Origin of the sequence: Pseudotabrizicola sp. L79 (assembly GCF_036553525.1) — a bacterium.
Classification (GTDB): domain Bacteria; phylum Pseudomonadota; class Alphaproteobacteria; order Rhodobacterales; family Rhodobacteraceae; genus Pseudotabrizicola.
The window spans coordinates 504,923-708,423 of the sequence record NZ_JAZHDA010000046.1; the positions used below are offsets into that span (position 1 = coordinate 504,923).

Here is a 203,501-nt window from a genome sequence, read left to right on the forward strand (position 1 = left end):
GCGGACTGTCGAGAAACTGACGGCTGTCGATTTGTCGCCGGTCTCTGAGGTGTTGCTGGATGAGGCCAGCATCACGCGGTTTCGCCAAAGCTATCGCATCGAATTTGGCGCGGGTGGGTCGGATGATCCGCTGTATGAGGCGGTAAGTGCCGGGCGCAAACATCAGGGGATGGAGCATTGGCTGGGCTTTTTCCATGATCGGCTGGAGACGTTGTTTGACTATCTGCCGACCGCGGCCGTCATGCTGGATGATCAGGTCACGCCGTCGCGCCTGAGCCGGTGGGAGGGGATCGAGGACGGCTATGACGCCCGGCGCGAGGCGATGCTGGCCAAGGGGCGGATGGATACGGTCTATAAACCGGCCGAGCCGCATCTTTTGTATCTGGACGATGCCGCATGGGAACGGGCGGTGGCCGGGCACCGGGTTATCCAGCTCTCGCCCAATCCGCAAAGCCCCGGCCCCGGCGTGCTGGATGCGGGCGGGCGGATGGGACGCAACTTCGCGCCCGAGCGTCAGGTGGAAAACGTCAATCTTTTCGCGGCCTTGTCAGATCATCTTAAGGTTCAGCTCAAGGAACGGCAGGTGGTGATTGCCAGCTGGTCTGAAGGCGCGCGCGAGCGTCTTAAGGGGTTGCTTGAAGATCAGGGTGTAAGTGGCTGTACAGAGGTTAAAGATTTTCGCGACGTGCCAGAGGGAAAGGGTGGTTTGTTCCTGATCATCTGGGCGTTGGACACGGGCTTTGTGGCGCCCGGCCTGTGTGTGATTTCCGAACAGGATGTTTTGGGCGACCGCTTGGTGGGCAAGCCCCGGCGCAAGCGCAAGGCCGAGAACTTCCTGAAAGAGGTTGATACGCTGACACCGGGCGATCTGGTGGTGCATGTCGAACATGGGGTGGGCCGCTATCTGGGGCTGGAGACGATCACCGCCCTTGGGGCGCCGCATGCCTGTGTGGCGCTGGAATATGCCGAGAACGCCAAGCTGTATCTGCCGGTTGAAAATATCGAACTGCTGTCGCGCTATGGCCATGAAGAGGGGTTGCTTGACCGTTTGGGCGGTGGCGCCTGGCAGGCCAAGAAGGCCAAGCTGAAAGAACGGATCAAGGAGATCGCGGATCGGCTGATGCGCATCGCGGCCGAACGCGCCTTGCGCCACGCGCCAATCCTTGAGGCCCCCCATTCGATCTGGGAGGCCTTTGCCGCCCGGTTCCCCTATCAGGAAACCGATGACCAGTTGGCGGCGATTGCCGATGTGGTGGCCGATCTGGAAAAGGGCAGCCCGATGGACCGGCTGGTCGTCGGCGATGTCGGCTTTGGCAAGACCGAAGTGGCGATGCGCGCGGCCTTTGTGGCGGCGCTGTCGGGGATGCAGGTGGCGGTGATCTGCCCGACGACGCTGCTGGCGCGCCAGCACTACCGCAGCTTTGCCGAACGCTTCCGGGGCTTTCCCATCACGGTGCGGCAGTTGTCGCGCTTTGTGTCTGCCAAAGAGGCGAATGACACTCGTGAGCGGATGGCGCAGGGCAAGGTGGATATCGTCGTCGGCACCCATGCGTTGCTGGCCAAGGGCGTCAAGTTCAAGTCTCTGGGTCTGATGATCATCGACGAAGAACAGCATTTCGGCGTGGCGCATAAAGAGCGGCTGAAGGAAATGCGGTCAGAGATCCATGTGCTGACGCTGACCGCGACGCCGATTCCGCGCACGCTGCAACTGTCGCTGACAGGGGTGCGCGATCTGTCGATCATTGCGACACCTCCGGTCGATCGACTGGCGATCCGCACCTATATTTCGGAATTCGATACGGTCACCATCCGCGAGGCGCTGCTGCGCGAGCGGTTCCGGGGCGGGCAGTCGTTTTATGTGGTGCCGCGCATTTCCGACCTGCCCGAGATTGAAGACTTTCTGCGCAGCAATGTGCCCGAAGTCAGTTATGTCATCGCCCATGGGCAGTTGGCGGCGGGTGATCTGGATGACCGGATGAACCAGTTTTACGATGGCAAATATGATGTGCTGCTGGCCACGACCATCGTGGAAAGCGGCCTTGATATTCCTACCGCCAATACGATGATCATCCACCGCGCCGATATGTTCGGCCTCAGCCAGCTTTACCAGATCAGGGGCCGGGTGGGGCGATCCAAGACCCGCGCCTATTGCTATCTGACCACCAAGCCGCGCATGGCCCTGACACCGCAGGCGCAAAAGCGGTTGAAGCTGTTGGGCAGCCTTGACAGCCTTGGCGCGGGCTTCAACCTGGCCAGCCACGATCTTGATCTGCGCGGTGCGGGCAATCTGCTGGGTGAAGAACAGTCGGGCCATATCCGCGAAGTGGGGTATGAGCTGTATCAGCAGATGCTGGAAGAAACGATTTCCAAGATCAAATCGGGTGAAATCGGCGGTCTGGCCGCGATTGATGACCAGTGGTCGCCGCAGTTGAACCTTGGCCTGCCGGTGATGATTCCCGAAGATTATGTGGTGGATCTGGATGTGCGCCTTGGCCTGTATCGCCGCCTGTCGGGGCTGCAAACCAAGGTCGAGCTGGAAGGCTTTGCCGCCGAGTTGATCGACCGCTTTGGACCACTGCCCAAAGAGGTGAACACGCTGATGCTGATTGTGCGGATCAAGGCCATGGCCAAGCGTGCGGGCATCAGCCGGATTGATGCCGGGCCCAAGGGCGCGACCATTCAGTTTCACAACGATAAATTCGCCAACCCCGCAGGGTTGGTCGAATTCATCAGCGCCCAAGGGGCGGCGGCAAAGGTTCAGGGCAACAAGATTGTCATTGCGCTTGATCTGAAATCCGATGCCGACCGCATCAGGGGCGCCTTTGCGATTGCCCGTGATCTGGCCGAAAAGGTGGTCAGGCCAAAGGCGGGGGCCGCTTAGACGGCCCCTGTATATTCGCCGCGCGCAGGATAGTTCTTGTCGATGGCGAAATCGACTGCGGCCAGCAATTCGTTGAAATGCGGGCGGACAAAGGGCATCGTCTGGATGCTTTGATAATACAGCGTCTGGTCAGGGTTCACCAGGAACAGGCCGGGTTCCGAAAACAGCGCCGGTTCTTCGATCCCGATCGAGGTTTTGCCGCGTGAGGTCGAGATGAACAGACCCCAGTCGCGCGCCACCGACAACGGCAGATCATAGGCAAAGCGCAGCGCCGACGCGTTGATCTTTTCGGCCATGTCTTTGGTGCGCTCTGCGCCGTCGGATGAGATTGCAAGGGTCGAGATGCCACGGCTGGCGAATTCGGGCGTCAGACGCTCCAGCTCTTTCAGGTAATTGGCGCAGATCGGGCAATGCAGGCCGCGATAAAAGCACAGGACGGTGCCACGCTCGGTGCCCTCGGTTGACAGGTTGAACGTGCCGCCGCCCAACAGGGGCAACGCAAGATCGGGGGTTTTCTGACGGGGAAACGGCATGGAAGTCCTTTTGGTTTTGCTTGTCACTTTGGCCAATATATGAAACGATCTGGGGTAATTGATCCTGATAACCCGTCCAAAGGTCCAAAATGCCCCTTGATCGCCTTGCTGCCTTGTTGCCCGGAATGATGGTTGAAGCTGCGGGGCGCAGTGTGGACAGGGCCAATCTGCATGTGGCACGGGTGCCGTCTGGCGGGTTTTATGTTGGCCCCTATTTGCGCGGCCAGTCGGTGTTTGCGGCCCGGCTGTCCTGGGGGCCGGCCAGTGGGCGGCTGTGGAACGGCATGGCAGGCATGGCGGTGGCCGAAGGGCATCCGCTATATCCGGTGATCGCGCTGTCCGTGGCCGAGGCCGAGGCGCCGCGCTGTGGGGCCGATCATCTGTTGAAAGGCTATGTGCAGACCTTTGTCGTTCATCTGCTGCGTCAGGCCATCGAGGATGGGGCAGTCAGTGCCGGGGTTCTGGCCGGCCTTGCCGACCACAGGCTGGCGCGCGTTCTGGTGGCCTTGCACGAACAGCCCGCGCATGCGTGGAAGGTCGAGGCGATGGCTGAGCTTGCCGGCATGTCACGTTCGGCCTTTATGGCGCGCTTTGCCGAGGTGTTGGGCGAGGCCCCGGCCAGCTATCTGCGCCGTTATCGGCTGGAACGCGCCCGTGCCGAATTGGAAGACGGCGGCCGGGTGGGCGTTGTTGCGCGGCGCTATGGCTATGCCTCGCCCGATGCCTTTACTCGGGCGATGAAGGCGATGGACCAAGCCGCCGCATGATCACATAGCCAAAGCCCGAAAACAGCGTGACCGCCGCCATCAGGGGCAGGGGCGTGCCGTCAAACATCAGCCCCACCGGCACCGCCAGCAGCACCGAAGCGACCGTGGCCACCGACCCGATGACCGAGGCCGCCATGCCCGCGATATGGCCCACCGGTTCCAGCGCCAGGGCGTTCAGATTGCCCAGCGTCATCCCGGCCATGAAGAACACCCCCACGGTCCACAGGAAATAGGCCGGAAAGACCAGACCGCTGGGCAACGCATGCATCCCGTGGACAAAGGTGGATATTCCAGACAGGCCGATCTGGGTTGCAAAGGTGATCACCACCAGTTTGCGCATGCCAAGCCGCCCCACAAGGCGCGCATTGATAAAGCTGGCCGAACCCGCCAGCACGGCAATGGCCGCGAAATAGAGCGGGAACTGATCGCCCCGGCCAAAGGTGATGTCAAAGATGCCTTGGGTCGAAGACAGGGTGGCAAAGAGGCAGGCAAAGGCCATGGTCTGCGCCGCGATCGACAGCAGGATGACGCGGTGGCTTAGCACCTCTCGCAGAGCCAGCCACAGGCCGCGGGCGGCAAAGGGGCGACGGGTTCCGGCGGGCAGGGTTTCGGGCTGGCGGGCCAGCATCCAGACGATGCTGACGGCCGAGAAGACCAGAAAGGCCAGGAAGATGGCGCGCCAGCCAAAGCCTGCGATGATGACCTGGCCAAGGGCCGGGGCAATCGCGGGCACAAGGGTAAAGATCATCATGGCAAAGCTGACGATCCGGGCCATGTCGCGGCCCTTGTAAAGATCGCGCACAAGCGCCAGAGACACGACCCGCGGCCCCGCGGCCCCGATGCCCTGCACCACACGGGCCAGCAGCACGGTTTCCAGCGTCGGCGCAGCCCAGGCGGCCAGCGCCGCAAGGCAGTAAAGTGCAGCCCCGGCCACAATGACGTTGCGGCGGCCAAAGCTGTCGGACATCGGGCCTGCGACAAACGTGCCCAGCCCCATGCCCATGACAAAGCTGGTCAGGATCAGTTGCGCCTGATTGGGCGCATCGGGCGATAATTCTGCGGCGATGCGGGGCAGGGCGGGCAGCATGGCATCAATGGAAAAGGCGATCGTGGCAAAAAGCATCGCGATCAGGGCGATGAATTCCGTCTGGCCCAGTGGTTTTGTCGGCGACATGAAGGATCCTTTTTGATCACCTTGGCGGACATTTTGGCTGATGAAACGGCCCGCGACGTGCTGCGATACGGATTGACACGAGAGGGTTTCGGGTGCAAGCCGTAATTGTTTAGTAAAGGAGTCGGAAATGAAAGCCCTGTCTATCACCCTTGCGCTGGTTCTGGCCGCGGGTTCGGCCTTTGCCTCGGGCCCCGGAGAGGCACATATCGGCGGCGAAGGGGTCAGCTATCTGGCGGGCGGCGCGATGACCTATTCGGTTTTTGAACAGGCCGTGCCCCATGTCGATATTGCCAATTGCCCTGCCGAGTTTGACCCCGAGACGGTGTTCTGCCGCATGACCCTGGTCAATGACGGTGCCCATGTCTTTGTCTTTGGCCTTGACGGCGACCAGACCTTGTTGGCGGTCAAATCCTATGGGCTGGAAGATGGGTTCCTGCCGTTCTGAGTGGCGTCGAGTTCGGCAATCACCTGCGCCCAGACCTGTGGCGGCTGTGCGCCCGAAACGGCGTATTCATTGCCGATGATGAAACAGGGCACGCCCGAAACCCCGCGTTCGCGGGCATGGGCATCGCGGGCGCGGATGTCGGCGGCATCGGCGTCACTGGCCAGCAGGCGTTCGGTCATGGCCCGGTCCATGCCACAGGCCTCGGCGATTTCTGCCAAGGTGGTGGCATCGCCAATATCGCGGCCTTCGCGCCAATAGGCGCGGAACAGCGCCGATACGATGGCGGTCTGCCGCCCCTCTAGCCCCGCCCAATGGATCAGGCGATGCGCGTCAAGGGTGTTGGGGGTGCGCGCAATGCTGGCAAAGTCGATGCCAAGGCCGACATCGGCGGCGGCACGCTCGATCTGGCTGTAAACCTTTATGGCCGCCTCTTTGCCACCGAATTTCTGTTCAAGATACTGACGGCGATCCATCCCGCCCGCGGGCATGCCGGGATTCAGCTGAAACGGATGCCATTCGATTTCAAACGGGTGGTTCGGGTGCTGTTCCAATGCGCGGTCAAGATGGGTTTTGCCGATATAGCACCACGGGCAAATCGGGTCGGAAAGGATATCAAGTTTGATCATGGCTGTTCGCTTTCTAGACCCTGCTGACGCAGGGCGCGGCGGTTCAGTTTGGCATTGGCCCCGCGCGGCAGGGCATCAAGGCGGCGAAAGGCGCGCGGCTGTTTATAGCGCGCCAGATGGGCGGCGGCATGGCGGGCCAAGGCCGACTGATCGAGCGGGCCGGGGGCGACGTAAAAACAGGCGATGACGGTGACGCCGGGCTTGACCTCGACTTCGGCCACGGCCACTTCGGTCAGGCCGGGGAACAGCATCATCGCGGCCTCGACCTCGGCCGGCGAGACGCGATAGCCACCGGCATTCATCTGATCATCGCCCCGCCCCAGATAGGTCACGGCGCCATCTTCGGCGATTGTCACTGTGTCGCCGGTCAGAAACCAGTCTTCTGCCAGCCGGGCTGCGGTGGCCTGGGGGGCATCAAGATAGTGCAGCATCAGGCCCGGATCATGGCGATCAACGGCCAGTTGGCCGGGGGTGCCACGCGGCACCGGGGCAAGGGTTTCATCCAGGGCAGCAATGCGACGACCGGGTTGGGCATAGCCGGTGCTGCCTTCGGGTGCAGGATGGCCGGGGGCCGCAGAGATAAAGGTCGAGATTTCGGACATGCCCAAAGCCTCGCAGATCGGGGTGCCTGTTGCCTGCTGCCACGCCTGCCTTGTGTCAGAGGCCAGTTTTTCGCCCGCAGACAGGCCGTGGCGCAGCCGGGGCAAAGCGGGCAGGGGCGCCCGCAGCATCTGGCGATATACGCCGGGGGCGGCGGCAAAGATGGTGACGTCAAAGCGCTTGAGCAGCAGCCCCAACTGATCGGCGCCCACGCCGGGCGCCGGGATCAGGGCGGTCGCCCCCACCGTCCATGGGTCCATCAGGCCAGTGCCAAGGGTATAGGTCCAGTTGAAGGCGCCGGCATGCATCAAGCGGTCGGTGTCGGTCAGGCCCTCCCAGCCGTGATGCATCATCTGCCGCGCCAGAATGGCCCGATGGGCATGCACCACGGCCATCGGTGTGCCCGATGTGCCCGAAGTGAAAATGATATAGCCGGGCCGGTCTGGATCGCCCATGTGAAACGGGGCTGGGGGCAGCGTCTCCATCCGGCGGATGTCGGCCTCGTGCAGCACGGGGGCGGGGTGATCGGGCAGTGCCACACCTTGGGCCCCCACGATCAACGCAGGGGCAACGCGTGCCGCCATCGGCGTGATCTCGGCCGTGGTCAGCTGCGATGAGGTGGCCACAGGCACCATCCCCGCCGCAAGGGCACCCAGAAACAGGATCGGAAATTCGACCTGATTTCCCAGCCGCATCAGAATGCGATCGCCGGGGCGCAGACCCTGGGCCAAAAGGCCGGTGGCACAGCCCTGCACAGCGGCCAGAAGGCGCGCGTAACTCCATCTTTCGGCGCCGGTGGGGCGCAGGATCTGCAGCGCCATCTTGTCAGGGTGGCGGGCTGCCGATGCCGCAAGAACATGCGCTGCCATGTTGAATGGTGCGGGCACAAGTGGGGCGGGGCGATTGTCGATGATCGAAAGCATGGGATGGGGATAGGACGATGCCCTTGACGTTGCAAGCCTGCACCGCTTTCGATAGATCACCAAAGCATGAGCACGAACGACCCCAAATCCCTGATCCGCATTGCGCGCGAAACCGGCGAGACGGCGCAGGCCGAACCGGTCAATCTGGCCGAGCGGGTGCGCGCCTTGCGCAAAGAGCGCGGCTGGACGCTGGAACAGGCGGCGCAGCAGGCGGGGCTGGCACGCTCGACCCTGTCAAAGATCGAGAACGGGCAGATGAGCCCAACCTATGAGGCGCTGAAAAAGCTGGCCGAGGGGTTGGCGATCACGGTGCCGCAGTTGTTTACCCCGCCCAGCAAGGCGCAGGTGTCGGGCCGGATGGCGGTGACCAAAGGGGGCGAAGGCCAAAGCCACGCGACCGTCACCTATGAGCATGAGTTGCTGGCCGGGTTGCTGACCAAAAAGAAGATGCTGCCCTATCGGGCCCGCATCCGCGCCCGTGCGTTTGAAGAATTCGACGGCTGGGTGCGCCACGATGGCGAGGAATTTCTGTTCGTGCTGACCGGCGTGATCCGGCTGTATACCGAGTTTTACGAACCGATTGATCTGCGCCGGGGCGACAGCGCCTATTATGATGCCAGCATGGGCCATAATGTCGTCAGCCTGTCGGATGAGGATGCGACCATTCTTTGGGTCACCTCACTGGGCTAGGCGGCGGCTGCGCGATCAGATGGAAAAGGCCGCCCAAAAAGGCGGCCTTTCGTCTTGCGCCATGGCTGCGCGCGGGTTCAGTTGAACCAGCCCGAAACGCGATTGGCCCCGCCCGAGATATCCCGGCCAATTCCATCGACTGTCGCGCAGCCTGCCAGCAAAGTCGCCGTGGCCACCATCGTGGCCAAGATCAAATGTCGCATGTGTTTTGCCTGTTCCTTACTGCTCATACCACCAGGTTTCAGGCTGGAAGCCCAGCCAGTCACCATAGAGGGGAAGACGCTCGGGGTATTTCAGTTCCCGGCGATGCGCCAACCGTGAGACGTCAGAATACCACATTGGCACGACATATCTACCCGCTGTCAGCACCCGATCAAGCGCCTGTGTTGCGGCGACAAACCCGGCCTGATCGGGGGCGTTCAGCATGGCGTTGATCATCGCCTCGGCCGCAACAGAGTTCATGCCCATCCAGTTGCGCGAGCCCGGTTCCGTCACCCCGGCAGTGCCCCAATAGAGCATCTGTTCATTGCCGGGCGAAAGCGACAGGGACCGGATGTAATGCGTCATGTCAAAGGCATAGGTGTTGGTGCGTTCTTTGTATTGGGCGTCATCCACCGTTTGCACACGGGCGGTGATGCCAAGGCGTTTCAGCCCTTCGACATAGATATCGGCCGCCCCGATCATGTCACTGCTGCCGTTGACCAGCAGGATCTCGAATTCAAACGGCACACCATCGGCGTTCTTCAAAAGCCCGTCCTGCACGGTCCAACCGGCCTCTTCCAGCAAGGCATTGGCCGCGCGCATGGTGCGGCGATTAGAGGTGCCGCCATCACCTGCGGGCACGGCATAGCCTTCGATGGTTCCGGGCGGCAGATCGGCACGAAAGGGGTCCAGCAGGGCCAGAACCGCCCCTTCGGCCGGGGTGCCGGGGGTATAGCCCAAGGGCGAATTGCCGAAATATGACGCAATGCGTTTGGCGGCGCTGCCATTCAGCGTCTGGTTCACCAGATCGAAGTCAAAGGCCATGATCAGCGCCTCGCGCACGCGCCAATCCTGAAAAAGCGGCTTGCGGGTGTTCATCACAAAGCCTTCGATCCCCGACGGGCGTTGGTGCGGGATTTCCGATTTCACCACATCCCCCGAGGTGACATCGGGCCAATCATAGACGCTGGCCCATTTCGCAGGGTTGGTTTCGCGCCAGGTTGAAATCAGCCCGCCCTTGAATGCCTCAAACGCCACGCTGGCATCACCGAAAAAGTCATAGCGCACTTCATCGAAGTTATGCTGCCCCCGGTTGAAGGGCAGGTCGGCCCCCCACCAATCGGGGTTGCGGACATAGGTGATATAGCGGCCGGGTTCGAACGCGCCGACGACATAGGGGCCTGATCCGATCGGCGCCACCAGCGACGACTCGTCAAAGGCTTTGCCCTGCCATTGCGCCTTTTGCAAAATGGGGCGCAGGCCAAGGATCAGCGGCAATTCGCGGTCTTCGGTGTTGAAGCTGAACCTTACGCTGCGGGGCCCGGTCTGTTCGACCTTGCCGATCTTGGCCCAAGCCCCGTGATAGCGCGGGTTGCCAAGGGTGCCCAGGGTTTCAAACGACCAGATCACATCCTCGACCGTGACGGGGCTGCCGTCCGAGAATCGGGCCCCTTCACGAAGGGTAAATTCTGCGTAGGTCCGAGCCTCATCCGTGGTGATCGATTCGGCCAAAAGGCCGTAAAGCGTAAAGGGTTCGTCGTAATTTCGGCCCATCAGGGTTTCGACGGTCAGCGCCGCAAGCCCGGCGGGGGCGCGCCCCTTGAGGATGAAGGGATTGAGGGAATCAAAGCCGCCGGATTCGCCGAAAATGATCTTGCCTCCCTTGGGGGCATCCGGGTTCACCTGCGGCAAAGACACAAAATCATGGGTCAGGGCCGGGGCGCCATACATAGCTATGCCATGCTGCGGTGTGGCGGGCGACTCAGCCAGTGCCAGGGTCGCAGTGATCGTCAAACAGGCAGCGACCCCAAGGCCCGCGACATTTTGGAAAAAGTGACGGCTCATTCTGGCAACAATCCTTCGCAGCCTTTGTCTATTGGTGCCCAGACTACGGGGGGTTTTGTGCCTTTTCAAACTTTTAACTTGGCCGCCGCGTGTTGCGGGGGTATAAGGGACTCACTGCTCGATAGGTTTCTTGCCTGTATGAAACCTGCCTCAATAACTTAACGCCGGCTTCGTGCCGGCGTTTTTTTTGGCAGATCGCGGCCCCACCATCCCCCCTGTCAGCCCCAGTCATAATCGAATTTGCCTGTGGAATTTGGCTGTGCAGCATGCAAACCTTGATGCAATTGCAGCATAGGGGGGCAAAATGCCGCTAAAGGGAAAACGCGCCGTCATCACCGGGTCAAACAGTGGAATCGGTCTGGGTGTCGCGCGGGAATTGGCGCGCGCCGGTGCCGATATTGTGTTGAACAGCTTTACCGACCGGGCCGAAGATCACGCCCTTGCCGCCGATCTGGCGAAGGAATTCGGGGTTTCGGCACGCTATATCCGGGCCGACATGTCGAACGGTGGCGAATGTCGGGCGCTGGTCGAACAGGCGGGGGGCTGCGATATTCTGGTCAATAACGCGGGTATCCAGCATGTGGCCGGGATCGAGGAGTTCCCAGTCGAGAAATGGGATGCGATTGTGGCCATCAACCTGTCCTCGGCCTTTCACACCACAGCCGCCGCCCTGCCGGGAATGAAGGCCAAGGGCTGGGGCCGGATCGTGAATGTGGCCTCGGCCCATGGGCTGACCGCGTCGCCGTTCAAATCGGCCTATGTGGCGGCCAAGCATGGGGTGGTGGGCCTGACCAAGGTGACGGCACTGGAAGTGGCGGGGCAGGGGATCACCGCCAATGCCATCTGCCCCGGCTATGTGCTGACCCCGCTGGTCGAGGCGCAGATCCCCGATCAGATGAAAAAGCACAACATGGATCGCGAGACCGTGATCAAGAATGTGATGCTGGAACGCCAGCCCAGCCGACAGTTTGCCACGGTTGAACAGATCGGGGGCACGGCGGTTTATCTGTGTTCAGATGCCGCGGCACAGGTGACGGGCACCACGATTTCGGTCGATGGGGGCTGGACGGCGCTGTAAGGCCGGGCCATCACGCATGGCACAGGCGATGCGGTCAGAGAGAGCGGCATGAGCGACATTTTGTGTATTGGTTCCGTCCTTTGGGACATCATCGGTCGTTCTGCCGCGTCGATGCGGGTGGGGTCGGATGTGCCGGGGCGGATCACGCGTTTGCCGGGCGGGGTGGCGATGAATATCGCCATGACGCTGGCGCGGTTCGGACTGTGTCCGGCCTTGCTGACCGCCATAGGCCGCGACGCCGAGGGCGATGAACTGATTGCCGCCTGCGAACGGATGGGCATGGATTGCGCCCATGTTTATCGCAGCGATGATCTGCCAACGGACCGTTACATGGCGGTCGAGGGGGCCAATGGGCTGATTGCCGCGGTAGCCGATGCCCATTCGCTGGAGCAAGCGGGCGACAAGATCCTGCGCCCCCTGATGGATGGCCGATTGGGGCAGGCTGCGGCCCCCTATGCCGGGCTGATCGCCCTGGATGGCAATCTGACCGAGGCATTGTTGGCCGAAATTGCCACTTCTGCCCTGTTTGTCGCTGCAGATTTGCGGGTGGCACCGGCCAGCCCGGGCAAGGCCGAACGCCTGATCCCGTTGCTGGCGCATCCGACGGCCACACTTTATGTCAACCTGGAGGAGGCGGGGCTGATCGCCAAGACGGCCGCCCGCACCGCCCCCGAGGCAGCCGAGGCCCTGCTGGCACGGGGGGCCGCGCGGGTGCTGGTCACCGATGGCGGGCAGATGGCTGCCGAAGGCCGGCGTGGCCAAGGGGTGATCACCGGCAGCCCGCCCCCTGTGCTGGTCACGCGCGTGACCGGGGCCGGGGATACCTTTATGGCGGCCCATATCGTGGCCGAGCGTCGGGGGGCGGCGCGCGACGAAGCCCTTGCAACCGCGCTGCGGGCCGCCGCAGATTATGTTTCAGGCGAGGTCGGATCATGACACTACCACTGACGTTTTCACCCGAAGTTGCCAAGGCCCGTGCCGAGGGCGCGGCCATTGTGGCGCTGGAATCGACCATCATCACCCATGGCATGCCCTGGCCCCAGAATGTGGAAACCGCCCGCCGGGTCGAAGCCGAGGTGCGCAAGGCAGGTGCCGTGCCGGCCACCATTGCCATCATGGGGGGGCAGATTCACATCGGGCTGACCGATGCAGAATTGGATGCCCTGGGGCAGGCGCGTGATGTGGCCAAACTGTCGCGCGCCGATCTGGCCGCCTGTCTGGCACAGGGGGCGACGGGGGCCACCACAGTGGCCGCCACGATGATCTGCGCGCATCTTGCCGGCATCTCGGTCTTTGCCACGGGCGGGATCGGGGGGGTTCATCGGGGGGCCGAAAGCAGCTTTGACATCTCGGCCGATCTGCTGGAACTGGCGCAGACACCGGTGACAGTGGTGGCGGCGGGGGCCAAGGCCATTCTTGATCTGCCAAAAACGCTTGAGGTGCTGGAGACCCATGGGGTGCCGGTCATCGCCTTTGGGCAAGATGCCTTTCCCGCCTTTTGGTCGCGCGACTCGGGCTTGCCTTCGCCCTTGCGCATGGACAGCGCCCCCATGATTGCCGCGGCGCATCGTTTGCGGGTTCAGCTTGGCTTGCCGGGGGGGCAGTTGGTGGCAAACCCGATCCCGCCCGAGGCAGAAATCCCGCGCGAGGTGATCACGCCCGTGATCGAAACCGCCCTGGCCGAGGCCAAGGGTGTCAGCGCCAAGGCCGTCACGCCATTTCTGTTGCAGCGCATCTATGAGCTGACCGAAGGGCGTTCGCTGGAGGCCAATATCGCGCTGGTGCTGAACAACGCGCGTCTGGCGGCCGCGATTGCACGGGCGATGGCATAACGCAACTGCCCTGCCGTCGGGCAGGGCGGGGATATTTGCGAAAGAAATTTGCCGCAAGCGACCGAAAACCATAAGCGCACTGCGCAAACCGTTGCTCTGCCATTGTAGAACCAGGGAACCGCCCATAAGTTGCCGCTGACAGGGAGCCGCAATGTCTGAAAACCAACCTCATCGTCGTCGGGGCCTTTTGGCGGGCCTGCGCGCCTCGTTTCTGACGGGGCTGGTCGTGGTTTTGCCCATCGGGCTGACCATCTATCTGATCTGGACGGTGGTGGGCTGGATCGACGGCTGGATCTTGCCGCTGATCCCCGGCCCGTGGAAGCCTGATGTCTTGGTGCGTGAATGGTTCGGCCCCGAGGCGACGATTCCCGTGCGTGGCGTGGGGGTGGTGGTCTTTTTGGTCTTTACCGTGGCCATCGGCTGGATCGCCAAGGGGCTGCTGGGGCGATCACTTTTGCATTGGGCCGAACGCGTGGTGGACCGGATGCCGGTGGTGCGGTCGATCTATGCCGGGATCAAACAGATTGCCGAAACGGTCTTTGCCCAGACCGAGACGAATTTCGAACGCGCCTGTCTGGTGGAATACCCAAAGGAAAACATCTGGGCCATCGGCTTTGTCTCTACCCGCGCCAAGGGTGAATTGCAGGCCAAATTGAACACCCATGGCTATATGGATGTGATCTCGATCTTTTTGCCCACAACGCCCAACCCGACCTCGGGCTTTTTGCTGTATGTGGCCGAAAAAGACGTGATCTATCTGGATATGAAGATCGAGGATGCCGCCAAGCTGATCATTTCGGCGGGCTTGGTATATCCGAACGGCAAGGATCAGGCGGGTGTTAAGGTGCAAAATCCGCCTGCCAAGGTTGGCAAGGGCTGAAAGGCCCCGGTTTTTCTGCTGTCCTGACCTGCCAGCCCTTGCCATGGCTGCGCACACATTATAAGGACGCGGCACTTCACAGGCAAAGCTTGGGCCCGTCGGGGAGAAATCCCGAATGGTCCGCCGGTTGGGGGGAAACCCTCGCATGGCTTTGCTGAGGCGCAAACCGGAAAGGAAATGGACATGGCGCTCCCCGAGTTTTCCATGCGTCAGCTGCTTGAAGCTGGCGTTCACTACGGCCACCAGACTCAGCGCTGGAACCCGAAGATGGGTGAATACATCTACGGCGACCGTAACGGCATTCACATTCTCGACCTGACTCAGACTGTTCCGATGCTGGATCAGGCCCTGAAGGTCGTGCGCGACACCGTCGCCAAAAACGGCCGCATCCTGTTCGTCGGCACCAAGCGTCAGGCCCAAAAGCCGATCGCCGAAGCCGCTGAAAAATGCGCGCAGTTCTACATGAACCACCGCTGGCTGGGTGGCACGCTGACCAACTGGAAAACCGTTTCCCAGTCGATCCAGCGTCTCAAGCAGATTGACGAGATCATGGCGGCAGGCGGCGAAGGCCTGACCAAGAAAGAGCGTCTGAACATGGAACGCGACCAGGCAAAGCTGCAAGCTTCGCTGGGCGGTATCCGTGAAATGGGCGGCACCCCGGATCTGATCTTCATCATCGATGTTGGCAAGGAAGATCTGGCCATCCTCGAAGCCAAGAAGCTGGGCATCCCGGTTGTGGCCGTGGTTGACACCAACTGCTCGCCCAAGGGCGTGGATTATGTGATCCCCGGCAATGACGACGCAGCCCGCGCGATTGCGCTGTATTGCGATCTGGTGGCCCGTGCGGCGCTGGATGGCATGTCGGCCCAGATGGGTGCGGCTGGCGTTGATCTGGGTGCGCTGGAAGCAGCCCCCGTGGAAGAAGCCGTCGCCGAAGCCTGATCAGGCCGGGCGGACTGTCTTCTGTCTGTTACGCGGCGGGGGTAATGCCCCGCCGATCCATTCGAAATTCAGGAGTCTGCTATGACAATCACCGCTGCAATGGTGAAGGAACTGCGCGAAGCGACTGGCGCAGGCATGATGGATGTGAAAAAGGCCCTGACCGAGGCCGCTGGCGACATGGAAGCCGCCGTTGACTGGCTGCGCACCAAGGGTCTGGCCAAGGCCGCCAAAAAGGCTGACCGCGTTGCTGCCGAAGGTCTGGTTGGCGTGGCTGTGACCGATGGCAAGGGCGTTGCGATCGAGATCAACTCGGAAACCGACTTTGTGGCCAAGAACGCCGATTTTCAGGCATTGGTGCGCGATGTCGCCAATATCGCCCTGACCACCGGCGACTCGGTCGAAGTGGTGAAAGCCGCGCATTTGAACGGCAAGACCGTTGAAGAAGTGATCAACGAGGCGATTGCGCGCATCGGCGAGAACATGAACCTGCGTCGCATGCATGTGCTGGAAGGCGAAACGGTTGTTTCCTACGTTCACAATGCTGCCGCTGATGGCATGGGCAAGATCGGTGTGCTGGTGGCCCTGAACGGCCCGGCCGACAAGGCCAAAGAGATCGGCAAGCAATTTGCGATGCATATTGCTGCGACCTCGCCCCTGTCGCTGTCGGAAGCCACGATGGACCCGGTTCTGGTTGAGCGTGAGCTGACCGTGCAGACCGCAAAGGCACTGGAAGAAAACGCAACTTCGGCCAAGCCGAAGCCCGAGCAGGTTATTCACAACAACATCATCCCGGGCCGCATGAAGAAATTCCTGGCGGAAAACACCCTGATGGGCCAGGCCTTCGTGATCAACCCCGACCTGACGGTCGAGCAGGCTGCAAAAGAAGCCGGCGTTGAGATCACCGGTTTTGCCCGTGTGGCCGTTGGCGAAGGCATCGAGAAGAAGTCGGAAGACTTTGCCGCAGAAGTTGCCAAGGCCCTGCAAGGCTAAGATCTTGGGGAAATCCCATGGAAAGGGGCGGTCGCAAGACCGCCCTTTTTCATTGCCCGCGGTGCAGGCAAGTGTGGCCAGGCGTTTCAAGACGAAAAAGCGGCCCACCCAAAAGGGTGGACCGCCCCTGCGCCGGGCCTATGGGGATGAGGACAGGGCGCAAACGATGTTCTGCCAGTCACGCCGAAATAAGCGCGACTGCCAGAGTTTACAGGGCAAAAGGGGAAATTTCGCCCCGGCAGACACGCAGTTGGCATGTGCATGAAAATACATCACACACCACCCGCTGTTCCAAAGCCCTAAGGCCACCACGATTGGAACATGACCAAGATGCAATTTTGACTGACGCTAGGTAAGTCAGGATTTCCCTACCAGATTACAGTCACTTAAGGCTTGCCCCGGCACCGTTATGATGTGCAGGCCGCTGAAAGATAATGTTCAGCAAAGACGCCTTTGCAACCGCCTGAGTCGTCGTCTCAACGCAAAGCGCCTCTCGGGCAAGGCGCAGGTGTTTTTCGACCATCGCGGGCGAAACCTGCATCAGCATGGCAACATCCTGCGTGGTCTTGCCGTCTGCCACCCATTCCAAAGCCTGCCTCTGCCGCTCGGTCAGGCTGCGCTTAGCAGCCGGTTGCGGCAGCAGGATCAGTTTCAGGTGCATCATATGGGCGACGGCAAGAATTTCGTCGCGTCGCGCCTCCCATATGGCCTCTACCTGCGCATGGGACATACCGGGATTGGCCAACAGCCCCAAAGCACCTTTGGACCGCGTTGTGGTTTCCGGAAAGCTGACCGAGATCCCCGCGGTCACGCCCATGGCTGCATTCTGTTCGACGGCTTGCTTTTCCTCGGGCGTCAGCTTGCCCGATTCATAGGCCTCTTTCACCCAGGCCCATGTGCAGGCACCAGAATTGGCGACGGCCCATCGATAGACGGGAGTCTTGGCGTAAAGACCGTTATGAAAGTAGCGCCGAGCATATTCAGCATCCGCAGTGGTCAGAAAGATGGCATCATCCGGGTCACCAACACTGCGGTCATGCAAGAAACGAGTGAACCCGTAATTCATCCGTTCAAAGCCAAGGGGGCGAAAAAACTGCCCCGCAAGGTTCCAGACTTCATCCACAGAGGTGCCTTCGGCAATGTGTGTCAGAAGCGGCAGAACGGCCGTCATGTCCATCCCCAGAGTGTCTAAAAGCTGATGATCTCTATCCCCTAAACCAAACTGTAAACCCATCTGACCATCCGGTCAAAGGTTGATCCACCTATGTGACTTTGGCGGTGTTTATCCGGGGCAGGGTGCGTGTCTGGCGCGTCAGATCAGGGGCAAGCGCCTGCATCGCGTCATATTGCGTCAAATGCACAAAGCCCGTCAGATCGTCAAGAAAATGGGTCTTTTGCAGCCTGTCCATGACCGGGCCTTTCACCTCGGCCAGATGCAGGCGCACGCCAGCGTCCTTAAGCCGGGCGTTGATTGCCTCAAGGCTTTCGATGGCGGAACTGTCAACATCATTGACGGCCACGCAATTCAGCACCACCGCCTTGATCTGCCGATTGTCGGCCACATGCGCCATGACCGTATCTTCCAACCAACGCGCATTCGGGAAATACAGCGCCTCATCCACCCGGATCGACAAAACTTCGGGCACCGTCACCACATTATGGCGCAGGGTATTGCGGAAATGTTCGGTTCCGGGCACTTGGCCGATCACCGCGACATGCGGGCGCGAGGTGCGCCACAGATGCAGCAAAATCGACAGACCAACACCGGACGCAATCCCCTGTTCCACCCCAACGCCCAGCGTAATCAGAATGGTCACCAGCATGGCGGCCGCATCGGCGCTATTGACCGCAAAGGTGCGCTTGATCGCGGGCAGATCAACCAACCCCAGCACCGCAACAATGATTGTGGCGGCCAGCGTGGCCTTGGGCAGATGATACAGCAGCGGCGTCAGGAACAAGGTGGCAAGGGCCATGCCGATGGCGGTAAAGGCCCCGGCCGCCGGGGTTTCGGCACCTGCATCGAAATTCACCACAGATCGGGCAAAGCCCCCCGTAACCGGAAAGCCGCCCGACAGGCCCGCGCCAAGGTTTGACATGCCCAAGGCGACCAGTTCCTGATCGGGGTCGATGCGTTGCCGCCGCTTGGCCGCAAGGGTTTGGGCAACCGAAACGGTTTCAACATAGCCCACCAGCGAGATCAGCGCCGCAGGCAGCAAGATCGCGGCCCAAAGGTCAGGGTCCAGCGGGGGCAGGGCGGGTGTGGGCAGGCCCGAGGGCACGTCACCCACCAGACTGACGCCGCGATCGCCCAGACCAAAGGCCCATGCCGCCAGCGTTGTCAGGGCCACAGCCGCCACCGGGGCCGCGCGCACCAGCACCGACGTTAATCCGGGCGAAACACGGTATTTCGCAAGCGTGCCTTTCAGGCGACTGCGCGACCACCACAGGAACGCCACGGCAAAGCCCCCGATGAGTGCTGTGAAGATGTTGATATCTTGCAGGTTTTGGGCAAGCCCCAGCAGCACTTCGGGCAAGGTATGGCCTTCCACCTTGATCCCCAGCAGGCTGGGCACCTGGCTGGTGGCAATCAGAATGCCCGAGGCACTGATAAAGCCCGAAATCACCGGGTGGCTCAGGAAATTGGCAATAAACCCCAGCCGCAGCAGACCCATCGCCAGCAGCATCAGGCCCGAAGCCACAGCCATGGCAATCGCGGCCCCCAGATATTCTGGCGTTCCACCTGCGGCAATCTTGCCGACCGCCGCCGCCGTCATCAAGCTGACCACAGCCACAGGCCCCACGGCCAGCGTGCGTGACGTGCCGAACACCGCATAAAGAACCAGTGGCGCGATCGAGGCATAAAGCCCCACTTCGGCCGGAAGGCCAGCCAGCAGCGCATAGGCCAGTGACTGCGGGATCAGCATGATCGTCACGATGACCGCCGCCACAAGATCATTGGTCAGGACTGTGCGGTTATAGGCCGGCAGCCAGTCAAGAATGGGGAAAAACCGTTTCATTGCGCGCTCCGTTATGGGGGCGGCATAGCCGAGCGCAGAATGTATTGCAAGTTATGAATATGTGAGCAACCCTTTGGGGCAGGGCGCAGATCAGCCCATGGCCGCCGTGGCCGCAGCCCGGATTGCAGCGATGTTGCGGCCATAAACCTGCGGTGTGTCGACCGATCCACCCGAAAACACGGCCGACCCCGCCACCAGCACATCCGCGCCCGCCGCAGCCACCAGTGGTGCGGTTTCGGTCGTCACACCGCCGTCGATTTCGATGTGGATCGGGCGGTCACCGATCATGGCACGCAGCGCTTTCACTTTCTCGACCTGGCTGTGAATGAACTTCTGCCCGCCAAAGCCGGGGTTGACCGTCATCACACAGATCAGATCGACCATATCCAGAAGATAGGGCAGCTGGTCCAATCCGGTGCCCGGGTTCAGCGCCAGACCGGCCTTGGCACCCGCGGCGCGAATGGCCTGCAAGGTGCGGTGAATATGCGGTCCCGATTCCAGATGCGCCGTAATCACATCCGCGCCAGCCTTGGCATAAGCCTCGATATAGGCATCAACCGGCGAGATCATCAGATGCACATCCATGACACCTTTGATGTGCTTGCGGATCGCTGCACAGGTGGCGGGCCCAAAGGTCAGGTTCGGCACGAAATGCCCATCCATCACATCGACATGCACCCAATCGGCACCTTGCGCCTCTATGGCGCGGCATTCAGCGCCAAAGTTTGCGAAATCGGCGGAAAGGATGGACGGGGCAATCTTGATTGTGCGATCAAACATGGGGGCCTCATACGGTTTTGCGCTGCATACAAGGCTTGGGGCCTGCGGTCCAGCCTGTGCAATATTTTACATAATATGGATTATAGGATTTACGGACATTGTGAATAAGACCCACACCCTGTTGGGCACGGAAGCGTAATTCTTGAATGGGAAGCTGGCGCACCCAGCACGATTCGAACGTGCGACCTTTGCCTTCGGAGGGCAACGCTCTATCCAGCTGAGCTATGGGTGCGTTGGCCCTGCTATAGCGACAAGGCGCAGACACTGCAACATCGGTTTTAAGCGAAAAGCTCGTGACACAGCTCAAGCGCCGAAATCAGCGCATCCACCTCGGCCTCGGTGTTATACATGGCAAAGGATGCGCGGCACGTCGCGCCAACCCCCATGTGATCCATCAACGGCATGGCGCAATGCGTTCCGGCGCGCACCGCGATGCCGCGTTTGTCCAGCACGGTCGAGATGTCATGGGCATGGGCCGCGCCTTGCAGCGTAAAGCTGAAGATCGCCCCCTTGGTTTCCGAATTCCCTTGCACATTCAACCAGTTCAGCCCCGCCAGTCGGCTGCGGGCATAATCGCGTAGCTGCTGCTCATGCGCAGCGATCCTGTCCATCCCCAGCCCCATCAGATAGTCCAGCGCCACGCCCATGCCGATCTGCTGCACGATGCCCGGTGTGCCCGCCTCAAATTTCATCGGGGCGTCATTATAGCTGACGGTATCACGCGTCACTTCGCGGATCATGTCGCCCCCGCCCAGGAAGGGCTGCATTTCGGCCATCCTCTCAGGCCGAATGAAGATCGCCCCAGAACCGCTTGGTCCGTATAGCTTATGTCCGGTAATGGCAAAGAAGTCGCAGCCTATGGCCTGCACATCAATCGGCATGTGAACCGCCGATTGCGACCCATCCACCAAGACAGGAACACCCTTTTCCCGTGCCGCTTTGCAGATGCTGGCCACATCCACCACCGTGCCCAGAACATTCGACATCTGGGTGATGGCCACCAGCTTGGTCTTTGGGCCGATGGCTGCAATCACCTCGGCCGGGTCAAGATCGCCATTGGCATCACAGTTCACCCATTTCAGCACCACGCCCTGACGTTCGCGCAGAAAATGCCACGGCACGATATTGGCGTGATGCTCCATCACACTTAGCACAATTTCGTCACCTGCCTGCAACCGTGGCGCGGCCCAGGCATAGGACACCAGATTGATGCCTTCTGTCGTGCCCGAGGTGAACACAATGTCATCTTCACTGGGCGCATTCAAAAAGCGCGCAACGATGCCGCGAACGGCCTCATACTTGTCGGTGGCAAGGTTCGAAAGATAGTGCAAGCCCCGGTGAACATTGGCATATTCCAGTGAATAGGCCTGCGTGATGGCATCGATCACCACCTGCGGCTTTTGCGCCGAGGCACCGTTATCCAGATAGACCAGCGGCTTGCCGTTCACCTGCCGGGACAAGATCGGAAAATCGGCGCGCACACGGTTGACATCAAACATGGTCAAACTCCTGCCCCGACAAAGGGCAACATGAGGAAAGCCAGCAGAAACACGACCGCCACCATGGTGGCGATCACCCCGAAAAAGACCCGCAGCGCCGAACCAAAGCCGTGAAGTTCGGCCCCGAAGTGGCTGATCAGCCAGAAATAAAGCGCAACAGACGCAAGTCCAATGATTGATGCCAAAGGCGGCACCAGAACAATGGCCACCAATTGCAACAGCTGCGGCAAGATCAGGATCAGCTGCAAGACCACGATCAGGATCAAGCTGTCGGCAAAGCTGCCCTGCCCACCCCGCCAACGCCCCACGGCGAACAGCAACACAGCCGCGGCCAGGTTGAACACCAGATCCAGCAAAACCGTGGTAAACGGCGTAATGCCTGGAAAGGCAGCGTCACCAGCGGCATCTGCGGGAAACAAGCCCAGATACAGATGCACCGTGATGGCCGAAACGATGGCCGCCAGCACCAGACCCATCCAACGCACGGGCATGGGCAGATCAGCGGCAATCACCTTGCGGGCCGCCTGACGCGGTTCTTGCACGCAAAAGCGGGCAAATTCCAGGCCAGCGGAAAAGGAAAAGGTCACTTCAGTGCTCCGTTTCATACAGCATCGACAGCCACAGGTAAAAGAAGGCAACCCCCACCAGCAGCGTTGTCGCACCATAGGCTGCGCCCTGCCCGATCATGCCCGCGACCAGACCTTGCAACAACATCAGCGGGCTGACAGTTGCCAAGGCCCAGAACAGGGAAATCCGCGCCGAATACCAACTGCCCTGCCCGCCCATCAACCGCGCCGTCAGGCGGCTGACGGCGGCCAGGATATACCAGAACGGCAGTGTTGCCAGCACCGCAAAGGCGCGGGCCAGAATCCGTGGGGCTGCCGAAGGCTCGCCCGCCAGAAACGCCTCGCGTGACGCTTGCGGCCATTGCCCCACAAAGGCAACCACCAAGAACACCATCAGCAAGGTAAAGGCGAAAGGCTCTGACACCCCGCGGGCCAGATGCCTGCGCACCGAAGCCCGCGGATTGCGCCAACTGGCGACGATATCGGTGGTCACCGCCATGTGCTGATCCTAGTGCTCATGCCGGTGCAGCCAGCCTTCCAGCCGCGAACGGATGTCTTCGGCGATGTCTTCATCCTCGACCTCTGCAATCGCCTCGGCCAAAAAGGCCAGAACCAGCAGCGACGTGGCCACAGGCTTGGGCACGCCCCGCGATTGCAGATAGAACAGCGCCGTTTCGTCAATCGCGCCCGAGGTGGAGCCGTGGCTGCATTTCACATCATCGGCATAGATCTCAAGCTCGGGCTTGGCCAGAAACTGACTGTCATCATCCAGCAGCAGTGATTGGCTGATCTGATAGCCATCGGTCTTTTGCGCCTTTTGACGAACCAGAATCTTGCCCTGAAACACCCCGATCGCGCCGTTTTTCAGCACTTTCTTGAACACCTGGCGGCTTTCGCAGCGTTCTGCCGCATGGGTCACGAACACCGTATCGTCATGCAGAAAATCGCCATCGCCAACCGCGGCACCCGCCAGATGGGCCACACCATCGGCACCGACCAGTTCGACAAAAGCCTCGTTCCGGGTCAGGCGGCCATTTGCGGTCAGGGTAAAGGATTTGAACAAGGCCCCTGCCCCGATGCACGCAAAGATATGCGTATGCGCGCGGCGTTCGTGATCGCGCCCTTGGGCACGAATGTGGTGGAACCGCGCATCCTTGGCGACCTCAACCTCCATCACCTTGGTAAAGCGCGCCGCCGCCGGGCCGTCTTCCAGCACGGTCAATTCGGCGCCTTCCTCCAGCTTGAGGCAATGGTGCAGAATGGCGTCCGACTGCTCGTCCTTGTGCTGATAGATCAGCGACACCGGCTTTGCGGCCTTGCCCGTCACCCGGATCAGAACCCCATCGGTGGCAAAGGCCGTGTTCAGCGCCGCCATCGGGCGGGCCACCGGCTCTTGTCCGCGGGTCTCAAGCACACCGTAAATATCGCGCGCCCAGTGCAGATCGGTGCCAGCCAGATCGGCCAGACGCACGATCTCGACCCCCGCCATCTCTGGCGGATCAGATTGCGTGGCATCAAACACGCCGTCCACAAAGACCAGTTTCAGCCGGTCAATGCTGTCAAACAGCGGGGCTTCGTCTTTGGCGTCAAACAGCGCAGCCTTCGGCGCCACCGGGGCCGTCAATGCCGACGGGTCGGTATAGCGCCAGTATTCATCCCGCTTGACCGGGGCACCCATGGCCGTCAGCCGCGCCAAGGCGTCTGTCCTTGCCTTGCCCAGCCAGCCGGACGCATCGAACGAAAGCCCCGCGATCCGCGCCGCCAGCAGGTCAGATTTCGCTTGCGGCAAGGCCATCACTGCACCTCCGCCAGAATATCGGCATAGCCGTTCTGTTCCACTTCCAACGCCAGTTCCGGCCCGCCCGTCTTGATGATCCGGCCCGCCGCCATGATATGCACCACATCAGGTTTGATGTGATCCAGCAGGCGCTGATAATGGGTGATCACCAGAAACGACCGGCCCGCATCGCGCAGTGCGTTCACGCCTTCTGACACCAGTTTCATTGCATCGACGTCAAGGCCCGAGTCGGTTTCATCAAGGATGCACATCTTGGGTTCCAGCATCGCCATCTGAAGAATCTCGTTGCGCTTCTTCTCCCCGCCCGAGAACCCGACATTGACCGGGCGCTTCAGCATATCGGCGTCAATCTTCAGCGATTTGGCCTTGGCCCGAACCACTTTCAGAAAATCACCCGCCGACAGTTCTTCTTCGCCACGCGACTTGCGCTGCGCATTCACCGCAGTGCGCAGGAACGTCATGTTGCCGACACCCGGAATTTCCACCGGGTATTGAAACGCCAGAAACAGGCCTGCAGCCGCGCGTTCTTCGGGTTCCATCTCCAGCAGTTCTTCGCCTTCCAGCGCCGCTGACCCATCGGTCACCTCATAGCCATCGCGGCCCGCCAGAACATAGGACAAAGTCGATTTGCCTGACCCGTTCGGCCCCATGATCGCATGCACTTCGCCCGCCTTGATCGACAGATCGACACCGCGCAGGATGACCTTGTCCTCTTCCTCAAGTTTGACGTGAAGGTTCTTGATCTCAAGCATATTTCTCTCCTGCATCAACGGGCCGTCAGGCCCGGGCGTGATAGTTTGCCGGCAACAGCCGGATGTATTCATCCAAGATGGCCTCGTCGATTGCCCCGCGCTCGACCAAATGGTCAAGGCAACGCAACACAAGGTCAAGCGAGTCAAAGACCATATCCGCAAGCAGTGCCAGACAGGTCCATTGTGGAACGCTGATCAGATCGGGCCGAGCGATATCCCGTATATAGATCGCATCGGCATCAACCATCTGATTGCGCATCATTGCCGGACGCAATTGGCCCATGCGGCTGGAACTGAGCCGCACCACCGCCCCCGGTAAGATCTTATGCAGCATAAAGCCCCTGCTGCGCAGATGCAGGTCAACATCGCCCATCATCGGCTCATCCGCGTAAAGCCGGAAGAACCGCAGTTCCGGCATGACCGCGACAGCATCAGACAAGGTATTGCTTCCACCAGACAGTATATCCAGTTCCGAGCCTTGTGCGTCGATCTTCACCATATCAGGCTTTGGCAGGTCTGACAGAGCGTCCAAGGCAGATGTGGTCAGCGGAATCTCGGCCACCACTTCGGTCGCGGGCGCCCAATGACCCAAGGCTGCTATCTGGCCCGGATCTGGCTTGAACAGAGAGGCAAAACTGCCATTCGCTGTCAGATAGAACGTCGCCTTGCCTCCTGCCGCCACCGCTTTAGGATGGTAGATCTCATTCCTCCGGGCGCCAGATTGCAGCTTTGCATAGGCATCGGCCCCTGGCTCAAAGCCGTGGATTTCGGCAAGATCGGCGTCGCGCAGCGCGGCATAGGGGGGCACATTCGCAGGGTTTGCCCCAACATCCAGAATACGCAATTTACGCCCCAGCGGCAGGCTTTCGCCTAAGAACCGGCTATGTGCGGGCAGCCTTTTCAGGGCTTGGTCAACAGACATCGCCCCCCCTATACGCAGGTGAGGCCGATTGTGATGCATGATTTACATCAAAGACAGGCTCATGCCGCGAATGACAACCGAAAAAGGTTCTGTGCTGGACAATACGGCCCCCGTCCAGATCGGTGAGAACAGGGTGTCGAACACATGGGGTGCCGCGTGAACCAGATTGTGCAGGCCCACGGTGCCCATCAACACGCCCGAAGCGTGTAAGCCGATCAGCCCCTCGCGGTTTGAATACAGGCGTTTGCCCAGCCAGATGGCCAGACACAGGGCCAGAATGCCGATCAGCCCCTGATCGTTCATCGGATCGCCCGGCAAAGGTGTATCCAGCCCCAGCCAATAGCGCATCATGACAACCGCCACCACCGACAGCACACCCAAGGTCACGGCCCATACCCGGCCCAGACCAAAGCCAAGGTTTTCCAGCAGATTGGCCTGCTTGGGCGCCTTGCGCCGCGGCGCGATCACATAGCTTTCGTCCATACCCACGAACAACGTGTTTCGGGTGCTGCCGATTCCCGCCTCGATGCGCGCCAAACGGTCGCGAAACTCGTTGGTTTGTATGGTCATATGCGCCTCCGGTGCCGTCAGACAGGTCCGACGCACAGGCTGCCGTGCAACCATGGCAAGAATAAGAAGGCGCGATGTCGATTTTCAGCATGGCGGCCCCTATTGCGGTTTCAAGAACCAGCCGATCACCCAATCCAGCCGTTCGGCCGGCACCGGGGTCGGGGCAATCAGGAATTCAGCCATTCGCCCATGCAGGCGCAACGGGCGAAACATCTGTTCAATCTGATGATAAGCCGGGCGATCTGCGTAATCATCCACCAGCACCGTCACCGGGCGGGTGATGCGAAACGCCGTGGCCAGCAAACAGGCTGGGCGAAAGCGGCCATCCACCAGAACCACATCGGGATGCTCAAAATCATCGCGATCCCAGACCGACAGCGCATAGCCCGGAAAGTTCCGAAAGGCCTTGGCCCCGGTCGGGGCACCCCATTTTCCGGTGGGGCCAATCTGGCCATGGTGTAACAGAACCCTGCCCTTGGGCGGATGTGCCGCAAACCACTGACGCATGCCATCAAGCCAGGACGCATCGCTTTCGACGGAAAATACCGTTTTGCCAAGGTCAGCCGCCACCACGGTTGACCCGCCCGACCCATATTCCAGGATCACCGAAGCCGCACCATAGGCACCGGCCAAGGCCGCCGCCTCGGCTTCGGGCATGGTCAGAACGGGGCGGGCACTGTCAGCCAAGGCGCACCGCCGTGCCACTGGCAGAAACCATCAGCATCTGGCCAATCACTTCGTAATCCAGATCAACGCCCACAACGGCATTGGCCCCCAAAGCGCGGGCTTTGTCCTGCATTTCGGTCAGGGCAGTTCCACGCGCATCGGCCAGCTTGGCCTCATAGGCGCCCGAGCGGCCGCCGATGATATCGGTGACGCTGGCAAACAGGTCGCGCACGATATTCGCGCCCATGATCGCCTCGCCCGCCACGATGCCTTTGTATTCGGCAATCTGATAGCCTTCGACACTTGGGGTCGTGGTCACGATCATGATTTGCCTCCACGCTCTTTGACCAGTTTGACAGTGCCCAGCACCGCAAACATCAGCAGGCCAAACATCACCATCGGGGTAAGGATCGCCTCACGCGGCCAGCCGAACACCCAGGTCATGCCAAGGCCCCAAAGGACCATTGCCACCAAAGTCTGCAAGGCCACGCCGCGCCAAGTCACCCCACGCTTCCTTCCAGCGAAATCGCCACAAGGCTTTGTGCCTCCATCGCGAATTCCATCGGCAGGGCTTGCAGCACCTCTTTGCAGAACCCGTTGACCACCAGGGCCACGGCCTCTTCTTCATCCATCCCGCGGCTGCGGCAATAGAACAACTGGTCGTCATCCACCTTGCTGGTCGTCGCCTCGTGCTCGACCCGGCTGCTGTTGTTCTTGACCTCGATGTAAGGCACCGTGTGCGCCCCGCATTTGTCGCCGATCAGCAGGCTGTCACATTGGGTATAGTTGCGGCTGTCCACCGCCTTTGGGTGCATCGACACAAGGCCACGATAAGTATTCTGTGCGCGGCCCGCCGAAATGCCCTTGGACACGATGCGCGATTTGGTGCGCTTGCCCAGATGGATCATCTTGGTGCCGGTATCGGCCTGCTGGGCATTGTTGGCAATGGCGATCGAATAGAACTCGCCCTGGCTGTCATCCCCGCGCAAGATGCATGACGGGTATTTCCAGGTGATGGCCGATCCGGTTTCCACCTGCGTCCACATCACCTTTGACCGGTCGCCCCGACAATCGGCGCGCTTGGTCACAAAGTTATAGATGCCCCCCTTGCCGTTTTCATCGCCCGGATACCAGTTCTGCACAGTCGAGTATTTGACCTCGGCATCTTCCAGCAGCACGAGTTCCACTACGGCGGCATGCAATTGATGGGTGTCGCGCTTGGGTGCGGTGCAGCCTTCCAGATAGCTGACATAGGATTTCTTGTCGGCAATGATCAGCGTGCGCTCAAATTGCCCGGTGTTTTCGGCGTTGATGCGGAAATAGGTGCTCAACTCCATCGGGCAGCGCACGCCTTCGGGGATGTAGACGAACGAGCCGTCCGAAAAAACGGCTGAATTCAGCGTGGCGAAATAGTTGTCCGATTGCGGCACAACACTGCCAAGGTATTTCTTGACCAGGTCAGGATGCTCTTTGATCGCCTCGCTGATCGAGCAGAAGATCACCCCCGCCTTGCGCAATTCTTCCTTGAATGTCGTGCCCACCGAAACCGAGTCGAACACGGCATCGACCGCCACCTTGCGCTCGCCCTCGGGGCTTTCCACCCCGGCCAGCAGCATCTGTTCTTTCAGCGGAATACCCAGCTTGGCATAAGTGGCCAACAGCTTGGGGTCCACCTCATCCAGCGACTTGGGCTTTTCGGCCATGCTTTTGGGTTTGGCGTAATAATACTGATCCTGATAGTCGATCTTGGGATAGCTCAGCATCGCCCAATCAGGCTCTTCCATCTTCAGCCAACGCTGATAGGCCGCCAGCCGCCACTCCAGCATCCAGTCCGGCTCGCCGTTCTTTTCGCTGATCAGGCGAACGATGTCTTCGGACAGGCCCTTGGGGGCATAGTCCATCTCGATATCGGTTTCCCAGCCGTATTTGTACTTGCCGGCCATCGCCTGAACGGTTTCGATCGTTTCCCGATCAACGCCTTCACGAACTTCGGTTTCAAGTACAGCCATCGGCTTCATCCTTATCGATCAAGGGCTTGCGCCCGTTGTTTCATGCAGCGCGCGACCGCGCCTTGGCATAGGCTGCGCACCAGATATCGGCAAACCTGCCCACATCGTCGCGCGTGACGCCGGGGCCGATCGAGATACGGATGGCTTGTGCCGCCGCAGCCTCGTCAAAGCCCATGGCCGTCAGAACCTTGCTGGCCCGAACCTTGCCGCTGGAACAGGCCGAGCCTGCCGAAACAGCATAGCCCGCCAGATCCATCGCCATCACCTGCGTCTCACCTTTCCAGCCGGGGGCGATGACACAGACAGTGTTCGGAAGCCGCTTGGCCCCTTTCCCGACTGAAATAGTATTGTTTGCGGCAGACGACAATGCTGAATCTAGAATATTTCTAATCTCAGCCACCTCATCCCAGACACCATTGGCCAGATCACGGGCCGCAGCCTCGGCCGCGGCGGCAAATCCGGCCATGCCGATCAGATTTTCCGTGCCCGCACGGCGCCCCATTTCCTGCCCGCCGCCGCGTAATTGGGGCGTCACATCCAGCCCACGCCGCAGCACCAGCGCACCAATGCCCTTGGGCCCGCCCAGTTTATGCGCACTGACAAGGCCCATGTCACAGCCCAGCCAGTTAAAGGCAAACGGCACCTTGCCAAAAGCCTGGGTCAGATCGCTGACCGCCACACCCGCAGGCAGATCTTGCAGCACCCCGGTTTCTGAATTGGCCAGTTGCACCACAGCGCGAGCCGGATCGGGCACAGCCACCGCACCTTGGGCCGTCACCGCAAGCGTCGGCGCACACCAGGCCGCCACGGCCTCATGCTCAACCGCGGCACAAGCCAGCCCCCGGCCCGCCAAGGCCAGGGCCGCCGCCTCGGTCGCGCCGCTGGTAAAGACGATATCGGCGCCGTCGGCCCCCAAGGCCTCGGCAATCTTGGCGCGGCTTTTCTCCATCAGCGCCTTGGCGGCCCGCCCCTCGGCATGAACCGAGGACGGGTTGCCCACCACATCCATCGCCGCCACCATCGCCGCCCGCGCCTCGGGGCGCAGGGGCGTGGTGGCGTTCCAATCCAGATACAGCCTTGGCCTCATTCCTCATCCACCACGCGAAACAGCGCCGGAACGGCCGGGCAAGGCTGCATCTCGTTATTCACCACATCCGACAACCGGGTCTGGTGCAAGAACACATAGACATGCGCCGACAGGCCCTGCCACAGCCGGTTGGTCAGGCTTTGCGCCCGGCTGCCCGAGACAGCGCCCGACGCCCCTGCCCCGGTATGCATCGCATCCACCGTCTCCTCGACGGCCTGCATCACCTCGGTGATCCGAATGTCCGACGGGCTGCGCGCCAACTTATAGCCGCCCCCGGGGCCGCGCACGGCATCCACCAACCCGGCCCTGCGCAGCTTGACAAAAAGCTGCTCAAGGTAAGGCAGCGAGATATCCTGCCGTTTCGAGATTTCGGCCAGCGACACCAGATCGTCGCCTTTCGCCATGGCCAGATCGGTCAGTGCCACCATGGCATAACGGCCTTTGGTCGAGAGTTTCATCAGCAAACCCCGGATTTGGCCCCAGTTGGGCCGCAAAGTGATTGACGGCAGGCCAAGGGGCCATTACCTGAAACCGACCCCGTGGGTGGCACAGCCGCCCCATGGAACGCTACTAGTTATGCCGGGCGACAGCGTCAAGAAATCGCTCGCAGAAAGCACAGGCAGGATACATATGCCCGAAGTCATCTTCGCTGGCCCCGAGGGCCGCCTTGAAGGCCGTTACCACCCGCAAAAGGAAAAGGACGCGCCGATTGCCATCGTGCTGCATCCGCATCCAGCCTATGGCGGCACCATGAACAACAAGGTGGTGTATAACCTGCACTACGCGTTTTACAATCTGGGCTTTACCGTGCTGCGGTTCAATTTCCGCGGTGTGGGGCGCAGCCAGGGCGAATATGATCAGGGCATTGGCGAATTGTCGGATGCGGCCAGCGCGCTGGATTACCTGCAATCAATGAACCAGAATGCCAAGCATTGCTGGGTTGCCGGCTTCAGCTTTGGCGCCTGGATCGGGATGCAGCTTTTGATGCGCCGGCCTGAAATCACCGGCTTCATCTCGGTCGCGCCGCCGGCCAATCTGTATGACTTCTCGTTTCTGGCGCCCTGCCCGTCTTCGGGCCTGATCATCAACGGCACGGCCGACAAGGTGGCCCCGCCCAAAGATACCAAATCGTTGGTCGGCAAGTTGCATGAACAAAAGGGCATCACCATCACCCATACCGAAATTGAGGGGGCCGACCACTTCTTCAAGGACGAAGAGGCACATATGAAACCGATGATCGACACGGTTTCCGATTATGTCCGCCGCCGTCTGGGCGAAGTGAGCCGCTAAATGGCCGACTTCATTCAAGACCTTGCCGATGGTCTTGCCCGCGATGTGCTGGAAGGGTCAAAGGAACTGGAGGATCTGTTCTTTTACGAACAGGTGTCCAAGGTGATCGGGGCCTCGTCCCCCACCTTGCAAGAGGCGTTCATGACCTCGATCCGGATCCGCCTTGCCGAAAAGCGCGGGCGCGAATTCCTGAACAAGGCGTTGCAGGCCAAGCGGGATGGGGCAAAGCTGCCCGAACCCCCGCGAGAGGCTGAAAAGGGCGGGCATTGACCGCCCGTCTTGATCAGCAATTCGCCTTTCTGAACACGGCCGACCGGCTGAAACAGGTTGATCGTGCCAATGTTCTGATGAACAACACCCGGCCCGAAAACAGTGCCGAACATTCGTGGCATCTGGCGCTTTGGGCCTTGGTGATGCCCCTGCCGCAGGGTGTTGACCGCGACCGCGTGATTGCCATGCTGCTGGTGCATGATCTGGTCGAGATTGACACCGGCGATCATCCCATTGATCTGCCCCATGATCTTGATGCCCTGCACCGGGACGAGGCGCGCGCCGCCAAGCGCCTGTTTGGCTTGCTGCCCGGCGATCTGGCCGCGCCCCTTTTGGCGCTGTGGCAAGAGTTTGAGGCCAACCAGACCCCCGATGCGCAGGCCGCCAAGCGGTTGGATTACAGCCAGCCGATGTTTCAGGTGCTGCATGGCCAACCACCGCGCCCTGATCATCTGGATGTGGTGCGGATGAACCTGACCAAAGGCCGCGCCGCCCCCCTGGCCCAAGACTGGCCTGCCATTCACGCCCGCGCCACCGCCCTGGCGGCAGGCAAGCCCGCGCCAGATGCCCCTGATCTGGCCGCACGTCTGGCCTTTCTGGCCGAGGCCGATCGGCTGAAATCGGTTCTTCGCGCCACCACGCTGGTTGATGGGTCGCGCTGCGAAAACTCGGGCGAGCATTCGTGGCATCTGGCCGTTTATGCCCTTGTGCTGGCCGATCAGGCGGATAAGGCCGTCAATATCCAGCGCGTTATCCGAATGCTGCTGATCCATGATCTGGTTGAAATCGATGTGGGCGATGTGCCGATTCATTCGGCCAATGGCGCGGCCCATGCCAGTGCCGACACCCAAGCCGCCGAAGCCGCGGCCGCCGACCGTATCTTTGGACTGCTGCCCGCCGACACCGGCCCCGCCCTGCGCGCCCTTTGGGCCGAGTTTGAGGCCAGTGAAACCCCAGACGCCATCTTTGCCAAATCGCTGGATCGGGTTCAGCCCGTGATGGCCAATCTGATGTCGGGGGGTGGCACATGGATCACCTATGCCGTCACCTATGATCAGTTGCAAAGCCGGGTTGGGCAAAAAGTGGCCCGGGGCGCACCCGGCCTTTGGCTGTGGGTGCAGGCACAGCTGCGCCCGTTCTTTGCCGTCTCTGCCTAAAAGCGCATCACGGCCCACGGACAAGATCAATTTTCAGTATACAATCGCATACCGTTCTGGCGCAGCGGCCTCTTTTACGCTATAGCGGGCGCAGAGATTCCACCGTGAAAGGGTGAACCATGACGAAGATCAAGGTCGCAAATCCCATCGTCGAGATGGACGGCGACGAGATGACCCGCATCATCTGGGACTTCATCAAGAAAAAGCTGATCCTGCCCTATCTGGATGTTGACCTGCTGTATTACGATCTGGGCATCGAAGAGCGCGATCGCACCGATGACCAGATCACCATTGATGCCGCCAACAAGACCAAAGAGGTCGGTGTGGCCGTCAAATGCGCCACCATCACCCCAGATGAGGCGCGGGTCGAGGAATTCGGCCTGAAGCAGATGTGGCGCAGCCCCAATGGCACGATCCGCAACATCCTTGGTGGCGTGATCTTCCGCGAACCGATCATCTGCAAGAACGTGCCCCGCCTTGTGCCGGGCTGGACGAAACCCATCGTCGTCGGCCGCCACGCCTTTGGCGACCAGTATCGCGCCACGGATTTCCGCTTTCCGGGCAAGGGCAAGCTGACGATGAAATTCGTGGGCGAAGATGGCACAGTGATCGAGCGTGAGGTTTTTGACGCCCCTGCCGCCGGGGTGGCGATGGGGATGTATAACCTTGATCAATCGATCCTCGATTTCGCCCGCTCGTCGCTGAACTATGGCCTTCTCAAGGGCTATCCGGTGTATCTTTCGACCAAGAACACGATCCTCAAGGCCTATGATGGCCGCTTTAAGGATCTGTTCCAGCAGGTCTATGAGCAAGAGTTCGAAGAGGCCTACAAAAAGGCGGGCATCTGGTATGAACACCGGCTGATCGATGACATGGTTGCCAGTGCGCTGAAATGGTCAGGCGGATACATCTGGGCCTGCAAGAACTATGATGGCGATGTGCAGTCAGACACCGTGGCTCAGGGCTTTGGCAGCCTTGGCCTGATGACCAGCATCCTAATGACGCCCGATGGCAAGGTTGTCGAGGCCGAGGCCGCCCACGGCACCGTCACGCGCCATTATCGCCAGCACCAGCAGGGCCAGCAAACCTCGACCAATTCCATCGCGTCGATCTTTGCCTGGACCGGCGGGTTAAAGCACCGCGCCACGCTGGATGACAACGCGGCCCTGATGACCTTTGCCACCACTTTGGAAAAGGTCTGCGTGCAAACTGTGGAAGACGGCTGGATGACCAAGGATCTGGCCCTGCTGGTGGGCCCCGATCAGAAATGGCTGACCACGATGGGCTATCTGGAAAAGGTCGATGAGTATCTGAACAAGGCCTTGAAAGGCTGACATGACAAAGGGCCGCGTCCATCACGCGGCCCTTTTCTTTGGGATCGGGGTGGCAGCTTATTTGCGGGCCGTAAACACCTGATCATTCGGGCCGATCTGCACGGCGCTGTAGCCAAAGCCTTCAAGGAATTTGACGATCTCGCCAGAGACCGGATCGCGCGGCATCATTTCAAGCCACAAGGCCGGCTTTTTGGCTTTGAGGATCTTCTTTGCACCTTGCAAGACATCCAACTGCATGCCGTCGGCATCAATCTTGATAAAGCCCAAGGACTTCATCTCGTCACCATCCATCAGATCATCCAGCGCCACCATCGGAACCGCCCCATCTTTGGCCGGTGTATAGGCCGTGCTGCCAAGATTGCGCGGGTTAAAGCGGGCCACATCGCCCCGGCCCGATTTCGCACCCACGAGGCAGTTATAGGCCAAGGCATCGGTCAGCCCGTTCAGTTCCAGGTTCCGGCACAGGGTGGCATAGACATTGGCCTGGGGTTCAAAGGCCAGCAGTTGCTTGGCCCCCAACACCTTGCCAAAGAAAACCGAATGATTGCCGATATTCGCGCCGATGTCGCAGACAGTGGTGGTGGCATCAATCAGCTTCATTCCCTGAATCGTGGCCAGCAGCCGCCCTTCATAGAACGAACGCGTTTTCAGGATCATGCGCTGCACATAATCATCCTGAGCATTGGGCAGCGACAGGCTGATTTCCTGATTTCCGCCATGGGCAAAGCGCAGGACATGGCCCGCATCCAACAGGCCAATGCGTTGCAGCATCAACTGCTCTTCCATCAGCTTCAGCATCAGGTCCAGCTTTCCCGACAGTTCGGTCATATCCGCCGACGGAGCGTCAAACGGAAGGTTCTCGATCACTTCAAGGGGCTTTTTCGCTTGCATGGGTTGCCTCGTCTGTTCTGCGATGATCGCTTGTATTGTTGGAAATATCGGGCCAATCGGGCGAGATTAAGACAAAATCAAGGATAGACAGGTCAGCAAATCTGCCCTAAATCGCCTGCATGACCCTACCCGCCCGCCATACAAAACTGGAAGATCTGCAAGGCCTTGGCCTTGGAGTGTTTCTGTGCGCCTTTGCCCTGCAATTTCTGACCTATGCAGGGCTGATCACGGGCCAGACCGCAGGCATTGCGGTGATCTTGTCCTATATCACGGGTTGGTCATTCGGGGCCGTGTTCTTTGTGATCAACATCCCCTTCTATGCCCTTGCCTGGCTGCGGCTTGGGCCACAATTCACTGTGAAATCGCTGATCTCGGTCACGGCGCTGTCGGTGATCACCGAAGTTCTGCCGCAAGGCTTTGCCATTGCGCATCTGGAAACACCGCTGGCGGCTGTAATCTTTGGCTGCCTGACGGGGGTGGGCCTTTTGGTCATGTTCCGCCACAACGGCTCGCTTGGGGGGCTGGGTGTGGTGGCGTTGTTGATGCAAGACAAGCTGGGCCTGCGCGCGGGCTATGTGCAACTGGCGGCAGATGCGGTCATCTTTTCGGTGGCGCTGATGCTGTTTGATTGGCCGATTGTGCTGTGGTCTTTGCTGGGGGCGGTGATCGTGAACCTGATCATTGCCATCAACCACCGCCGTGATCGTTATATCGCGACGTGACGACTGGCCAAACCGGCGCAAACAGGCTATGGGCGGCCCAACATCATATTTCCTTACGAAAGTGACCTCCGATGGAGCTTCGCAACATCGCCATTATCGCGCACGTCGACCATGGCAAAACCACGCTCGTTGACGAGCTTTTGAAACAATCGGGCGCCTTCCGCGAAGGTCAGGCCGTCAGCGAACGGGCGATGGACAGCAATGACATCGAGCGTGAGCGTGGCATCACCATTCTGGCCAAATGTACCAGCGTCGAGCATGCGGGCACCCGGATCAACATCGTGGACACCCCCGGCCACGCCGATTTTGGCGGCGAGGTCGAGCGGATCCTGAGCATGGTTGACGGCGTCTGCCTGCTGGTCGATGCCGCCGAAGGCCCGATGCCGCAGACCAAGTTCGTGCTGGCCAAGGCGCTTGCCCTGGGGCTGAATCCGATTGTGGTTCTGAACAAGGTGGACAAGCCGGATGCCGAGCCTGATCGCGCCCTGAATGAGGTGTTCGACCTGTTCTCGAACCTCGGCGCCAATGACGATCAGCTTGATTTCCCTTATGTTTATGCCTCGGGCCGCTCTGGCTGGGCAGACAATGAACTGGATGGGCCGCGCAAGGATTTGTCGGCGCTGTTTGATCTGATCGTCAATCATGTGCCTGCGCCCAAACAGATTGCACGCACCGCCGAGCCGTTCCAGATGCTGGCGACCACCCTGTCGGCCGATCCGTTCATCGGCCGCATCCTGACGGGCCGAGTCGAGGCGGGCACGCTGAAAGTGGGTGCGCAACTCAAGGCCATGACCCGCACGGGCGAGCGGATCGAACAGTTCCGTGTGACGAAGATTCTGGCCTTCCGCGGTCTGTCGCAACAGCCCATCGACGAAGCACAGGCTGGTGACATCGTGACCATCGCCGGCATGACCAAAGCCACCGTGGCTGACACGTTGTGTGATCCGTCGATCGACACCCCGATCCCGTCGCAACCCATTGATCCGCCAACCATTACCGTCACCTTTGGCATCAACGACAGCCCGCTGGCGGGCCGCGATGGCAGCAAGGTGCAAAGCCGTGTGATCCGTGACCGGCTGATGAAAGAGGCCGAAGTGAACGTCGCGATCAAGATCGCCGACACCCCCGGTGGAGAGGCGTTCGAGGTTTCGGGCCGGGGCGAATTGCAGATGGGCGTGTTGATTGAAAACATGCGCCGCGAAGGCTTTGAGCTGTCGATCAGCCGCCCCCGCGTCATCATGCGCGAAGAGAACGGCGAGCGGTTGGAGCCGGTGGAAGAAGTCGTCATCGATGTGGACGACGAATATACCGGCGCCGTGATCGACAAGCTGACCGGCGAGCGCAAGGGTGATCTGGTCGAGATGAAGCCCGCGGGCGTCGGCAAGACCCGGATCATCGCCCATGTGCCATCGCGCGGCTTGATCGGCTATCACGGCCAGTTCCTGACCGACACCCGCGGCACCGGCGTGCTGAACCGCCTGTTCCACGGCTGGACCCCGCATAAGGGCAGCATTCAGGGCCGCCGCCAAGGTGTTCTGATCTCTATGGAAAATGGCGTTTCGGTGGCCTATGCGCTGTGGAACCTGGAAGACCGGGGCCGCATGTTCATCGGCCCGCAGGAAAACGTCTATGAGGGCATGATCATCGGCGAACACAGCCGTGACAATGACCTTGAGGTGAACCCGCTGAAGGGCAAGAAGCTGACCAACGTGCGCGCCAGCGGCACCGACGAAGCCGTGCGTCTGACGCCGCATATCAAGCTGAGCCTTGAGGAAGCGATTGCCTATATTGATGATGATGAACTGGTCGAAGTGACGCCCAAGATCATCCGTCTGCGCAAGCGGCACCTTGACCCGCATGAGCGCAAGCGTCAGTCGCGCAAGGACTGATCCTGGCCCCGCCAAAGAAAACGCCCCCGGAAAACCGGGGGCGTTTTTTGTTTTGGCCCAAGGCGCGAAGCCTGTGGTTTTGCCGTGGTGTTTGCGTGTCACGGCTGTGCCACATCCGTGGTCACAGCCGTGGTCACAGCCTTAGTCAGACCCGTGGGCAATCGCCCCCGGCTTGACCAGCTTTTTCTGGATCGCCCAGACGATCACCGCCGTGCCCAGACCGATGGCATCGGTCAGATAGCCCGAGTCGATCATCGAGATGGCGGCCATCACCAGCACGCCGCGCAGCACCAGATTCAGCCGGCCGAAGAACCAGCCCTGCACCGCCGACGACAGCAGGAACACCCCAAGCAGCGCGCCGACGACCACATGGATGATGTCCAGCGTTTCGCCCTGCATCAGCAACTCGGGCGACGAGAAGAACATGAAGGGCACCACAAAGGCGGCAAGGCCCATCTTGAATGACTCGACCGAAGTTTTCATCGGGTCAGACTGCGCAATGGCCGCCCCCGCATAGGCGGCAAGCGCCACGGGCGGGGTGATGGCCGACATGACGGCAAAGTAGAAGATGAAGAAATGCGCCGTCAGCGTGTCGATGCCCATGCTGATCAGGCCCGGTGCGATCACCGAAGCGGCCACCGCATAGGCCGCCGTGGTGGGCATGCCCATGCCCAGAACGATGGACACGACCATGGCAAAGAACAAGGCGATGATCTGGTTGTTTTCGGCCAGCCCCAACAGCAAGGACGAAAACCGCGTGCCAAGGCCGGTCAGCGCGATCACCCCCACGATGATGCCCGCAGCGGCACAGACCGCCACCAGTTGCAGCGTCATCTTGGTTGAGATTTCCAGTGCGAACAGGATCTCCTTGACGCCCATCTTGAAGGGCGTGAGCCAGGACACCACCGCCGCCGCCCCCATGGCAAGGGTGCCTGCGCGGATCACCGAATAGCCCATAAACAGCGCGCCGATCAGAATGAAGATCGGGATGAACAAAAAGGCCTGCCGCGCCAGCTTGGCGAATTTGGGCAGCTCTTCACGGGGGATGCCCTTCATGTTGTATTTCTGCGCGGCCAGATCGACGTTGAAATAGACGCTGACGAAATACAGCAGCGCCGGGATGATGGCGGCGATCACGATGTCGGAATAAGCGATGCCGGTGATTTCCGACATGATGAAGGCCCCTGCCCCCATGATCGGCGGCAGGATCTGCCCCCCCGAACTGGCCGCAGCCTCGACCGCGGCGGCGGTTTGCGGCTTGTAGCCCACACGCTTCATCAGCGGGATGGTCAGCGAACCGGTGGCCACGACATTGCCCGCGCTGGTGCCGTTGATCATGCCCATCAGGCCGGATCCGAACACCGCCACCTTGGCCGGCCCCCCGCGACGATCACCCGCAGCGGCAAAGGCGAAGTTGACGAAATATTCCCCCACGCGGCTGGCCTGAAGAAAGGCGGCAAAGGCCACGAACAGGATGATATAGGTCGATGAAATCGCCGTGGTGGGGCCAAGGATGCCTTGGTCGGTGAAGATATAGGTGAAAAAGCGCGTGGTCGAATAGCCCTTGTGATAGAGGATGCCGGGCAACCAAGGGCCGACAAAGCTGTAAAGCACAAAGATGCCCGCGATGATGACAAGGGCAAGCCCCGCCATGCGGCGCGTCAGTTCCAGGATCAGCACGACGCCGACAAGGGCCGCCCACATGTCGGCCTCTTTCGCGAGGGCGGTGCCAGCCCGCAGGCGCAGGAACGGCGCGTGGTAGATGATATACAGCGTGGCCGCGATGGCCGCCATGGCAAGGGCCACATCGGCCAGATCAATACGGGCGCGGCGCGGTTCGGGCAGGAACCAGCCCACCAGCACCACCCATGCCGTGCCAATGGCCAGCGGCAGGCCGAATGTCCAGCGATAGGCCGTGGCAGAGGCCGCCTGATCAACCCCCATATCCGAGATGTAGAACATCAGCACCTGCGCAAGCGCCAAGGTGATCAGCGCCATGCCCGGCGCCAGGATCAGCAGGCGGTTCGTCCGGGCCGGGCCTTCGGTTTCTTCAAACATCAGCGACGAGAACAGCAGAAAGCCGATCACCAGACCACCGCCGACATGGATCAGCCGGTAGGTCCAGGTTTCCAGCGGGTAAAGGTTCATCACCCCGATATGAAAGGCGGTATAGATCACGCACAGCGCAGCAAGGATCAGCCCGGTGGTGCCGATCGGTTTGCGCTGGTTGGCGGAAAAAATCTCATTATCGACGCCGGCCGCGATATCGGGCTGCGGCGCGTCTTGGGTCTGCGCGGTCATGGGCTGTCCCCCCCGGAAAGCGATTGCAATTTTTTTGCAAAAAGGGCGCCCCGGTGATCAGGGCGCCCAAGAAACGGCGGTGCCGCCGATTACTTCAGGTTGTCGGGCACGGTGATGCCCTTTTCCTCAAGGTATTTGACGGTGCCGGGATGGAACGGCATGAAGGTGTTCTTGTCCCAGTTTTCCAGCAGGGTTTCGGCGGCGGCGGCGTGGATCTGCACCATGCGCTCGGGGTTATCCAGCGCCAGCTTGGTGATTTCATAGGCCAGGCTTTCGGGCATGTCCTTGTGCGCCACGGCAAAGTTCCACAGGGCAACCGTGGGCTGGTCATAGTCATGGCCCGCATAGGTGCCTGCGCCGATGGTCAGCGGGGCCATGGCCGGGAAGGCCTCGAGCACTTTGGCCTGCTCTTCGGGGGTGAAGCCGAACATCACCACGTCTTGCTGGGCGGCCAGTTCGGCAAAGGCCGAGATCGGCACGCCCGCGGCAAAGGCGAAGGCGTCGATCAGGCCATCGGTCAACTGACCTGCGGCATCGGCGGCACCGGCGTTCGAGACATTCGCCTCGACCCCCAGAGCGGCCATGAACTGCGGCCAGTAGGTGCCGGGCGTGCCGCCTGCGGGGCCGACAGACACGCGCTTGCCTGCCAGATCAGACACGCTGGTGATGCCGCTGGATTTCAGCGCGATCACCTGAAACGGGGTCTGATACATCGGGAACAGGGCGCGGATGTCCTTGTGCTCCAGCCCCGGGGCCAGTTCGGATTTGCCGTTCCAGGCATCAAAGGCCGGGCCCATGGTGACAAGGCCCATCAGGTGATCGCCGGTCTGCACCAGTGTCACGTTCTGGACCGGGCCGCCGGTCACTTCGCCGGTGGCGTTCAGGCCAAGGGCTTCGGAGATATAGCCGGCAAAGCCGTTGCCATAGACAAAATAGGTGCCGCCCTGCGAGGCGGTGCCGATGGTCATTTCCTGCGGCCAACCCGTCTTGTCCTGTGCGACAGCAGCGGTTGCCATGACGCCTGCCACAACGGCGGCGGTAAAGGTTTTGATGAACATGTGTCCTCCCGGTTATGCGTGACTCGGGGGCGCCTCCCGCCCCCGCGCTGGGGTTTAGAGACAGGCTTGGGGGCGATTGCTCAATCACTTCGGCGACCGTTAGCGCAACCAAATGCAGCGCAATGGGGGGGGATGGGTGGATTTGGTAACATCGGCCCGCAAAGCATGGGGGGAAATGTTCCCTAATCCCCCTCTGGCTCGGCCCCGGCGCCGAACTGGGTCTTGTCCAAACCGTGCTTTTGCATCTTTTCCCACAGCGTCTTGCGCGACAGGCCCAAGGATTCGTAAACCGGTTTCAGGTTGCCGCGATGCGCGGCCAGGGCGGCCTCGATCTCGCGCCGCTCAAAATCGGCCATACGTTCGGCCAGACGGCTGGGCGGATCATCCGGCGTTAGCGCCTCGCCCAGACCAAGGGCATAGCGGTCGGCGGCATTGCGCAATTCGCGCACATTGCCGGGCCAGTCGCGGCTGGCCAGCCCGGCCACGGTGGCGGGCGAGATTTCGGGCGGATCGGTGCGGTGGCGGCTGGCGGCCTCGGCCAGCAGGCGCAGGAACAACAGCGCAATATCTTCGCGCCGGGCCGACAGCGGGGGCACCTGAAGGGTGACGACATTCAGCCGATACAGCAGATCGGCCCGGAACCGGCCTGCCTCGACCTCGGCTTCCAGCGGGACGCGGGCGGTGGCCATGAAGCGCACATCCAGCGCCACGGATTCATTCGAACCCAATCGGGTGACGGTGCGATCTTCGATCACGCGCACCAGTTTTCCTTGCAGATCCAGCGGCATAGAGGCGATGTCATCCAGCAGGACAGTGCCGCCGCGGGCATGTTCAAACTTGCCAAACCGCGCCCGCAAGGCACCGGGAAAGGCCCCGGCCTCATGCCCGAAAAGCTCGGATTCGATCAGCGCGGCGGGAATGGCGGCGCAATCGATGGTGACAAAAGGTTTGCGCGCCCGGCCCGACAGATCGTGCAGCGCGCGGGCCACCACCTCTTTGCCCGCGCCGGTTTCGCCCACGATCAACACATCGGCTTCGGATGGGCCAATGGTGCGGATGCGGCGGCGCAGGTCGATCATCGCGTTTGACCGGCCGATCAGACGTTGTTCCAGATCATCCGATTGCCCGGCCGCAGCCTTGAGCACCCGGTTTTCCAGGACCAGCCGCCGATAATCGGCCGCGCGCGCGACGATTTCGGCCAATTGCCCGGCGGCAAAGGGCTTTTCAACGAAATCATAGGCGCCCTCGCGCATCGCGCGCACCGCCAGTTGCACATCGCCATGCCCGGTGATCAGGATCACGGGAATGTCGCGGTCAATGTCATGGATGCGGTTCATCAGGGTCAGGCCATCCATGCCCGGCATGCGGATATCGGTCAGCACCACGCCGGGAAAGCCGAACGACACCAGATCCATCACCCGTTCGGCGGCCGGAAAATCCTGCACGGGCCAACCGGCCAGATCAAGCGCCTGCGCCGTCGAGGCCCGCAGATCAGGTTCATCATCAACCAGCAAGATACGCATGGGTGTCATTCGGCGGCCTGTCTTGTGTCAGTGGGGGCGGCAGAGAGGCGGATGGTGAACACCGCCCCGCCCAAAGGGGCGTTAGATACTGAAAGATCGCCCCCGAAGTCTTTGATGATATTGTAGGAAATCGAAAGGCCAAGGCCCAGCCCCTTGCCCACGCCCTTGGTCGAAAAGAACGGATCGAAGATGCGATCCACCAGCCCGTCGGGCACGCCGGGGCCGCTGTCGGTGATCTGGATGACCGGACGGTTGCCTTGGGTCTGGGCGGCCAGCGTGATCTGGCGGCGGGTCTGGCCTTCGACGGCATCGGCGGCATTGGTCAGGATATTGACCAACACCTGTTGCAACCGCACCGGCCCTGCGACGGCCAAGGGCAGATCGGGGTCAAGGTCGATGGTCAGCGTGGCCCCGGCGGCATTCAGCCGCAAAGAGGCGATTTCGACCGCGGCCTCTATCACCTCGGGCAGCGACACGGCCGAGAGTTTCTGGCCAGGCTTGCGGGCAAAGCTGCGCAGGTGGCGGCTGATGCTGGTCATGCGGTCGATCAGCGACAGGATGCGATCAAGGTTCTGACGCGCCTCGGGCCAGCGTCCCCTGTCCATCAACACCGTGGCATTGTCGGCATAGGTGCGGGCGGCGGCAAGGGGTTGGTTGAATTCATGGCTGAGCGCCGCCGACATCTGCCCAAGGGCGGCCAGTTTGCCCGCCTGCACCAGATCGGCCTGCGCCTGCCGCAGTTCTTCGGTGCGCTCGGCCACGCGGCGTTCCAGATCGGCGCGGGCCTGCGCTTGCAGGATCAGGCGTTCGGCCAGCCGTTGCCGGTGCTGGGCCAAAAGCAGCCCGATCAGCGCCAGAACGCCCACGGCCAGCACGGCGCTGATCGCGGCGGTCGCGGCCTCGCGCCGGGCGGGGGCGGTGTCGATCAGCACATGCACCTGCCAACTGGCCGATAGCATCGGCAGATCGCGTTGCAGATAGCTGCGGGTCTGTCCGTCCTCGGCGATGGTCAGCAGGTGGTGGCCGTCGGTCATCACGTCCTGGCGGATGTTCAACAGCCCGACCGTGGCCCCGGCATAGCGGCGGGTGGCGGCAATGCGGGCGCGCGCGCCATCGTTCAGCGGGCGCAGCGCCGAAAACAGCCAATCGCTGCGGCTGGAGAGGAACACAACGCCGTCCGGATCGGTGACCAGAACCGCATAATCCCCGCCGCGCCAGGTTTCTTCGATGGCATCAAGGTCGATCTTGAAGACCAGCACCCCGGCGATGTCATCCCCCAGCCGCACCGGCGCGCCAAAGTAATAGCCACGTTTGCGGCTGGTGGTGCCAAGGGCATAAAACCGCCCCGTGCCGCCCCGCATGGCATCGTAAAAATAAGGGCGAAAGGCGAAATTGCCGCCAACGAAAGAGGTTTCGCTGGCATGGTTCGATGCGGCAAGCGTGACGCCGGTGCGGCCCATCAGATAGATGTCAGAGGCGTCGAGTTGCTGTTGCAGGCGTTCAAGATAGGCATTGGCATCCTGCACCAGCCCCGGATCAGCGGGGTTGGCCGCCAGTCGCTGCACCACGGGCTGTTCGGCGACAAGGGCGGGCAGACGCTCAAACCGCTCCAGCTGGCCCGACAGGGTAGAGGCGGCCAGTTGCAGCACGTTGTCGCCCCGGCGGGCGGTGTCATCCATCGTCTGCGCAAGGCTGCGTTGAAAGCTGACCCAGCCCGCCAGCACAGACAGCAGCGCGGCGCAGGCCGCAGCCGCCCAAAGCCCATAGCGGGCCTGTCTGGGTCGCGCTGGTTCGGGGTGCATCCGGGTCTCCTCTCCCGTGGCAAGAGTAGCCTTGGGAGGGGGGCGCGGCAAGGTCAGGCGGCTGCGGCAAGGCGGCAGGGGTGGAAATCGCGGCGCAGAACGCCCTCGGGCCCAAAGCTGCAAAAGCTGTAGGGCGGAACCTCGATCCAACCGCCCTCGCCGCTTTCCAGCGGTTCCGACACCACAGCCCAGCCGTTGCGGGTGTCAGACCAGCGGTAAAACAGCGTTGGGGCCGCATCATCGGTGGCATAGCGCATGGCGTAAAGGCGCTGGCCATCAGACAAGGCGGCGGTCAGGCGCAGATGCGGGGCGGCCCCCTTGGCGCGGGCCAGGCCGATCATGCGGGCGGCGGCGCGTTCAAAGGCGGGCAGCGGATCATCCTCCAGCCCCTCGGCCACGGCGATCAGAAACAGGGCCTCGCTGTCGGTGGCGCCTTTGCGGTGCGGGTAAAGGTGATCGGGGATCATCATGTCGGCGGCGCGGCGAAAGGCATCATAGCCCCCGATCTGGCCGTTGTGCATGAACGACCACTTGCCCCAGGTAAAGGGGTGGCAGTTGTTGCGGCTGGTGGCGGTGCCGGTGCTGGCGCGCACATGGGCCAGAAACAACGGCGATTTCACCTGCGCGGTCAGGCTGCGCAGATTGGGGTCAGACCAGGCGGGCATCACATCGCGGTAAAGCCCCGGTTCTGCCCGGTCGCCATACCAAGCCACCCCAAAGCCATCAGCATTGATGGCGGTGTGGCATTTGGTGGCGCAATGGGATTGGTGGATCAGCGAATGGCCAGGCCGGCTGATGATGTCTTCCAGAAAGATAGCCTCGCCCCAATAGGCGGCCCAACGGCACATGGCCTTGCCTCATGCTTGACAGAAACTCTGATGGTTTCCCGTGACAGATTTGTATCAAAAAGGGAAAGGCTTGTCAGCGAAGATCGGCGGAAATTCGCGTTTCCGCCGATCTTAACGGCATTATTCGATCTCTTCGACCACAACCAGATCACGAATGCTGGCGCCTTTGGCATGGGCCAGCGCGGCCTGATAGGCCGGGCTGTTGTAGCAAGCCACCGCCGCCTCGACCGAAGGAAAGCGCGCAACGACATTGCGGGCGCGGTCATTGCCTTCCAGCTGCACATAGCGGCCGCCACGGGCCAGAAACACACCGCCATGGTCGGCAATCGCCGGACCTGCGGCCTTGGCATAGGCGCCGTAGGCTTCGGCATCGGTGACGGTGACATGGGCGATCCAAAGAGCGGTCGGCATGGGTTATCCTTTCAGAACAGCGGTTGCAGCGGCAATGGCCGCCTCGGCCCCGGCGATATCGGCGCCCCCGGCCTGGGCCATGTCAGGACGGCCCCCGCCCCCCTTGCCCCCCAAAGCCTCGGCCGCGGCCTTGACAAGGGTCACCGCAGACAGGCGGCTGGTCAGATCGGCGGTGACCCCGGCGGCAACCGCCGGTTTCGCGCCCGTATCGGCGATCAGCAGCACAGCCCCCGAGCCGATGCGGCCCTTCATCTCGTCGATCAGGGCGGGCAGATCCTTGCCCGACACGCCTTGCAGCACCTGGGCGATGAATTTCACACCGTTGATTTCGGTGATCTCGGGGCCACCGCTGCTGCCCCCCATCGCCAGTTCGCGGCGCAGTTGCGCCACTTCGTTGGCCAGCGCCTTGCGATCATCGGCCAACGCCTTGACGCGGTCCAGCACATCGGCGGGGTGGGTTTTCAGCAAGTTTGCCACGTCGGTCAGACGCGCCTCTTGCTGGCGCAGATGGTCAAGCGCGGCCTGCCCGGTCAGACCTTCGATCCGGCGCACACCGGCTGACGATGCAGAATCGCCCAGCAGGACGAAAGCGCCGATGTCACCGGTGCGCGCGACATGGGTGCCGCCGCACAGCTCCAGGCTATAGGTGCGGCCATCGCTGCCCTTGCCCGAGCCATCCAGCCAGCCCATCGACACCACGCGCACTTCATCGCCATATTTTTCACCAAACAGCGCCTGGGCACCAAGGGCGCGGGCATCATCTGGCGTCATGATCCGGGTTTCCACCGGGGCGTTCTGACGGATGAAGGCATTGACCTCGCCCTCGACCGTGGCCAGTTCGCTGGCCGACAGACCGGCATTGTGGCTGAAGTCAAAGCGCAGACGATCATCGGCATTGAGCGAGCCCTTTTGTGCGACATGGTCGCCAAGGGCGCGGCGCAGGGCTTCGTGCAGCAGGTGGGTGGCCGAGTGATTGGCGCGAATGGCGCGGCGGCGGCTGTGCGTCACCTCCAGCTTGGCGGGCTGGCCCTTGGTCAGGCTGCCCTCGATCACGCGGGCAGAGTGAATGAACACGCCTGCCGCCTTTTTGGTATCGGTCACTTGTGCCAGACCGGTTTCGGTGCGGATCAGGCCGGTATCGCCGATCTGGCCACCGGATTCGGCGTAGAACGGCGTCTGGTTGACGACCAGCGCCAGTTCGGTGCCGGTGTCGGCACGATCAACCCCTGCCCCATCCTTGACCAGGGCCAGCAACACGCCTTCGGCGGTTTCAGTATCATAGCCCAGAAACTCGGTCGGCCCCTTGGCTTCGGCGATTTCAAACCAGATCTTGGCATCCTTGGCCTCGCCCGTCCCGGTCCAGGCGGCGCGGGCCTTGGCGCGTTGCTCGGCCATTGCGGCCTCAAACCCCGCCACATCGACGCCCCGGCCCTTTTCGCGCAAGGCATCCTGCGTCAGATCAAGCGGGAAACCATAGGTGTCATATAGCTTGAATGCTGCATCGCCGGGCAGATTGCTGCCATCGGGGATGCGGTTCAATTCGTCGTCCAAGAGCTTCAGGCCGCGATCAAGCGTCTGGCGGAACTTGGTTTCCTCCAGCTTCAGCGTTTCCTCGATCAGCGATTGGGCGCGTTGCAATTCCGGGTAAGCCGCCCCCATCTGGCGCACCAGGGCGGGCACCAGTTTGAACATCACCGGGTCTTGCGCGCCCAGCATATGGGCGTGGCGCATCGCGCGGCGCATGATGCGGCGCAGCACATAGCCGCGCCCTTCGTTCGAGGGCATGACGCCATCGGCAATCAGAAAGCTGGTCGAGCGCAGGTGGTCGGCGATCACGCGGTGATGCACCTTGCCCGGGCCATCGGGATCATTGCTGGTGGCATGGGCGCTGGCCTCGATCAGGCTGCGCATCAGGTCGGTGTCGTAATTGTCATGCTTGCCTTGCAACAGCGCACCGATCCGCTCCAGCCCCATGCCGGTGTCGATCGACTGCATGTCCAGCGGGCGCATCGTGCCATCTTCGAACTGCTCGTTCTGCATGAACACGTTGTTCCAGATCTCGATGAAGCGGTCGCCATCTTCATCGGCGCTGCCCGGGGGGCCGCCCCAGATGTGATCGCCGTGATCATAGAAAATCTCGGTGCAGGGGCCGCAGGGGCCGGTGGGGCCCATGCGCCAGAAATTGTCATCTGAAGCGATGCGGATGATCCGGCTGTCGGGCAGACCGGCCACTTTTTTCCAGATGCCCGCGGCCTCATCATCGGTGTGATAGACGGTGACCAGCAGCCGATCCTTGTTCAGACCGAAGTCCTTGGTCAGCAATTCCCAGGCAAAGGCGATGGCCTGATCCTTGAAATAGTCGCCAAAGCTGAAATTGCCCAGCATTTCAAAGAACGTGTGATGGCGTGCGGTATAGCCCACGTTATCCAGATCGTTATGCTTGCCGCCCGCGCGCACGCATTTCTGCGCCGTGGTGGCGCGGGTGTAATCGCGCGTTTCCACCCCGGTGAACAGGTTCTTGAACTGCACCATGCCCGAGTTGGCAAACATCAGCGTCGGGTCATTGCGCGGCACCAGCGGCGAGCTTTCGACAACGCGGTGGCCGTTGCGGGAAAAGAAATCAAGATAGGTCGAGCGGATATCGTTCAGCGACGCCATGTTTTGCGGGCCCTTTGTCTGGTTCATCTGGCCAATTCGGACCCCGATGTAGCCTTGCCGGGGCGACCTGTCCACAGGCCAATGGCCATGGCTGTGAAAAGGGGCCGCGGATCGCCCCGCAGCCCCCCGTTGATCTGGACCGGACAGGCAGGTCAGCCGTCCATCACATCATCGCTGGTGTCGGATTCGGACATGTGGAAATCAAGGCCGTTGGCGGCGCGGATCTTGTCCTCGATCTCCATCGCGGTAGAGGGATTTTGTTTCAGGAAAGTCTTGGCGTTCTCGCGGCCCTGGCCGATACGCTCATCCCCATAGGAATACCAACTGCCCGACTTTTCCACGACCCCGGCCTTGACGCCGATATCGATCAATTCGCCAGTCTTCGAGATGCCTTCGCCATACATGATGTCGAATTCCACCTGTTTGAACGGCGGGGCCACCTTGTTCTTGACGACCTTGACGCGGGTCGAGTTGCCAACGACCTCGTCCTTGTCCTTGATCGACCCGATGCGGCGGATATCCAGACGGACAGAGGCATAGAATTTCAGCGCATTGCCGCCGGTGGTGGTTTCGGGGCTGCCGAACATCACGCCGATCTTCATGCGGATCTGGTTGATGAAGATCACCATGCAGTTGCTGCGGCCGATGCTGGCGGTCAGTTTCCGCAAGGCCTGGCTCATCAGACGGGCCTGGCTGCCCATCTGCATATCGCCCATGTCGCCTTCCAGTTCGGATTTCGGGGTCAGCGCCGCCACCGAGTCGACCACGATCAGGCTGACCGCGCCGCTGCGCACCAGCGTATCGACGATTTCCAGCGCCTGCTCTCCGGTATCGGGCTGGCTGATCAACAGCTCATCCAGATTGACGCCCAGTTTCTTGGCATATTGCGGATCCAGCGCGTGTTCGGCATCGACAAAGGCGCAAACGCCGCCTTTTTTCTGTTCTTCGGCCACCACATGCAGCGTCAGCGTCGTTTTGCCGCTGCTTTCGGGGCCATAGATTTCAACGATCCGGCCCTTGGGCAGACCACCGATCCCCAAGGCGATGTCAAGGCCCAAAGAACCGGTTGACGTGGCCTCTATGTCCATGGCCGGGCTGTCTGCCCCCAGCCGCATGATAGAGCCCTTGCCGAACTGACGTTCGATCTGCGCCAATGCGCTTTCCAGCGCCTTCTGCTTGTCCATTTCGCGCTTCCCGTTCAAATCGAGGAGGTTCGCCACCGCCATGTCCGTCTCCTTATTTCATAGCCGCCGCGGGGCAGCAATCAGTTGTGACCGGGTTTCAGAAACCAGCTTATCCGCCTGTGTTCCCGAAGTGTTCTTATCGGTATCGGGGTAAAACAAGAACATTTCAATAGAAATCTTCCAGAAACAGCTTTTTCACGGCTTGGTTAAAAGATAGTTTACAGCCAAAGGCGACAGCGCCCGGCAAACGGGTGCAGGCTTGGGGGAAAAGCAGAGATGTTGGTATTTTGGGAGCAGCGGTTGGCCGTTCTGGCCACGCCGAAAACCGGATCAACCGCTATTGAGACCGCTCTCGAATCGCTGGCCGCGGTGGCGATGCAGCGCCCTCCGGCCCTGAAGCATACCAATGTGGCGCGGTATCACCGTTTTATCGGCCCTTACCTTGAGGCTACGGCCGGCGCCCCGTTCACGGTTGTTGCCCTGATGCGCGAGCCGCGTGACTGGCTGGGCAGCTGGTATCGCTATCGCCAGCGTGAGGATATTCCCGATCAGGCGAAAAGCACGGCCGGTCTGGATTTCGACCAGTTCGTGACCGCGTGGTGCCAATCGCCGCGCCCGGCCTTTGCCGATGTCGGATCACAGGCCCGGTTTCTGGCCCCATCGCCCGACCGCAAGGCGGACCGCATCTTTCGCTATGAAAACATCGAAACCTTTGTGGCCTTTCTGGAAGACCGGCTAGATTTTCAGGTGCATCTGCCCCGGCTGAACGTCTCGCCCGCCGCCCCGATGGAGCTTTCGCCCGCCACCGAAGCGCGGCTGAAGACCGTGGCCGCCGAGGATTTCGCCCTGTATGACAGCCTTGCATAGCGGGGTGCGGGCTTTTTAGGCCCCCGTCAACCAGGGCCCCGTCAACCAGCCCCCGTCAACTGGCTTTGCACTGTGGCTGCCAGTTCATTGAGGGAAAAGGGTTTGGGCAGGAAGACCGAATTTGGCATCCGGGCCTGTTCTTCCGACAGGCAATCTTCGGCATAGCCCGACATGAACACCACTTTCGCATCGGGCCGTTTCTTCAACGCCTCTTTCACCCAGCTTGGCCCATCCAGCCCCGGCATGACCACATCGGTGACGAAAATATCCACCTCCAGCGCCGGGTCTTCCAGTGTGACCAAGGCCTCTTCGGCGTCTTTCGCCTCAAGCACCGTATAGCCGCGCAGGCGCAGGGCGCGGCTGGCAAAGGCGCGCACCGGGGCTTCATCCTCAACCAGCAGCACCACACCCTCGCCGGGGCGCAACACCACATTGCGGCCAGAGGTCTTTGGTTTGACGGCTTCGGTTTCCGGGAAATCGTGAATGGGGAAATACAGATGAAACACAGACCCGACATCGGGGGTCGAATCCACAAAGACAAAGCCGCCTGATTGTTTGACGATTCCGTAAACGGTTGAAAGGCCAAGGCCCGTGCCCTCTCCGGGGCGTTTGGTTGTGAAAAACGGCTCAAAAATCTTGTCGATCTGATCGGGCGGGATGCCCTTGCCGGTATCACTGACCCGGATCAGCGCATAGCGCCCCGGCGGCACAACGGCCCGGTCGCGGCGCAGCTCTTGCCCCAAGGTCAGGGCCTCGGTCTCGACACGGATTCTGCCGCCCGCGGCCATGGCGTCACGGGCATTGACGACAAGGTTCAGGATGACCTGTTCCAATTGCCGCTTATCTGCCCGGATCGCCCCCAGATCCGGCGCATGGATCAACTGCAATTCAACCTTTTCCCCCACCAGACGGTTCAACAGATGGGCCAGATCGGACAAGACGGCCTGAAGGTCAATTCTCTCCGGCTTTAGCGTTTGCTTGCGCGAAAAGGCCAGCAATTGGCTGACAAGCGCCGCCGCGCGGTTGGAGTTCTGCTGGATCTGGACCAGATCGGCATAATTCTTGTCGTCCATGGTGTGGCGCATCAGCAGCAGATCGCAATGGCCGGAAATCGCTGTCAGCAGGTTGTTGAAATCATGCGCGATGCCCGCAGCCAACTGGCCAATGGCCTGCATTTTCTGGCTTTGGGCAAATTGCAACTCCATCCGCTTGAGGTCACTGGCATCTTGCAGAACCGCCAGAACACTGGGGTGGCCCTGATCGACCACGCGGCGCAGAGTGACCTGATGAAAGCTGTCAGAGGGGCCAGAGCGCGGGTGCAGCACCTCGGCCCCGGCCTTGACGCGTTCCGCCACGATATCCGACAGCCAATCCTGCACCGGGCGGCCCAGGCCTTCGTAAAGATCATGAAAGGCATGGGCATCGCCCTGATCAATGCCCAGCAAAACCCGAGCCGCGCGATTGGCGGCGATCAGGGCGCCGTCAGGGTGCAGGCGCAGCAATGCCACGGGCACCAGTTCAAAATCCTCTTGCAACTGGCTGGCCTCAACCATCTCGGACGAGGGGAGCAAAAAGATTTCCCGCCGCTCGCCGATGCCCTGCACTTCGGCGAACAGGGCCTTGATCGGGCCAAGCGCGCTGGGAACCTCAACCACCTCGCCGATATGGGGGTTGGGGGTCAGGAAGACCTGTTCCAGACGCTTGGGGCGACCGCCCAACAGCCGCCGCAACGCCTCGTTGCAAAAGAGGATGACGCCCGCCTTGTTGGTCACCAGCATCGGCAGGCTGATGCCATCGGCCCCGCGTGCGGCGGTGCCCCGTTCGACGAATTCTTCCAGCCGCCATAAAAACCGGCCCGGTTCGGGGCAGGTGACGGACAGGCGCGAATGGCCCGCGCGGGTGACCACATCTTCGCGCGCGGCACCCGACTGCCCGGCCCGGCTTTGCAACCGGAACAGCACCGAGGCAGGGCTGGCGAAATGATCGTTCAATGCGCTGACAAGCGTATCCCCCCCCGCGGCAAACCGCGTCTGCGCTGCGGGGTTGCGATAGAGTATTTCACCGCGCCCATCCGTGGTAAAGCAAGGGGCCGGATCAGGATCAAGAAGCTGGTGCAGCATGGCCCGCTGCTGCGCTGCGGCCCGGCTGCCGGCGTTGGAAAAGAACCGCAACAGGGCGACCATCGCCAACAGGGTCAGGCCGATCACCAAGGCCGTCAGAGACATCCGCCGATCTGGGGCAACCAGGGAAAGCGCCAAGGCCACGCAGCCCGAGGCCACCAGAAACCAGCTTTGCCGGGCAAGCCCCTGCGCGCCTGCCCTGATCTGGCTGAAATCCACCGCTGCCTTGGGCACTGTGCCACCCTTCTTGTTATCACCTGAGGAAACAAGACCCCAAAACAGATTAAGAGCGGCTTAACGCCTATACATCTATAGGTTGTTATTAATGAACATCAGTATCGCGTCAAGTGAGCAATGAAAAAGCCGTCCCCCCCCTCGAGCGGGGTAAACTGCCGCTGTTCCAACAGCTTCCAGCCGGGACTGCGCTGCAAAAACTGGTCAATTTGCGCAAAGTTTTCGTCGCGCAAGACCGAGCAAGTGGCATAGGCCAGACTGCCCCCTGGGCCAACAAGGCCGGCGATTCCGTCCAATATCTGCGCCTGTGTCTGCACCAGCGCGGCAAGGGTTTCTGGGGTCAGCGCCCATTTGCCCTGCGGATCGCGCCGCCAACTGCCCGAGCCCGAGCAAGGCACATCGGCCAGCACCAGATCATAGGGCGCGTGCGCCTGTGGCGTGTCGGTCAGGGTCACCTTGACCCCAGCCCTGCGCGCGCGATCAGGCACATCCTTCATGCGGCGAAAGGCGGCGTCATGGGCATAAAGGTTCAGCTTGGCCAGCCCGGCCATGGCCAGCGTCTTGCCGCCACCGCCTGCGCAATAATCCAGCACCTTTTGACCATCGCGCAGGGGCAGCATCTGCACCACAGCCTGCGAGGCGGCATCCTGCAATTCGACAAGCCCTGTCTGATAGGCCTGCGACGTCTGAATCCGCCGCTGGCCCCCGGTCACCTCTAGCGCGGTGCGGGCAAGGGGATGGGGCACGGCGGTGATCTGATCCTGGGCAAGGGCTGCGATGGCCGCCTGGCATGTCGTGCGCGCTAGATTGGCCCGCAAAAACACGGGCGCGCGGTGCCGCAAGGCCTGGGCCACGGCGGGCGCGTCATCGCCCAGGGCCTTGGCGAACAGGGGCAGCAACCAGTCGGGCAGATCGGCGGCCTCGGCCTCGGTTGGGGGGCGGCCGGTATCGGCATCGGTCAGGCGCGGCGGCGCATGGCCTTCGCCCGTGAACAAGGTCGCCGGGTCAAGCCCTTGGGCGCGCAGGCCCCCCAGGATCAGGCCCCGGCCCGTTTCGGCCCCACCAAGGGCGGCAAAGCTGCGCCGACAGCGCAAGGCATCATAAACCAGATCGCGCACCGCCGCCCGGTCGCCCGAGCCGGCATAGCGATTGGCCCGGCCCCAGTTGGTCAGGGTCTGCTCGACCGGTGCCCCCGACAGGATCGGGTCAAGCACAGTGATGGCGGCGGCAAGGCGGGCAGCGGGCGTCATGGCCTGCTGCGCCGCAGGGATGGCAGATCAGCCAACACGATAATTCGGGCTTTCGCGGGTGATCTGAACGTCATGGACATGGCTTTCCTTCAGCCCGGCCCCGGTGATGCGGACAAAGGCGCAGTTCTTGCGCATCTCGGCCACGGTGCGGTTGCCGGTATAGCCCATGGCCGCGCGCAGGCCGCCCACCATCTGGTGGATCACCGCATTGGCCGACCCCTTGTAGGGCACCTGCCCCTCGATGCCTTCGGGCACCAGCTTGTCACTGGCGGCATCTTTCTGAAAGTAACGGTCGGCCGACCCGCGCGCCATGGCCCCCAGGCTGCCCATGCCGCGATAGGCCTTGAAGCTGCGGCCGTTCCACAAGATCACCTCGCCGGGCGATTCATCAGTGCCGGCAATGGCGCTGCCAACCATGGCGCAAGAGGCCCCGGCAGCAATCGCCTTGGCGAAATCGCCCGAATATTTGATGCCCCCATCGGCGATCACCGGAATATCGCCCGCAGCCCCCGCCGCATCCATGATGGCCGTCAACTGCGGCACACCCACACCGGCCACGATCCGCGTGGTGCAGATCGAGCCCGGCCCGATGCCCACCTTGACCGCATCGGCCCCGGCCCCGATCAGGGCGCGCGTCGCCTCGGCGGTGGCCACATTGCCCGCCACCACCTGCACGGTGTTCGACAGCTTTTTGATCCGTTCGACGGCGATGGCCACGCCTTCGGAATGGCCATGGGCGGTGTCGATCACCACCATATCGACCCCGGCCTCGATCAGCGCCTGACTGCGTTCAAAGCCCGCATCACCAACGGTGCTGGCCGCAGCCACCCGCAAACGGCCCAAATCATCCTTGCAGGCCTGTGGGTTCAGCACGGCCTTTTCCGTGTCTTTCAGCGTCAGCAGGCCGGTCAGCACCCCGGCCCCATCCGTGACCAGCAGCTTTTCGATGCGGCGCGCCTTCATCAGGCTGATCGCCTGCTCACGGTCTACCGGTTCGCGCAGGATCGCCAGATTGTCGGCACTCATCATCACGCTGACGGGGGTGCGGTCGTCGCTGGCAAAGCGCATGTCGCGGTTGGTCACGATGCCCACCACGCGGTTGGCCGTATCGACCACCGGGAAACCGGTGATGTTATAGCGCTCCATCAGTTCCTTGGCATCGGCCAAGGTCTGGTCGGGGCGCAGGGTGATGGGGGAATAGACCACACCCGATTCAAACCGCTTGACCCGACGCACTTCGCGCGCCTGTTCTTCGGTGTTCAGATTGCGGTGGATCACCCCGATCCCGCCCGCCTGCGCCATGGCAATGGCCATCCGCGCCTCGGTGACGGTATCCATCGCACTTGACAGCAGCGGGATGTTCATGCGGATGGATTTGGTGACAAAGGTCGATGTGTCGGCATCTGACGGCAACACGCTGGATGCGGCCGGAACCAGAAGAACATCATCAAATGTGAGCGCCTCGCGAATCTCCATGGGAGCCTCCTAAGGAGTGATCGTTTGGCGGTTCCCTGTTTCACGGCACATCGGGGGATGCAAGCACAAATGCCAGCCTTGGGGCTTGCATGGGGCCGCTTGGCATGCATCTTGTGGCAGATTGGCAAAGGCGGGGCTGTGATGCGGGTTGCGATTGTCGAAAACACCGGTATCACCCACCACGGACAGGTGGGCGTCGCCCTGCATGAGGCCGGGGCGCGGATCGAGCTGTTCAAGCCCTGGCGCGACCAGACCCTTCCCAAGCCCGAGGAATGTGACGCGCTTGTGGTGTTCGGGGGCGAACAATCGGCCCGCGATGACCACACCCATCCCTATTTGCCCGCGCTGGCGGCCCTGATGCGGCAGATGGCCGAACAAGATCGGGCCGTGCTGGGCATCTGCCTTGGCAGCCAGCTTTTGGCGCGGGGATGCGGCGCGGAAAACCGATTGGGGCAGGCGACGGAATTTGGCTGGTGCCGGGTGGGGCTGACGCCGTTGGGGGCCGCCGATCCGGTGCTGGCCCCCCTGCCCGCAGAGTTCCCCATCTTTCAATGGCATTCCGACACCTTTTCCCTGCCCCCCGGCGCGCAGCATCTGGCACAGTCCGACAGGGCCGCGCATCAGGCCTTTCGCATCGGTCGCGCGGGCTATGGGATGCAGTTTCACTTTGAGGCAAGCCGGGCGGTTGTGGCGGATTGGAGTCGGGAATTCCCCGAGATCATCCAGAACCTTGATCCAGACTGGGCCGAACAGCACCCGCATCACGCCCAAACCAAAGGCCTGGCGGCGGATCAGCACGGGCTGGCCATTGCGCGCGCCTGGGTGTCGCTGATCTAGGCGCAGCAGGGGGGCGGGGCTCAAAATTCTTTGAAGAATTTTACCCGTTTCCTCCGAACGAACCGGCGCGTTTACAGATCGCGGTAGCGCTTTTCTTGCCGCGCGGTCCACAGAACGGTGACGGTCCAGCCCTCGTCGCTTTGGCGTTCCTCGGTCACCACCCCCTGACCATGCAGCCAGGCATGCCGCTTGCCCTCGGCAAAGGGCAGATGCAGGGTGCGTTCGGTCTTTTCCTCGTCAAAGGCGCCGGACACCCGATCCAGCAAAGCCTCCAGCCCCTCGCCCGTCAGGGCCGACACCGTCAGCACATCGGCGCGCTTGTCGGCATGGGCCATCAGCGCCTCGCGGGCCGACCCTTCGACCAGATCAAGCTTGTTCCAGACCTCCAGCATCGGGGTGGCCTTGTTCACCCCCAGAGAGGCCAGAATATCGGCCACATCGGCCGCCTGTTCGGCGCTTTCAGGATGGGCAATGTCACGCACATGCAAGATCAGATCCGCCGACAGCACTTCCTCTAGCGTGGCGCGGAATGCGGCAACCAGTTGGGTCGGCAGATCAGAGATGAACCCCACCGTATCGGACAAGATCACCTTGCGCCCCGAGGGCAGCACCACGCCGCGCATCGTTGGGTCCAGCGTGGCAAACAGCATGTCCTTGGCCAGCACATCGGCCCCGGTCATCCGGTTGAACAGCGTGGATTTGCCTGCGTTGGTATAGCCGACCAAGGCAACAATCGGGAACGGCACCTTTTTGCGGGCGGCGCGGTGCAATTCGCGGGTCTTGACCACCTTGGCCAGTTGCCGTTTCAGCCGCAGCACCTGATCGTCGATGGCGCGGCGGTCCGCCTCGATCTGCGTCTCGCCGGGGCCACCGACAAAGCCAAAGCCACCGCGCTGCCGTTCAAGGTGCGTCCAGGCCCGCACAAGGCGGGTGCGCTGATAGGACAGCGCGGCCATTTCCACCTGCAACACGCCTTCGCGGGTGCGGGCGCGATCCGAGAAAATCTCAAGGATCAGGCCGGTGCGATCCAAAAGCTTGACGCCCCATTCCTTTTCCAGATTCCGTTGCTGCACGGGGGACACCGGGCCATCGACCAGCACAAGGCCAATGTCCAGCGCCTTGAAGCGGGCCTTCAACTCATCAACCTTGCCCGAGCCAAACAGCATTCCGGGGTGCAGGCGCGGCAGGCGCACCACTTCGGCCCCCACCACCTGCATGGCAGGCAGGGCGGCTGCCAGACTGACGGCTTCGGCCAGACCATGTTCGGGAAGGCGGCGCCCCTGTTGCGATTTCACATCAGGGTGCAAGACAAAGGCGCGCATCGCGGCACCTTCGCTTTCATAGGCGGCGATCCCTGCCCCATCGTCTTCGGGCCAGAAATCATCGTCCTCGTCGTCAGGCAGGTCGGGTTTCAGTCTTCGCCCTCATACAGATTGATCGGTGCCCCTGGCATGATCGTGGAAATGGCATGCTTATACACCAGTTGCGACTGGCCATCGCGGCGCAGCAGCACACAAAAATTGTCAAACCAGGTGATCACACCCTGAAGTTTTACACCATTGATCAAAAAAATCGTCACCGGAACTTTTGCTTTCCGGACGTGGTTCAGAAAAGCATCTTGCAAATTCTGTTTGTCACCGGCCATTTGTCTTGCCTTTTTTTCTTGCGCGTTTCACCCCTGTCCCACGGCTTATCGCTGCCGGTGGCGCATTGCCTGCAAGTATGGTGCGGGAACCGCAGAGATTCCAGCCCAAAAAACAGTCCTTTACCATGAGATAGCCCGCAGGCCCCTATCTGCGCCAGCTGGAGGGCGCCAGCAAAGCCAGAATGGCCAGCGTTTCCAGCCGCCCCAGAACCATGACAACAGCCAGCACCGTCTTGGCCGCGCTGCCCAGTTCTACATATTGAATGGGCCGCGTGGCCGCCAGATCGGCCAATTGGCCCGTGGTGGTCAGGGCCGCCAGTGTCAGCACCAAAGCGCCTTCAAAATCCAGCCCCAGCAGGGAAAGCACCGCCATGGTGACAGCGATTGACAGGGCAAACAGCATGAAAAACAGCCATGCGAAATAGGCGCCCTGACGCCGCAATTGCCGCGCCTGCCCGCCCCCGCCCCCGACCGAGGAGGGATGGATCAGCTTTTCCAACTCACGCTCTCCATGCCGGGCCAGCACATAGACGCGCAAAAGCTTGACCCCGCCCGCCGTTGTGGCGACCCCGCCGCCAAACATCGCCAGCCCGGCCAAAATCAGGCCGGGATTCGACAAGCCCGACCAGCTGCGCGCGGCATCCCATTCGCCGGATTCGAATCCCGTTGTGGTCAGAAAACTCATGGCGGTGAACAGCCCGCCCCAAAGCGCGCGCAGCGCAGCGCCCCAATCCTGGGTGCCCGTCACATCAAAGGCCCCGATCCAGTGGCGCAGGAACAAGATCGTGGTCACGCCGATGATCAAGAACAGCGCCATGCGGATTTCGGGATCTTGCCGCAAGGGCACATTCGTCGACACCAGACTGGTTTCGGGCAAGAACCGCCGCGAAATGGCAAGGCCCAGAAACAGAAAGATCAGAAACTCGCCCCACAGTCCCGACGATAGCACCGTCAGATCGCCCGCCGTGCCAATCCCGGAGGTTGAAAGCGTGGACATGGCATGGATCAGCGCCAGGATGTTCACCTCGCCCGCGATCATCAACAACAGCCACAGCCCCAGCGTCAGCCCCAGATAGACGGGGAACAGGCTGGCGGTGTAGCGCAAAAAGCGCTGCGACGGATCGGCGATGCGGGTGATCTGGGTCAGCCCGTCATTGCCGCGCCCCGGCGTGCGGCCCGACAGAACCTCGACCCCGCCAAGGTTCATCGGTGCCAGAATGGCGGTTGCCGTGACCAGAATGAACAGCCCCCCCATCCAGCCCACAAGGCCGCGCCACAGATGCAGCGTATCGGGCAAGCGGCCCGCCAGATCGTAAACGGTGGCACCCGTGGTGGTAAAGCACGACACCATCTCGAACCAAGCGTTCACGAAACTGGTGTCAGGCAAGACCTGCATGATCGGCAGGGCAAACACGACGGGCAGCAGAACATACGCCCCAACCAGCGAGGCAAGCTGGCTGCGCGCCACATTGCGCGGCCGCCAGGTCGAGGTGGCCAGACCAACCATCGCCGTTAGGATCAGCACGATGACGCCCGAATAGAAGAACGCTTGCGCGATCTGATCTTGGTTTGTCAGCGTGGCATGAATGGCCGGAACCACCATCGACAGCCCCGCAAGGCCCGTCAGGGTGACCAGCAAGGGCGTGGTCAAAAGCCTGTCGCGCAGCATCAGAAAAAGTCGATAGAGACCTGCAGCAGGCGCTCTACCTCTCGCACATCCGACGCAAGGGTAAAGAGGCCGACGTAATCGCCCGCCTCAAGTCGCAGATCACCGGTCGGCTTGACCACCTTGTCGCCCTTCATCACCGCCCCCACCAGCACGCCTTCGGGGAATTCGATGTCCTTGATCTGGCGGCCAGCCATCGGGCTGGTGGACAGGATCTGCGCTTCGATCACCTCGGCCTCGGCATCGCCGATGGAATAGATCTGGCGCACGCGGCCATGCCGGATGTGGCGCAGGATAGAGCTGACGGTGGTGGCGCGCGGGTTGATATAGGCGTCAATATCCAGCGGCCCCATCAGGGGCGCAAGGGTTGGGTCATTGACCAGCGCGATCGACATCTGACACCCGGCCTGCTTGGCGCGGACGGCAACCAGCAGGTTGGTCTTGTCGTCATCCGTCACCGCCAGAACCGCATCAGCGCGGTCAATCGCGGCTTCCATCAGCATGTCCATATCCATGCCGTCGCCATGCAGAACGATGGTGCGCTCCAGGCTGTCGGCGGCCCGTTCCGCCACGGGGCGGGCCTTTTCGATGATCTTGGCGCGCACGCGGTCGGTTCGCGCCTCAAGCGCGCGGGCCACACCAAGGCCCACATTGCCCCCCCCGATGATGACGATGCGTTCCTGCTTTTTGGTCTTCTTGCCAAAAATCTCAAGCGCGCGGTTCACATCCTCGGAATGGGTAAAGACATAGATCTGATCGCCCGCAAACAACTGATCGCCCGGATCGGGGGCGAACAGCCGGTCTTCGCGGCGCACGGCCACGACAATGGCGCGCAGGCTGGGGAACAATTCGTTCAACTGCCGCAGGGGCGTGTTCAACACCGGGCAATCTTCGTCCAGCGCCATGCCCAGCAGTTGCGCCTGCCCCAACATGAAACTTTCGGTGTCAAAGGTTGACGGCGCAGCCAGCCGTTGCAAGGCGGCCTCGGCCACCTCACGCTCGGGCGAGATCACCACGTCGATGGGCAGATGGTCGCGGCGATACAGGTCGGAATAGATGGCATCAAGATAGCTTTGCGCCCGCAGGCGGGCAATCTTGCGCGGCACCGAGAACACCGAATGGGCCACCTGACAGGTGACCATGTTCACCTCATCGGAATGGGTGGCGGCGATGATCAGATCAGCGTCGCGCGCGCCAGCCTTGTCAAGCACATCGGGGTAAGAGGCAAAGCCGACGATGCCCTGCACATCCAGCGTATCGGTGGCACGGCGCACCAGATCGGGATTGAAATCCACCACTGTCACGTCATTGCGCTCGCTTGAAAGCTGGCGGGCGATTTGCCAGCCAACCTGGCCGGCACCGCAGATAATGACCTTCATTCATGCCCCACTGATCGCGCGGATGGGGTCGCATCCGCCGGGATGCCCCTGCATCGCAGAAGCCGCGCCCCTGGTCAATGGGCGCAACCAAAGGCCCCGGCGGGCAATTGGCCTTGGGCCCTATTCATCATCCTCGGCATCATCGAAATGCGCAGCCCTTGCCCCGCTTTTCGATGTTGTCACCACGCCCAGGGATTTGAGTTTGCGGTGCAAGGCACTGCGTTCCATCCCGACGAAATTCGCGGTGCGGCTGATGTTTCCGCCAAAACGGTTGATCTGGGTCAGCAGATATTCGCGCTCGAACACTTCGCGCGCCTCACGCAGGGGCAGCGTCGCCATCGCCCCGCCCAGGACAAGCCGCCCGCTGACATCCGACACTGCCTCTTGGCCCGGCAATTCGCTGGCCTCGATCGGACCCGATGCCTCACCCAGGATCAGCACCCGCTCGATCACATTGCGCAACTGCCGCACATTGCCCGGCCAGGGCGATGTTTGCAGCAACGCCTCGGCCTCGCTGGTCAGGCGGCGCAGGGGCAAGCCTTGGCTTTTGTTGAACATCTCGATGAAATGTTGGGTCAGTTCGGGAATATCTTCGCGCCGTTCCTCCAGGCTGGGCACCTGAATCGGCACCACGTTCAGCCGGTCATACAGTTCCTGACGAAAGCGCCCGGCCGCGATTTCGGCGCGCAGATCGCGCGTGGTTGAGGAGATCACCCGCAGATCGACGCGCACCTTGTCTGAGCCGCCAACGCGGGTGAACTGCTGCTCCACCAGAACCCGCAGGATTTTTGACTGGGTTCCCAGCGGCATATCCGCCACTTCGTCGAAATATACCACGCCGCCATGGGCCTGTTCCAGCAAGCCCTTTTCCACCCCACGCTCGGGCGTTTCGCGGCCAAACAGCACATCTTCCATCCGGTCGGGTTCCACCGTGGCCGATGAAACCGAGATGAAGGGCGCGCCGGCCCGGTTGGAATTGGCATGAATAAAGCGGGCCGCCACTTCCTTGCCGCTGCCCGAGGGGCCGGACAGCATCACCCGGCCATTGGATTTCGTCACCTTTTCCAACTGCGCCTTCAGCGCCCGGAAGGCCGGACTTTGGCCCAGCATTTCGGCGCTGGTCACATCGCGGCGACGCAATTCCTGATTTTCGCGGCGCAGGCGGCTGGTTTCCATCGCGCGGCTGACCACGACCATCAGCTGGTCGATGTTGAAGGGCTTTTCGATAAAGTCATAGGCGCCCTGCTTGATGGCCGCGACAGCGATTTCGATATTGCCATGGCCCGAGATGATCACGACCGGAATATCGGGATTGTCACGCTTGACCGTTTTCAGAATGTCGATGCCATCCATCCGGCTGTCCTTCAGCCAGATATCCAGGATCATCAGGCTGGGCGGTTCATTGTTGATCTCGGCAATCGCATCGTCGGAATTGCCGGCCAGCCGCACGGTAAAACCTTCGTCCTTCAGGATATCGCCGATCAGGTCGCGAATGTCTTTTTCGTCGTCAACAATCAGAATACTCATCTTACCCCCTCTGCCCTGCGGCAGTCACGTTTTGCGCCTTTTTCCGCGACAGACGTGGCAGACGGATCTCGGCCATCGCCCCGGAATGGGCATTTTCCTGAAATTGCGGCGCTTCCAGCAAATGCAGCTGGCCGCCGTGTTCTTCGATGATCTTCTTGACGATGGGCAAACCCAGACCCGTGCCCTTTTCGCGCGTGGTCACATAGGGTTCAAACAGCCGTGCGCGGTCGGGCGGCAGGCCGATGCCATTATCCATGATCTGAATCACCACCTCGGCCTCATCCGATGTCATGGTGATCCGAATTTCGGGCACATGCCCGGCTGGTGCGCCTTTTTCCTGCAAGGTTTCAATAGCTTCGCCCGCGTTCTTAATCAAATTTGTCAACGCCTGCGAGATCATGGTGCCATCCAGATCCATCACCATGGGCAGGTCAGGAATATCGGTGGTAAAGCGCACCTCGGGCTGACCGCTTTCTTGCAAGGTGATCGCGTCGCGCAACAGCCGGGTCAGATCGGTTTCGCGACGATCGGGTTCGGGCATGCGGGCGAATTTCGAAAACTCATCAACAATGCGCCGCAAGTCATTGGTCTGGCGCACAATAACATCGGTGTATTGCACCAGATCCTCGGGCTCGGCCACCTGATTTTGAAACTTGCGCTTGATGCGTTCGGCCGACAGGGCAATCGGCGTCAGCGGGTTCTTGATTTCATGCGCGATGCGGCGGGCCACATCGCCCCACGCGGCCATCCGCTGGGCGCTGACCAATTCGGTCACATCGTCAAAGGCCACCACATAGCCTTCCAGCCGGCCATTGTCATTGCGCCGCACACTCATGCGCACCAACAGGCTTTCCAGCTTGCCCTTGCGGGTCAGCCGCACTTCCTCTTGCACCGCATTGGCAGTGCCTTGGCGCAGACGATCAAACAGCGGCGCGAACTCCGGCACAGCCCCGGCCAGATCAACCTCGGGCGCGTCATCCGACATGTCCAGCAGGCGTTCCGCCGCGCGGTTGACGAAATCCACCCGGCCTTCCGAGTTCAGGCCGATCACCCCCGCCGTGACGTTCGACAGCACCGAGTCGAACAGACGCCGACGCCGTTCGGTCTGCCGGTGGCCTTCAACCAGGGCTTCGCGCTGCCCCTTGAGCTGGCGGGTCATCTGGTTGAACAGGCGACCCAGCATGGCGATTTCATCATCGCCCGGCTCTTCGATCACCCGCACATCCAGATCGCCGCCACCCACCCGTTGCGCCGCCCCCGCCAAGCGCCCCACCGGGCGGCTAAGCCGTTCGGCGAACCAAAGACCCAGCCAGACTGCCGCCAGAATAAGGATGATGGCAAAGCCCAGATAGATCAGGCCAAAGTTGAACAGCACCCTGCCCCGGTCGGATTCAAGCTGGTTATACAGCCGCACCGTTTCTTGCGTTTCATCCAGCAGCGACAAAAGCTGCCCGTCCACCTCGCGGCTGATATAAAGATAGCGGTCGGCATAAGCCTCAAGGTGAACAAGGGCGCGGAATTCGTTATTGGCCCAATCCTCGATCACCTGCGGGCCCAGATCCCGCGATTTGATCAAGGCCTCGACCGAGGGCTGTTCGAAATCAAACAGATACGACCGCTCGCCCCGGGTTTTCAGGGTGCCGGTGCCGTCGATCAGAAAGGCCTCTTTCAGGCCACGTTGCACCGCGGCCTGACCTTGGGTCAGCAGTGGGCGCAACTGATCATCGGCCAGGAAAAACGTCGATTGCTTGGCCACGTTCAAATAGGCCGCCAAGGCCACCGCGTCTTCCAGCAGGTCATCGCGGCTTTGGGTTTCATAGGCCAGCGCCGCATCCAGTGACGTGCCGACGACCGAACGCACCCGGTCTGAAAACCAGCCCTCAAGCCCGATGTTCACCGTCAGCACAGCAAAAACGGCCACCAGCACGGTGGGCACCAAGGCAACCAGCGCAAAGACCGCCGAAAGCCGCAAGTGCAAGCGCGACCCGGCCGATTGGCTGCGCCGGTCGGCCACAAGTTTTGCCACCCGCGCCACGACAAGCGCCGCCACGCTGAGGATATAGACAAGATCCGCCAGCAGGACCAAGCGCAGCGTCGGGCTGGAAGCCCCCTGGTTGAACGGCCCCAGCGCCAGAAAGGTGCCAACGGCCAGCAAGGGGCCAAGGAACACAAGGCCAAAGGTGGTTGCCGTCTGCACGCGCCGCATCCGACGGATGCGCGAAAGCCGCTCCCAGGCCGCGCCTCGTGCCGAACTGCCCAATGTGCCCTGCACCCTGCCAATATCCCTGATGACGGCACGGTTTCGTGCCCAAACTGCCACATGCCTTGCCTGAATCACCATTGGCATTCCAGACACGGCTAATGTTGCTGTTTTACATCAGCTTGCGGCGGCGTGTCACGCGGATATCGAGATCGGTGATCTTTTTGCGCAAGGTATTGCGGTTGATCCCCAAAAGATCGGCACATTTTGCCTGATTTCCTGCCGTGGCATCCAAGGCGATTTCAATCAAGGGGCCTTCTACCTCTTTCAAAATGCGCTGATAAACCCCCGCCGGGGGCAACTGACCGCCATGCAGATCGAAATAGCGCTTAAGATGGCGCGCCACGCTGGCCGACAGCTTTTCGCCCTCGCCGCCCCCTTTCAGCGGCTCCATCGCGGGCTGGTTGCCCAGCACCGCCTCGACCTCGGCCTTGGCAATTTCGCCCTCATTCGCGGTGACCATCAGGCGCCGCAGGGTGTTTTCCAACTGCCGCACGTTGCCCGGCCAACTGTAATTGCGCACCAATTCGCGCGCATCATTCGACAGGCGCCGCAGCGCCCCCAGATCCCGCTCGCCCTTGGCCAGAAAGTGATCCGCCAGCAGCGGAATATCATCGACCCGTTCGCGCAGGCTGGGCACATGCAATGTCACCCCCGACAGGCGATAATAAAGATCCTGCCGAAACGCCCCTGCCTCCATCCGGGCCATCAGATCAACCTGACTGGTCGCCATGATACGCGGGGCGTTTTCGCCCATCATATCCATCATCCGCACAATCCGGGCCTGGGTGTCTTCGTCGTAATCGGCCACTTCGTCAAAGACCAGACTGCCGCCCTTGACCCGCGCCAGCAGTTGCGACGGGCCATCAACCCCCTGCAAATCAGCGGCTTGGGCCACCACGAAAGGCTGGGGGCGCCGGTCAGAGAAATCATGGATGGCGCGGGCGATCAGGCTTTTGCCGGTGCCACTTTCGCCGGTGATCAGCACCGCCAGATCGGTGTTCATCACCCGTGCCACCAGCCGATACAGCGCCTGCATGGCCGGGGTGCGGCCCACAAGCGGCAGATCATCGCCCGCCTCACGCACCGGTTGCGGGGCGGTTTTGGGCAGACGGCGCTTTTGTTCCAGCGCCTTGGCCGAACGCTTCATCAGATCGGGCAGATCAAAGGGCTTGGGCAAATAGTCAAAGGCTTCGGCCTCGGCGGCCTGAATGGCCGTCATGATGGTGTTCTGCGCCGAAATCACGATCACCGGCAGGCCGGGGCGCATCTTGCCAATGCGCGGCAAGGCATCAAGGCCATTGCCATCGGGCATGATGACATCCGAGATCACCAGGTCGCCCTTTCCCTCCTCGACCCAGCGCATCAGCGTCATCAGGCTGCTGGTGGCATGCACCTTGCAGCCCGCGCGGGTCAGGGCCTGGGTCAGAACGGTGCGGATCGTCCGGTCGTCATCCGCCACCAGAACGGTTCCATCCATTACTCAGCCTCCATGCTTTTTGGGGCCACGGGCAGCGAGACACGAAACACGGTGCGTCCGGGCACCGAGTCGACCTGTATCCAGCCTTCGTGGTCGGAAATGATTTTGGACACCAGCGCCAAGCCCAGACCGGTGCCATTCTCGCGCCCCGAGACAAAGGGCTCAAACACTTCGGCGGCGATTTCGGGGGGCAGGCCCGGACCGTCGTCGATGATTTCGATGTTCAACGGCAAGATCGACGGCGCCCCAAGCTTGCGCCGCAGGCGCAGCGACAGATCATAAAAGGTGCGCAGCCGGATGGTGCCGCCACTGGTCTTGCAGGCCTCGGCCGCATTCTTGATCAGGTTCAGAAAGACCTGCATCAACTGATCGGGGTCAGCATAGGTGGGTGGAAGCGAGGGGTCGTAATCCTCGACGATCTGCATATGGGCGGCAAAGCCGACCATGGCCGATTTGCGGGCGCGGTCCAACGCATCGTGGATGTTGACGGCGCGACGGTTGGGCGGACGGACATTGCCGAATTGTTCGACCTGTTCCAGCAATTTGACGATGCGCCGGGTTTCCTCGACGATCAGATCGGTCATTTCGCGGTCTTCGGAACTTAGCCCCATCGACAGCAATTGCGCCGCCCCCGAAATGCCAGCCAAGGGGTTCTTGATTTCATGCGCCAGCATCTCGGCCATGCCAATCGCCGACCGGGCGGCTGATTTCACACTCATCGACCGGCCCAGACGATCGGCAATGTCGCGCGGGCTTAGCAGCAGCATCACGAAATCGGGGTTGTCGTTCATCGGCGCGATTTGCAGATTGCACTGCACTGGCGCGCGTTCGCCCGTCGTCACGTCAACATCGTTGATAAAGATCGGCGACTGGTTTTGCCGCGCGCGGGTCATCGCCTCTTCCATCGGGGCGTCGATTGACAGCCGGTCAAGGGCTGGTTGGCCCACCAAGGCGCGGCGCGACAGGTTCAAAAAGATTTCGGCAGCGGGGTTCGCCTCGGTGATCCGGCCATCCGGCCCGATCAGCAGCGCCGGGATCGGCAGGCTGGCCCAGATGACACCGGGCACCGGATAGGGCTGACGATACACCGGGGTCATGCGGCGGCCTTTCCGGGTTGGGCAAAGCTGGCCCGCACCAGACGCTCGACCTGAACCGGGTCATCCGATGTCAGAATGGCCTGCCGATGCGCCAAGGCGCCGGCTTCCTCAAGATACCACGACAGATGCTTGCGCGCGGTCTTGATGCCAAGGGCACGGCCATAGAACGACAGTTGGGCCTGATAATGCGCGATCACCAGATCGGCCAAAGCTGCACCTTGCGGCACCACCGGGGCGGGTGCCGCAAACAGCGCATGGGCGATCTGCGCCGGGCGCCACGGCGCACCTTGCGCGCCGCGCCCCACCATAACGCCATCCGCCCCCGACTGGCGCAGCGCTTCGCGCGCGGTGGCGGCATCGACGATATCGCCATTGGCAATGACGGGCACCGACACGGCCTCTTTCACCGCGCGAATGGCGGACCAGTTGGCGCGGCCCTTGTAAAACTGGTTGCGGGTGCGGCCATGGATGGTGATCATCCGCACACCTTCCGCCTCGGCCCGGCGGGCCAGATCGGGCGCATTTAGGCAGTCGTCATCCCACCCCAGGCGCGTTTTCAGCGTGACGGGAACCTTGACCGCATTCACCACGGCCGCGATCAGCGCCATCGCCAGATCGGGTTCGCGCATCAAGGCCGAGCCACAGGCCCCATTGCCACCCTTGGCCGTCACACGCTTGGCCGGGCACCCCATGTTGATGTCGATGACCTGCGCCCCCTGCCCTTCGGCATAGCGCGCGGCCTCGGCCAGCGCCTCGGGGTCTCTGCCGGCCAGTTGCACACTGGTCGCAGCTTCGCCAAAGCCCAGTTCTGCCTTGGCCCGGGCCTGCGGCTTGGCGTTGATCACATCATGGCTGGCAATCATCTCTGACACCACCAGCCCCACGCCGAACCCCGCCACCACCCGCCGAAACGGCAAATCCGTGATGCCGGCCAAGGGGGCCAGCAGAACGGGCGGGTCAATCAACAGGGGGTCGAGGGCGATGGCCAATTGCCTATTCCTTGTGCGCACAAGGTTCGGATAACCCTGCCGCCCCGAGATAACAAACTTCCAACCTGCATAAAACGTCTGAAAAACATGCATAGCCCAAATTTTAGGCAGTTTTTGCGGCTTTCTGCCCAAGTTGCGCAAATCGCGCTGCTGCACTAAGCAGGCAACAAAGAGGTCAGCATGAAAACAGCCGCCATTATCGTCGCTGCGGGCCGGGGCACCCGTGCCGGGGGGGATCTGCCCAAGCAATGGCAAAGCCTGGCGGGCAAGCCAGTGCTGGCGCATACGATTGCGGCCCTGCGCCCGCATGTCGATGTGACCGTGCTGGTGATTCACCCCGATGATCAGGCCCGCGCCAGCGGTTTGGGCCTGCCCTTGGTGACAGGCGGGGCCACGCGGGCAGATTCGGTGAAGAATGCGCTGGTGGCCTTGCAGGGCCAAAACATCGCCAAGGTTCTGATCCATGATGGCGCGCGCCCACTGGTTTCGGCGCGGGTGATTGCCGATGTGCTGGCCGCATTGGACAACCACCCCGGCGCGGCCCCTGCCCTGGCCGTGACCGATGCCCTTTGGCGCGGACACACCACGGTTGATGGCACCGCAGACCGCACGGGCCTGTGGCGCGCCCAAACCCCGCAGGGCTTTCGGTTCCAGCCGATTCTGGCGGCACATCTGGCGCATCCGGGCGGGGCCGCCGATGATGTCGAGGTGGCGCGCGACGCAGGCCTGACCGTTGCCATCGTGGCCGGAGAAGATGACAATCTGAAACTGACCTTCCCCGGCGATTTCGCCCGGGCCGAGGCCATCTTGAAAGGACGCCGGATGGATATTCGCATGGGCAACGGCTTTGACGTGCATGCCTTTACCCAAGGCGATCACGTCTGGCTGTGCGGGGTGCGCCTGCCCCATCACAAGGCCCTGCTGGGCCATTCGGATGCCGATGTCGGCATGCATGCACTGACCGATGCAATCTATGGCGCCTTGGCCGAGGGGGATATCGGGGTGCATTTTCCGCCCAGCGATCCGCAGTGGAAAGGCGCGGAAAGCCATATCTTTTTGCGCCACGCGATGGGGCGGGTGGCCGCGCGCGGCTTTGCGCTGGCCAATTGCGATGTGACGCTGATTTGTGAACGGCCCAAGATCGGGCCGCATCAGGGCGCGATGCGCACCGCCTTGGCCGAAATCATGGGCGTTGCCGTTGACAGGATCAGCGTCAAGGCCACCACATCAGAACGTCTGGGCTTTACCGGACGCGAGGAAGGAATTGCCGCCATGGCCACAGCAACCCTGGTGCAGGCATGATCCGCGCCATCACCACCTTTGGATATGTCGGGCTGCTGCGTCCGGCCCCCGGCACATGGGGCAGTGTGGCCGCGCTGGCGCTGGGCGTTGTGATGGACGGCTGGCTTGGTTTTCCGGCCCTGCTGGTGGCGACCATCGCGGTCACGGCGCTGGGCTTTTGGGCCTGCGCGCAGGCCTTGCGCGACCGGCCCGGCGAAGATCCGTCTGAAATCGTGATTGATGAGGTGGCGGGGCAATGGTTGGCCCTGCTGTTCCCGGCTGCGGCCTTTTTCTTTGGGCCGGGCAAGGATGCCTTTTTGCCCTGGCCAGCCTGGGTTGGGGCATTTGTGATGTTTCGGCTGTTTGATATCTGGAAGCCCTGGCTGGTGGGCCGGGCTGATCGGCGCCATGATGCGGCGGGCGTGATGCTGGATGATCTTTGGGCCGGGGTCTTTGCCGGGGTGACGGTCATTCTGGGCGGCATTCTGTGGCATGCGGTGCTGTTTTCATGACCCCCGCACAGGTCCTTGCCCTGGCCCGCACCAAGGGCGTGATGATCGCCACGGCCGAAAGCTGCACAGGGGGGCTGATCGCCGCGGCGCTGACCGATGTGGCCGGATCATCTGATGTGTTTGACCGCGGTTTTGTGACCTATTCCAATGCCGCCAAAGTGCAGATGCTGGGTATCTTGCCCGATACCCTTGCCGCCCACGGCGCCGTCAGCGAAGAGATTGCGCGCGAAATGGCCATGGGGGCGCTGGCGCGGTCAGATGCGGCGCTGGCAGTTTCGGTGACCGGCATCGCAGGCCCGGGTGGATCAGAGTTCAAACCCGAAGGGCGCGTCTGCTTTGGCCTTGCCACGCCGCAGGGCTGCCAGACCGAAACGCGCGACTTCGGCGCCCTGGGCCGCGCCCAAGTGCGCCGCGCCACGGTTGACCATGCGTTGCACCTGTTGGCGCGCGCCCTGGCCTAAGCCAGACTCCGGTTACTCGGCGGCTGGCACCCGTTTCAGATAGGCGGCAATGGCGCGGCGGTCGGCCTCGGGCAGTTGCGCCATGTTTTCCACCACATGCGCCATATGCCCCCCGACCGAGTCATAATCGGGCGTGAAGCCGCTGGTCAGATATTCGACGATTTCAGACTCGCTCCACCCCAGTTTGGCGGGGGTGATGTTAGGCGCGCTGCCCTTGCCATCCGGGTTTCGCGCCCCGGCCAGCCAGCGCCCGGTCTGCAAACCGCCCAACGCATTGCGCGGCGTGTGGCATTCCCCGCAATGGGCCAGCGCCTCTGCCAGATACCGGCCCCGTGTTTCTTCCGGGCTCAGATCGCCCTGCACCACAAAGTCGGTCTGACGGTTCAGAAACTTCCACCCGCCCAGCAGACGGCGGATCGAGAAGGGAAAGCCAATGTCATGGGCCGTGTTGGCGGTGGCATCGGCAGGCAAGCTGACCAGATAGGCATGCAGATCAGCCAGATCCTGTGGCTGCATCCGTGCGTAAGACCAATAGGGCAAGGCCGGGTAATAATGCGCCCCATCGGGCGAAATGCCCCGCATCAACGCATTCGCCAGATCGGTCACCGACCAGCCGCCGATCCCAGATGTTGGATCAGGCGAGATGTTCGGGGCGTAAAACGTGCCGAAATCTGACGCAAAGGCCTGCCCACCGGCCAAAACCAGTTGCGCCTCGGCCTCGGCCCCCGGCGCCATATGGCAACTGGCGCAGCCTGCTGCCGTAAAGACCGTCTGCCCCCGGTTGGCATCCCCCGTCACCCCGTCAAACAGCGCCGCAGCAAGGGGCCGGGGTTGTGTGATCTGCCAAAACGCAGCCCCCCCGATCAGTGCCCCCGCGCCAAGCAAAAGTATGAACCGTCGCATGATCTCTCCTTTGCCTTTGCCGTTGCGGTCAAGGCTAGCCCAGCTTGCCGCGGGCGTCAGTCACCTTTTCGACAGCAGATGGCCGTCAGCGGCGGATGCGGTCCACCGTCAACGCCTCGGGCCAGCCCCAAAAGTATTCGATCGCGTAAAGCCCAAAACAGGCCAGCACGATGGCGGCAACGAACTTGACCCGCCCCCAAGACGGCGGGTTGCGCGCCCAGCGGGCCATGCGCACCAGCCAGCCAATGTTCATGCCCCGCCCCCATCAACAAAGCGCACCTTGCCGATATAGGGCAGGTTGCGGTTGCGCTGGGCGTAATCGATGCCATAGCCCACCACGAATTCATCGGGGATTTCAAACCCTGTCCAATCGGCCTTGATCGGCACTTCGCGCCGCGACGGCTTGTCCAGCAGCGCGCAGACCTTTAGCCGCGCAGGGCCGCGGGCCTGCAACAGATGCAACACATGCGACAGCGTAAAGCCGGTATCGACAATATCTTCCACCACCAGCACATCGCGCCCGGCGATCTCGCCCCGCAAGTCCTTGAGAATGCGCACCTCTCGGCTGGAATGCAGCGCATCGCCATAGCTTGACGCCTCAAGAAAATCGACTTCGACCGGCAGATCGATCTCGCGCACCAGATCGGCGATAAAGACGAAAGAGCCCCGCAACAGCCCGACCACCACCAGCTTGTCCGTGCCGGAAAAATGGGTGGTGATCTCATGCGCCAAAGCCTCGACCCGCGCGGCGATGGCCTTGGCGCTGATCAATTGATCGATCACATAGGGATGTTGCGGCATAGCGACCTCTTGATTTCCGTGCTGTTCTTAACGAAAACACGCCCCCAAGTCATGGGAATTGCTGATGCCCACCCATTCGGAAACCCGATTTCTGCCCTATACCGCGCAAGAGATGTACGATCTTGTGGCGGATGTCGGGTCTTACCCCAAATTCCTGCCGTGGAATTCGGCCGCGCGAATCCGATCGCGCACGCCCAAGCCCAATGGGTCAGAGGTGATGGAGGCGGATCTGGTGATCAGCTTCAAGGTGTTTCGCGAAAGGTTTGGCAGCCGCGTGACCCTGTGGCCCGAGATCAAGAAGATCGACACCGAATATCTGGACGGGCCGTTCAAATACATGAAATCCTATTGGCAGTTCCGCGATGCGCCGGGGGGCTGCGATGTTGAATTCTTTGTGGATTTCGAATTCAAGAATGCAATCTTGCAGGGCATCATCGGGGTTGTGTTCAACGATGCCATGCAGCGCGTGGTGCGCGCCTTTGAACGGCGTGCGGTGGAACTGTACGGTCGCAGGGCCTGACCCCGCGACCGCCCGCACCGCCGATCAGGCCCGCAGCAACCGCCGCAAGATCTTGCCGCTGGCCGATTTCGGGATTGCGTCAACAAACACCACCTTTGTCGGGCGTTTGTAGGGGGCAAGGCAGGTGGCCAGATGGTCGTGCAGATCATCCTCGGTCAGCACTTCGCCCGGTCGGATCACGATATGGGCGCAGGGCCTTTCGCCACTTTGGTCATCTGCGATGGCCGTCACAGCCGCATCTGCCACGCGCGGATGGGTCAGCAGCGCCGCCTCAACCTCGGCGGGCGCCACCTGAAACCCTGACACCTTGATCAGCTCTTTCACCCGATCAAGGATTTCAAAGGTGCCATCGTCATGCACTCGCGCCAGATCACCGGTGCGCAGCCAGCCTTCGGCATCCAGGCTGCGCGCAGTGGCCTCGGGGTTGTTCCAATAGCCCAGCATCACCTGCGGCCCGCGCACCCAAAGCTCGCCCTCGGCGGCATCGGCGCCGGTTGCGGCATCAACGATCCGCGCCTCGGTGCCGGGCACCAAGGGGCCAACCGTGCCGATGCGGTTCTGCCCCGGCGCGGTAAAATGTGTCACCGGGCTGGCCTCGGTCATGCCATAGCCTTGGGTCATTTCCGCGCCCAGCCTTTGGCCTGCCGCCTGCGCCACATCACCGCCCAAAGGTGCTGCACCCGAAAGAAGAAAGCTCAGCGCCGACAGATCGAACTGATCAACAAGCGGATGTTTGGCCAAGGCAAGCACCACCGGCGGGGCGACGAAAAACTTTTGCACCTGTTCGCGCGACAGAACGCGCAGCGCGGTTTCCAGATCGAACCGCGGCAAGGAGATCAGCCCCGCGCCATAGGCCAGATACAGGTTCATCATCACCTGCATCCCATAGATGTGAAAGAACGGCAAAATCGCCAGCGTCGCCTCGCGCGGGGCAAGCTGGATCACGCTTTGGATCTGCACCACATTGGCCACCAGATTGCGATGGCTCAGCATCACGCCCTTGGGCAGGCCCGTGGTGCCCGAGGAATAGGGCAGCGCCACGATATGGCGGGCCAGATCCACCGGCACCTGCGCCATCAGCGGCGCCCCCATCAGATCGTCAAGACCGGGCACCCCCTCGGCCATCCCGGCCAGCGTGGCAATCTGGGCCACACCCGTGCCCCTGGCTGCGGCCTGCGCCACGGCAAGCAAGGCAGGGGGCACCACCAAAAGCTGTGCGCCGCTGTCTTGCAACTGGTGATGCAGTTCTGGAACCGTATAGGTGGGGTTAACCGTGGTGACCGTGCCCCCCGCCAGGGCTGTGCCGTGAAATACCGTGGCGAAATCGGGGGTATTCGGGGCCATGTTCGCAACCACTGGCCGCATTTGCCCATGGCGTTCCACCAGGCCACCGGCAAACCGCCGGATACGGCCGGCCAGCACGGCCCCTGTCAAGGCCTCGCCCGTTGCTTCGCAGGCCAGCGCACGGTTTGGCCCGATCCGATCAAGCCCGCGCAACACCAGATCGCTGATCGACAGATCAGGCACCGCAACAGGCCCGTTCGGGCTGTGATAGATGGTCATGTCATGCCTCCCCGCATGTGCCGTATTCCGGCCTGCGGGAAGGTAGCGCCATTTCCCCGACAGGGGAGAGGGAATTTGTCAGGCACGCCCCAATTTTGCCAGACGGGCCGCGCGCAGACGTTCAAAATCATCGCCCGCATGATAGGAGGACCGGGTCAGCGGCGTGGCCGAAACCATCAAAAAGCCCTTGCCATAGGCAGCGGTCTCATAGCCCTTGAACTCTTCAGGTGTCACAAAACGGTCAACCCGGTGATGCTTGGGCGTGGGTTGCAGATATTGGCCGATGGTCAGGAAATCGACATCGGCGCTGCGCATGTCATCCATCACCTGCAAGACGCCGGCGCGATCTTCGCCAAGGCCAACCATGATGCCGGATTTGGTGAAAATCGTGGGGTCGATCTCTTTCACGCGCTGCAACAGACGCAGGCTGTGGAAATACCGCGCGCCCGGACGCACCTCCAGATACAGGCCCGGCACGGTTTCCAGATTGTGGTTGAACACATCCGGCTTGGCCTCGACCACCTTTGCCAGCACATCATCTGAACATTTCAGAAAGTCGGGCGTCAGAATCTCGATCGTGGTGTCGGGGCTGCGGTGACGGATGGCACGGATGGTCTGGGCAAAATGGTCGGCCCCGCCATCATCCAGATCGTCGCGGTCCACGCTGGTGATCACCACATGGTTCAGCCCCAGTTCCGAGACGGCATGGGCCACACGCCCCGGTTCGAACGCATCAAGGGCCTGCGGTTTGCCGGTGGCCACGTTGCAAAAGGTGCAGCCGCGCGTGCAGATCTCGCCCATGATCATCATGGTGGCGTGCCCCTGGCTCCAGCATTCGCCAACATTGGGGCAGCCCGCCTCTTCACAGACGGTGACCAGCTTTTTCGACTTCAGGATCTCGCGCGTTTTCTTGTAGCCCTCGGAGGTGGGGGCCTTGACGCGAATCCAGTCGGGCTTTTTCGGCTGGGCATTGTCAGGACGATGCGCCTTTTCCGGGTGACGCTGGTCGGGCAGTTTCAGATCGCGCACGGGTTCCTCCCCCAATCATTGCGCAACAGATAGGCTGAAACGCCTGCCCCGGCAACCGCCCGCGGTGACGCAGCAACATGCATTTGACGCATGGCTGGCCACCACGGGGCGCAGATTAGCCGATCAGGCGGCCACCCGGGCCATAAAGATCGTCGTAATGACGCTTTAGCCGTTGCAAGGCGATGCGCAGCACGATCTTGCCCGAGCGCGCGGCCCACCCCATCCGCTTTTCGGTGGTTTCAATCCCTTCCATGAAACAGCACACCCGCAAGGCCACATCGCCCAGCCCCGGCCCCAGATCACGCAAAGCCGCCGCCACGCGGTCGCGCGCGCCGCTGGGGCCTTCGCCCCGGCACGCATCGGGGCGAAAGCCACCACGGTCGGACCCGGTCAGAAATCTTTCCCAGTTCTGGGCCACACGCGGCCCCATCTGGGCCAGCTCAAAATCCTCGCGCAGACGCTCGCCCGCGCGCACCAGATCGGGCTCAAGAAACGGTCTGCCGTCTTTGTCGCGGCGGCGGCCCATCACCGCAATCGGGCTTTCGGCAAGGTTATAGCGGATGCGCTTTGGCGCGCCGTCTTCCTCAACCACCCGTTCATCCCAGATGCGGTGCTGATCGGCAAAGGGTGTGGCCGCTTCGGACAGGCCCGGAACGCCCTCTGTGCCCACATGGTCATCGACCATCTGTTTCAGCGCCGCGCGCCCCGAGGCCGTCAGTTCATAGGCCGAGATGCGCCCCGGCTTGCGACAGCTGATCCAGTTCTTCAGTGCAAAGGCCTGCGCCACGGCGCGATCGACAACCCCCGTGCGCGCGGTCTTGCCATCTGGAAATTCGCGCAACACGACGGCCTTTTCCATATCCCCCGCGATGGCCAGCACGGCCCCCGGTTCGGCCAGACGGCGCAGGATGCGGCTGCCTTCGCGCGAAAGGGTTGCATCATCAATCTTGTGGGTCGAGGCGCGCAGTGTCATCGTCATTTCGGTGTCTTCCCGTGTTGAAGAAGATCCCGGCCTGCCCGTCATTCCCGCCAATGCCTCATCAACCAGCGGGTCTTCCCGCCGCAATTCGCATCGCCGAACCTTGCGCATCACTGTCGAGGCATGAGAGCCCTCTCGCCGTGCCAGTTCACGGATCGAAAGGCCCTCTTGCGTGTGGTCCAGATACAGTCGCACTGCATCTGGCAACCAGGATGGCAAGGTGAAATCAGAAGACAGGTTCGGTTTCATCTATGGTTCCAACCACCGACTGGTTCCCTGCTTCCTCTTGGCAATTCAACCTGAGGTAGAACAAGTTACCGATGTGTTAACTTCGGCGGATTTGTGGATAATTTACCGAAAATATGAAGCAAATTCACCGCAACCGTGCGGTCAAACTGTCAAAAGCGCAACGGCAGGTTGCATGACTTATGCTGTTCTGGAAACAATCAGGAGCCTGAGCATGACCAACCACCCCTCTGCCCTTGCCCATCTGCGTCGCCCCCGCCTGTTGGTGCGGGCAGCCCGTTTCGGCGTGGCCGATTATCGCCGTGACCGCGATCTGCGCCGGCTGATCGGGCGCAGTGCCCGCCCCGAGGATGCGGTCTCCTTGCTGCTGGATGCCGAAGGGCAGATGGAGGAGAACCGCAAGAAGGGCGAGGCCACCTATTCCGTGGCGCAGCATATCGAAGTGCTGATCGCCCTGGTTGCCGAGGCGCGCATGATCAAACCCGCCGTGGCGGAATGAAAACGGGGCGGTGACCAGCCACCGCCCCGGTTCACCAAGATGCAGTCTTTCAGATAAAGGCGTCGGGCATCGACGCCTTTTTCTTTGCCACATATTCGTTCAGGGCCTCGCGCACGCCCTCGTCCAAGGCCGGGGCCTGATAGTCGCCCAACATCTTCTTGACCCGCACATTCGCCAAGGTCTGCGTATCGCGCGCGCCCTCTTCGTCCCAGGTCTCAAAGGGTTTGTAATCCAGCAGGTCCGACCGCCAGAAGGCCGATTTGAAGTTGTCTTGCGTGTGCTGACACCCAAGGTAATGGCCGCCCGGCCCCACCTCGCGGATCGCATTCATGCCTTGGCCGTTTTCATCCATGATGATGCCCTTGGCCAGATGGTGCAGCGTGCCAAGCTGATCGGCATCCATCACGAATTTCTCGTAAGAGCTGACCAATCCGCCTTCCAGCCATCCGCAGGCATGCAGCATGAAGTTCACGCCCGACAAGAGCGCCATGTTCAGGCTGTTGGCGGTTTCATAGGCCGCCTGCGCATCCGGCAGTTTCGATCCGCAGAACGACCCGCCACTGCGATAGGGCAGCCCCATACGCCGCGCAAGCTGGCCCGCGCCATAGGTGATATGCGCGGCCTCGGGCGTGCCAAAGGTCGGCGCGCCGGAATTCATGTCGATGCTGGTCACGAAGGCCCCAAAGATCACCGGGGCCCCGGCGCGGATCAACTGGCTGTAAGCCACGCCCGCCAGCACCTCGGCCAGCACTTGCGTCAGCGTGCCCGCCACCGTCACCGGGGCCATCGCCCCACCGACGATGAAGGGCGAGATGATCGCGGCCTGATTGGCGCGGGCATAAACCTCAAGCGCACCCATCATGATGCCATCAAACGTCAGCGGCGAGTTGATGTTGATCAGGCTGGTCATCACCGTGTTCTGATCGACAAAATCCGACCCGAACAGGATCTTCGACATCTCGACCGAATCCTCGGCCCGCACGGGTTCTGTCACCGACCCCATGTATGGCTTGTCTGACAGCGTCATATGGGCCAGCAGCATATCCAGATGGCGCTTGTTCACGGGCACATCCGTCGGCTCGCACACCGTGCCGCCCGAATGGTGGAGCCATTTCGACATATAGCCCAGCTTCACGAAATTCTGGAAATCGGCGATGGTGGCATAGCGCCGACCACCTTCCATATCGCGCACGAAGGGCGGGCCATAAACCGGGGCCAGCACCAGATTGCGCCCCCCGATCTCGACATTGCGCGCAGGGTTGCGCGCATGTTGGGTAAAGCTGCGCGGCGCCGTGGCGCAAAGCTTGCGCGCAAGACCGCGCGGAATGCGCACGCGTTCGCCCGTGACATCGGCCCCGGCGGCTTTCCACAGCTCAAGCGCGGCCGGGTTCTCGACGAAATTGACGCCGACCTCTTCCAGCACGGTTTCGGCGTTCCACTCGATGATCTCAAGCGCTTCTTCGTTCAGGATCTCGAAATTGGGGATGTTGCGCTCGATGAATCGGGCGGATTCAAAGCTGATGGCCGTGCGCTCAGCCCTGCGGCTGGCCCCGCCACCGCCGCGTGTCGCCCTGCGCCCTGCTGTCACGTCGTTCATGGAACCCTCCGGTCATCCTCGGCCGTAGCCTGATATCAGGAGCCCTTATGCCGCCATTCCGGGTTTGGCCGTCCCCCATTTCCGGCGCTTGGCCACCAAAAACGACATGTCGTTTTCCGGTGGCCAAGTCATCCCGCAAAATTACGCGGACCAATATTATTCCGGAACGATCACATCCTGCACGATTGCCGACCAGTTTTGCAGGCCGACGGTATTGCAGCCCTGCACCAGCCCGGTTGCCATAAGCCGGAACGTGCTTTCCTGCCCCTTGGGCCAGTTCTTGCCCACATAGACGAATTCTGACTGGCCGGGTTGCAGATAGCCGCTGATGCCCAGCACATCGGCGCCAGTGGCATAAGGCGCTTTCACCACGGAATAGGCCACAGGCGAGCAATGCGCAGAGGGCGCCGTCACCTTGAAGGCATAGAGCAGATCCTCGCCCTCGGACCGAAGGCTGATGTTGGCATAGCCATCGCAGGCGGCAATTCCGCCCGAAACGCTCAGCCGGGAACAATTGGCCGCAACGGTCATTTCTGCATGGGCCGGAACACTTCCAAGCAGCAGGAAAGAAGCAATCGCGAGATGACGCATGATGCACCTGATATGAAAGATGTGAAGGTTGAACGTCTGATCAGCTTGCGCCTTTTGCCTGCCTGCGGGTAGTCAGGTATTCCCGCGCGTCTGGGGCGTCCGTCGCAGGCTTTCCGTGCCTCGTGCGTTCAGCGCCATTTTTTGGCCTCTGGATGGGAACCTCGGCGTCTTGCCCCCTTGCGATTCTGCTTGTGCCTTCGTATTCGGGCGCATGACCCATCATGATCGCCTCCTCATCATCGACTTCGGCTCTCAGGTCACGCAGCTGATTGCGCGGCGCCTGCGCGAGTTGAATGTTTATTGCGAAATCCATCCGTTCAACAAAGTGGACGACGCCTTTCTGAAAGACTTTGCCCCCCGCGCGGTAATCTTTTCCGGCGGGCCGGCCTCTGTCTTTGCCGAGGGCGCACCGATGCCGCCCAAGACAGTGTTTGATCTGGGGGTGCCGATCCTTGGCATCTGCTATGGCCAGCAGGTCATGATGCATTGCCTTGGCGGCACGGTGGAACGCGGCCATGGCACAGCCGAATTCGGCCGCGCCTTTGTCACCCCGGCGGCTGATCGGGTGGATCTGCTGGACGGCTGGTTCGATCAGGGCCGAGAGCAGGTCTGGATGAGCCACGGCGACCACGTCAGCAAGATCGCCCCCGGCTTCAAGGTGTATGGCACCTCGCCCAATGCGCCTTTTGCCATCACCGCCGATCCGGCCCGTCACTTCTATGCCGTGCAATTCCACCCCGAGGTGCATCACACGCCCAAGGGCGCCAAGCTGTATGAAAACTTCGTGCGGCTGGCCGGGTTCAAGGGCGATTGGACGATGGGCGCCTATCGCGAGGAAGCGATCCGCAAGATCCGCGATCAGGTGGGCGACAAAAAGGTGATCTGCGGCCTGTCGGGCGGTGTTGACAGTTCGGTGGCCGCGGTGCTGATCCATGAGGCGATTGGCGATCAGCTGACCTGTGTCTTTGTCGATCACGGCTTGCTGCGGCTGGCCGAGGCCGAACAGGTCGTCACCATGTTCCGCGACCATTACAACATGCCGCTGATCCATGCTGATGAATCCGACCTGTTCCTTGGCGCACTGGAAGGCGTGTCTGACCCGGAAATCAAGCGCAAGACCATTGGCAAGCTGTTCATCGACGTGTTCCAAAAGCACGCCCATGACGTTGGCGGGGCCGAGTTTCTGGCGCAGGGCACGCTGTATCCCGATGTGATCGAAAGCGTTTCGTTCAGCGGCGGCCCGTCCGTCACCATCAAATCGCACCACAATGTCGGCGGCCTGCCGGAAAAGATGGGGCTAAAGCTGGTTGAACCGCTGCGTGAGCTGTTCAAGGACGAAGTGCGCGCCTTGGGGCGCGAACTTGGCTTGCCCGACAGCTTTATCGGTCGCCACCCCTTCCCCGGCCCCGGCCTTGCCATTCGCTGCCCCGGCGAGATCACCCGCGAAAAGCTGGAAATCCTGCGCCGTGCCGATGCGGTTTACATCGACCAGATCCGCAAGCATGGCCTTTATGACGACATCTGGCAGGCCTTTGCCGCCATTCTGCCGATGCGCACCGTGGGTGTGATGGGCGACGGGCGCACCTATGACTATGCGCTGGCCCTGCGCGCGGTGACGAGCGTGGATGGCATGACGGCGGATTACTACCCCTTTACCCATGATTTCCTTGGCGAAACCGCCACGCGGATCATCAATGAAGTGCAAGGCATCAACCGCGTGTTCTACGATTGCACCTCCAAGCCTCCGGGCACGATTGAACTGGAATGATCCGGCTGCGCGGACAATTGCGCTGCCTGACCGAGGCAGAGGCGGGTGCGGTGCGGGCACATATGGCCGACCACATCCGTCTGACCCGGGCCGAACCGGGCTGCCTGACCTTTGACATTGCAGAAACCGACGACCCCATGACCTTTGAGGTGATGGAGAGCTTTCGCGACCGCGCGGCCTTTGATGCCCATCAGGCGCGCACCCGCGACAGTGCATGGTTTGCCGCCACCCGTGAAATCCTGCGCGATTTCGTGGTGGAAGAGTTGCGCGACTGACCACAAGCCCCCTTTCCCGCCTTGGCGCGATGGGCTAGGCCATCATCATGACGATGACCCCGGCCCAGACTGATCTGCACAAACCCATGGGCGCTGTCCTATGGATGTCGGGCTCTATCGCCTCGTTCACGGCGATGGCGGTGGCCGCGCGGCAGATCAAGGGCCTGCACGACACATTCGAGATCATGGCCGTGCGGTCCTTGGTGGGCTTTTTTCTGGTGCTTGCGGTGGCCGGGGCCTTTGGGCGGCTGCATGAAGTGCGGGCCAACCGGCTGGGTGGGCATCTGGCGCGCAATATCGTGCATTTCGCCGGGCAAAACCTGTGGCTGCTGGCGCTGACGCTGATCCCTTTGGCGCAGGTCTTTGCCATCGAATTCACCTCGCCGATCTGGGTGATCGTGCTCTCGCCGCTGTTGCTGGGCGAAAAGATCACCCCGACGCGCGCACTGGCCGCCGCCATGGGGTTTGTCGGCATCCTGGTGGTTGCGCGGCCTGATTTCACGGCCCTGAACCCTGGCGTTCTGGCCGCTTTTGCCTGCGCCATCTGCTTTGCACTGACGGGCATTGCCACCAAGGCGCTGACACGGGCCGAATCCATCGTGTCGATCCTGTTCTGGCTGACGCTGATGCAGTTCGTCTTTGGCAGCGTTCTGGCCGCTTGGGATGGGCAGATCAACTGGCCAACCCTGGCCACCCTGCCGTGGTTGCTGCTGATCGGCTTTTGCGGATTGCTGGCGCATCTGTGCCTGACTTCCGCGCTGCGGCTGGCACCTGCGTCTTTCGTCATGCCAGTAGATTTCGCCCGACTGCCACTGATCGCGGTGATTGGCGCGCTGTTCTATCAGGAACCGATTGATCTGTTTGTCTTTCTGGGTGCAATCCTGATCGTGGCCGGCAATCTGATCAACCTGCGGGCCGAGTCGCGCAAGCGGGCCTAAAAGCCACACCATTTTCACTCACATCTCTGTGACGCCGCGTCATTGATTGACCGAGTCGCCAGCGACACCTAACCCTATTGACAGGGGAAATCCTTCAAAAGGGATGAGGAAACATGAGAAATACTTTTGCTGCGGTCAGTGCACTGGCCTTGGCTGCCGGTTCGGCACATGCCGGCGGCGTCGAGCGTACCACACAATCGATTGCTATCATCTTCGAAACAGGCAACTACGCTGAACTTACCTTCGGCTCTGTGACGCCCAAGGTTTCTGGCGTTGGGGCTGGAACTGTTCCAAGCCCGCTACAGCCCACACCTGGCGTCCCCTCGGGCGATATGGCAGCCGACTACACGCAACTGTCGTTTGGTGTGAAGACGCAAATCAATGACAGTCTCGACATCGGTTTGGTCATTGATCAACCCTTTGGTGCCGATGTCAGCTATCCGTTGACTGGGTATTACGCTTCGGGCTCCGTCGCGGAACTGAACTCGACTGCAATCACCGGCATTGCACGCTACAAATTGCCAAACAACGTCAGCTTGCTGGCAGGTCTGCGCTACCAGACGCTTGAGGCTACCGCCTCTATCCCCTTTATCGGTGGTTACACTGTGAACGGGGAAAAAGATGGTGGTGTTGGCTATCTGGTCGGGATCGCCTACGAAAAGCCTGAAATCGCACTCCGGGTGGCGCTGACCTATAACAGCTCGATCAAACACAAGCTTGCGACGACCGAAATTGGTGGCCTTACGTCAACCACCCCCATTGAAACCCCGCAATCGGTAAATCTTGAATTCCAGTCTGGCGTTGCCAAAGATACGCTGGTGTTCGGTTCGATCCGGTGGGTGGAATGGAGCAAATTTGTCATTGATCCTGCCAACTACCCGCCAACCAGCGCACTTGTGTCTTATGACAACAATACAACTACATACACATTGGGTGTTGGTCGACGCTTTAGTGAATCCTGGTCAGGTGCCGTGTCGTTGAGCTATGAGAAATCGAACGGTGGTTTTTCATCGAACTTGGGACCGACTGATGGCCGTCTTGGTGTGACCATTGGTGCGACCTATACCAAAGACAACATGAAGATCACAGGTGGCGTCAGCTATGTCGATATCGGCGATGCGGAAACGACGCTGGCTGCTGCTTCTGGCGTGCCTGCAGGCGAATTCCGCAACAATCGTGCGGTCGGTGTTGGCGTCCGCGTTGGCTTCTCGTTCTAAAACGGGTACGTTTTCGGCCCGATGATCAACCCCGCCTTCGGGCGGGGTTTTTCGTTGAAGCGGGCAGGCCCCGGCGGTAACACGTTGGCGGACAAGGCAAGGTGGCGGCGATGATCTATTCCAGCGGGGCAAACTATCTGACGGCACAGCGCAAGCGGGTGCTGCTGTTTGGCATGTCAGGCCTTGGGAAAACCCACCTTTCCAACATGCTGCGCGATGCTGGCGACTGGTTTCACTACTCGGTCGATTACCGGATCGGCACGCGCTATATGGGCGAATATATCGCCGACAATTTCAAGCGCGAGGCGATGAAAGTGCCGCTGTTGCGCGAACTGCTGATGACAGACAGCGTTTACATCGCCTCAAACATCACGTTCGACAATCTGGCCCCCCTGTCCACCTATCTGGGCAAGCCCGGCAACCCCGATCAGGGCGGCCTGCCCTTTGCCGAATACATGATCCGTCAGGAACAACACCGGCGCGCCGAAATTTCGGCCATGCTGGACACCGCGCATTTCATGCAACGGGCCGAGGCGATCTATGGCTATCACAACTTTATCTGCGACACCTCGGGCTCGATCTGCGAGGTGGTGACACCCGAAGACCCCAAAGACCCCGTGATGCAGCAACTGGCTGACTCGGTGCTGATGGTCTGGATCAAGGGATCAGACGCGCATACCGCCGAGCTGGTGCGCCGCTTTGATCGCGCGCCCAAGCCGATGTATTACCAACCCGCCTTTCTTCATGCGGCGTGGCAGGAATATGGCGCAACCCACGGTAAAGATGAGGCAACCTGCGATCCAGATCACTTTGTTCGCTGGACCTATGCCCGCGCGCTGGCCCATCGGCAACCCCGCTATCAGGCCATGGCCAACTGGGGCGTCACCGTCACCGCCGAAGAGGTGGCGCAAGTCACCAGCCCCGCAGAGTTTGACACCCTGATTGCCACGGCCATTGATCGCCGCTGAACCTGCGCCTACATAACGGCCCCCGAAAGGACGCGCCCCATGCCCATCACCCTGCCCGAAAATCTGCCCGCCTTTAACGTGCTGCGGAACGAAGGCGTCATGGTCATGTCGCCCGAACGCGCCGCCCGGCAAGATATCCGCCCGCTGCGCATCGGCCTGCTGAACCTGATGCCCAAGAAGATTCAGACCGAGAACCAGTTTGCCCGGTTGATCGGCGCCACGCCGTTGCAGATTGATTTCCAACTGATCCGCATGACCGAGCATCAGACCCGCAACACAGCCGCCGAACATATGGAAACCTTTTACCGCCCCTTTGCCGAGATCGAGGCCAGCGGCGAAAAGTTTGATGGTTTGATCATCACAGGGGCACCGATTGAACATCTGCCGTTTGAAGAGGTGACCTATTGGGATGAATTGCGCCGGGTGATGGACTGGACGCAAACCCATGTGCAATCGACCTTTGGCGTGTGCTGGGGCGGCATGGCGATGATCTACCACTTTCACGGCGTGCAAAAGCACATGCTGGACCACAAGGCCTTTGGCTGTTTTCGGCATCGCAACCTGTCGCCCACCTCGCCCTATCTGCGGGGCTTTTCCGATGATTTCGTCATTCCGGTCAGCCGCTGGACGGAAATGAAACAGGCCGAGGTGGACAGTGCCCCCGGCTTGGTCACGCTGCTCGGGTCGTCCGAAGTGGGGCCCTGTCTGGTTGAAGATGCGGGCCACCGCGCGCTGTATATCTTTAACCATTTCGAATATGACAGCGACACGCTGAAACAGGAATATGACCGTGACGTGGCCGCCGGCACGCCGATCAATGTGCCGCAGAACTATTATCCCGATGACAATCCCGCGATGCCCCCGATGAACCGCTGGAGAAGCCACGCCCATCTTCTATATGGCAACTGGCTGAATGAAATTTACCAGTCAACGCCCTATGAGATTTCGGACATTGGTCGCTAGCCTTGCCACCGCCGCTGTCGCCCTTGCCGCCACTACGGCCTGGCGGGTGTCGGCGCGCGAAAAGGCGGCTTTGGCCGCGCATCCCCCCACGGGGCAGTTTGTTCTGGTCGATGGGGCCAAGGTGCATGTGCAGGTGCAAGGCACCGGCCCCGATCTGGTGCTGATCCATGGCGCGAATGGCAGTCTGCGCGAATTTACCCTGGGCCTGGCGGATCGGCTGGCGGATCGGTATCGGGTGATCATGGTGGATCGCCCCGGCCTTGGCCATTCCGATCCACTGCCACGGGGGCAAACCAGTGTTGCCGCGCAGGCAAACCGTTTGCGGGCGACTGTGGCGCAGTTGGGCGTAACGACGCCGCTGGTTCTGGGCCAAAGTTATGGTGGGGCCGTGGCCTTGGCCTGGGCCTTGCAAGAGCGGCCAGCAGCCCTGGTGCTGGTGTCGGGTGTGGCCATGCCCTGGCCTGGCAAGCTTGACCCCTGGTATCGCGCCACCGACACGGCCCTGGGTCGGCATCTGCTGATCCCCTTGGCGGCCGCCTTTGTGCCTGAATCCTATGTGCGGCGCAGTATCGAGGGCGTCTTTGCCCCGCAAAGCCCACCCGCGGGCTATGCCGATCATATCGGTGTCGATTTTACCCTGCGCAGATCATCACTGGGCAACAATGTTGATCAGTTGAACAATCTGCGGCCAGAGATGGTTCAGATGCAGCCGCACTATCCGACATTGGATCTGCCGATTGAGGTGATCCATGGCGATGCCGATACAATCGTGCCCTTGCAGATCCACGCGCGGCCCCTGTCTGAACTGGTGCCGCAGGCAAATCTGACCGTGCTGGCAGGGGCTGGCCATATGCCCCATCACACCCATCCGGATGCGGTGATCGCGGCCATCGACAGGGCCGCCAACCGCAGCGGATTGCGCTGACCCGGCCAATCGCCATACTGGCGCAAAGACACGCAAACCCCCGGGGGACACGCCATGCAGCTTCCGTTTGACGGTGCGATCAGCCGATTTTTTGAAAAAGAGGCGCCCGACCATATTCGGCAGGCCATCGAACAGGCCGACAAGGATGACATCCTGACCAAATCCTATCCCTATCGGGAAGAGATGAAGAAAAAGGATTACGAAAACCGGCTGGAGGAATTGCAGATCCAACTGGTCAAGATGCAGTCAGACCTGAAGGCCACCGGAAAGCGCCTTGTCGTGGTGTTTGAAGGGCGCGATGCCGCTGGCAAGGGGGGCACCATTGGGGCCGTGCGGATGAACCTGAACCCCAGAGTCTGCACCGTGGCCGCACTGGCCAAGCCATCAGATCGCGAAGCGGCCCAATGGTATTTTCAGCGCTATGTCGATTGGTTGCCAGCCAAGGGCGAAATGGTGCTGTTTGATCGCAGTTGGTACAACCGCGCCATGATCGAGCATGTTTTCGGCTTTTGCACCCCCGATCAACGCGAACACTTCTTTCGCCAGCTTCCTGATTTTGAACGCATGCTGGTGGATGAAGGCATCGTTTTCCTGAAAATCTGGCTAGAGGTGGGCCGGGCCGAGCAGCTCAACCGCTTTCTTGACCGCGAAAAAGACCCGCTGAAGCAATGGAAGCTGTCGCCCATCGACATCGAGGGCCTCAGCAAATGGGAGGCCTATTCCGAGGCGATTGACGACACCATGGCACGGTCGCATTTCGTTTTTGCGCCCTGGACGGTGATCTTGTCTGATGACAAGAAACGCGCCCGCATCGCTGCTGTGCAGACCATTCTGGGCGCGATGGAATTCAAGGGCAAAGACCCTGACCTGATCGGCACGCCAGACCGCGCCATCTGTGCCGGGCCTGATCTGCGCAAGGGGCAGGCGTGAAACGCGGCTATCATCACGGCAATCTGCGACAAGCGCTGGTCGAGGCCGCGCTGTCGCTGATTGCCGAAAAGGGACCAACCGGCTTTACCCTGTCCGAGGCCGCCAAGGCCGCAGATGTGACACCGGCAGCCGTCTATCGCCATTTTGCCGGGCGCGATGACCTGATCGCCGAAGTGGCCCGCCAAGGGTTTGATATCTTTGGGGCGCTGATGGAATATGCCTATAACGGCGGCAAGCCATCGGCGCTGGCGGCGTTTGAGGCGACGGGCCGCGCCTATCTGGCTTTTGCCCGCAAATATCCGGGCCATTATATGGCGATGTTCGAAAGCGGGCTGGCCCCGGCCAATCACCCCGATCTTGCGCAAGTGTCGGCCAAGGCACGTTCGGTGCTAGAGCAAGCAGCGCTGCACTTGTCTCAGCACCTGCCCGCAGACCGCCGCCCCCCGGCCAGTATGTTTTCATCGCATATCTGGGCAATGAGCCACGGCGTGGTGGAATTGTTCATGCGCGGCAATGGCGCAGCCTCGCCCTTTCCGCCCGAAGATCTGCTGGAGGCCGGGATCGGCATCTATCTGCGCGGGCTGGGCCTGATCGCGCCCGATCAATAGGCCCTGCCCCACAGATTTCCCCCCTAGCGGAACAGCACCAGCGCCGACGGGCCCCAGGCCACTTGCACCTTGGCGCCGACATCAAGGATCGGGCGGCCGGGCACGTTGCGCATCGACAAGCGCACCTCAACATCCGTGCCCCCCAGATAGACGTCGTAATAGGTCATGTCGCCGAAATAGATCGCCTCATCCACCAGCCCTTCGACGGTGCGTTCCGTCGTGGTCTGACCGGGGTAAAGCAGCGTCAACGTCTCGGGCCGCAGGCCCACCACTGGCGCCTCGCCCTTGCCCGGCGGGCATTGATCGGCCTCAAGGCTGACACGGCCCAGCCCCTTGGCCTCGACCTCGATCACCGAGCCTTGTTCCGACAGAACCTCGCAGGGGATGAAGTTCATGGTGCCAATGAAATCGGCCACTTTCTTGGAATTGGGGCGGCGATACAGGGTTTCGGGGTCGTCAAGCTGCGCGATCTCGCCCTCAAACATCACGGCAATCCGGTCTGACATGACCAGCGCCTCTTCCTGATCATGGGTGACCAGCACAAAGGTGATGCCGACCTGACGTTGCAGCTTGATCAGTTCCACCTGCATCTGTTCGCGCATCTTCTTATCCAGCGCCGACAGCGGTTCATCCAAGAGCAGAACCTTTGGCTTCAGGATCAGCGCGCGCGCCAATGCAACGCGCTGCCGCTGCCCACCCGACAGCGCATGGGCGGCCCGCGCGCCATAGCCTTTCAGGCCAACCATCTCCAACGCCTCGGCCACGGCCTTGGCCTTTTCCTCTTTGCTGCGCGGGTCTTTGCGCAAGCCAAAGCCCACGTTTTCGGCCACTGTCAGATGCGGAAAGATCGCATAGGACTGGAACACCATATTGGTGGGCCGCTTGTTGGCGGGCACATCGGCCATCACCTTGCCATCCAGCAAGACCGCGCCCGAAGAAATATCTTCAAAGCCGGCAATGGTGCGCAGCAACGTGGTCTTGCCACAGCCCGAAGGACCAAGCAGCGAGAAAAACTCGCCCGCCTTGATGCTGGCGGTGATGCCGCGCAGGGCATGATAGTCGCCATAATATTTATGGACGTCCCGGAACTCGATCATCTTGTCTTTGTTGCTCACAGGAAGCCTCCGGTATCCTTGCCGCCGGTCTTTGCGATGCCGCGGCGGCGGAAAAATTCAGCAATGGTCAGAAGGACGATCGACACCAGCACAAGGATGGTGCCAAGCGCCAACATGGCGGGAACGCGGGCGGGGAAACGAAACTGGCTGTAGATATAGGACGACAGCACCGTATCGGCGCCCGCAAGGAAATAGGCGATGATGAACTCGTCAAGACTGATGGTGAAACAGATCAGCAAGGACGAGATGATGCCCGGCATCACCAAAGGCAGAATGATCAGCCGAAAGGTTGACAGCGGCGTCTCGCCCAGATCATAGGCCGCCTCTTCCAGCGAGGTGTCGAGGCTTTGAAAGGCCGAGGTCAGGATGGCCACCGCAAAGGGTGTGCAGATCAGCGTATGGCCCAGGATCACGGTAAAGATCGACAACGGCACCCCGATGGCCAACAACACCACCAGCAAAGACATGGCCACGATCATTTCGGGCAGAACCAGCGGCAGCATGATCAGCCCCATTGCAGGCCCCTTGCCCGGAAAGCGGAACCGGGTGGATGCGCGCGCGGCAAAGATGCCAAATGTGGTCGCCAGCACCGCCGTGGTGCCCGAAATCGTCAGCGAATTGCGCAGCGCATTCCACATCTGGCTGTCATTCCACATCTCGCTGAACCAGGTCGTGGTAAAGCCCGACAGCGGAAATGCGATGATCTTGGAATCGTTAAAGGCGAACATCGGCAACAACACGATCGGCGCATAGAGAAAGATCAGATAACCGATGGCATAGGCCTTGAGCGAGCGTCCCTTGGTCATTTCTTGGGCCCCAGAAAACGGCGGTTCAGCAGAACAAAGCCAACCGCGACCAGTGCCACGATGAACATCGCACTGACGGCAATCGCACTGCCCAGCGGTTTGTTGTTCACCTTCAGCATCTGCACTTCCATCATATTGGCGATCATCGGCAGCTTGCCGCCCCCGATCAGATCGGGCGTCACATAGTCACCGATGGTGGGAATGAACACGATCAGCACAGCCGCAATCACGCCCGGCATCGACAGTGGCAGGGTCACGCGCCAAAAGGTGCGCAATTTCGATTCCCCCAGATCCTGACCCGCCTCCAGCAAGCTGCGGTCAATCTTTTCCAGGCTGACAAAGATCGGCAGAATGGCAAAGGGCGCATAGGCATGGGCCAGCGTCACGATCAAGGCGCCCACGTTATAGTTGATCCATTGCAGCGGCTCATCAATCAGGCCAACCGACAGCAGGCCCGAATTGATGACGCCGTTATAGCCAAGGATCACCTTCCACAGGAACACCCGGATCAGATAGCTGGTCCAGAACGGAATGGTGATCAGAAACAGCCACAGCGACTTTTTCGATGCCTCGACATGAAAACTGACGAAATAGGCAATGGGATAGGCGATCAACACCGTGACCAGCGTCACCCCCAACGCCACAGTCAGCGACCGCAGCATGATGGCGCGATAGACCGGGCCGGTCCAAACCTCGACGTAATTGGCCCAAGTGAAATCCCACGCAACCTGCCCGCGCCCGCCTGTCAGCACCGAAAAGATCAGCACCGTGGCCAAAGGGGCCGCCAGCAGCAAGATCGCGTAGATAAAGGTCGGACTGACAAGTGCCAGTCCTGACCGGGCCTCGCGGCTTAGGCCGGACCCGTTGGATTGCGCCATGATGCCCCCTGTTCGGACGTCTTGTTTTCACTTTTGATCAAATCTAGGCACAAGCCAACACCGCTGGCAAGCCTGTCTGACTGTATCACAGCAAAAAGCCGGGCCAAGGCCCGGTTTTTCGGCATCACGCCTGTGAAAAGATCACGAGCTGACGCGCTCAATGGCGATCGCGCGTTTTTTCAGTTCTTCGTGCAGCGTCGGCACAACGCGCAGCGCGCGCACTGCCACCCGCAAGGCATCGGACAGACGGTTTTCATCGGTACGGTCGCCAGACACGCGCCACACCATCCGGCGGGCCACGCCATCGTCATATACAATCTCGGTCAGGCCAGCCCGTTTGCGCCAGCCCAAGAAATCCGCCCCACCGTGGGGGGCGTGAAATGTCGTCTGAAGTCCCATATCTATTGTCCTGCTCTGCGCGCCATTCGACGTCGCGGGTTATGGGGCCAAGGTGGGGCCGACAGATGGCTTTGGTCAAGTCACCTTTTCGCGCGCGGCGCGGCTGCGCGGCAGGCTGAGACTGCAACGCCACAGATTGGCCCCAGCCCGCCAGATCAGGCCGCAAATCCGCCACAATCGCGCCACAATTGCCCCATCACACCATCAGATCCTCGGGCGGTTCGGTCAGCAATTTGGCCAGCCGGCGCAACGCCTTATGATACTGATCCAGCGCCACATTTCCGGCAAAAGCGATCCGAACGGCATTTGGCGCGCGGCCATGCACCAGCGCATATTCATCGGCCGAGCGCAGCAAGACCCCTGCCCCTTCGGCATGCGACACAAAGGTTGAGGACCGCCACCCCGACGGCAGCCGCAAAAAGCCAAAGCGCACGCCCGGCGACCAGGCCAGATCAAAGGCCCCCAACTCATTCACCGCCAGTTGCAGCCGCTCATCCAGATCAGCCTGCACAAGGCCATGCAACCGCGCAGCTTCGCCACTGGTCAGCAGGTGCAGCACCATCGCCTCAATCGGGCGTGCCAAGGCGAAAAACGAATGCTGGGCCGTCAGGCGCCCGGCATGGCCCATGCCCTGCGGCGCGATCATATAGCCAAAGCGCAAGCCTGCCGAGACGGTCTTTGACAGACTGCCCACATACCACGCCCTCTCGGGCGCCATGGCGCGCAGCGACGGCCAGTTTGAACTGTTGACCGAATAGCAATCGTCTTCGATGATTTGCAGATCATGGCGGCGGGAAATCTCGACGATGGCCGCCCGACGTTCCGGCGACATGCGGCCCGTTGTCGGGTTTTGCGCTTCGGGCGTCAGGCACAGCACCTGCGCCCCATGGCGGCGACAGGCGGCCTCCAGCGCCTCGGGGCGAATCCCTTCATTGTCGATTTCGACCGCAACCACTTCGGCCCGCGCCAGTTTGGCGGCATGTCGAAAACCGGGATAGGCCAGTTCCTCGGTCAAGACGACCGGGCGATCCCCGCGCAGACAGCACAGAAACACCAGATTGATCGCATTCTGCCCGCCATGGGTCAGCACGATGTCATCCGCGCCAAAGGGGCCCAGAACCCGATCTGAAATCCAGTCGCAGATGGCCTCGCGCAGCGGCACCTCGCCGCTTTGGCGCGGGTAATCCACCCAGTCATTCGCCGGGTCCAACGAGATTTCGCGCAACGCATCGGCAATGGCGGCATTCTGGCCCACATCGGGCAGAATCGGCGCGCGCAGATCAACCCGGCCCCGGTCGGCCGCCGGATCACGCTCGATATACAACGCCTGCGTCGGGCCAAGCCGCGGCGCGCGGCTGGCAACGAATGTGCCGCGACCGACGGTGGCGGCCAGCAACCCCTCTTGCGTGGCCAGACTATAGGCCCGCGCCACTGTGCCCGGCGTCACTTTCATCTGCCAGGCCAGTTCCCGCACCGTGGGAAGTTGCGCCCCCTCGGCCAGTTCGCCCGAGCGAATGGCCTCGCGCAGGGCGCGCATCAGGGCCAGATATTTGGGCCCTTCGGCCGAAGAAAGATCGGGACACCAGTTTATTGTATCAGCCACAATGTTCCCCTAGCGCAAAGATACTGCGATTTTGTATCAATATACTATCGCATACTGTATCATTGTATCAATACAAAAAGGGTTCGCCATGTCTAGCGTCGAAACACTGGTCTTCCGTCCTGCCACGCTGCCGCCGCTGTCGCGAGTCGTTCTGCGCGCCGCAGTTTTGGTGATGACCTGGGAAACCCGCGCCAAGACACGCAAGCAACTGCGCAAGCTCGATCGCCATATGCTCAAGGATATCGGCATTGATCCGATGACAGCCCAGGCCGAGGCCGAGCGCCCCTTTTGGCGCCTCTGAACCGCGCGGCGTGACACAGAGGAATGATTTCCCCAGACTGGGCCGGGTTTTCCGGCCCTTTTTTCATATGTTCCGCAGGCCAGACATACGAAAAGGCCCGCCAAGTGGCGGGCCTTTCCAAATGTCGGGTCTGAAAATCAGCGCTTCGAGAACTGGAACGAACGGCGGGCTTTGGCCTTACCGTATTTCTTACGTTCCACGACACGGCTGTCGCGGGTCAGGAAGCCAGCGGCCTTGAGCGCGCCACGCAAGCTGGGTTCATACAGCTGCAAAGCCTTGGAGATGCCGTGCTTTACGGCACCAGCCTGACCCGAGAGACCACCACCGGCAACGGTGGCGTAAACGTCAAACTGGCCTTCGACATTGGCGATGGTGAAGGGCTGCTTCAGGATCATCTGCAGCACGGGACGGGCGAAATAAACCGCCATTTCCTTGCCGTTGACGATAACCTTGCCCGAGCCGGGCTTGACCCAGACGCGGGCAACCGCATCCTTACGCTTGCCGGTCGCATAGGCGCGGCCAAGGGCGTCACGCACCGGGGTGCGGGGGGCAGCTTCGGCCGCAGCGGCAGGTGCCGCCGAACCGGAAACGGCCGATTTCAGATCGTCGAGTGATTTGATGTCAGCCATGATCAAGCGCTCCGGGTGTTCTTCGGGTTCAGGACTTTGACGTCCAGAACGGTCGGCTGCTGGGCTTCGTGCGGATGCTCGGCACCGGCATAAACGCGCAGGTTGGTCATCTGCTGACGGCCCAGACGGTTGCGGGTGATCATACGCTCGACAGCTTTGGTCACCACGCGCTCGGGATGCGCGCCTTCCAGCACTTGCTTGGCCGTGCGCTGCTTGATGCCGCCCGGATGGCCAGTGTGCCAGTAATAGACTTTGTCGTTGCGCTTGTTGCCAGTCATCTGCACCTTGTCGGCGTTGATGATGATGACATTGTCACCCATGTCCATGTGGGGGGTGAACGTCGGCTTGTTCTTGCCGCGCAGGATGTTGGCGACGATCGTGGCAAGGCGGCCCAGAACAACGCCTTCGGCGTCGATCAGGATCCACTTCTTCTCGATGTCCGCCGGAGTAGCGGTAAAAGTTTTCATCGGTCGTGTCCTATAAGGATAGGCGGGGCATACACCCCGGAATCTCGGATGGCGGCTTATCGCCCAAGTGGCGCGCATCGTCAAGCTGGCATTATCAAATAAAACTCAATTAAAACAATGGCCTGTAAAAGTGGTATTATTTTACCCCACGCTGTCGGATGCAATCAGACGCAAGGCCCTGGCCCGCGCGGGCGGGATCTTGGCGATTTCGACGCCGGTAAAGACATGCAGCGTATCCAACGCAGGGTCCACCACAGCGTGATCGCTGACCCAGCCCCCCAATCCCAGATAGCTGCGCAGCAGCGGCGGCAAACCATTCGGGGCCTCGCCCGCGGGCTGGGCGCAGGGCTGCCCGTGCAGGGGCACGATCCGCGCGGCACGCCGCCCCGGTCGCCAAAGATCGGGGCCAATGCGCGCCTGCAAAACGGCCAGGGCCGGCCCGTGCCGCGCGGGGTCTGCGCCCGGCAGGCTGGAACAGCCAAACAACAGCCCAACCCCTTGGGCATCAACAACCGCCGCAATACTGGCCCAGGCAAGGCGTAACAGATCGGGCTGGTTCTGATCGGCCGACAGACAAAACCGCCCGATTTCCAGCATTGGCGCGGCATAAGCGGCAAGGCACGTCAGGTCATAGAACTGGGCAGAATAGCTGTGTTCGATTGCGGGGCCGTCAAAAAGTTGCAGGCGAAAGCACCCCACGGGCCTGTCATCGCGCACCAACAGCATATGGGCGCACTGCGCATCAAAGCGGTCAGCATCGCGCAGCCCCGCCCCGGCCCGGCCCCGTGCCGCCAGAAACGCACGGTGCCGCAACTCTTGCGCCGCTGCAACCTCTGCCTCGGTCTCGGCAAGCCGCACCCCAAGGCCCCCACGCCGGATCGGCCTCGCCTGCAACGGCCTTGGCCCGCCCGGCGGCAGTCTGTCCTCAGGCTGCTGCACGGCCGGGCCGTTCATGCGATCAAAGCTGGGCTGCGCCGATACGGCCAAAGTTTGAGAACAATTGGCGCAGAACACTCATCCCACGCACGTTGCTTTCCGTCACGCGCCGCGACAGGGGCACAATCTGCCCGCGTTCCATGCCAAAGCGTTCCACGTTTTCCAAAACGCCCGCTTCGCTGAAGGTCAGCGCCACAACCTGACGGTCAATCTCGACCGGTGGCAAGGCCCCCTTCTGCTCCCACCGGCTTTGCACATAGAACCAGCCCGTGTCATTCAGCAGACCCGAGGCTGACGGGCGCCCGATCTTGGGCGCGGCGGTTTCAAGCGTGTCCTTGCCCACCTCAAGCGTGGCAAGATCTTCGTCATTGGGAACATAGCCATGGTTGCGATAGATCGGCGCACAGGCCGTCATCACCAGAACCAGCACCGCAGCCACCGCTGTTGCCCTTGCCCCGCGAAACCGGCGCGCGGCCTTGCGTTCTTTTGCACCCGTTGTCCACGCCATCGAAATCTACCTTCGTCTCAATGCGGCTGCCGCAAGCCTTGTCTCAACCCCAGCCCACCCTTGCCAAGCCGCAATGCGCCGCTTAAGGCCAATGGGCAGGTCTGCCTCTGGCCCAAAGGCTTATAGAAGGATGCAGGCTGGTTCAAGAATGGAACGCGCGACCTTGCAACAAGCGAAGGAAAAGCGACGATGGCACGCCCCCAGGACAGTTTGACCCCAGACCCCCAAGCCCCCGAACGGCTGACCCCGCAAAGCCTGAGCCACAGTTTGCGCAGTGGCGCCCTGCCCACACGCAAGCCGACACGGTTAAAGCTGGAACCAAATGTGCAGACACGCGCCGAAATGGCCAAGGCCCTTGGCCTGCTGGAATTGCCCGCCTTTCGGCTGGTGGGCGAGATCACCCCCACGGGCAAGCACGACTTTACCCTGACCGCGCATCTGACGGCCAAGGTGGTGCAGCCCTGCTCGGTCACGTTGGAACCGGTTCCGGCAACGCTGGAGGAAGACGTTGTCCGTCGCTTTATCGCAGACTGGACAGAGCCCGATGCCGAAGAAATCGAGATGTCCGAAGACGACACCAGCGAACCCCTGCCCGAAGTGATTGACCTTGGCGATGTGGCGATGGAGGCTTTGTCCCTTGCCCTGCCGCTTTATCCGCGTGCGGCCGGGGCTGAACTGGGCCAGGTCAGTGTAGCGCCGCCCGGGGCTGAACCCATTCGCGAAGATGACCTGAAGCCCTTTGCCGGTCTGGCGGCGCTGAAAGACAAGCTGACGGGGGGGAACGAAGCTGAATAACGGGTCTGGTCGGCGCAGGGCGGAAAAAGGGCTTGCGCCGGATGGGAATCCGAGTATGTTCCGCGCCTCATTCGGGGTGTGGAAATACGCCCCAAGCGGCTTTGCCCGCTTGTAGAATATTAAAGTAAAACAGGGGCCTGTCCCCACTACCCTGAGGTTGCGACATGGCTGTCCCGCAGAACCGAGTCACCAAATCCCGCCGCAACATGCGCCGCGCGCATGACGCTCTTGTTGCTGGCAACCCGGCTGAATGCCCCAACTGTGGCGAGCTGAAGCGCCCGCACCACGTTTGTGGCGCTTGCGGCCATTACGACTCGAAAGAAGTCGTTTCGACCGTCAAGGACGTCGATCTGGACGAAGACGCAGCGTAAGCTGCGTCTAAGCCCGCGCCCCGCTCATGGTAAACGGATCTGAATATCCGGCGACCGACGTCCTGAGCACCGGGGCCGCATCTGCCAAGATGACTGTCATTTCGGTTGACGCCATGGGCGGTGACCGTGGGCCGGCGGCTGTTGTCGCCGGTATTGGCATTTCTGCCCGGCAGAATGCCGATGTGCAGTTCATTCTGCATGGCGATGAGGCCGCGCTGTCCGCTTTGGTTGCCAAGATACCCGGCCTGTCCGATCGCGTGCGCATCGCGCATGCCGACCGTGTGGTGACGATGAACGACAAGCCCAGCCAGGTCATGCGCCATGGCGAGGGCACCTCAATGTGGTCAGCCATTGACAGCGTCAAGTCGGGCGAGGCTCAGGCCGCTGTGTCTTGTGGCAATACGGGGGCCTTGATGGCGGTCAGCATGATCCGCCTGCGCAAGATCGCCGGTGTGAACCGCCCCGCCATCGCCTGTTTGTGGCCCAGCCGCAATGCGGGCGGGTTCAACGTGATGCTGGATGTCGGCGCGGGCATCGAGGCCGAAGCCGAAGACCTGTTGCAATTTGCCGCCATGGGCGCATCCTATGCCCGCAACGGCCTTACCCTCAGCCGCCCCCGCGTGGGCTTGCTGAATGTCGGCACCGAAGAACACAAGGGCCGGGCCGAGTTGAAAACCGCCCACGAACGCATGTCCGAGGCCGCCGATGCGGGGGGCTTTGACTTCGTGGGCTTCGTCGAAGGCGGGGACATTCCGTCTGATCGCGTTGATGTGATCGTGACGGATGGCTTTACCGGAAACATCGCCCTGAAAACCGGCGAAGGCACGGCCAAGCTGATTTCAGATCTGCTGAAAGAGGTCTTTGGCGCGGGTCTGCTGTCAAAATTCTCGGCGCTGTTGGCGATGAATTCCCTGAAACGGCTGCAACGCCGCATTGATCCGCGCCGCGTCAATGGTGGTGTGTTCCTGGGGCTGAACGGCACCGTGGTCAAATCCCATGGTTCGGCCGATGAAACCGGGGTGGCCGCGGCCATCGCGCTTGCGATCAAACTGGCGCGCACCGGCTTTGTCGAGCGCTTGGCCGAGCGGGTTGCATCGACGGGGCGCACGGGGCAGGATGCAGCCGATACAAAGGCAGGCACCGCCGCAGCAGGGCAGGAAACGGAACCAAAAGCATGACCATCCGTGCAGTCATCCGGGGCGTCGGGCACTATCTGCCCGAGCGCGTTGTTCCGAATTCTGAGCTGGAATCCTTGGTGGAAACCTCGGATGAGTGGATCAAGTCACGCTCGGGGATCGAGCGGCGGCATTTCGCAGCCGAAGGCGAAACCACATCGGTTCTGGCCACCCATGCCGCCCGCGCGGCCCTTGCCGATGCCGGGATGGAGGGCGAAGATATCGACGCCATCATTCTGGCGACCTCGACCGCTGATCTGACCTTTCCCTCTGCCGCGACCATGGTTCAGGCCAACATCGGCATGACCAAAGGCTTTGCCTTTGACGTGCAGGCCGTGTGTGCGGGCTATGTTTACGCGCTGACCACTGCAAATGCGCTGATCCTGTCTGGCCAGGCCAAGCGGGTGCTGGTCATTGGGGCTGAAACCTTCAGCCGGTTGATGGACTGGACAGACCGCAGCACCTGCGTGCTGTTTGGCGATGGCGCAGGCGCGCTGGTGCTTGAGGCCCAGACAGGCGACGGCACCGCATCCGATCGCGGCATTCTGGCGACAGATCTGCATTCCGACGGGCGGTTCAAAGACATTCTTTATGTCGATGGCGGCACCAGCACCGGCACCACCGGCCATCTGCGGATGGCCGGCAAAGAGGTGTTCCGCCATGCCGTTGAAAAACTTGCAGAAACCGCCCATGCCTGCCTTGAAAAAGCGGGGCTGACCAGCGGCGATGTGACATGGATCGTGCCGCATCAGGCCAATATCCGCATCATCGAAGGCACGGCCAAAAAGATGCAACTGCCCATGGATCGTGTGGTTGTCACGGTGCAAGACCATGGCAACACCTCGGCCGCGTCGATTCCCCTTGCCCTGTCGGTTGGCAAGGCGCGCGGGCAGATCAAAGAGGGTGATCTGATCGTGACCGAGGCAATCGGCGGCGGTCTGGCCTGGGGGTCGGTGGTTCTTCGCTGGTAATCGGCGTTTCAACTACACCGCACAAGTCTCTGATATTGACTCGCAAATCCGCTCGGCGCATCCTTTGGTAAAACGCCCGGGGGGGATTTTTGGAATGAGTGAAAAGACACTGACGCGGATGGACTTGTCGGAAGCCGTCTTTCGTGAAGTCGGCCTCAGCCGCAATGAAAGCGCACAACTGGTTGAATCGGTTCTGCAACACATGTCCGATGCCTTGGTCATGGGAGAGCAGGTCAAGATTTCTTCCTTTGGCACGTTCTCGGTTCGCGACAAGACGGCCCGTGTTGGCCGCAATCCAAAGACCGGCGATGAAGTGCCGATCAGCCCGCGGCGGGTTCTGACCTTTCGCCCCTCGCATCTGATGCGTGACCGCGTGGCTGACGGGAAGAAGAAGTAAGGGGGGCCGGGGCGCATGGAGAAATCGCCCGACGCCTTCCGCACGATCTCTGAGGTGGCCGAGTTTCTGGAAACCCCAGCCCATGTCCTGCGCTTTTGGGAAAGCCGTTTTCCGCAGATCCGCCCGGTCAAACGGGCGGGCGGTCGCCGCTATTACCGCCCTGCCGATGTTGCCTTGCTGACCGGGATCAAGCGGTTGCTGCATGATGATGGCATGACCATTCGTGGGGTGCAGAAAATACTGCGCGAACAAGGGGTTCGCTACGTTTCTGGCATGGCGGACGAGACCAGCACCGAAGATGATGATGCCGCACTTGAGGCAGCCTTGGCCGCTGTGTCCGGGGCAGAAGCGCCAGAGACCGCCCTGCCCCATGATGAGGCCGAAACCGCACAGATCATCGCGCTGCGATCTGCTTTGGGGCCACAACCGGCGACAAAAGACCCTGCGCACGATTCGCAGGCTGATCTGACCGCGGCAAGCGCAAGCCAGTCTGACGATGCAGGCGACGCCACGACCGCAACTGAACTGCCACAGGAGGCGCAGCTGCCTGCCCCGCCACCACCGCCCACGCCTCTCATTCCCCCCAATCGGGCGAAGACTCCGCCTCGCCCAGACCGCAAACCTGCGGCCGATGATGGGATTCCAGATCTGTTTTCCCGCATGGTGGCGTCGTCCAAGGCAGATGCGGCCGAGGAAGACACGCCAACCACACCAGAGGCGGAACCGGTGCCAGAGCAACCCGCAGCCGCGGCAGCACCTGCCGACTCAGGCCTTGGCAGCACCCCGCCCCCCGCAGATGCGCAAGACGAGGCCCCAATGGCCGTTTGGGCCGAGGTGGATGAACCATTGCCCGAGGTGGCCCCGCCGCCTGTGCTGCGGGTCACCCGCATCGGTGCGGCCCCACCCCCGCCCCCTTTGCAAGCCGCGCCAACGGTGCAGGCTGACAGCCATGTCAGCATCGAACCGATGGCCGCCCGCCTGCGCCGCACACAGCTGTCCGATCTCTCTGCCGCTGACCGGACGGGAATCACCGTTATTCGGGCCCGCGCCCGTTCGCTGCGCGATCGTCTGGCCGCGCCGCAACGCGCGGGCCACTAGCACGACGAATTCAGGGCAAATTCATGCGCTTTCCTGCTTGTGCCGCCCGTGAATATCGTTATGTATCGCCCCGTGTCGGGCCGTGGCGCAGCCTGGTTAGCGCGTCCGTCTGGGGGGCGGAAGGTCGTGAGTTCGAATCTCACCGGCCCGACCAACAAAGAACACGCCCGTCTGGCCAAGTGCCTGGCGGGCGTTTCTGTTTCTGGGCCAAAGGAGCATTCTGATGACCGGCACCGGCGTTTTGCCAGCACAGGCCCTGCGTGCGTTGATTGCCAATGGCGCGATCACGGCGCAAAGCAGCATCATTCCGGCCCAGATTCAGCCCGCCAGCCTTGATTTGCGGCTTGGCACCATTGCCTACCGCGTGCGCGCGTCATTCCTTGCCGGCCATGGTCGCCGCGTGGCGGACAGGCTGGCCGAATTTGAAATGCACAAGATCGACCTAAGCCAAGGTGCCGTGCTGGAAAAAGGCTGTGTCTATGTGATTCCCCTGATGGAATCGCTGCACCTGCCCAAAGGCCTGTCGGCGGTGGCAAATGCCAAATCCTCGACCGGGCGGCTGGATCTTTTGACCCGCACCATCACCGATGGGGGCACCGAATTCGATCGCATACCCGAAGCCTATGACGGCCCGCTTTACGCCGAGGTTTGCCCCCGGTCCTTCAGCGTCTTGGTGCGCCCCGGTCAGCGGCTGAACCAAATCCGGTTCCGGCAGGGCCAGGCCATGCTGACGGATGCCGAACTGGCCACCCTGCATGCCCGTGAACCCTTGGTGGATGGCACTGCCGTGATTTCCGAAGGCTTGGGCTTTTCCGTGGATTTGCGCCCCGCCCAAGGCAATCTCTTGGGCTATCGCGCCAAGCCCCATACCGGCGTGATCGACCTTGATCTGATCGGCCACTACCCCGCCCAGGATTTTTGGGAAGAAATTCGCGCCGACTCCGGGCAGATCATCCTTGATCCGGGTGCCTTTTACATTCTGGTCAGCCAAGAGGCCGTGACAATCCCCCCTGATTACGCCGCTGAAATGGCGCCCTATCTGGCGATGGTCGGGGAATTCCGGGTGCATTACGCAGGCTTTTTTGACCCCGGGTTCGGCCATGCCGCAGCAGGGGGGGCCGGCTCTCGCGGGGTGCTTGAGGTGCGCTGCCACGAAGCGCCCTTTGTGCTGGAACACGGTCAGGTCGTGGGGCGCCTTGTCTATGAAAGGATGAGCGCCCGCCCCGATACGCTTTACGGCGAAAAGATCGCCTCAAACTATCAGGGGCAGGGCCTGAAACTGGCCAAGCAGTTTCGCTGATCACTCTAACCGGGCAGGAAAGCCCTCGGCCCGCAGGTCGGTTTGCAGCAGATCTTCCAGCAGTTTTGCAATCATCGGCGATTGTGCCGTGCCGCCATAAGCCGCCTTGGCCGCCACATAGGTCTGGTTGGTCATCGAGGCCAGTTCCAGCGGCACCCCGAATTCGCGCCCGAATTCCAGCGCAAAGCCCAGATCTTTCAGTGCCAGATCAATGTTGAACGCAATGTCATAGCTGCCGTTCAGGATCAGCGCGCCTTCGGTTTCATGCACAAAGCTGGTGCCGGATGAGGCCGCAATCGCATGCCACGCCTGCCCCAGATCAAGCCCGCCCCGCTTGGCCAGCATCAACGACTCGCCACAGGCTTTCAGATGGATAAAGGCCAGCATATTGGTGATCACCTTGATGATCGCCGCTGTGCCCAACGGCCCCATGTGAAACAGCCGGTTGCCAATCACCTGCAAGGCAGGCTTGTGCAGGTCAACCACAGCCGCATCGCCCCCCACCAACACGGTGATTTCGCCACGCGCCGCCAGATGCACCCCGCCCGTCACCGGGCATTCCAGCAGCGTGATCCCCGATTGCGCCGCCAATTCGCCAAGGCGCAAGATATCTTCACGGCTCAGCGTCGAATTCTCGATCCAGGTCGCGCCGGGTTTCAGGTGCGGCAGCATTTCGGCCAGAACCGCCTCTGACACCGCCGGAGACGGAAGACAGGTAAACACATGATCCACCTGCCGCGCGACATCGGCGGCAGATGCGGCAACCGTGGCCCCCATCGCGCGATGCCGTTCGGCCAAGGTGGCATCGCGGTCATAAACCACCACCTCAAACCCGTTGCGCAACAGGCTGGCCGCGATATGCCCACCCAGATTTCCAAGCCCGATATAGCCGTATTTCATCGCCAAGTCCTTACGCCCCATAGCCCACAATGGCCTTGATTTCGCAAAAGTCGTGAATGCCCCAATCGGCATATTCGCGGCCATTGCCTGATTGCTTGTATCCGCCAAAGGGGGCGAATGTATCCCAGTCGGGGTAATTCAGACTGACCTGCCCCGCCCGCAACCGCCGGGCCACAGCCCGCGCCTCCTCCAACGGCCCCTGCACATAGGCGGCAAGGCCGTAAACGGTGTCATTGGCCATGGTCACGGCGTCATCCACGCTGTCATAGGGCAGAATGACCAGGACGGGGCCAAAGATTTCCTCGCGCGCAACCGTCATGTCATTGCTGACATCGCCAAAGATCGTGGGTTTGGCAAACCAGCCGCGGTTCAGCCCGGCAGGTCGCCCGATGCCGCCACAGATCAGCCTTGCCCCTTCGTCCATGCCCTGCTGGATCAACGCCTGCACCTTGTCAAATTGCGCGCGGCTGATCAGGGGCCCCATCGTTGTGGTGGTTTCGGCCGGGTCGCCCACAACAATCGCGGCCGCGGCTTCGGCCGCCAGACGATAGGCCTCTTCGGCTTTGTCCCGTGGCACGAACATGCGGGTGGGCGCGTCGCAAGATTGACCGGTATTGCCCATGCACCCATCAACCCCAGCCTTGACCGCACCAGCCAGATCAGCGCCCGGCAGAATGATATTGGCCGATTTGCCGCCCAGTTCCTGCGCCACCCGCTTGACCGTGGGGGCAGCATTCTGCGCCACCTGCACCCCGGCGCGGGTTGATCCGGTAAAGCTGACCATATCCACCTCGGGGTGGCTGGACAGCCGCGCGCCCACCTCGGGGCCGGTGCCGTTGACCAGATTGAACACGCCTGGCGGAACACCCGCCGCATGGCAGATATCGGCAAACAGAATGCCCGACAGCGGCGCGATTTCTGATGGTTTCAACACCATCGTGCAGCCCGCCACCAAGGCCGGGGCAACCTTGCAGGCGATCTGGTTCATGGGCCAGTTCCATGGCGTGATCAGCGCGCAAACCCCGATGCCCTCATGCACGATCCGGCTGTGGCCGCGATCATAATCCCAGCGCATTTGCTCGGCCGCCTTGATCGTCGAGTCCAGGTGCACCTGCCCGGCCCAAGCCTGCGCGTCGCGCGACCACGCGACGGGCGCGCCCATTTCTATCCGCATCGCATCGGCAATATCGTCATAGCGCCGATTGTATTCGGCCAGAACGGACCGCAACAAATCAATCCGTTGGGCAACGGGCCAAAGGGTAAAGGCGTCAAAAGCTGCCCGCGCCGCCGCAACCGCCCGATCCGCATCAGCCGCCAAGCCCAAGGCCACTTCCGCAACAATTTCCTCGGTCGCCGGATTTTCCACCCCCATGCGGTCGCCCGACAGGGGGGCGACCCATTCACCGTTGATGTAAAACTTTAGAAGGTTATCGGAAACCATTGAGATATCACCTAAAATAGATGTTGAACTTCTGCCTGATCTCGGCATCCAGATCAGCATCAATCTGCGATTGGCCCCGCGCCAGCAGTTCATGCTTGCGCTGAATGGCCCGTTCAAGCAACTTTGGACGGCCGGCCTCGACCCATTCTTTCGGGCTCATCCGGTTGCCAAGCGTGGGATAGACATATTCCGTCTGCATCAGGCGCAGGGTCTGATCGCTGCCCAGATAATGCCCCGCCCCCCCCATGCAAACCTGCTTCATCGCCTCGATGCTGGTTGAATCCTCTGTCACATCAATGCCGCGCACGCAGCGCATCACCTGCCCCAGAACGTCATCGCCCAAAATCAGGCTTTCCAGGCAAAAACCCAGCAATGACGCATGCATACCCACCGATTCATAGACCATGTTCAGGCCCGAAAGACCGGCCAGCACATTGGTGATCGCGGTTTCCCATCCGGCCTGCATATCGGGCAGCTTGCTGTCTGAAATCCCTGCGGCAGCCCCACCCGGCAAGCCATAGAACCGGTGCATCTGGGCGCAGCCCGCCGTCAGCAGGGCCTGTTCGGCACTGCCGCCCGACATCGCCCCGGTGCGCAGGTCAGAGACAAAAGGCCAGGTGCCGAAAATGGCCGGCGCACCTTTCTGGATCGCGTTCACATAGACCACACCCGCCAGACATTCGGCCACCGCCTGAACGATCGCCAGCGAAATCGGCGCGGGCGCCGTCGCTCCGGCCTGCCCGGCTGACAGCAGCAAAACAGGCATGCCCCGCCGAACACAATCCTCCATCACTTGGCAGCTTTCTTCAGCAAACTTCATAGGAGGAACCACGAAGCAGTTGGAATTGCTGACAAAAGGCCGCGCGCGCCAAGCGGCCTCTCCGCCTGCCACCATATGCAGCAGATCGAAACAGCCTGCCACATGCGACGGGTCGGAAAAGCTGGTGCCCACATGCTTTTGCGTGCCCGACAGGCAGGCATACAGCGTGTTGATGTCCATCTCGTAATTGTCGATCACATCGCGACAGACCATGGCGCGCTGAAAGAAATGCACGTTATCAAGGTTTTGCGTGATCCGGGCAGCATCATACAGATCCTGCGCGGTTGAATCGCGATAGGTATCGGTTTCCAGATCAACCACATGCACCGCCGCCCCCGCCGTGCCGAAATGCACATTGGTTCCAGACAGATGCAGGTCATACTTAGGGTCGCGCGCGCACAGCGTCAGGTCGCGGCAGGCCACGGCAAGCATATCTTCGACCAAGGCCCGCGGAAAGCGGATGCGCCCGTCATCGCCCTGCACCGCGCCCGCACCCGTCAAGATCTCGACGCCCGAGGCCGGGGCATTCGACAGCCCGATCACCTCCAGCGCCTCTAGGGCCGCTTGGTGAATGCGCTGCACCCCCGCCTCATCCAGCGGCGAATAGCGCCCCCCCGGCATCCCTGGCCGGATCGGGCGCTTGGCCTCGTCCAGCGGGGCGGCCCGCATCGCCACACGGGCACCGCGCCCCCCAGACCGACGGGCCCGCGATGGCTCGCACATCTCTCCCAGATCACTCATCAGACCACCCCATTCATCTGTTCATCTAAATCCCGGTGGCCGGGGGGTTGCCCCCGGTCTGCAGGACGGCAAGTGGTGCTACATCCGCACCCGTTCCGATTTCGGATCATACATCGGCACCAAAGAGGCCTCGGCCGCATAGCGCCGCCCGGCGATCTCGATCTGATAGACCGAGGCCAGAACATCGTCTTCGCTCTGGCCCTCACAGGGGACATAGCCCATGGCCACGGCGCCCCCAAGGTGATGGCCATAGTTGCCGCTGGTCACCGGCCCCACGATCACGCCATCGCGCACGATCGCTTCGTTGTGAAAAATGGCCGCCGCGGGATCGCGCACCAGAAACTGCACCATCCGCCGCGTCAACCCGGCATCGGCGCGGCGCAGAACGGCGTCACGGCCCAGAAACGCGGGCTTTTTCTTGCTGACGGTAAAGCCCAGCCCCGCTTCCAGCACATGGTCTTCGTCGGTGATGTCATGGCCCCAGTGACGATAGGCTTTCTCGATCCGGCAGCTGTCCAATGTATGCAAGCCGCACAACACCATTTCGGGCGCAGCCTGTTCCAGCGCTTCGAACACATGCGCGGTCTGATCGCTGGGCACATAAAGCTCCCACCCCAGCTCGCCGACATAGGTCACACGATGCGCCCGCGCCAACCCCATGCCAATCTCGATTTCCCGCATGGTTCCAAAGGGATGCGCGGCGTTGTCAAAGTTGTTCGGGCTAACCCGTGCCAGCACGTCCCGCGCCAAGGGCCCCATCAGGCACAACACGGATTCAGCGCTGGTGACATCGGTGATCACCGCAAAATCATCGCCCAGATGCGCCCGCAGCCAGGCCAGATTGCGCTGCACCGTCGCCCCGGGCACCACCAGCAGATAGGCGGTTTCAGACAGGCGCGTCACCGTCAGGTCGGCCTCGATCCCGCCCCGGTCGTTCAGCAGCATCGTATAGACGATCCGCCCTTCGGCCACGTCCATCTGCGCTGAACAGATCCGGTTCAGGAACCGCGCGGCATCACGCCCTTCGACCCGGATCTTGCCGAAACTGGTCATATCGAACAGGCCAACGCCGCTTCGCACCGCCAGATGCTCGGCCTTTTGGTTGTCAAACCAGTTTTGCCGATGCCAGTCATAGCGATAGTCACGCTCTTGGCCGTCGCGCGCGAACCAATTGGCCCGTTCCCATCCGGCCACTTCACCAAAGACGGCGCCGCGCGCCTTCAGATGATCATGCAGGGGGCTGCGCCGCAGGCCGCGGCTGGTGGCCATCTGCCGATAGGGGTAGTGATCCGCATAAAGCAGCCCCAGCGTCTCGCTGACCCTCTCTTGCAGATACTTCCGGTTCTTTTGAAACGGCTGCGCCCTGCGGATATCAACTTCCCACAGGTCAAAGGGCGGCTCGCCCTCGGTGATCCACTCGGCCAGGGCCATGCCCGCCCCGCCAGAGGAAGCGATGCCAACCGAATTATACCCCGCAGCCACCCAATAGCCGCGCACCTCGGGCGCTTCGCCCAGATAATAGCGATCATCAGGGGTAAAGCTTTCAGGCCCGTTGAAAAAGGTGTGAATCCCCGCCTTTTCGAACAACGGCATCCGCTTCATCGCCGCCTCAAGGATCGGCATGAAGTGATCCCAATCCTCGGGAAGTGTATCAAATTCAAAGTCTTCGCGGATACCCTTCATGCCCCAAGGCTTGGCCTTCGGCTCGAACGCGCCCAGCATCATCTTGCCCGCGTCCGATTTGTAATAGGCGCATTCATCCGGCACACGAAGAACGGGCAAATGCCCAAGCCCTTCAATGGGTTCCGTGACAAGGTAAAAGTGCTCGCAAGCGTGCAGCGGCAGCGACACGCCGTTTTGTGCGGCCAGATCGCGGCCCCACATACCGCCGCAGTTCACCACCACATCGGCATCAATCTGCCCCGGCCCTTCGGGGCCTTCATAGGCCACACCGGTCACACGGCCACCAGCGGTCAGAACCTGCGTCACCTTCACGCCTTCGGCAATCGTGGCGCCACGCATCCGCGCGCCCTTGGCCAAAGCCATGGCAATATTGGCCGGATCGCATTGGCCATCCAGCGGCAAATGCACCCCGCCCTTGGCGTCGCCAACTTCAAGATGCGGATACATCGCCTTGATTTCAATTGGCGAAATCTCATTCACATCAACATCAAAGATGCGCGCCATCGTGGCTTGGCGGCGCAATTCTTCCATCCGGTGATCGGTCAGCGCGACCGAGATCGACCCAACCTGGCGCATCCCCGTCGAAATGCCAGTCTCTGCCTCTAACCCCACATACAGGCCCGCCGAATAGCGTGCCAGCCGGGTCATGTTCGCACTGGCGCGCAGTTGCCCGATCAGGCCAGCCGCATGCCATGTGGTGCCCGAGGTCAGCTTGCGCCGCTCTAGCAAGACGATGTCCGTCCACCCTGCCTTGGCCAGATGATAGGCCACCGAACAGCCAGAAACGCCGCCCCCAATGATCACTGCCCGTGCTTTGTTCGGCAAACCCACGATGTCGCCCCTTTGTCTTGATGAATAACCCGAAAGGACCGGGGGCATGCCCCCGGCCCGCTTGTCAGGCGCGCAGGCGCGCGTTGGGGGCATCCCAGGCGGGCGCATCGGGCAGAACCTCGGCTGCCACACGCTCGCCAAAGATCTCTACCTCCAGCGTCGTGCCCGGCACGGCAAGGTCTGCACGCAGCATGCCCAAGGCCAGACAATGGCCAACCCGGTGGCCCCAATAACCGCTGGTGGTTTCGCCCACGACCTGCCCATCGTGCCAAAGGGTGGACATATAGGGCGGGTCAAAGGCGCCTGCCTCGACCTTGAGCGTGACGAACTGCTTGCTGACGCCGGCCTGCTTTTCCGCCTCCAACGCCTGTTTGCCGCGGAATGCGGGCTTGGCCCAATCGACAAACCGCTCTAACCCGCCCTGCAACACGGTGTAATCGGTCGAAAGATCGCCCTTCCACGCGCGATAGCCCTTTTCGATCCGCAGGCTGTTCAGCGCGAACATGCCGAACGGGCGCAGCCCCAGCGGCGCACCCGCCGCCATGACCGCCTGCCAGATCGCGGGGGTGTCGGCGATGCGTGAGTGAACCTCCCACCCCAGTTCACCCGCAAAGCTGACCCGCATCAGCAGCACATCGGCCCCGGCAATCTTCGCCTCTTGCCAGGTCAGCCACGGGCGCGACAGATCGGCCTCGGCCCCGGCGGCGGCCAACACTTCGCGCGCCTTGGGCCCGGTCAGGATTTGGGTGGTCCAGGCCTCGGTCTGATCCTTCAGCTCAAGTCCTGGGGCCAGATTGGCCAGCAACCAGGCCTTGTCATGCGATTGCGCCGTAGCCGCCGTGATCAGCATCACCTTGTCTTCGGCCATGCGCGCCACCGACATTTCGGTGACGATCCGGCCCTTGTCATCGGCGAAATAGGCCAGCCCCAAACGGCCCACCGCAGGCACCTTGCCCGTGATCTGGGCTGAAAGCCAATCCACCACACCCGGCCCCGTCACCACAAAGCGCGAGAAGCCCGGCAGATCAAGGATACCGCAGGCATCGCGCACGGCCTGACATTCCGCCTGCACTGCGCGGAACCATGGCCCCTCGCGCCGCCAGGTCTGCTGCGCGGCCTCTGACGTGTCATCGCCCTCGGCTGCATACCACAAGGCGCGTTCCCAGCCGTTAAAGGGGCCAAACTGCGCGCCCAGGGCTGCCACGCTGTCATGCACTGGCGACAGCTTCTTGCCGCGCCCTTCAGGCCAGGCGTGATGGGGGAAATGCATGGCATATTCATGGCCATAGACTTCCTTGCCCTTGGCCACGCAATAATCGTGATCTTCAAACCCGGTAAAGCGTCGCGGGTCGCAAGACCACATGTCCCATTCGGTCGCGCCTTCGGTCACCCATTCGGCCAGCACTTTGCCCGCGCCACCGGCCTGACAGATGCCGAAGGTAAAGACACAAGCCTCAAACGCATTGGGCACGCCGGGCATCGGCCCGATCAGCGGATTACCATCGGGCGTATAAGGGATCGGTCCGTTGATTACCTTTTGCAGATTGGCCTTCTCGAGCAGCGGCACCCGCGCCATGGCATCACTGATGTGCCATTCGATCCGCTCCAGATCATCGGGGAACAGCTGAAAGCTGAAATCGTCGGGCATCGGATCATCGGGCGTGGCCCAATGCGCGCGGCAAGGGTTTTCATAGGGGCCAAGGTTAAAGCCCATCTTTTCCTGCCGCAGGTAATAGCTGCTGTCGACATCGCGCAGCAACGGCAGCTTGTGGCCGACCTCTTTCGACCACGCCTCAAGCTCGGGAACCGTGTCGAACAACAGATACTGGTGGCTCATGACCATCATCGGCACGCGGCGGCCAAACATCCGGCCGATCTCGGCGGCGTAATAGCCACCCGCATTCACCACATATTCACAGCGGATCTCGCCCTTGGGCGTGGACAGCACCCATTCGCTGCCCGTCCATTCGGCGGCGGTGACGGGGCAAAAGCGTTCGATATGGGCGCCCATGTCGCGCGCGCCCTTGGCAAAGGCCTGGGTCAACTGTGCCGGGTCAATATCGCCGTCATAGGGGTCATACAGCGCGCCGGCCAGATCATGCGTTTCCACGAACGGGTATTTAGAGCGGATCTCGTCGGGCGACATGATCTCAAGATCCATCCCCTGATAACGGCCCATGCCTTGCACACGCTTGAATTCCAGCAAACGCTCGGCGCTGTGGCCCAGTCGCACCGACCCTGTGACATGATAGTTCATCGGGTAACCGACCTCTTGGCCCAGCCCCCGATACAACTGCGCCGAATAGCGCTGCATGTTCATGATCGACCAGCTGGACGAAAAGGTGGGCACGTTGCCCGCCGCGTGCCAGGTGCTGCCTGCGGTCAGCTCGTTCTTTTCCAGCAAGACACAGTCGGTCCACCCGGCTTTGGCCAAGTGATACAGGCCAGAGGCACCCACCGCACCGCCGCCGATGATCACCACACGCGCCTGTTTTGGCAGTTCGGCCATTTGCTGTCTCCCTCGCAATTCGCCGCTACTATTCATCGCCACCGAACCGCTTTCAATCGGGCAGGCCGTGGAATATTAATCGGGTTATCCGATTAGACGTGACAGGATCAGCCGCCGATGCAAACCGAATGGATCGATACGTTTCTAGACCTGCTGGACAGCCGCAGCTTCAACCGCACGGCGGATCGGATGGGGGTGACGCAATCCACCATTTCGGCGCGGATCAAGGCTTTGGAAGACGCCGTTGGGGCGCGGTTGTTTCAACGATCACGCGCCGGCACCGAACCCACGACCGAGGCTTTGCGCCTGGCCCCCCATGCCCGGATCTTGCGGCAGGAATGGACGCTGGCCCGCCGCTCGGTTGAAAAGCGCGGGGCCATTGCCTTGACCCTGCGCATCAGCATCCAGAATGACTTGGCCCATGCGCAGTTGGGGCCACTGGTTGGCGATCTGCGCAAATTGCTGCCGCAAACCGCCTTTTATATCGAGCCTGACTATTCCACGCAGATGTGTGCGGATCTGATCACCGGCACACAGGATTTTGGCGTGATGTTTTCACCCAAGGCCCAGCCCAGCCTGTATTTTGAATCGGTCGGTGCCATCCCCTATCGGCTGATCAGCACCCATGCCAGAACCTTGGCCGAGGTTGAGCCTGACCGCTATGTCATGGCCCATTTTTCCCCGGTGTTCGAGGCCGCACATCGCGCCGCCCTGCCCGCCCTGTCGGCGGCCCCGGTTTCGGCGGGCCAGTCCAGCGCGGTGGAATCCTTGCTGCGCGAAATGGGCGGGTCGGGCTATGTGATGGAGCCGCGCGCCAAGGCCATGGTGGCAACGGGTGGTTTTGCCTGGGTCACGGGGGCGCCGGTTCTGGATCAGCCGGTCTATGCCGCCATGCACGAACGCAACCGCACCCAGCGCGCCTATCGCCAGATGGTGCAGTTGGTGCGGGCCAGACTGGCGGCCCCCACCGCATGACAGGGGCCGCGTCCATTGCGCCTATTCGGCGGCCTTGACGGCCATCGGGTTGTTGGGATGCGTCGTCCAGTTGGCATAGGGTTCCACCACCTTGCCCGTCCGCTCATCCACCGCGCCCAGGGGCAGGGTCTTCATCGTGATGCAATTGTCCACCGGGCAGACATTGACGCACAGGTTGCAGGCCACGCATTCGTCATCTTTCACCGTGAACACCCGGTCCGACGACATGGCAATGGCCTGGTGGCTGGTGTCTTCGCAGGCAGCATAGCAGCGCCCGCATTTGATACAGGCATCCTGATCAATCACCGCCTTGGTGACATGGTTCAGGTTCAACTGGTTCCAGTCCGTGACATTGCCCACAGCCCGGCCCACCAACTGATCAACGCTGTCAAACCCCTTGTCATCCAGATATTGCGACAGGCCCGAGATCATCTCTTGCACGATCTTGAACCCATAGGTCATGGCCGCCGTGCAGACCTGCACATTGCCCGCGCCCAAGGCCATGAACTCGGCCGCGTCGCGCCATGTCGTAACCCCCCCGATGCCACTGATCGGCAGGCCATGGGTGTCAGGCGACCGGGCAATCTCGGCCACCATGTTCAGCGCAATCGGCTTGACCGCAGGGCCGCAAAAGCCACCATGCGCGCCCTTGCCGTCGATCGTCGGTTCGGGGGCAAAGCTGTCAAGATTGACCGATGTGATCGAGTTGATGGTGTTGATCAGCGAAACCGCATCGGCCCCGCCGCGCTTGGCGGCCTCGGCCGGTTTGCGGATATCGGTGATATTGGGGGTCAGCTTGACAATGCAGGGCATGCGGCTGTGCTGCTTGACCCAGCGGGTCACCATCTCGATATATTCGGGCACCTGCCCCACGGCGGCGCCCATGCCGCGCTCGCTCATGCCATGGGGGCAGCCGAAATTCAGCTCCACCCCGTCTGCCTCGGTTTCCTCAACCCGTTTCAGAATGGCTTTCCAGCTTTCCTCATCGCAGGGCACCATCAGCGAGACAATCATCGCGCGGTCTTTCCAGTCGCGTTTGACCCGCTTGATCTCTTGCAGGTTCACCTCCAGCGGGCGGTCGGTGATCAACTCGATGTTGTTCAGCCCCAACAGCCGACGGTCCGCCCCCCAGATCGCGCCATAGCGCGGGCCGTTGACGTTAACGACCGGCGGCCCCTCTGACCCCAGCGTCTTCCACACCACGCCGCCCCACCCGGCCTGAAAGGCGCGCACAACGTTGTATTCCTTGTCGGTCGGCGGCGCCGAGGCCAGCCAGAACGGGTTGGGTGAGCGGATGCCGATAAAGTTCGTGGCCAGATTTGCCATGTCACACTCCCTGTGAATCGCTTGCCCCGGCCTTGGGGGCCGTGGGGTGCGGATGTGGTTTGATTGCAGAAATTGGGGGCGTCAGGCCCCGAACAGGCCCCAAAGCCAGCCCAGCAGATCGCCGCCCAGCTCGCCCGATTTGGGCACCATAAAGGCCCAGGCCGCTGCCGCCGAGGTGTTCACCACCAGAAATGGCAACACTTTCATCCCCGATACCCCGGCCAGCAAGAACACCACCGGGCGCAACGGGCCCAGAAAATGCCCCAGAACGATGGCAAACAGGCCCCAGCGGGCGAACAGATCGCGCGCATGCTGGATCGGGGCCGCGTGCCGTTGCATCCAGCCAAAGGCCAGAATCCGCTCTCCGAACATGCGGCCGATGGCAAAGCTGAGCGTTGACCCGGCGATGGCCCCGATGGTGGCCCCGGCCCAGATCGGCAAGAACGTCAGCGCACCGCTGCTGACAGCCGCGCCCACCGCTACCAGCAAGGCCGTTGACGGGATAAGCACCGACAGAAAAGCCGTCGTCTCGGCCGCGGCAAGGGCCGTTGCCACAAAGGGGGCCGCCGCCGCATTGGCCGCCAGAAATGAGATGATGGCCGAAACCTCCATCCGCGCGCTCCTTGTGTTGGGCGCGATATGGGGGCGGGCACCGCCCATGACGAGGGGGAACGCCCATCATTTTCCTGTCAGCGCGGCATGAATGGCCTCGGCCGCGTCGCGCCCTTGGGCCACGGCCGTCACGGTCAGGTCTTCGCCGCCCCCCGTGCAATCGCCGCCGGCCCAGACCTTGGGTGGCAGGTCCGAGATCTTGCCCGCGTCAGTGCCCAAGCCCTCGGGCAGCCCATCCAGCGTCTGGCCAATCGCCTTGAACACCTGATCAGCCTTCAGACGAAAGGTCTCGCCCGTTGGCTTCAGGCCGTCGGCACCCTCGGCGGTATAGGCAAATTCCACCTCGCGCACGGCCCCATTGCCATGCACCGCCACGGGCATGGCGTTGCAGATGATGCGCACACCGGCTGCGGTGGCGTGCTCTTGCTCATACCGGCTGGCACTCATGCGGTGCTGCGCGCGACGATAGACAATGGTCACAGTCTCGGCGCCCAGCAGTTTCGATTGCACGGCGGCATCAACAGCCGTCATCCCGCCACCGATGACCACCACATCGCGCCCGACGGGCAGCGTTGACAGATCGGTGCATTGACGCAGATCGGCGATGAAATCCACCGCATTGGCAACCCCCTGCCGATCCTCGCCCTCGGCCCTTAGCGCATTGACACCGCCCAGACCGATGCCCAGAAACACGGCATCAAAGTCAGCACTCAGCCCCTGCAACGTGACATCGCGTCCCAACTCGACCCCGGTTTTCAGGGTGATGCCGCCGATCTGCATCAGCCAATCCACCTCGGCCTGCGCAAAGCCATTGGTGGATTTATAGCTTGCGATCCCATACTCGTTCAGCCCGCCCGGCTTGGCCCGACGCTCCAGCACCGTCACCTCATGGCCGTGCAGGGCCAACCGATGCGCGCAGGCCAGACCGGCAGGCCCTGCCCCCACCACCGCCACACGCTTGCCCGTTGCCGCCGCACGGGTAAAGGGATGCAGCCCCTTGGTCATCGCCGTATCGGTGGCAAAGCGCTGCAACCGACCGATTTCCACCGGCTTGCCCTCGGCGGCCTCGCGCACGCAGGCCTCTTCGCACAGGGTTTCCGTGGGGCAGACACGGGCGCACATGCCGCCCAGGATGTTCTGCGTCCAGATCGTCGTGGCCGCAGCCTCGGGCGTGCCCGTGGCGATCTGGCGAATGAACAGGGGAATGTCGATGGCCGTGGGGCAGGCCGTGATGCAGGGCGCGTCATGGCAAAAGTAGCACCGATCTGCGGCCACGCGCGCCTCGTGCCCATCGAGGGGCGGGGTATGATCGGCAAAATTCTCGGCAAGCGCCGCGGCTGGCAGACGCCCCGGAACGATGCCGGGCGTCAGCGGGCTGTTGGTCATGGTTCAAACTCCCTGAGAGGTGTTTTCTTTTGGAATCACGCTGCCACAGTCGATTTTTTTTATCAAACGGTAAATTTTCTGGCGCAGCAAAATTTCCAAGGCGCAGACAAGAACTGCCCGAAAATTGCGCATCACAAACGGTGCTTTTCACCCCCGAAAGGGAAGGCTATAAGCAAGCAGCCCCATGGGGATGCAAATGGACGCTGGGTCAGCCTTTGGCACCAATCGGTGCGGCGGGCGTGACTGGAAACTGGCGATCAACAGCCAACAGAGGACGGCATGAGCAAGCAAAACTCCGAAGCAGACGTGGCCTTCATTGCGGCCCTCGCAGAACTTCTGAACAAGAATGACCTGACCGAAATCGCGGTCAAACGCGAATATGGTGAAGATGACAGCCTGAATGTGCGCGTCGTCAAGCAGGTGAATGTGGTCACCACCATGGCCCCTGCCCCCGCCTATGCCCCCGCCCCGGTCGCGGGCGCCCCCGCAGCCCCAGCACCGGCCGCTGCCGCCGCAGTCGAAGATCCGGCGCAACACCCCGGCGCCGTGGCCTCACCCATGGTTGGCACCTGCTATCTGGCGGCTGAACCGGGCGCGTCGCCCTTTATCACCGTCGGCAGCACCGTCAGCGAAGGTCAGACCATTCTGATCATCGAGGCGATGAAGACGATGAACCATATCCCAGCCCCGCGTGCGGGCACGGTCAAGCGCATTCTGGTCGAAGACGGCACCCCCGTCGAATACGGCACCCCGCTTGTCATCATCGAATAAGGGGCACCCCATGTTCGAAAAAATCCTGATTGCCAACCGCGGAGAGATCGCCCTGCGCGTCATCCGGGCCTGCCGGGAAATGGGGATCAAATCGGTGGCCGTGCATTCGACCGCCGATGCCGATGCCATGCATGTGCGCATGGCGGACGAGTCGATCTGCATCGGCCCGGCCCCATCGACCGACAGCTATCTGAACAAGGCCGCGATCATCTCGGCCTGTGAAATCACGGGCGCCCAGGCCGTGCATCCGGGCTATGGCTTTCTGTCTGAAAACGCCAGCTTTGCACAGGCGCTGGAAGATCATGGCATCACCTTTATCGGCCCGCGTGCGGAACATATCCGCATCATGGGCGACAAGATCACCGCCAAAGACACCGCCAAAGAGCTGGGAATTCCCGTGGTTCCCGGATCAGAAGGCGGCGTTGCCGATTTCGAAACCGCCATTGGCGTGGCCGAGGGCATCGGATTTCCGGTGATCATCAAGGCCACGGCTGGCGGTGGTGGCCGCGGGATGAAAGTGGCCAAGAACGCCGCCGAACTGGAAGTCGCCTTCCGCACCGCCCGGTCCGAGGCCAAGGCCGCCTTTGGCAATGACGAGGTCTATATCGAGAAATACCTGCAAAAGCCGCGCCACATCGAAATTCAGGTGTTTGGCGATGGCAAGGGTCAGGCAGTGCATCTGGGGGAACGCGATTGCTCGCTGCAACGCCGCCACCAGAAAGTGTTCGAAGAGGCCCCCGGCCCCTGCATCACCCCCGCGATGCGCGATGAAATTGGCATGATCTGCGCCAATGCCGTGGCCAAGATCGGGTATATCGGGGCCGGCACGGTTGAGTTTCTGTATGAAGATGGTGAGTTCTATTTCATCGAGATGAACACCCGCTTGCAGGTGGAACATCCCGTGACCGAATACATCTTTGGTGTCGATCTGGTGCGCGAGCAGATTCGCGTGGCGGCCGGCATGCCGATGTCTTTCGGCCAGCAAGATCTGGAACTGAACGGCCATGCCATCGAAGTGCGGATCAACGCCGAGCGGTTGCCCAATTTCTCGCCCTGCCCCGGCAAGGTGCGCGTGTTCCATGCCCCCGGTGGTTTGGGCGTGCGGATGGATTCGGCGCTGTATGGCGGCTATTCGATTCCGCCCTATTACGACAGCCTGATCGGCAAGCTGATCGTGCATGGCCGTGACCGTCCCGAGGCTTTGGCCCGGCTGAAACGCGCGCTTTCAGAACTGATCGTCGATGGCGTCGATACCACGGTGCCGCTGTTCCACGCCCTGCTGGCCGAACCCGATGTGCAGACAGGCGAATATAACATCCACTGGTTGGAAAAGTGGCTGGCCAAGCAATTTGGCTAGGCTGAAAACACCGGCCCTGCATGCCCCCCAAAGCGCCTGCAGGGCCTTGTTTTAGTGAAAAATTTGTAAAATCCGCCAAAGGATTTTTTCTTGTCCGACCGGCTTACCCCTGACATCTTGCTGCGGGCCTATGCCATAGGCATCTTTCCGATGGCCGAGTCGCGCGAAGACCCCACCATTCACTGGGTCGATCCACGGTGGCGCGGGGTTTTTCCGCTTGATGGCTTTCATGTTTCGCGCAGTCTGGCCAAGGCGATCCGCAGGGCCGATTATCGCGTGACGGTCAACACCGCCTTTGATGACGTCGTGGCGGCCTGTGCTGATCGGGAAGAAACATGGATCAACGCTGAAATCTTTACGCTGTATCAGCAGTTGCACCGCGCAGGTTTTGCCCATTCGCTTGAGGTTCACGCGGACACAGGGCTGATTGGGGGCGTCTATGGCGTGGCCATCGGGGGCGCGTTCTTTGGCGAATCCATGTTTTCGCGGCGGCGTGACGGATCAAAGATTGCACTGGCCTGGCTGGTTCATCGTCTGCAAGCGGGCGGCTTTAGTCTGTTGGACACCCAGTTCCTGACCCCCCATCTGGCAAGTCTTGGCGCCGTCCAAATCAGTCGGCGCGCCTATCACCGGCGCCTCGCCGAAGCCATAGCACAGCCCGCCAGCTTTACACCGTCAGGCTATGCGCCTCAGCCTTCGATGATTTCTTCGATGGGCTCTTCGGGGGTGTTCTCTGGCTCCTCCACCTCGGGCGCGACAAAGCCCGAGTCGCAGGACAAAACCCAAACGTCATAGCGCGGGTGATCCATCGCCGACAACGCGGGGCTAGAGGCCAGCATCCAGCCCGAATAGACGGGGTCAGAACGCCCCTCTTCCATCACCGTGACATGGGCTTGTGCATCTGCGGCGGGATTGTCTTTGGGAAAGCGGCAATCATCCAATTGCACGGTGACGCGCCCCTGCACAGCAGATTGCCCCCGCGACAGTGCAAGATCGTAAACATTGCCCGTGATCTTGTCCAACAGGCGCAGGGTGCCGCCGGGGGCAGCCTCCATATCCTGTGCGAAAGCCGGGCCTGCCATCAAAACAAGCACCGCACCCAAGCGACCCAAACCGCAGATGTGCCGGGCTGACATCTTATTCCGGCTGCCAGGCTTCGTAATCGGCGCGCGCAGCGGGCTGTGCCTTGCGGATAGACCCAGGCGGCGCATAGGCAAGGGGCGTGCCCGTCAGGTTTTCCTGATGCGGCTTTTCCCAGGCCTTGTGCTTCAGCGGGGCCTTGGTGGGCGGCTCATCCCAGCTGCGGTGCAGCCATCCGTGCCAATCTGGCGGCACGCGGCTGGCCTCGGCCTCGCCGTTAAAGATCACCCAGCGGCGTTTGCCGTCTTTGGTCTGATAATACAGGTTGCCCTGATCATCCTCGCCCACCTTAACCCCATGGCGCGAGGTCCAAACCTGCGTGGCAAGGGTCTGGCCGTTCCACCAGGTAACTAGGCGCTTCAGGAATGACATGGGCAAACCTCCGGTTCTTTGCCCCTGATATGGCCGAATTGCGCGCCAAGGTCCAGTGCCAAGGCAGCGCAGGCAGGGCGATCAATCAGGATTTCGCCGCATATAGCGGATTGATGCCGCCAGCCTGCGCTCGGGCGCATAAACCTGCAAAACCGACCCGGTCCAATCCGAGATATAGTAGGATCCCGGCGTTTCCAGCGCAGTCAGCAAATCATCGTTGAACCCGTCCTGGCGCAGATAAGCACCGCAAGTCTGCAACAAATCCTTGCCTTTGGGCCCGCTCTCCCCCCTTGGAGTGGGCTTCCATACGCCTCCGAACTGCAGGAACGCTGGGCGCGACAAATCCTTGCGGGGTGGTTTGGGCGCGGCGTCTGCCTTCAGCCGGACCGCAGCGATCAGGCACAGCATGTCACCCGGCTGCGTGTTATCCACAGAAACGCCTTCGATCTCGATCAGCTTTTGGTCGTAATCGACCAGGTCGCCAAAGATCTTTTCAATTTTGACATAGGGTCGCTCTGCCAGGGCTGGGGCAGAAACCCCAAGGCCCAAAAGAAAAAGGGCAGACCAAAGGCCCGCCCTTCCCAACCGCTTTGATCGGCGTGCCTTAGCCCGCATTCGCCGTTTCTTTCTTCTTGCCAGTCTCGGTGTACACCAGCATTGGCTTGGCTCCGGCGTTCACGGCCTCATCCTTCACCACGACCTCTTGCACACCTTCCATACCCGGCAGTTCAAACATGGTATCCAGCAGGATGTCTTCCATGATCGACCGCAGGCCGCGCGCCCCGGTTTTGCGCTTGATCGCGCGCTTGGCAATGGCCGTCAATGCATCTGGGGTAAAGGTCAGCTTGACACCTTCGATGTCAAACAGGCGCTGGTATTGCTTGACCAGGGCATTTTTCGGCTCGGTCAGAATGGTCACCAACGCGTCTTCATCCAGATCGGCCAAAGTGGCGATCACCGGCAAACGGCCCACGAATTCTGGAATCAGGCCGAATTTCAGCAGATCTTCCGGCTCCAGCTCTTTGAACAATTCGCCCGCCCCGCGTGCATCGGGGTCTTTCACATCGGCGCCAAAGCCAATGCCCGACCCTTTGCCCCGCTGGGCGATGATTTTTTCAAGACCGGCGAATGCCCCACCGCAGATGAACAGGATATTCGTCGTATCCACTTGCAGGAATTCCTGCTGCGGATGCTTGCGCCCGCCTTGTGGCGGCACGCTGGCAACGGTGCCTTCCATGATCTTCAAAAGCGCCTGCTGCACACCTTCGCCCGACACATCGCGGGTGATCGACGGATTGTCAGACTTGCGGGTGATCTTGTCCACTTCGTCAATATAGACGATGCCGCGCTGCGCCCGTTCCACATTGTATTCACTGGCCTGCAACAGCTTCAGGATGATGTTTTCAACATCTTCACCCACATAACCGGCCTCGGTCAGCGTGGTGGCATCTGCCATGGTAAAGGGCACATCCAGAATGCGGGCCAAGGTTTGCGCAAGCAAGGTCTTGCCGCAACCGGTGGGGCCGATCAGCAGGATGTTGGATTTCGCCAGTTCGATATCGGTCTTGGACGAATGGTTCAGCCGCTTGTAGTGGTTGTGCACCGCCACAGACAGCACCCGCTTGGCATGAATCTGGCCGATGACATAATCATCCAGAACCTTGCAGATTTCCCGCGGCGTCGGCACGCCATCGCTGGATTTCAGCCCGGCTGATTTCGTTTCCTCGCGGATGATATCCATGCACAATTCGACGCATTCGTCGCAAATGAACACGGTCGGCCCGGCGATCAGCTTTCGCACTTCATGCTGGCTCTTGCCGCAGAAGGAACAGTAAAGGGTGTTCTTGCTGTCGCCTGAATTATTCGCCATTGGATGCCCTCAAGACCTTGATGCAGAAAGTCTAAGCCAAGGCCCGACCGTCCACAATGTCAAATCGCCCCCCGTGGCACAGCCAAAGGGGGCGCGCTGCTTACTTGGATGTATCGTCCATCTTGCCACGCGAGGTGACAATCTCGTCGATATGGCCCCATTCCTTGGCTTCTTCGGGCGTCATCCACTTGTCGCGCTCCATTGCTTCGCGCACGACTTCATAGGGTTGGCCCGAGTGCTTCATGTAAAGGTGATACATGCGCTCACGCGTCTGTTCGATATGGCGGGCCGAGATCATGATGTCGGCTGCCGTGCCCTGCATGCCGCCCGACGGCTGGTGAACAAGGAATTCGGCATTGGGCAACGAAAACCGCATGCCCTTTTCGCCACCAATCGCAATCACCGACCCCATCGACGCCGCCAGACCACACACAAGGGTCGAAACCTTGGGGCGGATATATTGCATCGTGTCATAGATGCTCATGCCAGCCACAACCGACCCGCCGGGCGAGTTGATATACATGCTGATTTCTTTTGACGGATTTTCCGCCTCAAGATGCAAAAGCTGGGCCACGATCAGCGTTGACATGCCATCATGAACCGGGCCGTTCACAAAGATGATCCGCTCTTTCAGCAGACGGCTGAAGATATCATAGGCACGTTCCCCACGGCTGGTTTGTTCGACAACCATCGGAACAAGGTTCATATAGGTCTCAATCGGATCGCGCATCTCGGTCCTGCCTCTCACGTCATTCGCACTGGGATATCGGTCGTTTGTTACCAGAGTCTTAGTTGGGCGCTGCGGGGGCTGCAAGGGCAGGAGGTGAAACTATCGTCAAAGCCCGCGTCGCAGCTCTGTGCCGACCCGCCTTGAAAGGCCGTGGCCGTGGCATAGCTTGCGGCAGATGAATGACATCAGCCCCCTGTTTTGCACGTCACGCCACGATGCCCTCGCCCGATTGCAGGCGTTTTTGCCGCACGCGGGCCTGGCCTATGCCCGTGACCGCAACCACGATGTGCCGGGCCATCCGCATGTGTCGCGCCTGTCGCCCGCCCTGCGCCACCGCCTGATCACCGAGGCCGAGGTGCTGGCCGCCGTCACAAGGGCCCAAGGCGATACTGCCGAAAAATTCATCGCCGAGGTGCTGTGGCGCAGCTATTGGAAGGGCTTTCTGGAACTGCGCCCGTCCCTTTGGGCGGGGTATCGTCGTGATCTGCGGGCCGCGATGAACCGCCTGGCCACCGAATCCGGTCTGCGCCAGCAATGGCAAGCGGCCTGTTCCGGCACCACCGGGATCGACGGGTTTGATCATTGGGCGCAAGAACTGGTGCAGACCGGATATCTGCACAACCACGCCCGGATGTGGTTCGCCTCGATCTGGATCTTTACGCTGCGCCTGCCATGGGAATTGGGGGCCGACTTTTTTCTGCGCCACCTTCTTGATGGCGATGCGGCCTCAAACACGCTGTCATGGCGGTGGGTGGCAGGCCTGCATACCCCCGGCAAAACCTATGCGGCAACCACCGACAACATCGCCAAATACACGGCCGGCCGCTTTTCTCCCCTTGGCCTTGCCCGTCAGACCAGCCCGGTTCAGGGCCAGCCGAACCCGGCCCCCGGCCCCTGCCCCAGCGGCGACGCATGGGACAGATCGGCCCCTTCGGTCTTGCTGGTGCATGAAGACGATCTCAGCCCCGACTGGCTGCTGGATTTGGGCCTGCGCCCGAAGGCGGTTGTGCTGATGACAGCCACCTCTGGCCGATCACCCCTGATCACCGCACCTTTGGTCGGCGACTATGTCGGGCAGTGCATGGCTGATCTTGCCGCGCGCCTGACCAACCTGCTTGGGGCAGATGTGCCGCTGTCACGCGCCACCGATCTGGCCCAGGACCTGCGGCAGATCAGCATGGACACAGGCGCCACGCAAATCGTCACGCCCTATGCCCCTGTCGGTCCCGTGGCTGATATGTTGGCCCCCTTGCGCGCCGCTGGCCCGCCGCTGCGTCTGGCGATGCGCCCCTATGACCGTGCACTGTGGCCCCATGCCACCCACGGCTTCTTTCGCTTTCGTGCGGCAGTGGCACCAGCCATTCAGGCCCCGGCCTGAAACACCTGCCGCGCCAAAACCACCCGTGCCACCGCCGTGATCAGGCACAATCCCCCAAAGATCACGGCCGCAGGCACAAACAGGCCCGGCAAGAGACTGATCAGCACGAACAGCACAATCGTCTCGGCCCCTTCCAGCAAACCCGCAGCATAATACAGCGACTTTTGCCCCTGCGCCTCGGTCTGCATCCCGCGCTTTTCAGCCAGCACAGCATAGCCCAGAAAGCTGGCGGCATTCACATAAAAGCTGCCAATCAAAAAGGCCCCCGCCACGGCATTCGCCCCCGGGTCACGCAAGACAAAGGCCAGCGGAATAGCCGCGTAAAAAATGAAATCGCAAAAGATATCCAGATATCCGCCAAAATCGGTCTTGGTGGTCGCCCGCGCCACCGCCCCATCCAGCCCATCGGCCAGCCGCCCGCCCAGGATCAGCACGGCGGCGATCCAGCCAGCCCCCCCCAAGGCCAGCCACAGCGCAGCCCCCAAGCCAAGGCCAAGGCCCGCCAGCGTGACGGCATCCGCCGAAACCCCCGCCCGCGCAAGGCCCCGGCCCAACCGGTTCAGCGGCGGGTCGATCCATGGCCGGATCTTTGCGTCAAACATGAATTTCCCCTTGTTTTCCCTTGGCTTCATGCCCGCTTCGCCAAAGTGGTGGCGCTTGTTACACCTGTCACACAACTGTGCGTTTGGCGAAACCCAAATGCTTTTGCGCTTGAAACCATCCACCCGCAGCCCATACCCCTAAGGCAAGACAGGCCGGAAACACAGGGCCGACAGACCACAGCGGCCACCCCGATCGGCCCACGCAGGAGGATTGCATGAACCGACGCCATTTCCTTGTTGCCGGCGCGCTGGCAGCCACAGCCCTGACGGCCCTGCCCCCCTCGGCCCTGCTGGCCCAAAGCCCCGATTGGCAAACTGTTCTGGCCGAGGCAAAGGGCCAGACCGTTTATTGGCACGCCTGGGGCGGCGATCCCAAGATCAATGATTTCATCGCTTGGGTGGGGGATCAGGCGCAAGACCGCTATGGTGTGGCGCTGACCCATGTCAAACTGGCGTCAACGGCTGATGCGGTGGCCCGCGTTCTGGCCGAAAAAGAGGCAGGCATAACGACCGGCGGTGCGGTTGATCTGATCTGGATCAACGGTGAAAACTTTGCCGCAATGAAGGCGCAGGGCCTGCTGCAGGGCCCCTTTGCCGAAAGCCTGCCGAACTGGAATTTGGTCGATGTCGCGGGCAAACCCGCCGTGGTAACCGATTTCACCCTGCCGACCGAAGGCTTTGAAAGCCCCTGGGCCATGGCGCAACTGGTGTTTGAATATGACAGTGCCCGCCTGCCCACACCGCCCCAAAGCCTTGAGGCCTTGCAACAGTGGATCATCGCCAATCCGGGCCGGTTCACCTATCCACAGCCGCCCGATTATCTGGGCACAACGTTTCTGAAACAACTGGCCTATGGCACGCTGGCCGACCCTGCGGTGCTGCAAAAGCCGGTGGATGACGCCAGCTATGCCCAAACCGTGGCCCCCATGTGGGCCTGGCTTGACGCCGTTACGCCGCATCTGTGGCGGGCGGGCAAGGCCTATCCGCAGAACGAACCCGCCCTTGGCCAGTTGCTGGCCGACAGCGAAATCGACATCGGCTTTGCCTTCAACCCCGGCCGCGCCAGTGCCGAAATTGCGGCAGGCACCCTGCCCGACACGATGCGCACCTTTACCCTTGCGGGTGGCACCATCGGCAATGCCAGCTTTGTGGCCATTCCCTTCAACGCCGCGCACAGTGCCGGGGCACGGGTGATCGCCAATCTGCTGCTTGATCCGCAGGTGCAGGCCCGCGCGCAAGACCCGGGCGTTCTGGGCTTTCAAACCGTGCTGAACGTCGCCGCCCTGCCCGCAGAAGACCGCGCCCGCTTTGAAGCGCTTGATCTGGGCATCGCAACCCTGCCACCCGAGGCGATGGGGCCTGCGCTGTTAGAGCCGCATGCAAGCTGGATGATCCGCATCGGGCAAGATTGGGTCGAGCGGTACGGCGTTGCCCAATAAGCCTCTGCCCAGTCCGCGCCCCACCAGCAAGGCCGGGGCGCTGCTGCGGCAGGCCCCGCGCCTGACGGTTCTGTTGCTTGTGGCCCCGGTGGCGGCCGGGCTGTTTGGCACCATCGCCCCCGTGTTGCGTGACCACGCCGCCCCGATGCAGGCGGTCTTGACGTGGCAGGGCCTGCCCGTTGCTGTCATGCTGTCGGTCAAGACGGGGGTTCTGTCTACCTTGGGCGCCCTTGTGATCACCTTGCTGGTGGTGGCCAGTCTGGGCGATGGCCGGGCCTTTCGGCTGATCCAGCATCTGCTGGCCCCGCTTTTGGCCGTGCCCCATGCCGCTGCAGCCTTGGGCCTTGCCTTTCTGATCGCGCCCTCGGGCTGGCTTGCGCGGCTTGTCTCGCCCTGGGCGACGGGCTGGCAGCACCCCCCTGATCTTCTGGTGCTGAATGATCCGGGGGGTTGGGCGCTGACCTTGGGCCTGATGGCCAAGGAAGTGCCGTTCTTGTTGTTGATGACCCTGGCTGCCTTGCCGCAAACCGATGCCCGGCGACGGGTGTTGCAGGCGCAGTCGCTGGGCGCGGGCCGGGTCGCGGGGTTTGTGGTGGGGGTGCTGCCCACGCTTTACGCACAGTTGCGCCTGCCCATCTATGCCGTCCTGGCCTATGCAATGACGGTGGTGGACATGGCCTTCATTCTGGGACCGACCCTGCCGCCCACCCTGTCGGCCCAGATCGTGATCTGGATGAACGACCCGTCCCTGTCGGGCCGTGATCTGGCCGCCGCAGGGGCCACCTTGCAGGTTGCGCTGGTGCTGACCGCAATCGTGATCTGGCGGTTGGCCGAGGCCGTGGCCAGCCGGCTGCTGACGCGGGCCGCCTGGGCAGGTCTGCGCGCGCCATTGGCCGACCGGATGGCCCGGCCCATCGGATTGGCGCTTGGCTTTGGCTTTGCGGGCCTTTTGTTCAGCGGGCTGGCTGGCCTAGGCCTGTGGTCTGTGGCTGGGTTATGGCAATTTCCCGATGCCACGCCAGAAACGCTGTCGCTGACCACATGGCGACGGGCCGGGCCTGACCTGGTTGCCAGCACCGGCCTGACACTGGCCATTGCCGCGGTGGCAACGCTGGCGGCCCTTGCGCTGGTTCTGGCCTGCCTTGAGGCCGAGCAAAGGTTCTCGCTGTCCCCCGGCGCAAACGGGCTTTTCATTCTGTATCTGCCCCTGATCATCCCACAAATCGCCTTTCTGCCCGGCCTGCAATCGCTGTCTCTGCGCCTTGGGGTCGAGGGCAGTTGGTGGGCTGTGGCGGCGGCACATCTGGTCTTTGTGCTGCCTTATGTCTTTTTGTCTCTGGCCGCGCCCTATCGCAGCCTTGACCCGCGCTTTCGCCTTGCAGCGCAAAGCCTTGGCGCAAGGCCTCTGCGCCTGTTCGTCACTGTGATCCTGCCCTTGCTGTTGCGCCCGATCCTGACGGCGATGGCCGTCGGGCTGGCCGTTTCCATCGGGCAGTATCTGCCCACCTTGCTGATTGGGGGGGGGCGGGTGGAAACCCTGACCACCGAAGCCGTGGCCCTGTCGTCGGGGGCGAACCGCCGTCTGATCGGCGCCTATGGGTTGGCCCAAACCCTGCTGCCCGCCGCGGGTTTTGCGCTTGCCATCGCCCTTCCGGCAATCGTGTTCCGTCACCGCCGGGGAATGGAGGCCCGGACATGATCAAAGACCTGTCACTGAACCAACTGAGAATCACCCGTGCCGGAAAAGAGATGATTGACCTGACCGTGCAGATCAGGGGCGGCGAGGTGCTGACCATCATGGGACCCTCGGGCGCAGGCAAATCGACTGCCCTTGCCGCAATCCTTGGCACGCTGCCCGATGCGTTTCAAAGGTCGGGCCAGATCCTGTTGAACGGGCAAGAGATTTCAACCCTGCCCACCCATGAACGCCGCGTCGGTCTACTGTTTCAGGATGATGTGTTGTTTCCCCATCTCTCGGTCGGGGCCAATCTGGCCTTTGCAATTCCCACCAGTGTCAAAGGCCGACAGGCCCGCGCCCAAATGGTCGATGACGCCCTGAACCAAGCCGGTCTGGCAGGCTATGCCCCGCGTGACCCGGCCACGTTATCGGGCGGGCAACGCGCCCGTGTCGCCCTGATGCGCGCCCTGTTGGCAGAACCCTGCGCTTTGCTGCTGGACGAACCCTTTTCGCGGCTGGATGCTGCGCTGCGCATCCAAATCCGCGCCTTCACGCTGCAAACCATTCGTGATCGGCAAATACCGGCCATTCTGGTCACCCATGATGCCGAAGATGCAGTGGCCGCAGGCGGGCAGATTCTTTCGCCTTTGGGCCATAAGGTCGTGCTTTAACGCGCCAACCGCAGTTCGGCCTTCAGCCCGCCCAGCCTCTCACTTTGGCCCAAGACCAGACTGCCACCATGGCTGCGCGCGATGTCGGCCACAATGGCAAGGCCCAACCCCGCCCCGTTTCCGGCGTTGCGGTTGCGGGCATCATCCAGCCGGGCAAAGGGCGAAACGGCTGTCTCGCGCTTGTCATGTGGGATGCCCGGCCCATCATCTTCCACCACAAAGCGCAACTGCCGCTCTGTGACCTGCACAGAAAGCGAGACGTGACGGCCATGCCGCACGCCATTGCCCACCAGATTTTCCAATGCCCGGACAATCGATTGCGGCCGCATGCGCATCGGCGCAGGAGGCACTGCCGACGGGATCAGCACAACGTCATGCCCTGCCCTGCCCGCATTCTCGACCACATGCTGGGCCAGTGCCATGGGGTCGGCCATCTCGGGCTCGTCCAATGCGTCGCCACGGGCAAAGGCCAGGAATTCATCCACCATCCGCTCCATCTCGGCCACATCCGACAACAGCGCCGCAACCTCATCATCTTCGGGCAGCATCGTCAGGCCAAGGCGCAAGCGGGTAAGCGGCGTGCGCAGATCGTGGCTGATGCCCGACAGCATCATCGTGCGCGTCTCGATCGCACGTTCGATCCGCGCCCGCATATCCAGAAACGCCGCCCCCGCAGCCCGCACCTCGGTCGCACCACGCGGGCGATACTGCACCACCTCTCCCTTGCCAAAGGCCGTCGCCGCCGCGGCCAACCGGGCGATCGGGCGCAATTGATTGCGCAAGAAGGCATAGGCGATAAAGGTCATCAAAGCCGAGGCCAGCCCCATGATGACCAACAACTGATGCGGGTTAGAGGCAGACAACCGTGCACGCGGGATCAAGAGCTGAACCGGCCCCGGCCCGGTGGTGACAGTCAGAACCACAGTGCTGCGCACGGATTGCAGGTCGATGGACAAGATGCCCTTTAGCCCCGACCGCAGCGTCTCGATCACCACCCCCGCCGTCAGGTCTTGCCAACCAGACTTGTCGGCCGCGGTGACACTGGCCGGATCAGGGCGCAGCAACGTCATCCCAAAGGCTTTCGCTGTGCCCGAGGCTTCGGCAAAAGCCCCCGCCAGATCACCCGTCCGTTCCACCTGGGCCCGGATCAGTTCGATCTCATAGATCACCCCAAGCGACAACTGGCGCGTCACCCCTTCAAAATGGCGCTGAATGAAGGCTATGGACACGATCAACTGGATCGTGACGATGGGCAGAACAAGGATCAAAGCCGCCCTGCCGAACAGGCTGCGCGGCAACAATATTTTCAATCGGGGGCGCATGGGAAAAGCCTAGCGCCGTCTTGGGCAGAAGGGAAGCCGGATGACACCGGGCGCAATTGACCAGATGACAGACCGGGTGCGGCGCATTCTGGCCCCGAACCCCTCCCCCATGACCGGGCCGGGCACCAACAGCTATCTGATCGGGCGTGGCGGAGATCTGCTGCTGGTCGATCCGGGGCCGCTTGATGCATCACACATTGCCGCGCTGCACCGCGCCATCGCTCCGGGAGAGCGTGTGGCCGCGATCATCGTCACCCATCCGCATCTGGATCATTCCGCTGCCGCCCCCTCGCTTGCCAAGGAAACGCGCGCCCCGATCTGGGCCTTTGGGGCCTCAGGCCAAGGGCGCAGCCCCCTGATGCGCCACTTGGCAGCGCAAGGCCTTACCGGTGGCGGCGAAGGCGTTGATCACGGCTTTGCCCCCCATCGCCGCCTGCAAGATGGCGAGTTCCTCTCGGGCGATTGGGGCGATGTCGAGGTGTTGCACTGCCCCGGCCATATGGCCGAGCATATCTGCCTCGGGTTCGGTGGGGTGCTGCTTTCGGGTGATCACGCCATGGGCTGGTCAACCAGCCTTGTCTCGCCCCCCGATGGCGATATGGCCGCCTATATGGCCTCGCTTGACAGGCTGGCCGCGCGGTCGTGGCACCTTATGCTGCCCGGCCATGGCGCCGAGGTGCGCGATGTGGCCGCCCGCCTTGAAGATCTGCGCCACCACCGCCGCATGAGAGAGGCCGCCATTCAGGCCCAACTGGCCATGGCTCCGGCCTCGGCCCATGATCTGGCCAGGCAGATCTACACCCAAACCCCTGCTGCGCTGTTGCCCGCAGCCGAGCGCAATATTCTTGCCCATCTTATTGATCTGTTTGAAAGAAATGCAATCACGGCAGCAACTCCCCTGCACGCAGAGACAGTTTTTTCACTTCATCCCGCAAAAGCATGATTTTTCCACCCCAGCCCCCTTTACGCCCCCGATTCACCTCGCTATACAGCCCACGTGTTCCGGCGTAGCTCAGCGGTAGAGCAGTTGACTGTTAATCAATTGGTCGTAGGTTCGATCCCTACCGCCGGAGCCAAAATTCTATGCAAGCTACGGATTTTGAACGATGAAATCGTTTGTAAGTTCGGCGTGTCACACATCGGTGTAGCACATTCGAGCTGCAGGCGCGGCCTTTCTCCCTTCTTCCGGGGGACAAAGAAATAGGCAAACACGTTCATCTTATGCAGCGCGGCGATGTCTTGTACGCGAGGCGGCGCCTGCCAGCGAAATCCACAAAAATCGAATGTCTTCAGCTGTCTTTGCGCACCAAAGAAAGATCAGAAGTTTACGATCGGCGTTATGTGAGCCTTATTAAGCGGCGGGCACAGAGCAAGAATCGCTCGCCTCTTAAATCCGGCCACATCTCTGTCGGGCATCTTGTCGATAGTCACCACCCAGACATTGACAGTTTCGTTGGCCTCCAAATGGCAGCGGATCGCGTTGCGCAATGCACTTGTGGTGCCGGGGAGGCCGTCTTTGCGATTGCTGTAGCTGATATGTCGTGCGCGGCGCAGGCATGAGCACAGTCTCTGGTGAAGTCCACCAATCTTACGATCTGCCGCGCCGATGTATTGAACCTGACCGTCAAAAACAAAGGCATAGACCCCGTTGACAGATGGTGCGGTTCCGACAAGTCGCATTCGCTCATCGTCGATAACGACATGACCAACATCAGTGAACTGTTCGATCAATGGCCCAGCCTCATCTTCCTGAGTATAAGGCCGACAGGCTATGCTACGGTCGACATCCCGTCCAGATCGACATGTTGGCATTGTGGACTGCCCCGGTTCTGTTCCGGTCAGGTACTCCTTTTATCGTTCTCAATAGATCGGAACGAAACTGAGATAGGTCTGCCGTGCATGAAATGCGCCTCGCAGGTTTCTGCAAGGCGCTGATTTTCAGTGGCAGGTCAGCGATGCCCCTGAAATGGACGAAAAATCATCTTTGGCAAATGCCGCACGCAAAGGCTCGTTGCTTTTGCTTTTAAACACGCTCTCCTGATCAACCATCCACGACACGAAAGGGCATCAATTCGCAATGCCCTTTCGTCTGAAGATAGGTTCATTCGATCGGAGACAACAGATTGGGATCAACAACAAGGTTTCGAACCCCATGCGCGTGCTCTTCGTCAAATGGGTTACTTTCAAGCCAAGTACCAACGGAATTGATATCAAGCTTGAGAACCTTTGGACGAACACTCCATGTAACTTGGAACGGTGAGCCTGTTTCGTTGTATTTTGGCCCTGTGGTCGAGCCATCATAAAGAACTGGAGTCCCGAGATCCGTCGGCAGGTTTGGCACTTGGTTCAGCCCGTTGATATTTTCGATCTTGGCAATGTTGGTAAAGTCCGCGGCGGATGTGTCGTTAACCAGCACCGCAACAACCGCTTCCACCCGCAATTGCGGGTTCCCGATCGAGTCGTTCAGGCAAGTGCCAAGCCCGTTGCCCAAGGTGGCCTGGGCAGTGGAATGCACAAAATGGATTTCGATGGTATCGCCAGGAACCAGATCGCCGTGTTCGCCTTCACCGATCTTGCGGTCAAGCGGAACCAGTTCAGCTTCGGTCAGCTCACCATTATATTTAAAGCCCGTTCCCGCCCCTTCGCCATCGCCGTTTCCAGCATAGGTCGTGAACTCGCCACCTTTGTGCTCTGCATTTTCATGGAGGTGAATGTCGCACAGCGTCATCTCGTTCGCCGGAGGCGCTTCACCAAAGGCCCGCACGTTCTTGCCGTCTTTCGCATCAATATCCCGCGGCGATTGCGGCCCAAAACCCTTTCCTTCGGTGGCGGCAGCCAAGGCTGCATTCTGCTCCAGAATCACGCTATCCGCGACTGAATGACCATGCGTTTCAGCCACAGCCGCCGTGCCAGCTAGGGCGATAAATGTACCAAAACAACAAACAGTCTTAATCATCACAACTCCTCCAAAACGGTTGATGCTCTCCACCTCTCTGACGGGTTTGTGAATGGCACAAGTGGCTGCAAGATTGACCGGATGTTGGCGCCTGGTGACCCCACTCCGTCTTGAGTTTTTCGGAGTGTACTGACGTTACTACGTCAAATGAACGCGCTTGCACCTTCGGCTTCGCTGAAGTGGGTCGCGGGGTGTCTTGTAACACGGTCTGGGGCGAAATGATGGTCCCAAACCTTGCTGGTTTCTGCATGATCACCCACGTCATGCGTCCAAGTCTTGTTCTGTTAGCGATCGCAGATTTCTATCGAGAAGGGAAAGTCGTCAAACATGGCTTTCTGGCTTTTCCCGAAGGCTAAAAGGTTCTCCACGTTTTCGATCACGGGGCGGCACTCAGAACCCGTTTTAGTTCCAACTGGGCCGCACGCTGCTTTCAGGTCCATCAATCAAGGATTGATAAGCCCAAATTCCTCGAGTCGGCACTGACTGAACAAAGGAACGTGCGTTCCACATCAGTTGCCACGACACGAAATGCTTCTGTTCAGAAGCTGCCAAAACCCATGCCGAGAGCAATGATGACCGCGCAAGCGACTGTCGGCACAATGACTGCAACCACGAATATATCTGTGTAAGCCTGGCGGTGACTCATGCCGCAAATCCCCAAGAGTGTGATCACCGCACCGTTATGCGGCAAGGTGTCTAGTCCGCCAGTCGCCACCGCGATGACACGGTGCAGCAGCGCCGGATCGACGTGCTGGCTCTCTGCCTGCGCCATGAGTGCGGTCCCAAGCACATCAAGCGCAATCGACATGCCTCCCGAGGCTGATCCGGTGATCCCCGCCAATGCCCCCGAAGACAACGCAGCCGAGATCAACACATGTCCCCCTGACAGCCCTTCAAGGCTGGCGCGCAAAACGTCGAACCCTGGCAAATGAGCGATCACCGCACCAAAGCCCACAAGACTGGCGGTGTTAAAAAGCGGCAAGAGCGCAGATTCCGCGCCAGTGTTGACCACTTGCATCATCCGCGGCGGACGACTGACGATCAGCGCCAGTATCAGTGCCACGCTGAGCGCAGTAACGACCGACCATACCCCCTTGACCCGAGACAATTCGGTTGCGCCATAGACGGGGTCGGCGAGATAGGTGGTATCTAGAGTTGGCAGGATGATTTGGCCCATGACCAGTGTCACCACTCCCACGGACAGGATCGGCACAAGGGCAACCCACAAGGGCAAGGGGCGCACTCGCGGCGGTATGTCGGGCGCATCCGGCGGCGCGTCCCCAGACAACATCCGCACCCGCATCTGGAGCCAAATGACACCCAACACCAACATGACCGCCCCTGCGATAAGCCCCAATCCTGGTGCCGCAAAGGCCGTAGTCGCGAATGTTGCCATTGGAATTGCGTTCTGAATAGAAGGTGTGCCTGGCAAAGCTGTCATTGTAAATGTGAAAGCCCCCAAGGCGATCGTCGCTGGGATCAATCTGGCAGGCAGCCTGGTTTGGGCAAACAGCGCCCGCGCCAAGGGCCAAGCGGCAAAGGCCACCACGAAAAGTGACACACCACCATAGGTCAACACCGCGCAGGCAATGACGACAGCCAGAATGGCATTCTTCGGACCCAAAGCAGCCGCAGTCGCAGACGCCAATCGTTCAGCCGCGCCAGAGGCTTCCATCACACGGCCGAACAGGGCGCCGAGCAGGAACAAGGGAAAGAAGGCCACAACAAAGCCGCCCGCCGCCTGCATGAAGACCTGCGTATAGCTTGCAAGCATCGGAGCACCGGAGGCAAAGGCAGCAAGCACGGCCAGCACAGGTGCAAGCACAAGCACCGAGATGCCGCGCCATGCCCCGATGATCAGGAGCGTCAGTGTGGAAAGGATCAAGAAGACTGCCATGCTACGCCACCCCTGCTGCAACGCAGCATAGACGACTGTTGGTTCTCGGACCAGCTATGAGGAAGGGCATTTCAATCCAAGAGGTTTGGATAAACGACCACAGCATGTGATCGTAGAAGTCTGCAAATCTTCGGCGGCAGCACAACAGCGCGCACATTCCGCCCTTTCAGGGGACATCCGTTTCACTGCGGTGCTGGCCGTTTCGCAAGGATTGCGATATCAATGTCACCATAGACAGGGAGTTTTGACATGCGCCTACATCTCGTTGCGGCATTCATGCTGTCGCCCCTGTCATCTGCTGCAGGTCCAGTCGAAGATGGGGCAGCCCTTGTGAAACGCAACTGCTCGGGGTGCCATGCCGTAACCCAATACGATGCAAGCCCAAATCCCCGGGCCATTCCGTTCCGCTTTATTGGGCGGCTTTATCCGATCAACCATCTGGAAGAGGCCTTGGCCGAAGGCATCTTGGTCGGACACGAAATGCCAGAATTCGTTCTGAATTTGAACCAAGTAACCGCCGTGATCCGCTATCTGGAGTCAATACAGGTCAGATAGCGCGCTCACCGCACCGAAGTACCCCAATCTGATCTGTACCACCCGACTGGCATGATCCAATCCAAATCACATTGCCCCGTTGAGGTTGGACGTTTCCACTACGCCTCATTGGCTGGGAACGGGTTAAATTGGATTAAAAGAGGTGGTTCAGTTGATCTGAACAAGTTCCGGGTATTTTCCAAATGGATTTCCGTCTCGGTTACGCCACCACCGGTCCGGGGATCGGCAGGTTGAAGCAGGCCTGATTGCGGGTTTTACCGTCAAGCGATGAATGCGGGCGGCGTGCAAAAGGGGATGGTTTGCAACAGATAAACCAGCCCACTAATTTTATCATGATCTGCGTGCCCGGAAAATGCGGCAGATCAAATTCAATGCACATGTTTGAATATATAATGTCTTCAGTCAAAAGTGGAGATGCAAGGAGATTCAAGACATGGTCTACCAGTTGTTCCCGACGAGCGATGCCGAGCGTGCCCATACCGAAACGCTCGGCCAACAGCGCGGATCTGAGATAGCGCGGCTAGCTGATGGTGGTGCAATCATCGTCTGGGCCGAACAGCAGGATCCTGACAGCGCATATGGCTATGACATCGTGACCCAGCGCTATGATGCGCAGGGCAACAGGCTGGGCGACAAGGTGCTGGTGTATTCCGGGCCCGCCGATATCTCAGGCGGTGACTTCTTGCCAATGATTGCGGGGCTGGAGGGGGGAGGCTATGCCGTTTCCTTCCGCGACCCCACGACGAAAGGGTTACAAGTTTCGACATTTGACGCGCAGGGCGTGCAGATCGGCAGTCAGGTGGTGCATTTGCCAAACCACCAGATCTCCGAGACCCGATCGGTGGAGGTCTATACCCTGTCCACGGGATATGGTCGCAGCACGATCACCGAACTTGCAGACGGTGGCTTTGCTGTCACTTGGGGCGCGGGATATACGGGCATTTTGGCGCAATATGGGGGTTCTGACACAGATTACAGCGCGATCTTCGATGCCAATGGGGTTATGACCACTGCGCCATTTCAGGTCACCCCCTGGATCGGTAAAATCAGTTATGGCTGGGATCTCTACAACTACACCTTCGGCTCGACTGCGCTTGAGAATGGCAATTACGTCATCGTTACCCGCATCGGAACAACCACTCCGGGCAATGACAGCGGCTATCCGTCGGTCGGTATTCAAATTCGTGGCCCCGAAGGGCAACTGATCTCTGGGCCATTTCTGGCAGCTTCCTCAATTGAAGAAGACATGAGCGCCGCTGCGGTAGCCACGCTGGAGGATGGCAGCTTTGTGGTGGTCTGGAACACCGAAACGGCAACCGTCTGGCGACAATTTGCAGAAGACGGTGTACCAATGGGCACTGAAAGCTCGCTGGGCTATTTGTATCACCGCCCTACTGTCTCGCCGATGGAAGATGGCGGTTTCATGATCGGTGTACAGTCGAGACCGGGCTATAACCCCTCGTGGCGGGCCTATGCCTTTCGCTTTGATGCCGAAGGCGAACAGGTGGGCGAGCCTCAGCAGATTTCCGCGCGTAACGAATTCAATGTTCTTTATCAGGAACTTACCCCAGAATTTGTAACTCTGGGGGACGGATCTCTGATGGCCAGCTGGAACGCTGTGTCTTGGGAAGATCAGTATCCGGATGTGATGGTGCGTAGCTATATGGCCGAACGCATCGGCACTGACACTGACGATGTGTTGACAGGAGCCGATGCGGCCACGGCCTTCTTTGCCGGAGCGGGCAATGATCGCCTCACTGGCTCAACCGCTGAGGATGTGCTGGATGCGGGGACAGGCGCTGACACGCTGGATGGTGGGGCTGGGAATGACAGCCTGACTGGCGGCAGCGGGGCGGATACCGTTGTGCTGCGCACCGGCATGGGCGCTGACCGGATCAGCGATTTTGTTGTGGGCGAAGACACGCTTGATTTCTCGAACCTCACGTCTGCCGAGCGGGCTGCGGTCACGTTTGGGGCGGATGGCTCGGGCGATCGTCAGGTCAGGTTGGGGGATGGATCGACCCTGACGATGACGGGGGTTGCCCGCAATTTCGCAGCGACCGGCGCGGTGACCATTCAGGGCACGGCCAGCGAGGATGCGACGCTGACGGCGAATACCTCCACCGTGGCGGATCAGGATGGGTTGGGCACGATTGCCTTCCAATGGCTGCGCGGCGGGGTAGAGATCGCGGGGGCCACCAATGGCAGCTATGTGCTGACACAAGCCGATGTGGGCCAGCAGATGTCGGTGCGGATCGACTATACCGACGGCTTTGGCACGGCCGAGACGCTGACCAGTGCGGCGACGACCGCGGTGACCAATGTCAACGATCCGGTAACCGGCGCGGTGACCATTCAGGGCACAGCCCGCACGGGCGAGACGCTGTCGGCCAACACCGCGACGCTGGCGGATGAAGACGGGCTGGGGGCCTTTTCCTTCCAATGGCTGCGGGCGGGGGCTGCCATTTCGGGCGCAACCCAATCGACCTATGAACTGACATCTGCCGATGTCGGAGCCACGGTTTCGCTGCGGGTCAGCTATACCGACGGTCAGGGCACGGCCGAGGCCGTGACCAGCGCGCCAACAGCTGCGGTCGAGGCGGGCGCCCTGACCCTGGTTGGAACACCTGGCGCCGATCGCCTGATCGGTGGCCCGGGGAACGATACGATTTCCGGCCTTGATGGCCCCGACACGCTGAACGGCCTTGGAGGGGATGATTTCATCTATGGCGGATCTTCGGCCGCGGACCTGCGTGACGTCATCTATGGTGGCGACGGCAACGACACTATCGATGGCGGCTTTGGCAATGACGAACTGAACGGCGGGGCTGGCAACGACACCATCAACGGCGGCTTCGGTTCGGATACGCTGATCGGCAATGATGGCGATGACATCTTCCTTGGGGCTGGCGGCAGCGATCTGATCTTCGGCAATGATGGCAATGACTTCGTCAACGGCGGCTTTGGCTATGACCGGGTCAATGGCGGTGCCGGGGCGGATACCTTCTTCCATGTTGGGGTGGCCGACCACGGATCGGACTGGATCCAGGACTATAACGCCGCCGAGGGCGATGTGCTGCTGACAGCGATTGCCGGGGCAACCCGCAGCCAGTTCCAGGTCAATATCGCCAATACCCCCGGCGCAGGGGATGCCGGTGTGGCCGAGGCCTTTGTCATCTATCGACCCACGGGCCAGATCCTTTACGCCTTGGTCGATGGCGCGGGGCAAGACAGCATCAACCTGAGCATCGGCGGGCAGGTGTTTGATCTTCTATAGATGCAAGACAAAAAAGGGCACTGACGTTGCCCTCAACCTTTGACGCACACCCATCATCTACCCGACGCGAGCGTATCCTCATGGTTAAGGCAAGCTTGTTTGGGCAAAGCGGATAAATGGCTTGGAGGGGGGGGACGTTACTCCCCTCCCCCCAGGCTCCTTCTCAGAGGATCGCCACACAAATCTCCGACTAAATATCGATGATCTCCGCACCGATCTTAGGATTGATCTGGGCCGTTGCGGACCCCGTGCCAGCACCATCCACCAGAGCACAAAGGATCTGGCCGGTGGGGCGGTAGATCGCGAGGGCTTTGGCCACGCCCGCGTGACCCGCACCGACGCTAAGACCGTTGTCTGATTTGGACCACCCGACTGGCATGATCCGATTCAAAGTGTATTGACCCGTTGAAGTTGGACTTTCCCCCTACGCCTTGGGAAAGGGTTAAACTAGATAAGGGCGTACAGCTGCGCTGGTATGCAGAACGCGTTCGTCCTTAACAAGGGTTAGGCGCTACACCGGCCATCCAGATTTTCGGGAGCTTCGAGAAGACCGGCAGCGTCATCATACCAAGGGAACGACTGTCGGCCGCGAAGCCTGCGGCTGTACCATGTGCCAAGAGGGCAAGTCTTGTGGCAGTCTCAGTCACCGCTTTTGCACCCGAAATGCACGATGCGCACTCAAATCCATGATGGGACAGGGTCATTCCGTTCATTCAACTGATGCGCAAAGCGTTTATCGACCAGCCTTGCCTTTCTGCACCAACAGCTTGTCAATCCGACGACCGTCAAGGTCGATCACTTCAATCCGCCAACCGGAAACAACGACATGTTCTCCCAGCTTGGGCAGGCTGCCCAGCTCCTTGATCACCAGCCCGGCAACAGTCTCGTAATCGCGCCCTTCCTCTAGCGGAATGCCGATATGGGCGGCGAATTCATCTGCGGGCATCCAGCCTGCGACCACAAGACTTCCATCCTCGCGCTCCACGATCTTCGCTTCGGCCTCGGCGCCTTCGATGAAATCGCCCGCGATCGCTTGCAGCACGTCCATCGGCGTGATGATCCCTTCAAAATGCCCGTATTCATCATAGACCAAGACCATATGGGCGGGCGATTTGCGCAAGGTTTCCAGCACGTCAAGGGCGTTCATCCCGTCGCGGACCACGGGGGCCTCGATCAATAGAGAACGGGGATCAAGAACAGCACTGGCCTTGCCGAGCTTGAGAAAATCGCGTGACTTAAGCACGCCGACGATATTGTCGGCGCTGCCATCCCGCACCAAAAGCCGCGAATGGCCTGTATCGCGAAAGCGCCGAATGATGGTGGCAGGCGTGTCTGTTGCGTCAACTGTCTGCACCTCATGCCGGGGCACCATAAGCCCCCGCGCTGTCCGGTCGGCGATGCGCATGACACCGGCAATCATATCCGTTTCGGCCTTTTCCATCACTCCGGCAGATTGCGCCTCGGACAGAACAAGCTTGACCTCCTCGTCCGACATGTTGTGATCCACCCTGCCCGACTGGCCCAACAGCGAAAGGACGATTTTGCCCGATCGGTCCAGAACCCAGACGACCGGTGCCGCAACAAAGGCGATCAGGTTCAGAAGGGGCGCGATCCGCACGGCAGCGGCCTCGGGTGCGCGCAGGGCGATCTGTTTCGGAACCAACTCGCCCAAGACAAGCGACAGATAGGTGATGCCAACAACAACGCCGCCCACGCCAAGCGCCTGAGACAAGGGGGCACTTAGCCCGGCGTCGTTCAGGGCACCGGCAAGGCGCACACCCAGCGTGGCCCCTGAAAACGCGCCCGAAAGCACCCCGACAAGCGTGATCCCGATTTGCACGCTGGACAGGAAACGCCCCGGATTGCCAGCCAGACGCAGGGCGATCACCGCACCCCGGCTGCCTTGATCGGCCAGAACCTTCAGCCTTGCGGGGCGCGACGAGACGATGGCCAGCTCTGACATGGCCAAAACGCCATTCACGATGGTCAAAGCCAAGACAAGAAGAAGTTCCAGCACCATGGATGTATGTTCCGATCCTGTGACAAGTGGTCAAACGGTTCAGCCGAAGAAAGGCAGCAGCAGCGAGGATTTCAACACCCCAAGGCAACGACTCTGATGTCCCACTGTCTCAAGGCGCTGGTGCAGCAGCACGCGAACCGCTGAACAGAACCCCGCCCAGGAAAACGGCGCCTTGCGTCCATGAACATCCGTAGTGGAAATACGCGGCAATCGTAAGGGATACAAACTGACCCAAGCACTGACTTTTGAAAGCGCCCCCTGCCCTATGAACGGCAATCCCGTCATTGCCCCTGCTGCTGACGGCTATCTCCCTCAACTGCCCCAATCCCCGATGAGCGCACCTCGCTTGCACTCCAGCAGCCCGCTGCGGGTGTCTGCAAGCAAAACTGGGTGCAGCAAAGCCCTGACAATACGGCGTGCATTCTGTCCCCCTCCACTGCCCAATTTGTTGCACAAATTAGTGCCTGAAAAGGCGAATGCGTCGAAACGCCGTTACAAACCACCGCTGCGCATTATGGCTCTGAGTGCTTCCGCCGAAGCCAAATCCCGGCAAGATACCGATTTGGCAGCGATCTATCGCCACCCACGCGCTTCAGGGTCCGGCTTTGACACAAAGCTTTGCTTACAGTCTGCACGCGCGTGTCTGGCTTCTCCATTCTGCGAAGGCTTGCGGCTTTGGGCCAATCCCATCTCGAAGCAGAAAAGCAGTCATTTACTGGCGCCGCAGAGTGACTGCCGAAGTATAAAGCCACGCAGGGATGAATTCTTTCTGTTTTCCGCTTCGAACTCACGTTCCCTGCGAAGCCGCAGAGAACGATGTGTCGCCCGAATTGATGCCGTAAGAACGGATGACCCATGAAACAAAGGCCACAAAAGAGCACTGACAGAGCCCTGCAGCTCATGACGTGCCCTTTCCTGTCCTGTCTCATTGCCCCGGAGGAGGCGGGGCCATTGCGCGCAGTGCGGCATCGACGGCATCGCTGGTCACGCTGTTGCCCGCATTGGTCAGGCAGGTGGCGATCTTCTTGGCATCCGGGCGGCTGGGGCGTTGGCCGGGTTCGGGCTTAGCCCCAAGGCAGCCGGTCAGGGCGGTTTCGGAAACGCCCAGTTCGTCTGCCATGGCGCTGAAATCGGGCATGGGCGGGCGCTGCTGCGCCTGAACCGGCCCAACCGCAAGGATCAGGCCGCCAAGGCAGGCCGCAAGGATAGGCCGCGAAACTTTCTTCATGATGGTTGTCTCTTTCTTGGTGACGATGGGTATGGGGGCTTTGGTCAGCATCTGCTGATCTCAGGCACGAACCGCCCGCATCTTGCGTGCGGTTCGCCGCAGGCGCCGTTACCGAACGCAGCGCACCAGATTGTCTGAACGGTTGTAATCACAGGCATTGACCGAGCAGGTGGTGTCTTCGGTCATCTCCTGTCCGACGATCGTCTTGATCGAGGACCGTTGCGCCCCCGCACCGTGCCAGTCGGTATAGTCGGTCTGATCGCCCGATTTGCTCAGCGCTTTACCAAAGGCGATGACATTGGCGTAATTCTTCCAGTCGCCAAAGGTGGTGCTGGTCCAGTAATCCAGCGTCTCGCCGTCTTGGGTGATGCCGAAGTAATCTTGGTTGATGGCCGGATAACCGGTGCGGTCATAATCGACGATGCTTTGCAGTTCCTTGGAATTGGGCAAGGTCCAGTCGTCATGGCCCGCCAGATCCAGCGCCTCGCAATAGGCCAGCGCCTCGGCCCATTCGCGGCGGGTGCCATCATCGGTTTGCTGCCACATCAGGCCGGTGGCCGTATCTGTCACCGTGCCATCGCCATTATCGGCAAAGGCGTTGACGCCATAGACGCCTTCCGCGCCACTGACGCAGCGCACATAATTGCCCGGTGCCTTTCCATCCGGCCCGGCCAATCCGCCCGTTGCGGCAGCGCCGGTGTAGAAATCAAGCCCGGTGCCATAGGCCTTGATATGCCCATCGGCAAAGTTGAACCCGAAAGCCGCCTGATTGCGCCCGTTCTGCACCGGGCCTTTGACGTAGAGCGTCGAACTCCAGTATTGCCCGGCAAAGGCCATGCGCCCGCTGGGATATTCGAAATCGAAAAAGGCGGTGTCGATATAGGGGGTGGGCGTGCCTTCTTCGGGGGTCAGCAATTCGCCCCGGTTGTCGGCCAGCGAATACAGCTCCTTGATCGACGGCACGCGCCAATCCGTTCGCCCGCCCAAATCCAGCGCCGCGCAATAGGCGATGCCATCCAGATATTGCAGACGGTCGTTCTGCGGCGTCTTCTGCCAGACCAGCGCGGTGTTGGTGTCCAGAACGGTGCCATCGCCATTGTCGGTATAGGCGGCGGGGCGGCGTGCATATTGGGCATCTTGGCCGTAAAGCGCCTGATCTGCGGCGGGGCAGTCAATGGCCTGCCCCACAAGATCAAAGCAGCTGTCCTGCATCGTATCAACGACAGGATAGGTCAGATCCTGCGCAGAACCGGCTGTCGCGCCAAGGATCAGCAGCAGGGCGGCGGGGGGAAGGCTTTTCATGGGATTGTCCTTTTCAGAATTCGGGGGATGAAGATCGACGGATCTTCAATGGCGTGGCCGCCGCACCGAGGCGTCACAGCTGCCATCTGCATCTTCCAGCGTGCAACCGGCCTGCGCCGTCAGACAGCCAAGGATCGCATTCGATCCGGCCTCCCCCACATGGTAGTGATAGCTGCCATCCTGCCCCACATGGCCCTTGCACTGGTCAAGGTCAGCCGGGGCGGTGCCGTCGGCCATCAGATGCGGCAGGATCGCAAAGCCATCCATCGCAATGCCGATCTGTGCCCCGTGGTCGCCCGCATCGGGGGCTGTGGGGGCTGCATCCAGACAATCGGTGACAGCGTGATAGTGATAGCCGACATGCGGGTTCACATGGCCGCCGCAATCGTCAAAGGGGGCAATGGTATAGGCCCCAAGGATCGCATCAACCGGGGCGGGCCCGTCAAGGCGCACGCCGTTATAGGCCACGCCCGAACCGCTGATGTTCGTCGGGGCGGGCCGCGTGGCTGCAACAGGGTCCAGTGGGATCACATAGGTGACAACGGCCTCTTGCGGCAGGGTTTCGGGCAGGCATTGGACACAATAGTTCTGATAGGCCGGATCCACATCCGGGCGGGCCGCGGCCTGACACTCCTCTAGCGTGCCGGTATAGCGGATGGCCCCTGTGTCGGGATCGTAAAGCTGCCACTTGGTGTCGCCATAGACCTCGGCCAGTTGTGCAAGGAACGCGCCGGTGACATCCACCGTCTTGCCATCAAGAAACCAGATCCCCCCTGCATCGGCCCCATCGGTGATGTGGGTGGGGCACCATGGGCCGGGGGTATAGGTCAGCGGGCTGGCGGCAACGGTGATTTTGAAACAGGCGGTCTTTTCCCCCTCGGACAGGGTGCAGTCGACACGTTCGGGGCCGCTGCGAATATCGGCGGCGCTGAAAAATGATGCGATCCGGTCAAGCTGGGCATCATGCGTCGGGTCATCATGGGCAAGGGCGGCAAAAGGAAAGGTCGCCATGGCGCAAAGGCCGGTCAGAAAGGGTTTGACGCTTGAAGGCATTGAATGCTCCTGCAATGGTCTGCGGTGTCAGGGGCCATACCTGCCCAAGCAAAGCCAAGCAGGAATGAAGACATTATGCAGCGACTGTGCAGAGGCGAAATTTTTGCCGCATCGCAGGTTGCGGGGCGGACGCCCCCTTAGCCATCATAAGCATAGCCGACACCATAGACCGAGCGGATCGGCTCCCATTCGGTGACAGCGTGGATCTTGCGGCGAATGTTGCGGATATGGCTGTCTATGGTGCGGTCAAACACATCGTTATCGTCGGGAAAGGCCAAAGACAGCAATTGATCGCGCGAAAAAACACGACCGGGACGGGCCGCCAGTGCCGCCAGCAGTGAAAATTCACGCCGCGTCAGTTCCAGATCGGTGCCGTCAAGCGTGGCCTGCCAGCGTTCGGCGTCGATCAGCAATCGCGTGACCGGCTCCTCTGTGGTGGCCTTTCCGGGAGGGCGGCGGCGGCGCAGGATCGCGCGCACCCGCGCGACCAATTCGCGTGGGGAATAGGGTTTGCAGACGTAATCATCTGCCCCCAGTTCCAGCCCCAGAAGGCGGTCAATCTCCTCGACACGTGCCGTGGTCATGATGATCGGCACATCCGACGTCTTGCGCAATTCGCGGCAGATGGTCAGGCCATCCACCCCCGGCAGCATCAGATCAAGAATGATCAGATCATGCCCTTTGCGCAGGTCGGTGGCCACCGCTTGGGTGCCGGTGGACAGCATCTCTACCTCCATCCCGTCAGACCGCAGGTAATCGCGCACCACTTCGGCAAGGGCGATTTCATCTTCGACGATCAGAATACGGGGTTGGGTCATGGGCGGCCATCGGGCAGGGTAAAGGTGATGTTCAGGCCGCCAAGCGCAGACTTGGCGGCGGTGATGGTGCCGCCATGGGCCTCGACAATGGCCTTGCACACCGAAAGCCCCAAGCCCGACCCGCCAAGCGCGCGCGAGCGTGAGGCTTCGGCCCGGCTGAACCGGTCGAAAAGGCGGGGCAGAATGTCATCAGGCGGGCTGGGCGGCGTGTCATCCACCGACAGATGCGCCATGCCCCCGCTGTGCCAGATCCGCAGCCCCAGCGTGCCGGGGGCATCGGTATAGCGGCGGGTGTTCTGCAACAGGTTATCGACCACCTGGGCGATCCGCGTGCGGTCGCATTTCAGCGGCAGATGTTCGGGCATGTCGCAGGTGATCGTGATGCCCGCAGCCTCTAGCGCCGGGCGCGCCATTTCGACCGCCTCGACGACGATTTCGACCAGATCCTCATGTGTGCTCTGGGCCAGCAGGTTCGGCTCACGCGAGTAGGACAGGATCTTCAGATCCTGCACCAGCCGCGACAGCCGCATTTGCGCGGCGTGCATTTCGGCCAGCGTTGCATCGTCAGCCTGGCGCACACCGTCTTGCAGCGCCTCGATCTGTGCGCGCAAAACGGCCAGCGGGGTCTGCAATTCGTGCGAGGTGTTCGAAATCCACTCGCGTTCCGCCTGTGACGTGCGCGCCAGTGTTTCGGCCAATTCGTTGTAATGGGCGATCAGGTCGCCCAATTCATCGGTTCTGTCCAGCGGGATGCGACTTGCATAATCGCCCGATGCCAGTGTTTTCGCCCCGGCCTGCAACCGCTTGATCGGTGTCAAGATCTGCTGCGCGATCAGATAGGCCGCCGCTGCCGAAACCAGCAGCGCCACAAATGCGGCATAGGCCAGCGACGCATATTGCCCGCGCAGGAAAAACGCATCACTGGCGCTGTCTGTCAGGACCGGTGCGTTCAGACGCAGATAGCCAAGCGGGGCACCCTCGCGGCAGCCCCTGTCAATGCAGATGGGCCGCTGGTCAAAAATCGCGGTGCGGGCCATCGTTCCGGCGATGCGGGTGCCGTCAGGGCCCACCAGAGCAAGGCGGTCGCCGATCATCAGGGGGTCGGCTGCGACCTCTTCGGCATCGGCGCCACCGGGCGGGGCGAAATGGGTGCGGACAAAATCGTTAAAGGCACGCGGGTCTGCGGCCAGATCGGGCCAGCCGGGGGCAGCAGGATCATGGGCCAAAGCCAGTTCGCGCGTCAGCCTGCCAAAGCGGTTCAATTCGCCCCGCAGCAGGTATTGCGAAAACCCGTCGCGCATCGACAACGCCACCAGCAGCGCCATCGTGCCAATCACCAAGGCCGAAGTGACGGCGATGGCCAGGAAAATCTTGGTGGTCAGTGACGTGCGCAAACGCTCCATTCCCTTGTTCTGACACAGCAATATGCAGAGATCATGCAGATGCCCACTTTGCCCCCATACCCCCCCCATGTGCGTTAAGTAACTGGTGATCAAGCGAAAATCCAGTTTTGCCAGGAACTGGACGAAAAGTTTCGATCTTGCCACTGGTTGCACAATTCCGCGTCAGACTCAGCCGCAAATCGATGTTGCAAGGATGCTGATGATGTTGCGCAATATAAAGATCACGCTTTGGGGCCTGATGGCGGCGCTGACTGCGCTGTGGTTACTGGCGAACCTGCCGTTTCCCGATGACCTGACCATCATCACGGGCCGAAACCTGTTCTTGCAATATTCCGGCGTGATCGGCATGGGCGCGATGAGTGTGGCGATGATCCTGGCCACCCGTCCTGTCTGGCTAGAGCCCTGGTTGGGCGGGCTGGACAAATCCTATCGGCTGCACAAATGGCTGGGCATCATGGGGCTGGTCGCGGCGCTGTCTCATTGGGGGGCCGTGAATGCGCCGAAATGGGCGTCAGCTTTGGGGTTGATGGCGGCCCCCGAACGCGGACCGCGCCCGGTGGGGGCCGAGGTCGCAGATGTCGTGACCATCGAATCCTTTCTGCGCGGATTGCGGGGCGTGGCCGAAGGGCTGGGCGAAAAGGCGTTCTATGTCGCCGTGCTGCTGATCGCCCTGGCGCTGATCCGGCGCTTTCCTTATCGGCTGTTTGCCAAGACGCACCTGTTCATTGCCGTGGCCTATCTGGTGCTGGTGTTTCACTCGGTCGTTCTGATGGATTTCGCCGCCTGGACGCAGCCCGTGGGCATTGTCACCGCGCTGCTGCTGATCGCGGGCACCGTCTCGGCGGTGATCGTGCTGACGCGGCAGGTGGGCAAGCGGCGCAAGGTGCAAGGCACGGTCGAGGCGCAGCAGCGCTTTGCCGAAATGAATGTGATGGAAACCACGGTGCGGCTGAACAACGGCTGGCCGGGCCACAAAAGTGGCCAATTCGCCTTTGTCACCTTTGACAAGAAAGAGGGCGCGCATCCGTTCACCATCGCCTCTGGTTGGGATGCCGCCGATCCGCGCATCACGTTCATCACCAAGGGCTTGGGCGATTACACCGATCGCCTGCCCGAACAGGTGAAAATCGGCAGCCCCGCAATCGTCGAGGGGCCCTATGGCGGCTTTACCTTTGACGATACCGCACCCCGCCAGATCTGGATTGGCGGCGGCATCGGCATCACGCCCTTTATCGCCCGGATGAAAGAACTTGCCCGCCGGGGCCGCACGCAAGAGGTGCATCTGTTTCACAGCACGACCACGCTTGCCGCCGAGGCGCGCGCCAAGCTGATTGCCGATGCAAAGGCGGCAGGCGTGACCTTGCATATTCTGGTCGATGAAGTGGATGGGCTGCTGACGGGCGACAGGCTGCGCGCCCTGGTGCCCGACTGGGCCAGCGCCAGCGTCTGGTTCTGCGGGCCCGTGCGGTTCGGGCAGGCCCTGCGCAGCGATCTTGTGGCCAAGGGGCTGCCCCGCACGGCGTTTCATCAGGAATTGTTCGACATGCGCTAAGGCGCAGCACAGGAGTCTGCCATGACAATCAAGAGCATCACTGGCTGCATCGGCTGCGAGGAATGCGTAAAATCCTGCCCCTGCGATGTGATCCGCATGGACCAAGGCCGCGCCGTCATCACCTATGCCGCCGATTGCCAGATCTGCCATCTGTGCCGGATGTATTGCCCGGTCGATGCCATCGAGATGTCGCCCGAGAAATCCATCCCCGTCGTTGTGCCCTGGGGGTAAGGCCATGAAATTCACCGTTCAACGCGCCACCATCCTTGCGGCCCTGGCTGTCTTCGTCGGCCTGCCGCTGCTGTTCTACACGCTTGGCGATGCGCCGCGCCGGTCTGTGCTGAAAGAGGCGATCTCGCTGGCCACGCTTCTGGCCTTTGCGGCCATGCTGGGCCAGTTCTTCATGGCGCGCAGCAACACCTGGCTGCTAAGCGTTTTCAAGCCGCCGCAAATCCAGAAGGTGCACAAATACGTCGCCTACACAGCCGTGGCGGTGATCCTGGCGCATCCTGTGCTGATCGTTCTGCCCCGCGCGCTGGAAGGCGGCGTGCGCCCGTGGGATGCGTTCGTCACGATGATCACCACCTTTGACAATATCGGCGTTCTGGCCGGTCTTGTGGCCTGGGTGCTGCTTTTGGTTCTGGTCGTCAGCGCCTTTTTCCGCACGCCCATCATCAAGCGCCTGTCCACCCGCTATCGCGGCTGGCGGTATTTTCATGGCGGGCTCGCCTTCAGCTTTACCGCACTGGCGCTGTGGCATTCCATCGACCTTGGCCGACACACGGATGTGGCGATGACGACGCTGTTTCTGGGGCTGGCCGGCGCGGGCTTTGGCTTGCTGGCCAAGCTGTATTGGGCGGCCCGACCGAAACCGCCCACATCCATCCAGACGGCACCCGCATCATGACCCAACCATCAAAGACGTTCACCCAAGGCGCACCGGTCGCCGCGACCCAATCAAACCCAACAAGGACCATGCCATGACCAGCACACACATCATGATCGCTGTTGCCGCATCAACCGCGATACTGGCCAGCCACGCAGGCGCGCAGGATTATAGCCCCGCCAAAGACTTCTATGATCTCTCTGCCATGCCCGAAACCGGCATGTATCCGCAGGGGGGATCAAAGCCGGGCCAAGGCGCAAAGCCCGCCCCCCCGCCCGCCGCCACGGCGGCGGTGCCGCAAGAGGTGGTGGTCGGCCCGGCCGCGTTTTCCGTGACTTACCCGATTTTCGACACTTTCGCCGCGCTGCCGGATGACGTTGTCTATACCCGCGCGCCGATCCAGAGCTTTGATCGCCCCGAAGGCGGCACGCATTACTATGAGGTTGTTCTGGTCGAGAGCATGAACATCAGCTGGGTGCAGGCCGCGATCCTGGCCCAAAGTGAGGGTGGCTATCTTGCCACGCTGACGTCGCCGGAAGAAAACGCCTTTGTCTTCAACCTGATCAATGACGACAAGTATTTCTGGCAGTTTCCCGACGACTACACATCCGACAGCCACTACCGCATCAAGATCGGCCCGTTCCTTGGGGGCGTGCGCGTCTCTGACACCGAGGCGTCTATTGACGGTTGGCAATGGATCTCGGGCGAGGCATGGGAGTTTTCCAACTGGGCGCAGAACCTTGACGACGGCGTCACCGACCGCGATCCGCGCGACAACACCCAGCCCAATGGTGCGGGGCACCAGAACATCATGGGCTTTGGCGAGTTGAACGTGCCCGTGCCCACCTGGGGCGACTATTGGGAAACTGTCGCCCAATATGGCGACCGTGGGATGCCGACCGGCTATAACCGGGGCTTCATCATCGAATATGATGACCTGCCGAACTGATCCCGGAACAGCCGCCTTGCGCCATCAGGTGCAGGGCGGCGCTTGGCTGTTCCCATGGCATGGCCAAAACACCCAAAACCCTTGCTGTTTCAGCATATTGCCCAAACGGCCCCAATCCAGATCCCGACAAAGAGGCATCGCATCATGACCACCCCATCAGATAGAACCGGCCCAACCCGCCGCGGGTTCATGGCACTGGGCAGCGCAACTGCCGGGCTGGCGGCGATGGGGATGCAGGCCTGGGCGCAGAACGCGGTCGAGATTGACGTAGATGCGGTGACCAACACCGACCACGCCACCGACGTGCTGGTGGTGGGCGGTGGCATGGCGGGGCTGTTTGCGGCAGTCAAGGCGCATGACGCAGGGGCCGCCACGATGATCGTGTCCAAGGGGCGGCTGGGATCATCGGGGCTGACGCCCTTTGGCAAGGGGTTCTTCGTTTTTGATCCGGCGACGGAAACCGGCAGCATCGACGATTTTGTCGCCACCGTGTCGCGTTCCGCCCTTGGCACCAACAACGCGGTCTATACCCGCCAACTGGCCGAACATTCGCTGGCCCGTGCGGCCGAGTTGCGCGACTGGGGCTTTTTCGACCAGACGCTGGCGAACCGCCCCTTCATGCGACCAATCGAAGAGCGCGGCATTCCGCTGCTGGAGCGGGTGACGATCACCCATCTGATCAAGGAAAACGGGCGGATCGCCGGGGTTGCGGGCTTTCGTCTGGATGCCGAGGAAACCATCACCATTCGCGCAAAATCGGTGATCCTGTGCACAGGCGCGGGCGGCTTCAAGCCCAACGGCTTTCCCTTGGGCGACCTGACGCATGACGGCACGGTGATGGCCTACCGGATCGGGGCCAAGGTGACGGGCAAGGAATGGAATGACGGCCACATGACGCGCGCCGACCATCCCGCCGCCACCTATGACAGTTGGGGCGACATGTTCGAACGGGTGCCATCGACCACCGGGGTCGAGGTGCATCACGATCTGGGCGTGGACCTGAATTACCGCGCCTATGTGCTGGGCAATCCGGTCGCCGGTGGCCCCGGAAGCCCGCCGGATGCCAAGGTTACCGAGGTGGCAGGCGGCCCCGTGGTGCCCGAAGAATTCCAGCGCCGCCTTGATGGCCCGCCCGGTGGCGATGGCCCGCCCCCCGGCGCGGGCGAGGGCGGCGCGCCCGGTGGCCCGCCCCCCGGCTTTTCCCCCGGTGCCAATGTCGGTGGCGCTTCGGCCGGCATGGCGATCCACAAATCCGAAGGGCTGGTGCCCTATGACGACCGCTGTGCCTCCACCATTCCCGGTCTTTATGCCGCGGGCGATGCGCTTGGCAGCCATATGGCGGGGGGGATTTACACCCAGATCGGCTCCTCGCTGGCAGGCTCTGCCGTTCAAGGGGCCATCGCGGGCCAGGCGGCGGCGGAATTTGCAGCCGGGGTCGATGCCCCGGTCATCCCCGACGCGCGTCTGGCCGAGATCACCGGCGAAATCCTTGCCCCCCTGCGGCGCGAGGCGGGTTATGGCCCGGCTTGGGTGACGCAGACGCTGCAAGGCATCATGATCCCGAACTTCGTGCTTTATATCAAGAAAGCCTCGATGATGACCGCGGCCCTTGCCTATGTCGAGGAGTTGCGCGACCACCACGCGCCGATGCTGCGCGCGGCCAACATGCACGAGCTGCGGCTGGCATGGGAGACGCGCAACATGATCCTGTCGGCCGAGATGAAGCTGCGCGCCTCGCTGTTCCGCACCGAAAGCCGGTGCAGCCACTACCGGCTTGATTACCCTGAGATGGACGACGAGAACTGGCGCGCCTGGATCAACATTCACCGCGCTGATGACGGCACGATGGAACTGACCAAGCAACCCTTTGGCACCTGGCCAGAGCAGGGGTGAGCGCATCGCGGCGACAGCCGTCACCCACCCATCCCGCCACACCCGCCCTGACATAAGGAAAACCCGAATGCGCAACATTTCACGACTGGCCACAGCCCTGACACTGGCCTTTCCCGGCGCGGCCTTGGCCCAGCCGAACATCCTTTTGATCATCGCCGACGACATGGGGCTTGATGCGTCACGCTGCTATGCGCTTGGCGATCAGCAGGCACCGATGCCGAATGTCGAGGCCCTGTGCGCATCCGGGATGGTGTTCGACAATGCCTATTCAGCCCCCGTCTGCTCGCCCACCCGCGCCACGATCATGACCGGGCAATACGGGTTTCGCACCGGAGTCGGCGCGGCCATTCCGCCGGATGGAACCAACGGATTGTCGGCAGATGTCACAAGCCTTTTCGATGTGCTTGCCACCACCAACTACAGCGCCAACCTGATCGGCAAATGGCACCTTGCCGGGGCCGATGCCGACCTCAATCACCCGGCCGAATTGGGCGTGCCGGATTACTTTGGCCTCTTCATGGGCGCTGTGCGCGACTATTCGAAATGGACAGCCGTCACCGGCGGTCAAGAGGTGCAGGTTGACGGCTATGCCACCACCGTTCTGACCGACCGCGCCATCGACTGGATCGGTGCGCAGGATGATCCCTGGTTCCTGTGGCTGGCCTACAACGCGCCGCATGCGCCGTTCCACCTGCCACCCGCCGATTTGCATGGGTTTGACGATTTGGCGAATGATGCCGATGCCATCGCAGAAACCCCTTGCCCTATTACAACGCCATGCTCGAAGCGCTGGATACCGAAATCGGCCGTCTGCTCGGCGCGCTGTCGCCCGAAGAACGGGACAATACCGTGGTGATCTTCATTGGCGACAACGGCTCTCCAAATCAGGTCACCCATGGGTTTTATGGCGATCACAGCGCCAAGGGCACGATCTATGAGGGCGGCACCCATGTTCCGCTGGTCGTCGCCGGCCCCGGCGTCGAAACCGGCCGGACGGGGGCCTTTGTCGAAACGGTGGATCTGTTCACGACCATCGCCGGCATGACCGGTGCCAAGGCCCCCGCGGGCGATGGCCGTGATTTCGCGCCTGCGCTGACAGGCGGCGATACCGGGCGTGACTACATCTATGTCGAACATTTCGGCGACGCAAAGGACGCCAAGCCCAGCGACGTCTTTGGCTGGGCCTTGCGCGACGCAAACTACAAACTGGTGCAGGAAGACGGCACAGCGCCGGAACTTTATGATCTGTCCATGGACCCGCGTGAATTGGTCGATCTGCTTGCCGACGGCATCTCGGAGGACGAGGCTGCCATCGTGACGCGGCTGGAAATGCGCTCTGCAGCGGCGCGCGGCAACTGACGGGGGGTATTTTTGAAGATCAAGCACAATGACCGATCCGCAGACGTAAAAAAGCACGGTGGCGCGCCCACCGTGCAACCTTGGCCGCGCCGATGAAGGCCCAAAACCACCTTGGCCGTGATGATTGGCGCGAGCCGAGCGCCAAGGCGTTGCGGGGCATCGTCGATCATTCCCGCGCGCCAAAGACGGCAGGGTCAGCACCCATGGCCCCGGTCTTGGCGGTGACCCAGATGACGACCGAGTCCGGTCAAGGGGATGATCCGGTGTTTCGGGGTTCGCCCCCGCATCACAAGGCCACCGACCACCCTCAAGGAAAAGCGCCTCAAGCGCCGCGGTCGGTGCGCCCGCCGTTTGACGCCGACCGATGAAGAAGGACTGACCTTGGCCTATTTCACCATCCTGTCCACCAACGACAAGCCCCTTGTGCGCGCGATCATCGACGTTCTGGTGGTTGCGGCGCTGTGGTCACTGTCGTCTGCCGGATATTACGACATCAAGGATGGGTTGGGGCTGTCCAACGGCTATCAAGAGGCACCTGTCCTCTATTCGGCCTATTACCTGGGCTTTTCGATCGCAGCGGTGCTGCTGTTTCGGCACCGCCTGCGCCTGTGGCACCCGCTGGCCCATGGTGCCCTGCCAGTGGTTGTGGTGCTGGTGATGATCGCCGTCTTCACCCTTGCGGTGTTGCCGTCCTTGCCCGAAATCGACCTGACGCTGGCCCCCAGCAATCCGCCCGAGTTCATGTTTGCCGATGGGCGATATTATGTGCCCAAGACGTTCGAGATTTTGTTCCAGCAGATTCTGATCCTGACCATTGTTCTTGTCTTGCAATCCTTTGGTTGGCCGATCCTGCGGATTGGCATGCTGACCGCGGCCCTGTTCGGGCTGTTTCATCTGTCATTGATCCTTGGCGGGGCCACAAGCTTTTACGTTGCGCGGTTCACCATTGCAGCCACCTGTTTCGGTGCCGTGGTGCCCGGCCTGCAGCTGGCCACGCGCAACGGCGCGACCTTGTCGTTCGGGCTGCATTGGGGGTTCTACATCGCCGACAACATCTTCACGCATGTCGTGTTGTCCTCTGCGCCGTGAACGATAATGCCATGCGCCCAAAGCCATCACCAGAAGCGCGCATCACAGCCTGAAGAAGCGCCCCTCAGACAAGTAGCAGTCATCGTTCAATTCCAGATGATGTCCACAGCCGAGTTGATACTTCCGCCTGCACAAGAAAAACCGTCACGCACAGAGCCACCGTTCCCCTGCTCAGACAGTAGAAAGGCGGGACAGATTTCACACCCCAGACCCAAGATGTTGAAAGACCGAACCGGCTATGTCAGACCCCCGCAGGAACGACCGCAGCGGCCCGACTTACCCGCAGCCCCGCAAGGACCGCGCCAATGAAAACCAAACTGCTGGATGCCCATGCCCTTTCTGTTGAAGCCTGCCTGAAGGCGCTTCAAACCAAAGAAAGCGGCCTAGAATCCGAAGCGGCCGCGCGCAGATTGGCCGAAGAGGGACCGAACCGCTTGCCAACGAAGGCGGGACCTTCTGTGCTGCGGCGGTTGTTAAAACAATTTCAGAACGTGCTGATCTATGTGCTGATCGCAGCCGCAGCAGTCACTGCGGCGCTGGCACATTGGGTTGATACCGGCGTCATCCTTGCGGTGGTGATCGCCAATGCGGTGATCGGCTTTCTCCAAGAAGGCCGCGCCGAACAGGCGATGACCGCAATCCGCTTGATGCTCGCCCCGCGGGCTTCGGTTCTGCGAGACGCCATGCGGCTGAACATCGATGCCGCCGAAGTCGTCCGGGGTGATCTGGTTTTGCTTGAGGCCGGCGATAAGGTGCCCGCCGATCTGCGCCTGATCGAGGCCAAGGATTTGCGGCTGCAAGAGGCGATGCTGACAGGTGAATCCGTGGCGGTGGAAAAGTCACCAGCACCTGTCGCCACGGCGGCAGCACTGGGAGATCGTAGCTCAATGGCCTATAGCGGCACGCTTGTCGCAACGGGCACCGGGCTTGGCGTCGTGGTAGCGACAGGGGAGCAAACGGAAATTGGCCGGATTAGCGGTATGTTGGGCGACGTCGAGGTTCTGACGACGCCCTTGGTCGCGCAGATCGACCGATTTGGTCGAAAGCTGACAACGCTGATCCTGCTGATTTCGGCGCTTCTCCTGGTGTTTGGGTATGTCGTTGACGATAAATCTTATTCCGATCAGTTCATGGCGGTTGTAGGTCTTGCGGTAGCCGCTATTCCCGAGGGATTGCCCGCCGTTTTGACAATCACGCTGTCGGTCGGGGTGCAGGCCATGGCCCGGCGCCGGGCCATCGTGCGCCGATTGCCCGCGATCGAAACCATTGGCGCGGTCTCTGTCATTTGTACCGACAAGACCGGAACGCTGACCCGCAATGAGATGACAGTAGGCACAGCTGTGACGACGGATGGCACCTTTCGCATCACAGGCGAGGGCTATGCACCCGTGGGCAAGATCAGCCCGGCGCCAGTCGGGAACACGCTCGACCAACTGGGACGGGCGGCGCTTTTGTGCAATAACGCGGCCTTGTCGCAAGTGGACAGCGACTGGCAAGTGTCCGGCGACCCGATGGAGGGGGCGCTGTTGGCTTTTGCGGCCAAGCTTGGCATCAACGAGGCGAGTTGGACGCGGCGCGACGAAATCCCCTTTGACGCCGCACGTCGCTTTATGGCTGTGCTGGTGCAAGGGCCGCAAACCCAGGCGCGCGTCTTGATCAAGGGCGCGCCCGAGCAAGTTCTGGCCATGTGCTCCGAACAGGCCACGTCCGAAGGGTCGGTGCCGCTTGAGATTGCGTTTTGGCAGGCAGAGGCGCAGCGGATTGCAGCACAGGGCCAACGGGTGCTGGCACTTGCGGGGGGCGACCATCACGGTTCACACTTGGATGCTTCGGACTTTGGAGGAAGCTTGACGCTGATCGGCTTGGTGGGGCTGATCGACCCTCCGCGTCGTGAAGCCATCACGGCCGTGGCCGAATGTCTTGCCGCGGGCATTGTGGTCAAGATGATCACAGGCGATCACGCAGGGACGGCGGCCGCCATTGGCAAAGAGATCGGGCTGGACAACCCTGAATTGGTGCTGACAGGCGCCGATCTCGATCAACTCAGTGATGCTGAGTTGGCGTCTGCCGCAGCTGCAACCAATATCTTTGCCCGCACCACCCCCGAGCACAAACTGCGCTTGGTTATGGCCTTGCAAGCGCAAGGGCTGACGGTGGCAATGACGGGCGACGGCGTCAATGATGCGCCTGCGCTCAAGCGGGCGGATGTTGGGATTGCGATGGGGGTTTCAGGCTCTGCCGCGGCGAAAGAAGCGGCAGCGCTGGTGCTGGCGGACGACAACTTTGCGTCGATTGCGGCAGCCGTGCGCGAAGGGCGCACCGTTTATGACAACCTGCGCAAGGTCATCGGCTTTGAAGTCCCCACGAGCTTTGGCGAGGCCGGTGCGATCTTGGTGGCCCTGCTGTTCGGACTTGCACTGCCTATCTCGCCCTTGCAAATCCTGTGGATCAACCTGATTACAGGGGTCACCCTCGGACTGGCCTTAGCCTTCGAGCCAACAGAGAGCGGAACCATGTGCCGCCCACCGCGCCCCCGCCATGCGCCTTTGCTGTCGGGCGCACTGGTCTGGCATGTGGTCTTGGTGACGGCGCTGTTTGTCACTGCCGTATTCGGAGTTTACCGTTATGGGCTTGGCCTCGGCTATGCGCCCGCTATGGCGCAAACCATGGCAATGAATTTGCTGGTGGTGCTTGAGGTGTTTCACCTGTTCTTCATCCGCAACATCTTTGGCACCTCGTTGACGTGGGCGGCAGTGCGGGGAACGCGGGCGGTCTGGATCTGCTTGGCAATCGTTGTGCCGGCGCAGATCATCGTAACCTACCTGCCCTTGGCCCAAGCCATACTTGGCACCCAAAGCTTGTCGCTGGCCGACGGTGCGTTGCTTTTGGCCGTAGGCGTTGCCTTCTTCGCGATCATCGAAACTGAGAAGCAAATCCGACTGGCAATTCTGGGGAACGGGGCGGCTTAACCCAAAGGGCTTCCCCCTGAAACCGATCAACGATGCCCTTGCCAGAATTGCAAACTATGGTCTTGGCGTATTGCAGATCAAGATCAGGATCAATTCATTCAGCGCAGATGTCTGAGCTTTGCAGATAGGCTTGAGGGGCGTAGCACCGCCAGGGTTCGTGACACCCTGCAACTTCGCTTGTTGCCCCCAAGACGCCCTTGCCGCACAAGGCTGCCCGCCAGTCCATCAAAAGAATTGAACCTGCGAACCATGGAATCAAACGCCCAAGGTGCATCAGGCTGACTGTTGGATCAGCCTAAGAAAATCTCATGGAGAAAGCGCAGACACACGATCGTCAGGAACACACCAAAGGCGATTTCCAGCTTGCGCTGTTCGACGCTGTGGGCCAGCCGCACGCCCAGACCAGCCGTCAGGATGGTTGTCGGCGCGAACAGCAAGAAGCCAAGCATCGACACGAACCCGAGACTGTCAACCGGCAGGTCAGAACGGCCAAGGCCCGCCAGAACATAGCCAATAGCGCCGGGAATTGCGATCAGCACACCGATCCCGGCCGACGTGGCAATTGCCTGACGTATGGGCCGACCATGCAAGGTCATGATGATGTTGGCAATCTGACCGCCCCCGATACCCATCAGTGACGACAGCAATCCGATTGCAGCCCCGTAACAGCGCAGCACGATCCCCGTCGGCATCTCTGAGGCAATATTCCATTTTTTGGTTCCGCTGATCAGTTTGACCGCGTTGACCCCAGCGACCGCAACGAAGACCAGTTGCATGACAAGTGGTGGCGCAAATCGAGCGATGGCTGCACCAACCAACACGCCCCCAATGATATACACGGCCCATTTTCGCAAAAGATCCTTGTCGACAGCACCGCGCGCGAGATGGCCGCGATAGGACCGGATAGAGGTTGGAATGATGATCGCAAGCGAGGTGCCAACCGCTAGGGGCATCTGAACAGCCTCTGGGTAGCCGAGAAATTGGAACGTCTCAAAGAGGACTGGCACCATAAGAGCACCACCGCCCACACCGAACAGGCCGGACAGGATGCCTGTCAGCGCCCCTGCGCCAAGCAAGATCAGAGCTAGGAAGGCGAGTTCTGCATTGAGTTCCATCATGTCTTTCCACATGGCAAAGGCCCACTCCAGACAGGCCGAGGTGGCGCGTCCAGAGTGGATTGGTTCAGGTTGGCTGAACGTTTGGATCAGATCAGCGCGCTATCGCGGATCACTCAGTTGATCGGGTTTTCCAGTTTGCCGATCCCGGCAATCTCGACCGCAACCGTATCGCCTGCCTTCATGTATTTCGGCGGCTTGAAGCCGACAGCAACACCAACGGGTGTGCCCGTTGCGATGATGTCGCCCGGCTGAAGGGTGATAGCCGCCGAGATCGTTTCGATAATCGTCGGAATATCAAAGATCAGGTCGCGTACGACCGCATCCTGACGCAGTTCGCCGTTTACCCAGGTTTTCAGAGTCATCGCATGGACATCCGGCACGGCATCTGCTGTCAGGATCGCTGGCCCCATCGGGCAGAACGTATCGGGCGATTTGCCCAGGAACCACTGCTTGTGCCGGTTTTGCGTCTCGCGGGCTGTGACGTCGTTGACGATGGAATAGCCAAACACATGGTTCATGGCATCAGCCGCCTTGATCCCCCTGCCCCCGGTTCCGATGATGACGGCCAGTTCGCCTTCGTAATCAAGCGTTCCAGTTGGGTCGAGGCTGCTTTCGACTGCCATATTCGGGCCGATGACCGAAGATGGTGCCTTTGTGAAGACGATTGGCACATCAGGGATGCTCTGACCGGCGGATGAGCTGTCAAAACCCGAGCCCTGAAATTCCTTTGCATGCTCGACGTAGTTCTTTCCCACACAAAAGATGTTGCGGGCGGGAACAGGGATCGGAGCCAGCATTCTGACTTCAGACGCCGCGATGGCTTTTGACGGCGCTCCGTTTGCCATTGCCTTGCGGATTTTCTCCATCACAGGGGCACCACCGGCAATAATACCCACGACATCATTGGGAATATCGCCACCCATCGCCGCCGCCGGAACGATGCCCGTCTCCGTCAAGACCCCGGCGTGGTTCTGGCCATCTTTTGAAAAGGTCACGAGTTTCATGGTTTTACTCCACTTTGCTTTGGTTTTTGGCGGGACATGCATTCAGTACACATCTGCCGACCGGTTGATTTTGCGGTTGCGACGCCATTTCAGGACGGGCGGCACAACCAAGGTCGCGACAAGCAAGACCCACAGGATCTGGGCGATGGGCTTTTGGAAAAAGGCGGTCATGTCATTGCCAGAAATACGCATCACCAGCAGGAAGGATTTTTCGATCAAGGGCCCCAGGATGACCCCGATCAAGATCGCCGCCACATGATAGCCCGTCTTGCGGGCGACATAGCCCAGCACGCCGAACGCCACGGCGATCACGATATCTGCCATGAAGCCGCGCGGAACGAAGGCGCCCACCAGCGTGAACGCGATGATCATGGGCGCCATGTAATAATTGGCCACCACAGTGATCCGCGACAGGTAGCGTGCCATCGGGAACATCACGATCAGCATGAAGATATAGGCCACGAACATCGACATGATCACGCCATAGGCCAGGGTCGGGCTTTGCATGAACAGTCGCGGTCCGAACGGAACGCCATGGTATTGCAGCACGATCATCATCACGGCAGCAGTGCTGCCCCCGGGAACACCAATCGCCAACAGCGGAATAAGCGTTCCAGTCGTCACACCATTGTTGGCCGCCTCGGGCGCAACCACACCCTGCTCGACGCCCGTGCCGAACTTCTCTGGCTCTTTTGAGAACAGCCGCGCTTGCTGGTAGGCCACGAACGCGGCAATTGACGCCCCTGCCCCGGGCATGACACCGATGAACAAGCCCAGAATGCTGGACCAGGTGACCAACCACCAATGTCTGAAGGCGCCAAAGATATTTTGGATGGTCTGGCGCCATGTCGGCATCACTGCGGTCGTGTCTCCTTTGGCGACCGTCCGCTCTTCCAGCATGACCAATGCTTCTGACACGGCGAACAGGCCAATCAGCGCAGGAACCAGCGGAATGCCGTCAAAAAGCTCTAGAATGCCAAAGGTTCCGCGTGGGGTCGCAAAGATATGATCGGCCCCCATGGCCCCCAGCATCAACCCGAAAGCCCCGGCGATCAGGCCCTTGAGCATGTCAGCCGCCGCAATGGCCGCAATCAGGGCCAGACCGAACAGCATGATCACAACCATCTCGACCGACTGGATGTAAAAACCAACGCGCGACAGCAACGGCAAGGCCAGCAAGGTCACTGCCGATGTGATCAAGCCGCCCAGCACAGACGCCACAAAGCTGAGAGCCAAAGCCTTGGCCGCAAGGCCCTTGCGGGCCATCGGAAAGCCATCAAGTGTTGTGGCCGCAGCCCCCCCCGTGCCGGGGATGTTGACCAGAATGGCAGGAATCCCTCCGCCAAGGTGGCTTGCGCAATAAAGTGCCACCATAAAGGTCAGCGCAATATTCACATCAAAGGCCAAGGTCAGAGGCAGCAGCATGATGATCGTATTGTGGGCGGCAAAGCCGGGAATGGCCCCCATGATCACACCCACAAACACTGCAGGGATGATCACCCACCACAAACTCAACGAGTTCAGGAAAAGCGCGCCAAATTCGATTCCGTTCAGTTCCATGATGCACCTATGAAGGCGATAAGTTGCTCAAAGGGCCCCAGCGGGAAGCGCGTCTTGAGAAGAACGATGAAGAATAGCCAGCCACTGATGGCTGCGACGGCCGCAAAGATCAGCGCCTTGCCAAGAGGTCTGAGACCAGCCAGATAGCTGCCACCCAGCAGAAACAGGAATGTGGTCAGCGTGAAGCCGCCCCACTGCACGATCAGCAGATAACCAACGATCAGCCCGAAAAAGGCGAGGCGCTGCAGGCGCCCCTCCTCTGGGCCAAGGACGGCTGCAAAGCTGATATAGGCCGTGCCGCGCGCCAACTGGATGGCCGTGCGCACGAACAGGATAGAGGTGAAAAACATCAGCATAGACGCCATGAACAGGCCACTACGCTGCGCTTCGGGCGGGAAATCCCAGACCGAGCCAATGTAATAGATCGCATATGCGGTGGCGACGACCGGAATGATAAGATCGGCGCCAACCGCTTTACGCGGAGGGCGAGAACGAGTGTTCATACAAAGCTCCATGAGCCAGCTGATGGAATGAACGCCGGACGGTTCAAGACCGTCCGGCAACGTGCTTCACACTGGCGGCTCAGCTGCCCGCCAGAAGATCACGATACTTGTTCGCAAGCTCTTTCATCGCTTGCGCCGTCGCCATGGCCACATCTTCCCCACCGGCATCAATAAAGACAGCCGGAACGCCCGTGCCCTCAACCGCTTCGGCATAGGCCGGATCGGCAATCGTTGCCTGCATGCTGGCGACCAACGCCTTGATCCGGTCAGGATGGGCATCATAGGCCGCCCGCTGCACACCCCATGCACGCGACGAGGTCATAGCAGGGATCGAGGTTCCCATTGCGGCATTGACGGTTGGTGCATTGTTGGTCTGCTCGGGCACCACGTTTGTATCCGCAAACACACCCAGAACGCGCGCCTGATCCCCAAGAACGATGGTGTTGGTGATCGGCAAGGCGCAGCAATCAACTTCACCCGTGATGGCCGCCATCGACGACGGGTTTCCACCGCCATAGGGCACCAAGACGAAGTTGGCGCCCGTTGCCTCGCCAAGCGCAAGCATGCCGATCGAGGCAGGGTGCGGCAAGCGGCTGACCGACACGGTGACCGGACGGCGCTTGCCTTCTTCCACCAGATCCTGAATCGTTGCAAACGGGCTGTTCGGCCCCACCCAAACGGCCATCGGCTCGGACAGGGTTTGCTGGATATAGACGATATCTTCGCCCACCGAGATACCAGTATCCTGCATTTCCAACATGATCACTTCGGGGCCGAGATTCGCAAAGATCAGCCCGTAGGCATCGGCCTCACGGTTCATGTAGAACTCATAGCCGACCTGCCCGGCAGCACCCGGGTAGTAACCAAATTCAAAGTTGGTTGCCAGATGTTTGGCCCAGACCTTCGCGAAGGCACGGGCATCACGGTCTGCGCCCCCGCCTTCACCTGTCGGGATGATGATGTCGATATTGCGCTCGGGGAACTGCTGGGCAAAGGCTGTGCCCACCCCCGCAAACCCGCCAGTGCCCGCCGCGCCAACAAACATTGTGGATCGCTGCAAGAACGACCGTCTGGACAAGCCACCCTTGGAATTCTTCTGTGTGATCGTCATGTGATACTCCTCCCTTTTCTCACGCGATGCGCAACCTTGCGCCAATTGGCCGCCCACAACTCAGACGCCCAATGTGATCGAATTTCACCATAACCACCAAAAAACCAAATACAACCACTTAATGCACATTTATAACCAATTTCTGCATTGGTCCACCAATTCACATTTTGACCACCGAAGTGCGCAACGATCACGGCCTCGCCGTCACACCTCCTTCACGCCCCTTCCCCCCCTCGGGGGCAAAGAAAAAGCGCCCGGCAAAGCCGGGCGCCTCACAACTGGCATTATCCGCCTGTTCTTAAATGGAATTTTTATAAACAGCGTCAGGCTGTTCATAAAAGGATTGCAGGATGTGATACACCATCATGTAGTTCTTTTGCTGGAACGACGCATGCGAAATCCCCTGCATGACACTGAACTGCTTGGCCGGGTGCGGAAGCGCGGCAAAGAAGGCCAGCAAATCCTCTACGCTGGCGATCCCGTCATATTCGCCGCGCATCACAATGGTTGGCATCGTCAGCTTGGCCGGATCGGTCAGCGGCAGGCGCGAACACATATCAACATAGGTGCCCGTCGGCATCGAATCATCCAGCGCGCAGATGGCATCGGCAAAGGCGTCGATGACCTTGTCTTCGGCCGTGCCCGGATGGTCGCGATTGAAGATGGAATAGACAAAGGCCTTATCAATGGGGCGCCGCTTCATCTGGCGGAATTCCTCAAGGCGCTTGCTGCGCTCGGCCAGGGTTGGGCTGTTTGCGCCAGTCCAGACAAAGGCATCCAGCGCAAGCTTTCTTACGCGTTCGGGATGCCGCTCTGCAAAGGCGGCTGCACGCAATGCCCCCGAGGAAATACCATAAACATAAAAGCTTTTTTCCCCCGTCTCTGCCATGATGTAGTCTGTCGCAGCAGAAAGATCGTCCGCGCCGTCGGCAATATTGGCCGTGATGTCGCGCGTCTTGGTCGAACGGCCATAGCCTTCGTGATCCACACACCAGGTGTCATAGCCCTGCACAGCAAAGTAATCCATGACCGAAGAATAGGGCCGCCCTTCGACCTGCAAATCAAAGGTCGGCTGCGATGCCATGGAAGACCCATGCACGAAGAGGATCGTCCCCTTGGTTGCACCGCCCGGCGCTGTCTTGCGCCAGAGGAAAAGATCGACATCAGCACCTTTCTTGGTCCAGTGCTCTGTGCCCGCGACGGTCGCCGGAAGGGTGGTAAGATCCATAATGAGTCCTTTCTGCTTGTGCCAGACAGCAAACCATTCAGCCGCAGCTATCTGTGCTCTCCATCACCAAACTGGTTGAAATTGGTTATTTTTGACACAACCATATAGACGATTGGTTCTCAATGATGCAAGATGTATCTGAAAGTGGTTTGCGGAAGATCATTGTATCCTCCCGATACCAGACCATAACATGGCGCCTTACAATTGGTGACGTTCAGCGACCTGGGAACTTAGACCGCACATGACAGATACGCCTCATATCAAGTCTCCTGCCAAGTCGGGGACAGAGCTTATTGACGAAGCTCTGCGCAATTACCTGAAGGAACCAGGCTGCAAACCCGGCAGCAAATTGCCGACCGAGCGAGCCCTATCCGAACAGTTCAAGGTCGCACGAAGTGCGGTGCGGTCGGCTTTGGCGCGGCTTGAAGCCCAAGGTGATGTTGTCCGCGTGATGGGCAGCGGCACATATGTGGCCGACCGCCAGGCCGCCCAGCCCGAGTCTGATCGTGATCCGGGTTGGCGTGATGCCAGCCCCCTTGAGATCATGGACTCGCGCCTGATGGTTGAACCGCAACTGGCAAATCTCATCGTCGCCTATGCAAATGGGGGCGATATTGATCGCATTCGGCAGGCCATGCTGGGCGGTCAGGCCGCAACCGATTTCGCCGAGTTCGAGATCTGGGATGGCAAGTTCCATCAGGCGCTGGCCGATGCCACGCAAAACCCCGTGATCATCGAGGTGTACCGCACCATCACTCGTTCGCGCGAACTTGCACAATGGGGTGAGCTCAAGAAACGCAGCATCACCGAACAACGCCGTGCGAAATACAACATCGAACACGCCGAAATCGTTGCGGCCTTGCAGGCGCGCGATGCCCCACGGGCCGAAGCGGCCATCCGGGCCCACCTGATGACCGTGCGTGAAAATATGCTTGGCAGCTATATGTCGCGGCACAGCACGGTCAGCCAAAGTTGATCTGAATGGCGCTCCTGAGTTTCGCAGCACTCGCGCTTGCCACATCGTTCATATCGGGGATCTTCGGCATGGCCGGAGGAATGCTGTTGATGGGCGGCTTGCTTTTGCTGTTTCCAGTCGCCGATGCCATGGTCTTGCATGGTATCACGCAGATGGCGTCGAACGGATGGCGAGCGATCCTGTGGCACCGATATATCGTCTGGCCGATCGTCGGCCGATATGCCCTTGGTCTGATCTCGGCCGGCGCATTGTTCCTGTCGCTTCATCTGGTGCCAGATCAGCGGTTCGTCTTCCTGATCCTTGGCGCACTTCCCTTCATAAGTCGGGTCATTCCAGCCCGTTGGCTGCCACAGGCCACTCGCCGTGGCGGTGCCGAGTTATGCGGCTTTGTGGGCACATCGTTTCAATTGCTTTCTGGTGTCTCGGGCCCACTGGTGGATGTGTTCTTCGTGCGCACCCCGCTTGACCGAAGAGCCATCGTCGCCACGAAAGCCGCCTGTCAAGTGATCACCCATCTGGCAAAACTGCTCTATTTCGGAGTCCTGATTGGCGGGGCGACCTCTGCCTCTGTCAGCCCTTTGATCATGGTGCTTGCAGTTGGCTGTGCCATAATCGGCACAACCCTCGCACGCGGGTTTCTGGAACGCCTGAGCGATCACAATTTTCGCCGCTACACTTGGTGGGTGGTGATGTCGGTCGGTGCCGTCTATCTGGCGCGCGGGGTTTCGGCATTCGTCTGACTGCGTGACTTGGGTCTTCCCGATAATTCCGCGACGGGCAGTGACGGTCTGGCGGTCAGCCGAGACGACATCAGGCTCGGGCTGGACATGCCCCCCCTTTCAAATCAAGCCCAACTCGGCTGCTGGCTTGGCAATCCCCCTGTCAATGGCTAGGCTCACAACGCAGTTGACAGAAACCAACCTGTCGCGGGTGACCCCAACCGGGCTTTGCGTTTGGCGACTCCAGAAGCGACAGGCAAAAGGAGGTGCAATGCCCCTGCCCGCAATGCCCCTGCCCTTCGTCATGGTGGCGCCAAACGGGGCCAGACGCGGTAAATCCGATCATCCCGCACTGCCCATCACTCTGCCCGAGATCATCGAAACCGCCAGGTCGTGTTATGCTGCAGGCGCGCATGGCTTGCACCTGCATATTCGCGATGACCAAGGGGCCCATTCGCTTGATTCCGGGCGCTATCGTGAAGCTTTGGCAGAGTTGGGTCGCGCTCTTCCCGAACTGTTGGTGCAAATCACAACCGAGGCGGTTGGCCTGTTTTCAGTTGCCGATCAACTTGCCTGCCTCGCCCAGGTTCGCCCAGCCTGGGCCAGCATTGCCGTGCGCGAAATTGCAAGAGACGGGGGGCTGGCACCACAGGTGTATGCCACCTGCGCCGAAGCAGGCACACGGGTTCAGCATATCGTCTATGACCCTGACGATCTGGCCTTGCTGCACGATTGGCAATCGCAGGGGATCATACAGCCAGGTCAGGATGACGTGCTGTGCGTTCTGGGTCGCTACAGTCAGGGGCAGCAATCGCTGCCTTCGGATCTTGCGCCCTTTCTGGCGCATCTGCCACCCAACGGCCAAAAGATGCTTTGTGCCTTTGGCGGCCAAGAGCATGCCTGTCTTGCAGCGGGGGCAGCCCATGGGTTTGCCCTGCGGGTCGGGTTTGAAAACAGCCTGACCAATGCCCAAGGCACCCCCCACCAGGACAACGCCGCGTCCGTCGCGGCCCTGATCGCACTTTTGCAAAGGACACCCGCATGAGCCATGTCTTTCCCCGTCACTGCCGTTCTGATGTGCCCATGGCGACCGGCGGCGATGGTTGCTATCTGATCGACGCATCCGGCAAACGGTATTTTGACGGCTCTGGAGGCGCAGCTGTATCCTGCCTCGGTCATTCAAATCAGAGGGTAAGACAGGCGATTCAGGATCAGGTCGAAAAACTGGCCTTCGCCCACACCGGCTTTTTCACCTCGGAACCGGCCGAATCCTTGGCCGACCTTCTGATCAGCCAAGCCCCCGGGCAGCTGGATCGGGTTTACTTTGTGTCCGGTGGATCAGAGGCGGTAGAGGCTGCAATCAAACTGGCCCGTCAGTACCACCTCGAGCGCGGAGAGCCGCAGCGCAGCCACATCATCGCGCGGCGTCAAAGCTATCACGGCAATACCCTCGGCGCCCTCGCGGCGGGTGGAAACGCTTGGCGCAAACAGCAATTCGCACCACTGCTGGTCGATATGAGCCACATCGCCCCCTGCTATGAGTATGCCGAACGTCAGGCCAACGAAACCAGCTTTGACTACGGTCAGCGTGTCGCACAAGAACTGGAAGACGAAATCCTGAAGGTTGGCCCTGAAAAGGTGATCGCCTTTCTGGCCGAGCCCGTGGTCGGTGCAACGCTGGGGGCTGTGCCTGCCGTGCCGGGCTATTTCAGCAGAATCCGCCAGATCTGCGATAAATATGGCGTCCTTCTGATCCTTGATGAGGTCATGTGCGGCATGGGCCGGACGGGGCATTTGTTCGCCTGCGAGGCCGAGGGCATCACGCCAGATATCCTGTGCATCGCCAAAGGGTTGGGGGCCGGCTATCAGCCGATTGGCGCGATGCTGTGCACAGATGCAATCTATGATGCGATAGCCAATGGGTCGGGCTTTTTCCAGCATGGCCACACCTATCTGGGCCACCCCGTCGCTGCCGCCGCCGGGCTGGCCGTGGTGCGCGAATTGCTAGAGCGTGATCTGGTTCCACAGGTGCAATCGCGCGGGGTCTTTCTTCAGCAACAGCTGCTGGCCCATTTCGGGCAACATCCTCATGTCGGCGATATCCGCGGGCGTGGATTGTTCTGGGGGGTTGAACTGGTGGCAGATCGCAACACCAAGGCGCCTTTCGATGCATCGCTAGGGTTGGCGGCAAAACTAAAGAAAGCGGCCTTTGCCGAAGGTCTGATCTGCTATCCGATGCCCGGAACCCGCGACGGCAGGAGCGGCGACCATGTGCTACTGGCCCCCCCTTTTATCGCAAGCGAAGAGGATCTGTCGCTTGCCATCGGCTGTCTGCATCGCGCAGTTGATAGGGTACTGGACAACGCAGGAGTGACCGTCCCTGCAAAGACATGAACCCGGCCGCCCGTTGCAGCCCAAAGCCAAGCGACCGCCTTGGCCGCGCCTTTAGGCTTTCATGGCTGTTTTTGTCAGGGTGCTCTTGCAATCTCTGGTCTATACTCCCGCCCACCACTAAGCCATTTCCGTCGAAACACCTTTTCCGATGAGCGCATCACATGCCAAGACTAACGGTTATCGCCAACATCTACGCCCATCCCGACCATGTTGATCTGGTCAAGACCGAGTTGCTCAAGCTGGTTCCGATCACCCGTGCCGAGCCTGGTTGCATCAATTATGATTTGCACCAGAACAACGATGACCCAACACATTTCACATTTTTTGAAAACTGGGAAACCCGCGAGTCTTGGGAAACCCATATGAAGGCGCCGCATATCACGGCCTATCTTGCGGCGACCGACAGTGCCGTGTCCAAGTTCGCAATCAGCGGCATGACACAGATCGACTGACAAAACGCCAGAATGGGCCAAGGTGCAGCTCACCTTGCACCCTCTTCAACGACTTCGCGGCGCTTTGCTCTTTCTTGCAGGGAAGTCGCCGCGAAGGGCCGGAACGTCAGTTCAGAATGCCCCGCATCCCGGTATCTTCCAGCGTGATCAGCGTGGTGGCCCCGCTCATGGTGATTTCGGTTACCATCATCGCGCGCGGGCCAAGGCCACTGTCCAGCCCCCAAACCTCGACCGGGCCTTGCCCGCCAAAAGTGGCATCCAGCATCTTCAGCAAGCCCGCGCCACTCAACTCGGCCACCATGCCACCATCGACCAGTTCCACCGCCGACGGGGTCACCCGCGACAGCCCCACGATCAGTTCAAAATTGCCCGGCTCGGGCGATCGGACGGCAGGTGTCATCATCGGTCAGGCCTTTCTTTGCCTTTTGCGGCATGTTCGGCGGCAGCCCCGTTTCCAGCACCGCACCAAAACACCTGTGGCCCCATGCAGGGGCCACAGCGATTCTTCAATCGATTCGATGGGTTATCCCCAGATATTCACCCAAGATCAGCTGCACCCGCTGGTGCCGCCGCAGGTGTTGCACTTCATGCAGGTGCCGTTGCGCACCAGCGTGTAGTTGCCACATTCACCACAAGGGTCGCCCTCATAGCCCTGCATCTTGGCCTTGGCGCGGGCATCCATCGGCTGTGCCGTGCCAATCGCAAAGCTGGATGTCGTTTCGGCAAAGCCCGTGACGCGGGCCTCGGGCATCATGGCCGCCAAGGCCGCGCTGCCCTCAAGCCCAAAGGCCGTGCCCCCCATGCCGCCTTGCAACACCACCAGCTCTTGCGGCAGGCGCTTGCGCAGATAGCCGGTCGAGCTGATCTGCTTCAGCACCTCCAGCGATTTCGAGGCCGCCGATTCCGACACAGGCGCGACATTGGCCTTGCCCTCCTCGTCACCACGGCCCAGGTCGTCGAACGAATGGCCCTGTGGTTTGACATGGGCCAGATCGGTGCGATCCAGATAGGAAATCGCCAGTTCGCGAAAGATATAGTCCAGGATCGAGGTAGCATTCTTGATACTGTCATTGCCTTGCACCATGCCCGCCGGTTCAAAGCGGGTAAAGGTGAAGGCCTCGACGAATTCTTCCAGCGGCACGCCGTATTGCAGACCCACCGAAACGGCGATGGCAAAGTTGTTCATCATCGCCCGGAAGCCAGCGCCTTCCTTGTGCATGTCGATGAAAATCTCGCCCAACTGACCATCGGCATATTCGCCGGTGCGCAGATAAACCTTGTGGCCGCCGACGATGGCTTTCTGGGTATAGCCCTTGCGACGCTCGGGCAGCTTTTCACGGTTCGACCGGACGATTTCCTTGACGATCACCTTTTCGATGATCTTCTCGGCAATCACCATCGCCTTTTCCTGCACGCTGCCGGTGGCCAGAACTTCCTCGGCCTCCTCGTCATCCTCGATCAGCGCCGCCGCCAGGGGCTGGCTGAGTTTGGATCCGTCGCGATACAGCGCATTGGCCTTGATCCCCAGCGAATGCGACAATTCATAGGCCGCAAGCGTTTCTTCGATCGTGGCCGAATTCGGCATGTTGATCGTTTTCGAAATCGCGCCCGAGATAAAGCTTTGGGCCGCCGCCATCATGTAGATGTGGCTTTCCACACTCAGGAACCGCTTGCCTTTCTTGCCGCAGGGGTTGGCGCAATCGAACACCGGGTAATGCTCGGTCTTCAGGAAGGGTGCGCCTTCCAGCGTCATCGTCCCGCAAACATGGTCATTGGCGGCGTCGATCTCGGCTTTGGTGAACCCAAGGTGGCGCAGCAGATCGAACGACGGATCGTTCAGCTTGGCCGCTGGGATGCCCAAGGTTTTGGTGCAGAAATCTTCGCCCAGCGTCCACTGGTTAAAGACAAAGCGGATGTCAAAGGCCGAAGGCAGCGCGGCCTCGATCTTTTCGATTTCGCGTGCGCCAAACCCATGGCCGATCAGGGCCGTGTGGTTGATGGCCGGGGCCTGCGCGATCGAGCCATGGCCGACGGCATAGGCCACGATCTCGGCCACCTGATGGCTGGGGTAGCCCAGGGTTTCAAGCGCGGCCGGAACCGACTGGTTGATGATCTTGAAATAACCGCCACCCGCCAGTTTCTTGAACTTGACCAGCGCGAAATCAGGCTCGATCCCGGTGGTGTCGCAATCCATCACCAGACCGATGGTGCCCGTGGGCGCAATCACCGTGGTCTGCGCATTGCGGAACCCATGCGCCTCACCCAGCGTCAGCGCCTCATCCCAGCAGGATTTGGCAAGGCCGACAAGGGTTTGATCCGGGCAATTCACCTGATCCAGCGCCACCGGGTTTACGTTCACCGCCTCATAGCTGGTCTTGCCATAGGCTGCGGCACGGTGATTGCGGATCACGCGCAGCATATGCTTGGCATTGCGCTGATAGCCGGGGAAGGCCCCCAACTCGCGCGCCATTTCGGCACTGGTGGCATAGGCCACGCCCGTCATCACAGCGGTCAGCGCGCCGCACAGCGCACGGCCTTCCTTGCTGTCATAGCCAAGGCCCATGTTCATCAGAAGGCCGCCGATATTGGCATAGCCCAGACCCAGCGTGCGGAAATCATAGGACAGTTGCGCAATTTCCTTGGATGGGAACTGCGCCATCATCACGCTGATTTCCAGCGTCACCGTCCACAACCGGCTGGCATGCACATAGCCCTCGGCGTCAAACTTGCCGTCCTTGTAAAAGGTCAGCAGGTTCATCGAGGCCAGGTTGCAGGCGGTATCGTCCAGGAACATGTATTCCGAGCACGGGTTAGACCCCCGGATCGCCCCATCTTCGGGGCAGGTATGCCAGGCGTTCACCGTGTCATGGAACTGGATGCCGGGGTCGGCACAGGCCCAGGCGGCATGGCCCACCTGTTCCCACAGATCACGCGCCTTGATGGTCTTGGCGGTCTTGCCATCGGTGCGCCGGATCAGCGCCCAATCCGCATCGGCCTGCACCGCCTTAAGGAAGGCATCGGTGACGCGGACCGAGTTGTTCGAATTCTGGCCCGACACGGTGATATAGGCTTCGGAATCCCAATCGGTGTCATAGGTGGGGAATTCGATGCTGGTGAACCCCTGCTTGGCGTATTGCAGGATGCGGTTGGTATAGGTGTCGGGGATCATCGCCTTTTTGGCGGCCTTGATGGCGGCCTTCAGGCTGGGATTCTTGGCCGGATCGACCGAGTCTTCGGCCGAGCCATCCCATTCGCGGATCGCGGTGAAAATCTGGTTCAGCCGCTGCTCATGCGCCTTTGAACCGGCCACAAGGCTTGCGACCTTTTGCTCTTCGATCACCTTCCAATTGATAAAGGCTTCGATGTCGGGGTGATCCATATCACAGATCACCATCTTGGCTGCGCGCCGCGTGGTGCCGCCCGATTTGATGGCACCGGCCGCCCGGTCACCGATCTTCAAAAAGCCCATCAGGCCCGACGACTTGCCGCCACCCGACAGCTTTTCGCCTTCGCCGCGCAGCGACGAAAAGTTGGTGCCCGTGCCCGAGCCGTATTTGAACAGACGCGCCTCACGCACCCACAGGTCCATGATGCCGCCATCGCTGACCAGATCATCCTTGACCGACTGGATAAAGCAGGCATGCGGCTGCGGATGTTCATAGGCGCTGGAGGATTTCGTCAGCTTGCCGGTCTGGTGATCGACATAGTAATGCCCCTGCGACGGGCCATCGATGCCATAGGCCCAATGCAGACCGGTGTTGAACCACTGCGGGCTGTTCGGGGCGGCCATCTGATTGGCCAGCATGAAACGCATCTCGTCGTAATAGGCGCGGGCATCGGCTTCGGTGGTGAAATAACCACCCTTCCACCCCCAATAGGCCCAGGCCCCGGCCAGACGGTCGAACACCTGCTTTGCGCTGGTTTCCCCCACAAAGCGCTGATCTTCGGGCAACTTGGCCAGCGCATCCTCATCGGGCACCGACCGCCACAGAAACTCGGGCACGCCCTTTTCCCGCACGCGCTTCGACACCGCAGGCACCCCCGCCTTGCGGAAATACTTTTGCGCCAGAACGTCCGATGCAACCTGGCTCCAGCCCTGCGGCACTTCGACAGCCTCGTTGCGGAACACAACCTTGCCATCGGGATTGCGGATTTCCGAGATGGTGGTGGTAAAGTCCATGGCGCCATAGGCACCGGTGGTTTCTGCGGTAAACTTGCGCTCGATCTGCATTTGCCCCGTTCTTCCCTGACTTGCCCACCGGTTACGATCCGGGATGGCGTGTTGATCTGTTGGTGCCGGCCCCTGCCCTGCGCACAATACATCACCGGGCCTTGCCCATGGGTCTGGGCAAGACGGCAAAGGCATGTGATGCCCGCCCTTGTGGTTTGTATCGCTTGCCCGCACCGGCACCACATATAGTGGCTCCCCGGCCTGCGTTGTCAAACTGTCGTATTCACCCGACAGGATCAACGCCTTTTTTTCGCTGTTGGCGGCTTTTTAAGACTTGACCTGTAGCCCGCCACCTCACGGTTTCGTCACCATCCGATTCCATGCGTGAAAGCCCCCTGTGGGCAGAGCTGGGGATAAGCAATGGGATGGCCGGTTGATGCGTTCGGATTTTCCCAAGCAACAGGCCGACTTGGGCCTTACCCCTCAGTTTCGGGCTTAATTGCGGCTTGGGGCATGGTCGGCGGCGGGCGGTTGATCAGCACGATTCCCGCTGCGACAAAAAGGGCCGCAATTAACATCGGCACTGTGACCCGCTCGCCATACATCGCGATGCCAAAGCCCATCGCAAACACCGGTGTCAGAAACGAAAACGAGGCGACTGTCGCCGTCGGATAGACCGACAACAGCCACAACCACAGAATAAAGCCACCCGCCACCACTATGGAGGACTGAAACAACAGCCCCAAGATATGGTATCCGCTCAGCTCTCGCACCCAAGGGCCAAACGCAAGCGACAGCACGATCAGAATCGGCCCCGAGACCAGCACCATCCAGAACAACTGCATCTCTGCCCCCACCTCGCGCAGGCTGCTGCGCCGCGCCAGAAAGGCCGTGCCCGCCCAGCCAAAGGCCGCCCCCAGCGCCAGCAGATCCCCCGCCAGACTGCCCCCCGTCGCCGCTTGGCGCGACAGGATGGCGCCAGCGGTGCCGACAAAGGCCAAGGCCAGCCCCGCCGCCTTCCAGCGCGTGATACGCTGCCCCGCCAGCCCGAAATGCGCCATCAGCGCCAGCCACAAGGGCATCGAATAAAAGATCACGCTGGCCCGCCCCAGCGCCGTCAGATCCAGCGCCAGAAACAGGCACAGGAATTCCGCCGCAAAGACCGTGCCGATGGCCAGCCCCGCCCCAAGATCCTTGCGCCGCAACACCGGGGGCCGCCCGCGCCAAGCCAGCCAGGCCCAGACAAACCCCACCGCCAGCACCGACCGCAGCCCGGCAAAAAACACCGGTTGCAGGCCCCGGTTCACCTCGACCACAATCACCTGATTGACAGCCAGCAACAGCGCCACCCCCACCAGCGTGGCCCCGCCCACCAGATCCAGCCTGTCTTTTTGCACGCGCCTCTCCTGTGTCTTGCGCCCCAGCAGTGATCGCCGCCACAGCGCCCGTCAACCCAAGATGCCGCCAAACGGGTGGCGCGGCGCGCAGCCTTGGGCTAAACCGAACCAGACCCGAACGATCAGCCCCGGACCCGCCCATGACAGACATCATCGCCCGCTGCGAAGCCAAGGGCCTGCGCATGACGGATCAGCGCCGCACCGTCGCCCGCGTCATTGGCGAAGCCGATGATCACCCCGATGTCGAAGAACTCTATGCCCGCGCCGCCGCGCTTGATCCCAAGATCTCGCTGGCCACGGTCTATCGTGCGGTCAAACTGTTCGAAGAGGCCGGCATTCTGGAAAAACTGGAATTCGGCGATGGCCGGGCGCGCTATGAAGATGCCGAACGCGATCACCACGACCATCTGATCGACGTGAATTCGGGTCAGGTGATCGAATTCGTCGATCCCGAAATCGAGGCCTTGCAAGAAAAGATTGCCGCCCGCCTTGGCTATCGGCTGATTGGCCACCGGCTGGAATTGCTGGGTGTGCCGATGAAAAAGCGCGGCGCGTGATCCTGTCTGACAACACCCGTGGCGCGGTCCTGATGCTGGCGGCCATGCTGGCCTTTGCCTTTGAAGATCTGTTTCTGAAACGCTCGGCCATGGCTTTGCCACCCGGTCAGGTCATCGTGATGGTGGGGGCGGCGGGCGCTTTGTGTTTCTGGGCGATCGCCGCGCTGCAAGGCCAGCCGATTCTGACGCGCGACGCATTGCGCGGCCCGGCGCTGCTGCGCTCTGTGTCCGAAGCCGGGGCCACGATGCTGTATGTCACGGCCCTGTCGCTGATTCCGCTGACGGTGAACGCGGCCCTGTTGCAGGCCTCTCCGCTTGCGGTCACGCTGGGGGCGGCGCTGATCTTGAAAGAACCGGTGGGCTGGCGGCGGTGGAGCGCGATCGGACTGGGCTTTCTTGGCGTGCTCATCATCTTGCGGCCCGGAACCCAAGGCTTTGTGCCCGCCAGCCTGCTGACGGTGCTGTGCGTGCTGGTGCTGGTGGGCCGCGACCTTGCCACCCGCGTCATGCCCGCGCGCATCGGCACGTTTCAGCTGACAACTTGGGCCTATCTGGCGCTGGTGCCGGCGGGCCTTGGGCTGATGGCGCTTGGCGGCGACGGATGGCACAGCGTGCAGGCCGACCGCTGGGGGGATCTGATCGGCGCGCTTGTGACCGGGCTTGTCGGCTATTGGGCCGTTACGGCAGCGATGCGCTTGGGTGAGGTGTCACTGGTGGCCCCGTTCCGCTACAGCCGCCTGGTCTTTTCGGCCCTTCTTGCCGCGCTGTTTCTGGGCGAACGCCCCGATCTTGCCACCTGGCTGGGGGCTGCGCTGATCATCGGATCGGGCCTTTATGCCCTGTGGCGCGAAACCCGCCGCAGGCCGCGCTGACGCCGCAGCGCAGAACTTCCCCGGCTTGCCGCGCGTCTCTGCCCTTCCCATACCCGGTTTCGCAAGGTAAAGACGCAAGCGAGAGCACCCTAGCACCTTCGGGAGAGCCCCATGAGCACGATCATCGACATTCACGCCCGCGAAATCCTCGACAGCCGCGGCAACCCCACTGTTGAAGTGGACGTCACGCTGGAAAGCGGCGCCATGGGCCGCGCCGCCGTGCCCTCGGGCGCCTCAACCGGCGCGCATGAGGCCAATGAAAAGCGCGACGGCGACAAGTCGCGCTATATGGGCAAAGGCGTGCTTGAGGCCGTCGCCGCCGTCAACGGCGAGATTGCCGAAGAACTGGTTGGCTATGACGCCACCGAACAGGTCGGCATCGACCGCACCATGATTGAAATGGACGGCACGCCGAACAAGTCGCGTCTTGGCGCCAATGCCATTCTGGGCGTGTCGCTGGCCGTGGCCAAAGCCGCCGCCGAATTCACGGCACAGCCCCTGTTCCGCTATGTCGGCGGCACCTCGGCCCGTGTGCTGCCGGTGCCGATGATGAACATCATCAACGGCGGCGAACATGCCGACAACCCGATCGACATTCAGGAATTCATGATCATGCCCGTGGGCGCGGACAATATCCGTGACGCCATCCGCATGGGCGCCGAAGTGTTCCACACCCTGAAAAAAGAACTGCAAGCCGCAGGCCACAACACCGGCATCGGCGACGAAGGCGGCTTTGCCCCCAACCTGAACTCGGCCCGTGACGCGCTGGATTTCATTCTGAAATCCATCGAAAAGGCAGGCTACAAGCCGGGTGAGGATATTTATCTGGCGCTTGACTGTGCGGCGACCGAATATTTCAAAGGCGGCCGGTATGAGATGAAGGGCGAAGGCAAATCGCTGTCCATCGCCGAAAACGTCGAATTCCTGGCCGGTCTGGCCCGCGACTATCCGATCATCTCGATCGAGGATGGCTGCTCGGAAGATGATTGGGAAGGTTGGAAGCTGCTGACCGACACGCTGGGCGCCTCGGTGCAACTGGTGGGCGACGATCTGTTTGTCACCAACCCGCGCCGTCTGGCCGAAGGCATCAAGGCCGGCTGCGCCAATTCGATGCTGGTCAAGGTGAACCAGATCGGCACGCTGACCGAAACGCTGCAAGCCGTCGATATGGCCCACCGCGCGCGCTATACGAATGTGATGTCGCACCGCTCGGGCGAAACCGAAGATGCGACCATCGCCGACCTGGCGGTGGCCACCAACTGCGGCCAGATCAAGACCGGCTCGCTGTCGCGCAGCGACCGGCTGGCAAAATACAACCAGTTGATCCGCATCGAAGAACTGCTGGGCGAAACCGCCGAATATGCGGGCCGCAGCATTCTAAAGCGCTAAGCGCAGGTGCCGGCGGTTTTTGAAACGCCGGCCCGACATCTGGCAAGAAATCGACGGGCACCCGACTGGTGCCCGTTTTCTTCTGCGCCCAGCCGTGCCAGACCAAGGCCATGACCCGCCTGATCTTGCTGAACAAACCCTATGACGTGCTGTGCCAGTTCACCGATGGCGATGGCCGCCAGACGCTTGCCGATTTCGTGCCCGTCAAGGGCGTCTATCCCGCCGGGCGGCTGGATCGCGACAGCGAAGGCCTGGTCGTGCTGACCGATGACGGGCGCATGCAGGCCCGCATCGCCGATCCGCGCCACAAGATGGAAAAGACCTATCTGGCACAGGTCGAGGGGCGGCCCACCCCCGACCAGATCGCCGCCCTGTCGGCGGGTGTCACCCTGAAAGACGGCCCCACCCTGCCCGCCCGCGCCCGGGCGATTGATCCCCCCGCATGGCTGTGGCCGCGCACCCCGCCGATCCGCGCGCGCAAATCCGTGCCCGATGCCTGGATCGAACTGACCCTGCGCGAAGGCCGCAACCGTCAGGTGCGCCGGATGACGGCGGCTGTCGGCCTGCCCTGCCTGCGCCTGATCCGCTGGCGGGTGGGCGACTGGGCGCTGGACGACCTGCCCCCCGGCCAGTGGCGCGATGCCCCCTTGCCCGATCAGAAAGGCCCCCGCCATGACCGCCCGCCAAGACGCCCCCCCTCAGGCCGAGGCTGATCGCCTGATCGCCCATCTGGGCCTGCTCCCGCACCCCGAGGGCGGCTGGTATCGCCAAACCTGGCAAGGCCCGCAGCTTGGCCCCCGCGCCAGTGGCACGGCCATCCTGTTCTTGTTGCGCGCGGACGAACGCAGCCATTGGCACCGCGTCGATGCCGATGAAATCTGGCTCTGGCATGCCGGGGCCCCCTTGGTTCTGTCGATGGGCACCGACACCGCCACCGATCACATTCTGGGGCCGGATGTGCTGAACGGCCAAGCGCCGCAGATCGTCGTGCCCACCGATGTCTGGCAAGCCGCGCGCAGCACGGGGGCCTTTACGCTGGTCTCTTGCACCGTCAGCCCCGGCTTTGACTTTGCGGGCTTTACCCTGGCCCCGCCCGGTTTTGATCTGCCGCGCCGCAGCACTTTGTGACCCTTACAAGAATGCCGTGGCAAGGGTGCGCGGGGCGCGATAAGCCGCCCGCATGACGACACCATCCCCCGCCAAGAATGACGACAGCCTGTCTGGCTTTTTCTACGCCCTGTCAGCCTATCTGATCTGGGGGTTCTTGCCGCTGTATATGAAGGCCCTGGCCCATGTGCCCCCGGCCGAGGTGCTGGCCCACCGCATTTTGTGGTCTTTGCCCATCGCGCTTGCCGTTTTGCTGTTGCGTGGCCGCACGGCAGATCTGAAGGCGGCTTTCCGCACCCCGCGGATGCTGGGCATGGGGATCGCCACGGCGTCGCTGGTGTCGGTCAACTGGGGGATCTATGTCTGGGCCATCGGGTCGGGCCACGCGATGGAGGCAGCGCTTGGCTATTACATCAACCCGCTGTTCAGCGTGCTGTTGGGGCGGCTGTTGCTGTCTGAAACGCTGCGCCCCGCCCAATGGGCCGCCATCGCCTTGGCCGGGGCAGCCGTGGCCCTGCTGACCATCGCCTCGGGCAGCTTGCCCGTGGTGGCCCTGGCCCTGACCCTGACCTGGGGCTTTTATGCCTATCTCAAGAAATCACTGCCCATCGGCCCCAATCAGGGCTTTGCGCTGGAAGTGGCCCTGCTGACCCCCTTTGCCCTGGCCTATGTCGGCTATCTGACGGCCACGGGCACCGGGCATTTTCTGCAAGACGTGCCCTGGGACACGGCCCTGTTGTTGGGAACGGGCGTTGTCACGGCGGTTCCACTGATGCTTTACGCCAATGGGGCCAAGGGCTTGCGGCTTTCGACCATTGCGATGATGCAATATATCGCACCCACCATGATCTTTCTGACAGCGGTGTTCATCTTTGGCGAACCGTTTGGACAAGCCCGCGCCATCGCCTTCCCGATGATCTGGGCCGCCCTTGCGCTTTATACCGCGTCGATGCTCAGGGCGCGTAAACAGTCACTTCGGGCAGGTCGGTCAGGCTAAGGCCAAGGGCACGATAGGCCGCCAGCGACAGTTGTGCGCCAGAGGCACCCGGCAGCAGATCCACCGCCACCGACTGCCCGCCCGCCGTTTCCACCCGCCCCTTGCCGGGGGCCGCAACAAGGGGGCTGCGCAACCAGAACCCCTGTTCGACCGGGCTGCCCAGACTGACCGCAACCTTGCCCAAGACACGCTCTCCGGCGGCGGCGGGCGCGGCCAAAGCCTCGGCCTTTTCGGCGGCCGTGGTCTGATCCAGCGCAGCCGCACTGCGACCGGCGCCCAAGACCATCGGGTTGTCGGTGGCCGCCACGGGCGGGGCCACAGCCGTTTCGGGCGCAGCCTGCCGCGCCGAAGACGGGCTGAATTTATCCAGCACTGCGCAACCAGGGGCCGCAGTCATGACAAGACAAAGGGTAAGATATATCCGCATGGCAGCACGATAGTATGACCCGCCACCGCCCGCAATGCCCCTGACCGCGCTGGACAGCGCCGCAACAGCACCCTAACTTGACGTCATGACCCAGACCGCGCCCCTGATTGATCCGTTTGCCCGCCCGATCTCTTATCTTCGGGTGTCGGTGACCGACCGTTGCGATTTTCGCTGTGTCTATTGCATGGCCGAAAACATGACCTTCCTGCCCAAAGCCGATCTTCTGACGCTTGAGGAGTTGGATCGCATGTGTTCAACCTTTGTGCGTCTGGGCGTGCAAAAACTGCGCATCACCGGGGGCGAACCCCTTGTGCGCAAGGGCATCATGACCTTCTTTCGCCAGATGTCGCGTCACCTCGACCTGGGCGCGCTGAAAGAGTTGACCGTCACCACCAACGGCAGCCAGTTGCGCAAACATGCGGCCGAACTGGCCGATTGCGGAGTGCGCCGGATCAATGTCTCGCTTGATACGCTGGATGCGCAAAAATTTGCCGACATCACCCGCTGGGGCCGCCTGCCACAGGTGCTCGATGGCATCGCCGCCGCCAAGGATGCGGGCCTGCGCGTCAAGATCAACGCCGTGGCGCTGAAAGGCTTTAATGAGGATGAGCAGTTTTCCATCACCGAATGGTGCGCCCGTGAAGGCCATGATCTGACATGGATCGAGGTCATGCCGATGGGCGATCTGGGCAATGAAGACCGGCTTGACCAATATTGGGCCCTGTCTGATCTGCGCGCCCGCTATGCCAGCCGCTACACCCTGACCGATCTGGCCGAGCGCACGGGCGGGCCCGCCCGCTATGTGCGGCTGGAAGAAACCGGCCAGAAAATCGGCTTTATCACACCGCTGACGCATAATTTCTGCGAAAGCTGCAACCGCGTGCGGCTGACCTGCACGGGCGAGCTGTATATGTGCCTTGGTCAGGAAGACATGGCCGACCTGCGCGCCCCCTTGCGCGCCAGTGCCGGGGATGCGGTGCTGGAAAACGCCATCCGCGCCGCCATCGCGCGCAAACCCAAGGGCCATGATTTCGACTATTCGCGCCAAAAGGTGCAAGGCCAGATGACCCGCCACATGAGCCATACGGGCGGCTGACAACTGCCCCCTGCGCCCTGCTGCCGCAGTTGTGGCGGCTGGTCGCACCATCCTGAAAAATCGCGAAAAAACCCTATGTGATGCATCGAAAGAAAGGTGCATCATGGATACACTATTACTGTCGCGCATTCAGTTCGCGTCCAATATCAGCTTCCACATCCTGTTCCCGACGATCACCATCGCGCTCGGTTGGGTCTTGCTGTTTTTCCGCTGGCGCTTTGCCCGGACGGGGCAGGAAAAATGGATGGAAGCCTATATGTTCTGGGTCAAGGTCTTCGCCTTGTCCTTCGCGCTCGGGGTCGTCTCGGGCATCACCATGTCATTCCAGTTCGGCACCAACTGGCCCGGATTCATGGAAACGGTTGGCAATGTGGCCGGCCCCCTCTTGGCCTATGAGGTGCTGACCGCCTTTTTCCTCGAAGCGGTGTTTCTGGGCATCATGCTGTTTGGCGCCCGCAAGGTGGCCCCCTGGCTGCACATCACCGCCACGGCCCTTGTGGCCTTTGGCACCACGATGAGCGCCTTCTGGATTCTGGTGCTGAACAGCTGGATGCACACCCCCCAGGGCTATGAGCTGCGCGACGGCGTCGTGCATGCCACCGACTGGTGGGCCATCATCTTCAACCCCTCGCTGCCCTACCGCCTGTCGCATATGCTGCTGGCCTCGGGCCTGACGGTCGCCTTCCTGATCGCCGGGGTCGCGGCCCTGCGCCGCCTGATCGGCGACCGCAGCCCCAGCAGCGCCACGCAGCTGCGCTTTGGCCTGACACTCGGCGCCCTGCTGATCCCCGCGCAAATCCTGATGGGCGACCTGCATGGCCTGAACACGCTGGCACATCAGCCGGCCAAGGTTGCCGCGATGGAAGGCAACTGGGAAACCGGCCCGAACGTGCCGCTGGTCCTGTTCGCCCTGCCCGACCAAGAGGCGCGCGAAAACCGCTTTGAACTGGCCATCCCCAACGGGGCCAGCCTGATCCTGACGCATGATCCCGATGGCGTGGTGCCGGGCCTGAACGACTTTGTGGCCGAAGATGGCACCATCCTGCACCCACCCGTCGCACCGGTGTTCTGGTCGTTCCGCGTGATGGTCGCCACCGGCATGGCGATGCTGGTCCTGTCTTGGGCCGGGGTGGCGCTGATGTGGCGGCGCGGTGGCCCGTCACATCTGCCGCGCCTGTTCCTGATGGCGACGGTGCCCATGGCGTTTTCGGGTTGGGTCGCCACCCTGGCAGGCTGGTATGTCACCGAAATCGGCCGCCAGCCCTGGCTTGTCACCGGCGTTCTGTCCACGGCCGAGGCCGTCGGCCCGGTCGCAGCGCCCATGGTTCTGTCAACGCTGATCGCCTATCTGGTCGTCTATGCCCTGCTGATGGCCGCCTATATCGGCGTGATCGTGCACCTTGCCCGCCGCGCGGCCTTGGGCAAACCGCCCACCCGCGAAAAGCCCGGCACCGATCAACCCATCGCCGTTCCGGCGGAATAAGGGGATGACCATGATCTTGGACGCCACCACCCTGCCCGTGATCTTCGCAGCCCTGATGGGTCTGTCGATCCTGCTCTATGTCGTGCTCGACGGCTATGATCTGGGCGTGGGCCTGCTCTTTCCCTTTACCACCGCGGATGAGAGGGACCGCATGATCGGCTCGATCGGCCCGTTCTGGGATGCGAATGAAACATGGCTGGTTCTGGCCATCGGCATCTTGCTGGTGGCCTTCCCCACCGCCCATGGGGCCATCCTGACGGCGCTGTATCTGCCAGTCTCGATCATGCTGCTCGGGCTGATCCTGCGCGGGGTCGCGTTCGAATTCCGCGCCAAGGCCCCGGCAGGGCAAAAGGGCGCCTGGGATGCCACCTTCTTTGCAGGCAGCCTGATGGCGGCGCTGTCGCAGGGCTTCATGCTGGGGCTTTACATCATGGGGCTGGACTGGACATGGGGCCATGTCGGCTTTGCCCTGCTCACCGCCGGGGCCCTGGCCGTGGCCTACAGCTTCATCGGGGCCTGCTGGACGATCCTCAAGGCCGAAGGCAGCCTGCAACTCAAGGCCGTGGCCTGGGCCAGGGGCGGCATCTGGGGGGTGGTCCTTGGCATGGGGGCCATCTCGCTTGCCACACCCCTGGTCAGCCCGCGCATTCTGGAACGCTGGATCAGCTTCCCCGAGCTGTTCTTCCTCGCGCCCCTGCCCATCGCCTCAACCGCGCTGATCGCGATGCTGTGGATCGCGCTGCGCCACCTGCCCACCAAGGGCGACCATTTCGCCTGGTTCCCCTTTGCCGGGGCCACGGCGCTGATGTCGCTGGGCTTTGCGGGCATGGCCTACAGCTTTTACCCCTATGTGGTGCCCGAAAGGCTGACGATCTATGCCGCCGCCGCCAGCCCCGAAAGCCTGCGGATCATCCTGTTTGGCACCATCTTCGTGCTGCCGGTGATCCTGGCCTATACCGCGCTGTCCTACACGATCTTCCGCGGCAAGGCCACGAAACTGACCTATGACTAGGCCCTCTTCATCTGTTCAAAAATATCCCCGGGGGATAGGCCTTCGCCCCCTCGGGGCGCAGGCCTGACGGGGGCAGGCAGCCCCCGCGGGTCTGCGGGGGCTCGATGCCCCCGCAGACCCGGCCCCGTGTCAGGCTGCCGGCATCCGCGCCTCGACCATGCCGGCATACCAGCTTGATCCAAAGGGAATGGCGGTGTCGTCAAAGTTATAGGCCGGGTGATGCACCATCGCCGTGTCACCATTGCCCAAAAAGATATAGGCCCCGGGACGTTCGTTCAGCATAAAGCTGAAATCTTCCGCCCCCATCAGCGGGGCCGTATTGGCATCAACCTTTCCTGACACTGCCTGCGCAACTTCGACTGCGAAACTGGTATTGTCTTCGGCATTGATCGTCACCGGATAGCCACGGTTGTAATTCACCACCGCCTTAGCCCCCAGCGCCAGGGCCGTGCCCTCGACAATCTCACTGATCCGCCGCTCGACGAAATCCTGAACGGCCGGGTCCATCGTGCGCACCGTGCCCTTCAGCTTGACCACCTGCGGGATCACGTTATGCGCCGTCGAATCCGTCTCGACCGTGCAGACGCTGACAACCACCTGCTTCATCGGGTCCACATTGCGGCTGGCGATGGTCTGCAAGGCCACGATGATATGCGCGGCCACCACCGTGGTGTCGATGCAGTCATGCGGCTTGGCGGCATGGCCCCCCTTGCCCGTCACCACCACGTCAAACTGATCCGCCGCCGCCATGATCGCACCGGGGCGAATGGCAAAGGTGCCCACCGGGATGCCCGGCATATTGTGCATGCCATAGACTTCCTGAATGCCGAAACGCTCCATCATGCCATCGGCGCACATCTCGCGCCCGCCGCCGCCTCCTTCTTCGGCAGGCTGAAAGATCACCACGGCGGTGCCGTCGAAATTGCGGGTTTCGGCCAGATATTTCGCGGCCCCCAGCAGCATGGCCGTATGGCCGTCATGGCCACAGGCATGCATCTTGCCCGGCGTCTTGCTGGCATACTCCACCCCGGTCTGCTCGATGATCGGCAGCGCATCCATATCGGCGCGCAGGCCGATGACCCGGCCCGCCGTATCGGTCTTGCCCTTGATCACCCCCACCACACCGGTGCGCCCGATGCCCGTCACCACCTCGTCGCAGCCAAACTCTTTCAGCAGATCGGCCACCTTGCCCGCGGTCCGATGCACCTCGAACAGCAGTTCCGGGTTCTCGTGAAAATCCCGCCGCCACGCGGTGATCTCGGGCAGCAATTCGGCAAAACGGTTCTTTACGGGCATAGCCAGTCTCCTTGATCGGTCGCGGCAGATGGTGGGGCGGAACCCGCGCCACATCAAGACCGCAGACGACATCGCGCGGCCGATTTCTGACCATCAGATCAAATTTTCAGCCAAACCGCCGCGCCGCCTCCAGCGCCAGCCCCGTGCCGACGCTGGCCAGATCATCGCCCCGCGCCATCCGCGCCCCCGGCAGCACGGCGGCCACATCGGCGCGCAGCTTTGGCAAAGCCGAAGACCCCCCCGTCAGAAACACCGTCGCAATCTGATCGGCCCGCAGACCCGCCATCGCCAGCACATCGCCAATCCGGTCCCGGATCCGCAGCAAGGGCGCCTCCAACGCCGCCTCCAGCGCCATCCGCGTGGCCACGGGGTTCGGCCCCCCGGTCAGCGGGCGCAGCGGCAAGCGGCAGCTTTCGGCTTGCGAAAGCGCGATCTTGGCCCGCTCCACCTCAATCGCCAAAGCATGGCCGTTGCGGTGCTCCAGCACATGCAGCATCCGGTCCAGCCGCTCGGGCGCATCGATATCGCGCCGCAGCGCCTTGAGATCGGCCAAAATCCGGTCGTTATACAAGGTGTTGATCCGATGCCATGTCGCCAGATCCAGATAGTAATGGCGCGGCATCGTGCCTTCGCCGCCTTTGGTCGGGCCAAGATAGCCCAGATCGGGCATGATCTGGGCCAGCGAAAAGCCCCGGTCAAAATCGGTGCCCCCCACCCTGATCCCATCATTGGCCAGAATATCATCCGCCCGATCGGCATGGCGGGCCCGGTCTGGCCCCACCCGCACAATCGAGAAATCCGACGTGCCACCGCCAATATCGACGATCAGCACCAATTCCTCCGCGCTCACCCCGGTTTCATAATCCAGCGCCGCCGCGATGGGTTCGAACTGAAAGGCCACATCGCGAAACCCCACCTCGCCCGCGATTTCCGCCAGAACCGCCTGGGCCGCTGCATCGGCCCCGGCATCGTCATCAACGAAATGCACAGGCCGCCCCATCACCACCTGCGTCAAGGGCCCGCCCTGCACGGCTTCGGCGCGCGCCTTCATATGCGCCAGAAACCGGGCCAGCACCTCACGAAAGCTGATCGCCCGCGATCCCACGCGGGTGCGTTCATGCACCAGCCCAGACCCCAGCGTTGACTTCAGCCCGCGCAACAGCCGCCCGTCCTCGCCCTCCAGATAGGCGGCAATGCCCGCCCGGCCAAAGCGCGGCGCGCCGCCATCCGCCTCCCAGAACACCGCCGAGGGCAAAGTCACCGCATCGCCCTCCAGCGCGATCAGCCGCCCCCCGACGCCAAGGGTTGAATTCGATGTGCCAAAATCAAGGCCACAGGCGGTGGTCGGTGTGGCGGGGGGTGTCATCGCAGGCTCCGGCAAAAGCGGGCGTGATAGCGGCAGGCTGGCGGCAGGTAAAGACCCGGCGCGTTCAAAGGGACGGGCCCAATCAGATCGTGGGCCCAAATCAGATCGTGGGGCCAAGCCTGATCTTCGATCCGTCCGAAAACCGCGACAGCCGAAACCGCGTCAGATCATGGCCGGGATAGCGCCCCCGCACCAGATCGGCCACCACCCGCCCCATGCCGGGGCCGATGCCAAAGCCGTGCCCGCTCATCCCCGTGGCGATGGTCAGCCCGGCCAGGGGCGCATGATCGACCACCGGCACGACATCGGGCATGGTGTCGATCATCCCGGCCCAAACCGCCTGCAATCTGGGCCGGCCCAAGGCCGGAAAGGCGCGGGCAAAACGGTCTTGCACCCGGCCCAACGCATCCCTGTTCGGCGCAGGGTTCAAAATCCGCATCGCCTCGAACGGGCTTTGCCCCGCCCAGTTGCGTCTTGTGCCCCAGGCATCGGGAAAGCCCGCAGGCGCGCGCAGGTGAAAATGGGTTGATCGGAAATCCTTTTTCAAAACCGTCAGATACTGGCCAAAGCTTTGAAAGGCATCGCGGCCGATAAAGAAATCATGTTCGGCCCCCGGCGCAATCGTATAGCCCCCATCGGCCCGGCGGCGAAAGGCAAAGGCCCCGTCGGCGGCCGCACCGGGAAAGATCTCGGCCATGGGTTCGGTCGCCGCCACGCTGGACAACACCGCAAGCTGCGGTATCGCCACGCCATGCGCGCCCAGAAACAGCCGCGACCATGCCCCTGCCGCCAGCACCACCCGCTCGGCCCGGATCGTGCCCGCCTCATGCACCACGCCCGTCACCCGGCCCGCCGCCAGATCCAGCCGCCGCACCGCGCAATGTTCAACAATCACCACCCCCGCATCAGCCGCCAGCCGGGCCAGCAGCGGCACCGCCTGCCAAGGTTCGGCCCGCGCATCTGACGGGGTGATGATCCCGCCCTTCCAATGGGCCGAGGTGCCCATCATCCGCTCAACCTCGCAGCGCGCCATCAGCCGTGTATCCAGTCCATGCTGCTGCGCAATTTCCAGCCAGCGTTCCTGCCGTTCCAGATCGTGATCCGACTCGGCCAGATACACCACCCCGGTCTGCTGAAAGCCAAGCTCTGGCCCCAGCTGCTGCGCCAGCCCCTGCCACAGCCGCAGCGATTCAACCATGATCGGCAGTTCATCAGGGTCGCGCCCCTGTTGGCGGATCCAGCCCCAGTTGCGCCCCGATTGCTCGGCGGCAATGCGGCCCTTTTCCAGCAGCACCACCTTTTCGCCCGCCTGCGCCAGATACAGCGCCGTCATCACCCCGATCACCCCGCCGCCGATGATCACCACATCCGCAGCCTGCGGCGCCGGGCCGGCAAAGCGCACAGGCGAATTCAGTGAAAAGGGAAAGGTCATGCCAGATCAGCCAGCAGTTTTTCCATGAACCCCTGGCCTGCGGTGAATTCCGACAGATCCAGATATTCATCGGCCTGATGCGCCTGCGCGATGTCACCCGGGCCACAGACCACCGCCGAATAGCCCTGTTCCTGAAACTGCCCGGCTTCGGTGCCATAGCTGACCACATGGGTCGCATTATCCCCCGTCAACCGCCGCACCAGTGTTTCGGCGGCCCCTTCGGCCTCGGGCACCAGGGGCGGCACATCGAAAAAGCGGTCCAGATGGATCCCTGCCTCGGGCCGCACCGCCTGCATTGCGGCGTGCAGACGGGCCACTTCGGCTTCCCACAGGGCATACCAGTCTTCGGGCGGCTCGCCGGGCACGATGCGGAATTCCATCACGAATTCGCAATCGCCCGCCGTGATGTTATGGGCCGTGCCGCCCTTGATCATGCCCGAATGCAGCGTGGTAAAGGGCGGCTGAAACAGGCCGGCCACCGCGCTGACCGGCTTGGCCGCATTTTCCGCATTGCGGTCGTTCAGCCAACAGATCAGCCGCGCGGCCTCCATGATGGCGCTGACGCCTTCGGGCAGCAGCGACGAATGCACCTCAAAGCCACGGACACGCACACGATAGCCCGCGCCCCCCTTGTGACCGTTCACACATTTCATCCGGCTGGGTTCCCCGATGATGGCAAGTTCGGCCTTTGGCAGCACAGCCTGCATCGCCGCAATCATCGGCGGCGCGCCGGTGCAGCCCACCTCCTCGTCATAAGACAGCGCCAGTTGCAGGGGCCGGGTCACCCCCCGGTGCTGCGCCTCGACCAAGGCCCAGATCGCCAGCGCGTCAAACCCCTTCATGTCACAGGTGCCCCGGCCATACAGCCGCCCGTCACGTTCCACCACCGTCCAGGGATCGCTTGTCCACTCTTGCCCATCCACCGGCACCACATCGGTATGGCCCGACAGCACCACCCCGCCCGCCACCGCAGGCCCCACATGGGCAAACAGCGCAGCCTTGCTGCGGTCGTCGTGCCAGTGCCGATGCGCCGCGATGCCATGGCTGGCCAGATAGGTTTCAACCCACTCAACCAAAGGCAGATTCGTCTCGCGGCTGACCGTGGGAAAAGACACCAGCCGATCAAGGATCTGCCGCGCCGAAAGCCGTTCTGCCACCATCACCCGCCCCTCGCGCGCTGCAAACTCTGCCGCCAAATTGCGCAGCGCCAGCCATAAGGTCAAGCCACCATCCCCTGACGCCCCGCCAGCTGCAAATCGCGCCTTGCAGGTCGCGCAAAAATCTCTAACACTGGTTCAAATCACCGGCACCGGCCCCGGCCGCGATGCAGGAAAACCAAGAAAAACAATGCACTGGGGAGTGTCATATGCCCGATGGGGCCGCGCCCGTCCTTGACGTGAAGGGCTTGAAAACCGTTTTCCGCACCCGCGGTGGCGAAGTTCATGCCGTAAACGATGTCAGCTTCCACCTGCAACCCGGAGAGCTTTTGGGCGTCGTGGGGGAAAGCGGGTCGGGCAAGTCGGTGACGATGATGTCGCTGATCCGCCTGTTGCCCTCGCCGCCCGCCGACATTCGGTCGGGTCAGGTGCTGCTGAACGGGCAAGACCTGCTCAAGCTGGACGAAGACGGGCTGCGCGCCGTGCGCGGGGCCCGCGTGGGCTTTGTGTTCCAAGACCCGATGACCAGCCTGAACCCCGTCTTCACCATCGGCAACCAGATCGCCGAGCCGTTGCGCAAGCACAAGGGCATGACCAAGGCGCAGGCCGCCGACCGTGCGGTCGAACTGCTGGAACTGGTGGGCATCCCCGATGCGCGCAAACGCCTGTCCAGCTATCCGCACCAGTTTTCGGGCGGCATGCGGCAACGGGTGATGATCGCCATCGCCCTTGCCTGCGACCCCGATGTGCTGATCGCGGATGAACCGACGACAGCCCTGGATGTGACCATTCAGGCGCAGATTCTGGAACTGGTCAAAGACCTGCGCCAGAAACTGGGCATGGCGATTGTCTGGATCACCCATGATCTGGGCGTGATCGCAGGCATCGCAGACCGCGTGATGGTGATGTATGGCGGCCAGGTGGTCGAACAGGCCCCGGTCAAAGAGTTGTTCGGCAATCCGCAGCACCCCTATACCCGCGCCCTGCTGAAAACCATTCCCGCCATCACCGGCGCACGCGAAGACCGGTTGCAGGTGATCGAGGGCCAGCCCCCGATTCTGGGCGCCGCCCCCAGTGCCTGCCCGTTCCGGGGCCGGTGTGCCCATGCCTTTGATCGCTGCGCCAGCGAAAATCCGCAGCGCCGCTCGGTCGATGCCCTGCCCGTAGGCCATGGCCATGACGTGGCCTGCCACTGGACCCCGACAGCCGAGGCCGCCCATGCTTGACGCCCGCCCCCCGCAGACGCCCCTTGTGCAGGTGCGCGATCTGAAGATGTATTTTCCCATCTATTCGGGCCTGTTCCGCCGCCATACCGGCGATGTAAAGGCCGTGGATGGCATCAGCTTTGATATCTTGCAGGGCGAAACGCTGGGTCTTGTGGGCGAATCTGGCTGCGGTAAATCCACCGTGGGCCGCGCGCTTTTGCGGCTGTATGAACCGACGGCTGGAAATGTGGTGATCGGCGGCACCGATGTTGCCACCCTGGCACCCGAGGCCCTGCGCCGCGCCCGCCCCCAGATGCAGATGGTATTCCAGGACCCGCAGGCCAGCCTGAACCCGCGCATGTCCTTGGCCGACATCATCGGCGAGCCGCTGAACGAACATACCGATTGGGACACTGCCAAGAAACTGGCCCGCATCTATGAATTGATGGATGCCGTGGGGCTGAACCGCAAATTCGCCAACCGCTTTCCTCATGAGTTTTCGGGCGGCCAGCGGCAGCGCATCGGCATCGCCCGTGCGCTTGCGCTGAAACCCAAATTCATTGTCTGCGACGAACCGATTGCGGCACTTGATGTGTCGATCCAGGCGCAGGTGGTGAACCTGCTGGAAGATTTGCAGGACGAATTCGGCCTGACCTATCTGTTCATCAGCCACGATCTGTCGATGGTCCGCCATATCGCCGACCGCGTGGCGGTGATGTATCTGGGGCGCGTTGCCGAACTCAGCCCGCGCGACGATCTCTATGCCCGGCCCTTGCACCCCTATTCCGAGGCGCTGCTGTCGGCCGTGCCCGAACCCGACCCCAGCCTTGCGCGGCGGCGCGAACGCATCATCCTCAAGGGCGACGTGCCCTCGCCCGCCAATCCGCCCAAAGGCTGCAATTTCTGCACGCGCTGCCCGCGTGTGATGGAGATTTGCACGCAGGTGAAACCCGATCTGGCCGAGGTGGAACCCGGCCGTTTCGTCGCCTGCCATCTTTATTCCGATACCAATGCCGCCGGAAAAACCGGCGCATCCGGGGCCAAAGAGCACAACCAACAAGGAGAGTCACAATGAAACTGAAAACAGCCCTTCTGGGCGCGGCGGCCATGCTGGCCATTGCGCCTGCGGCATATGCCGAACGCGGCGCTGACGGCAACGTCAAGGTTCTGTATTCGCAGGCCGTGTCGATCATGAACGCCTATCTGTCCTCTGGCACCAAAGACGTCGAAGTGGGCAGCCTTGTGCTGGAACCGCTGGCGGGATTTGATCAGGAAGGCACCGTTTTCCCGCGCCTTGCGGCCGAACTGCCCAGCATTGAAAACGGCGGCATCGCCGAAGATTACACCTCGATCACCTGGAAGATCAAAGAGGGTATGCTGTGGTCGGATGGCACCACCGTCACGGCCGATGACGTGGTCTTTACCGCCGAATACTGCATGCATCCCGAAGGCGGCTGCGCCCAGGCCGCGCGCTACGAAGGCATCTCTTCGGTGGAAAAGGTCGATGACCTGACCGTCAAGGTCAATTTCACCGCGCCGAAATACAACCCCTTCACCGCCTTCGTCGGCGCCACCTCGCCCATCCTGCAAAAGGCGCAATTCGCCAATTGCCTTGGCGCGGCAGCCCCCACCTGCACCGAGGCCAACTTCAAGCCCATCGGCACCGGCCCCTTCATGGTCACCGATTTCAAGGTGAACGATACCGTCGAACTGGCCGCCAACCCGAACTACCGTGATCCGGCCAAGCCTGCCTTTGCCACGCTGTCGGTCAAGGGGGGTGGTGACGCCGCCTCGGCTGCGCGCGCCGTGATGGAAACCGGCGAATTCGATTACGCCTGGAACACCCAGATCAACCCCGAACTGCAAGAGCAGATGAAATCGGGCGGCAAGGGCACCTTCGTTTCGGCCTTCGGCACGCTGGTCGAGCGGATCGAAATGAACATGACCAACCCCGATCCGGCCCTTCCGGAAGGCGAGCGCGCCACCGCGATGCACCCGCATCCGTTCCTGTCGGACATCCGCGTGCGCAAGGCCCTGTCGATGGCCATCGACCGCAACCTGCTGGTGGAAATCGGCTATGGTGAAGCTGGCCGCGCGACCTGCAACCTTGTGCCGGCCCCGGCCATCTACGCCTCGCCCAACACCGACTGCCTGACGCAAGATATCGAAGGCGCCAAGGCCCTGCTGGAAGAAGCCGGCTGGACCGTGGGCGCCGATGGCATCCGCGAAAAGGATGGCGCCAAGCTGAAGGTTCTCTACCAGACCTCGGTCAACCCCGTCCGTCAGGATTTCCAGGCCGTCATCAAGGGCTGGTGGAATGAAATCGGCGTCGATGTCGAGCTGAAGTCGATTGACGCCGGCGTCTATTTCGGTGGCGACCCCGGTTCGCCCGACACCTTCCAGAAGTTCTACGCAGACGTGGAAATGTATGCCAACAACTTCGATGGCACCGACCCGGAACCCTATGTCGCACAATACACCTGCGAAAAGGCCCCGCGTCCGGAAACCCAGTGGCAGGGTGAAAACATCAACCGCTTCTGCGACCCGGCCTATGACGCCCTGGTGGCCGAACTGCTGCAAACCCGCGAAACCGAAAAGCGCACCGAGATCGTCATCCGTCTGAACGAGATGCTGACCAAGGACAGCTATGTCGTGGTTCCGCTGGTTGATCGTGGCCGCCTGTCGGCCCATTCGAACACCCTTGGCGGCGTTGTCCTGAACGTCTGGGACAGCGAACTGTGGAACGCCTCTGACTGGTATCGCATCAAGTGATCTGAACCGGGGCGGGGCGCCCGTGGCGCGCCCTGCCCCATCCCACCCTTTCCCCCTCCCCGACTGCTGACCAAAGGCATCGCAACATGCTTACCTACACGATCCGTCGGCTTTTGCTGGCCATCCCGACGCTTCTGTTCATCAGTCTTGTGATCTTCCTGCTGGTCGATCTGGCCCCCGGCTCGCCCGCCAGCCAGATTCCGCTGACCGTGCCGCCGGATGTGCGGATGAAGATCCTTGAATCCATGGGCGCGAATGACCCCGTTCATGTGCGCTATGTCCTGTGGCTGAAACAGTTTTTCGTGGTCGAGCCGCTGATCTGGGTCGATGCCACCTTTGGCACCACCTATGCCGAGGGCATGCAGCGCATTCTGTCGTGGCAATCGCGCAGCCCGGTGTTTGACATCATCGTCGAACGCATGCCGCAAACCCTGACCGTGGTCGGATCGTCCTACATCCTGGGCGTGCTGATCGCGCTGCCCATCGGCATCTATTCGGCCTATCGCCAGTATTCGTGGTTTGACCAATTGGGCACCTTCATCGCCATGGTCGGCTTTTCGGTGCCCACCTTCTTTACCGGCCTTGTGCTGATCCTGGTCTTTGCGGTGCAGTTGCAATGGTTCCCGTCCATCTATGACACCAGCCTGCGTGTCACCGACTGGGACAGCTTTTTGTTGCAGGTCAAGCAGATGGTCATGCCGGTGACGGTGCTGGCGCTGTATAACGCCGCCCAGATCAGCCGCTACATGCGGTCGTCCATGCTGGAAAACCTTGGGCAAGACTATGTGCGCACCGCCCGCGCCAAGGGGCTGAACGAACATGTTGTCGTGCTGAAACATGTGCTGCGCAACTCGATGATCCCCGTTGTCACCGTGATTGCGCTTGGCATTCCCACCATTTTCGGCGGCGCCATCATCACCGAACAGGTGTTCCGCGTGAACGGGCTTGGGGCGCTGCTGATCAACGCCATCCATGGCTCTGACCTGCCGATGGTGCAAACCCTCACCTTCATCTTCGCCGTGCTGATCGTGCTGTTCAACCTGATCGCCGATATCCTCTATGGCATTCTCGACCCAAGGATCCGCTATGACTGATGTCGTCATCGAAAAACCCCGCAGCCAGTGGGCAGATGTCTGGTCACAGTTCAAGACGCACAAAGGCGCGGTCATCGGCCTTTTGGTCTTTGGCCTGCTGATCGCCTTTGTCTTCATCGGCCCGCTGATCTGGACAAAAGACCCGACCGCGATCAACCCCAACGCGGCCGAGATGATCAAATCGCGCAACAAACCCCCCAGCTTTGCAAGCCCGCTTGGCACCGATCAATTGGGCCGCGACATGCTGGCCCGGATGATGAAGGGCGGGCAGGTTTCCATCGCCGTGGGTTTGGTAGCGATGACGATCTCGATCCTGCTGGGCACCCTGGTTGGGGTGATGGCAGGCTATTTCCGCCGGCTTGACGGGCCGCTGATGCGCCTGACCGATCTGTTTCTGGCCCTGCCGTTGCTGCCGTTGTTGCTGGTCATGGTGCTTTTGTTCCGCGATCCGCTGTCTGCGGCCTTTGGCCCCGAAGGCGGCACCTTTTTGCTGATCGTCACCGCCATCGGTGTCACCAGTTGGATGCAGGCCGCCCGCGTCGTGCGGGGCGAGGTTCTGGCGCTGAAAGAGCGTGAGTTCGTTCTGGCCGCGCGGTCCATCGGCACGCCCTCCCGCCGGATGATCCTGCGCCATATCCTGCCCAATGTCGTCTCGCCCATCATGGTGGCCGCCACTTTGGGCATCGCCAGCGCCATCATCACGGAATCCGCCTTGTCTTTCCTTGGCCTTGGCTTTCCGCCTGATTTCCCCACCTGGGGCCGTCTGTTGTTTGATGGCGCGGAATACATCCAGCAATATCCGCAGCGGGTGATCTGGCCGGGCGTTGCGATCTCGCTGACGGTGTTGTCGGTCAACTACATCGGCGACGGCCTGCGCGATGCGCTTGATCCCCGCATTCGGGGCCGCTAAGGCCCCGGATCAGCTTTTTCGCCACATTTCGGGGTGAAACATCGCCGTGATGGGCATGCCACAGGGGTTGATCTGGCACTGACAGGCGCCACATGCTAAGCTGACAGCAACAGGAATGCAGTTGGACCATGGCTTTGGACAGTTCACCCCTCAATCGCGGCGATCACGATCAGGCCCCTGCGGCAGATGGCTGCGTGTCTTTGTCAGCCGACCAGATGCTGGTGCAGGCCCAGGCTGCGGCGGCCTTTCTCAAGGCGCTCAGCCACGAAGGCCGGCTGATGATCTTGTGCCATCTGTCGTCGGGTGAAAAATCGGTGACCGAGCTTGAGCGCCTGCTGGACAGCCGCCAAGCCGCTGTCAGCCAGCAATTGGCCCGCCTGCGGCTGGAAGGTCTGGTCTCGTGCCGCCGCGATGGCAAGACGATCTTTTACTCCATCCAGGACCCCAAGGTCAGCCGCACCATCGCGCTGGTCTATGACATGTTCTGCAAGCCCGACGCCTAGGGCCGCAGCCCCACCTAAAGCCCCCTACCCGAAACCTTACCCCATCGCGCCGCAACGTTTTGGGGGAATTTGCTCTGCCCAGTCAATGGCAGATTTTGTCTGCACAGGGGGTGTACGGGGGGTGCACGCCGGGTGCCCCCTGAAAATCGCCCCGTCAGTGCAGCCTGAATTCCCCCACCACATTGCGCCATTCTGATGGGGCAATCAGTTTGCGGTGGGTAAACCGCACCGAATGCAGCGGCCCATCCAGATTGCCCTGCCAGAATTCGATGAACCGGAACAATTCCGGGTAATCCGGCGCCAGATCATAGTCCTGCCAGATGAAGCTATTGAGAACATTACGATAATCGGGCATCCGGTAGTAAAGCTCGGCCGTGGTCAGCCCATAGCCTTTCAACATCAGTTCCGTCTCAGTTCCGCGCATCTGACAAACCTCCTGATCGACGCTGAACCTCCCCCTTGTGGAATCATGCCAAATCCATATTAAAAATCAATGATTACAGTATGTTGGCACTCTTGTTGCGTGGCTGCCAAACTCTGGCCTCCCCCGCCATTGCACCCCATCCCTTGCATGGTGTAATGTCAGGCCAACAAAATATTGATAAGCCCGACGAAAGGCCACGTTCACATGAGCGACACGCCAGAAGACACTGAAATCTCAGGCGAAAAGCCCGAACGCGCCGTCTATGACGGCCCACAGATCGACATCGCCGCCGAGATGAAGACGGCCTATCTCGACTATGCCATGTCGGTGATCGTATCGCGCGCGATCCCCGATCTGCGCGACGGGCTAAAGCCGGTGCACCGCCGCATCCTGTTCGCGATGCATGAAACCGGCAACACCCACGAAAAATCCTACCGCAAATCCGCCCGCCCCGTCGGCGACACGATGGGCAAATACCACCCCCACGGCGACTCGGCGATCTATGACGCGCTGGTGCGGATGGCGCAGCCGTTTTCGATGTCGCTCAAGCTGTTGGACGGCCAAGGCAACTTTGGCAGCATGGATGGCGATGCCGCCGCCGCGATGCGTTACACCGAAGTGCGCATGGACAAACCCGCCGCCTTCCTGCTGGCCGATATCGACAAGGATACCGTTGATTTTCAAGACAATTACGACGGGAAAGACAAAGAACCCACGGTTCTTCCGGCCCGTTTTCCTAACATGCTGGTCAATGGTGCGGGCGGTATTGCTGTTGGCATGGCGACCAACATTCCTCCCCACAATCTGGGCGAGGTGATCGACGGCACCTTGGCGCTGATCGAAAACCCCGATATGTCCACCGAAGCCTTGATGGAGCTGATCCCCGCCCCCGACTTCCCCACCGGCGCGCTGATCCTGGGCCGGTCTGGCGCCCGCAAAGCCTATCTCGAAGGCCGTGGCAGCGTGATCATTCGCGCGAAAACCCATGTCGAGGAAGTGCGCAAAGACCGTTTTGCCATCGTCATCGACGAAGTGCCCTATCAGGTCAACAAGGCCTCGATGATCGAAAAGATCGCCGATCTGGTGCGCGAAAAGCGGATCGAAGGCATTGCCGGGGTGGCGGACGAATCTGACCGCATCGGTGTGCGCGTGGTGATCGAGTTGAAACGCGACGCAACCCCGGATGTGGTGCTGAACCAGTTGTTCCGCTTTACGCCAATGCAGACCAGCTTTGGCTGCAACATGCTGGCACTGAACGGGGGCCGCCCAGAACAACTGACATTGCGCGATTTTCTGGCGCATTTCATCACCTTCCGCGAAGAAGTGGTGGCGCGGCGCACCGCATATGAGTTGCGCAAGGCACGCGAACGCAGCCACATTCTGTGCGGCCTCGCCGTGGCTGTCTCGAATGTCGATGAGGTGGTGCGCACCATCCGCGCCAGTGCCGATGCGGCCGAGGCGCGGGAAAAACTGATGACGCGCCGCTGGCCCGCGGCCGACATCGCCGCCTATATCCGGCTGATTGACGACCCGACCCACAAGATGAATGACGACGGCACCTATAACCTGTCGGAAACGCAGGCCCGCGCCATTCTGGAATTGCGCCTGCAACGCCTGACCCAACTGGGCGTCAAGGAAGTGACGGACGAGTTGGAAGACCTGGCCGCCAAGATCAAGGATTACCTTGAAATTCTGGGCAGCCGCGATCGCATCATGTCGATCATTTCCGATGAATTGCGCGAGGTGAAAGCCGCCTTTGCCGTGCCGCGCCGGACCGAGATCGTCGATTGGTCGGGCGACATGGAGGACGAAGACCTGATCGAGCGTGAGGATATGGTCGTGACCATCACCTCGGGCGGCTATATCAAGCGCACCCCCTTGGCTGAATTCCGTCAGCAAAACCGGGGGGGCAAGGGTCTGTCATCCATGCAGACCAAGGAAGACGATGTGGTGACCACCCTGTTCGTGGCCAACACCCACACTTGGCTGTTGTTCTTTACGACCGATGGCATGGTCTACAAAATGAAGACCTGGCGCTTGCCCCTTGCCGGTCGCACGGCCAAGGGCAAGGCGATGGTCAATGTCTTGCCGATCCAGACCGGGATCAGCATCGCGGCCCTGATGCCGGTCGATGCGGCGGAAGAAGACTGGGGCAACCTGCAGATCGTCTTTGCCACCAGCGATGGCGATGTGCGCCAGAACGATCTGTCAGATTTCACCAATGTCAAACGCAACGGCAAGATCGCGATGAACCTGCCCGAAGGCGTCAGCCTGGTGAATGCGGCGATTGCCGATGAAAATGACGACATCATGCTGGTCACCGAACTGGGCCGCGCCATTCGCTTTTCCACCCAGGAAATCCGCGTGTTCAAATCGCGTGGGTCAACCGGGGTGCGCGGTGTGCGTCTGGCCGATGGGGACAGCGTCGTTTCGATGTCGATCATCCGCCACTTTGAGGCCACCCCCGAAGAGCGCGCCGCTTATCTGAAACAGCGTCGCCTGATGGCCGGGGTGACTGAAGATGATGCTGCCGACGAGGATGAAGACAGCGTTGCCGCAGGGCAGCTTTCGCCCGAACGCTATGCAGAAATGTCAGCCGCCGAGGATCTGATCCTGACCATCACGCGGGGCGGTTCGGGCAAGCTGTCATCCAGCCATGACTACCCCGTGCGCGGCCGTGGCGGCATGGGTGTCAAGGCCATCTCGCCCGGCCCGCGGGGCGGACGGATTGTGGCCTCGTTCCCGGTGGCGTTCAGCGACCAGATCATGCTGGCCACAGACAGCGGGCAGTCGATCCGCGTTCCGGTTGACCAGATCAGCTTCCGCTCCCGCTCGGCTGGTGGGGTGCGGGTGTTCAACGTCGATAAAGACGAAGAAGTGGTCTCGGTCGCCCGTGTGGCGGAAACGTCGGATGAATGACCTTGCCGCGCGTCTGGCTGATCTGGCCAGATGTGGCAAGACGACAACCTATGGCGCGCTGGCCCGGGATCTGGGCTGGCGCGTTTCTGTTCTGACCACCGCGCTGGAAGCCCTGATGGAAGAAGACGCAGCCATGGGTCTGCCGTTTCGCGCCAGCCTGTGTGAAGGGCGTCTGTCAGGGGGCCAACCCGCCCAAGGGTTCTTTCTCAAGGCCGCGCAATTGGGCCGACCGATGGGCCCCGACGATGTGGCCACCGAGCGCGCAGCCCTGCACAGCCGCGCGCTGCAAGAATAGCATTGGCAGCCGCCCCGCTGACCGCTATCTTGGCCGCAGATAACAAAAAACATCCGAGGCACCCATGTATCGCGCAGCAATCGCCACCCTTCTGGGCGTTGGCTTTCTGTCGTCTTCTGCATCAGCGTTTGACATCACCGGCGGGTCGGTCGCGCTGGAATATTCAAAATTCACCGAAAGCCCGCTGAATGATCTGGACAAGACCTCGCTGAAAGGCTCGGTCGAGATCGGCTTTTCCCCCGAATTTTCGGTGCAGGCCGATCTGGGCTTGTCTGTCTTTGGCTTTACCAATGCCGATGGCACCAACATCGCCCTTCATGGCATTTATCATGTCAACGACGCCACTTCGATCGGCGCATATCTGGGCCGCGATGAATTGTCTTTTGGCCCGTTCAAGGACGATGTCACCTATCTGGGCGCTGAAGTCGGCCATCAAGGCAACGGTTTGTCCACCGAAGTTTATGTGGGCATGATCACTAACAGCGGCATCAATGCCACGACCTTGGGCCTTGGGGGCAGCTATGCGGTGACCGACCGGATTGACCTTGGCGCGCAATTTGACAGCCTGCGCATCGACGGGGATGATGTCGTGCGTTTGGGTCTGACGGGCGATGTGGCGGCAACTGATACGATTTCGATTTACGGAGAGGTCGGGCGCGGCTGGGTTCAGTCGGTTGGCTCGGAAAACTATCTCAGCCTTGGCGGCCGCTATACCTTTGGCGCCAAAGGCAAGGCCACATTCGATCAGCGCGGCATCCTGACGGCGCTTCCCGGTTTGTAAATGGCACAGGCCCCGGTTGACCGCCCCTTTGGGGCGGTTGATTTCTGATCTGCTGGCTTGAAACAGCGCCGCCTGCGGCGTATCTGGCTGGCTATGAACAAGACATTGCACATCATCGGCGGCGGAATGGCCGGGTCAGAGGCCGCATGGCAAGCGGCGAATATGGGCGTTGACGTGGTGATCCACGAAATGCGGCCCAAGGTTGGCACTTTCGCGCATCGCAGCGGCTTTTTGGCCGAGATGGTGTGCTCCAACTCCTTCCGCTCGGATGATGACGAACGCAACGCCGTTGGTCTATTGCACTGGGAAATGCGGGCCGCCAATGGTCTGATCATGGAACAGGCCGCCTTGCACCGCTTGCCTGCCGGTGGTGCCTTGGCCGTTGACCGCGATCCCTTTGCCGAAAGCGTGACAGCCCGCATCATGGCGCATCCGCGCATTTCGGTTTCGTATGAAGAAATTCCCGAATTGCCGACGCAAGGCCATTGGATCGTCGCCACCGGCCCGCTGACCAGTGGTGCCCTTGCCAACAGCATCCGCCAGGCCACCAGCGCCGAACATCTGGCCTTTTTCGATGCCATCGCCCCCATCGTCTATGCCGACTCCATCAACATGGATGTGGCCTGGCTGCAAAGCCGCTATGACAAGGGCGAGACCGAGGAGGAGCGCACGGCCTATATCAACTGCCCGATGACCAAGCCGCAGTATGAGGCCTTTATCGACGCCCTGTTGGCGGCTGACAAAACCGAATTTCACGAAGGCGAAACGGCGGGCTATTTCGATGGCTGCCTGCCGATCGAGGTCATGGCCGAACGGGGCCGCGAAACCCTGCGCCACGGCCCGATGAAGCCGGTGGGCCTGACCAATGCGCATAAGCCCGAGGAAAAGGCCTATGCCGTGGTGCAACTGCGCCGCGATAACAAATTGGGCACGCTGTATAATATCGTGGGCTTTCAGACCAAGATGAAATACGGCGCGCAAACCGAGGTGTTCAAGATGATCCCCGGGCTTGAGGAGGCCAGTTTTGCCCGGCTGGGGGGCATTCACCGCAACACCTTTATCAACTCGCCCACCCTGCTGGATGATCAGATGCGGCTGAAATCACGGCCGAACATCCGCTTTGCGGGGCAGGTCACGGGGGTTGAAGGCTATGTCGAAAGCGCCGCGATGGGGCTGCTGGCGGGGCGGATGGCAGCGGCCGAGATCTTGGGCCGCACCCTGCCCCCACCCCCACCAGACACGGCCATGGGCGCACTGATCACCCACATCACCGGCGGGGCCGAGGCCAAAACCTTTCAGCCGATGAATGTGAACTTTGGCCTGTTTCCCCCGATTGATGCCAAGGGCGGGCGGCGCGGGCGCAAGGACCGTTACAAAGCCTATACCGACCGTGCCAAAGAGGCCTTTACCGCGTGGCTTTCGTAACGCGCTTTGCGCCATCGCCCACGGGCCCGCTGCATTTGGGCCACGCCTATTCGGCCCTTCTTGCGCATGACATGGCCCGCGCCGCACAGGGCCGCTTTCTGCTGCGGATGGAAGACACCGATCTTGATCGCTGCCGCCCGGAATTCGTTCAGCAGATCATCGACGATCTGGCATGGCTGGGCCTGACCTGGGATGGGCCTGTGCTGCATCAGGCCAACAAAATCGACCGTTACAACAGCCGCCTCGCCCCCTTGGCGACACGCGGTTTGCTCTACCCGTGCTCTTGCACCCGCGCCGATATTCGCGCGGCCCTGTCTGCCCCGCAAGAAGGGGTGGCCTTTCAGGTCTATCCCGGCACCTGCCGCCACCGCTCGATAGACAGCCGCCAACCGGGCGATGCCCTGCGGCTGAACCTTGACGCCGCCCTTGCCGCCCTTGCAGACCGCCCGTTGGTGTTTACCGAAACCGGTCCCGCCCATGCGGGTGCCCATCAGGTTGATCCCGATCAGGCCCGCGCCCGGATTGGCGACGTGGTCTTGTCGCGCAAGGGCGAAGACATCGTGGCCTATTTCCTTGCCTCGGCCTTTGACGACGCCGATCAGGGTATCAGCCATGTGATCCGGGGAGAGGATCTGTTCGAATTCACGCCCATTCAGGTGATCTTGCAGGCCCTGCTGGATCTGCCCACCCCGCAGTATCACCACCACCGCCTGATCCGAGACGAACATGGCAAACGGCTGGCCAAACGCGATGACGCCCGCGCCTTGGCGAAATTCCGGGCCGAAGGCGCCAGCCCTGCCGATATTCGTCGGATGGTTGGCCTGTAACCCTTTGTCTTTTCACAAAAGCCTTTGCGAAGTGCGTTTTGGCGCAGGCGAACCAGGTTTGGGGGGCAGTCAGCCCCCCATCCCCGCTTAAAACGCGCTGCCCGGCTGGGCCGAATGTGTCAGCAGCCCCATCACATAATCCGCCACCGAACGGAAGCAGACCAGCGTGAACCCGGCATCATCCGCCCAAAAGGCCGCTGCCACCTGGGCCGTGCGGGTGCGGCGCAACTCGCCCGGTTGCAGCATGTCAAAATCAACCGGAGACAGCTTGCGCAACACCTGATCGGCCTTGGCCCCCTCGATGCGGAAAACCGCCCGTGCATCGGATACGTTGACCGCCAGATGGTGCTGGCCCTTCAGCGCAGCCTTGATCGCCGACAGGGCCGCCGCCACTTCGGCATAGGGCAGCATCAGCAGGTATTCATCCGGGCTCATCCAGCCCGCCGCCCGTTCTCCCTGCACCTCAATCCGGCGCAGGGCTGGCAGCGCACAGCCAGTGGCGGCCTTGATCGCGGCCTCCAGCCCCTTGGTGCCGGCTTTCGCACGCAGGGTGATCATGCCCATCGGGCCAATCTCACGAATACTGGCAAAGCCGTCGAACTGTGCCCCCTTCAGGGCGGAAACCGGTTCAGACATTCTGCTTCTCCCCTTCCGGGTCATAGAACACCGGGCTGACGACGCGGGCCTTGATGGTGCCGCCCTTGGCATTGGTGAATTCCACCGTTTCGCCCATTCTGTCTGGCCCGTGCTTTAACAGACCCATGGCAATGCCCCGGCCCAATGTGGGCGAGAAATAGGTCGAGGTCACGCGCCCCTGCACATTGCCCTGACCTTTGTCATTGGTGCCCGGTGCCACGATATAGGCGCCATCCGGGATCACCGAGCCATCCAGCGTGTCATAGCCCACCAGTTTCCACCGCGCGTCCGAGGCAAGGAAGCTGCGCTCTTGCCCGCGCTTGCCCAGATAATCGGCCTTTTTCTTGGAGATGGCCCAAGACAGGCCCAGATCCTGCGGGATAACGGTGCCATCGGTTTCGTCGCCGATCATGATAAAGCCCTTTTCGGCCCGCATGATATGCAACGCCTCGGTGCCATAAGGCATGGCCCCCAGATCAGCCCCCGCCTTGTGGCAGGCTTGCCAGAAGGCTGCGCCATGGCTGGCCGGAACCGCGATTTCATAGCTGAGTTCGCCCGAGAACGAGATCCGGTAAACCCGCACCGGAAAGCCGCCCAAAGTTCCGTCAGCCCAGCCCATGAAGGGCAACGCCTCTTTCGACACATCCATGCCCCCCAACCGCTCCAGCAATTTGCGGGCATTGGGGCCAACCACGGCCACTTGGGCATATTGTTCGGTCACATTGGCGGTGAACACCAGCCAATCCCACCATTCGCATTGCAGCCAGTCTTCCATCCAGCCATGAATCCGGTCGGCCCCGCCGGATGTGGTGTGGCACAGCCAGGTGTCCTCATCGATCCGCGCCACCACGCCGTCATCCGACAAGAAGCCCTGTTCGTTGCACATCAGGCCATAGCGGCATTTGCCGATGGGCAAGGTGGACATCACGCCAGTGTAAAGCATGTCAAGGAAACGGCCCGCATCCGGGCCCTTGACGATGATCTTGCCAAGGGTCGATGCATCAAGCAAACCAAGGGCTTGCCGGGTGTTTTTCACCTCACGATGAACAGCCTGTTCATGCGTTTCTCCGGCACGCGGGAAGCAATACGGGCGGCGCCAATAGCCCACAGGCTCAAAATACGCGCCGTTCTTCTCATGCCAGTCATGCATCGGCGTCTTGCGCAGGGGCTGGAAGATCTCGCCGCGCGCCTCGCCTGCCAAGGCGCCAATCGGCACCGGGGTATAGGGCGGGCGGAAGGTGGTGGTGCCCACCGACGGGATCGCCGCACCCAAACTGTCAGCAAGAACTGCCAAGCCGTTGATATTGCTTAGCTTACCCTGATCCGTTGCCATGCCAAGCGTGGTATAGCGCTTGGTGTGCTCGACGCTTTCATAGCCCTCGCGGGCCGCAAGTTGCACATCCGAGACTTTGACATCGTTCTGATAGTCCAGCCACATCTTGGACCGCAACGAAATCGGCGCGCCCTGTGGCATCATCCAGACCGGCTCAAGCGGTGCTTCCTCGACCCCGGAATGATCCGGTGCCTTGTGCTTTTTGCCTTTTACGCCAATTGCTTCCAGCGCGATATTGATCTGGTTGTCCGCATCAACCACCGCATCGCGCAAGGCCCCGTTGGCGGCCCCGGCCACACAGACCAGTGCGCTGCCATCATGGGTCAGCGGCGGGCGGGTGGCATCGGGGCGGAACATCGCCTGATCCTCATCCCAGGTCAGTTTGCCGCCACAATGGCTCCACAGATGAACCACGGGCGACCAACCGCCAGACATGGCCACCGCATTGCAAGGGATCAGCGTGGTGGCTGACCCTTCGCCCACGAAAGAGCAAATCTCGACACCCTCGACCCGCTTTGCACCTTTGACCTTGGCGATGGCTTTGCCAGCCTCAACCCGGATGCCAAGCGCGCGCACTTTTTGCGGCAGCGCACCATCGGCCCGCGGGCGGGCGTCGATCACGGCAGCCACCTCTAGCCCCGCCTCGTGCAGGGCAATCGCGGTGCGATAGGCATCATCGTTGTTCGTGACAACAACAGTGCGATCCCCCGGCGACACCGCCCAGTTCACCACATAATCGCGCACAGCCGAGGCCAGCATCACGCCCGGAACATCATTGCCCGCAAAAGACAACGGGCGCTCGATCGCCCCGGTTGCCGCAACGACCTTGGTCGCGCGAATACGCCACAAGCGGTGTTTGGGGCGCCCGTCACCGGGGCTGTGATCGGCCACTTTCTCATCGGCCAGCACATAGCCATGGTCATAAAGACCAGCCGCCATCGTGCGGGTCTTCAGCGTGACGTTTTCCATCCCCGCCAATTCGGTCAGCGCGGCCTCGATCCAATCGCTGGCCGATTTGCCATCGATCACATCGCCGTCCACGGGCGCGCGGCCCCCCCAATGCGCGGTCTGTTCCACCAGCCAGACCCGTGCCCCGGCCCGGCCCGCCACCAAGGCCGCCTGCAAGCCTGCAACACCGCCGCCGACGATCAGCAGATCGCAAAAGCCATAAGCCTGTTCATAGCGATCCGCGTCACGATCCTTGGGCGCTTTGCCCAGGCCCGCAGACTGGCGGATGATCGGTTCAAACACATGCTTCCACGCCGCACGCGGATGGATGAAGGTTTTGTAATAGAACCCAGCCGGCAAGAACCTAGCAGCGTAGTTGTTCAGCACGCCCACATCGAATTCAAGGCTGGGCCAGTGGTTCTGGCTGCTGGATTCCAGGCCATCAAACAATTCGGTCGTGGTGGTGCGCTGGTTCGGCTCCAACCGCGCCCCGCGGCCCAGATTGACCAAAGCGTTCGGTTCTTCGGCGCCACTGGCCACGATGCCGCGCGGGCGGTGGTATTTGAACGACCGGCCCACCAGCATCTGGTCATTGGCCAACAGGGCCGAAGCCAGCGTATCACCTTCGAACCCGCGCAGGCGTTTGCCGTTGAAGGTAAAGTCGCAAGGATGGGAGCGCTGGATCAGACGCCCCCCGGATTTCAGACGGGTGCTCATTTGAAGCCCTTCCAATCGGGGCGCTTGGCCTTGATCTTGTCGATGATATCTGCGGGCGGCTCGGTGCTTTGCGCCGGATAGGTGCCGAACACCTCAAGCGTGGCGGTGCAGCGGGCAGCCAGAAACCACTTGCCGCAGCCATAGGCATGGCGCCAGCGTTCAAAGTGCACGCCCTTGGGGTTCTTGCGGGCAAACATGTAGGCCTCGAATTCCTCATCGGCCGAACCGGGACCAAACCGCTTGAGATGCGCCTCGCCCCCCGGGGCCAGTTCGGTTTCCTCGGCCTTAACGCCGCAATAGGGGCATTCAAGGATCAGCATGTCAGTGCTCCCTTTGAGCGGGCGCGAGGGGGGGGGGGCCCCCCCGCCCCCCCGCGCGTTATTAAAACAAGAAGGTGCCCATGACCGTTGGACACCCCCCGCCCACCTTTCTGTAAATAAACAGGCCGATCCGAAACCCCCCCACAGGGCGATTAATAACACCACAAACTCCCGCAGACACTGGGGCCCCCCCGCCGCCCCCGTACAGAGAAAAAGAGCCCCGCCCGCACACCCCCCACGAACAAAC

188 protein-coding genes and 3 tRNA genes (1 of these 191 cut by a window edge) are annotated in these 203,501 nt (G+C 61.3%); 87 read left to right on the top strand and 104 right to left on the bottom strand.

The window, feature by feature from the left end; translation table 11 throughout:
* A protein-coding gene (mfd, locus tag V3C85_RS10805) for a transcription-repair coupling factor (RefSeq protein ID WP_331795083.1) crosses the window boundary here: on the top strand, window positions 1–2,881 show its 3' portion. The gene continues 584 nt to the left of window position 1, outside the view; 2,881 of the gene's 3,465 nt are visible here — the last part of the coding sequence; its start codon lies beyond the left edge, outside the window; the stop codon is at window positions 2,879–2,881.
* Here mfd and V3C85_RS10810 read toward each other — a convergent pair.
* Window positions 2,878–3,414 carry a peroxiredoxin-like family protein gene (locus V3C85_RS10810; protein WP_331795084.1) on the bottom strand — a complete coding sequence of 179 codons (537 nt, stop codon included), beginning with the start codon at window positions 3,412–3,414 and terminating at the stop codon, window positions 2,878–2,880. The two genes, mfd and V3C85_RS10810, sit on opposite strands and share 4 nt — an antisense overlap.
* A 125-nt stretch (window positions 3,415–3,539) precedes the next feature.
* Between V3C85_RS10810 and V3C85_RS10815 the strand changes: the two genes are divergently transcribed.
* On the top strand, window positions 3,540–4,181 hold the full coding sequence (locus V3C85_RS10815; protein WP_331795085.1) for a helix-turn-helix transcriptional regulator: 642 nt from the start codon (window positions 3,540–3,542) through the stop codon (window positions 4,179–4,181).
* Here the strand turns inward: V3C85_RS10815 and V3C85_RS10820 are convergent.
* The gene (locus V3C85_RS10820) at window positions 4,141–5,355 is read right to left on the bottom strand and encodes an MFS transporter (RefSeq protein WP_331795086.1); all 1,215 of its coding nucleotides are present in this window, start codon (window positions 5,353–5,355) and stop codon (window positions 4,141–4,143) included. The genes V3C85_RS10815 and V3C85_RS10820 overlap by 41 nt on opposite strands.
* A 127-nt stretch (window positions 5,356–5,482) precedes the next feature.
* On the opposite strand from V3C85_RS10820, the gene V3C85_RS10825 reads away from it, so the two are divergent.
* Complete coding sequence (locus V3C85_RS10825) at window positions 5,483–5,800, top strand: hypothetical protein (protein WP_331795087.1); 318 nt, start codon at window positions 5,483–5,485, stop codon at window positions 5,798–5,800.
* Here the strand turns inward: V3C85_RS10825 and V3C85_RS10830 are convergent.
* Both V3C85_RS10830 and V3C85_RS10835 read right to left on the bottom strand, forming a co-directional pair.
* Window positions 5,767–6,426 carry a DsbA family oxidoreductase gene (locus tag V3C85_RS10830; protein WP_331795088.1) on the bottom strand — a complete coding sequence of 220 codons (660 nt, stop codon included), beginning with the start codon at window positions 6,424–6,426 and terminating at the stop codon, window positions 5,767–5,769. The genes V3C85_RS10825 and V3C85_RS10830 overlap by 34 nt on opposite strands.
* A complete protein-coding gene (locus V3C85_RS10835) occupies window positions 6,423–7,949 on the bottom strand; it encodes a class I adenylate-forming enzyme family protein (protein WP_331795089.1) in 1,527 nt (508 codons plus the stop codon). Before V3C85_RS10835 ends, V3C85_RS10830 begins: the two co-directional genes overlap by 4 nt.
* Before the next feature lie 66 nt (window positions 7,950–8,015).
* Between V3C85_RS10835 and V3C85_RS10840 the strand changes: the two genes are divergently transcribed.
* Window positions 8,016–8,639: a helix-turn-helix domain-containing protein gene (locus V3C85_RS10840; protein WP_331795090.1), complete on the top strand. Its 624-nt coding sequence runs from the start codon at window positions 8,016–8,018 to the stop codon at window positions 8,637–8,639.
* Between the two features lie 77 nt (window positions 8,640–8,716).
* Here the strand turns inward: V3C85_RS10840 and V3C85_RS10845 are convergent, their stop codons facing one another.
* Both V3C85_RS10845 and V3C85_RS10850 read right to left on the bottom strand, forming a co-directional pair.
* Window positions 8,717–8,842, bottom strand: coding sequence for an entericidin EcnA/B family protein (locus V3C85_RS10845; RefSeq protein ID WP_331795091.1), 126 nt, complete (start codon window positions 8,840–8,842; stop codon window positions 8,717–8,719).
* A gap of 16 nt (window positions 8,843–8,858) precedes the next feature.
* The gene (locus V3C85_RS10850) at window positions 8,859–10,685 is read right to left on the bottom strand and encodes an extracellular solute-binding protein (RefSeq protein ID WP_445942007.1); all 1,827 of its coding nucleotides are present in this window, start codon (window positions 10,683–10,685) and stop codon (window positions 8,859–8,861) included.
* A gap of 304 nt (window positions 10,686–10,989) precedes the next feature.
* Between V3C85_RS10850 and V3C85_RS10855 the strand changes: the two genes are divergently transcribed.
* The 6 genes from V3C85_RS10855 to tsf all read left to right on the top strand — a co-directional run bounded on the left by V3C85_RS10855 (window position 10,990) and on the right by tsf (window position 16,407).
* Window positions 10,990–11,763, top strand: coding sequence for a 3-hydroxybutyrate dehydrogenase (locus tag V3C85_RS10855; protein ID WP_331795092.1), 774 nt, complete (start codon window positions 10,990–10,992; stop codon window positions 11,761–11,763).
* Window positions 11,764–11,811: 48 nt separating this feature from the next.
* Entirely contained in the window at window positions 11,812–12,699 is an 888-nt protein-coding gene (locus V3C85_RS10860) for a PfkB family carbohydrate kinase (RefSeq protein ID WP_331795093.1), read from the top strand.
* Window positions 12,696–13,595 carry a pseudouridine-5'-phosphate glycosidase gene (locus tag V3C85_RS10865; protein WP_331795094.1) on the top strand — a complete coding sequence of 300 codons (900 nt, stop codon included), beginning with the start codon at window positions 12,696–12,698 and terminating at the stop codon, window positions 13,593–13,595. Before V3C85_RS10860 ends, V3C85_RS10865 begins: the two co-directional genes overlap by 4 nt.
* 151 nt (window positions 13,596–13,746) lie before the next feature.
* Window positions 13,747–14,475 carry a DUF502 domain-containing protein gene (locus tag V3C85_RS10870; protein ID WP_331795095.1) on the top strand — a complete coding sequence of 243 codons (729 nt, stop codon included), beginning with the start codon at window positions 13,747–13,749 and terminating at the stop codon, window positions 14,473–14,475.
* 177 nt (window positions 14,476–14,652) lie between these two features.
* Complete coding sequence (gene rpsB / locus V3C85_RS10875) at window positions 14,653–15,417, top strand: 30S ribosomal protein S2 (protein WP_331795096.1); 765 nt, start codon at window positions 14,653–14,655, stop codon at window positions 15,415–15,417.
* Window positions 15,418–15,498: 81 nt separating this feature from the next.
* A complete protein-coding gene (tsf, locus tag V3C85_RS10880; RefSeq protein WP_331795097.1) occupies window positions 15,499–16,407 on the top strand; it encodes a translation elongation factor Ts in 909 nt (302 codons plus the stop codon).
* Between the two features lie 382 nt (window positions 16,408–16,789).
* On the opposite strand, the gene V3C85_RS10885 is transcribed toward tsf, so the two are convergent.
* From V3C85_RS10885 to V3C85_RS10965, 17 genes are all read right to left on the bottom strand, one after another.
* A complete protein-coding gene (locus tag V3C85_RS10885) occupies window positions 16,790–17,578 on the bottom strand; it encodes a helix-turn-helix transcriptional regulator (RefSeq protein ID WP_331795098.1) in 789 nt (262 codons plus the stop codon).
* A gap of 91 nt (window positions 17,579–17,669) precedes the next feature.
* Window positions 17,670–19,424, bottom strand: coding sequence for a SulP family inorganic anion transporter (locus V3C85_RS10890; protein WP_331795099.1), 1,755 nt, complete (start codon window positions 19,422–19,424; stop codon window positions 17,670–17,672).
* A gap of 90 nt (window positions 19,425–19,514) precedes the next feature.
* Window positions 19,515–20,204 (bottom strand): ribulose-phosphate 3-epimerase, encoded by a 690-nt coding sequence (rpe, locus tag V3C85_RS10895; RefSeq protein ID WP_331795100.1) that lies wholly within the window; start codon window positions 20,202–20,204, stop codon window positions 19,515–19,517.
* Between the two features lie 155 nt (window positions 20,205–20,359).
* Window positions 20,360–20,436: transfer RNA gene (locus V3C85_RS10900), tRNA-Arg, on the bottom strand.
* Between the two features lie 46 nt (window positions 20,437–20,482).
* Window positions 20,483–21,703, bottom strand: coding sequence for a cysteine desulfurase (locus V3C85_RS10905; RefSeq protein WP_331795101.1), 1,221 nt, complete (start codon window positions 21,701–21,703; stop codon window positions 20,483–20,485).
* Window positions 21,704–21,705: 2 nt separating this feature from the next.
* A complete protein-coding gene (locus tag V3C85_RS10910; RefSeq protein WP_331795102.1) occupies window positions 21,706–22,290 on the bottom strand; it encodes a YIP1 family protein in 585 nt (194 codons plus the stop codon).
* Between the two features lies 1 nt (window position 22,291).
* Window positions 22,292–22,768, bottom strand: coding sequence for a YIP1 family protein (locus V3C85_RS10915; protein WP_331795103.1), 477 nt, complete (start codon window positions 22,766–22,768; stop codon window positions 22,292–22,294).
* 9 nt (window positions 22,769–22,777) lie between these two features.
* Window positions 22,778–24,064 (bottom strand): SufB/SufD family protein, encoded by a 1,287-nt coding sequence (locus V3C85_RS10920; protein ID WP_331795104.1) that lies wholly within the window; start codon window positions 24,062–24,064, stop codon window positions 22,778–22,780.
* Window positions 24,064–24,819, bottom strand: a complete 756-nt coding sequence (gene sufC, locus V3C85_RS10925; protein ID WP_331795105.1) for a Fe-S cluster assembly ATPase SufC — start codon at window positions 24,817–24,819, stop codon at window positions 24,064–24,066. The genes V3C85_RS10920 and sufC overlap by 1 nt, the downstream gene beginning before the upstream one ends.
* 25 nt (window positions 24,820–24,844) lie before the next feature.
* Window positions 24,845–25,741, bottom strand: a complete 897-nt coding sequence (locus V3C85_RS10930) for an FkbM family methyltransferase (protein ID WP_331795106.1) — start codon at window positions 25,739–25,741, stop codon at window positions 24,845–24,847.
* A gap of 42 nt (window positions 25,742–25,783) precedes the next feature.
* Complete coding sequence (locus V3C85_RS10935) at window positions 25,784–26,311, bottom strand: hypothetical protein (RefSeq protein WP_331795107.1); 528 nt, start codon at window positions 26,309–26,311, stop codon at window positions 25,784–25,786.
* 99 nt (window positions 26,312–26,410) lie between these two features.
* Window positions 26,411–26,998: a hypothetical protein gene (locus tag V3C85_RS10940; protein ID WP_331795108.1), complete on the bottom strand. Its 588-nt coding sequence runs from the start codon at window positions 26,996–26,998 to the stop codon at window positions 26,411–26,413.
* Complete coding sequence (locus V3C85_RS10945; protein ID WP_331795109.1) at window positions 26,991–27,302, bottom strand: heavy metal-binding domain-containing protein; 312 nt, start codon at window positions 27,300–27,302, stop codon at window positions 26,991–26,993. Before V3C85_RS10945 ends, V3C85_RS10940 begins: the two co-directional genes overlap by 8 nt.
* Complete coding sequence (locus tag V3C85_RS10950; RefSeq protein ID WP_331795110.1) at window positions 27,299–27,481, bottom strand: hypothetical protein; 183 nt, start codon at window positions 27,479–27,481, stop codon at window positions 27,299–27,301. The genes V3C85_RS10945 and V3C85_RS10950 overlap by 4 nt, the downstream gene beginning before the upstream one ends.
* Window positions 27,478–28,986: a Fe-S cluster assembly protein SufB gene (sufB, locus tag V3C85_RS10955; RefSeq protein ID WP_331795111.1), complete on the bottom strand. Its 1,509-nt coding sequence runs from the start codon at window positions 28,984–28,986 to the stop codon at window positions 27,478–27,480. The genes V3C85_RS10950 and sufB overlap by 4 nt, the downstream gene beginning before the upstream one ends.
* 40 nt (window positions 28,987–29,026) lie before the next feature.
* Window positions 29,027–30,073: a cysteine desulfurase family protein gene (locus V3C85_RS10960; RefSeq protein ID WP_331795112.1), complete on the bottom strand. Its 1,047-nt coding sequence runs from the start codon at window positions 30,071–30,073 to the stop codon at window positions 29,027–29,029.
* Window positions 30,070–30,531: an Rrf2 family transcriptional regulator gene (locus V3C85_RS10965; protein ID WP_331795113.1), complete on the bottom strand. Its 462-nt coding sequence runs from the start codon at window positions 30,529–30,531 to the stop codon at window positions 30,070–30,072. The genes V3C85_RS10960 and V3C85_RS10965 overlap by 4 nt, the downstream gene beginning before the upstream one ends.
* A gap of 172 nt (window positions 30,532–30,703) precedes the next feature.
* On the opposite strand from V3C85_RS10965, the gene V3C85_RS10970 reads away from it, so the two are divergent.
* From V3C85_RS10970 to V3C85_RS10985, 4 genes are all read left to right on the top strand, one after another.
* Complete coding sequence (locus V3C85_RS10970; protein WP_331795114.1) at window positions 30,704–31,363, top strand: alpha/beta hydrolase; 660 nt, start codon at window positions 30,704–30,706, stop codon at window positions 31,361–31,363.
* Window positions 31,364–31,633, top strand: coding sequence for a hypothetical protein (locus tag V3C85_RS10975; protein ID WP_331795115.1), 270 nt, complete (start codon window positions 31,364–31,366; stop codon window positions 31,631–31,633).
* Window positions 31,630–32,790 carry an HD domain-containing protein gene (locus V3C85_RS10980; RefSeq protein WP_331795116.1) on the top strand — a complete coding sequence of 387 codons (1,161 nt, stop codon included), beginning with the start codon at window positions 31,630–31,632 and terminating at the stop codon, window positions 32,788–32,790. The genes V3C85_RS10975 and V3C85_RS10980 overlap by 4 nt, the downstream gene beginning before the upstream one ends.
* A gap of 119 nt (window positions 32,791–32,909) precedes the next feature.
* Window positions 32,910–34,124, top strand: a complete 1,215-nt coding sequence (locus tag V3C85_RS10985) for an NADP-dependent isocitrate dehydrogenase (RefSeq protein ID WP_331795117.1) — start codon at window positions 32,910–32,912, stop codon at window positions 34,122–34,124.
* A 57-nt stretch (window positions 34,125–34,181) separates the two neighbouring features.
* Here the strand turns inward: V3C85_RS10985 and V3C85_RS10990 are convergent, their stop codons facing one another.
* Complete coding sequence (locus tag V3C85_RS10990) at window positions 34,182–34,991, bottom strand: FkbM family methyltransferase (protein ID WP_331795118.1); 810 nt, start codon at window positions 34,989–34,991, stop codon at window positions 34,182–34,184.
* Between the two features lie 143 nt (window positions 34,992–35,134).
* On the opposite strand from V3C85_RS10990, the gene V3C85_RS10995 reads away from it, so the two are divergent.
* Both V3C85_RS10995 and typA read left to right on the top strand, forming a co-directional pair.
* Window positions 35,135–35,737: a YitT family protein gene (locus tag V3C85_RS10995; RefSeq protein ID WP_331795119.1), complete on the top strand. Its 603-nt coding sequence runs from the start codon at window positions 35,135–35,137 to the stop codon at window positions 35,735–35,737.
* Window positions 35,738–35,808: 71 nt separating this feature from the next.
* Window positions 35,809–37,626: a translational GTPase TypA gene (gene typA, locus V3C85_RS11000; RefSeq protein WP_331795120.1), complete on the top strand. Its 1,818-nt coding sequence runs from the start codon at window positions 35,809–35,811 to the stop codon at window positions 37,624–37,626.
* Window positions 37,627–37,767: 141 nt separating this feature from the next.
* On the opposite strand, the gene V3C85_RS11005 is transcribed toward typA, so the two are convergent.
* The 8 genes from V3C85_RS11005 to recA all read right to left on the bottom strand — a co-directional run bounded on the left by V3C85_RS11005 (window position 37,768) and on the right by recA (window position 49,453).
* On the bottom strand, window positions 37,768–39,927 hold the full coding sequence (locus V3C85_RS11005) for a TRAP transporter permease (RefSeq protein WP_331795121.1): 2,160 nt from the start codon (window positions 39,925–39,927) through the stop codon (window positions 37,768–37,770).
* A gap of 89 nt (window positions 39,928–40,016) precedes the next feature.
* Window positions 40,017–40,985 carry a TAXI family TRAP transporter solute-binding subunit gene (locus V3C85_RS11010; RefSeq protein ID WP_331795122.1) on the bottom strand — a complete coding sequence of 323 codons (969 nt, stop codon included), beginning with the start codon at window positions 40,983–40,985 and terminating at the stop codon, window positions 40,017–40,019.
* A 182-nt stretch (window positions 40,986–41,167) separates the two neighbouring features.
* Entirely contained in the window at window positions 41,168–42,517 is a 1,350-nt protein-coding gene (locus tag V3C85_RS11015) for a sigma-54-dependent transcriptional regulator (RefSeq protein WP_331795123.1), read from the bottom strand.
* Window positions 42,514–44,310, bottom strand: coding sequence for a sensor histidine kinase (locus tag V3C85_RS11020; protein ID WP_331795124.1), 1,797 nt, complete (start codon window positions 44,308–44,310; stop codon window positions 42,514–42,516). The genes V3C85_RS11015 and V3C85_RS11020 overlap by 4 nt, the downstream gene beginning before the upstream one ends.
* A 53-nt stretch (window positions 44,311–44,363) precedes the next feature.
* Window positions 44,364–45,158, bottom strand: a complete 795-nt coding sequence (locus tag V3C85_RS11025; protein WP_331795125.1) for a class II glutamine amidotransferase — start codon at window positions 45,156–45,158, stop codon at window positions 44,364–44,366.
* Between the two features lie 120 nt (window positions 45,159–45,278).
* Window positions 45,279–45,569: a DUF1330 domain-containing protein gene (locus tag V3C85_RS11030; protein ID WP_331795126.1), complete on the bottom strand. Its 291-nt coding sequence runs from the start codon at window positions 45,567–45,569 to the stop codon at window positions 45,279–45,281.
* Between the two features lie 3 nt (window positions 45,570–45,572).
* A complete protein-coding gene (alaS, locus tag V3C85_RS11035; RefSeq protein WP_331795290.1) occupies window positions 45,573–48,227 on the bottom strand; it encodes an alanine--tRNA ligase in 2,655 nt (884 codons plus the stop codon).
* A gap of 152 nt (window positions 48,228–48,379) precedes the next feature.
* Entirely contained in the window at window positions 48,380–49,453 is a 1,074-nt protein-coding gene (gene recA / locus V3C85_RS11040) for a recombinase RecA (protein ID WP_331795127.1), read from the bottom strand.
* Window positions 49,454–49,687: 234 nt separating this feature from the next.
* Here recA and V3C85_RS11045 point away from each other — a divergent pair, with 234 nt between their 5' ends.
* Entirely contained in the window at window positions 49,688–50,278 is a 591-nt protein-coding gene (locus V3C85_RS11045; protein ID WP_331795128.1) for a hypothetical protein, read from the top strand.
* Window positions 50,279–50,319: 41 nt separating this feature from the next.
* On the opposite strand, the gene V3C85_RS11050 is transcribed toward V3C85_RS11045, so the two are convergent.
* The 3 genes from V3C85_RS11050 to guaB all read right to left on the bottom strand — a co-directional run bounded on the left by V3C85_RS11050 (window position 50,320) and on the right by guaB (window position 55,358).
* Window positions 50,320–52,503 carry a hybrid sensor histidine kinase/response regulator gene (locus tag V3C85_RS11050; protein WP_331795291.1) on the bottom strand — a complete coding sequence of 728 codons (2,184 nt, stop codon included), beginning with the start codon at window positions 52,501–52,503 and terminating at the stop codon, window positions 50,320–50,322.
* A gap of 227 nt (window positions 52,504–52,730) precedes the next feature.
* On the bottom strand, window positions 52,731–53,882 hold the full coding sequence (locus V3C85_RS11055; RefSeq protein ID WP_331795129.1) for an RsmB/NOP family class I SAM-dependent RNA methyltransferase: 1,152 nt from the start codon (window positions 53,880–53,882) through the stop codon (window positions 52,731–52,733).
* 27 nt (window positions 53,883–53,909) lie between these two features.
* The gene (guaB, locus tag V3C85_RS11060) at window positions 53,910–55,358 is read right to left on the bottom strand and encodes an IMP dehydrogenase (protein ID WP_331795130.1); all 1,449 of its coding nucleotides are present in this window, start codon (window positions 55,356–55,358) and stop codon (window positions 53,910–53,912) included.
* A 141-nt stretch (window positions 55,359–55,499) separates the two neighbouring features.
* On the opposite strand from guaB, the gene V3C85_RS11065 reads away from it, so the two are divergent.
* On the top strand, window positions 55,500–56,195 hold the full coding sequence (locus tag V3C85_RS11065) for a type 1 glutamine amidotransferase (RefSeq protein ID WP_331795131.1): 696 nt from the start codon (window positions 55,500–55,502) through the stop codon (window positions 56,193–56,195).
* 71 nt (window positions 56,196–56,266) lie between these two features.
* Here V3C85_RS11065 and hflX read toward each other — a convergent pair whose 3' ends face one another.
* The 9 genes from hflX to dusB all read right to left on the bottom strand — a co-directional run bounded on the left by hflX (window position 56,267) and on the right by dusB (window position 68,238).
* Window positions 56,267–57,517: a GTPase HflX gene (gene hflX, locus V3C85_RS11070; RefSeq protein WP_331795132.1), complete on the bottom strand. Its 1,251-nt coding sequence runs from the start codon at window positions 57,515–57,517 to the stop codon at window positions 56,267–56,269.
* 89 nt (window positions 57,518–57,606) lie between these two features.
* Window positions 57,607–57,840, bottom strand: coding sequence for an RNA chaperone Hfq (hfq, locus tag V3C85_RS11075; protein WP_023664101.1), 234 nt, complete (start codon window positions 57,838–57,840; stop codon window positions 57,607–57,609).
* 145 nt (window positions 57,841–57,985) lie between these two features.
* Complete coding sequence (locus V3C85_RS11080; RefSeq protein ID WP_331795133.1) at window positions 57,986–59,509, bottom strand: TrkH family potassium uptake protein; 1,524 nt, start codon at window positions 59,507–59,509, stop codon at window positions 57,986–57,988.
* Complete coding sequence (gene trkA / locus V3C85_RS11085) at window positions 59,509–60,885, bottom strand: Trk system potassium transporter TrkA (RefSeq protein WP_331795134.1); 1,377 nt, start codon at window positions 60,883–60,885, stop codon at window positions 59,509–59,511. Before trkA ends, V3C85_RS11080 begins: the two co-directional genes overlap by 1 nt.
* A 120-nt stretch (window positions 60,886–61,005) precedes the next feature.
* Entirely contained in the window at window positions 61,006–62,412 is a 1,407-nt protein-coding gene (ntrX, locus tag V3C85_RS11090; protein ID WP_331795135.1) for a nitrogen assimilation response regulator NtrX, read from the bottom strand.
* A 1-nt stretch (window position 62,413) separates the two neighbouring features.
* Window positions 62,414–64,618, bottom strand: coding sequence for a sensor histidine kinase NtrY-like (locus tag V3C85_RS11095; protein WP_331795292.1), 2,205 nt, complete (start codon window positions 64,616–64,618; stop codon window positions 62,414–62,416).
* Between the two features lie 166 nt (window positions 64,619–64,784).
* Entirely contained in the window at window positions 64,785–66,152 is a 1,368-nt protein-coding gene (locus V3C85_RS11100; protein ID WP_331795136.1) for a response regulator, read from the bottom strand.
* Complete coding sequence (locus V3C85_RS11105) at window positions 66,152–67,249, bottom strand: two-component system sensor histidine kinase NtrB (RefSeq protein WP_331795137.1); 1,098 nt, start codon at window positions 67,247–67,249, stop codon at window positions 66,152–66,154. The genes V3C85_RS11100 and V3C85_RS11105 overlap by 1 nt, the downstream gene beginning before the upstream one ends.
* Window positions 67,246–68,238, bottom strand: coding sequence for a tRNA dihydrouridine synthase DusB (gene dusB, locus V3C85_RS11110; protein ID WP_331795138.1), 993 nt, complete (start codon window positions 68,236–68,238; stop codon window positions 67,246–67,248). Before dusB ends, V3C85_RS11105 begins: the two co-directional genes overlap by 4 nt.
* Before the next feature lie 180 nt (window positions 68,239–68,418).
* Here dusB and V3C85_RS11115 point away from each other — a divergent pair, with 180 nt between their 5' ends.
* Genes V3C85_RS11115 through V3C85_RS11125 form a run of 3 tightly spaced genes read left to right on the top strand, consistent with a single transcriptional unit; the run spans window position 68,419 to window position 70,492 of the window.
* Window positions 68,419–69,540, top strand: a complete 1,122-nt coding sequence (locus V3C85_RS11115; protein WP_331795139.1) for a bifunctional 2-C-methyl-D-erythritol 4-phosphate cytidylyltransferase/2-C-methyl-D-erythritol 2,4-cyclodiphosphate synthase — start codon at window positions 68,419–68,421, stop codon at window positions 69,538–69,540.
* The gene (locus V3C85_RS11120) at window positions 69,537–70,031 is read left to right on the top strand and encodes a phosphatidylglycerophosphatase A family protein (protein WP_331795140.1); all 495 of its coding nucleotides are present in this window, start codon (window positions 69,537–69,539) and stop codon (window positions 70,029–70,031) included. Before V3C85_RS11115 ends, V3C85_RS11120 begins: the two co-directional genes overlap by 4 nt.
* Complete coding sequence (locus V3C85_RS11125) at window positions 70,028–70,492, top strand: CinA family protein (protein WP_331795141.1); 465 nt, start codon at window positions 70,028–70,030, stop codon at window positions 70,490–70,492. Before V3C85_RS11120 ends, V3C85_RS11125 begins: the two co-directional genes overlap by 4 nt.
* A gap of 12 nt (window positions 70,493–70,504) precedes the next feature.
* On the opposite strand, the gene V3C85_RS11130 is transcribed toward V3C85_RS11125, so the two are convergent.
* The 3 genes from V3C85_RS11130 to hpt all read right to left on the bottom strand — a co-directional run bounded on the left by V3C85_RS11130 (window position 70,505) and on the right by hpt (window position 72,196).
* A complete protein-coding gene (locus V3C85_RS11130; RefSeq protein ID WP_331795142.1) occupies window positions 70,505–71,395 on the bottom strand; it encodes a c-type cytochrome in 891 nt (296 codons plus the stop codon).
* Window positions 71,396–71,480: 85 nt separating this feature from the next.
* Window positions 71,481–71,648, bottom strand: a complete 168-nt coding sequence (locus V3C85_RS11135) for a hypothetical protein (RefSeq protein WP_331795143.1) — start codon at window positions 71,646–71,648, stop codon at window positions 71,481–71,483.
* A complete protein-coding gene (hpt, locus tag V3C85_RS11140; protein WP_331795144.1) occupies window positions 71,645–72,196 on the bottom strand; it encodes a hypoxanthine phosphoribosyltransferase in 552 nt (183 codons plus the stop codon). Before hpt ends, V3C85_RS11135 begins: the two co-directional genes overlap by 4 nt.
* A 64-nt stretch (window positions 72,197–72,260) precedes the next feature.
* Between hpt and V3C85_RS11145 the strand changes: the two genes are divergently transcribed.
* Complete coding sequence (locus V3C85_RS11145; protein ID WP_331795145.1) at window positions 72,261–72,716, top strand: type II toxin-antitoxin system RatA family toxin; 456 nt, start codon at window positions 72,261–72,263, stop codon at window positions 72,714–72,716.
* A 24-nt stretch (window positions 72,717–72,740) separates the two neighbouring features.
* Here the strand turns inward: V3C85_RS11145 and V3C85_RS11150 are convergent, their stop codons facing one another.
* The 3 genes from V3C85_RS11150 to V3C85_RS11160 all read right to left on the bottom strand — a co-directional run bounded on the left by V3C85_RS11150 (window position 72,741) and on the right by V3C85_RS11160 (window position 76,536).
* Window positions 72,741–74,279, bottom strand: coding sequence for an AMP-binding protein (locus V3C85_RS11150; RefSeq protein WP_331795146.1), 1,539 nt, complete (start codon window positions 74,277–74,279; stop codon window positions 72,741–72,743).
* 78 nt (window positions 74,280–74,357) lie between these two features.
* The gene (lipA, locus tag V3C85_RS11155; protein ID WP_445942008.1) at window positions 74,358–75,308 is read right to left on the bottom strand and encodes a lipoyl synthase; all 951 of its coding nucleotides are present in this window, start codon (window positions 75,306–75,308) and stop codon (window positions 74,358–74,360) included.
* Between the two features lie 115 nt (window positions 75,309–75,423).
* Complete coding sequence (locus V3C85_RS11160; protein ID WP_331795148.1) at window positions 75,424–76,536, bottom strand: DUF6456 domain-containing protein; 1,113 nt, start codon at window positions 76,534–76,536, stop codon at window positions 75,424–75,426.
* A gap of 211 nt (window positions 76,537–76,747) precedes the next feature.
* On the opposite strand from V3C85_RS11160, the gene V3C85_RS11165 reads away from it, so the two are divergent.
* Entirely contained in the window at window positions 76,748–77,032 is a 285-nt protein-coding gene (locus V3C85_RS11165) for a DUF6477 family protein (protein ID WP_331795149.1), read from the top strand.
* A 49-nt stretch (window positions 77,033–77,081) separates the two neighbouring features.
* Here the strand turns inward: V3C85_RS11165 and V3C85_RS11170 are convergent, their stop codons facing one another.
* Window positions 77,082–78,629, bottom strand: coding sequence for a trimethylamine methyltransferase family protein (locus tag V3C85_RS11170; protein WP_331795150.1), 1,548 nt, complete (start codon window positions 78,627–78,629; stop codon window positions 77,082–77,084).
* Window positions 78,630–78,785: 156 nt separating this feature from the next.
* Window positions 78,786–79,220, bottom strand: a complete 435-nt coding sequence (locus tag V3C85_RS11175) for a hypothetical protein (protein WP_331795151.1) — start codon at window positions 79,218–79,220, stop codon at window positions 78,786–78,788.
* Between the two features lie 211 nt (window positions 79,221–79,431).
* Between V3C85_RS11175 and guaA the strand changes: the two genes are divergently transcribed.
* The 9 genes from guaA to V3C85_RS11220 all read left to right on the top strand — a co-directional run bounded on the left by guaA (window position 79,432) and on the right by V3C85_RS11220 (window position 87,812).
* Complete coding sequence (guaA, locus tag V3C85_RS11180; protein ID WP_331795152.1) at window positions 79,432–80,988, top strand: glutamine-hydrolyzing GMP synthase; 1,557 nt, start codon at window positions 79,432–79,434, stop codon at window positions 80,986–80,988.
* A complete protein-coding gene (locus tag V3C85_RS11185; protein ID WP_331795153.1) occupies window positions 80,985–81,263 on the top strand; it encodes a putative quinol monooxygenase in 279 nt (92 codons plus the stop codon). Before guaA ends, V3C85_RS11185 begins: the two co-directional genes overlap by 4 nt.
* A gap of 47 nt (window positions 81,264–81,310) precedes the next feature.
* Window positions 81,311–82,201: a DMT family transporter gene (locus V3C85_RS11190; RefSeq protein ID WP_331795154.1), complete on the top strand. Its 891-nt coding sequence runs from the start codon at window positions 81,311–81,313 to the stop codon at window positions 82,199–82,201.
* A gap of 113 nt (window positions 82,202–82,314) precedes the next feature.
* A complete protein-coding gene (locus V3C85_RS11195) occupies window positions 82,315–83,418 on the top strand; it encodes an OmpP1/FadL family transporter (protein WP_331795155.1) in 1,104 nt (367 codons plus the stop codon).
* Between the two features lie 110 nt (window positions 83,419–83,528).
* Window positions 83,529–84,386: an ATPase gene (locus V3C85_RS11200; protein ID WP_331795156.1), complete on the top strand. Its 858-nt coding sequence runs from the start codon at window positions 83,529–83,531 to the stop codon at window positions 84,384–84,386.
* 39 nt (window positions 84,387–84,425) lie between these two features.
* Window positions 84,426–85,349, top strand: coding sequence for a homoserine O-acetyltransferase MetA (gene metA / locus V3C85_RS11205; protein ID WP_331795157.1), 924 nt, complete (start codon window positions 84,426–84,428; stop codon window positions 85,347–85,349).
* On the top strand, window positions 85,324–86,274 hold the full coding sequence (locus tag V3C85_RS11210) for an alpha/beta fold hydrolase (RefSeq protein WP_331795158.1): 951 nt from the start codon (window positions 85,324–85,326) through the stop codon (window positions 86,272–86,274). Before metA ends, V3C85_RS11210 begins: the two co-directional genes overlap by 26 nt.
* Window positions 86,275–86,328: 54 nt before the next feature.
* Window positions 86,329–87,204: a polyphosphate kinase 2 gene (gene ppk2, locus V3C85_RS11215; protein ID WP_331795159.1), complete on the top strand. Its 876-nt coding sequence runs from the start codon at window positions 86,329–86,331 to the stop codon at window positions 87,202–87,204.
* The gene (locus V3C85_RS11220; protein WP_331795160.1) at window positions 87,201–87,812 is read left to right on the top strand and encodes a TetR/AcrR family transcriptional regulator; all 612 of its coding nucleotides are present in this window, start codon (window positions 87,201–87,203) and stop codon (window positions 87,810–87,812) included. The genes ppk2 and V3C85_RS11220 overlap by 4 nt, the downstream gene beginning before the upstream one ends.
* A gap of 23 nt (window positions 87,813–87,835) precedes the next feature.
* On the opposite strand, the gene V3C85_RS11225 is transcribed toward V3C85_RS11220, so the two are convergent.
* The 5 genes from V3C85_RS11225 to V3C85_RS11245 form a co-directional block, all read right to left on the bottom strand.
* Window positions 87,836–88,909, bottom strand: a complete 1,074-nt coding sequence (locus tag V3C85_RS11225) for an ABC transporter ATP-binding protein (protein ID WP_331795293.1) — start codon at window positions 88,907–88,909, stop codon at window positions 87,836–87,838.
* Between the two features lie 14 nt (window positions 88,910–88,923).
* Window positions 88,924–89,733, bottom strand: coding sequence for an ABC transporter permease (locus V3C85_RS11230; protein ID WP_331795161.1), 810 nt, complete (start codon window positions 89,731–89,733; stop codon window positions 88,924–88,926).
* A complete protein-coding gene (locus V3C85_RS11235) occupies window positions 89,730–90,611 on the bottom strand; it encodes an ABC transporter permease (RefSeq protein WP_331795162.1) in 882 nt (293 codons plus the stop codon). Before V3C85_RS11235 ends, V3C85_RS11230 begins: the two co-directional genes overlap by 4 nt.
* Window positions 90,612–90,752: 141 nt before the next feature.
* Window positions 90,753–91,010: a hypothetical protein gene (locus V3C85_RS11240; protein ID WP_331795163.1), complete on the bottom strand. Its 258-nt coding sequence runs from the start codon at window positions 91,008–91,010 to the stop codon at window positions 90,753–90,755.
* Window positions 91,011–91,206: 196 nt separating this feature from the next.
* Window positions 91,207–92,613 (bottom strand): aminotransferase-like domain-containing protein, encoded by a 1,407-nt coding sequence (locus tag V3C85_RS11245; RefSeq protein ID WP_331795164.1) that lies wholly within the window; start codon window positions 92,611–92,613, stop codon window positions 91,207–91,209.
* A gap of 88 nt (window positions 92,614–92,701) precedes the next feature.
* Between V3C85_RS11245 and V3C85_RS11250 the strand changes: the two genes are divergently transcribed.
* Window positions 92,702–92,914, top strand: coding sequence for a DUF1127 domain-containing protein (locus V3C85_RS11250; protein ID WP_331795165.1), 213 nt, complete (start codon window positions 92,702–92,704; stop codon window positions 92,912–92,914).
* A gap of 137 nt (window positions 92,915–93,051) precedes the next feature.
* On the opposite strand, the gene rpsI is transcribed toward V3C85_RS11250, so the two are convergent.
* The 4 genes from rpsI to V3C85_RS11270 form a co-directional block, all read right to left on the bottom strand.
* On the bottom strand, window positions 93,052–93,543 hold the full coding sequence (rpsI, locus tag V3C85_RS11255) for a 30S ribosomal protein S9 (protein ID WP_331795166.1): 492 nt from the start codon (window positions 93,541–93,543) through the stop codon (window positions 93,052–93,054).
* Window positions 93,544–93,545: 2 nt separating this feature from the next.
* Window positions 93,546–94,010, bottom strand: a complete 465-nt coding sequence (gene rplM / locus V3C85_RS11260; RefSeq protein WP_331795167.1) for a 50S ribosomal protein L13 — start codon at window positions 94,008–94,010, stop codon at window positions 93,546–93,548.
* 141 nt (window positions 94,011–94,151) lie between these two features.
* Window positions 94,152–94,949 carry a GNAT family N-acetyltransferase gene (locus V3C85_RS11265; protein WP_331795168.1) on the bottom strand — a complete coding sequence of 266 codons (798 nt, stop codon included), beginning with the start codon at window positions 94,947–94,949 and terminating at the stop codon, window positions 94,152–94,154.
* Window positions 94,950–94,968: 19 nt separating this feature from the next.
* Window positions 94,969–95,454: an outer membrane protein assembly factor BamE gene (locus V3C85_RS11270; RefSeq protein ID WP_331795169.1), complete on the bottom strand. Its 486-nt coding sequence runs from the start codon at window positions 95,452–95,454 to the stop codon at window positions 94,969–94,971.
* Between the two features lie 189 nt (window positions 95,455–95,643).
* Here V3C85_RS11270 and V3C85_RS11275 point away from each other — a divergent pair, with 189 nt between their 5' ends.
* From V3C85_RS11275 to V3C85_RS11310, 8 genes are all read left to right on the top strand, one after another.
* Window positions 95,644–96,249, top strand: a complete 606-nt coding sequence (locus V3C85_RS11275; RefSeq protein WP_331795170.1) for a YceD family protein — start codon at window positions 95,644–95,646, stop codon at window positions 96,247–96,249.
* A 164-nt stretch (window positions 96,250–96,413) separates the two neighbouring features.
* Window positions 96,414–96,620, top strand: a complete 207-nt coding sequence (gene rpmF / locus V3C85_RS11280) for a 50S ribosomal protein L32 (RefSeq protein WP_331795171.1) — start codon at window positions 96,414–96,416, stop codon at window positions 96,618–96,620.
* 89 nt (window positions 96,621–96,709) lie between these two features.
* Window positions 96,710–97,798 carry a phosphate acyltransferase PlsX gene (gene plsX, locus V3C85_RS11285; protein WP_331795294.1) on the top strand — a complete coding sequence of 363 codons (1,089 nt, stop codon included), beginning with the start codon at window positions 96,710–96,712 and terminating at the stop codon, window positions 97,796–97,798.
* Window positions 97,795–98,766: a beta-ketoacyl-ACP synthase III gene (locus V3C85_RS11290; RefSeq protein WP_331795172.1), complete on the top strand. Its 972-nt coding sequence runs from the start codon at window positions 97,795–97,797 to the stop codon at window positions 98,764–98,766. Before plsX ends, V3C85_RS11290 begins: the two co-directional genes overlap by 4 nt.
* Window positions 98,767–98,860: 94 nt before the next feature.
* The gene (ihfA, locus tag V3C85_RS11295; RefSeq protein WP_331795173.1) at window positions 98,861–99,163 is read left to right on the top strand and encodes an integration host factor subunit alpha; all 303 of its coding nucleotides are present in this window, start codon (window positions 98,861–98,863) and stop codon (window positions 99,161–99,163) included.
* Window positions 99,164–99,178: 15 nt separating this feature from the next.
* Window positions 99,179–100,261: a MerR family transcriptional regulator gene (locus V3C85_RS11300; protein WP_331795174.1), complete on the top strand. Its 1,083-nt coding sequence runs from the start codon at window positions 99,179–99,181 to the stop codon at window positions 100,259–100,261.
* A 76-nt stretch (window positions 100,262–100,337) separates the two neighbouring features.
* Window positions 100,338–100,415, top strand: a tRNA-Pro gene (locus V3C85_RS11305).
* A gap of 69 nt (window positions 100,416–100,484) precedes the next feature.
* Complete coding sequence (locus V3C85_RS11310; protein WP_331795175.1) at window positions 100,485–101,561, top strand: 2'-deoxycytidine 5'-triphosphate deaminase; 1,077 nt, start codon at window positions 100,485–100,487, stop codon at window positions 101,559–101,561.
* Here V3C85_RS11310 and V3C85_RS11315 read toward each other — a convergent pair whose 3' ends face one another.
* From V3C85_RS11315 to V3C85_RS11335, 5 genes are all read right to left on the bottom strand, one after another.
* Window positions 101,562–102,482, bottom strand: coding sequence for an NAD(P)-dependent oxidoreductase (locus V3C85_RS11315; protein ID WP_331795176.1), 921 nt, complete (start codon window positions 102,480–102,482; stop codon window positions 101,562–101,564). It lies immediately after the preceding gene.
* Window positions 102,472–103,902, bottom strand: coding sequence for an aldehyde dehydrogenase family protein (locus tag V3C85_RS11320; protein WP_331795177.1), 1,431 nt, complete (start codon window positions 103,900–103,902; stop codon window positions 102,472–102,474). The genes V3C85_RS11315 and V3C85_RS11320 overlap by 11 nt, the downstream gene beginning before the upstream one ends.
* A gap of 7 nt (window positions 103,903–103,909) precedes the next feature.
* Window positions 103,910–105,463 (bottom strand): trimethylamine methyltransferase family protein, encoded by a 1,554-nt coding sequence (locus V3C85_RS11325; protein ID WP_331795178.1) that lies wholly within the window; start codon window positions 105,461–105,463, stop codon window positions 103,910–103,912.
* Window positions 105,464–105,541: 78 nt separating this feature from the next.
* Window positions 105,542–108,025, bottom strand: coding sequence for a GcvT family protein (locus V3C85_RS11330; RefSeq protein WP_445942009.1), 2,484 nt, complete (start codon window positions 108,023–108,025; stop codon window positions 105,542–105,544).
* A 16-nt stretch (window positions 108,026–108,041) separates the two neighbouring features.
* Complete coding sequence (locus V3C85_RS11335) at window positions 108,042–110,486, bottom strand: GcvT family protein (protein WP_331795179.1); 2,445 nt, start codon at window positions 110,484–110,486, stop codon at window positions 108,042–108,044.
* Window positions 110,487–110,603: 117 nt separating this feature from the next.
* On the opposite strand from V3C85_RS11335, the gene V3C85_RS11340 reads away from it, so the two are divergent.
* Window positions 110,604–111,461, top strand: coding sequence for a LysR family transcriptional regulator (locus V3C85_RS11340; protein ID WP_331795180.1), 858 nt, complete (start codon window positions 110,604–110,606; stop codon window positions 111,459–111,461).
* A gap of 21 nt (window positions 111,462–111,482) precedes the next feature.
* On the opposite strand, the gene preA is transcribed toward V3C85_RS11340, so the two are convergent.
* From preA to V3C85_RS11355, 3 genes are all read right to left on the bottom strand, one after another.
* Entirely contained in the window at window positions 111,483–112,787 is a 1,305-nt protein-coding gene (gene preA, locus V3C85_RS11345) for an NAD-dependent dihydropyrimidine dehydrogenase subunit PreA (protein WP_331795181.1), read from the bottom strand.
* Window positions 112,788–112,868: 81 nt separating this feature from the next.
* Window positions 112,869–113,399 carry a DedA family protein gene (locus V3C85_RS11350; protein WP_331795182.1) on the bottom strand — a complete coding sequence of 177 codons (531 nt, stop codon included), beginning with the start codon at window positions 113,397–113,399 and terminating at the stop codon, window positions 112,869–112,871.
* Between the two features lie 66 nt (window positions 113,400–113,465).
* Window positions 113,466–114,785, bottom strand: a complete 1,320-nt coding sequence (locus V3C85_RS11355) for an NAD(P)-dependent oxidoreductase (RefSeq protein WP_331795183.1) — start codon at window positions 114,783–114,785, stop codon at window positions 113,466–113,468.
* 279 nt (window positions 114,786–115,064) lie between these two features.
* Here V3C85_RS11355 and accB point away from each other — a divergent pair, with 279 nt between their 5' ends.
* The 3 genes from accB to aat all read left to right on the top strand — a co-directional run bounded on the left by accB (window position 115,065) and on the right by aat (window position 117,708).
* Complete coding sequence (gene accB, locus V3C85_RS11360; protein WP_331795184.1) at window positions 115,065–115,556, top strand: acetyl-CoA carboxylase biotin carboxyl carrier protein; 492 nt, start codon at window positions 115,065–115,067, stop codon at window positions 115,554–115,556.
* 10 nt (window positions 115,557–115,566) lie between these two features.
* Window positions 115,567–116,913, top strand: a complete 1,347-nt coding sequence (gene accC, locus V3C85_RS11365; RefSeq protein WP_331795185.1) for an acetyl-CoA carboxylase biotin carboxylase subunit — start codon at window positions 115,567–115,569, stop codon at window positions 116,911–116,913.
* A gap of 90 nt (window positions 116,914–117,003) precedes the next feature.
* Window positions 117,004–117,708, top strand: a complete 705-nt coding sequence (aat, locus tag V3C85_RS11370) for a leucyl/phenylalanyl-tRNA--protein transferase (protein ID WP_331795186.1) — start codon at window positions 117,004–117,006, stop codon at window positions 117,706–117,708.
* Here aat and V3C85_RS11375 read toward each other — a convergent pair.
* The 5 genes from V3C85_RS11375 to V3C85_RS11395 all read right to left on the bottom strand — a co-directional run bounded on the left by V3C85_RS11375 (window position 117,603) and on the right by V3C85_RS11395 (window position 121,025).
* Entirely contained in the window at window positions 117,603–118,049 is a 447-nt protein-coding gene (locus tag V3C85_RS11375) for a DUF2155 domain-containing protein (protein WP_331795187.1), read from the bottom strand. The two genes, aat and V3C85_RS11375, sit on opposite strands and share 106 nt — an antisense overlap.
* Window position 118,050: 1 nt before the next feature.
* Window positions 118,051–118,425: an NADH:ubiquinone oxidoreductase subunit NDUFA12 gene (locus V3C85_RS11380; RefSeq protein ID WP_331795188.1), complete on the bottom strand. Its 375-nt coding sequence runs from the start codon at window positions 118,423–118,425 to the stop codon at window positions 118,051–118,053.
* A gap of 81 nt (window positions 118,426–118,506) precedes the next feature.
* The gene (locus V3C85_RS11385) at window positions 118,507–118,974 is read right to left on the bottom strand and encodes a hypothetical protein (protein WP_331795189.1); all 468 of its coding nucleotides are present in this window, start codon (window positions 118,972–118,974) and stop codon (window positions 118,507–118,509) included.
* A 55-nt stretch (window positions 118,975–119,029) separates the two neighbouring features.
* Window positions 119,030–120,295: an ATP-dependent Clp protease ATP-binding subunit ClpX gene (gene clpX, locus V3C85_RS11390; protein ID WP_331795190.1), complete on the bottom strand. Its 1,266-nt coding sequence runs from the start codon at window positions 120,293–120,295 to the stop codon at window positions 119,030–119,032.
* A 100-nt stretch (window positions 120,296–120,395) separates the two neighbouring features.
* The gene (locus V3C85_RS11395; protein WP_331795191.1) at window positions 120,396–121,025 is read right to left on the bottom strand and encodes an ATP-dependent Clp protease proteolytic subunit; all 630 of its coding nucleotides are present in this window, start codon (window positions 121,023–121,025) and stop codon (window positions 120,396–120,398) included.
* Between the two features lie 175 nt (window positions 121,026–121,200).
* Between V3C85_RS11395 and V3C85_RS11400 the strand changes: the two genes are divergently transcribed.
* Window positions 121,201–122,403: an FAD-binding domain-containing protein gene (locus tag V3C85_RS11400; RefSeq protein ID WP_331795192.1), complete on the top strand. Its 1,203-nt coding sequence runs from the start codon at window positions 121,201–121,203 to the stop codon at window positions 122,401–122,403.
* Here the strand turns inward: V3C85_RS11400 and V3C85_RS11405 are convergent.
* Window positions 122,388–123,005: a CDP-alcohol phosphatidyltransferase family protein gene (locus V3C85_RS11405; RefSeq protein WP_331795193.1), complete on the bottom strand. Its 618-nt coding sequence runs from the start codon at window positions 123,003–123,005 to the stop codon at window positions 122,388–122,390. The genes V3C85_RS11400 and V3C85_RS11405 overlap by 16 nt on opposite strands.
* Window positions 123,006–123,220: 215 nt before the next feature.
* On the opposite strand from V3C85_RS11405, the gene V3C85_RS11410 reads away from it, so the two are divergent.
* The 3 genes from V3C85_RS11410 to V3C85_RS11420 are packed head-to-tail and all read left to right on the top strand — an operon-like array spanning window position 123,221 to window position 126,793.
* The gene (locus V3C85_RS11410) at window positions 123,221–124,444 is read left to right on the top strand and encodes an ABC transporter substrate-binding protein (protein ID WP_331795194.1); all 1,224 of its coding nucleotides are present in this window, start codon (window positions 123,221–123,223) and stop codon (window positions 124,442–124,444) included.
* Window positions 124,434–126,143, top strand: coding sequence for an ABC transporter permease (locus V3C85_RS11415; protein ID WP_331795195.1), 1,710 nt, complete (start codon window positions 124,434–124,436; stop codon window positions 126,141–126,143). Before V3C85_RS11410 ends, V3C85_RS11415 begins: the two co-directional genes overlap by 11 nt.
* Window positions 126,143–126,793: an ATP-binding cassette domain-containing protein gene (locus tag V3C85_RS11420; protein ID WP_331795296.1), complete on the top strand. Its 651-nt coding sequence runs from the start codon at window positions 126,143–126,145 to the stop codon at window positions 126,791–126,793. The genes V3C85_RS11415 and V3C85_RS11420 overlap by 1 nt, the downstream gene beginning before the upstream one ends.
* On the opposite strand, the gene V3C85_RS11425 is transcribed toward V3C85_RS11420, so the two are convergent.
* Window positions 126,790–128,115 (bottom strand): ATP-binding protein, encoded by a 1,326-nt coding sequence (locus V3C85_RS11425; protein ID WP_331795196.1) that lies wholly within the window; start codon window positions 128,113–128,115, stop codon window positions 126,790–126,792. The two genes, V3C85_RS11420 and V3C85_RS11425, sit on opposite strands and share 4 nt — an antisense overlap.
* A gap of 40 nt (window positions 128,116–128,155) precedes the next feature.
* Here V3C85_RS11425 and V3C85_RS11430 point away from each other — a divergent pair, with 40 nt between their 5' ends.
* Together V3C85_RS11430 and V3C85_RS11435 are read left to right on the top strand one after the other, a co-directional pair.
* Entirely contained in the window at window positions 128,156–129,058 is a 903-nt protein-coding gene (locus V3C85_RS11430) for an MBL fold metallo-hydrolase (protein WP_331795197.1), read from the top strand.
* Between the two features lie 58 nt (window positions 129,059–129,116).
* Window positions 129,117–129,191: transfer RNA gene (locus tag V3C85_RS11435), tRNA-Asn, on the top strand.
* Between the two features lie 241 nt (window positions 129,192–129,432).
* On the opposite strand, the gene V3C85_RS11440 is transcribed toward V3C85_RS11435, so the two are convergent.
* The 3 genes from V3C85_RS11440 to V3C85_RS11450 form a co-directional block, all read right to left on the bottom strand.
* Window positions 129,433–129,846 carry a hypothetical protein gene (locus tag V3C85_RS11440; protein WP_331795198.1) on the bottom strand — a complete coding sequence of 138 codons (414 nt, stop codon included), beginning with the start codon at window positions 129,844–129,846 and terminating at the stop codon, window positions 129,433–129,435.
* 370 nt (window positions 129,847–130,216) lie between these two features.
* Entirely contained in the window at window positions 130,217–131,071 is an 855-nt protein-coding gene (locus tag V3C85_RS11445; RefSeq protein ID WP_331795199.1) for a delta-class carbonic anhydrase, read from the bottom strand.
* A gap of 538 nt (window positions 131,072–131,609) precedes the next feature.
* Window positions 131,610–132,968 (bottom strand): GntP family permease, encoded by a 1,359-nt coding sequence (locus V3C85_RS11450; RefSeq protein ID WP_331795200.1) that lies wholly within the window; start codon window positions 132,966–132,968, stop codon window positions 131,610–131,612.
* A 249-nt stretch (window positions 132,969–133,217) separates the two neighbouring features.
* Between V3C85_RS11450 and V3C85_RS11455 the strand changes: the two genes are divergently transcribed.
* Window positions 133,218–133,523: a c-type cytochrome gene (locus V3C85_RS11455; protein ID WP_331795201.1), complete on the top strand. Its 306-nt coding sequence runs from the start codon at window positions 133,218–133,220 to the stop codon at window positions 133,521–133,523.
* Between the two features lie 199 nt (window positions 133,524–133,722).
* Here the strand turns inward: V3C85_RS11455 and V3C85_RS11460 are convergent, their stop codons facing one another.
* Window positions 133,723–133,929: a hypothetical protein gene (locus V3C85_RS11460; RefSeq protein ID WP_331795202.1), complete on the bottom strand. Its 207-nt coding sequence runs from the start codon at window positions 133,927–133,929 to the stop codon at window positions 133,723–133,725.
* Window positions 133,930–133,956: 27 nt separating this feature from the next.
* On the opposite strand from V3C85_RS11460, the gene V3C85_RS11465 reads away from it, so the two are divergent.
* A complete protein-coding gene (locus V3C85_RS11465) occupies window positions 133,957–136,800 on the top strand; it encodes a calcium-binding protein (protein WP_331795203.1) in 2,844 nt (947 codons plus the stop codon).
* 733 nt (window positions 136,801–137,533) lie between these two features.
* Here the strand turns inward: V3C85_RS11465 and V3C85_RS11470 are convergent.
* The 6 genes from V3C85_RS11470 to V3C85_RS11495 all read right to left on the bottom strand — a co-directional run bounded on the left by V3C85_RS11470 (window position 137,534) and on the right by V3C85_RS11495 (window position 144,624).
* Window positions 137,534–138,820 carry a hemolysin family protein gene (locus V3C85_RS11470; protein ID WP_331795204.1) on the bottom strand — a complete coding sequence of 429 codons (1,287 nt, stop codon included), beginning with the start codon at window positions 138,818–138,820 and terminating at the stop codon, window positions 137,534–137,536.
* A 925-nt stretch (window positions 138,821–139,745) separates the two neighbouring features.
* The gene (locus tag V3C85_RS11475; protein ID WP_331795205.1) at window positions 139,746–140,048 is read right to left on the bottom strand and encodes a hypothetical protein; all 303 of its coding nucleotides are present in this window, start codon (window positions 140,046–140,048) and stop codon (window positions 139,746–139,748) included.
* A gap of 108 nt (window positions 140,049–140,156) precedes the next feature.
* Entirely contained in the window at window positions 140,157–141,350 is a 1,194-nt protein-coding gene (locus tag V3C85_RS11480; protein ID WP_331795206.1) for an Lcl C-terminal domain-containing protein, read from the bottom strand.
* A 45-nt stretch (window positions 141,351–141,395) separates the two neighbouring features.
* Window positions 141,396–142,403 carry a YHYH protein gene (locus V3C85_RS11485; RefSeq protein ID WP_331795207.1) on the bottom strand — a complete coding sequence of 336 codons (1,008 nt, stop codon included), beginning with the start codon at window positions 142,401–142,403 and terminating at the stop codon, window positions 141,396–141,398.
* Between the two features lie 137 nt (window positions 142,404–142,540).
* The gene (locus V3C85_RS11490; protein ID WP_331795208.1) at window positions 142,541–143,221 is read right to left on the bottom strand and encodes a response regulator; all 681 of its coding nucleotides are present in this window, start codon (window positions 143,219–143,221) and stop codon (window positions 142,541–142,543) included.
* Entirely contained in the window at window positions 143,218–144,624 is a 1,407-nt protein-coding gene (locus tag V3C85_RS11495) for an ATP-binding protein (protein WP_331795209.1), read from the bottom strand. The genes V3C85_RS11490 and V3C85_RS11495 overlap by 4 nt, the downstream gene beginning before the upstream one ends.
* Window positions 144,625–144,826: 202 nt before the next feature.
* On the opposite strand from V3C85_RS11495, the gene V3C85_RS11500 reads away from it, so the two are divergent.
* From V3C85_RS11500 to V3C85_RS11540, 9 genes are all read left to right on the top strand, one after another.
* Window positions 144,827–146,176 (top strand): ferredoxin reductase family protein, encoded by a 1,350-nt coding sequence (locus tag V3C85_RS11500; RefSeq protein WP_331795210.1) that lies wholly within the window; start codon window positions 144,827–144,829, stop codon window positions 146,174–146,176.
* Between the two features lie 21 nt (window positions 146,177–146,197).
* Window positions 146,198–146,407: a 4Fe-4S dicluster-binding protein gene (locus V3C85_RS11505; protein ID WP_331795211.1), complete on the top strand. Its 210-nt coding sequence runs from the start codon at window positions 146,198–146,200 to the stop codon at window positions 146,405–146,407.
* A gap of 4 nt (window positions 146,408–146,411) precedes the next feature.
* Entirely contained in the window at window positions 146,412–147,083 is a 672-nt protein-coding gene (locus tag V3C85_RS11510) for a ferric reductase-like transmembrane domain-containing protein (protein WP_331795212.1), read from the top strand.
* A gap of 73 nt (window positions 147,084–147,156) precedes the next feature.
* Window positions 147,157–148,011, top strand: coding sequence for a hypothetical protein (locus V3C85_RS11515; RefSeq protein ID WP_331795213.1), 855 nt, complete (start codon window positions 147,157–147,159; stop codon window positions 148,009–148,011).
* A 189-nt stretch (window positions 148,012–148,200) separates the two neighbouring features.
* Entirely contained in the window at window positions 148,201–149,904 is a 1,704-nt protein-coding gene (locus tag V3C85_RS11520) for an FAD-binding protein (protein ID WP_331795214.1), read from the top strand.
* Between the two features lie 67 nt (window positions 149,905–149,971).
* Window positions 149,972–150,760: a sulfatase-like hydrolase/transferase gene (locus V3C85_RS11525; protein ID WP_331795215.1), complete on the top strand. Its 789-nt coding sequence runs from the start codon at window positions 149,972–149,974 to the stop codon at window positions 150,758–150,760.
* The gene (locus V3C85_RS11530; RefSeq protein WP_331795216.1) at window positions 150,682–151,263 is read left to right on the top strand and encodes a sulfatase-like hydrolase/transferase; all 582 of its coding nucleotides are present in this window, start codon (window positions 150,682–150,684) and stop codon (window positions 151,261–151,263) included. Before V3C85_RS11525 ends, V3C85_RS11530 begins: the two co-directional genes overlap by 79 nt.
* 351 nt (window positions 151,264–151,614) lie before the next feature.
* Complete coding sequence (locus tag V3C85_RS11535) at window positions 151,615–152,352, top strand: hypothetical protein (protein WP_331795217.1); 738 nt, start codon at window positions 151,615–151,617, stop codon at window positions 152,350–152,352.
* A 305-nt stretch (window positions 152,353–152,657) separates the two neighbouring features.
* Window positions 152,658–155,321 carry an HAD-IC family P-type ATPase gene (locus tag V3C85_RS11540; RefSeq protein ID WP_331795218.1) on the top strand — a complete coding sequence of 888 codons (2,664 nt, stop codon included), beginning with the start codon at window positions 152,658–152,660 and terminating at the stop codon, window positions 155,319–155,321.
* 290 nt (window positions 155,322–155,611) lie between these two features.
* On the opposite strand, the gene V3C85_RS11545 is transcribed toward V3C85_RS11540, so the two are convergent.
* The 6 genes from V3C85_RS11545 to V3C85_RS11570 form a co-directional block, all read right to left on the bottom strand.
* A complete protein-coding gene (locus V3C85_RS11545; protein ID WP_331795219.1) occupies window positions 155,612–156,451 on the bottom strand; it encodes a sulfite exporter TauE/SafE family protein in 840 nt (279 codons plus the stop codon).
* A 101-nt stretch (window positions 156,452–156,552) separates the two neighbouring features.
* Complete coding sequence (locus V3C85_RS11550) at window positions 156,553–157,443, bottom strand: fumarylacetoacetate hydrolase family protein (RefSeq protein ID WP_331795220.1); 891 nt, start codon at window positions 157,441–157,443, stop codon at window positions 156,553–156,555.
* Between the two features lie 42 nt (window positions 157,444–157,485).
* Window positions 157,486–159,003 carry a tripartite tricarboxylate transporter permease gene (locus V3C85_RS11555; RefSeq protein WP_331795221.1) on the bottom strand — a complete coding sequence of 506 codons (1,518 nt, stop codon included), beginning with the start codon at window positions 159,001–159,003 and terminating at the stop codon, window positions 157,486–157,488.
* Entirely contained in the window at window positions 158,994–159,506 is a 513-nt protein-coding gene (locus V3C85_RS11560; RefSeq protein WP_331795222.1) for a hypothetical protein, read from the bottom strand. Before V3C85_RS11560 ends, V3C85_RS11555 begins: the two co-directional genes overlap by 10 nt.
* A gap of 79 nt (window positions 159,507–159,585) precedes the next feature.
* Window positions 159,586–160,617: a tripartite tricarboxylate transporter substrate-binding protein gene (locus V3C85_RS11565; protein WP_331795223.1), complete on the bottom strand. Its 1,032-nt coding sequence runs from the start codon at window positions 160,615–160,617 to the stop codon at window positions 159,586–159,588.
* 298 nt (window positions 160,618–160,915) lie between these two features.
* Window positions 160,916–161,845, bottom strand: a complete 930-nt coding sequence (locus V3C85_RS11570) for an alpha/beta hydrolase (RefSeq protein WP_331795224.1) — start codon at window positions 161,843–161,845, stop codon at window positions 160,916–160,918.
* Between the two features lie 241 nt (window positions 161,846–162,086).
* Between V3C85_RS11570 and V3C85_RS11575 the strand changes: the two genes are divergently transcribed.
* The 5 genes from V3C85_RS11575 (at window position 162,087) to V3C85_RS11595 (ending at window position 166,386) form a co-directional block, all read left to right on the top strand.
* Window positions 162,087–162,821: a FadR/GntR family transcriptional regulator gene (locus tag V3C85_RS11575; protein WP_331795225.1), complete on the top strand. Its 735-nt coding sequence runs from the start codon at window positions 162,087–162,089 to the stop codon at window positions 162,819–162,821.
* Between the two features lie 5 nt (window positions 162,822–162,826).
* The gene (locus V3C85_RS11580) at window positions 162,827–163,561 is read left to right on the top strand and encodes a TSUP family transporter (RefSeq protein ID WP_331795226.1); all 735 of its coding nucleotides are present in this window, start codon (window positions 162,827–162,829) and stop codon (window positions 163,559–163,561) included.
* 250 nt (window positions 163,562–163,811) lie between these two features.
* Window positions 163,812–164,585: a 3-keto-5-aminohexanoate cleavage protein gene (locus tag V3C85_RS11585; protein WP_331795227.1), complete on the top strand. Its 774-nt coding sequence runs from the start codon at window positions 163,812–163,814 to the stop codon at window positions 164,583–164,585.
* Complete coding sequence (locus tag V3C85_RS11590; protein ID WP_331795228.1) at window positions 164,582–165,934, top strand: aspartate aminotransferase family protein; 1,353 nt, start codon at window positions 164,582–164,584, stop codon at window positions 165,932–165,934. Before V3C85_RS11585 ends, V3C85_RS11590 begins: the two co-directional genes overlap by 4 nt.
* A gap of 161 nt (window positions 165,935–166,095) precedes the next feature.
* On the top strand, window positions 166,096–166,386 hold the full coding sequence (locus V3C85_RS11595; RefSeq protein WP_331795229.1) for a putative quinol monooxygenase: 291 nt from the start codon (window positions 166,096–166,098) through the stop codon (window positions 166,384–166,386).
* A 106-nt stretch (window positions 166,387–166,492) separates the two neighbouring features.
* Here V3C85_RS11595 and V3C85_RS11600 read toward each other — a convergent pair whose 3' ends face one another.
* The 3 genes from V3C85_RS11600 to V3C85_RS11610 form a co-directional block, all read right to left on the bottom strand.
* The gene (locus tag V3C85_RS11600; RefSeq protein ID WP_331795230.1) at window positions 166,493–166,786 is read right to left on the bottom strand and encodes a hypothetical protein; all 294 of its coding nucleotides are present in this window, start codon (window positions 166,784–166,786) and stop codon (window positions 166,493–166,495) included.
* 147 nt (window positions 166,787–166,933) lie between these two features.
* Window positions 166,934–170,617: a vitamin B12-dependent ribonucleotide reductase gene (locus V3C85_RS11605; protein ID WP_331795231.1), complete on the bottom strand. Its 3,684-nt coding sequence runs from the start codon at window positions 170,615–170,617 to the stop codon at window positions 166,934–166,936.
* A gap of 416 nt (window positions 170,618–171,033) precedes the next feature.
* Window positions 171,034–171,954, bottom strand: coding sequence for a DMT family transporter (locus V3C85_RS11610; protein ID WP_331795232.1), 921 nt, complete (start codon window positions 171,952–171,954; stop codon window positions 171,034–171,036).
* Window positions 171,955–172,094: 140 nt separating this feature from the next.
* Between V3C85_RS11610 and V3C85_RS11615 the strand changes: the two genes are divergently transcribed.
* The 6 genes from V3C85_RS11615 to rarD all read left to right on the top strand — a co-directional run bounded on the left by V3C85_RS11615 (window position 172,095) and on the right by rarD (window position 176,876).
* Entirely contained in the window at window positions 172,095–172,511 is a 417-nt protein-coding gene (locus V3C85_RS11615; protein WP_331795233.1) for a Fur family transcriptional regulator, read from the top strand.
* Window positions 172,508–173,383, top strand: coding sequence for a DMT family transporter (locus V3C85_RS11620; RefSeq protein ID WP_331795234.1), 876 nt, complete (start codon window positions 172,508–172,510; stop codon window positions 173,381–173,383). The genes V3C85_RS11615 and V3C85_RS11620 overlap by 4 nt, the downstream gene beginning before the upstream one ends.
* Window positions 173,384–173,494: 111 nt before the next feature.
* Window positions 173,495–174,772 carry a phosphopyruvate hydratase gene (gene eno / locus V3C85_RS11625; RefSeq protein ID WP_331795235.1) on the top strand — a complete coding sequence of 426 codons (1,278 nt, stop codon included), beginning with the start codon at window positions 173,495–173,497 and terminating at the stop codon, window positions 174,770–174,772.
* Window positions 174,773–174,882: 110 nt separating this feature from the next.
* A complete protein-coding gene (locus tag V3C85_RS11630; protein ID WP_331795236.1) occupies window positions 174,883–175,485 on the top strand; it encodes a pseudouridine synthase in 603 nt (200 codons plus the stop codon).
* On the top strand, window positions 175,445–175,900 hold the full coding sequence (locus V3C85_RS11635) for a cupin domain-containing protein (RefSeq protein WP_331795237.1): 456 nt from the start codon (window positions 175,445–175,447) through the stop codon (window positions 175,898–175,900). The genes V3C85_RS11630 and V3C85_RS11635 overlap by 41 nt, the downstream gene beginning before the upstream one ends.
* Before the next feature lie 52 nt (window positions 175,901–175,952).
* Window positions 175,953–176,876: an EamA family transporter RarD gene (gene rarD, locus V3C85_RS11640; protein ID WP_331795238.1), complete on the top strand. Its 924-nt coding sequence runs from the start codon at window positions 175,953–175,955 to the stop codon at window positions 176,874–176,876.
* On the opposite strand, the gene V3C85_RS11645 is transcribed toward rarD, so the two are convergent.
* Window positions 176,833–177,273, bottom strand: a complete 441-nt coding sequence (locus V3C85_RS11645) for a hypothetical protein (RefSeq protein ID WP_331795239.1) — start codon at window positions 177,271–177,273, stop codon at window positions 176,833–176,835. The two genes, rarD and V3C85_RS11645, sit on opposite strands and share 44 nt — an antisense overlap.
* A gap of 115 nt (window positions 177,274–177,388) precedes the next feature.
* On the opposite strand from V3C85_RS11645, the gene moaA reads away from it, so the two are divergent.
* The 3 genes from moaA to V3C85_RS11660 all read left to right on the top strand — a co-directional run bounded on the left by moaA (window position 177,389) and on the right by V3C85_RS11660 (window position 180,894).
* Window positions 177,389–178,399 carry a GTP 3',8-cyclase MoaA gene (gene moaA / locus V3C85_RS11650; protein WP_331795240.1) on the top strand — a complete coding sequence of 337 codons (1,011 nt, stop codon included), beginning with the start codon at window positions 177,389–177,391 and terminating at the stop codon, window positions 178,397–178,399.
* Window positions 178,400–178,502: 103 nt separating this feature from the next.
* The gene (locus V3C85_RS11655; RefSeq protein ID WP_331795241.1) at window positions 178,503–179,882 is read left to right on the top strand and encodes a cytochrome ubiquinol oxidase subunit I; all 1,380 of its coding nucleotides are present in this window, start codon (window positions 178,503–178,505) and stop codon (window positions 179,880–179,882) included.
* Window positions 179,883–179,892: 10 nt separating this feature from the next.
* A complete protein-coding gene (locus V3C85_RS11660) occupies window positions 179,893–180,894 on the top strand; it encodes a cytochrome d ubiquinol oxidase subunit II (RefSeq protein ID WP_331795242.1) in 1,002 nt (333 codons plus the stop codon).
* 129 nt (window positions 180,895–181,023) lie between these two features.
* Here V3C85_RS11660 and V3C85_RS11665 read toward each other — a convergent pair whose 3' ends face one another.
* The 4 genes from V3C85_RS11665 to argE all read right to left on the bottom strand — a co-directional run bounded on the left by V3C85_RS11665 (window position 181,024) and on the right by argE (window position 186,145).
* Window positions 181,024–182,190, bottom strand: coding sequence for a M20 aminoacylase family protein (locus tag V3C85_RS11665; protein WP_331795243.1), 1,167 nt, complete (start codon window positions 182,188–182,190; stop codon window positions 181,024–181,026).
* Between the two features lie 106 nt (window positions 182,191–182,296).
* The gene (locus tag V3C85_RS11670) at window positions 182,297–183,556 is read right to left on the bottom strand and encodes an Hsp70 family protein (RefSeq protein WP_331795244.1); all 1,260 of its coding nucleotides are present in this window, start codon (window positions 183,554–183,556) and stop codon (window positions 182,297–182,299) included.
* Between the two features lie 100 nt (window positions 183,557–183,656).
* Entirely contained in the window at window positions 183,657–184,988 is a 1,332-nt protein-coding gene (locus V3C85_RS11675) for an NAD(P)/FAD-dependent oxidoreductase (RefSeq protein WP_331795245.1), read from the bottom strand.
* Entirely contained in the window at window positions 184,985–186,145 is a 1,161-nt protein-coding gene (gene argE / locus V3C85_RS11680; RefSeq protein ID WP_331795297.1) for an acetylornithine deacetylase, read from the bottom strand. The genes V3C85_RS11675 and argE overlap by 4 nt, the downstream gene beginning before the upstream one ends.
* Window positions 186,146–186,354: 209 nt before the next feature.
* On the opposite strand from argE, the gene V3C85_RS11685 reads away from it, so the two are divergent.
* The 6 genes from V3C85_RS11685 (at window position 186,355) to V3C85_RS11710 (ending at window position 192,629) form a co-directional block, all read left to right on the top strand.
* Window positions 186,355–187,371 (top strand): ABC transporter ATP-binding protein, encoded by a 1,017-nt coding sequence (locus V3C85_RS11685; RefSeq protein ID WP_331795246.1) that lies wholly within the window; start codon window positions 186,355–186,357, stop codon window positions 187,369–187,371.
* Window positions 187,364–188,425: an ABC transporter ATP-binding protein gene (locus V3C85_RS11690; RefSeq protein ID WP_331795247.1), complete on the top strand. Its 1,062-nt coding sequence runs from the start codon at window positions 187,364–187,366 to the stop codon at window positions 188,423–188,425. The genes V3C85_RS11685 and V3C85_RS11690 overlap by 8 nt, the downstream gene beginning before the upstream one ends.
* Entirely contained in the window at window positions 188,422–190,122 is a 1,701-nt protein-coding gene (locus tag V3C85_RS11695; RefSeq protein ID WP_331795248.1) for a peptide ABC transporter substrate-binding protein, read from the top strand. Before V3C85_RS11690 ends, V3C85_RS11695 begins: the two co-directional genes overlap by 4 nt.
* Before the next feature lie 86 nt (window positions 190,123–190,208).
* Window positions 190,209–191,216, top strand: a complete 1,008-nt coding sequence (locus V3C85_RS11700; RefSeq protein WP_331795249.1) for an ABC transporter permease — start codon at window positions 190,209–190,211, stop codon at window positions 191,214–191,216.
* Window positions 191,209–192,126, top strand: coding sequence for an ABC transporter permease (locus V3C85_RS11705; RefSeq protein ID WP_331795250.1), 918 nt, complete (start codon window positions 191,209–191,211; stop codon window positions 192,124–192,126). The genes V3C85_RS11700 and V3C85_RS11705 overlap by 8 nt, the downstream gene beginning before the upstream one ends.
* A 215-nt stretch (window positions 192,127–192,341) precedes the next feature.
* Window positions 192,342–192,629, top strand: coding sequence for an ArsR/SmtB family transcription factor (locus V3C85_RS11710; protein ID WP_331795298.1), 288 nt, complete (start codon window positions 192,342–192,344; stop codon window positions 192,627–192,629).
* 154 nt (window positions 192,630–192,783) lie between these two features.
* Here V3C85_RS11710 and V3C85_RS11715 read toward each other — a convergent pair whose 3' ends face one another.
* Window positions 192,784–193,053, bottom strand: coding sequence for an usg protein (locus V3C85_RS11715; protein WP_331795251.1), 270 nt, complete (start codon window positions 193,051–193,053; stop codon window positions 192,784–192,786).
* Window positions 193,054–193,257: 204 nt separating this feature from the next.
* Between V3C85_RS11715 and gyrA the strand changes: the two genes are divergently transcribed.
* From gyrA to gluQRS, 5 genes are all read left to right on the top strand, one after another.
* Entirely contained in the window at window positions 193,258–195,972 is a 2,715-nt protein-coding gene (gene gyrA, locus V3C85_RS11720) for a DNA gyrase subunit A (RefSeq protein ID WP_331795252.1), read from the top strand.
* The gene (locus V3C85_RS11725; protein ID WP_331795253.1) at window positions 195,965–196,267 is read left to right on the top strand and encodes a hypothetical protein; all 303 of its coding nucleotides are present in this window, start codon (window positions 195,965–195,967) and stop codon (window positions 196,265–196,267) included. Before gyrA ends, V3C85_RS11725 begins: the two co-directional genes overlap by 8 nt.
* A gap of 64 nt (window positions 196,268–196,331) precedes the next feature.
* Window positions 196,332–197,048, top strand: coding sequence for a hypothetical protein (locus V3C85_RS11730; protein ID WP_331795254.1), 717 nt, complete (start codon window positions 196,332–196,334; stop codon window positions 197,046–197,048).
* A gap of 93 nt (window positions 197,049–197,141) precedes the next feature.
* Window positions 197,142–198,473: a methylenetetrahydrofolate--tRNA-(uracil(54)-C(5))-methyltransferase (FADH(2)-oxidizing) TrmFO gene (gene trmFO / locus V3C85_RS11735; protein ID WP_331795255.1), complete on the top strand. Its 1,332-nt coding sequence runs from the start codon at window positions 197,142–197,144 to the stop codon at window positions 198,471–198,473.
* The gene (gene gluQRS, locus V3C85_RS11740; protein WP_331795256.1) at window positions 198,461–199,300 is read left to right on the top strand and encodes a tRNA glutamyl-Q(34) synthetase GluQRS; all 840 of its coding nucleotides are present in this window, start codon (window positions 198,461–198,463) and stop codon (window positions 199,298–199,300) included. The genes trmFO and gluQRS overlap by 13 nt, the downstream gene beginning before the upstream one ends.
* Window positions 199,301–199,387: 87 nt before the next feature.
* On the opposite strand, the gene V3C85_RS11745 is transcribed toward gluQRS, so the two are convergent.
* The 3 genes from V3C85_RS11745 to V3C85_RS11755 are packed head-to-tail and all read right to left on the bottom strand — an operon-like array spanning window position 199,388 to window position 203,254.
* Window positions 199,388–199,936, bottom strand: coding sequence for a sarcosine oxidase subunit gamma (locus V3C85_RS11745; protein ID WP_331795257.1), 549 nt, complete (start codon window positions 199,934–199,936; stop codon window positions 199,388–199,390).
* Window positions 199,929–202,934, bottom strand: coding sequence for a sarcosine oxidase subunit alpha family protein (locus V3C85_RS11750; protein ID WP_331795258.1), 3,006 nt, complete (start codon window positions 202,932–202,934; stop codon window positions 199,929–199,931). The genes V3C85_RS11745 and V3C85_RS11750 overlap by 8 nt, the downstream gene beginning before the upstream one ends.
* Window positions 202,931–203,254, bottom strand: coding sequence for a sarcosine oxidase subunit delta (locus V3C85_RS11755; protein WP_331795259.1), 324 nt, complete (start codon window positions 203,252–203,254; stop codon window positions 202,931–202,933). The genes V3C85_RS11750 and V3C85_RS11755 overlap by 4 nt, the downstream gene beginning before the upstream one ends.
* Window positions 203,255–203,501 lie beyond the last annotated feature (247 nt).

What these genes read in the sequence shown, in the direction of transcription:
- V3C85_RS11700 (WP_331795249.1), top strand. Translation starts at nt 190,209, where the DNA reads ATGCTTACCTACACGATCCGTCGGCTTTTGCTGGCCATCCCGACGCTT.
- V3C85_RS11655 (WP_331795241.1), top strand. Translation starts at nt 178,503, where the DNA reads ATGGATACACTATTACTGTCGCGCATTCAGTTCGCGTCCAATATCAGC.
- V3C85_RS10890 (WP_331795099.1), bottom strand. Translation starts at nt 19,424, where the DNA reads ATGAAACGGTTTTTCCCCATTCTTGACTGGCTGCCGGCCTATAACCGC.
- V3C85_RS11710 (WP_331795298.1), top strand. Translation starts at nt 192,342, where the DNA reads ATGCTGGTGCAGGCCCAGGCTGCGGCGGCCTTTCTCAAGGCGCTCAGC.
- V3C85_RS11300 (WP_331795174.1), top strand. Translation starts at nt 99,179, where the DNA reads ATGGAGAAATCGCCCGACGCCTTCCGCACGATCTCTGAGGTGGCCGAG.
- V3C85_RS11380 (WP_331795188.1), bottom strand. Translation starts at nt 118,425, where the DNA reads ATGTCATTCCTGAAGCGCCTAGTTACCTGGTGGAACGGCCAGACCCTT.
- V3C85_RS11695 (WP_331795248.1), top strand. Translation starts at nt 188,422, where the DNA reads ATGAAACTGAAAACAGCCCTTCTGGGCGCGGCGGCCATGCTGGCCATT.
- V3C85_RS11335 (WP_331795179.1), bottom strand. Translation starts at nt 110,486, where the DNA reads ATGGCCGAACTGCCAAAACAGGCGCGTGTGGTGATCATCGGCGGCGGT.
- V3C85_RS11485 (WP_331795207.1), bottom strand. Translation starts at nt 142,403, where the DNA reads ATGCCTTCAAGCGTCAAACCCTTTCTGACCGGCCTTTGCGCCATGGCG.
- trmFO (WP_331795255.1), top strand. Translation starts at nt 197,142, where the DNA reads ATGAACAAGACATTGCACATCATCGGCGGCGGAATGGCCGGGTCAGAG.
- V3C85_RS11325 (WP_331795178.1), bottom strand. Translation starts at nt 105,463, where the DNA reads ATGAGTGATCTGGGAGAGATGTGCGAGCCATCGCGGGCCCGTCGGTCT.
- V3C85_RS11405 (WP_331795193.1), bottom strand. Translation starts at nt 123,005, where the DNA reads ATGTTTGACGCAAAGATCCGGCCATGGATCGACCCGCCGCTGAACCGG.
- rarD (WP_331795238.1), top strand. Translation starts at nt 175,953, where the DNA reads ATGACGACACCATCCCCCGCCAAGAATGACGACAGCCTGTCTGGCTTT.
- V3C85_RS11530 (WP_331795216.1), top strand. Translation starts at nt 150,682, where the DNA reads ATGCTCGAAGCGCTGGATACCGAAATCGGCCGTCTGCTCGGCGCGCTG.
- V3C85_RS11550 (WP_331795220.1), bottom strand. Translation starts at nt 157,443, where the DNA reads ATGAAACTCGTGACCTTTTCAAAAGATGGCCAGAACCACGCCGGGGTC.
- V3C85_RS11175 (WP_331795151.1), bottom strand. Translation starts at nt 79,220, where the DNA reads ATGCGTCATCTCGCGATTGCTTCTTTCCTGCTGCTTGGAAGTGTTCCG.
- V3C85_RS11250 (WP_331795165.1), top strand. Translation starts at nt 92,702, where the DNA reads ATGTCTAGCGTCGAAACACTGGTCTTCCGTCCTGCCACGCTGCCGCCG.
- V3C85_RS11465 (WP_331795203.1), top strand. Translation starts at nt 133,957, where the DNA reads ATGGTCTACCAGTTGTTCCCGACGAGCGATGCCGAGCGTGCCCATACC.
- V3C85_RS11685 (WP_331795246.1), top strand. Translation starts at nt 186,355, where the DNA reads ATGCCCGATGGGGCCGCGCCCGTCCTTGACGTGAAGGGCTTGAAAACC.
- V3C85_RS11575 (WP_331795225.1), top strand. Translation starts at nt 162,087, where the DNA reads ATGACAGATACGCCTCATATCAAGTCTCCTGCCAAGTCGGGGACAGAG.
- V3C85_RS11135 (WP_331795143.1), bottom strand. Translation starts at nt 71,648, where the DNA reads ATGAACATTGGCTGGCTGGTGCGCATGGCCCGCTGGGCGCGCAACCCG.
- V3C85_RS11055 (WP_331795129.1), bottom strand. Translation starts at nt 53,882, where the DNA reads ATGACGCCCGCTGCCCGCCTTGCCGCCGCCATCACTGTGCTTGACCCG.
- rpsI (WP_331795166.1), bottom strand. Translation starts at nt 93,543, where the DNA reads ATGGCTGACATCAAATCACTCGACGATCTGAAATCGGCCGTTTCCGGT.
- V3C85_RS11615 (WP_331795233.1), top strand. Translation starts at nt 172,095, where the DNA reads ATGACAGACATCATCGCCCGCTGCGAAGCCAAGGGCCTGCGCATGACG.
- ppk2 (WP_331795159.1), top strand. Translation starts at nt 86,329, where the DNA reads ATGCAGCTTCCGTTTGACGGTGCGATCAGCCGATTTTTTGAAAAAGAG.
- V3C85_RS11210 (WP_331795158.1), top strand. Translation starts at nt 85,324, where the DNA reads ATGAGATTTCGGACATTGGTCGCTAGCCTTGCCACCGCCGCTGTCGCC.
- rpe (WP_331795100.1), bottom strand. Translation starts at nt 20,204, where the DNA reads ATGTTTGATCGCACAATCAAGATTGCCCCGTCCATCCTTTCCGCCGAT.
- trkA (WP_331795134.1), bottom strand. Translation starts at nt 60,885, where the DNA reads ATGAAGGTCATTATCTGCGGTGCCGGCCAGGTTGGCTGGCAAATCGCC.
- ntrX (WP_331795135.1), bottom strand. Translation starts at nt 62,412, where the DNA reads ATGAGTATTCTGATTGTTGACGACGAAAAAGACATTCGCGACCTGATC.
- V3C85_RS10860 (WP_331795093.1), top strand. Translation starts at nt 11,812, where the DNA reads ATGAGCGACATTTTGTGTATTGGTTCCGTCCTTTGGGACATCATCGGT.
- V3C85_RS10960 (WP_331795112.1), bottom strand. Translation starts at nt 30,073, where the DNA reads ATGAGGCCAAGGCTGTATCTGGATTGGAACGCCACCACGCCCCTGCGC.
- V3C85_RS10865 (WP_331795094.1), top strand. Translation starts at nt 12,696, where the DNA reads ATGACACTACCACTGACGTTTTCACCCGAAGTTGCCAAGGCCCGTGCC.
- V3C85_RS11410 (WP_331795194.1), top strand. Translation starts at nt 123,221, where the DNA reads ATGAACCGACGCCATTTCCTTGTTGCCGGCGCGCTGGCAGCCACAGCC.
- V3C85_RS10995 (WP_331795119.1), top strand. Translation starts at nt 35,135, where the DNA reads ATGACCCTACCCGCCCGCCATACAAAACTGGAAGATCTGCAAGGCCTT.
- V3C85_RS10905 (WP_331795101.1), bottom strand. Translation starts at nt 21,703, where the DNA reads ATGTTTGATGTCAACCGTGTGCGCGCCGATTTTCCGATCTTGTCCCGG.
- V3C85_RS11475 (WP_331795205.1), bottom strand. Translation starts at nt 140,048, where the DNA reads ATGAAGAAAGTTTCGCGGCCTATCCTTGCGGCCTGCCTTGGCGGCCTG.
- V3C85_RS10830 (WP_331795088.1), bottom strand. Translation starts at nt 6,426, where the DNA reads ATGATCAAACTTGATATCCTTTCCGACCCGATTTGCCCGTGGTGCTAT.
- V3C85_RS11635 (WP_331795237.1), top strand. Translation starts at nt 175,445, where the DNA reads ATGACCGCCCGCCAAGACGCCCCCCCTCAGGCCGAGGCTGATCGCCTG.
- V3C85_RS11450 (WP_331795200.1), bottom strand. Translation starts at nt 132,968, where the DNA reads ATGGCAGTCTTCTTGATCCTTTCCACACTGACGCTCCTGATCATCGGG.
- V3C85_RS11525 (WP_331795215.1), top strand. Translation starts at nt 149,972, where the DNA reads ATGCGCAACATTTCACGACTGGCCACAGCCCTGACACTGGCCTTTCCC.
- V3C85_RS10815 (WP_331795085.1), top strand. Translation starts at nt 3,540, where the DNA reads ATGATGGTTGAAGCTGCGGGGCGCAGTGTGGACAGGGCCAATCTGCAT.
- V3C85_RS11350 (WP_331795182.1), bottom strand. Translation starts at nt 113,399, where the DNA reads ATGGAGGTTTCGGCCATCATCTCATTTCTGGCGGCCAATGCGGCGGCG.
- V3C85_RS11745 (WP_331795257.1), bottom strand. Translation starts at nt 199,936, where the DNA reads ATGTCTGAACCGGTTTCCGCCCTGAAGGGGGCACAGTTCGACGGCTTT.
- V3C85_RS11330 (WP_445942009.1), bottom strand. Translation starts at nt 108,025, where the DNA reads ATGCCCCCGGTCCTTTCGGGTTATTCATCAAGACAAAGGGGCGACATC.
- V3C85_RS11080 (WP_331795133.1), bottom strand. Translation starts at nt 59,509, where the DNA reads ATGCTGCGCGACAGGCTTTTGACCACGCCCTTGCTGGTCACCCTGACG.
- V3C85_RS11130 (WP_331795142.1), bottom strand. Translation starts at nt 71,395, where the DNA reads ATGCGACGGTTCATACTTTTGCTTGGCGCGGGGGCACTGATCGGGGGG.
- accB (WP_331795184.1), top strand. Translation starts at nt 115,065, where the DNA reads ATGAGCAAGCAAAACTCCGAAGCAGACGTGGCCTTCATTGCGGCCCTC.
- V3C85_RS11240 (WP_331795163.1), bottom strand. Translation starts at nt 91,010, where the DNA reads ATGGGACTTCAGACGACATTTCACGCCCCCCACGGTGGGGCGGATTTC.
- V3C85_RS10850 (WP_445942007.1), bottom strand. Translation starts at nt 10,685, where the DNA reads ATGAGCCGTCACTTTTTCCAAAATGTCGCGGGCCTTGGGGTCGCTGCC.
- V3C85_RS11570 (WP_331795224.1), bottom strand. Translation starts at nt 161,845, where the DNA reads ATGGATCTTACCACCCTTCCGGCGACCGTCGCGGGCACAGAGCACTGG.
- plsX (WP_331795294.1), top strand. Translation starts at nt 96,710, where the DNA reads ATGACTGTCATTTCGGTTGACGCCATGGGCGGTGACCGTGGGCCGGCG.
- V3C85_RS11275 (WP_331795170.1), top strand. Translation starts at nt 95,644, where the DNA reads ATGGCACGCCCCCAGGACAGTTTGACCCCAGACCCCCAAGCCCCCGAA.
- V3C85_RS11505 (WP_331795211.1), top strand. Translation starts at nt 146,198, where the DNA reads ATGACAATCAAGAGCATCACTGGCTGCATCGGCTGCGAGGAATGCGTA.
- alaS (WP_331795290.1), bottom strand. Translation starts at nt 48,227, where the DNA reads ATGGCGTCGCTGAACGATATCCGCTCGACCTATCTTGATTTCTTTTCC.
- V3C85_RS11590 (WP_331795228.1), top strand. Translation starts at nt 164,582, where the DNA reads ATGAGCCATGTCTTTCCCCGTCACTGCCGTTCTGATGTGCCCATGGCG.
- hpt (WP_331795144.1), bottom strand. Translation starts at nt 72,196, where the DNA reads ATGCCGCAACATCCCTATGTGATCGATCAATTGATCAGCGCCAAGGCC.
- V3C85_RS11375 (WP_331795187.1), bottom strand. Translation starts at nt 118,049, where the DNA reads ATGTCAGCCCGGCACATCTGCGGTTTGGGTCGCTTGGGTGCGGTGCTT.
- V3C85_RS10820 (WP_331795086.1), bottom strand. Translation starts at nt 5,355, where the DNA reads ATGTCGCCGACAAAACCACTGGGCCAGACGGAATTCATCGCCCTGATC.
- ihfA (WP_331795173.1), top strand. Translation starts at nt 98,861, where the DNA reads ATGAGTGAAAAGACACTGACGCGGATGGACTTGTCGGAAGCCGTCTTT.
- V3C85_RS11730 (WP_331795254.1), top strand. Translation starts at nt 196,332, where the DNA reads ATGTATCGCGCAGCAATCGCCACCCTTCTGGGCGTTGGCTTTCTGTCG.
- V3C85_RS10975 (WP_331795115.1), top strand. Translation starts at nt 31,364, where the DNA reads ATGGCCGACTTCATTCAAGACCTTGCCGATGGTCTTGCCCGCGATGTG.
- V3C85_RS11195 (WP_331795155.1), top strand. Translation starts at nt 82,315, where the DNA reads ATGAGAAATACTTTTGCTGCGGTCAGTGCACTGGCCTTGGCTGCCGGT.
- rpmF (WP_331795171.1), top strand. Translation starts at nt 96,414, where the DNA reads ATGGCTGTCCCGCAGAACCGAGTCACCAAATCCCGCCGCAACATGCGC.
- V3C85_RS11500 (WP_331795210.1), top strand. Translation starts at nt 144,827, where the DNA reads ATGTTGCGCAATATAAAGATCACGCTTTGGGGCCTGATGGCGGCGCTG.
- V3C85_RS11165 (WP_331795149.1), top strand. Translation starts at nt 76,748, where the DNA reads ATGACCAACCACCCCTCTGCCCTTGCCCATCTGCGTCGCCCCCGCCTG.
- V3C85_RS11595 (WP_331795229.1), top strand. Translation starts at nt 166,096, where the DNA reads ATGCCAAGACTAACGGTTATCGCCAACATCTACGCCCATCCCGACCAT.
- V3C85_RS10965 (WP_331795113.1), bottom strand. Translation starts at nt 30,531, where the DNA reads ATGAAACTCTCGACCAAAGGCCGTTATGCCATGGTGGCACTGACCGAT.
- V3C85_RS11755 (WP_331795259.1), bottom strand. Translation starts at nt 203,254, where the DNA reads ATGCTGATCCTTGAATGCCCCTATTGCGGCGTTAAGGCCGAGGAAACC.
- V3C85_RS11020 (WP_331795124.1), bottom strand. Translation starts at nt 44,310, where the DNA reads ATGCACCCCGAACCAGCGCGACCCAGACAGGCCCGCTATGGGCTTTGG.
- V3C85_RS11540 (WP_331795218.1), top strand. Translation starts at nt 152,658, where the DNA reads ATGAAAACCAAACTGCTGGATGCCCATGCCCTTTCTGTTGAAGCCTGC.
- V3C85_RS11565 (WP_331795223.1), bottom strand. Translation starts at nt 160,617, where the DNA reads ATGACGATCACACAGAAGAATTCCAAGGGTGGCTTGTCCAGACGGTCG.
- V3C85_RS11025 (WP_331795125.1), bottom strand. Translation starts at nt 45,158, where the DNA reads ATGTGCCGTTGGGCCGCCTATTGGGGCGAGGCTATCTTTCTGGAAGAC.
- V3C85_RS11580 (WP_331795226.1), top strand. Translation starts at nt 162,827, where the DNA reads ATGGCGCTCCTGAGTTTCGCAGCACTCGCGCTTGCCACATCGTTCATA.
- V3C85_RS10810 (WP_331795084.1), bottom strand. Translation starts at nt 3,414, where the DNA reads ATGCCGTTTCCCCGTCAGAAAACCCCCGATCTTGCGTTGCCCCTGTTG.
- V3C85_RS11645 (WP_331795239.1), bottom strand. Translation starts at nt 177,273, where the DNA reads ATGACTGCGGCCCCTGGTTGCGCAGTGCTGGATAAATTCAGCCCGTCT.
- V3C85_RS11660 (WP_331795242.1), top strand. Translation starts at nt 179,893, where the DNA reads ATGATCTTGGACGCCACCACCCTGCCCGTGATCTTCGCAGCCCTGATG.
- V3C85_RS11515 (WP_331795213.1), top strand. Translation starts at nt 147,157, where the DNA reads ATGACCAGCACACACATCATGATCGCTGTTGCCGCATCAACCGCGATA.
- sufC (WP_331795105.1), bottom strand. Translation starts at nt 24,819, where the DNA reads ATGCTTGAGATCAAGAACCTTCACGTCAAACTTGAGGAAGAGGACAAG.
- moaA (WP_331795240.1), top strand. Translation starts at nt 177,389, where the DNA reads ATGACCCAGACCGCGCCCCTGATTGATCCGTTTGCCCGCCCGATCTCT.
- V3C85_RS11185 (WP_331795153.1), top strand. Translation starts at nt 80,985, where the DNA reads ATGATCCGGCTGCGCGGACAATTGCGCTGCCTGACCGAGGCAGAGGCG.
- V3C85_RS11480 (WP_331795206.1), bottom strand. Translation starts at nt 141,350, where the DNA reads ATGAAAAGCCTTCCCCCCGCCGCCCTGCTGCTGATCCTTGGCGCGACA.
- V3C85_RS11235 (WP_331795162.1), bottom strand. Translation starts at nt 90,611, where the DNA reads ATGGCGCAATCCAACGGGTCCGGCCTAAGCCGCGAGGCCCGGTCAGGA.
- V3C85_RS11490 (WP_331795208.1), bottom strand. Translation starts at nt 143,221, where the DNA reads ATGACCCAACCCCGTATTCTGATCGTCGAAGATGAAATCGCCCTTGCC.
- accC (WP_331795185.1), top strand. Translation starts at nt 115,567, where the DNA reads ATGTTCGAAAAAATCCTGATTGCCAACCGCGGAGAGATCGCCCTGCGC.
- V3C85_RS11560 (WP_331795222.1), bottom strand. Translation starts at nt 159,506, where the DNA reads ATGAACACTCGTTCTCGCCCTCCGCGTAAAGCGGTTGGCGCCGATCTT.
- V3C85_RS11190 (WP_331795154.1), top strand. Translation starts at nt 81,311, where the DNA reads ATGACGATGACCCCGGCCCAGACTGATCTGCACAAACCCATGGGCGCT.
- typA (WP_331795120.1), top strand. Translation starts at nt 35,809, where the DNA reads ATGGAGCTTCGCAACATCGCCATTATCGCGCACGTCGACCATGGCAAA.
- sufB (WP_331795111.1), bottom strand. Translation starts at nt 28,986, where the DNA reads ATGGCTGTACTTGAAACCGAAGTTCGTGAAGGCGTTGATCGGGAAACG.
- V3C85_RS11105 (WP_331795137.1), bottom strand. Translation starts at nt 67,249, where the DNA reads ATGACCCCGGTGTATCGTCAGCCCTATCCGGTGCCCGGTGTCATCTGG.
- V3C85_RS11145 (WP_331795145.1), top strand. Translation starts at nt 72,261, where the DNA reads ATGCCCACCCATTCGGAAACCCGATTTCTGCCCTATACCGCGCAAGAG.
- V3C85_RS11495 (WP_331795209.1), bottom strand. Translation starts at nt 144,624, where the DNA reads ATGGAGCGTTTGCGCACGTCACTGACCACCAAGATTTTCCTGGCCATC.
- V3C85_RS11400 (WP_331795192.1), top strand. Translation starts at nt 121,201, where the DNA reads ATGAATGACATCAGCCCCCTGTTTTGCACGTCACGCCACGATGCCCTC.
- hfq (WP_023664101.1), bottom strand. Translation starts at nt 57,840, where the DNA reads ATGGCCGGTGACAAACAGAATTTGCAAGATGCTTTTCTGAACCACGTC.
- hflX (WP_331795132.1), bottom strand. Translation starts at nt 57,517, where the DNA reads ATGCGCGCCTTTGTCTTGCACCCTGATGTGAAATCGCAACAGGGGCGC.
- V3C85_RS11050 (WP_331795291.1), bottom strand. Translation starts at nt 52,503, where the DNA reads ATGTCTCTGACGGCCTTGGTGATCGGCCTGACCCTGTTGGCGATGGTC.
- V3C85_RS11230 (WP_331795161.1), bottom strand. Translation starts at nt 89,733, where the DNA reads ATGACCAAGGGACGCTCGCTCAAGGCCTATGCCATCGGTTATCTGATC.
- V3C85_RS11340 (WP_331795180.1), top strand. Translation starts at nt 110,604, where the DNA reads ATGCAAACCGAATGGATCGATACGTTTCTAGACCTGCTGGACAGCCGC.
- guaA (WP_331795152.1), top strand. Translation starts at nt 79,432, where the DNA reads ATGACCCATCATGATCGCCTCCTCATCATCGACTTCGGCTCTCAGGTC.
- V3C85_RS11030 (WP_331795126.1), bottom strand. Translation starts at nt 45,569, where the DNA reads ATGCCGACCGCTCTTTGGATCGCCCATGTCACCGTCACCGATGCCGAA.
- V3C85_RS11470 (WP_331795204.1), bottom strand. Translation starts at nt 138,820, where the DNA reads ATGGTGCTGGAACTTCTTCTTGTCTTGGCTTTGACCATCGTGAATGGC.
- V3C85_RS11670 (WP_331795244.1), bottom strand. Translation starts at nt 183,556, where the DNA reads ATGACACCCCCCGCCACACCGACCACCGCCTGTGGCCTTGATTTTGGC.
- V3C85_RS11545 (WP_331795219.1), bottom strand. Translation starts at nt 156,451, where the DNA reads ATGTGGAAAGACATGATGGAACTCAATGCAGAACTCGCCTTCCTAGCT.
- V3C85_RS11510 (WP_331795212.1), top strand. Translation starts at nt 146,412, where the DNA reads ATGAAATTCACCGTTCAACGCGCCACCATCCTTGCGGCCCTGGCTGTC.
- V3C85_RS10930 (WP_331795106.1), bottom strand. Translation starts at nt 25,741, where the DNA reads ATGTCTGTTGACCAAGCCCTGAAAAGGCTGCCCGCACATAGCCGGTTC.
- V3C85_RS11015 (WP_331795123.1), bottom strand. Translation starts at nt 42,517, where the DNA reads ATGACACCCATGCGTATCTTGCTGGTTGATGATGAACCTGATCTGCGG.
- V3C85_RS10945 (WP_331795109.1), bottom strand. Translation starts at nt 27,302, where the DNA reads ATGATCGTGACCACGACCCCAAGTGTCGAAGGCTATCAGATTGCCGAA.
- V3C85_RS11520 (WP_331795214.1), top strand. Translation starts at nt 148,201, where the DNA reads ATGGCACTGGGCAGCGCAACTGCCGGGCTGGCGGCGATGGGGATGCAG.
- V3C85_RS11315 (WP_331795176.1), bottom strand. Translation starts at nt 102,482, where the DNA reads ATGGGGCGTAAGGACTTGGCGATGAAATACGGCTATATCGGGCTTGGA.
- V3C85_RS10970 (WP_331795114.1), top strand. Translation starts at nt 30,704, where the DNA reads ATGCCCGAAGTCATCTTCGCTGGCCCCGAGGGCCGCCTTGAAGGCCGT.
- V3C85_RS11355 (WP_331795183.1), bottom strand. Translation starts at nt 114,785, where the DNA reads ATGACCAACAGCCCGCTGACGCCCGGCATCGTTCCGGGGCGTCTGCCA.
- V3C85_RS11675 (WP_331795245.1), bottom strand. Translation starts at nt 184,988, where the DNA reads ATGACCTTTCCCTTTTCACTGAATTCGCCTGTGCGCTTTGCCGGCCCG.
- V3C85_RS11715 (WP_331795251.1), bottom strand. Translation starts at nt 193,053, where the DNA reads ATGCGCGGAACTGAGACGGAACTGATGTTGAAAGGCTATGGGCTGACC.
- V3C85_RS11430 (WP_331795197.1), top strand. Translation starts at nt 128,156, where the DNA reads ATGACACCGGGCGCAATTGACCAGATGACAGACCGGGTGCGGCGCATT.
- V3C85_RS10915 (WP_331795103.1), bottom strand. Translation starts at nt 22,768, where the DNA reads ATGGCGGTGACCACCGATATCGTCGCCAGTTGGCGCAATCCGCGGGCT.
- guaB (WP_331795130.1), bottom strand. Translation starts at nt 55,358, where the DNA reads ATGGAGATTCGCGAGGCGCTCACATTTGATGATGTTCTTCTGGTTCCG.
- metA (WP_331795157.1), top strand. Translation starts at nt 84,426, where the DNA reads ATGCCCATCACCCTGCCCGAAAATCTGCCCGCCTTTAACGTGCTGCGG.
- V3C85_RS11690 (WP_331795247.1), top strand. Translation starts at nt 187,364, where the DNA reads ATGCTTGACGCCCGCCCCCCGCAGACGCCCCTTGTGCAGGTGCGCGAT.
- V3C85_RS11045 (WP_331795128.1), top strand. Translation starts at nt 49,688, where the DNA reads ATGTTGGTATTTTGGGAGCAGCGGTTGGCCGTTCTGGCCACGCCGAAA.
- V3C85_RS11120 (WP_331795140.1), top strand. Translation starts at nt 69,537, where the DNA reads ATGATCCGCGCCATCACCACCTTTGGATATGTCGGGCTGCTGCGTCCG.
- V3C85_RS10885 (WP_331795098.1), bottom strand. Translation starts at nt 17,578, where the DNA reads ATGACGGCCGTTCTGCCGCTTCTGACACACATTGCCGAAGGCACCTCT.
- V3C85_RS11290 (WP_331795172.1), top strand. Translation starts at nt 97,795, where the DNA reads ATGACCATCCGTGCAGTCATCCGGGGCGTCGGGCACTATCTGCCCGAG.
- V3C85_RS10845 (WP_331795091.1), bottom strand. Translation starts at nt 8,842, where the DNA reads ATGCGACATTTGATCTTGGCCACGATGGTGGCCACGGCGACTTTGCTG.
- V3C85_RS10855 (WP_331795092.1), top strand. Translation starts at nt 10,990, where the DNA reads ATGCCGCTAAAGGGAAAACGCGCCGTCATCACCGGGTCAAACAGTGGA.
- V3C85_RS11160 (WP_331795148.1), bottom strand. Translation starts at nt 76,536, where the DNA reads ATGAAACCGAACCTGTCTTCTGATTTCACCTTGCCATCCTGGTTGCCA.
- V3C85_RS11395 (WP_331795191.1), bottom strand. Translation starts at nt 121,025, where the DNA reads ATGCGCGATCCGATTGAGACCTATATGAACCTTGTTCCGATGGTTGTC.
- V3C85_RS11125 (WP_331795141.1), top strand. Translation starts at nt 70,028, where the DNA reads ATGACCCCCGCACAGGTCCTTGCCCTGGCCCGCACCAAGGGCGTGATG.
- V3C85_RS10835 (WP_331795089.1), bottom strand. Translation starts at nt 7,949, where the DNA reads ATGCTTTCGATCATCGACAATCGCCCCGCCCCACTTGTGCCCGCACCA.
- V3C85_RS11225 (WP_331795293.1), bottom strand. Translation starts at nt 88,909, where the DNA reads ATGATCGAGTTCCGGGACGTCCATAAATATTATGGCGACTATCATGCC.
- V3C85_RS11630 (WP_331795236.1), top strand. Translation starts at nt 174,883, where the DNA reads ATGACCCGCCTGATCTTGCTGAACAAACCCTATGACGTGCTGTGCCAG.
- V3C85_RS11270 (WP_331795169.1), bottom strand. Translation starts at nt 95,454, where the DNA reads ATGGCGTGGACAACGGGTGCAAAAGAACGCAAGGCCGCGCGCCGGTTT.
- V3C85_RS11095 (WP_331795292.1), bottom strand. Translation starts at nt 64,618, where the DNA reads ATGCGGCGCGTGCAGACGGCAACCACCTTTGGCCTTGTGTTCCTTGGC.
- V3C85_RS11100 (WP_331795136.1), bottom strand. Translation starts at nt 66,152, where the DNA reads ATGGATGGAACCGTTCTGGTGGCGGATGACGACCGGACGATCCGCACC.
- V3C85_RS11005 (WP_331795121.1), bottom strand. Translation starts at nt 39,927, where the DNA reads ATGACCGCGCAGACCCAAGACGCGCCGCAGCCCGATATCGCGGCCGGC.
- V3C85_RS10840 (WP_331795090.1), top strand. Translation starts at nt 8,016, where the DNA reads ATGAGCACGAACGACCCCAAATCCCTGATCCGCATTGCGCGCGAAACC.
- V3C85_RS11600 (WP_331795230.1), bottom strand. Translation starts at nt 166,786, where the DNA reads ATGACACCTGCCGTCCGATCGCCCGAGCCGGGCAATTTTGAACTGATC.
- V3C85_RS10985 (WP_331795117.1), top strand. Translation starts at nt 32,910, where the DNA reads ATGACGAAGATCAAGGTCGCAAATCCCATCGTCGAGATGGACGGCGAC.
- V3C85_RS11115 (WP_331795139.1), top strand. Translation starts at nt 68,419, where the DNA reads ATGAAAACAGCCGCCATTATCGTCGCTGCGGGCCGGGGCACCCGTGCC.
- V3C85_RS10935 (WP_331795107.1), bottom strand. Translation starts at nt 26,311, where the DNA reads ATGACCATACAAACCAACGAGTTTCGCGACCGTTTGGCGCGCATCGAG.
- rplM (WP_331795167.1), bottom strand. Translation starts at nt 94,010, where the DNA reads ATGAAAACTTTTACCGCTACTCCGGCGGACATCGAGAAGAAGTGGATC.
- recA (WP_331795127.1), bottom strand. Translation starts at nt 49,453, where the DNA reads ATGGCGGTGGCGAACCTCCTCGATTTGAACGGGAAGCGCGAAATGGAC.
- tsf (WP_331795097.1), top strand. Translation starts at nt 15,499, where the DNA reads ATGACAATCACCGCTGCAATGGTGAAGGAACTGCGCGAAGCGACTGGC.
- V3C85_RS11065 (WP_331795131.1), top strand. Translation starts at nt 55,500, where the DNA reads ATGCGGGTTGCGATTGTCGAAAACACCGGTATCACCCACCACGGACAG.
- V3C85_RS11725 (WP_331795253.1), top strand. Translation starts at nt 195,965, where the DNA reads ATGAATGACCTTGCCGCGCGTCTGGCTGATCTGGCCAGATGTGGCAAG.
- V3C85_RS11445 (WP_331795199.1), bottom strand. Translation starts at nt 131,071, where the DNA reads ATGATTAAGACTGTTTGTTGTTTTGGTACATTTATCGCCCTAGCTGGC.
- V3C85_RS10920 (WP_331795104.1), bottom strand. Translation starts at nt 24,064, where the DNA reads ATGGCCTTGCCGCAAGCGAAATCTGACCTGCTGGCGGCGCGGATCGCG.
- V3C85_RS11200 (WP_331795156.1), top strand. Translation starts at nt 83,529, where the DNA reads ATGATCTATTCCAGCGGGGCAAACTATCTGACGGCACAGCGCAAGCGG.
- V3C85_RS11425 (WP_331795196.1), bottom strand. Translation starts at nt 128,115, where the DNA reads ATGCGCCCCCGATTGAAAATATTGTTGCCGCGCAGCCTGTTCGGCAGG.
- V3C85_RS11555 (WP_331795221.1), bottom strand. Translation starts at nt 159,003, where the DNA reads ATGGAACTGAACGGAATCGAATTTGGCGCGCTTTTCCTGAACTCGTTG.
- V3C85_RS11750 (WP_331795258.1), bottom strand. Translation starts at nt 202,934, where the DNA reads ATGAGCACCCGTCTGAAATCCGGGGGGCGTCTGATCCAGCGCTCCCAT.
- V3C85_RS11010 (WP_331795122.1), bottom strand. Translation starts at nt 40,985, where the DNA reads ATGTTCATCAAAACCTTTACCGCCGCCGTTGTGGCAGGCGTCATGGCA.
- V3C85_RS11310 (WP_331795175.1), top strand. Translation starts at nt 100,485, where the DNA reads ATGACCGGCACCGGCGTTTTGCCAGCACAGGCCCTGCGTGCGTTGATT.
- V3C85_RS11320 (WP_331795177.1), bottom strand. Translation starts at nt 103,902, where the DNA reads ATGGTTTCCGATAACCTTCTAAAGTTTTACATCAACGGTGAATGGGTC.
- V3C85_RS11605 (WP_331795231.1), bottom strand. Translation starts at nt 170,617, where the DNA reads ATGCAGATCGAGCGCAAGTTTACCGCAGAAACCACCGGTGCCTATGGC.
- V3C85_RS11455 (WP_331795201.1), top strand. Translation starts at nt 133,218, where the DNA reads ATGCGCCTACATCTCGTTGCGGCATTCATGCTGTCGCCCCTGTCATCT.
- V3C85_RS10870 (WP_331795095.1), top strand. Translation starts at nt 13,747, where the DNA reads ATGTCTGAAAACCAACCTCATCGTCGTCGGGGCCTTTTGGCGGGCCTG.
- V3C85_RS11585 (WP_331795227.1), top strand. Translation starts at nt 163,812, where the DNA reads ATGCCCCTGCCCGCAATGCCCCTGCCCTTCGTCATGGTGGCGCCAAAC.
- eno (WP_331795235.1), top strand. Translation starts at nt 173,495, where the DNA reads ATGAGCACGATCATCGACATTCACGCCCGCGAAATCCTCGACAGCCGC.
- V3C85_RS11150 (WP_331795146.1), bottom strand. Translation starts at nt 74,279, where the DNA reads ATGACCATCTATCACAGCCCGAACGGGCCTGTTGCGGTGCCTGATCTG.
- gyrA (WP_331795252.1), top strand. Translation starts at nt 193,258, where the DNA reads ATGAGCGACACGCCAGAAGACACTGAAATCTCAGGCGAAAAGCCCGAA.
- clpX (WP_331795190.1), bottom strand. Translation starts at nt 120,295, where the DNA reads ATGGCGAATAATTCAGGCGACAGCAAGAACACCCTTTACTGTTCCTTC.
- V3C85_RS11170 (WP_331795150.1), bottom strand. Translation starts at nt 78,629, where the DNA reads ATGAACGACGTGACAGCAGGGCGCAGGGCGACACGCGGCGGTGGCGGG.
- preA (WP_331795181.1), bottom strand. Translation starts at nt 112,787, where the DNA reads ATGGCAAATCTGGCCACGAACTTTATCGGCATCCGCTCACCCAACCCG.
- rpsB (WP_331795096.1), top strand. Translation starts at nt 14,653, where the DNA reads ATGGACATGGCGCTCCCCGAGTTTTCCATGCGTCAGCTGCTTGAAGCT.
- V3C85_RS11665 (WP_331795243.1), bottom strand. Translation starts at nt 182,190, where the DNA reads ATGCCCGTAAAGAACCGTTTTGCCGAATTGCTGCCCGAGATCACCGCG.
- V3C85_RS10825 (WP_331795087.1), top strand. Translation starts at nt 5,483, where the DNA reads ATGAAAGCCCTGTCTATCACCCTTGCGCTGGTTCTGGCCGCGGGTTCG.
- V3C85_RS11705 (WP_331795250.1), top strand. Translation starts at nt 191,209, where the DNA reads ATGACTGATGTCGTCATCGAAAAACCCCGCAGCCAGTGGGCAGATGTC.